Raw genomic sequence first — 230,686 nt, 5'->3', positions numbered from 1 at the left:
CATTTGGTGCAAGGCAAGCAATTGGTATTGTGTGTGAATTGACAGAGCACAGTGAGTTTGACATCACCAAATTAAAAAAAATTCATTCACTGCTTGATCACCAGTCATTATTTTCAGATAAGTTATGGTATTTATTGCACTGGGCTGCCGATTACTATCACTACCCAGTGGGTGAAGTCTTATTTCATGCCTTACCCATTTTGTTGCGCCAAGGCCGCAGTGCATCAATGGATGAAACGTTAGTATGGCAGCTCACCGAACAAGGTAAAATCTGTGACGGTACAAACCTGTCCCGCTCAGTGAAGCAACAAGCATTGCTTCATTTAATGCAAGCAGGGCAAATGGTTGATAGTGACTCATTTTCTGCAACAATTTTTAAAGCGTTATCAGATAAAGGCTTAATTGAAAAAGTTGCATTAACCACACAAATAAAAGATTGGCAAAAGGCACTAACGTGTCAACAAAGTCCATTTGAACTTAATCAACAGCAATCACTTGCTATTACACAAATTGAGCAACAGTTAGGTCAATTTTCTGCGTGTTTGCTTGAAGGCATTACCGGTTCAGGTAAAACGGAAGTGTATTTAAATGTGATTCAATCAGTGATATCACAAGGTAAACAAGCGCTGGTTTTAGTGCCAGAAATTGGACTTACCCCACAAACCATTAAGCGCTTCCAAGAACGGTTTAATGTCCCGACAGTGATTTTACATTCTGCAATGAGTGATAAAGCGCGTTTATCGGCTTGGTTACAGTGCCAAAGTGGTGAAAGTGCCATTGTCATCGGTACTCGCTCTGCCTTGTTCACACCGTTTAAAGATCTTGGCATCATTATTGTTGATGAAGAACATGACTCATCTTATAAGCAACAAGAAGGTTGGCGTTATCATGCCCGTGATTTAGCCATTGTACGGGCTAAAATCGAAAATATCCCAATTATATTAGGATCGGCAACGCCATCATTGGAAACCCTCAATAATGCTAAAGCAAACCGTTTTGAACATGTATTGTTAACTCAGCGAGCCGGTAACGCGAAGCTAGCTAAGCAGACGATTTTAGATATTAAAGGTTTAGTCCTGTCGGCGGGCTTATCACAACCACTGATTGAGCAAATAAAAAAACACCTTGCTAACAATAATCAAGTGATGCTGTTTTTAAATCGACGCGGTTTTTCACCGCTGTTAATTTGCCATGACTGTGGTTGGATCGCCGAATGCCCACGTTGTGATAAACCTTACACTTATCATCAAAATCAGCATAAATTAATTTGTCACCACTGTGATAGTCATCGCAATATACCAAATCAATGCCCAAAATGTGGCTCAACCCATTTAGTCCCTATCGGCTTTGGTACAGAGCAACTTGAAAAACAGCTAAACGTGTTATTCCCAGATATTCCAGTGAGCCGGATTGATCGTGATTCGACAGCTAAAAAAGGGGCATTAGATCAGTATTTACATACTATTAATCAAGGTGGTAAACACATTTTAGTTGGGACACAAATTTTAGCTAAAGGTCACCATTTCGCCGATGTTACCTTAGTTGGCATTATTGATGTTGATGGTGCACTCTTTTCAAGTGACTTTCGTGCAACCGAGCGTTTTGCGCAAATTTATACGCAAGTTTCTGGCCGCGCAGGGCGTGAAGCGAAAGCAGGTGAAGTCATTTTACAAACATATCATCCCGATCACCCACTATTAAATCTGTTGTTACATAAAGGTTATCAAGCGTTTGCTCAGCAAGCATTGCAAGAAAGACAAATCACACAATTACCGCCGTTTAGCTACCAAGCATTGATTCATGCTGCTGACCGCAATAATCAATCAGCCCCCCAATTTTTACAAAAAATTCATGATTGGCTACGTAACCAGTTTAATGACGCTTCATTGTGGATACTTGGCCCAGCACAAGCAAATCAGCCAAAACGAGCTGGGTATCATCGTTGGCAATTGCTGCTACAGCATCATCACCGTGCGCAATTACAACATATGCTCAGTCAATTAGTATTGCAGATAGAACAGTGGCCAGAATCAAAAAATTTACGCTGGAGTATTGATGTTGATCCGATTGAGGGTTGGTAGCTTTTTATGCCATACTGATTGGGTTTATCAGCGTTCACTTCGCATAAAAAACCCGCTAACAAAGGTAGCGGGTTAAACACATAACTGTATCTAGCGATTATAATACATCAATGGCATTAAGCTCTTTGAATGCTAACTCTAAACGCGCGATTAATGACTCTTCACCTTTACGTAACCATACGCGTGGATCATAGTATTTTTTGTTTGGTGCATCAGCACCTTCAGGGTTACCTAATTGGCCTTGAAGGTAAGCTTCGTTCTTTTTGTAGTAATTTAAAATACCTTCCCAGTTTGCCCATTGGGTATCAGTATCGATATTCATTTTAACGACACCGTAACCAACGGCTTCTGCGATTTCTTCAGGCGTTGAACCCGAACCGCCGTGGAATACGAAGTTTAATGATTTAGGTGGTAAGCTGAATTTTTTAGACACATATTGTTGTGAATTATCTAAAATTTTCGGCGTTAATTTAACATTACCTGGTTTATAAACACCGTGTACGTTACCAAATGCAGCAGCAATGGTGAAACGTGGGCTGATAGCACTTAAACGCTCATAAGCGTACGCAACATCTTCAGGTTGAGTATAAAGTGCTGAACTATCCATATGGCTGTTATCAACACCATCTTCTTCACCACCAGTACAACCTAATTCAAGTTCTAATGTCATGCCTAATGATTTCATTCGCGCAAGGTACTGACAACATAAATCGATGTTATCTTTTAAGCTTTCTTCAGATAAGTCGATCATATGTGATGAAAACAGTGGTTTACCTGTACGTGCAAAATGCGCTTCACCAGCATCTAATAGACCGTCTACCCAAGGAAGAAGGTTTTTAGCACAGTGATCGGTATGTACAAGCACTGGAACACCGTATTTTTCTGCTACTAAATGAACGTGTTTGGCACCAGATACCGCACCAAGAATAGCGCTACCTTGACCTTCTAATTTTAGACCTTTACCTGCGATAAATTGTGCGCCACCATTAGAGAACTGCACAACAACCGGAGAACGAACTTTAGCAGCAGTTTCAATTACAGCATTAATTGTGTCGGTATTAACACAGTTAACGGCAGGCAGTGCAAAATTATTTTCACGTGCAATCTGAAATACTTTTTGAACATCGTCCCCAGTGACAACACCAGGTTTAATTACATCTGAAATCTTAGTAGTCATTATTTTTACCTATAGATTTTTATAAAATATAAAAAAAAGAAAAGGATGAGATTATGCCTCATCCTTGATAGAGCCGCTTAATTATACAATTATTTGCCTCTGGCTTCTAGCATTGCAACAGCAGGAAGTGTTTTTCCTTCAACAAATTCCAAGAAAGCACCACCACCAGTTGAAATATAAGAAATTTTATCTTCAATGCCAAATAGGTCGATAGCCGCTAATGTATCACCGCCACCTGCAATTGAAAAACCCGCGCTATCTGCAATTGCTTTAGCCACAATTTCAGTACCACGACGGAAATTAGGAAATTCAAATACGCCGACAGGGCCGTTCCAAAGAATGGTTTTTGCATTTTTGATAATTTTCGCTAATTCTTCTGCTGAATCATCACCGATATCTAAAATTTGTTCATTTTCTGTCACATCTTTCACTGATTTTAATGTTGCTGTTGCTGTTTCACTAAACTCAGTAGCAACACGCACATCCGTTGGGACAGGAATATCACAATTTTGCATTAATTTTTTTGCTTCAGGAATTAAGTCCGCTTCGTAAAGTGATTTACCTACGTTATAGCCTTCAGCTGCAATAAAGGTATTAGCAATACCGCCACCAACGATGATTTGGTCAGCAATTTTTGATAATGAATCAAGTACTGTTAATTTAGTAGACACTTTTGAACCCGCAACAATGGCAACCATCGGACGAGCTGGATTATCAAGTGCTTTACCTAATGCATCTAATTCAGCAGCAAGTAATGGGCCTGCACAGGCGATAGGTGCAAATTTACCAGCGCCATGAGTAGATGCTTGTGCACGGTGCGCTGTACCAAATGCGTCCATTACATAGATATCACATAATGCAGCATATTTTTTTGATAGCGCTTCGTCATCTTTACCTTCGCCTTTATTAAAACGAACGTTTTCTAAAACAACTAATTCACCTTCTTTTACATCAACACCATCAAGGTAATCTTGCACTAAGCGAACAGGGAAGCTAACATGTGCTTTTAGGTAATCAACCACAGGTTGTAACGAATATTCTGGATTATATTCACCTTCAGTAGGACGACCGATATGTGATGTGACCATCACTTTCGCACCTTGTTTAATAGCAAGTTCAATCGTTGGTAATGATGCACGGATACGGGCATCTGATGTCACTTTACCATTTTTAACAGGGACATTAAGATCTGAACGAATAAAAACACGTTTGCCTTTAAGGTCTAGATCTTGCATTTTAATAATAGCCATGAAATTTCCTCTTTCTAAAATATAATTCAAAAAATTGTAGAGTATTTTATCACAAAAAATTTAAGGCTGATCAATTAAAAAAATGATTTAATCAAAATTACTTATTGACAAAACAAAGGAAATAAGGCATATTTTGCCGCCTTAATGATAATTATATTTATTAGTTCATCTAATTTGGGAGTTGACCTTGGCTAATATCAAATCAGCTAAGAAGCGTGCAGTTCAATCTGAAAAACGCCGTAAACACAACGCTAGCCGTCGTTCTATGACGCGTACTTACATCAAGAAAGTATACGCAGCTATCGCAGCTGGTGACAAAGAATCAGCACAAGTTGCATATAAAGATATGCAAGAAGTTGTTGATCGTCAAGCGGCTCGTGGATTAATCCACAAAAATAAAGCAGCACGCCATAAAGCGAACTTAATTAAGCAAATTAATGCAATTGCATAATTTTGCTGACTCAAAAATAAACGCATGCTAACACACGGTGCATTTAACTTTTGTTTCAATTTAATAAAAAGTGGTGAAAGCCACTTTTTTTATTTGTATACTATAACGACTGGTTGGATAAAAATTTAAAGAGAGCATACTGTGGCACAACGTGATTATGTCAAAAAGAAAACAAAAGCAAAAAACAGTTCACGTATTATTCCAAATTTAATGATGGTTATTGCCATTATTTTAGTCATTTTATTTATTGCAATTCTCTACTTTGTTTCAAAAAATAAAACCAATAAACCGGTTACACCACCCCAAAATATCACTGAAAGACCACAAGCAACACTGCCTGATAAGCCGGAAGAACGATTCACGTACCTTAAAGAGCTCGAGAATCCTGATGGTACGCAGACCACACCATCACAAATTAAACCCGCTGAAAAAGATAAAGAACGTCAACAAATTCTTGATAGCTTTGCTAGTGATAAAGCGTCATCAAATCCATCAGCAAGTAATGCAACAACGAATCCAACAGTAATACAACCTCAGCCGGTTAAAGCCGATCAATCAACGACCCAAACGACAACCAATACACAAACGGGTAGCTGGTCATTACAATGTGGTGCATTTAAAGATAAAAGTAATGCTGATGCCCTGAAGGCAAAACTGGCTATGCTAGGGGTAACGAGCTTTGTTAAAAATGAAAAGTTTTATCGCGTACTGGTGGGGCCATATAAATCAAAAGCCGAAGCAGAAAAGGCAATTGCAACATTAAAAAATAATGGTATAACCAGCTGCATCACAACAACTAAATAGTTTTCCAATAGGTCGTATTTATGAAACTAAAAGGTCAATTGACGCAGACAAAAAAGGGCACTAAACATTTTTTGGTTATTTTATGGCAGCATATTAATAATGACCGGCTGACCACCTCTGCGGCAAGCCTTGCTTATACGTCAATATTAGCATTAGTTCCTTTAATTACCGTGATCTTTTCGCTACTATCAGCGTTCCCCATTTTTGATGAAGCTAGCCAAGCTTTTCGCACATTGGTTTACGAAAATCTTGCCCCCGCTGCCAGCGACACCATCCAACAATATTTAGATCAGTTCATTGCGAATACTAACCGTATGACGATTTTTGGTATTATCGGTTTGGTCGTAACCTCACTAATGTTAATTAGCTCAATTGATAGTGCCTTAAATTTTATCTGGCAGACAAAACGTAAGCGTTCGTTCACTTACAAACTGACCATGTATTGGACCGTATTAACGTTAGGCCCTATTTTAGTTGGGGTCAGTATTGCAATTAGCTCATATATTTTTTCAGCCAAATGGCTATCGGATACCACAGCAAGCCATTTATTATTAAGCTTTTTACCCTTTGTGATTTCTGTATTTGGATTTTGGCTGCTATATTGCATCGTGCCAACAGAGCCTGTCCCCGTTAAAGAATCGATTGTCGGCGCTATTATTGCCGCAATACTGTTTGAATTAGGTAAAAAAGCGTTTACCATTTATGTCACCTCTTTCCCAACCTATCAATTGATTTATGGTGTCTTATCATCCATTCCCCTATTGTTAGTTTGGATCTATTTTTCATGGTGCATTATTTTATTTGGTGCTGAAGTATCGGCATCACTCGCTGATTATAATCGTCAAAAGAAACCTGCTAAATCGTTAGAGGGTGAACATAGCCTATGATCGCCTTAATTCAAAGAGTCACTCACGCAAGTGTCAGTGTTGATGAAAAAATAGTGGGTCAAATTGGCCATGGCTTACTGGTACTACTGGGCGTTGAAAAAGATGACAATGAACAAAAAGCCAATCGTCTTTGTGAACGGGTCTTAGGTTACCGTATTTTTAGTGATGCAGATGGGAAAATGAACTTAAATGTTCAGCAAGCAGGCGGCAGTGTGTTAGTCGTATCACAATTTACCTTAGCTGCCGATACACAAAAAGGCATGAGACCCAGCTTTACAAAAGGCGCCCTACCTGATGACGCTAACCGCCTGTATCAATATTTTGTCGCGCAATGTCAGGCTCAAATTAAGACTCAAACGGGAATTTTTGCAGCAGATATGCAAATTTCATTAACAAATGATGGCCCTGTGACTTTTTGGTTGCAAGTCTAATCATTAATTGTATCCCAACCAATAACGTGCCATTTTTTAGAATATCAACATAATAGTGGGTCATTTAGACCCACCACTTTCTATTTTTTGTGTTGCACTGCGATCAGCGTCTCACTATGATATTTATACACAGAGGCAATACCACTTAATATTAAGCCACCAGTTAATGTTAAATGATCCAAGAAGGTACTAAAATGTGCATCATACTGCGCACCAGTATAAGTCCAAAAATGATGGATCACTAAGATCGTCATGATCGTAAATACCGTCAACGCACCAGCACCAAGCCAAGCCCATCGACGACCAAAAATCGCAAGCAATGATCCGAGTAGCTGCACAAATACGACTAAACCAGCAAAAAATATCGCAGGGTTTAAACCATCACCAGCCATTTCAGCAACCGCTGTATCAAAGTGAATTAATTTATCAAAACCACTACGCCACATCGATGACGTTAATAAGATTTGAGCGAAATAATAAAGCCAACTGGCATGCAATAGCTTAAAAATAAGTTGCAGTAAACTTGTCATAATGACCTCCTTATGAGGACGTTGTTTATAAAAACCAATACGGTTATTGTGATTGAATATTCAGTCATCATTTTTGATCTAGATCACAAAATAGTGAACAAAATGAGTAATTATTATTATCGGTGATTCTAATTAAGTCATTTTTTAGATTGTCCCTTTTATTTTTATATAAAAGGCGTATCTTATTAATAATTTCAATCGATTATGCATAATTTTATCGCATTAAATTGACAGATTAATGAATGCATTATTTCTAATAAGCAATGATATTGAGAAGATAGGGCAAACAATGAAATGGTCTAACCTTGCAGGTGGCATCCAAATCGGCAGTGCCATAAAATCAGCTTGCTTTACCGAGCCGTATACTCACTCACGCTTGTTTAAAGATCTTATTGCCGGGATTACGGTAGGTATCATCGCGATTCCATTAGCAATGGCATTGGCAATTGCCAGTGGTGTCGCTCCACAACATGGCCTCTATACTGCGATCATTGCAGGAGTGGTTATTGCATTAACTGGCGGCTCACGATTTAGTATTTCTGGCCCAACCGCTGCTTTCGTTGTTATTTTGTACCCGGTTTCACTCCAGTATGGATTATCTGGTCTATTAGTCGCGACATTACTATCTGGTATTTTTTTAGTATTAATGGGGGTAATTCGTTTAGGTAGACTGATTGAATATATCCCATTGCCCGTTGTGTTAGGGTTTACGTCTGGCATTGCGATTACCATTGCAACCATGCAAATTAAAGATTTTTTTGGTTTAACGATTGAACATATGCCCGAAAGTTATACCGGTAAAGTGAGTGCAATTTTTGCGGCCCTAGGGACAACACATATTGCAGATTTACTGGTGGGTATTGCAACACTTACTACACTGATTATCTGGCCTAAACTTCGCATGCGTTTGCCAGGCCATTTACCGGCAGTGCTGATCGGAATCATCATCATGCTTATCTTACAGCAATGTGGTTTTAGCGTTGAGACAATTGGCTCACGATTTAGTTATCAGCTACCTGATGGCAGTACCGGTCATGGTATTCCAGCCGTATTACCCGAGTTTATGATGCCTTGGCAATTAGCCGATTTTAATTGGGACTGGGCAACATTGAGTGCGTTAATGCCGATAGCGCTCACCATGGCAATGCTATGCGCTATCGAATCCTTGCTGTGCGCGGTCGTCCTCGATGAAATGACACACACTAAGCATAACTCAAACACCGAATTGATCGGGCAAGGCTTAGGCAACATTATCGTGCCTTTCTTTGGTGGTATTTCTGCTACCGCTGCAATTGCGCGTTCTGCCGCAAATGTCAAAGCGGGGGCAACCTCCCCGTTATCCGCGTGTTTTCATGCGTTAGTCGTGCTATTAGCCTTAGTCAGTTTAGCACCGATTTTGTCATTTTTACCCTTATCCGCCATGGCAGCGATATTGTTAATTGTCGCCTGGAATATGAGTGAGATAAAACGCGTTATTTATATCCTAAAACGTGCACCAAACGATGATATTATTATTATGCTTCTGTGCATGTCACTAACGGTCTTATTTGATATGGTGATAGCGATTACATTTGGTATTGTGCTTGCCTCATTGCTATTTATGCGACGCATATCACATATGACAAAGTTAGTTGAGTTACCACAAAGTACCCGTCAGACACTGGTTGTACGTATCAGTGGTCCGCTGTTTTTTGCTGCCGCAGAAAAAATCTTTTTAGCGCTCTATCATCGTACCAATGGCTATAAACATATTGTTCTACAGTGGGATGCTGTACCGATTTTAGATGCTGGTGGCTTAAATGCGTTAAATCATTATATTGAAGCTTTACCATCAGACGTGGATTTATCGATTGCTGAACTTCAGTTCCAACCATTAAAAACAATCGCTCGCGCAAAACTGGCTCCGATTTCGGGTAAACTCATGTTTTACTCAACATTAGATGAAGCACTCGTTGATAAGTTAAACGAATAATGTTTGAAAATTGCATTTTTCACTATAATGATAGGTTATGATAATAAAATAACGAAAAATAAGTAAAAAGATTTACAACCGCTTTTTATTGGGGTATGCTCCCTGCCGAAATCAACCAGACAATCGCTGCTTTGTTGTTGTGCCATTGGTAGACGAACAAAGGGGAGGAAAGTCCGGGCTCCATAGGGCAAAGTGCCAGGTAACGCCTGGGGAGCTTTTGCGAGAGCGAAAGTTTACGACAAGTGCAACAGAAAGTATACCGCCGATGGCTGCTTGCAGATCAGGTAAGGGTGAAAGGGTGCGGTAAGAGCGCACCGCGCAACGGGTAACCGTTGTGGCACGGTAAACTCCACTTGGAGCAAGGTCAAATAGGGATTCATAGGCGTGGCCCACGCTGAATCCGGGTAGACCGCTTGAGCTAATGCGCGAGCATTAGCCTAGATGAATGATTGTCCTCGACAGAACCCGGCTTATCGGTTGATTTCCTTTTTTTCTTCTTTGTGATTGTCTTGTACATCAAGCGTTTTGCTTTTTCTTTTAGACAATTGACGCTTCACCACAACCCAAATTGACGCCACCAAGCCAAGTACTAATAAAAATACCGGAATTAACATGAAGAAGGTCATAAACTGTTTTTCATAAGCTTTAAAAATCGGTGATAAACCAAATAAATAGCCTAAAGTAACAATCAAGAAAATCCACAATGTCGCACTCACCCAATTATAAATATGAAAGCGTTTGCTTTGTAAACCTGACAAACCAGCCATAATAGGCATCACCGTACGCACAAAGGCAATAAATCGACCAATAAAGAGCGCTTGTAAGCCATATTTATGGAACAGCCATTCCGCACGGTCGTGATATTTTTGGGGTAGATGAGCCATCCAATTCTTAACAACTTTGGTATTACCAAGCCAACGGCCTTGAACATAGCCAAGCCAAGTACCTAACGCTGCACCCACAATTAATACCACATTAATCAAACCAAAATGGAAAACATCGAGACTAATTAATACACCCGTTAAAAATAACAAACTATCACCGGGTAAAAATGCAGCAGGCAACACGCCATTTTCTAATAACAAAATGACAAATAGCATCCCATAAAGCGTCCATAATACTTTAGGATCAGAAAGTGTTGTAATATTCATTTCAAGAAAAGCGTGATAGAGCGTAATAATTGTTTCCATGTATTCTTTGTCTCACCAATGCAAAATTGTTAACTACTAATAGTACCACCAACCGTCAAATTATCCACCTTTAATGTTGGCTGACCGACGCCAACGGGCACGCTTTGTCCTGCTTTACCACATACACCAATCCCAATATCCAGAGCCATGTCATCACCCACCATCGAAATATTTTGCATCGTTTCGATACCGGATCCGATCAACGTAGCGCCTTTAACAGGTTTAGTTATTTTCCCTTTTTCAATTAAATAGGCTTCCGAAGTAGAGAACACAAACTTGCCTGAAGTGATATCCACCTGCCCGCCCGCAAAACCCGGTGCATATAGGCCATAATCAACGCTACTAATTATGTCATCAAACGTCGAGTGCCCCGCTAACATATAGGTATTTGTCATACGTGGCATTGGTAAACATGCGTAACTCTCACGCCGCCCATTACCCGTTGACTCTGTTCCCATTAGTTTGGCATTTAATTTATCGAACATATAGCCTTTCAAAATACCATTTTCAATGAGTACCGTACGCTGCCCAGCCACACCTTCGTCATCAATCGTGAGTGAGCCTCGACGATCTTTTAACGTTGCGTCATCCACAATTGTACATAGCGGCGATGTTACTTGCTCACCAATTTTGCCTGAAAATAGTGATGATTTTTTACGGTTAAAATCACCTTCTAAACCATGACCTACCGCTTCATGTAATAATACCGCAGGCCATCCAGCCCCCAACACCACTGGCATCGCGCCTGCAGGCGCATCAGATGCTGACAAAGCCACTAATGCAAGTCTGACTGCTTCATGAGTATAAGCCTCAGCATGTGATAGCATCGTTGTCGAGTTTAGCTGGGTAAAATAGTCATAGCTAAAACGCCCACCACCACCGCAGCTACCGCGTTCTCTTATACCATTATCTTCAACCAACACCGATACCGACAAACGCACAAGCGGTCGAATATCGGCAGCGAATGTCCCATCTGTCGCGGCAACCAGAATATCTTCATAACTACCAGAGAGGGTTGCCGTCACATCAATAACGCGTTTATCGAGTGAACGTGCTAAATTATCGATGCGATGTAATAATTCAATTTTTGCTTCTTGTGCAATACTGTTAATCGGGTTGATGCTGGTATAAATGGGGATCGATTGCCCAGATTTAAATGGTGTCACAACTAATGCTGACTTTTCATGCACAATACTTTGTGCCGCAATAGCACTTTGTTCTAACTTAGCGAGCAATATTTGATCGGTATAAGCAAAACCGGTTTTTTCACCACTTATTGCTCGTACACCGACGCCCTGATCACGATGAAAAGAGGCATTTTTAATAATTTTGTCTTCTAATGACCAACTCTCATAATAACCAGAGGAAAAATAAAGATCGCCATAATCAATGCGTCTAGCGGATAACACATCAAGTAAATAGGTCAGATCGTTTTGTTTTAAATTATTGGCAGTAAGTAGACGCTCACTAACTTCAGTTAACAACATAAATTCCTTAAAAGCTATTAAAAAATAATCACTTAATTAAAAGGCGGATATTACATTAATACCACGTCGTACTGTTCTTGAATGTATAAAGGTTCGACTTTTACCTCTACCCGTTTACCAACAAACAATTCAACTTCAGCTAAAGCATGTGATTCATCAGCGGTTAGTGCATTAGCAACGGCTGTTGATGCATAGACCAAGAAGTATTCACTGCGATGCGCTTTATGGACTCGTACGATTTCGCGTAATATTTCATTGCAAACCGTCTCGACAGATTTCACCATACCACGCCCACGACATGACGGGCACTCTTCACATAAAATATGTTCGATGCTTTCTCGTGTCCGTTTGCGTGTCATCTCAACTAAACCTAGTGACGAAAAGTTATTAATCGTTGTTTTTGCACGATCTTTATTTAATGATTCTTGCAATGACTGTAAAACACGCTCGCGGTGGATCTCTTCTTGCATATCGATAAAGTCAATAATGACAATTCCACCTAAATTACGTAAACGAAGTTGCCTTGCAATCGCAATAGTCGCTTCTATATTGGTATTAAAAATGGTCTCTTCCAAATTACGGTGACCAACAAACGCCCCCGTATTGATATCGATGGTCGTCATTGCTTCGGTTTGATCAATAATTAAATAGCCACCAGATTTTAGTTTAACTTTACGATCTAGCGCACGTTGAATTTCATTTTCAATATCGTATAAATCAAAAATTGGAATATTGCCTTTATAGTGCACTAATTTATTCGTCACTTCAGGCATGAATTCATGGGTAAATTCGGTTAACAAATCAAACGTTAATTTAGAGTCAACCAAAATTCTTTCGATCGGATCGCCAACAAAGTCACGTAAAATGCGTTGCGATAGCTCAAGCTCACCATAAAGTAAGTTCTTACTAACCGGTCGAGACATGCGCTCTTGAATCTTGCCCCATAATCGGCTTAAAAAAGCCACATCTTGTTCAAGTTCATGTTGATGCGCCCCTTCGGCAGCCGTTCGAACGATGAAGCCACCAGCATCCGTGATATATTTCTCAACAATACTTTTTAAGCGCTCACGCTCTTCTTCACTTTCGATGCGTTGTGACGTTGCAACATGAGCAGAGCTTGGGCCTGGCATAAAGACCAAATAACGAGAGGGTAAGGTAATATCCGTGGTTAACCTTGCCCCTTTTGTCCCCATCGGATCTTTAACAACCTGCACCATCAAATCTTGACCTTGGCGCACTAACTCAGAAATATCTTTGACCTGAAACTGTTCTTGTTCTGAATCAGACACACATTCGGTATGAGGCATAATATCCGATGCGTGTAAAAAAGCGGCTTTTTCGAGCCCAATATCGACAAATGCAGCTTGCATACCGGGTAGAATTCGAATGATTTTACCTTTATAAATATTACCGACGATGCCGCGTTTTGACTCTCGGTCAACATGGATTTCTTGTAAAATACCTTCTTCAATATAAGCAACCCGAGTTTCTGATGGGGTCACATTCATTAATAATTCAACAGACATAATATCCTCATTTAATCTATTGCAAATGCTCGTCTAATTTGCCTCAATAACAAAAACACCCACGTCCACAAAACGCCATCAATAAAAGCGGATAAGAAAACCATCGGTGATAACGTAATCATTTGATATATCATGATTTCAAATATAAATAGCAATAAATCATAGGTTAATGATAAACCAAAGATGATGAATGATTGCTGCCATAAGGCTAAATTTCGAATCAATTGAAAACGAAAGACCACTAAATATGCAATAACTGAAAAAATAAACGCATGTACACCCAATATCGTACCAGAAAACAGATCTAAAATAATCCCAACGAGGAAAGCCGTCCAAATTCCAACTCGATGCGGTAATGCTAATACCCAGTAAATCATGATTAACATTAACCAATGCGGTTTAAACATGTAAAATGATGATGTCCAAGGCAAAATTTGCAGTAACAAACCAATAAATAGTGTTATCCAGATCATTGAATAGTTATTGGCAAATTTATTCATTACTTGGTGCCTCTTGCGTTGTCGTCACATTAGGTTTATTACTTTCATTCCAGAGTAATAAAAGATAACGCAAACGTTTTAAATCCGCAGTGGGTGTCGCTGAAATAACGGGAGTTGAGTCATGAATATCAAGTTTAACCGAACTCACAACGGCAACTGGATAACCTTCAGGAAAACGTTCATCAAGGCCTGAGGTGACTAAAACATCCCCCACTTGTATATCAACATTGTTGGGTAAAAAATCAAGCAATAAGTCATTATTACACCCATTCCCAACTGCGACCATTGACATATCATTGCGCAGTACTTGTACAGGAATGGCATGCTGATAGTCACAAATTAAAATTGCTCGGCTAGTATTGTAAGCCGTTTTATAAATTTGCCCCACAATGCCTTTTTCATCGACCACCGGTTGACCAACAAAAACGCCTTCTTTTTCACCTTTGTTTAATACGATTTGGTAAACATAAGGATCGGTATCAGCCAACAAGACTTGCGCGACTTTTTTATACTCATCGTGCTGTAAAGGAGAGCCCAGTAATTCACGCAGCTTATTGTTTTCTTTCTTCAAATAAGCCAACTGCAAAAGTTCGCTTTGCTGATTCTGTAAGTCAGTTTTAAGCTGCGCATTTTCATCTAACAATGCTTGGCGCGTTTTTGACATATCACTTAACGAATCGAATGTCGCGCGTGGTGAATTAGAAATGTAATATAAAGGTGAAACGATGGTATCTAAATAATATCGAGCAACCGCAAATGCGCGATAATTAACATCAGAAACCATCAACACTACTGCCAGAACTAATGCAATAAAAAGTTGTAGGGCGAGTGGTGTGCCTTTCGTAAAGAGTTGTTTCATACCAAAAACCACCGTTTATTGTAACAATAAAAAATGGCTTCAAAAAATGAACAGCGACTAGTCTTCACTAAATAGATCGCCACCGTGCATATCAACCATATCAAGGGCTTTACCACCACCTCTTGCCACACAAGTCAGAGGATCTTCGGCAACCACCACATGAATCCCGGTTTCTGCCGCTAATAATTTATCAATATTACGTAGCAAAGCACCACCACCCGTTAATACCATACCATGCTCAGAAATATCAGATGCAAGTTCTGGTGGACATTGTTCTAAGGCAACTTTTACAGCACTGACAATACCACTTAATGGTTCTTGTAGGGCTTCTAAAATTTCATTTGAATTTAACGTAAAGCTACGTGGCACCCCTTCGGCTAAGTTACGGCCACGCACTTCGATTTCAAGAACTTCATCACCTGGGTATGCACTACCAATCGTGTGTTTAATTCTTTCTGCAGTGGCTTCACCAATTAAAGCTCCATAATTACGTCTCACATAATTGATAATCGCTTCATCAAAACGGTCACCACCAATACGAGCAGAAGCAGAATACACGACACCATTTAACGAAATCACAGCCACTTCTGTCGTACCACCACCAATATCGACGACCATTGAACCGGTTGGTTCAGATACGGGCAAATCAGCACCGATTGCCGCAGCCATTGGCTCTTCAATTAAATAAACTTCTCGTGCACCTGCACCTAAAGCTGACTCACGAATTGCTCGACGTTCAACTTGCGTTGCACCGACAGGCACACAAACCAAGACACGTGGACTTGGTCTTAAAAAGCTGTGGCTATGCACTTGTCGAATAAAATACTGTAGCATTTTTTCTGTTACAGAAAAGTCAGCAATAACACCATCTTTCATGGGTCTAATTGCTGCAATATTACCGGGTGTTCTTCCTAGCATTTGTTTAGCTGCATGGCCAACCGCTGCAACACTTTTTGGTGTGCCGCTACGATCTTGACGAATGGCGACTACTGAGGGTTCATTAAGAACAATCCCCTGGCCTTTCACATAAATAAGGGTATTAGCAGTACCTAAATCGATAGAGAGATCGTTAGAAAAAATGCCGCGGATTTTTTTGAACATAATAAAAGCTCTTCCTAAATTGATGATATAAACGTTATTTCAATTAGCGCCACTTTGTTTAGATAATAATATGTGTAGCGCTCTATTTTACGCAATTATAAATTAGCACATCTATAAAGTCGCGTTATTGTATCGCAATTATATAATTACGCATAGTTGGAAATCATAACAATTCTCAATAATTACATTATTTATTTGCAACTTTTTGCTGAAAAAAGCGTCTAAATTAGAGATATATAATGACAAATCAATTTTAACAGTGTATGCTTGCCCGTTAATATATTTGCCGCAAAAAGAATAAAATTATCAACAAACTTCGGTAAAATTAAGCTATATGGCGTAATTTAGCAGATAAAATTATGACAAACGATGATAAGTTTTTACTCACTTATTATCTTATTTTATGAACAAATAATACGGTGTTATTCATGGATATACGTAAAATCAAAAAATTAATTGAATTAGTTGAAGAGTCTGGCATTTCTGAACTCGAAATTTCAGAAGGTGAAGAGTCAGTAAGAATTAGCCGTGCAGTCGCGCCTGCCGCTTACCCAGTTCAAAATATTCATTTAGCACAACCCGCTCCAACCTATGTTAACACAGCAGAACCTGCTCAAGCGATTGCACCAAGTAGCAATGAACAATGTGCAATGACAGGCCAAACAATTAAATCACCAATGGTCGGTACTTTCTACCGCACACCAAGCCCAGACTCAAAAGCGTTTGTTGATGTTGGTCAAACCGTCAATGTGGGTGATGTACTTTGCATCGTTGAAGCAATGAAAATGATGAATCAAATCGAATCAGAGAAAGCGGGTGTAATTAAAGCGATTTTAGTTGAAAACGGACAGCCGGTTGAATTTGATCAACCATTATTTGTGATTGAATAATATTGATATTGTTCAATATATTCTTATCACCAATCCGTATTTAAAAAATCAGCTTAGAGGTTAGTATGCTTGATAAAATTTTAATTGCCAACCGAGGTGAAATCGCCTTACGTATCTTAAGAGCATGTAAAGAACTTGGCATCAAAACGGTTGCTGTCCATTCAACCGCAGATAAAGACCTTAAACATGTTTTACTTGCTGATGAAACCGTCTGTATCGGGCCTGCGCCATCAGTAAAAAGTTATCTCAATATCCCCGCTTTAATCGCTGCGGCAGAAGTGACTGGCGCATCAGCTATTCACCCTGGTTATGGCTTTTTGTCTGAAAATGCCGATTTTGCCGAGCAAGTTGAACGTTCTGGATTTATTTTTGTTGGCCCTAAAGCAGATACGATTCGCCTAATGGGTGACAAAGTTTCGGCAATTAATGCCATGAAAAAAGCAGGTGTACCTTGTGTACCAGGTTCAGATGGTTCATTAGGTAATGATATTGAAGTCAATAAAAAAATTGCACAGCGTATTGGCTATCCTGTCATTGTTAAAGCGTCTGGTGGTGGTGGTGGTCGCGGTATGCGTATCGTTCGCCATGAGAAAGACCTCGAACAATCTATCAAAATGACTAAAATGGAAGCGAAAACAGCGTTCAATAACGACATGGTTTATATGGAAAAATTCCTTGAAAACCCACGTCATATTGAAATCCAAGTTATGGCTGATGGACAAGGTAATGCTATTTATTTAGGTGAGCGTGATTGTTCAATGCAACGCCGTCATCAAAAAGTGGTTGAAGAAGCGCCTGCGGTGGGTATCACACCAAAGATGCGTCAATTCATTGGTGAACGCTGTGTTAATGCCTGCCTTGAAATAGGCTATCGCGGTGCTGGTACGTTTGAATTTTTATTTGAAAATGGTGAATTCTACTTTATTGAAATGAATACCCGTATTCAAGTAGAACATCCTGTTACTGAAATGATAACAGGTGTTGACTTAATCAAACAACAACTTCGTGTTGCTGCAGGTTTACCACTTGAGATTAAACAAAAAGATATTCATATCAAAGGTCATGCGATTGAGTGCCGTATTAATGCGGAAGATGCGAAGAGCTTTATGCCATCACCAGGTAAAATCACACGCTTCCATGCACCAGGTGGGTTTGGTATTCGTTGGGAATCACATATTTATGCGGGTTACACCGTACCACCACATTATGATTCAATGATCGGTAAACTGATTACTTTTGGTGAAACGCGTGAGATTGCTATCGCCCGTATGAAAAATGCATTAGCTGAACTGGTCATTGATGGTATTAAAACCAATATTGAATTACATATTGATATCATGAATGACAAAAACTTCGAAAAAGGTGGTACGAACATCCACTATTTAGAGAAGAAACTCGGCATTTACGAATAATATCGTTAAATCATTGATAAACCACCGAATAGGTGGTTTTTTTATATGAGTCGGCTGAACAACATTTAGTCAATGATGAATCACCCAATGCCGCTTTTTGATGAGTGGCTCATAGTATGCTTTAAGTGTAATAACCGATTTTCATTCACCCCATGTTCGCTTTAATTGATAGTATCAGCCAAATCCGATGGATATATCACAGATAAAAATAAAACTGTGTTTATTTACAGTATATTTGTTGTTATAATCGCCAGTAACTTTGTTTATTGAAGATAACACTATGCTGACACAATTAACTATTAATAACTTTGCGATTGTCGATAATTTAATCGTTGATTTTAATACAGGAATGACTGCCATTACGGGTGAAACCGGTGCAGGTAAGTCAATCTCGGTAGATGCACTCAGCCTATGTCTTGGCGCACGTGCTGATGCTTCATTTATACGTCATGGCAGTGACCGCATCGATATTTCAGCTCACTTCCTGCTTGATGATACACCGAGCGCTTTAGCTTGGCTTAAGGAAAATCAGCTTGATGATCATAATGAATGTATTGTACGCCGTGTCATTGCTCAAGATGGACGCTCAAAAGCGTTTATTAATGGTAGTGCAGTGCCGGTTAGTCAACTCAAAGAACTAGGACAGATGCTAATCCAAATCCATGGCCAACATGAACATCAATTATTGATGCGCAGTGATTATCAACAGCACTTACTTGATCAGTATATGGCCGATGCCACATTAATCAACGCAATGAAAAATGCCTATAAAAAATGGAAAAATGCCACTGAACAATTTGCGCAATATGAAAAATCTCGGCAGGAACAAGATGCTCACACTCAACTTTTGCAATATCAACTCAAAGAGCTTAATGAGTTTTCGCCAATTGAAGGTGAATATGAACAAATTGATGAAGAATACAAACGCTTATCTAACAGTGAACAACTGATCAAACTCAGCCAGCAAATTCTCGATATGTTAAGCGAGAATCCAGATTTTAATATCTTAAATCAACTGAATAGTGCCAAAAACATGACTCAAGATTTAGCGAATATTGATAGTCAATTAATGAATGTGTGTTCGATGCTCGAAGATGCCACTATCCCGCTGCAAGAAGCCAGTTACGAGCTAAGTCACTATACTGAAAATTTAGATATTGATCCCTCTCGCGTGATGCAGCTCGAACAACGTATTTCAAAACAAATTTCACTGGCACGTAAGCACCATATTCAACCAGAAAAATTGCCCGAGTTACACCAACAGCTGCTTGATGCATTTAAACAGATCGCAAATCAAGACGAAATCGGCGAACAACTTAAACAAGATATTGCCCAATATTACCAGCAAGCTCAAAGCGATGCTAAAAAACTGCATACCAGCCGCACCAAAGTCGCTGAGGCACTATCTAAAAAAATCAGCAAAACCATTCAAGAACTCTCTATGCCACATGGGCAATTTAGCATTGATATCGCTTGGGATGACAAGAAAATGAGTGAAACGGGTGCAGATCACATCACATTTTTAGTCACAACGAATCCAGGTCAACCAATGCAACCTATCAGCAAAGTGGCATCAGGTGGTGAATTATCCCGTATTGCTTTAGCTGTACAAGTATTAACCGCACAAAAAATGGAAACGCCAGCTTTAATTTTTGATGAAATCGATGTGGGTATCAGTGGTCCGACGGCCGCCAAAGTGGGGAATTTATTACGCGAACTTGGACAATCAACCCAAGTGATTACTGTTACCCATTTACCTCAAGTTGCAGGTAATGCACATCATCATTACTTTGTTACGAAAAAAACCGATGGTAAACATACACAGACACAAATGAATGGATTAGACCAAAATCAGCGGCTTGCTGAGTTAGCCAGACTACTTGGTGGCGACAAAATCACTGAAAATACGTTAGCAAATGCCAAAGAATTGTTGATACAATAGTCGACATAACGGAAATGCATACATGACACTAGGGAAACGTGATACTACTGTTTCGACTGACTACCATTAAATTTAATGGTATTGGCTCACTTTAACATGCAGTGGTAAAGTAAGGTACGATAGTTTGTTATTTATGAGGTCATAATGAGTAAAAAAATTTATCAATTCTCTGGTGTTAATGCTTTAATGGGCGGTGTTTTTGATGGGTTATTTTCGATTCAGGAAATTCAACAACACGGTGATTTTGGATTAGGGTGTTCAAATGGCTTAAAAGGCGAGTTAATTATTGAAAGTTGCCACTTTCTAGAGGCCAAGGGCCATCAAGGCTTACGCATCATGACTCAAGATGAGCGGCTACCTTTTGCACAGATTACGACATTTAATGCAGACAATGTGCTAAATGTTGATAACGTCAATAAAACAAATCTTTATGATCACTTAGTCAAACATACGTTACTCGATAATGTTTTTTTAGCCGTTCGCATCGATGGTGTGTTTGAAAAGATAAAAATTCGCCGACCCAATGACTCTGGCAAAGACTATCATTCGGCGCTCGATGTTGCCGAAGATCAAATTGTTGATGAACTAACCGATATCTCGGGAAGCTTGATTGGATTTTGGACGCCCAAGTTTTTTCAAAACATTTCTGTCGCAGGTTTCCACCTTCATTTTATTGATACACAAAGGCATATTGGTGGGCATGTTATGGACTTTTCCATACAAAAAGCCACATTAAGTTATGAAGTTAAAAGTACCATTAATATCGAGCTTTCAGAAGATAATGCCTATTTAAAGCATGACTTAAATATCGACAATATGAAGGATATTATCGAGAAAGTCGAAAACTAGGCCAATCAATGATAAAATAGCGTCTATTTAAATGAAGAAAAAGACAACATGAATTTAGCAAATAAACATATTTTACTGGGAATTTCGGGTGGCATTGCAGCCTATAAATGCCCAGAACTGGTACGCCAATTAAAAAAAATGGGAGCCCAAGTTCATATTGTCATGACTGATTCGGCAAAACATTTTGTCTCTGACTTATCACTGCAAGCGGTATCGGGTAATAAAGTCTCAGACGATTTATTTGATGCATCAGCCGAGCTGTCCATGGGGCATATTGAACTGGCTAAATGGGCAGACTTAGTGCTTATCGCACCAGCAACCGCCAATATTATTGCGAAATTAGCCCACGGACTTGCCGATGATCTACTTACCACCCTGTGCTTAGCCACCAGTGCACCGATAGCCGTTGCACCAGCGATGAATCAATATATGTATCAAGCCGAGATTACCCAACAAAATATAACTGCATTGACTAGGCGCGGCGTACATATCTTGGGACCGGATAAGGGCGAACAAGCTTGTGGCGATGTTGGTCCAGGTCGAATGCTTGAACCGGCGACATTAGTCAATCATATTGATAACATCCTGTCTCAGTCGACAGCATTATCACATCTTAATATTGTTGTGACAGCAGGCCCAACCCAAGAAGAACTTGATCCTGTTCGTTACATTACCAATCACAGTTCTGGCAAAATGGGCTTTGCTATCGCCAAAGCAGCCGTGAGCCTTGGCGCAAAGGTGACATTAATTAGTGGTCCTGTCAATTTAGAGACACCGTACAACGTTAATCGGCATAATGTTCGTACCGCAATAGATATGCACCAAGCGGCGTTAGAATATGCACAGCATGCCGATATTTTCATTGCCTGTGCAGCCGTCGCGGATTACCGAGCAAAAGTTGTTGCAGATCAAAAAATGAAAAAACACGATGACAGCAATGAACTGGTATTAACTTTAGTGAAAAATCCGGATATTGTCGCTGATGTTGCTAATATGCAACATAATCGACCTTTTGTGGTAGGATTTGCCGCGGAAACCCATAACGTCGAAGCATATGCATTGAAAAAACTCACAACAAAGCACTTAGATATGATTTGTGCCAATGATGTATCATCAAAGCAACAAGGCTTTAACACTGATGACAATGCGCTGACATTATATTGGAAATCAGGTAAATTACCGCTACCATTAACAAACAAAAATCAACTTGGATTACAGTTAGTCACTGAAATCATTAAACATTACAATGAGTACACCAATGAAAAGAAAAATTGATATAAAAATTTTAGACACACGTTTTGGCGATGAGTTTCCATTACCAACCTATGCGACTGAAGGTTCAGCGGGTATTGATTTACGTGCAATGTTTGATAAAACAACGGAAATAAAACCGGGTGAAACCATTCTCACACCGACCGGTTTATCAATGTATATTGCAGATCCAAGTTTAGCTGCATTAGTCTTACCACGATCGGGGTTAGGATCAAAAAATGGGATTGTACTTGGAAATTTAGTTGGTTTAATCGATTCTGACTACCAAGGACAATTATTTGTCCCATTATGGAATCGTAGTCAGCATGCTTTTACCATTGAACCGGGTGACCGAATTGCGCAGCTGATTATTGTACCTGTGGTACAAGCTGAGTTTAATATTGTTGAAGAGTTTACTGAGTCTTCTCGAGGCGCAGGTGGTTTTGGGCATTCAGGTAAGAAGTAAACAGTGATAACGAAACGCAAAAATCGTAAAGAAGACATTTTACAAGCATTGGCAACAATGCTTGAATCAAATGAAGGTGCGCAACGCATTACAACGGCTAAGCTTGCGGCCACCGTGGGTGTTTCAGAAGCGGCACTATACCGCCACTTTGCCAGTAAAACCAAAATGTTTGAAAGTCTGATCATCTTTATTGAAGACATTTTACTTTCACGCATTAACCATATATTACAAGAAGAGAAAGAGACCGAGACGAGACTACGTCTAATTGTGGCACTGATTCTTGGTTTTGCCGAAAAAAACCCAGGACTCACGCGTATTATGACGGGTCATGCATTGATGTTTGAACAAGAGCAACTTCAAGAAAGAGTTAGTCAACTTTTTGACCGGATTGAAACACAAATTAAGCAGGTTCTACGTGAAAGGAAATTGCGCGAAGGCACGGCTTACCTTACAGATGAACGCATATTATCGAGTCAAATACTGGCTTTTTGCGAAGGCATGATGTCACGCTATGTTCGTTCGGGTTTTAAATATTTACCGACTACCGATTTTGAACAACGCTGGTCGTTACTATTAAAACAACTGATTTAATCATCGATAAAAGGGGTTTAATAGATGGGAATTTTAGATAAAATTATTCAGTTTATCGAAAAGTATGACAGTGTGGTCATCGGTTATCTACTGCATATTGTCTTTGCGATATTAATTTTCTTACTCGGTCGTTTTATTGCCGCTTTTGTGAGTAAGCAATTACGTAAAATTTTGACATTAAAAGACGTCGAACCGACCATTATTAAATTTACCTCGTCGTTTGCTCGATACACCATTATGGGGTTTACACTGGTTGCAGTGCTCGGGCAGCTTGGTGTGCAAACGACGTCCATTGTGGCCATTATTGGTGCGGCAGGTTTAGCGATCGGTTTAGCCTTACAAGGCTCATTATCTAATTTTGCAGCTGGCGTATTGTTGATTTTATTTCGTCCATTTAAAGTGGGTGAACTGGTCATCATCAGTAGTATTCAAGGAACGGTTGATTCGATCCAAATTTTCTCAACAACCATTGTAACTCCCACTGGTGAAACGGTCACCATTCCGAATAACCAAGTTTTATCGACCAATATTATTAATTATACTCGTCAACCAAATCGTCGAATTGATCTGACGATTGGGGTTGATTACAGCGCTGATATTAAAGACGTCTATCACATTTTACAAAATTCCGTTGATAAAACGCCCAATATATTAACAGATTTAGGGGTTACCATCCGTTTTAATGAACTGGCTGCTTCATCGATCAATTTTATTGTTCTGGTTTGGACAACGAATGAAAATTATGGCGCAGTGAGAACCGTATTACTTGAAAACATCAAAATGGATCTAGATAGCCATAACATTAATATTCCTTTCCCAACCATGGAACTTAATATTAAAAAATAATGTATTAGCTATCATCAAGTCCCGCTAGGTGTATTCAGATATTCGCCTATTACGATGATTTAAATCGAAATGGAATCCTTAACACCTAGCATCGACAAGACACATCGATGCCCTTTAGCCCTGGCGTTACTCGTCTTACTACCCTTCCTGTCATATTTATGTAATAAACATTCGTTATACTTTGCTCAATTTATAAACCCTACTCCTGCGACTTTAACCCCCAGAGGCTTATATGAATTTGATGCTAGAAAAGACACTCAAGATGCCAATGCGCACATTAACCGCCAGCTTAATTGCCTGTTCATTATTTAGCTTTGCTTATGCACAAAGTAATGTGGTGAATAACCCACTTACCAGTAATGCCGATTTACACCGACAAGATGATATTCAAAAGATTGCAACCATCACAAGCACGATCGATAAACCAACCGTCGCTCCTGTCTATAAAAGTAATCAGCCTAATCGAATCACCACAACCTTAAAACAACCGACAGACACGGCTCGTTCATTTCGTTGGTTTACCAGTGAAGCAGCAAAAATGCCCATTGTATTGATTTCGATGCAATCAGATATGAAAAATGCCAAAGCCTACCCGGCACAAGCATCAACAGTTGAAAGCCACTACCTTGAGCGTGATAAAGACGGTTTTTTTATCTACAAAGTTATTGATGATAAAAACAATGTCGTACGCTACTTTACTGACAAAGGTATCAGTGACATCACCTGGGAACCTAAAAAGGAAGCCAAAAATAAAAATGAAGCTGTCGCTATTGATATTACCCCAGTACAAGAAATGATTTATAGCGCAGATATTCAGGGTTTATCACCTGCAACCACCTATTATTACCAAGTCGGTGATCAAAATGGCGAACTGAGTCAGGTGGGGCAATTTAAAACATCTGGCGCTGAACAAAATGCATTCACCTTTATCCAATATACCGACACACAAAATGCTTACTGGAACGAGCATATTCGCAATGAAGCTCAATTTGGTGCAGATACCCTACATCAAGCACAAAAAAAGGCACCAGAGGCCGAATTTGTGCTCCATACGGGTGATATCGTTGAAATTGGTGAAGCAGAAGATGAATGGCTTGATTTAATGTCGCAATCACAAGCATCATTATTGAACATGAGTTTTGTCCCTGTACCCGGTAATCACGATGAATACGGTCTCAATAAAACCGATCTCTACCTGAATAAATTCAATGATCACTTTAATGTTGATAGTGCGGGTAACATCGATGGGGGCTCATATTATTCATTCGATTATAACAATGCACATTTTATTGTACTCAATACCAATGATTACAAAAATAAAGATAAAAAAGCGTTAGGTGAAGCGCAGTTAAAATGGCTTGAAAATGATGTAAAACAAGCCCGTGAAAAAGGCGCAAAATGGGTTATTTTAAGTTATCATAAACCGCTCTTTTCTAAGTCATATCATTCATTACAAGACGAAGATGTGCAAAATGTTCGAGCCGACTTTATGCAGTTGATTGATAAACTGGATATTGACTTAGCCCTACAAGGTCATGATCATGTCTTTTCGCGTACCAAATCACTGAAATACGCTGATAAAGCGGATAGCTTTGTCAATGCGAAAATTGATAATGCACAGTTCACCTATGATGAAAATCACTATAAAAAATTAATTTCGCCAGCGGGAACAACCTTTATCATCCCAAATACTGGCGGAACCAAAGCGTATGATGCGATTTTCAACAAGCCACTAGCGCATATTCATGAAGTGCGACCAAAATTAAATTGGTTAACCCAAGCACAACTCGATCATTACAATAACTTGTTTGAGATAGGTTACCAACCCCAAGATTCAGCACGTTTTAAGACTAAACATGAAAATTACCGTGACAGTTCAGATCAAAACTTTGCGGTCTATAAAATTGAGGGTAATCAGTTAACGGGTGAAGTTTATCAAGTTTCTGGTGACCTATCAAAAGGCGAATCACGTAGTGTCAAACTGGTTGATAAATTCTATATTGAAAAACAGTAATGGATGATAAATCGGAATTAGTGGCTAACTGGCCACTAATTTTTTTGATAACAAATGAATCACTTAAATATCTTGATCCATATTTAAAGCAGGTTTTTCGCAATCAGGGCACCCCACCACTTTAGCGGGCACTCCCGCAACGGTTGTATGTGGCGGTACGGCACTTAACACAACAGATCCGGCCCCAATTTTAGCGCCTTTACCGATCTCAATATTCCCTAAAATGGTTGCATTAGCACCAATCATGACCCCTTCACGAATTTTAGGATGACGATCACCATTTTCTTTTCCAGTACCACCTAAAGTGACGGATTGTAAAATAGACACATCATTTTCAACCACGGCCGTTTCACCGATGACAATTCCCGTTGCATGGTCAAACATGACACCACAACCAATTTTCGCAGCTGGGTGAATATCAACACCAAAAGCAATCGCAATTTGGCTTTGTAAAAATGTGGCTAATGCACGACGATTTTGGTGCCAAAGCCAATGGGAAATACGATAAGCTTGTAAGGCTAAATAACCTTTATAATACAGTAACGGGGTGGAATAGTAGTTGGTCGCGGGGTCTCGTACATAAACCGCCATAATATCGGTCATTGCTGATTGAATAATTTTTGGTTCAGCTTGGTATGCTTGTCTTATCACTTCACGAATATCAATCGCCGACATGACTTCTGTTGAGAGTTTATTCGCAAGAATATAACTGATCGCACTGCCAATATTATCATGGTTAAGTAATGTGGCATGAAAATAACTAGCCAGCATTGGCTCACTTTCAACGAGATGATAAGCTTCTTCACGGATAGTGTGCCAAAGTTCATTATGGGTGACGATTTTTTTAGCCGCATTCACAGCATGACTCCCGTAAAGTAGAGATGGATTATTTTTTTGAATCAGGACTTTTCAGTTCTTCTTTTTGGGTACGCCCAAGCAACGCTTTAGCCGCTTCTTTAGGATCTTTATTACCATAAAGAATTTTATAGATTTGCTCAGTAATCGGCATATCAACATGATATTGTTGTGCAAGTAGCCAAACCTCTTTGGTATTTTGGCAGCCTTCAACAACTTGACCAATTAATGCTTTTGCTTCATCGATGGTTTTATTTTGGCCAAGTAAAATACCAAAACGACGATTACGTGATTGGTTATCTGTACACGTTAGCACTAAATCGCCCAATCCAGCCATCCCCATAAAGGTGATCGGATCAGCGCCGACAGCTGCACCCAAACGCATCATTTCAGCAAGACCCCGCGTGATCAATGCGGTTCGCGCATTAGCACCAAACCCCAGTCCATCTGATAAACCAGCGCCAATTGCAATCACATTTTTTACCGCACCGCCAAGTTGTACACCAATGAAATCTTTACTGCTATAAACCCGGAAGCTTTTACTACAGTGGAAGATGTTTTGCAGTTCACTTAAAAAGGTGTCATTGGTTGAAGCAACCGTAACGGCTGTGGGTAAGCCTTGAGCAACTTCTTTTGCAAAAGTCGGTCCAGAAATAACCGCTAACGGTATTTTTTCACCTAAAATATCCTTTGCAACATCTTGTAATAAGCGACCAGTATTCGTTTCTAGCCCTTTGGTTGCCCATACGATTTTCGAATCATTTCGTAGAAAAGGTTTGATTTTACTTAATACTTCACCAAAAGCATGGCTCGGCACAACAATCAATAAGATCGATGACGCTGAGACAGCTTTTTGTAGATCTTTTTCAATACATAAATTTTCAGGGAATAAAATATCCGGCAAAAAGCGTTTATTTTGCCGATCTTGTTCAAGCTCACTCATTTCACGTGGATCATGACCCCATAAAATCGTATCATGACCGTTACGGGCTAACAAAATTGCCAGCGCTGTACCATAAGAACCCGCACCAATTACCGTAATTGTAGAATGTGTTAGAGTATTCATATTCACCTTTTATTAGAATGAATTATTGTAAATTTTCGCTAGTATTCACAGCAGGCATTACAACTTCATCATTTGTACCAGCTTGTTGTTGCTGTAAATAATTCATGAACAATGCATCAAAATTAACAGGTTCTAAATTAACCGGTTGGAATGTCCCTTTGTTCACTAAGCTTGAGATAGTCTCGCGTGCATATGGGAATAAAATATTAGGACAAAATGCACCTAAACAATGCTGTAATTGATTACCACTGAAACCAACCACAGAGAAGATACCCGCTTGAGTTACTTCACAAATATAGGCAACCTCATCATTTGATTTAGTCGTTAATGTCACGCGTAATGCAACTTCATACACATTTTCTACAATCAATTGTGAAGAGGTATTGAGTTCAATGTTGACTTCTGGTTGCCATTCTTTAGGAAAAATTTGTGGTACATTTGGTGTTTCAAATGAAACATCTTTGATATACACGCGTTGGATTGCAAAGCTATTTTCTTGAGCTTGTTGAGCTTCAGTATTATTGTGTTCTGTCATAATTAATCCTTTGATCTATTTTTATTTTTTTACCAATGGTAAGTTTTCGCCATTCCAACCAGCAATACCATCTTTTAATGCAAAAACTTGCGCAAAGCCTTGCTTAACCAAAATGTCGCCTGATGCATTAGCTGACAGACCATTATCATCAACTAAAATAATTGGAGACTCTTTATATTTTTCAATTGCTTTAATACTGCCGTTTTTAATATCAACGGGCAAAATATTAAATGATTCCGTGATATGCCCTTTTCTAAAATTATCAGCAGAACGCAGATCAACAATCGCCGCATCTTGCTTGTTCATCATATGAATAGCTTGAGCCGAGCTTATCACTTTAACTTTAGTGAATTTACTTTTAATAGTGAGGTAGATAATCACAACAAAAAGTGCAACCCATGCGAGTGATAATAACGGATGATTTTTAATAAAAGGGATAATTTCGTTGATGATAAAGTCCATATTAATACAATTACCTGCTTTGAGTTAATTTATAAAAATTAAAGAGTGATTATAACGATATTGTCTGCCGAAATACAGTATTGAATCGCGAGATGGTCATTTTAACCGTTATAACACGATCAAAATGTGATATTGATCCGTCGTATAATCGCCCATCTTCACCGATGACACTCTTTTTTTACACTATAATGATAGGTTACGACAATAATTTAACGAAAATAGTTGATTAATCCATTGCCCCCAAATTCATCATACGGATTTCAATTGGTGTATTTTTTATCTAACCAATGATTTTATTGCATTATTTTAGTGCATTTTTGCTATTTTGGTGCAAAAATAGCTTGTGATTAGATAACAAAAAATGACACTGCCTTGTTATAGTGAAAATTAATTTATAATGCATTGAAAATATTACAATTTATTTTTAATTCGCACTGCATCAAAATATTGGCATTATTTTTGCTTATATCTACAACAAGGAATTATTTCCATTATCGTTTAAATTTCATCCCAATTATGGAGAACCAACATGTCGATAGAAAAAGTTTTAACAATGATAAAAGAGAACGATGTCAAATTTGTTGATTTACGTTTTACTGACACTAAAGGCAAAGAACATCATATCACCATCCCAGTTAGTCAAATTGATGCTGACTTTTTTGAAGATGGAAAAATGTTTGATGGTTCTTCAATTGCAGGTTGGAAAGGAATTAATGAATCAGACATGGTCTTAATGCCAGATTTATCAAGTGTTGTTATCGATCCATTTTATGAAGATACTACTGTGAATATCCGCTGTGATATTTTAGAACCCGCAACCTTACAAGGTTATGACCGTGACCCACGTTCAATTGCCAAAAAAGCAGAAGAATTTTTAAAATCGTCAGGTATCGCTGATACCGTTATTGTTGGTCCAGAGCCAGAATTTTTCTTATTTGATGATGTGCGTTTTGGTACGCCAATGTCAGGTAGTTTTGTTCATATTGATGATATTGAAGCGGCTTGGAACAGTGGCACAAAATATGATGAAGGCAATAAAGGTCATCGTCCAGGTGTTAAAGGCGGTTACTTCCCTGTTCCTCCTGTCGATTCATCACAAGATATGCGTTCAGCAATGTGTTTAATCATGGAACAACTTGGTTTAGTTGTTGAAGCCCATCACCATGAAGTGGCAACTGCAGGACAAAATGAAATCGCGTGTCGTTTTAATACATTAACCAAAAAAGCTGACGAAGTACAAATTTACAAATACGTCGTACAAAACGTTGCCCATGCTTATGGTAAAACAGCAACATTTATGCCAAAACCAATGTTTGGTGATAACGGTTCAGGTATGCACTGTCACCAATCATTAGCAAAAGATGGTGTTAACTTATTTGCGGGTGATAAATACGCAGGCCTTTCTGAAATGGCACTCTTTTACATCGGTGGTATCATTAAACATGCTAAAGCAATCAATGCCTTTGCAAACGCAACCACTAACTCATATAAACGTTTAGTTCCAGGCTATGAAGCCCCGGTTATGCTTGCTTATTCTGCGCGTAACCGTTCTGCATCAATTCGTATCCCTGTTGTAAGTAGCCCAAAAGCGCGTCGTATTGAAGTGCGTTTCCCTGATCCGACAAGTAACCCTTACTTATCATTCGCTGCTCAATTAATGGCTGGTCTAGATGGGATTATCAATAAAATTCACCCAGGTGATGCAATGGATAAAAACTTATATGACTTACCACCAGAAGAATCAAAATTAATTCCACAAGTTGCTGGTTCACTTGAAGAAGCATTAAAAGCGTTAGATGCAGATCGTGAGTTCTTAACGCGTGGTAATGTTTTTAGTGATGATATGATCGATGCTTATATCACCTTAAAAACCGAAGAAGTGGATCGCGTTCGTATGACACCACACCCGGTTGAATTTGAGATGTATTACAGCTTGTAATTAGCGATCAGTATTTGTGCGGCGAAAGCCGCACAAAATTTAATGATAGGTTAAGGAGGCACATTTTGGTTGCAAAACGAATACCAGTAAAACCATTGCCCGAAGCTGATGCCATTCTCAATTCAGTCTTAACCAATATTCTTGTTCTTGATAATAAACTGCATGTAATTTATGCCAACATGGCAGCTCAGCAATTACTGGCACAAAGTACCAAAAAACTTTATGGTGCTTACTTTCCTGATTTGCTCAACTATTTTTCACTCGATATTTCGTTAATGAATACGGCGCTTTCACAAGGGCAAGGTTTTACCGATAACGAAGTGAACATCGTCATCCAAGATCGTCTTTATGTATTGTCATTGACTGCACAACAATTTAACCGCGATTTCGTTTTAATCGAAATGACACCACTAAATAACCATAAACGGTTATCCCAAGAGCAATTACAGCAAGCACAACAAACGGCCGCACGAGATTTAGTACGCGGACTTGCTCATGAAATTAAAAACCCATTAGGCGGATTACGGGGCGCCGCGCAATTACTCTCTCGTGAACTGCCGCAAAACGAGTTGCAAGAATATACCAAACTCATTATCGAACAGGCTGACAGGTTACGTAATCTGGTTGACAGACTACTTGGACCACAACAAATTTTACAACAAAAAATGGCCAATATTCATCAGGCGATTGAAAGGACTTATGCGCTATTAAAATTGGAAAAACCCGCGAATATTGAAATCATGCGAGATTACGATCCAAGTCTGCCTGAACTCTTTCACGATCCAGAACAAATTGAACAAGTTATTCTCAATATTGCACGTAATGCCCTACAAGCATTAGGTCATCAATCTGATGGCACAATAACGATTAAAACACGTACTGCATTTCAGGTTACCTTGCATGGTACCCGTTATCGTTTGTGTGCAAGAATCGATATTGAAGATAACGGCCCTGGCATTCCAATGCATCTGCAAGATACCATTTTTTATCCAATGGTTAGCGGGCATGAGAATGGTTCAGGCCTAGGACTGTCGATTGCTCGTAACATCATCGATCAGCATCATGGAAAAATTGAATTTAACAGTTGGCCGGGACACACATTGTTCTCGATTTATCTGCCGATCCGCCAATGAGGAGTCATGCTATGAATTATCATCTCAATAATATCAACTCAGCGAATCATCATACCGACTATAATGAACCTAAACAGGTTTGGGTTATTGATGATGATAGCTCAATTCGTTGGGTATTAGAGAGAGCATTAACTCAAGCGGGTTTTAAATGTACCTGTTTTGACAATGGCCAAGTGGCATTAAATACCCTTGATAGCAGTTTACAAAAACCCGCCGTATTAATCTCCGATATTAAAATGCCTGAAATAGATGGCTTAACTCTGCTCAATTCTGTAAAAAATAACTATCCAACCTTACCCGTTATTATTATGACGGCCCATTCTGATTTAGATGCGGCAGTGAGCGCTTACCAAAAAGGTGCTTTTGACTATATTCCAAAACCGTTTGATGTTGATGAAATGGTGCAATTGGTTGAGCGAGCTATCATTCAAAGCCAAGCCAATCTATCAGCACAAACTGAAAAAAAACCAACTAGTACCGGTATTATTGGTGAAGCACCGGCTATGCAAGAAGTGTTTCGAATTATCGGCCGACTATCCAAATCATCCATTAGCGTGCTCATTAATGGTGAGTCAGGTACCGGTAAAGAACTTGTTGCACAAGCACTGCATACCCATAGCCCACGTTCACACGCGCCATTTATTGCTTTAAACATGGCGGCTATCCCTAAAGATTTAATCGAAGCCGAGCTATTTGGACATGAGAAAGGCGCCTTTACCGGAGCAACTCAGATCAGACATGGCCGCTTTGAGCAAGCCAATGGTGGCACGCTTTTTTTAGATGAAATCGGTGACATGCCATTAGATGTCCAAACACGTTTACTTCGCGTGTTGGCCGATGGCCAGTTTTACCGTATCGGTGGCTATTCTCCGGTTAAAGTCGATGTGCGCATCATTGCAGCTACTCACCAAAACCTTGAAAATCGTGTCAAAGAAGGCAAGTTTCGTGAAGACCTTTATCATCGCCTCAATGTTATACGAATCTTACTACCGCCATTGCGTGAACGCGCCAGTGACATTCCAACACTTGCCAGACATTTTTTACAAACCACCGCAGCAGAGCTAGGCGTTGAAGCCAAAGTACTGATGCCAGAAACGTTAAAAACACTCTCGCAATTTAGCTGGCCAGGGAACGTCAGACAACTCGAAAACATCTGCCGCTGGTTAACAGTAATGTCATCGAGCAAAGAGATTTTACCGCGTGATTTACCGACTGACCTACTGTTAGAAGAGTCGCCTTCTCACCATTTGCAGGATAACAGTAAACCGCATGATGTGAGTAGTCAAACAAATCACATCGCAGTGTTAAGTGAAGAATGGCAAAAACAGCTACAAAAATGGAGTAAGCAAGCACTGTTAGCTGGTAAAGAAAATATTTTACCTGACGTCAATTATCATGTTGAACGGATTTTACTGGAAACCGCATTAACATTTACTCGTGGCCATAAACAAGACGCGGCTAAACTCCTTGGCTGGGGGCGTAATACGCTCACGCGAAAGCTAAAAGAACTGAATATTAGCGATAGGTAACGGTATGATTATTGTTTGGGGATTGCTGATTAAAAAAGCGCCCCAAATGATAACCAAAAATTACGGTAAATAGGCTAACGTTGCCAATCGATATTCAAGATCTTTGGTGTTCAATTGTGCTAAATTTTATTGTCATTGATGCGCTAAATCACAGCCAAAATATCCATCAAATTTATACACGTCACTCGCGGTAACACGTGATTGCAACGGCGTTTAAATAATCAACAATTCACCACCATGTGCAAATTTTTAAATGGCAGCAATAGTTAAAAATTTTCTTATTTAACTGGACATTAACGTATGAAGGTTGTAAGTTTATAAATAATAACCACAGCGTTATTACTGAATTTAAACTGACATGCAAGTATGGTTAAATAAGGAGATTTATTATGGCTAAAAGTGCATCTACTGCTAAAATGAAAGCAGCACCCGCAAAAAAAGTAACAAAAGCATCATCTGTTAATGTAACAAAAGCTAAAGAACTGCAAAAAGCACCTCTTTTATTTCCTACCGATTTAGGTGAAAACGCATCACGTGATATTTCTGCAGCGATGAACTCTGTTTTAGCTGATGTGTTTGCATTATATTTAAAAACAAAGAATTTCCATTGGCATGTCAGTGGCCCGCATTTCCGTGACTATCATTTAATGTTTGATGAGCAAGGTGATGAAATTTTTGCCATGACCGATCCTATCGCAGAACGCGTACGTAAATTAGGTGGTACAACACTACGTTCTATTGGACATATCTCTAAATTACAAAGTATCAGTGATAACAATGCTGATTATGTAGAGCCATCAGATATGTTAAGAGAATTATGCCAAGATAATATTAAACTGACTTCTCGTATGCGTAGTGCTCACGATATTTGTGATAAATACAACGATACAGCAACAGCAAGTTTAATTGAAGAATGGATTAACGAAGCAGAACAACGTGCTTGGTTCCTATTTGAAACTAGCCGTAAATCAGATTCTTCTAACCATTAATTTAAACGACCACTCGCCGCATTCTGCGGCGAGTTTTTTATCTCAATTCAATCAAATATGATGGAGGTTTATGATGAGTAAACCAATCGCCGTTCTAGTTGGTAGCCTTCGTAAAGAATCGTATAATTTAAAAGTGGCGAAAGTACTTGCGCAAATCGCACCAAGTTCACTTGAGCTTAAAATTATTCAAATTGGTGATTTGCCTTTATATAATGAAGATATTGATGCAGATACACCACCGGCAGCTTATACACGTTTTAGAAATGAAATTGCTGCATGTAAAGGGGTTATCTTTGTCACGCCAGAATATAACCGTAGCGTGCCTGCTGTGATTAAAAACGCTATTGATGTTGGCTCTCGTCCTTATGGTAAAAGTGTTTGGTCAAAAAAAACCGCAGCTATCATCTCGGTATCACCGGGTGCTATTGGCGGGTTTGGTGCAAACCATCATTTACGTCAATCACTTGTCTTTTTAGATATGCCTACATTACAACAACCTGAAGCATATTTTGGTGGCGTGGCGAATGCCTTTGATGAAAAGGGTCATATTGTTGAAAAAAGCCAAGCCTTTTTAAAACAATTTATTGATGCCTATGCCGCTTGGTTTGAAAAATTGAGCTAACCAACCTATTGAAATAAAAAAGCACCTATTGGTGCTTTTTTTCTGCCTGAGACTTTCTGATTTTTCTTGCTCTTAACAAGTTTAGCGTTTCCACCGCCAATGAGAAGAACATCGCAAAATAGATATACGCTTTTGGTACATGAATATGCAAACTTTCCACCATCAGTACCACACCAACCATGATCAAAAAGACAATCGCCAACATCTTAATGGTTGGATTGGCTTCCACAAAATCACCGATCGTTTTCGCAGCAAACATCATAATCAGAACGGCAATAACAACCGCCGCAATCATAATAAAAATATGATCAGATAAACCAACTGCGGTAATAACCGAATCTAGACTAAAGACAATATCTAATGCCATGATTTCAGCAATGGCTTTAAAAAAGGGTAATTGTTTCGCTTTAACATCATCATGATGACCGACATTAAACATCTCAATAACTTCAAGGGTACCTTTCCATACTAAGAAAGCACCACCTAAAAATAAGACAATATCTCGTGCAGAAACCGCAAAGACCCCGCTTAGCGCACTAATATCGGCATCAGCACCGAGTAACTGCCATTGGTAGATATAAAATAACGGATGTGATAACTTTATTACCCAAGCTAGCGAGGCAAGTAAAGCAATTCGCATCACCATTGCGCCACCTAAGCCTAATTTTCGACCTAAGTTTTGTTGGTGTTTTGGTAAGCGAGTCACGACAAGTGATAAGAAGATAATATTGTCGATACCCAAGATGATTTCTAAAAACGTTAGAGTAATTAATGCTAGCCACGCATTAGGATCGGCTATCCATTCAAACATAATAAAACTTTACATGATTTTTCATTAGCTTATTATACGATAAAATAATGAATTAATACTAAATTTACATATTTTTAGCAAAAATAATTACCGGTAACTTACTGACTTATTCATATGAAAATACAATCAATTCCGACCACGGAATCAGAACTCATGCAACGAGCAAAATCGATTGCTGGCTATTCGTTACATGACATTGCACAAAGCATAGACTTGCCGATGCCGCCCGATCTAAAAAAGCAAAAAGGTTGGGTGGGGCAATTGATTGAACTCTATCTTGGTGCAAATGCGGGAAGTAAAGCTGAACAGGATTTTGCTCACCTAGGTATTGAACTTAAAACAATCCCCATTAATCGTTCAGGTTTACCGCTTGAAACCACCTTTGTAAGCGTCGCACCATTATTATCGAATCATGGCATAACCTGGCAAAGTAGCCATGTAAAATACAAGCTGAGTAAAGTACTTTGGATACCGGTAGAAGGCGATCGAACCATTGCATTAGCCGAACGCCGTGTGGGATTACCCATTTTATGGCAACCGTCACCACAACAAGAGCAACAACTTAAACAAGATTGGCAAGAGTTGATGGATATGATTGTATTAGGTCAGATTGAAAAAATTACCGCCCGCCATGGTGAATTTTTGCAAATTCGGCCCAAAGCGGCTAATGGTAAAGCATTAACGCAAGCCTATAATGAAAGTGGGGAATTAATCATGACACGTCCACGAGGCTTCTATTTAAAAAAACAGTTCACAAGTCAGATTCTACAGCATTATATTACTAATCTTCAGATACGCTAAGCAGGCATCAATGCCCGCTTACCTTCAAATTCACATCAAGTGTAAATTGATTACTGCTCATCAATATCGAGAATTAAAATTTTAGAGTTACGCTGATAGTTGTATAACTGCTTTTTCTTCATCGGTAAATCATCCACTTCTGCTGGGTTAAAGCCCTTTTCTCTAAACCAATGAATACTGCGCGTCGTCAGCACAAAGATTTTTTTAATCTTCATTTTTTGCGCTTGTTCTATTAGTTTATCTAGCAGCATATCCCCCCTTGCAGAACTTCGGTAATCCGGGTGAATCGCAACACATGCCATCTCTGCCATCTGTTCATCAAAATAGGGATAGAGTGCGGCACAGCCGATCGTAATATTGTCACGTTCGATGATGGTAAACTGATTGATCTCCATTTCGAGCTGTTCACGTGAACGTCGCACCAAAATGCCTTGCTCTTCTAGTGGCCGAATTAATTCTAAAATACCCCCAATATCATCAATCGTAGCTTTACGAATTTTTTCAGAATGTTCCATCGCCACTTGCGTGCCAATACCATCACGAGAGAAAATTTCTTGTAATATTGCACCATCAACCAAATAGCTGACTAAATGACCTCGATGTACGCCATGACGACAAGCTTTTGATGCCGCTCGTAAAAAACGGATATCACTCGAAAGATGAAGCCCTTGTTGTTCTTTTTCTCTAACATATTTATCAGCATCAACCGGAAATAAGTCAGTGATGACTTTACCGTCTTTATCCATCACGCCTTGCTCAGCACAAAAACTGATTAACTTATCTGCTTTTATTCGAATTGCCACTTCAGCGGCAACATCTTCAGACGATAAGTTAAAACTTTCACCCGTCACCGATACCCCAACGGGTCCAACTAACACAATCGAACCATGATTAAGTTGCTCATTAATCGCATCGCAATTAATACGACGAATTTTACCGGTATGACAATAATCGATGCCATCATCAACACCAAGCGGCTGGGCAATCACAAAGTTGCCACTGACCACATTGATATGCGAACCTTGTAAAGGCGTATTGTTAAGGCTCATGGATAAGCTGGCAGTAATATTGAGTTGCAACAGCCCAGTAACGCGTTTAACCACCTCAAGTGACCTTGCATCGGTAATGCGAGTATACTTATGATATTTGGGTTCAAGATGGTGAGCTTGCAGTTCATCATCAATTTGATTACGAGCACCATACACGATCACCAATTTAATGCCTAAACTGTGTAACAGTCCAAGATCATTAATGATATTTGCATAATTATGACTTCTCAAGGTTGCGCCAGTTAAGAGAATAACAAAGGTTTTACCCTGGTGAACATTAATATAAGGAACGGAGTGTCTTAGACCTTTAACCAGCTCTGTTGTACGTTCTTTCATTTCACACCCAAATGAATAAATATGCAATAATTGTGTATTTTTATTTATTTTAGCCAAAATGGCAAGTGATTTTATAATGATAAATCAAAATATCGATACCAATAAAAAAGGGAACAGATCATGAGCAAGTGCTTGTATCTATTCCCATTATTCAACGGTACCAACAGTCTTAAATTATTCAACAGTCACTGATTTAGCCAAGTTCCTTGGTTGATCAACATCGGTACCTTTAATTAACGCAACATGATAAGCCAATAATTGTGTTGGTACGGTATAATAAATTGGCGCGGTTAACTCTTCAATATGAGGTAACACAATAATTTTCATTGTTTCATCACTCACAAAACCAGCATCTTCTTGCGCAAATACATACAACTGGCCGCCGCGAGCACGGACTTCTTCAATATTGGATTTAAGTTTTTCCAACAGATCATTGGTCGGTGCGACGACAATAACAGGCATATCACTATCAATCAAAGCAAGGGGACCGTGTTTAAGCTCACCTGCTGCATAGGCTTCTGCGTGAATATAAGAGATCTCTTTCAGCTTTAACGCAGCTTCCATTGCAATCGGATATTGATCCCCACGACCGAGGAACAATGTATGATGCTTATCTGCAAAATTCTCTGCTAATTTTTCAATTTGATTATCAAACATTAAGACCTGTTCAATACGACTTGGTAGGGTTTGTAGTGCGTGAACAATTGCTTTCTCTGTTTGTTCTGACATGCCTTTACTGCGGCCCAATTTAGCGACTAATGCTAGCAATACCGTTAATTGCGTAGTAAATGCTTTCGTTGATGCGACACCCACTTCAGTCCCTGCTTTGGTTAATAAGACTAAGTCCGCTTCACGAACAAGGGTTGAAGCCGCAACATTACAAATCGCCAGTGTACTAAGATAACCTAATTCTTTAGCTAAACGCAGTGCAGCTAAAGTATCGGCTGTTTCACCAGATTGTGATAATGTGATAAATAAGCTATTTTTACGGCGTGCCGGTTTACGGTATCTATATTCTGACGCAATTTCAACATCGCATGGGATTCCCGCTAAAGATTCAAACCAATAACGCGAGATCAAACCTGCATTATAGGCCGTCCCACACGCAACAATTTGGATATGCTCAATTTGTTTAAAGACATTTTCACCTTTATCACCCAACTCGGACAGATCGATAAGACCATGATTAATTCGACCTTCTAAAGTATTTTTAATCGCAATCGGCTGTTCAAAAATTTCTTTTTTCATATAATGGCGATAACCCGCCTTGTCACCAGCATCATATTTAGCATCAGACTCAATTTCATGACGCGTAACGGGTTGCAACTGTTTATCAATAATCGTGACTTTGCGGTGAGTTAATTCGGCAATATCGCCTTCTTCTAAGAAGATAAAGCGGCGAGTTACTGGCAATAAAGCAAGTTGATCTGATGCAATAAAGTTTTCCCCAACACCAAGACCGATAACTAATGGGCTACCTGAACGTGCCGCCACCAGCACATCTGGGTTTCGGCTATCCATAATCACCGTACCATAGGCACCACGTAATTGTGGAATGACTTTTTGCACAGCATCAAATAAAGAGCATTGTTCTTGCGTCAATGTGTGATGAACTAAATGAGCAATGACTTCGGTATCGGTTTCTGAACGGAATTGGTAACCTTTGGCAATCAGCATCTCGCGCAAAACGTCAAAGTTCTCAATAATGCCATTATGAACAACCGCAATATAGTCAGAAACATGGGGATGTGCATTCGCCTCTGTTGGCTCACCATGCGTTGCCCAACGAGTGTGTGCAATCCCAGTTTGACCAGATAATGGGTTTTCTTCAACGGCATCTCTTAATGCTTTGACTTTGCCAACACGACGCACGCGTTGCAATTCACCTTTTGGTGAAACAATGGCAAGCCCCGCTGAATCATAACCTCGGTATTCAAGTCGTTTTAAACCTTCTAACAAGATTTCAGCAATATCGCGCTTGGCGATTGCCCCTACAATTCCACACATAATCTTTCCTTAAACTAAATTATTTCGCTTTTTTAACTGGTCGTTTCCAGTTAGCAATTTGTCTTTGTTTAACGCGGCTAATAACCAATTCATTGTCAGCAACATGACTGGTTACGGTTGTCCCCGCTGCAATAGTCACTCCTGAACCGATCGATACCGGAGCAATGAGCTGTGAATCAGAGCCAACAAACACATCATCACCAATAATGGTTTGATGTTTATTTGCACCATCATAATTACACGTAATAGTACCAGCGCCAATATTGACGTTATTACCAATCTGACTATCACCTAAATAGCTAAGATGGCCCGCTTTGCTACCTTTACCTAAATGCGCCTTTTTTAGCTCAACAAAATTACCGACATGCGCTTTTTCGTCAAGTATAGACCCAGGTCTTAAGCGAGCAAAGGGCCCCACAGTACAATCTGTCGCTAATACAGAGTCTTCAATAACGCTGTAAGGGCTAATGTCGCAATTGTCACCAATGGTGCAATTTTTTAATATGCAACCCGCGCCAATATAGACGTTATTACCGAGTTTAACGTGACCTTCAATAATGACATTACAGTCAATCACAACATCCATACCGTGCTCGAGTTGACCTCGTAAATCAAAACGTTGTGGGTCGAGTAAGGTCACCCCAGCAAGGAGTAACTGTTTAGCGATATGATGTTGATAAGTACGCTCTAAATGCGCTTGTTGAAGCCGATTATTTACACCTTCAACTTCAAAATCAGCTGAGGGATGTGTGGCTTTAATTGAACAACCATCTCGATGTGCTAAGCCAATAATATCGGTTAAATAAAACTCTTGTTGTGCATTATGATTAGTGATCTGTTCTAACCAGCTTTTTAATTGCTGCCCAGAAACTAACATAATTCCAGTATTAACCTCATTGATCGCTTGTTGCTCAACAGTGGCATCTTTTTGCTCTACAATCGCAACAATTTCACCATCTTGACGAACAATACGACCATAACCCGTTGGATCATCTAAAAGTACAGTTAATAGTGAAATACCATTTTTAGGCTTATTTGCGATCAATGCTTGTAGGGTTTCAACTGAAATCAACGGGGTATCAGCATAAAGAATCAAGACATCTTCATCATCGGTTAAATGCGGAATAGCCTGTTTAACTGCATGACCAGTACCAAGCTGTTCTGCTTGTAACACTAATTGAATCGGTTGATGATGCAATGCATCTTCAAGTAATGCTTTTCCATGCCCATAAACTACAAAAATATTATCGGGATGGGTTAATGTTACCGTATCAATCACATGTTGTAACATGCTCTTATGACCGATTTTATGTAACACCTTTGGAAGCTGAGAATACATGCGAGTGCCTTTGCCGGCAGCTAAAATAACAGCACTTAGTTTAGACATAATAACCCTTAATCATCGCTCACTATTAAGTCAGTATATTAATTCAGCGAATCACGGAGATCGGTTGTTTGCAAATACACTTAGCATCGTATGCTTGCAGATTAACTCAATCACATAAAACAAACTAACTATCTCATTATTAATAACTTTTAAAAACACGTTGTTTTTTGAGACAATGATAATATCAAAAATAATGCGGTTACTATAATAAAAGCGAGCGCTGATAACAATGCAAATCGCATTGATTTAATTAATTTTTACATCAAAATAAGTATTGAGATATAATCCTATTATATCTTGCCAATTTAATAAGCTATTTAGGAATTTATATGTCATTAAAAAATGATCGCTATCTTCGCGCGCTACAGTGCGAAGCTGTAGATTATACACCGGTCTGGATGATGCGTCAGGCTGGACGGTATTTGCCAGAATATCGCAAACTACGAGCGAGTGCGGGTGACTTTATGACCATGTGTAAAACACCTGAGCTTGCTTGTGAAGCAACGATGCAGCCTATCCGTCGCTTTGATCTCGACGCGGCAATTATTTTTTCTGATATTTTGACCATTCCAGATGCAATGGGATTAGGGTTATATTTTGAAACCGGTGAAGGACCTAAATTTAAACACCCGATTAATCATCCAAATGATATAAAGCAATTGCCAATCCCCGATCCACAAACCGATTTGGGTTATGTGATGGATGCAATTAGATTGGCACGTAAAGAATTGGATAATAAAGTGCCTTTAATTGGTTTTGCTGGAAGCCCTTGGACGCTTGCAACCTATATGATTGAGGGTGGAAGCAGTAAAACATTTACCAAGATCAAAAAAATGTTATACAGCGACCCTGCTTCACTGCATCTGTTATTGGATAAATTAGCTGACAGTGTTGCATTATATCTCAATGCACAAATCCAAGCAGGCGCGCAGTCAATTATGATTTTTGATTCTTGGGGTGGCGCACTGAGTCATCGCAGCTATCTCGATTTTTCACTGAAGTATATGCAAAAAATTGTAAATGCCTTGCAGCGTGGTCAACGCCAAGCGCATTATACTCAAGATTATATTCCGGTGACCCTATTTACAAAAGGGGGAGGATTATGGTTTGATAAAATCATGCACACGGGTTGTGATGCCGTCGGCGTAGACTGGACTGTAGACTTATCGACATTACCAAAAGGACAGGTCGCCATTCAAGGTAATTTAGACCCAACTATTTTATATGGTGATAAAGCAACGATTGAACAAAACACAGCTTGGATATTGCAAGAATTTGGCCAACATAATGGTCATGTATTCAATTTGGGTCATGGTATCAACCAAGATACCCCAATTGAAAGCGTTGAAATTTTAATTAATGCCGTACATCAACAATCAAAAAGAGTCCATAATGATTAAAAACCCGATTCACCTACGTTTAGAAAAATTATCAAACTGGCAGCTAAAGCTTTTTATGGTCTGCCTTTGTGAACGTATGTATCCTAACTTTGCCTTATACTGTGAACAGGTCGACAGCAGTGATTATCAAACGTTTAAATCAATTTTAGATTTGAATTGGGAATCATTGTTAGTCAAAAATGCAAAAATCAATTTTGATAGCCAACTTGAAAAACTTGAAGAAATTATTCCAATCGTTGATGAAAACAGCCCTTATAGCGTTTATCCGGCAATGGATGCTTGTGAAGCATTAAGTGAATTAATTCACTCTTACTTAAGTGGTGAACAATTAGCCGAACATGCAATAAATATTAGCCAAATATCCTTGAAAACGATTATCGAATTAGACGCAGCAAAAACAGGCGATAATTTAACCGAATCACAAATTAAAGAGTTTCAGCCAGTTCTTGATGAACTTGATATTCAGTGGGAAATTTACCGTTTATTAAAAGACGAAATAACCCTAAATTTTGAGTTGATAAAAGGGCTTAAAAGCGACTTACGAGAAGAGCAAATTAGTAACATTGGTGTTTTTTTGAGCAATTAGACATTGAAAAGGTCTTTTTTTACAATATTTAGGTAAATTTTACTTTAATCTTAGCCAAATATAGTCTACATTTAAGCCCATTGGTAATGTATTTTACCGAGGTTAAATAAATAATTAATTTGACCATATTTTTCTCAACGATAAATTATTATGTAAGGATATGTCCATGAATAAAACAGAACTTGTAGATGCTATCGCTGCTAAAGCTAACATCACTAAAGTTGCAGCAAAAACTGCACTTGAAGCAACATTATCTGCTGTTTCAGATTCACTACAAAAAGGTGAAGCTGTTCAATTAGTTGGCTTTGGTACTTTCAAAGTAAATAGTCGTAAAGCTCGTACTGGTCGTAATCCAAAAACTGGTAAAGAGATCAAAATTGCAGCAACTAAAGTTCCAGCTTTCGTTGCAGGTAAAGGTTTAAAAGATACAGTTAAATAAATAGAAATAGAAATAATTTATTTTTTATAATCTTTCTATTAATGAAATCTTACATTTAGTCAGTAAATCGACTAAAAATGTTAAGATTTCAATGAATTAATGGAGGTCAAGTATCGCACTTGGCCTTTTTATTTACCAAGATCTAAGTCGTTTTATTCTGCATATAAAAAAACCCGTACTAGCCATGCTAATACGGGTTTTTAAATCAATAATATCAATTAATTCATCATTATTTAACCGCTTCAACTCGGCTGGTACGCTTACCGTCTAATGATTTGCTTCTAACTAAAATCTGGCTATGATTGTTTTCTAACGTAACAGGCTTAACATATTGTGTCCATACGGTACCATTATCAACTGAATATTCAATCGTCAAACCAGGATAAATAATATTCGCAACAAGCTGCTTACCATCAAATTTTGCACCAGGAATTGGTAACCGATAATCAATCCCTGCCAGATCAAGTTTTGTCAGTTCACGTTGCCCCATTAAGTTGGCAAAACGAATCCAGTCATTTAATAGCTGCGTCTGGTTAACAAATTCTGTGCTACCTAGCTTAAACTCACGATCTTTTTGATATGGTGTTTCCCAATCAGCTTGATGCCATGCTCGCTCAGCAACGGCAATTAACCTTGGATATGCCATATATTCCATTTGAGCATCAGTCCGAATAATTTCACTCCAAAGCTGAGCAGATAAACCATAGCTACCAGGCCAATTCATGGTTCCTTTAACACTAAAGCTATTACCATCTCGATCAACCGAAGTTTCAGCATTCTGTGGTAAATTATTGGGAGCAAAGCTGAAGATTTTACGCTCATCATTAGATCGTGTTCCCCAGTAGTAGCCTCGTTCATAGGGACTCACTTCATAAGGAAAATCCAGATAAACATAATCAGGGTTTGAAATAATGACCTGATATCCCTTGTTTGCCCACTCACTAGCAGAATCGTAGCCACCCCAATATAAGGTATCCCAGAAGTTAACCGCTACGTTATCAACGGCAAACGCTTTCGCATTAGCTGCATGCTTCACGCCATCTTGCCATGCTTGCATACGGTTAATCCCATGTGCCTTAATCATTTTACTTACTTCTAACGCAAAGTAACTTGGTAAGTGTTCAATATCTTCGACAACTCCCGTTGATATAAATGTTTGGCAAGCTTGCGATTTAGCCCATGGATGATCTTCAATGCTTTGATCGATCGTGCCTTTCCAATTCACCTTCTCGGCCGCATTAATATCTTGATAGCCAGCGCCTAAACGAATATTTTTCGCTTCATCACCACCAAAATGCCATGTCGAAATAGGTTGACCTGCCTCAATATGCATTTGTGCTATTTCACCAATAATTTTATCAACAAAGCGTTTTGACGAATCTAAACAAGGGTTTAGATAACTTTGACGATTATAGAATTGTACTGATGTTGTATTTGACGTATCAGTTGGATCAACCAAACGGAATTCATTCGCCGCTTGTTCTTTACCTTCAGCCATTAAGCGATTATAACGAGCCTCCATTGAGACAATCGCAGCGCGAGCATGTGCTGGCATATCAATTTCAGGAATCACTTCAATAAAACGTGCTTTAGCATATTTAACGATATCAATATAATCTTGACGCGTAAAAAAACCACTGCCCATATTATCACTATCAGGACCGGAGCCAAGCTGTGGTAATAAACATTTTTGTTCTGTTAAATCATGGCAACGTTGGCTACCAATATCAGTTAATTCTGGTAAACCCGGAATTTCAATACGCCAGCCTTCATCATCACTTAGGTGAAAATGGAACTTATTGAGTTTATAAGCAGCCATTTGATCAAGCAACCGTAAAATAACGGCTTTACTTTTGAAATTTCGTCCCGTATCCGCCATAATACCGCGATAAGCAAAACGAGGCGCATCTTGTGCATTTAAGGTTGCGATAACTGGTTTTTGATTAGCAGGAATGAGTGATAATATTGACTCGACAGCATAAAAAATACCGCTTTCATCATTTGCGATAATTGTTGCTTGCTTTTCATCAATACTCAGCTGGTAAGCACCTGATAAAGCATCTTTAAACGCTGTATTATCAATTTTCGCATTAATTTTATAACCATTTGGCGTAACAGGAATATTGAGCGCTTTAAATTGGTGAGTTAATACTGACATACTCTCACTATTTAAGCCAATGAGTGCTAAATTTACGCCTTGGCTCCCGAGAACAATATCGGTTTTACCGACATTTAATTGTGTTGGAGTTGGTAGAATTTGTCCTCGTAATAACTGGGCATCTAAGGTTTGAATATCGGCATTACGATCAAAACGCGTAACAGGAGTCATTAAAATATTATGATCTTCTGGCGTTCGTTTCCATTGATCACCAATTGGTGACACAAATGCAGCTAAATCTTCAGTATCAGTGTTGACAATGACTTTTGGCTCAGCATCAGTCGATGTAACATACCAACGAGGGATGATATCACTTTGACTGACCTGCCAATATTCCCCAATAATAGGAATGTCAATAGTGCTATTTGCAGGGAAACTGATAAATTTTTCAGTCGGCTCGATTTTGTGCAAATCACCTGTGATTTGTGTAATTTTAAACTGAGGATTGTTTACAGCCAAAATCATTCGAATATCGTGAAAGTAAATCGCCCAATCTTTATCACGTATTTCGGTCCCATTATTCTTTAACGAGATCGTTGCTTTATTACATGCCCCCCAATCGGCACCGAGTGATGAGCAGTCAACACCATTATTCGCCGCGTGATTATCAACGACTTTATAATTAACCTGCAGTTGTGAACTCATCGTATCAACGGTAGATTGCTTGGCAAATCCACTCTGACTCAAACTTAACAGTGACACTATTGATGCGGTAAGTAATGTTGTCTTAAACGTTTTCATAATCTTTCCTACCTATTTTTGAATGGGACTAAAAACAGTAAATGGCATTGCAACAATAAACTTAATATCTTTTTCATCTTGGAAAATATTGCCATATCCACCTCCCCAACTTGGGATATTGGAATGGTTGTTGTAGCGAGTGTAATGTAATTGGAATGACGTATCTTTTGCCCACCCTTCTTGTACCGTATAAGCAAGGTCTAAATTCCAAGCTGATTCACGTAATCGCTGATTTTGATTCGCGGCCGTTGAATTAGGTTTTGCATCCCAACCATAGGCATAAGATGCAGCCGTTCGCCATCCAGCCAGACGTTGTGATAAATGCCCAAGATCATAGCTTATCTCAGCAAATAGGGCTTTTTCACCATTAGCATTAAAATCTGAACGTGAATTCCACCAGATATCAAGGCGACCATTAGACGAAGCATAATCAGGGGTCATACGCTGTAAGAAAAAGCCTTGATTCCCCTCAGCCTTAACCATCACACCTTCAGCACGCAAGCCAACTGGACCAACTTGATACTGTAACGTCGCAGCTTGTAGCCATGCCAAGCCATCATACACATTTTGTCCACTATGATTTTGGTCTTTCGCACCATAAAATTGATAACTTAATGATAATGGGTTATCAAGAACATTTAGCTTATAAGATGCTTTAGCAAAATATTGGTTCATATAGCTATGTGACTGACCAAATGCCCCTTCTAACACGAAATCATTTTTGAAATCATATTTTAAGCCCGCTGAATGTAAATAACTGATTTCTTTAGTGCCGCCCCATTGACGGAAATGATAAACACGTTTATACCATGGCGCCTTATACTTATCAGCCCACATATAAGACATAGATAATGCACCTTGCTGAGCAAAGTCAAAAACAGTACCCACTTCAAAGCCTCGATAAGTACCGGGTAATAAACTCCAATGCGGTGCAAGTAACGTTTGCCCCGACGGCTGTATATAACCTGCTTTAACCCACAATGCATCATCTAGTTTGAAATTAATTTGTGCTTTGTAAATGCTGACGCCACTGACATCTCTATCCCATTTTTCACCCCAACGCGTATTGCTACTACTAAAGCCGATTTCATTTGGGTGAGCATCACCTCCATTACTGACTTCCCAAGCACCGTAGCCACCTAGCTCAACAGCAAACATGTCAGCAAGATAACCTGAACGCACATCCAGATTGGCATTAAAGGTTGATTGACGGATGTTACTACGATATTGGTCAGTTGCGATATCTTTACGTTCACGGTCACGATTCCAAAAATAAATATTTCCGGTTGCTGACGCATCATCAATAAAACTATTAGCAACAGCTGGCGCGGCATCCATTAATAAAATGGATGAGAAGACTAATCCAGTGCAAAGTTTAATTCGGGATAACTGGGCAGATTTATTATGATTGTTCATAGTCATTGTTTCCTAAAAGATCATCTATGATTATTTAATCAGCAGGCAAATAAAGCCCATTGATTCAGTGGCAAAATATGTTCAATTCAATTTTCTGCAGGAATTGAATTGTGAATGTGCACATTTTTATAATGTACTAACATATTTTACTTAACAAATTAAATCATTCAAAATTGTGACTTTTATCACTAAATTTTATCAAAATCGTGGTTTTATCGATCGAATAAACCCCACTTTTTTTACCATTTAAAATATATGAAAAATAAAGTTAATGAATGAAAAAATAGATGTAGTTAAATGAATTTAAACATTTTTTTAATAAAGAAAGGAATAGAAAGTAAATCGAAGGAAAGAAAAAGGGCGGGTAAACCGCCCAAATCACTTATTTGACGGGTCTCATTGCTGGAAATAAGATAACATCACGAATCGTATGGCTGTTAGTGAATAACATTACGGTACGATCAATACCAATACCTAACCCTGCGGTTGGTGGTAAACCGTGTTCCAATGCTGTTACATAATCTTCATCATAGAACATCGCTTCATCATCACCGGCATCTTTTTGCTTCACTTGGTCTGCAAAACGTTGTGCTTGATCTTCGGCATCATTAAGCTCAGAGAAGCCATTACCAATTTCACGCCCACCAATAAAGAATTCAAATCGATCCGTCACAAATGGGTTAGCATCATTACGTCGCGCTAATGGTGAAACTTCAGCTGGATACTCAGTAATAAACGTTGGCTGAATTAAATTAGCTTCTGCCACTTCTTCAAAAATCTCAGTGACAACGCGGCCCAAGCCCCATCCTTTCTCAATTTCAATTCCAACAGATTTAGCGACAGCACAGGCTTTATCAAAATCATCTAAATCGGCATTATTGGTTTGTGGCCGGTAATGACAAATCGCTTCACGCATTGTCATTTTAACAAACGGTTGACCAAAATCGAATGTATGCTCACCATATTGAACGACCGGATTACCTGTAACATTGATGGCTAAGCGACGATATAAGTCTTCAATTAACACAATTAGGTCTTTGTAATCAGCATAAGCCATATACATTTCCATCATGGTAAATTCAGGATTATGGCGAGGTGAAACGCCTTCATTACGGAAGTTACGATTAATTTCAAAAACACGTTCAAATCCACCGACAACTAAACGTTTTAAATATAGCTCAGGCGCAATACGAAGATACATATCAAGATCTAACGCATTATGATGAGTAATAAATGGTTTAGCCGCTGCACCACCAGGGATGACATGCATCATTGGCGTTTCGACTTCCATGAAATGGTGTCCTAACATGAAATCCCGGATTTCAGCAACAATTTTAGAACGCATCATAAATGTATGACGCGATTCATCATTAGTGATAAGGTCTAAATAACGCTGACGATAACGCGTTTCTTGATCAGCTAACCCGTGGAATTTGTCAGGAAGGGGTCTTAATGCTTTGGTTAATAAACGGACTTCATCACAATGAATAGAGAGCTCACCCGTTTTGGTTTTAAATAGGTAACCTTTAGCAGCAATAATATCGCCTAAATCCCATTTTTTAAATTGTTCGTTATAAAAACCTTCTGGTAATTCATCACGTGTAACATAAAGTTGAATTTGTCCACCCACATCTTGTAACGATACAAATGAAGCTTTACCCATAATTCGACGCATCATCATACGACCCGCTACAGCGACTTGAATTTTGGCTTCAGCTAATTCTTCGTTGCTTTTATCGCCATATTTTTCATGTAATTCACTTGAAATCGCATCGCGACGAAAATCGTTAGGGAAAGCAACGCCTTGTTCACGAATATGAACTAACTTTTCGCGGCGTGCTTTTAACTCATTATTTAGCTCTTCTAAGCTATTACTAATTTGTTGTGGTTGCTCTGTTGACATGGTTTTACCTTATCACTCGTTATAAGCCTGCTTTGAGGCTCTCTTCAATAAATTGATCCAAATCACCATCAAGGACGGCTTGGGTGTTACGCGTTTCAACGCCAGTTCGCAAATCTTTGATACGAGAATCATCTAATACATATGAACGGATTTGACTCCCCCAACCGATGTCTGATTTATTCTCTTCCATTTGCTGTTTTTCAGCATTTTTCTTATGCATTTCAAGCTCATACAGTTTAGCTTTTAACTGTTTCATTGCTTGGTCTTTGTTGCTATGCTGTGAGCGGTTATTTTGACACTGAGTCACAATACCGGTTGGAACATGAGTAATACGTACCGCCGATTCCGTTTTATTAACATGCTGGCCACCCGCACCGGATGCTCGATACACATCAATACGTAAATCAGCAGGATTGATCTCGATATCAATATCATCCTCAACTTCAGGATAGACAAATACGGAGGCAAAGGAGGTATGGCGGCGATTACCTGAATCAAAAGGACTTTTACGCACTAAACGATGAACACCTGTTTCGGTTCTTAACCAGCCATAAGCATAATCCCCGCCAATACGAATGGTTGCCGATTTAATACCAGCCACATCGCCATCAGAGACTTCCATTACTTCAGTGGTAAATGATTTTGATTCAGCCCAACGTAAATACATACGTAGTAACATTTCAGCCCAATCTTGAGCTTCTGTTCCCCCTGAACCAGATTGAATATCTAAATAACAGTCAGCACTATCATATTCACCGGCAAACATCCGACGAAACTCCAGCTTATCTAACTTTTTTTCTAATTCAGCAACTTCAAAGTTTGTTTCATTAAACGTATCTTGGTCTTCAGCTTCAATGGCTAATTCCAATAAACCTTCAACATCGTCTAAACCATTCGTGAGTGAATCGATTGTATTGATAATTTCTTCGAGGGCTACGCGTTCTTTACCAAGCGATTGAGCTTTTTCTGGATTAGACCAAACGTCCGCCTGCTCGAGCTCGCCGTTAACTTCCTCAAGACGCTCTTTCTTCGTTTCATAGTCAAAGGTACCCCCGGATGACAGCGGTACGCTCGGTAAGTTCTGCTATTTTATTTTTGACAGGATTAATTTCAAACATGAGTTTTTTATACTAGTAAAATGAATCTTAAAATAATAACCCAATATTGTAGCGGAATTATGTGCTGTTTAGCAATCAACAATTTAGATTTAAGGATTATTTACACGTTCAATCAAATACGATGGGTTAGCACATTTCGTTATAAAGTTATCATCATACCTCATTATAGTATAAAAAAAGGCGCAATAATTGCGCCTTATTCGTCATCAGATAGTGATTATTTTGCAGCTGCGAATAACTCAGCAACTTTATCCCAGTTGACTACACTCCAAAACGCACCGATATAATCAGCACGACGATTTTGATATTTTAAGTAGTAAGCATGTTCCCAAACATCAAGGGTTAAAATTGGCGTACCGCTTGTACCAGAAATTTTTTCGCCCATTAATGGTGAATCTTGGTTTGCTGTTGATACGACAGCTAATTTACCATTTTGCACAACTAACCATGCCCAGCCAGATCCAAAACGTCCCGTTGCAGCAGCTGCAAATTTTTCTTTGAATGCATCCACTGAACCGAAATCTTTTTCGATTGCTGACTTAAGTTCACCTTTAAGCTCAGTACCGACTTTTAACAGTTCCCAGAATAAGGTATGGTTAGCATGGCCACCAGCATTGTTACGTAGTGCTGTTAATTTTTCAGTAGGTACTTTGTCTAAGTGTTTAATTAATTCTTGTGGAGTCATTGCTTGAAGCTCACTTGATAATGACTCAAGCGCTGCATTCGCATTGTTAACATAAGTTTGGTGGTGTTTGTCATGATGCAAATGCATGGTTTCTGAATCGATATATGGTTCTAAAGCATCATAAGCATAAGGTAATGGAGGTAAAGTGTAAGCCATAGTATTGCTCCTTTGTAATCATTATAGGGAATAGCATTAAAGTCTATGTTAATAACAATTCAGTATACCCGCTTTGTGTGTTACCTCAATCTATCATTTTTATAGCTAATATCTATGTCAATATAATAGCCTAATAGCCGATTTCCGTGACCTTTTGCCATGATATAACATGGCTGACGAGCTACCTTAATAAGCTGATTTGGGGGACATTATGGGTAGGATGATTATGTACAGTAAGATCAGCGTGATACCATTTCGTTAGTACCGTTTTGGTCAAAACTAAATCCGGTTTACCTTGTTCAACCAATTTCCCTTGATGGATAAGAAATAAACGATCTGCATATAATGCAGCAAGATTAAGATCGTGTAAAATACAGCATACACCTAAGGGTTCATGACGGGTCAATCCATGCAATAAACGTAACATCTGTTGCTGTTGGTAAAGATCTAACGCAGAAGTTGGCTCATCCAAAAAAAGTAGTCTTGGGGAAGGTTCAGGCTGCCACAACTGCGCTAATACTCTGGCTAACTGGACACGTTGCTGTTCCCCACCAGAAAGTTGACGATAGTCTTTATGACACAAACCCTCACAGTCCGTTTTCGTAATCACATCGTCTAATGCTTGCTTAAAATACCGTTTACCATGAGGTACCCGGCCCATCGCAATCACTTCTTTGGCGCTAAACGGAAATGTCATATTTGATTGTTGGCGCATAACTGTTCGAACTTTTGACAATGCTTGGTGTGACCAATCATTAATTGGTTTATCGAGTAAATGACACTGACCTTGACTTGGCACTAAATAACCCGTTAAAAGGCGTAATAACGTTGATTTACCCGCCCCATTTGGACCAATAATAACGACTAATTCACCTTGATCAATATTTAATGAAACATCATCAACTAAAATAGTTGTCCCAACTTGATAGCTTAGCTGCCGAGCCTTTAACATATTGCACCCTTTTTACGTAAAATTAACCACAAAAAGTAAGGTGCACCAATTAAACTTGTCAGTAACCCTATCGGAATTTCATTTGGCGCAACAACCGTTCTAGCTATCGTGTCAGCAATTAATAATAATGTTCCACCGCCTAAAATGGTTGCTGGGACTAACCAACGGTGATCAGCCCCTAAGGTCAGCCTGAGCATATGTGGCACAGCTAAACCAACAAAAGCAATAATGCCACTCACCGCAACTGATGTCCCAATTAATAACGCACTTAATAGCATTAAAATACGTTTCGTTTTTTGTACATTTAATCCTAAATAGTGGGCATCTTCATCGCCAAGCTGTAAAGTATTTAGTGCATGACTCATTAAAACCACAGTAAGAACCGCTGGCACAATGAGTGTTGCCGCGATAATAACAGCGTCCCACTGACCTTTGGCAAGATTACCCATCGTCCATAACGATAATTGACGTAATTGTTGATCATCACTGATATAACTGAGTAAACCAATCATGGATGCTGTCAGGGCATTAATGGCGATCCCAGCTAACAGTAATAAAACGGTTGAACCGTGTTTAGCGTAACTAAGCCCATAAATAATAAAACAGATAACACTCCCCCCTAAAAAGGCCGCTAGCATATGACTATAAAGCGATATAAAAGCAGGTAATGTAATCGGTAAAATAATCACTAAACCAACACACAGTGCAGCCCCACTACTGATACCAAGCAGACCCGCATCCGCCAACGGATTACGAAATACCCCTTGCATCACAACCCCTGAAGTGGCTAATGCCATACCAACAATAACGGCTAATAAAACCCTAGGTAAACGGATATTTAACCAAATCTGCCATAATGGATCATCAAATGGTAATGAAGTTAGCATATTAAATGATAGCGTTAACGCGCCCATATTGACTGACAGTAGCATAGAAACGAGCAATAAAATAGTCAATCCAATAAGGATACATTGCCGTTGACCAAAACGTATATTAGTTGCCATTAACGTAAATACATCCTTTTAATTATTACGTTTATCCGCTAAAGACGGATCGATAACTAAGTAGGCTTGGTTATCAAGTTTAGCTAAATCGATGTGTGCCAATATCACTGATGCAAGATCACTGCGGCGTATATAACCATGCACTTCCTGATCACAATAACATTTTGCTTGAAGTGTCGGCTCTCCATCGGTTAAACCACCTGGCCTTAAAATTGTATAATTAAGTGAACTCGTTGCTAACCATGATTCGGCTAGTGTTTTTTCTCTTACTGAGTAACCAAAGGCTTGTTTAGCGCGTTCAGAGAGGAAAGACCAACTGTCACCACACCCTAAAGATGTCACGAGAATCATTCGTTTGATTGCACTCTTTTCAGCCTGATTAATAATATTCATTTGGGCTTGATAATTGGCTTTTTCGCCACCTAAGGTCGAAATAATCGTGGCATTTTTCCCAACTAATAAACACGCTTGATGAACCGTAATCGGATCATTGGCATCCCCGACTAATGTCGTTGCACCTAAAGCATTTAACTGCTCTGCACTTTGTTGATTGCGAACAACTGCAACACAATGGTCGCCACGTTTTAATGCCATCGTCATTAATTGATGCCCCGTGCCACGACTTGCACCAAATATCAGTAAATCTGCCATAGTATCCCTATTGATGTTGCAACTGCGCAAGTTGACGATAAGATGATAATTGCTCTTCAATTAATTGATGATGGCTATCTCTACCAACAAAAATCTTAAACATCGCATTACCACTTTGATTTAAGAAAATAATTGATGCTGTATCCGTACCCATAAATTGACGCTCTACAAACGCGATATGTTGACAATTTTCAGCTTTAATATGACCACTTAAACCGGTTTTTGCTCGTAGGTTAAAATAGCCGTGACGATGGAAACCTGTTGGTAATTTACCTTGATATTCAAAGATAATATCGGGGGAATTAATTAATATTGTCACAATGTCCCAAGTTGCAGCTTCACTCCATACTTGATCAAAATATTCGCCAGCAATAATGTGTTTTTCTGGCATTGCGTTAATGACCTCAAATAGAGATACCTGATATTTTTGAGCAATTTTCTCTAATGTGCCATCTGGCGCTGTTGCCATCAATTCAGTCAAACTTGGTTTTGTCATTCTATTAACTCCTTATTTTAATTCTTATTTGTTGGCTAAATTATGTTTCATTGCATTGTTTTTCATCATGTTAATTGCTGCTTCTGACGGCATTTTTCCGCCATGTTGAGCATGATGACCTGCTGCCATTATCTGTTTCTTCGCTAATTCAGGTTCATTAAGCGCCATCAGCAATTTTTGTAATGCAAACAGTAAATTACTTGCCCAAAAACGCCCGGATATCGTCAGACGCAAAATGGGACTGTCATCCATTAACAGCCCGGCTTGATGCCATTGCTGAATAAGGGGAAGTAATGCATTAATCTGCACAGTCAGCCGATTGAGATCAACTCTGCCTGCCTCAATCCCACCTTGTAAAAGCTGCAACCACGTTAATTGGGGGCCGGCTTGCAAGATCATCATCAGTGGTTTTTGTTGTGCATCAAGTTGTTTGTAATAGTTCTCTAAATTGCGTTCAATCATAAATGACTGACCGTTTAAATTACCGCCTGCACATGAACCAAATGCTAAATAATCAGCACCTTGCTTAATTAAAATATTATATAGGTTTCGTTCACGAGTGGTTTTACCAAAATGGCTATTACTCAATTGGCTCCAGCCATCGTGATCCAATCGTTGAACACCTCGCTGATAGAACTCAGCCTTTTGCTGTGCATCAGCAATAACAATACGCTTATTTTCAACCCCTTTGAATAAAGGGGTGGTAGGTAATAAATTTAGCGCATACAGGTCAACACCATCTAGCGGTAAATCGTTAACTATGGCTAAATCTTCATCCCATGTTTGCAGGGTTTGTTGTGGCAAGCCAAAGATCAAATCGCACACGACGGCGGCTTTATCTCGTTCAGCAAGATTTGTTAAAAAGGTGATTGCTTGTTGCTTATTTGACGTGCGCCCCAACCGTTTTCGAATTGCTGAATCAAAAGTTTGAATACCAATAGAGAAACGATTGGCACCGGCCTCAAGACACGCATCAATTTTATCATCATTAAAATCTAAAATACGCCCCTCAACCGTAATCTCACAATCGGGGGCAAGAGGGTAATGGGACTTAATCGTGCTGATAATGTTATGTAATTGATCAGCGCTTAAGGCAGTGGGCGTTCCACCACCAAAATAAACAGCATGAATCGGTGCTGATTGAGTTAAATGACTATCAGCGTCCATCAACAATTCTTGAATTAAATATTGTGTGTAAATCGCAGTATCATGTTGTTTTAATGGATTTTGATAAAAACCACAAAATTGGCAGTGTGTTGCGCAAAACGGAATATGAATATACATCAAACGTTTAGATTTTGGCATCATCCTTTGATGCAACTCATGCCAAGTTTGTTGAATCAACGCTTTATCAACGGGAATTGATCCTCGAAAAGGCATGACGGCCCATCGATCTTTAAATGGTATACCCTCTACCTGTGCAAAAAATGGCGTCAAATCTAATGTCATATTGAATTGCTATATCTTTGTTAATGAGAATGATAAATTAAACAATAATTATTCTCATTTAGCAAATAAATCCTTAAATTTTTTAAGTTATTACTAACATCATGATTTTTAATTATTTAAATGAATATTGGAAAACTACCTTTACAATATTATTGCGAATGATTATCATTTGCGAATTAATTTAAACAATAATCAGGCGAAATCTTATGATAATAACTTCAAAAAAAACACTCATCGCAGCCTCATTGACGTGTTTATTTAGCACGATAATGAGTACACATTATGTACTGGCCGCAGAACACAGCCATCAACAAGATACGATCGTTGTAACGGCGGCAAGAGGCGAACAATCGATTTGGGATAGCTCTGTGTCAGTCGTGGCAATTAACAGTGAAGAAATCAGAGAAAATAATGGTGATTCAATTATTGAAACATTGCGCGATGTCCCTGGTGTCGAGATTTCCGATAATGCATTAGCTGGGCGTAAACAAATTATGATACGAGGCGAAGCACCATCACGTGTTTTGATCTTGATTGATGGGCAAGAAGTCTCATACCATCGATCCGGGCATGGTTCTTCCGCCGGAATTTTAATTGATATGGAGTCAGTCGAACGAGTGGAAGTCATTAAGGGGCCCTATTCAGTACTATACGGCTCTCAAGCTATCGGTGGCGTAGTCAATTTTATAACTCGTAAAGGCAGTAATAGCAACAAACCATTCAATGGTCATGTAAAATTTATTTATGATGGTGCGACTGATGGCTTAACTGAGATGGCATCAGTTTATGGTTCAATTGATCATATTTTTGACTACCGCATTAGCGGCACTTACTCAGAGCAAGATGAGCGTAAGACACCTGAAGGCCGGCTCGACAATACTGACTTTAATAATAATACGTTAAGCGCATGGTTTGGGCTGAACTTAGATAAACATAAAATAAGCCTCTCTTTAGATCGTTACAAGCTTGATACACAAACTTATGCATCTCAAGATCAATTAGATGGTATGGACTCTTTTCTCGTTAGTTTACCTAAATTACAAAGGGAAAAAGTCGGACTATTTTATGATTATAAAATAGATGACAATGTAATTAAAAATATTCATATTGACGGCTATTATCAAATATTAAAACGAACTTTTGTTAATGATATTCATGTACCTTCACCTGATATGAAAACCCATACACAAACTGATGATAAACAAAAAACTAAAGGGATAAATTTTCAAGTTGACCTACAACCTATAGAACGCATTAAACTCATTTTAGGTGCACAGTATTTACAAGATACCGTAACACAGATATCCAATAAAACTCTTGATATGTACATGGAATCTGAAACGCCTTTACCAATGTTCAATTATTCACGTTATACAAATAGCAATAATAGTTGGAAGCAAAACCATTTTTCTTTATTTGCGCAAAATGATTGGGCTATTACAAAGCGTTTGAATTGGAATATAGGTTTACGTCAATATTGGGTTAAATCTAAATTAGAAAGTGGTTCTAAAAATGAAACCTGTTCGAATCGTCCTGCTATACTCTCATGTAAGCCATCAACTCAAGTAGACAAATCTCGTAGCGATAGTGGTGAAACTGTAGTTGTTTCAACTGGCGCAACCTATCAAACATCAGATGAACTCATTCTTAGAGCATCATTTGGTCAAGGTTATGTTTACCCAACATTAAGTCATCTCTATGCTATAACGAATGCCCATCTTCAAGAAACTTACGGTAACCCAGATTTGGAAGCCGAAAAATCTAATAATTATGAATTAGGTTTTCGATTTAACAACAATAGCTGGTTGATTGACACATCCATATACTATTCAATAGCTAAAAATTATATTGATAATATAGAATGTGCTGGTTCTGCTATATGTAATGGTTTAAGTAGTTCGAAAGATACTTTTCGCGCATACTACTACAATGTCAACAAAGCCAAAACCTATGGCTTAGAGTTTGAGATTGAGTATCTTGATTGGGACGTAACGCCTTACTTTAAAGGGAATGTGATTCGTCGCCAATTTGAAACCGCTAAATATAAAACATTTGATAGTGGAAACCCATTGTTTAGTGGTTCATTTGGTATTAAACATACCGCTTATTTTAATCAAGTTGATTTAAATTCGAATCTCTTTATGCGAGTAGCTACCGATGCCACGAAAAAGAGTGATAGCAATACCTATCACTATGCAGGTTGGTCAACCGTCAATTTATCAATGGTGGCATCATTTGGTGATAAAAGACAGTATCAAATTGGCTTAGATCTCAACAATATTCTTAATAAAAAATATACCACGGCATATGAATCAATCCCTGCAGCTAAGTTTAATGCCGTCATTGCCACCAGTATGAGTTTTTAATAAAAGGACAATAAAATGCGACATCGTATGCATCTGTTTTTTGCACCATTAATCGCAATACTATTAGGCTTGATGATATCATCAAGCTACGCCAAAGAACGCATTGTAACAGCAGGAGGATCAATCACAGAGATCATATATGCTTTATCTGCACAAGATGAATTAGTCGGTGTTGACATGACCAGCACTTATCCGGAGCAGGTCAAACAACTCCCTCAAATTAACCATTGGCATCAATTAAATATCGAAGGGATTTTATCGCTAAAACCGTCATTATTTATTACTTGGCAAGATAGTGAACCTAAACAGATTTTTGATCAATTGCGTCAAGCTAAAGTCAACGTCTTACAATTACAACGCGTGCCAAACAATTTACAGCTTTTGCTCAGCAATATTAAACTGATCGCTAAAGCTATACATCGCGAACCCCAAGGTGAAGCACTAATCGCGAAAATTAACCATCAAGTGCAATCAGTACAGCAACAAATTGCGGCTCAACAGTCTTCGCCGAGAGTCTTGTTTTTATTTAGCATGTCGGGAATAACACAAGTCTCTGGTAAAAATACGGTTGCGGATAGCATCATGACACTAGCGGGAGGGGAAAATGTGGCAACACATCATTTTTATAAAAATTACAGTAATGAAGCACTGATTACTGCTAATCCCGATATTATCATTGTAACGAGTCAATCTTTACAAGCCATGGGTGGTAAAGAAAATTTAGCAAAAATCGCTGGAGTAACCCATACCAATGCCTGGAAACATAATCGAATTGTTGATATCGATCAGGCTTTAATTCTTGGTATGGGGCCTCGAATTGGTGATGCCATCGAAATTTTATACCGTGGTTTTTATCCAGACATAAACCAATGATCCAATAGCTACCCATCACCACAAGCATTATGTTCGTCGATACACGGCATAATGCTTATTAAAACAGATTTTAGTAGCAGATCTCATAACAAGGTTGATAAGCCGTACCGCCCGGTAATTTCATTCGATGCTGCTTAACAAAGCTATTTAATAGCGTGTCAAGCTGTCGCATAATTTGCGGATCACCTTGCAACTTATATGGCCCATATTTTTCGATTTGCTTCATACCCGACTCCTTCACATTCCCCGCCACAATACCGGAAAATGCGCGGCGTAAGTCAGCAGCTAAATGTTCAACGGGCTGATCTTTATGTAGATTTAATGCTGCCATATTGGCATGAGTCGGATCAAACGGATGTTGTAAATCTTTTGCGATTTTTAGCGTCCAATTATAACCATACGCATCGCCACTGGTTAAGCGTGAAGCTTTAACTTGTTTTACTCCACTTTTCATAATACGCGCCACTTCTTGTGGATTATCAATCACAATTTGATAAAGCTTTGTGGCTTGTTCACCTAACGTGCTATGAATAAAATTATCAATCGCGGCAAAATAGTCTGTACACTCTTTTGGCCCAGTTAAAATCAACGGTAACGCTTGGTTTTCATTAGCAGGATCAAGCAAAATACCCAAAATATAGAGCAGTTCTTCCGCCGTACCCGGACCACCTGGAAAAATAATAATCCCGTGGGCCATACGAACAAAAGCTTCTAAACGCTTTTCAATATCAGGCATGATAATCAATTCATTAACCAACGCATTAGGAGGTTCAGCTGCGATGATGGATGGTTCAGTCATACCAATAAAACGGCTTTCTTTATAGCGTTGCTGTGCATGACCGACAGCCGCTCCCTTCATCGGCGCTTCCATAATACCAGGCCCACAACCCGTACAAATATTGAGTTCTCGCAGTCCAAGTTGCATTCCCACTTGCCTTGCATAATAGTATTCAACTTCATTAATTGAGTGACCACCCCAACAGACAATTAAATTGGGATCTTCACCAACATGTAATGCATTCGCATTACGTAAAATCGAAAACACTAAATTGGTGATATAAAATGAGCTGTTTTCTTTATCAAGCTCTGGCGTTAATATGCCTTTAATTGCCGCTATTTGACTATTTACAAATAAGATATCGCGCAAAACTGCAAAAAGATTAGCCTGTATTGAGCGAATAATTTTACCATCTACAAAAGCACTTTGTGGTGGATTAACCAATTCGAGTTTTACGCCCCGTTCTTTGCTGATCACATTAATTTCATATGACAAAAATTTATCAAGCAATTCTTTCGTATTATCCGTCTTACTACCAGCATTAAGTGTTGCCAATGAACAGTTTCGAAATAATTGATAGAGTTCACTATTAGCAGATCGCTTTAACATATCAACTTCAATTTGAGCCAACAAATCCATCGATCCTAATGGGCTAATATGGGTAATCACATAAACCTCTCTTTTCTACTTAGCTAGTTATTAATGCTATTATTCTATACAATATCACAATTCAACGTTTAACGATTGTGCGCTATTTTTGATTTTGTTACGTTTTTAACCACAATAAGTTTTAAACTTAATCAAGCATAGCCAATTTATTCGTAAAACTAAAGCACTTAATTTGGCAAGATAGAAATATGGCAAACTCACCGTCTCAAGCGTTACAACAATTTACTCAAAATTATATAGATCTTTGGCAACAACAGGCTCATCATGCAGCCAAAAGTAGCGAATTATACGGTATTCCATCACCATGCATTGTTGATACGCAAGACTTAGCGGTGTTTTGGCAACCTATCCGACCAAATACACATACCTTAAATATTGTTGAGGAAGTGATTAACTTGACCATTCACCCTGCTGCCCACCAATTTTACGGTACACAGTATGCCGGTGATATGACAGCAATGCACAAAACCTTACCAATAACGTTAATTCAGGTTTGGAATGATGATGATTTTTCGCGTTTAGAGCAAAATATCATTGCACACTTAACCATGCAAAAACGCTTAAAACGTCGTCCATCCATTTTTATTGCTAGTACTGATGATGATACCAAATTAGTCGCGATTGATAATCAAACGGGTAACGTTATTCTTGAGAATTTAATTGATTATCAAAATGACATTTTAGCGGAAGATCTCTCAACATTTCTGCTAAATTTAAAACCTATTGCTCAATCGCTTTTATCGGGCGTATAATGCTCAGTTCAATTTTAGAGTGAGTAAATTCCATGTTTGAAAATTTAGCGGCAGCACCCGCTGACCCGATTTTAGGTCTTGCTGATGTATATAATGCCGATGAACGCATCAATAAAATTAATCTGTGTGTCGGCATCTATAAAGATGAAAATATGGTGACGCCTATTTTAGCATGCGTAAAGAAAGCAGAATCATTTTTATTAGAAAATGAACATAGCAAAGCTTATCTACCAATTGAAGGCTTAGCTAAATTTAACCTTGCTACTCAAAAACTGATTCTTGGCGAAGATAGCCCATTAATTAATGATCTACGCGTTAAAACAGCTCAAACCCCAGGTGGTACTGGAGCATTAAGAGTAATGGCTGATTTTTTAGTCCGTCGAACCAAAGTGCGTCGTATTTGGGTCAGTAACCCAACTTGGCCAAATCACCAAAGTGTTTTTCAAACAGCAGGACTCGAAGTAAGAGAATACCGTTACTATAATGCACAAACTCATGATCTCGATTTTGATGCTTTGATTGAAGATCTCAATCAAATTTCAGCAGGAGAGGCGGTGCTATTTCATGGCTGCTGCCACAACCCAACAGGAATAGATCCAACACCAGAACAATGGCAAATTATCGCAGACTTAGCCAAACAAAAAGGTTGGTTGCCTGTTTTTGACTTAGCATACCAAGGTTTTGGACAAGGCTTAGAGGAAGACGTGTTTGGTATTCGTCTATTTGCGCAAAGCCAACCTGAATTATTGATTGCAAGTTCATACTCAAAAAACTTTGGGCTTTACAATGAACGTGTTGGTGCTCTCACGTTGATTGCGGAAAATGCTGACATCGCTGATCGAGCATTTAGTCAGGTTAAAACCATTATTCGTGCCAATTATTCTAATCCACCGTCACATGGTGCAAATATTGTGGCTCATATTCTGACCAACCCAGAAATGAAAGAAGAGTGGATCGATGAATTAACCACAATGCGCCAACGAATACACCGCATGCGTCAGTTATTTGTAAAAACCTTACAGGATAAAGGTGCAAATCAAGACTTCAGTTTTATTGCTAAACAAAATGGTATGTTTTCATTTAGCGGCTTAACTGAACAACAAGTGATGGCCTTACGTAACGAGTATGGAATTTACATCGTGAAATCGGGTCGATTAAATGTGGCTGGAATGACCCTTGATAATATGTCTTTATTATGTGAGTCGATAGTTAAAGTATTATCATAGTCTGATCCCCATTACCCTGTTTGTATAATATCTCGACATCACAAACAGGGTCACGCTTTACATGCTTTTTTATATTGTTTATCTAACAATCCGTAGTATCTCAATTTAAATCAAGTATAATTCACCCCAAATTTTTAACATATAATTAGTTAAGTAGGATGTTATGAAACAAGATCGTTCGGTTATCGATCAATCACTTTTTTCGCTCAGTTGGCCTATTTTTATTGATATTTTTCTGCATCTTGCAACGTTATTTATCAATACGTACATGATTAGCCATGTCTCCATGTCAATGGTGGCAGCGACAACGGTAGGAAATCAATTTTTTGATATCTTTATTCCAATATTTAATTTTATTGGTATCGGATGCAGTGTGGTCGTCGCACAATATCTTGGTGCAGGTAATCGCGACTTAGCCCGCAAAGCCATTCACCTATCGATTTCATTTAATCTGGTGCTAGGCATTTTATGTTATGTGTTTATCTCTGTATTAGGCTACCAAGTCCTTATTTTGATGAATACACCAAGCTCAATTTTAGAGATGAGCTATGACTACTTTCATATTTTAGGAATATGTTTAGTTTTTGAAGCCATTGCCATCATTATGGCTTCTTGCTTACGCGTCTATGGCCAGTCAAAAGTTGCTATGTATGTATCGCTTATCATGAATGTCATCACCGTTATCGGTAATATGATTGTGCTTTACGGATTTTGGGGTATGCCGCAAATGGGGCTTGTTGGGGTTGCTTGGTCAACCGTTATTGGCCGTGTTGTTGGTGTTTCATTACTCTTTTGTTTACTGTTTTATGGATTACGAATTAAGGCCGAAATCTTTTTATTCTTTCACTGGAGTAAAACGATTCTTCGACAGATTTTTAAGATTGGTTTACCTTCTGCCGGCGAAAACCTTTCTTGGTCTGGCCAAGTACTGGTGATGACAGCGTTTATTGGTTTAATGGGTGAAACCGCCCTTGCGGCACAAGCTATCTTTTTCCAGATTTCCTATTTTATGATGCTTTTTGCAATTGCAATTGGTGTTGGTAACGAAATTATGATTGGCCACCTTGTTGGCGCTAAACGTTTTGATGATGCCTATAAACGCACTTTCAAAAGTTTACGACTTGGTATGATTGTTACCGCTTTTGTAGTTATCACATTTTTCCTAATCAGAGAACCACTTGTTACGTCATTTACTGAAGACTTAAATGTTGTGAATACAATTTTACCAATTTTTGTTCTATCGATTTTCCTTGAACCCGGGCGAACTCAAAATATCGTGATGGTCAATGCGTTACGGGCAACTGGCGACGCCAAATTCCCGTTTTATACCGCATTAGTCTGTATGTGGGGCATTGCGATCCCGATTGGTTATTTTTTAGGAATCACCATGGGCATGGGATTATTAGGTATTTGGATCGGTTTTGCTTGTGATGAATGGGTGCGAGGTCTTATCAACGCTTGGCGCTGGAAATCACGTAAATGGGAAGCAAAACGGCTTGATATTGACCATTAAATTTTAATATTGCTTTAATATTTATGTTGTACAATACCCATATTAATTGAACATGACAGGTCAACCTAATGAGAATTTTGCTTATTGAAGATGACACCTTAATTGGTGACGGTATTAATATTGGTCTAAAAAAATTAGGTTTTACCTTGGATTGGTTTACTGATGGGCAAGAGGGTGAAAACGCCCTTTCGCTTGCCCCTTACGATGCCGTTGTGTTAGATCTGACTTTACCCAAAAAAGATGGTTTAGCCATTTTGAAAAGCTGGCGTCAAGCAGGTCACACCACACCAGTATTGATTTTAACCGCCCGAGATGCAATTGAGCAACGCGTAGCAGGCTTACAGTCTGGCGCTGATGATTATGTTTGTAAACCCTTTGCCCTTTCGGAACTCGCCGCGCGCCTACAAGCCCTTATTCGCCGTAGTCATCAAAAAGTTGTGCCAGAACTTACTTTTGCTGATATTAGCTATAATCCGGAGACGCAAGAAGTCAAAAAGTCAGGACAACTTATTGTTTTAACAACAAAAGAGACGCGTTTGTTAGAACTGTTTTTACTGAATGCCAACAAGGTTCTATCACGTGATCTCATTCAAGAAAAATTATACAGTTGGTCTGACGATGTAGTTAGTAATACGGTTGATGTCTATATCCACAACTTACGGAAAAAACTCGGCAATAGCGTCATTAAAACGGTTTACGGTGCAGGCTATGCACTCAGTCAGGAAAAGGAGAGCAGTTAATGCGCTCACCAAGCTTGCGTGTAAAGCTTATTCTTTTTATTACCGGTATGCTATTTCTGGCTTGCTTGATCACCACGTGCCTGTCTTATTTTGAAGTAAAAAGTTCATTAAAACAGGTATTTGATAGCCAACAGTTATTATTTGCTAAGCGCCTTGCTACGCTAAATATTCATAGCTCTATGACGCCACAAACAAGCTATGTGAAATTCCCCAAAATTAAAGATGATGATATCAAAGCATTAGATTATGATGATGACGCCCTCGCGTTTGCTATCTTTAACCGACAAGGTGAAATGATCCTAAATGATGGTGAAGAAGGTCGGAAATTCTATTTCTATGGAGGATTTTTCCCGACACAAAAGCACCGAGCAATGATTAATGAACAGGGTAAATGGCGGATATTATGGTTGCTCAGTAATGACAATCGTACCATTATTGCAGTAGGACAAAAACTCAATTATCAACGTAATATATTAATTGATTTAATTTTTAAGCAAGCGATTACTTGGTTAATCATCTTTATCATTACAACGATCTTTATCGTACTATTTATTGGTCGCAGTTTCCAACCCATTAAAGTCTTAGCCAATAAAATAGCGAATCGTAAACCGGATGAGGATACGACGATTGGAATGCAAGGCATCGCAAAAGAGATACAACCGTTTATTCAAGCATTAAATAAACTGTTTAGTCGTATTTCATCAATGATAACTCATGAAAGGCAATTTATTTCCGATGCGGCTCATGAACTGCGTACACCACTAGCTGCACTGCGTGTACAAACAGAAGTTGCACAACTTTCAAGTGATGATCCCGTCAGCCAACAACGTGCATTGAATAACTTAATTATTGGTATTGATCGCACCACACATTTAGTTGATCAGCTCTTAACGTTATCACGCCTAGATTCACTGGAAATTCAAGATGAATTACAAGATATTCGTTGGTTAGAGCTCATTCATCACGTTGTCGACGAACTCAGTCCTCTTGCACAACAAAAACAGATCACAATACAAATCGATGAGCTAGCGGCTCATCAAATCATTGTTGGCCATCCTTTATTATTGTCTATTTTAGTGCGTAATTTAATTAATAATGCAATACGTTATATACCTCATGACTCACGTATCACGATTACAATTAAACAACACATGATTGTTTTTTCAGATAACGGACCAGGGGTAGATGCGGATATATTAGCCCGCTTGGGCGAACGTTTTTATCGCCCAGCTGGTCAAAAAGAGAAAGGAAGTGGTCTGGGTTTATCAATTGTTAAAAAAGTGGCTGAATTACATAAAATTACAGTCAGTTTTGACAACCAGCCACAAGGTGGCTTTGTTGTGACGCTGAATTATTAATTACACTTCAGGGAAGAAGTGGCAAGCAAATAGATAAATCCACAAAATAACAGCCAGTAAAACGGATAAGAAAACTGCGGCAGAACCATAATCTTTAGCCCTACCCGATAACTCATGCCGCTCTGTGCCAATGCGATCAACGATACATTCGATCGCACTATTAAGTAATTCAACAATCATAACAAACCCGACTGAACCAACAAGCAGTATACGTTCATAGATTGAAAAATCGATCAACATCACAACAATATATGCAGCAATTAGCAAAAACACTTCTTGCCTAAACGCAGTTTCATTTAAAAATGCTGATTTCAATCCCTGAATGGAATATTTCCCAGCATTAATGACGCGACGAAACCCCTTAGCCTTTGTCATAAAAATGCCTATTGTTTACCTTACATATCCATAATTCATTAAACGTTGGAAACGTCTTTCTAATAATACGGAACGATCCATATCTTCTAACTCATCAAGATCATCAATAAGTTGTTTTTTCAATGACGACGCAATCGCAGTATAGTCACGATGAGCGCCACCTAATGGTTCAGGAATAATCGCATCAATCAGATTCAATTTTAATAGCTTTTCAGCCGTCATATTCATGGCTTCGGCAGCTAATGGTGCTTTATCTGCACTTTTCCATAAAATAGAGGCACACCCTTCTGGCGAAATAACAGAATAAGTACTGTATTGCAGCATGTTGACTTTATCGCCAACACCTAATGCTAATGCACCACCAGAACCACCTTCACCAATAACCGTACAAATTGTTGGAACATTTAGGCGTGACATCTCACGTAAATTACGTGCGATAGCTTCTGATTGACCGCGCTCTTCAGCACCTATCCCCGGATAAGCACCTGGTGTATCAATAAAGGTAATGATTGGTAACTGGAAACGTTCCGCTAATTGCATTAAACGTAATGCCTTACGATAACCTTCTGGTGCAGGCATACCAAAGTTACGATAAATTTTCGTTTTAGTTTCACGACCTTTTTGATGACCAATGACCACAACGGGTCTTTCATCAATACGGGCAATACCGCCGACAATAGCCTTATCATCTGCATAAGCTCTATCACCATGTAATTCATCAAAGTCAGTAAACACTTCTTTGATATAATCAAGGGTATAAGGCCGATTTGGATGACGCGCCAATTGTGCAACTTGCCATGGTGTTAAATTTGAGAAGATTTTTTTGGTTAACTCTTTGCTTTTTTTATTAAGCTGTTTAATCTCTTCATCAAGATTAATATCCAATTGAACTTCTTGTGAGTCCATATTCTTTAATGAGTCAATTTTGGCTTCTAACTCAGCAACCGGTTTCTCAAAATCTAAGAAATTATTCATAACTATTAACTATTGCCTCTTATTATCTTGTTTTTTCAAACAAGATTATCAATCATTTTATTGTTGTCTTACGCTACACAACAATTAAGTTTCATAAACTTTAGTAATCACATTATACTAAATTTTAGTGTTAATTTCGCTAATTCTACTATGTATTAGGGAATAAGCGCCACAAATTTCATGATTTGTCGCTGATTTTATTTCACCTTTATTCGGCTAGCAGTACCATTTTATCAAGAATCTAATAGCCGAATCTGTATATGCATTAGTGATCAGTGTACGGCACCAACCTTAAGAAAACCTTAACTTAATCAAATTCAAGTTCAATACGCTCATTACCCAACAATCTTTTTAAATTAATCAATAATTCATCATTAGGTGTGATTCGCCAGGTCGTACCAAACTGGATTCTTGCTCGCGCACTCTCCGTTTGATAATAAAGATTAACTGGCACACTGCCATTACGATAAGGCTCAAATGAACGCTGTAATTGTTGTAAAAATGGACGATTAATATCGGCTTCCTGTAAAGAAACACAAAGCCCTTTAACATACTTTTCACGGGCCTCACTTAATTCAATAATATCTCTGGCCGACATTTTAAATCCACCATTAAAATCGTCCACACTCACTTGCCCTGATACAATTAATATCTTATCTTGTACTAATAAATGTTCAAATTTTTCTAATGTTTCGCCAAAAGCAATCACTTCAATACGACCCGACCGATCATCTAATGTAAATAATCCGATTCGATTACCTTTTTTAGTTAAACGGATTCTTGCGGCGATGACTAAGCCAGCAAAGGTCGCCATTTTACCCCATCCCGTTGGGTTAGCTTCACTAATACGCGCACCATTAGTATATCGCCCCAATTCTTTTAGGTATTGTGTTACCGGATGACCGGTTAAATATAATCCTAAAGCTTCACGTTCACCATCAAGAATCACTTGTTCAGGTAATTCCGCTACGTTAGCATACGCATATTCGACTTGTTCCGGCTCTTCGGCAAGCACCCCAAACATATCTTCTTGACCGATATCACGAGCTTTGCTGTGTTGATCGGCCGCTTGCATTGCATCACTAATACTATGCAAAATAGCCGCCCGATGGGGGCCTAGCTTATCAAATGCCCCTGCCATCGTCAGTTTTTCAAGAACACGTCTATTAAGCTTTTTGATATCGGTTTTGGCACAAAGTTCAAAAATATTTTTAAAAAATCCATTTTTACCTTGGCTATTGCGCGCTTCAACAATTGCTTCTATCGGCCCTTCACCTACACCTTTAATCGCACCGATACCGTAAACGATTTCACCTTTTTCATTAACATGGAAGTGATATAAACCACTGTTGATATCCGGTGGATTAACTTTAATCCCCATTCTTAAACATTCATCAACTAACCCCACGATTTTGTCGGTATTATCCATATCAGCCGTCATTACAGCTGCCATAAATTCAGCCGGAAAATGTGTTTTTAACCACAACGTTTGGTAAGAAACTAATGCATAGGCTGCTGAGTGAGATTTGTTAAAACCATAACCTGCAAATTTTTCTACTAAGTCGAAGATTTTCATCGACAACTCACCATCAACACCGCATCGTTCAGCCCCCTCTTTAAACACCGAACGCTGCTTTGCCATTTCTTCAGGTTTCTTTTTACCCATTGCGCGACGCAGTAAGTCTGCCCCCCCCAAGGTATAACCCGCTAAGGTTTGTGCAATTTGCATCACCTGTTCTTGGTAAAGAATAATGCCATAAGTCGGTTCTAAAATTGGTTTTAACGATTCATGTTGATATTGAATATCGGGATATGAGACCTCTTCACGACCATGTTTTCGGTCAATAAAGTTGTCCACCATCCCGGATTGTAAAGGCCCTGGACGAAACAAGGCAACTAACGCGATCATATCCTCAAAGCAGTCGGGCTTTAAGCGACGAATAAGGTCTTTCATGCCTCGTGATTCAAGCTGGAATACGGCCGTTGTTTCAGCGCGCAACAGTAATTCGAATGATAACGCGTCATCAAGTGGAATACGCGTAATATCAACCGATTCTTTACCTTCACGTTGCATCCGAGCATTAATCATCTCTATTGCCCAGTCAATAATCGTCAATGTCCGTAGACCAAGGAAGTCAAACTTCACTAACCCCGCATATTCAACATCATTTTTATCAAACTGGGTGACAGGGTGATGCCCCTCTGAATCGCAATAAATAGGAGCAAAATCGGTAATTTTGGTTGGTGAAATCACCACGCCACCAGCATGTTTACCAGCATTACGCGTCACCCCTTCTAACTGACGAGCAATATCAATTAAGCCTTTAACATCTTCATTATGATCATAAAGTTCTTGCAGTTGCGGCTCAACTTCAAAGGCTTTTGCTAATGTCATACCAGGATCTGGGGGAATCAATTTAGAAATACGATCAACAAAACCATAAGGATGACCGAGCACTCGCCCAACGTCACGGATTACCGCTTTTGCGGCCATTGTACCGAATGTAATAATTTGTGATACAGCATCGCGTCCATACATTTCCGCAACATGATCAATAACTAAATCCCGTTTATCCATACAAAAATCGACATCAAAGTCGGGCATCGATACACGTTCTGGATTTAAGAACCGTTCAAAAAGGAGATCAAATTCTAATGGATCTAAATCGGTAATTTTTAACGCGTATGCAACAAGTGAGCCTGCCCCCGACCCCCTACCTGGACCAACGGGTACCGCATTATCTTTTGACCATTGAATAAATTCCATTACGATCAAAAAGTAACCTGGGAATCCCATTTGGTTAATAACGCCAAGTTCAATATCCAAGCGTTCATCATATTCAACCCGTTTAACTTGACGCACTTGCGGATCGGGAAACAAAAACTCAAGCCTTTCTTCCAAACCAATTTTCGATTTATGAACTAAAAAGTCTTCGGTTGACATATCGCCAGTGGGGAACTGTGGTAGGAAATATTCACCTAAACGAATTGACACATTACAACGTTTAGCAATTTCAACACTATTGGCTAATGCCTCTGGAATGTCAGAAAATAACTCACACATTTCTGCTTCACTACGGAAATACTGTTGTGCGGTATATTTTTTAGGCCGCTTAGGATCATCAAGCGTGTCACCATCATGAATTGCAACGCGTATTTCATGCGCCTCAAAATCAGTGGCAGATAAGAATTTAACATCATTGGTCGCCACAACAGGCAACTGATATTGTTCTGCAAGTTTAAGTGCCTGGGTAATAAAAAAAGCTTCATTTTCACGGCCAGTTCGAATCAGTTCTAGATAACAGCAATCAGTGAAGTAAGTTTGATAAAATTCAATAGCGTCATTCACAATCACAGGGTTATTACGAATTAAACCAATACCGATATCACTGCGGTAACTGGCTAAAATAATTAAGCCGGCCTTATGTTCAATCAACCACTCTTTATCGACAATCGGACCATCACCCACATAACCACGCTGGTAAGCTTTAGAAATTAACAAGGTTAAATTCTGATATCCCTCATTATTTGCCGCTAATACCGTAATATCGTAGAAGTCTTCAAGTTCAGCATAACGAATTTTGAGATCGGCACCAATGATAGGTTTTACGCCTTTAGATAAAGCGCTGCCATAAAATTTCACTAAGCCACACAGATTAGTAAAATCCGTTATCGCGAGGGCTGGCATATCCAGTGATGCGGCTTGTTTAACTAAAACGCCTGTTTTAGCCACACCATCAATCATTGAAAAATCGCTGTGAACGTGCAAATGGATAAATTTAGGATCAGACATAACACATATTATTAATTAAATTTGCCTAAATTATAACATTAATTTACCCATCGGTTGAGATATTCTTATTATCAAAAATTGTGCATTTTATGATAACAAAAAACACCCTTTTTTTGAGATTGCTGTAGAATAAGCTCACACAATATTCATACTCCATATTCTGAATAAAGGCTGATTGGTAATGGATGAAAATGCAGACGTAATTGCCATGCTTTGTCGTCGTATCAAAATGGCAAGAATAGAGCAAAATTTATCTCAAATCGAACTCGCTGAGTTATCTGCTGTTGGGATTGCAACGATTAAACGTATTGAGTTAGGTGAATCGATCACGCTATTGACGTTGATTTCAGTATTACGTGGACTCGGTGAACTTGACCAGTTAAATAATTTGTTGGCCCACAATGAATTGAAAATTGCTCAACAAAAAAGCACACAACAAAGAAAGCGTAAAATCAAAGAACAGACTGACCATCCCAAAGATGATATTATGGACAATGACTTTATCCAGTCACAACTTAATAATATGCATTGGAAATATTAGTTTTTTTACTATAATTAACTATTATGATAAAAAAATAACGAAAATATTAAACATAAAGGCACTCAGAAGGTGCCTTTATAATATTAATCACAACGAATGGTAATCGCTAGACCACCACGAGACGTTTCACGATATTTAGAGTTCATATCTTTACCCGTCTCATACATAGTCTCGATCACTTTGTCTAAAGAGACTTTCGCCGCTGTCGTCCGCCTTAATGCCATGCGAGCTGCGTTAATCGCCTTAACGGATGCAATAGCATTACGTTCAATACAAGGGACTTGTACTTGTCCACCAACCGGGTCGCACGTTAAACCAAGATTGTGTTCCATACCAATTTCAGCTGCCATAAAGACTTGTTCAGCATTACCACCAAGCAATTCAGCAAGCCCCGCTGCTGCCATCGAACAAGCAACCCCAACTTCCCCTTGACATCCCACTTCAGCACCAGAAATTGACGCATTCATCTGATAAAGCTGACCTATCGCGCCACAGGTTAAGAAAAACCGAATATAAATATCGGGCGTAATGGGTGTCACAAACTTGTTATAGTAAGCCAATATCGCCGGAATAATGCCACATGCGCCATTCGTAGGAGCAGTAACGACTCGTCCACCGGCTGCATTCTCTTCGCTAGCGGCTAACGCAAACATATTCACCCAATCAATGATGATCATTGGATCACCGATGATTTTCTCAGAGCTATTTGCAAGCTGACGATATAACGAAAATGCACGACGAGGTACTTTTAATGGCCCTGGTAATAACCCTTCTGTATTCATACCTCGCTTGATGCAATCTTCCATGGTTTTACCAACGCGGATGAAATACGTTTCAATGTCATCATAACTGTGAAATGCCAGTTCGTTTTTCATAATAATACTGGAAACAGAGAGTGAATTATCATTGCAGTACTGCAACAATTTTTCTGCACTTGAGAATGGAAATGGCATATCAACGCCTGAATTGTCTTCCAAACCAAACTCTTCCTCAAGGACAATTTTACCGCCACCAACTGAATAATAGGTCTTTTGTAAGATTAACGTATCATCGTGGTAAGCAGATAACGTCATACCATTTTCATGTAGTGGTAAAAACTTAGAATGAAAATTCATGCTAGTTTCTAGTGGGAAATCAACTTCATATTGTCCGTTGTAGATGGGCAAACGGCCATTTTGACTCACTTGATTAATAAAACCGGGAATACTATCAATATTGACTGAATCGGGTTGATTACCGGCAAGTCCCATGATAATAGCAATATCTGTTTGATGACCTTTACCAGTCAATGACAAAGAGCCATAGACATCCGCCACAATTTTGGTGACAGATGGCATAAGATTTTTTTCGATTAATCCATCAATAAAGAGCTTCCCTGCTCGCATTGGCCCAACAGTATGGGAACTTGACGGTCCGATCCCAATTTTAAAAATATCAAATACAGAGCCCATTATTGCCTCCTTACACCTTATTTAGACATGATATATGTGTCTAAATAATCAAATTTCAAATTGCTTCACTGACTATTTTATGCTGTAAGCACGAGCAGTTAAAATCGTACTTACAGATTACTGTAGTTATACTAAGCTATACTAAATTGTATACCGCAGCCGAAATCGCAATGAATCCCATCACTACAATGAATACATTACTGATTTTGCCGCGATATTTTGCTAATGCAGGCAATTTGTGAATAGCATACATCGGCATTAAAAAGAGAATAATCGCTAAAATTGGGCCACCAAGGGATTCGATTAAACCAAGAATACTTGGATTTAACGTAGCAACAGCCCAAGCGGTGATAAACATAAAGATGGCCGCAATGTTATCTAAACGTTTTGATTCAATTGTTTTACCTTTACTACGCAGCGCTTTATTCACCATGCCATTAAACCCCTCTTTACCGCCAAGGTAATGACCTAAAAACGATTTAGACATTGCAATAAAGGCAATCGGTGGGCCGATATACTCAATGACAGGTGAATTAAAATGGTTAGCTAGATAGGATAAAATTGATATGTTTTGCGCTTTTGCTTCTAATAGCTCGGCTGGCGTTAAACACAGAGCGCAGCTAAATACAAAAAACATGACGGTCACAACCATCATGATATTACTGGCAGCAATAATGCGTGTACATTTTGGTTCAGCATATTTATCACCATATTCTTTACGTTTAGCAACTGCTAGCGATGAAATAATTGGCGAGTGATTAAAGGAAAAAACCATCACTGGAATCACTAACCATAAGGTCATCCAAATACCACGCCCTCCTGCTGCCACATTACCTGACCAAGAAAAATCAGTAAATATGGCGCCATTCCATTCCGGAATCAGGAACAAACCTAAAACCATCAAAACCGCAATAAATGGGAACACCAATATTGACATCACTTTAACAATTAAATTTTCCCCTAAATGAACAATCAGCATTAAAACGGCAACCAATATAAATGCTAATAACGCTCTAGGTGGGGATGCCATGCCTAATTGATGAACCATAAAACTATCAACAGTATTTGTAACACCGACACTGTAGACCAATAAAATAGGGTAAATAGCAAAAAAATAGAGAACTGTAATCCAATTACCGGCAGTCCGTCCAAACGCCTCTTCAACAACTACCGTAATATCACCATCTGAACTTTTTCCAGACAAAACAAATCGGCATAAGGCTCGATGAGCAAAAAACGTCATCGGGAAAGCTAAAACTAACATGACAACTAACGGTATAAGGCCTCCTGCCCCGGCATTAATTGGTAAAAATAACACACCAGCACCGATTGCTGTACCATACAAACTTAGCATCCAAATGGTGTCACTCGATCGCCACTTAGGCATTTGATTAGTACCGGTTACATCGTTTTGGGTATTGATTGTCTTGCTCATGTAGAGTCCTCTTTATCAATGAGTCATTTATTTTTAAACTCATTAAATCATAACAAAAATTGACAGTTTAAGGAGTGACCACCATCACAAAAGAAAGAATAATATGAATATATTCAATAACTTAAAAAGATTCCATTTTGATACTTTAGGTTAAAAAAGTGCATAAGGTATCACAAATGATACTGATTAAGTAAGTGTTGGCAGTTAAGATATTTATTTTGATATGTTATGAGAGGAAAACCAAATATTTTTTTATTAAAAAACAAATACATGGTTTCACATAATAGACGAAATCACCTAAAAAGTAAATTGAATTCCAACATATTTAACGGTGAGTTTGTTCCAATTTGAGTAACCAATTTTTACGCCATAACCCGCCCCCATAACCAGTCAATTTACCATCTGCACCAATAACGCGATGACAAGGAATCACAATACTAATTTGATTCATCCCATTTGCATTAGCAACCGCTCTTATCGCTTTTGGCTTATCAATAGATTGAGCTTGCTGTTGATAAGAGCGAGTCTGACCATAAGGAATACCAATCAATGCTTGCCAAACCTGCTGCTGAAAAGTCGTCCCTTTAAGATCAAGTTGTACCGTAAAATGCTGTCGCTGACCGTTAAAATATTCATTGAGTTCGAATTTAGTCTGTTTAATATGGTGATTTTCGCCACGGATTAACGTTGCATTATAACGTTTTACAAGCTGTTTAAGTTCAGTTTCTAGCATACGTCTATTGGTAAATTCAAGTAAGCATAGCCCTTGCTGAGTTGCAGCAGCAAACATCGTACCAATCGGAGTTTCAATACGCTGTAAATAAATAATATTGTGTTGTTTAGCCATTGAAGGAGCAACACCAAATATCGTTTTAAATGAATCACTAAAACCACTGAGTGATTCAAAACCACTATCATAAGCAGAATGAATAACGGACTCACCGTCTTGGATCTTTTTCAGTGCGATATTAATACGATTCATTCTTTGAAAAGCATGAAATGTCATGCCATGATGTTTAACAAACCAGCGTCGTATTGTATGAGGTTCAAGACCTCGTTCACGTAAACTCGAATCAGAGAGTTTGATATTTGGATTTTGTTCCATAAAAGACAATAAATTAGCAATGTCTGTTGGTGTCTGATCGGGTAAGAACTGAGGCTTACAAATTTTACACGGCCGATAACCACTCACTATCGCATCATGTGCTGAACTAAAAAATTCAACATTTTCCGCTTTCGGTTTACGTGCGGTACAAACTGCACGACAAAAAATCCCCGTGGTTTTAATTGCAGCATAAAATAATCCATCATATTGTGAATCCTTATGAATTAATGCTTGATACATCTCTTGAAAAGTCAGTTTCATATTCAATGTGTTATGTCGGGTTTATTTAGAATGAGTGTAAGCCTTTTCAATACAACACGACAACCGAAAATTTAACAACTATTTTTAAACTGACAGGGTGTATGAGGTGATTAACGCAACGATATTTAACAATATACCCTTTCGAGTTATAAAATTGCCTGCTAAACTAATGCCATTTTCTGTCTTAAATTGGGATACATCATGCGTACAAGTCAATATCTTCTCTCTACATTAAAAGAAACGCCAGCGGATGCTGAAGTTGTCAGTCATCAATTAATGCTTCGTGCGGGAATGATACGAAAAGTAGCGGCCGGTCTATATACTTGGCTACCAACTGGCTATCGAGTACTGAAAAAAGTTGAAAATATTGTTCGCGAAGAAATGAACAACGCTGGCGCCATTGAAGTATTGATGCCGGTCGTACAACCTGCTGACATTTGGCAAGAAAGTGGACGCTGGGAACAGTATGGCCCGGAACTTTTACGTATCAAAGATCGTGGTGATCGTGAGTTTGTATTAGGACCAACGCATGAAGAAGTCATTACCGATTTAGTGCGTAATGAAGTAAGTTCTTATAAGCAGCTCCCGTTAAATTTTTTCCAAATTCAAACCAAATTCCGTGATGAAGTACGTCCACGTTTTGGTGTGATGCGTTCTCGCGAATTTATTATGAAAGACGCTTATTCATTCCATACAACACAAGCGTCGTTACAAAAAACTTATGACGACATGTATAATGCCTATAGTGCTATTTTCACCCGCGTCGGGCTTGATTTTAGAGCCGTCAGTGCTGACACGGGTTCAATTGGCGGTAGTTGGTCTCATGAATTCCAAGTATTGGCTGACAGTGGTGAAGATGATATTGTGTTTTCAACTGGATCCGATTATGCCGCCAATATCGAAATGGCAACCGCACAAGCGCCGACGGCAACACTTGCCGCACCAACTAAGGCCATGGAGCTGGTTGATACACCGAATGCCAAAACCATTGATGAATTAGTTTCTCAGTTTAATTTAGCCATTGAAAAAACGGTTAAAACACTCATTGTAAAAGCAGCCAAAGACAGCGGCCATCAATTTGTTGCCTTATTAGTCAGGGGTGATCATACCCTTAATGAAGTAAAAGCTGAGAAATTAGATATTATTGCTTCACCATTAGAGTTTGCTAATGAAGAAGAGATTCGCACAACAATTGGTGCCGGACCGGGATCACTTGGCCCGGTTAACCTCAATTTACCAATTATTATCGATCGTGACGTTGCGGTGATGAGTGATTTTGGTGCTGGCGCTAATATTGATGGTAAACACTATTTTAATATTAATTGGCACCGTGATGCAGTATTACCACGCGTCGAAGATATCCGTAACGTGGTTGAAGGGGATATCAGTCCAGACGGTAAAGGGACATTGCAGATTAAACGTGGTATTGAAGTTGGTCATATTTTCCAACTTGGCACAAAATATTCGCAAGCAATGAATGCGACCGTTCAAGGTGAAGATGGTCAAAATCATGTCATGATTATGGGATGTTATGGGATTGGGGTAACGCGCATTGTGGCGGCCGCGATTGAACAACGTAATGATGAGCGTGGTATTGTATGGCCTGAAGCCATTGCACCATTCAGCGTCGTCATTATTCCAATGAACATGCATAAATCGGAAAAAGTACAACAAACGGCCGAAAAACTTTATGCTGAACTTAAATCAGCGGGTATTGATGTCCTATTTGATGACCGTAAAGAACGTCCGGGTGTAATGTTTGCTGATGCAGAATTAATTGGTATCCCACATACAATTGTTATTGGTGAACGTAATCTTGATAACGGTGAAGTCGAATATAAATACCGCGCGGGCGGTGAAAAAGAGATGATTGCTGTGGATAACATCATTAATATCATTAAAGCAAAATGTCACCCATAACCAGTTCATATTCGCGTTAGTCAATTCAGCGAATAATTTCACGATCCCTTATTATTTTTAATAAGGGATTTTTTATTGTTTATGCTTTTGGTTTCCACCGTCGTAATAATAATGCATTAGTGACAACACTGACGCTACTTAATGCCATTGCAGCACCCGCAATCATTGGATTTAATAGCCCTAATGCGGCAAGTGGAACACCAATAAGATTATACACAAACGCCCAAAATAAATTTTGCTTAATTTTATTATACGTTCTTCTTGAGATATCAATCGCATCGGCAATCAACAAAGGATTGCCTCGCATTAACGTTATGGCAGCCGTATGCATCGCAACGTCTGTCCCCGTTCCCATCGCAATCCCGATATCTGCTGCAGCCAGAGCAGGCGCGTCATTGACACCATCTCCGACCATCGCAACTTTACCATAGGTTTTTTGCAGTTGATAAATGTGATCAGCCTTATCTTGAGGCATCACCTGTGCAACAACGTGATCAATTGAGAGCTGCTGGGCAACATGATTTGCTGCATTAAGATTATCTCCCGTGAGCATAACTGTTTTAACATTAAGATGATGCAAAGCATCGATAGCCGGTTTCGCTTCCGGTTTAACCACATCAGCAAACCCCAACAAAGCAAGCACCTTAATCTGATCGCCACTTTGCATAGCTAGCCAAGAAATGGTATAACCGTTATGGGCTAATTCATCCGTCGTTCGTTGCAAATCACCAAAATCAGCATTCAATGATGCCATCCAATGCGTACTCCCTAAGTAATAAGGTTGGTCAGCAAGAGTAGCTTTAATTCCTAGTCCAGCAACATTGGTAATATTTTGTGCATAACGATATACAATATGACGCTCATCAGCTTTGCTTAGTACTGCTTTTGCTAACGGATGTTCGCTTCCCGCTTGAATTGATGCCGCAATATTCAATAAGTGATCATCATCACCACTGATGGTTTTAAAAACCACTAATTCAGGTTTACCGACGGTTAATGTCCCAGTTTTATCAAATGCAACCGCTTTAATACTGTGCATAGTTTCAAGAGCCAAGGCATCTTTGATTAGAATACCGTGACGAGCAGCCACGCCAGTGCCTACCATAATCGCCGTCGGTGTCGCAAGGCCTAATGCACACGGACAAGCAATCACCAATACAGCAACCGCATTTAATAACGCTAGCGTCCAATCATGGGTTGACATTCCCCAAGCAAGTAAAGTGATGAATGCAATAACCAAAATAACGGGTACAAAAACCGCACTAATGCGATCGACAATGCGTTGAATCGGGGCTTTTTGTGCTTGAGCGGATTCAACTAATTGAATGATTTTAGCCAGCATTGATTGCGCTTCGACCGCCGTTGTTTTCACAATTAATAAGCCTTCTCCATTAATAGCACCTCCCGTCACACTGTCGCCGACGGTTTTACTAACAGGTAAACTTTCACCCGTTATCATGGATTCATCACTACTTGATACCCCCTCTAATATCAAGCCATCAACGGCAATTCGCTCACCAGGTTTAATGATCACCATGTCATTCAATTTCACGTGATCAATTGGTAATTCAATCTCTTTATCACCACGTTTTACTCTTGCGGTTTCCGGTCTTAAAGAGGTTAATGCTTCGATAGCTTGGGTTGTTTGATGTTTTGCTCTTGCTTCAAGCCATTTCCCCAATAAAATAAGCGTTATGATAATTGCCGACGATTCAAAATAGAGATGTGGCATGTGATTACTGTGCCAGTTAACAATCAATTGATATAGTGATAAGCCATAAGCTGCACTGGTTCCCATCACAACAAGTAAGTCCATATTACCACTAAGCGCCTTTACCGCCTTCCACGCACTACGATAAAAACGCGCCCCCAGTATAAACTGTACTGGTGTCGCAAGTAACAACTGCACCAAACCAGGTAACATCCAATCAATACCAAACGGTTCAAGCAACATTGGTAACAATAATGGTAGCGCAAGTCCCGCGGCAATAATCACCGGCCATAATGACGGCTGCTTAGGTTTGTGAATAAGTGGTTTGGTCTCATCAACAAATGTTGCCTGATAACCAGCATCATCAATAGACTGAATTAAAGCTGCAATATCTAAATGCGTGCCTTTTATGGTCGCTTTTTCTGTTGCTAAATTAACTTGAGCACTTTCTACACCCGCCACTTTATAAAGTGCTTTTTCAACGCGATTAACACAAGAGGCACATGACATACCATTTATCGATAATACAATATCTTGTGAATCATGTTCTGATGGCAAGGCTATGGGATGGTATCCCGCATTCTCTACGGCTTCAAATAATGACGCAATATTGATGGGTGTTGTGGTTTGGATCGTGACTTTTTCCGTCGCCAAGTTAACACTCGCTTCAGTGACACCGCTTACTTTGTTCAATGCTTTTTCAACACGGTTCACGCAAGAAGCACATGACATCCCTTCAACCATAAATTGATATTCTGCCATTTTTATCTCCTATGCTTGGCTAAATTCAATTTCAATAATGACACTATAAACCTTACCATGATAGTAAGGTCAATCTAATTAATGATAAAAATTTAATCAATAATCCTATTTTTCATTACTCACTTGAAATGAACTAGCTTATCATATTACAGTGATATGGCGTTTCCTTAATAACGAGCAAGCGATGCCTTTAAAAAATAATTCAGAAAATACAAAAAAAGTACTCGATTACCGATTCTCTTTTGCAAACGAACGCACTTTTTTATCTTGGATAAGAACCGCACTCGCTCTCCTTGCCGGTGCCGTAGCTATTGATCAGTTTGTGACAACGGTTGAATATCCGTTTATTCGTATTGGTTTAGCTATCATATTAGCCATCATTGCAGGCGTGCTAGCAATCAGTGCCTTTTTACGTTGGCGGGCGAATGAAAAAGCCATGCTAGAGGAGCGCGCATTACCTTACAATCATCTATTGTCAATTATTGCTATTTTAGTACTGATTGCAGCAACCTGTTTTGTCATGCTGTTTTTGGTTGGACATTAACGACAATGCTTAAACCGGTCACCAAAGATCCCGGCTTACAGCGGGAACGAACCCAATTAGCGTGGATGAGAACACTATTTCTTTTTGCATTAGTTGGCATATTTATGCTGCGTGTTGGAATGATAGAAAAAAGCATTTTACTGTGCCTTGCGGGTATAGTACTTGTTGTTCAGCTAGTGATCGTCAAACTCTACCAATATTATCATCCTGCCTATTTTAATGAATATCAATCACGTCCCCCCACCACATTACTCTGTCTCGTGACCTGCACCATTTTTTTAGTTAGTCTCTTCGTTATCAGTCACTATTTAACGGTTTAACCACTGAGATATAACGCATTAAAATAACCCCAAATAGCATGATAAAATGTGTGTTTTGAAATCAAATCAATGAATCATTGACTCGATTGAATAAATAATGCTGGTTTTTCACCCGAGGATATGGTATAAAACGCGCGCATCTTTCTATTTGTTTTTAACATCTGGAAGATGAATTTAATTTAATTAACGTTATAACACACACATATTGCCACACTTTACCGGGGTGCTTTGATGAAAATCGAAGTCGGTTAAAGCGAATATGTGGAGGCATAACCCCAATTTTCAATGAGGAAATCATGACTACAGTATCTATGCGCGATATGCTGCAAGCTGGTGTACACTTCGGACACCAAACCCGCTATTGGAACCCAAAAATGAAACCATTTATTTTTGGTGCTCGTAACAAAGTTCATATCATTAACCTTGAAAAAACAGTTCCTATGTTCAACGAAGCATTAGACATGCTAAATAAAGTTGCTGCTCGTCGCGGTAAAATTTTATTCGTTGGTACAAAACGTGCTGCGAGCGAATCAGTAAAACAAGCGGCTGAAAGCTGTGGACAATTCTACGTTAATCACCGTTGGTTAGGTGGTATGTTGACTAACTGGAAAACCGTTCGTCAATCAATCAAACGTTTGAAAGATTTAGAAACACAATCACAAGACGGTACTTTTGATAAATTAACCAAAAAAGAAGCGTTAATGCGTACTCGTGAAATGGCTAAATTAGAAAATAGCCTTGGTGGTATCAAAAATATGGGTGGTTTACCTGATGCGATCTTCGTTATCGGTGCAGACCATGAGCATATTGCAATTAAAGAAGCTAACAACTTAGGTATTCCTGTTGTTGCTATCGTTGATACTAACTCAAATCCAGATGGCATTGATTATGTTGTTCCTGGTAATGATGATGCGATTCGTGCTATCCAATTATATGCAAATGCGGTTGCAAGTGCAGTTAAATCGGGTCGCGAACAAAATCAATCACCCGTTTCTGAAGAAAGCTTTGTTGAAGAAACAGCAACTGCTGCTGAATAATTGATTAATACAATTCGTTATCGGTATTAGGAGGAGTTCACTCCTCCTATCTTGTGTATCAAATATAATTTGTCGAAACTTAATTTGGACAAATGACAGAATTTAACAGAGGGTTAAAAAATGGCTGAAGTAACTGCCTCTATGGTTAAAGAACTGCGCGAAAGAACTGGCGCAGGTATGATGGAATGTAAAAAAGCATTAGTCGAAGCAAATGGTGACATTGAGCTTGCAATCGATAACATGCGTAAATCAGGTCAAGCAAAAGCGGCTAAAAAAGCAGGTCGTGTTGCTGCTGAAGGTGTAATTATTTCTAAAATTTCAGCAGATAAACAATTTGGTGTAATTTTAGAAGTAAACTGTGAAACAGACTTCGTAGCAAAAGACGCTGGTTTCATTGAATTTAGTAACAAAGTTGCTGAAGTTGCACTTGCTGACCGTATCAGCGATGTTGGCGTACTTCAGGCTAAATTTGAAGAAGAACGTACTGCTTTAGTTGCTAAGATTGGTGAAAACATCGGTATCCGTCGTGTTGCTGAAATCGCAGGTGACGTTGTTGGTAGTTACCAACACGGTGCACGTATTGGTGTTTTAGTTGCCGCTAACGGTGCTGATGACGAATTAGTTAAACACATCGCAATGCACATCGCAGCTAGCAAACCAGAATATGTTAACCCAGACGATGTTCCAGCTGATGTTGTCGCTCATGAGCGTCAAATCCAAATCGATATCGCAATGCAATCAGGTAAACCACGTGAAATCGCAGAAAAAATGGTTGAAGGCCGTATGCGTAAATTCACCGGTGAAGTCTCTTTAACAGGTCAACCATTTGTTATGGATCCATCAAAAACTGTTGGTGATTTACTAAAAGAGAAAAAAGCCGCTGTTGCAACTTTCATCCGTTTTGAAGTGGGTGAAGGTATTGAGAAAGTTGAAGTTGATTTCGCTGCAGAAGTTGCTGCAATGTCAAAACAATCTTAATTTTCATGTAAAATGCTTAAAACCGCCGAAAGGCGGTTTTTTTTAGCAACAAAATACTTTAGAATTACATTAGCAGATTTATTATTAATATTTTTCATCTATAGGATCTCTCTACCATGACAAAACAAACTCCCCACTACAAACGTATCCTTCTCAAACTAAGTGGTGAAGCACTGCAAGGTGATGAAGGTTTTGGTATTGATGCCTCTGTTCTCGATCGTATGGCATTAGAAATTAAAGAGCTAGTTGAAATGGGTGTCGAAGTCGCTGTTGTTATTGGCGGAGGTAATTTATTCCGTGGTGCCGGACTTGCAAAAGCAGGGATGAATCGTGTTGTTGGTGACCATATGGGGATGCTCGCAACTGTCATGAATGGCCTTGCAATGCGTGATGCACTTCACCGTATTGAAATTAATGCACGTTTAATGTCGGCCATTCCTTTAAATGGCGTATGTGATGATTATCGCTGGACCGAGGCGATTAGCCTACTTAAGCATGGTAAAGTGGTTATCTTATCAGCCGGTACAGGGAATCCATTTTTCACCACGGATTCAGCCGCTTGTCTACGAGGTATCGAAATCGAAGCGGATGTCGTATTAAAAGCTACCAAAGTTGATGGCGTTTATTCTGCTGATCCGGTAAAAGATCCTAGCGCAACCCTATTTAAAACATTAAGCTATGAAAAAGTATTAGATGATGAACTTAAAGTAATGGATTTAGCCGCGTTCACACTAGCTCGAGATCATAATTTACCGATTTGTGTATTTAATATGAATAAACCCGGGGCATTACGTCGCGTGATTCAAGGTGAACCCGAAGGGACGCTAATTAATAATGATGTTGTTGTAAGTTAATAATTAAAGGAAAAAGGTTTTAGTATGTTAAATGAGATTCAAAAAGACGCTCAAGACAGAATGGAAAAAAGCTTAGATGCTTTCCAAAATCATATTGGTAAGATTCGTACCGGTCGTGCTTCACCAAGCTTATTAGATGGTATCGTCGTTGAATATTATGGTAGCGCAACACCATTACGCCAATTAGCAAACGTCGTTGCTGAAGATTCAAGAACATTGGCAATTACCGTTTTTGATAGATCACTTTCACCTGCTGTTGAAAAAGCCATTTTAGCATCTGATTTAGGCTTAAATCCCTCTTCAGCGGGAACCGTTATCCGTGTACCACTTCCACCATTAACAGAAGAACGTCGCCGTGATTTAACCAAGATTGTTCGTGGTGAAGCAGAACAAGGTCGCGTTGCGATCCGTAACGTAAGACGTGATGCTAATGATCAAATCAAAGCATTATTAAAAGATAAAGAAATTTCTGAAGATGATGAACGTAAATCACAAGACGTTATTCAAAAAATAACAGATAGTATGATCAAAAAACTGGATGCCGTTCTTGCTGACAAAGAAAAAGAATTGATGGAATTCTAATATAAAAAAGGCGTAACCACTTGATTACGCCTTTTTATTTTTTACCTTATCAACCAATTGCCATATCCCACTTATTAAAGCAATTACTCCAACAGCCTCAACAAATAAAACAGTAACATATTTGCCAAACATTTCATAAAAAAGCCTGAACATTTTTGGCATACTGATTGAACTACCACTTTGTTCGTATAAACTCAATTCAGTATATAAATAGAAACCAAAAATAATCAGGACAACACCAACAACAATCACCCATAATATATTTTGATATTCTAACAGACTTTTCAATTTATCGAATCCAACTAAAAATTATGCTTCAATCGCAACGCGTAATTTTTGCATCGCATTCTTTTCTAACTGACGAATACGTTCAGCAGAAACAGCATACTTAGCAGCCAATTCTTGTAGTGTCGATTTACTGTCATCAGCATCTAACCAACGCGCTTTAATAATATCTTGGCTACGTTCATCTAATTGTGATAATGCATCATGTAATTTATCAGTTGCATCGTTTTCCCAATTATCATTTTCAATTGATTTTGAGAAATCAGAATTCGCATCTTCTAAATACAATGCAGGTGCAACAATTGAATTATCATCGTCATCATTATCAATATCAAATGACATATCTTGTGCAGACATACGGGATTCCATCTCAAGTACATCTTTACGTGTTACGCCAAGCTCATCAGCAACCATACCGACTTCATCATGACTAAACCAGCCTAAACGTTGTTTTGATTTACGTAGGTTAAAAAATAACTTACGTTGTGCTTTAGTCGTTGCAACTTTTACGATACGCCAGTTTTTTAACACATATTCATGTATTTCAGCTTTGATCCAATGCACAGCAAATGAAACTAAACGAACGCCCATTTCAGGATTAAAACGACGCACCGCTTTCATTAAACCAATATTGCCTTCTTGGATTAAATCCGCTTGTGGTAAACCATAACCAGAATACCCGCGTGCTATATGTGCAACAAAACGCAGATGTGACAAAATAAGTTGTCTTGCAGCATCAACATCATCGTTATAGTAAAGTTTTTCACCTAACGCTTTCTCTTCTTCTGCGCTTAACATCGGATAGGTGTTAATCATACGCAGATAAGATTCAATATTTCCTTGTGGGATAATAGCAACTGATTGCATTTTAACTTCGTTACTCATCTAAATTCCCCCTTACTTATTCAACCTTGTCGTTTGCCCAATTTAACAAACCACAAGCGATCATTCTGAGTGTCTAGCTATATTAATTGACTAGCAATTAAAAGATTAGACCGCGAAAATGTGATTTAGTTCACATTTTTTATTTTTAGCGATCAAAAAATAACTCACTGATTACTATTAAATAACAAAATAAATGATAATGTTAAGCAATATGAGTCATATTTAAATATTTTTTAGTTGCAACAAGTGCCGATAACCAACCAATCATGGTTGCGATTAGGACGATAAATAACGCCTCATCCCAATTTAGACCTTCAATGGTAAATATTGTTCCAAAAACAGACGAAACATTCAAGATGATCGCATCAATTTGAAAAATAAATATTTCCGATAATATTAACGCTAAAATCGCGCTAACAAAACCATTAAACATTCCACTATATAAAAAAGGTCTTAAAATAAATCCTTCTGTCGCACCAATTAATTGCATAACAATAATGGTTTGGCGACGAGCAAAAATGGATAAGCGAATACTATTACCAATCACTAATGCCACCGCAATAATCATAAAAATTGAGATCGTCCAAACAATCGTTTTAACCATGTCGGTTAACGCGGTCAAACGAGTAAACCAACTATCATCTAAACGAACATCATCCACACCCTCTAATTTAATAATATCAGCTTGCATCGCATGTAATATTGTTGTTTGCTTCGCTTCATCTTTAGGAATCACAATTGCAACTGCCGGGAGTGGATTTTCGTCTAATAAATCGATAGCATCACTAAAGCCCGACCACAATCGAAACTCCTCAAGCGTTTCATCACGTGATAAATAATTGATCGCTTCCACTTCGGGATAATGTTTTATGTTCTGCACCAACGTTTCGGTTTCATTCGCGGTTAATGATTTATCTAAATAAACGGTTAAATTAGGTGTGGGATACCACTGATGCGCAGCCTCGTTAGCATTTTTCCACAATAGGTAACCGATAGTTGGTAATGCTATCGAAATAGCAATGACAATGATGGTTAGCAGTGAGGCAAGCGCATGCTGCCTGAAATCGTTAAATACATTTTGCCAAGCATATTGGATTTGGCGCTTCCAACGAGGGAAAAAACCATTCCCCTCTTTCTGCTTATTTTGCGGCCTACTCGCTAACATGGGTGTCTCCAATCAAGCGACCTTGGCTTAAATTTAAAATACGGTGATGCTTACGTCTAATTAAACCCATATTATGGGTTGCCATTAACACTGTGACACCCGTTTGGTTAAATTCTTCAAATAACTTTAAAATATCTTTAGATAATTTATCATCCAAATTACCCGTTGGTTCATCGGCAAGTAAAATCATGGGCTTATTAACAATCGCGCGCGCAATACCAACACGTTGTTGCTCACCACCCGAAAGGTGAATAGGATAAAATTTCATCTTATCAATCAAGCCGACTTTATCCAGTGCCGCGGATACCCGACGTCGAATTTCTTCCGCTGGTTTACCTAAAATAATCAATGGAATGGCCACATTATCATAGATAGTATGATCCATCAGTAACTGGTGATCCTGAAAAATCATGCCAATATGGCGGCGCAAAAAAGGAAGCTGTTGTTTTTTTAATTGGCTAACATCATGACCATTGAGTAACACATGCCCATCATTTGCCCTATCAAGACCACAAATTAAACGTAATAAAGTACTTTTACCGGCACCGGAGTGACCTGTTAAAAAAGCCATTTCACCACTAGCTAGGGTAAAATTAATATTCTGTAATGCAGGTTTACCGCCAGAATAGACTTTACTAACGTGATTAAATTGAATCATGTATTTTCGCTATCACCTGTCTGATTATCAAATAGAGCGTTAATAAAATCATTAGCAACAAAAGGCCTCAAATCATCAATTTTTTCACCAACACCAATATAACGAATCGGAATAGTAAACTGATCGGCAAGACTAAATATCACCCCACCTTTAGCTGTACCATCAAGTTTGGTTAACGTAATCCCCGTTAAGCCAACCGCCTCATTAAATATTTTGGTCTGACTGATGGCATTTTGCCCAGTACTGGCATCAATGGTTAACATAATTTCATGTGGTGCACTTTCATCTTGCTTTTTCATCACACGGACAATTTTTTTCAACTCATCCATTAAATGTGATTTATTTTGTAAACGACCCGCTGTGTCAGCAATTAACACATCCACTTTTTTGGATTTTGCAGCTTGTAATGCATCAAAAATAACTGACGCAGAATCTGCATTGGTATGCTGCGCAATCACGGGAATATGATTCCGTTCACCCCAAACTTGTAACTGTTCAACCGCCGCAGCTCTAAAGGTATCTCCAGCCGCTAGCATCACGGATTTACCTTGATTTTGAAATTGTTTCGCTAATTTACCAATCGTCGTTGTTTTACCGACACCGTTGACACCAACCATTAAAATCACAAATGGCTTGTGACTTTCAAGTTCTAATGGTTTATCAACTTCCGATAATATATTACCCATTTCAACTTTTAATAAGTCATGTAATGCATCCGCATCTTTGAGCTGTTTACGAGAAGCATGATCGGTTAATGAACGGATAATTTTTTGTGTTGTATCAACTCCGACATCGGCAATAAGCAGCTGTTCTTCTAACTCATCAAAAAGCGCATCATCGATTTTTTTACCTTTGAATAAAGCAACAAAGCCCGATCCAATATTTTGTTTTGTCTTAAATAATCCATTTTTCAAACGCGCAAAAAAGCCCGCTTTTTTTTGTTCTGTCATTTAAACAGCGACTCCAATATATCATGTCATTTATGAAAATTTATTGCCTATTATTGACTAAATTTTACCTTTTAACAAATGCCATTATAGCTTAATTTGCGACTATCCGATGAGGTAATATTTAAAATATTCCATCAAGAACGGATAGGTTTTTAGTTAATCAATAACTATTCGCACTATTCTTGACTGGCAAACTGAGCGGCAATGTCAATTTGAGCCTCAGTCGGTGTTTGCCCGGTATACAAAATAAACTGTTCAACCGCTTGTAAAATCATAACCTCTCGTCCAGTAATCGTTTTGATATGCTGTTTTTTTGCTTCTAAAATCAGTGGGGTATTGACAGGCATTGCGATCACTTCAAACACAATTGAGGACTTGGCAATCAAATCAACGGAAAAAGAGCGTTGATTTGCATCCTCTCCACCAGCCATGCCAACAGGCGTTGCGTTAACTAAAATATCATAAGATAAACTTGGTTGTGTAGTGGCATTAAAATGATATTTATCAGCAAGTTTTTTCGCTGAGACTTGATTACGAGCGAGAATTGTCACATGACGAAAACCTGCATCATAAAATGCTGCGATAACCGCTTTTGCCATACCGCCGCTACCATGAATAATGACGCTTTGCGCTGGATTAAGTTGATACTGTTCAATTAATTTTCTGATCGCAATATAATCGGTGTTATAAGCCGTTAAGTAGCCATCATCATTAACAATGGTGTTGACGGAATCAATCGCTAAAACTGAATCGGTCAGTTTGTCCAAAAAAGGGATACATGCTTCTTTAAAAGGCATCGAAATGGCACACCCTCGAATCCTTAGCGCCCGTATTCCTTTTATCGCATCTTCAATACTGTCTGTCGAAAATGCTTTATAAATAAAATTCAGTCCCAACTGTTGATATAAACTATTATGAAATCGTGTACCAAAATTACCTGGACGGCCGGATAAAGACATACAAAGTTTTGTATCTTTATTAATCATAACATCTCCTCATATCATTTTTGTTTAACAGCATTACGGTATAAATTTTGTTCAGTGATGGCTTGCCACTTACCCAGTTCCAGTTGTGAGTGGAAAAGATTGAACTCACCAATTTGTACGCGAATCAATCTCAAACACGGGAAACCAACAGCAGCGCACATCCGCCTTACCTGACGATTTTTGCCTTCAGTAATGGTAATACTTAACCAAGAGGTGGGGACCGTTTTACGTTCACGAATAGGGGGATCACGCTGCCACATTTGCGTTGGTGTCGGCATCATATGTGCTTTAGCGGGTTGAGTGGTAAATTCTTTTAACACAACCCCTTTTTGTAATTGCATGATGGCTCTTTGGGTTAATTCGCCTTCAACTTGTACCCAGTAAGTTTTGGGTAATTTAAATTTTGGCGAAGCAATTTTTGACTGTAATTGTCCATCATTCGTTAACAGTAATAATCCCTCACTATCGGTATCTAATCGACCCGCTGGATAATATTGTGGGAGCGCAATATACTGCTTGAGAGTGGCATGTTTTTCATGCTCAGAAAACTGGCAAATAACCCCATAAGGTTTATTAAATGCAATTAATGAAGAATCGATCATGATAATATCTCATTGTTTACTAAATGAGATTATAGCAAAAATTATTGTCATCTGCTGAGAATTGATTAACATAAAAAAGCCGGGCATTACGCCCGGCAAACATTTAAGTTTACATGTCAGAGTAACTTAAACTAACTTTTTCATTTCATCGGCAACACGCTCAGCTTGTTGACCCACCACAATTTGTACACCTTCTTTACCTAATTTGATCACAGCCATGGCTCCCAGTGCTTTAGCTTGTGCTTCACTAACTAATGAAGAATCTTTTACACTTAAACGTAAACGGGTAATACAGGCATCGATATTGGTTAAATTATCTTTCCCGCCTACGACAGCGATGTATTTTTGAGCGAGTGAATCGACATCATCTGCCGCCGTTAATGAGGTTTCTGCATCACTTCTGACAACATCATCACCGTCATCTTCACGACCAGGGGTTTTTAAGTTGAATTTCACAATAACAAAACGGAAAGTCACATAATAGATAAAGAAGAAAGCAATACCTTGTACAATTAGCATATACCAGTGTACGGCTAATGGATTACGTGATGACAACACCATATCAATTAATCCAGCACTAAAACCAAACCCGGCTATCCACTGCATTGTCGCGGCAATATAAAGAGAAATACCGGTTAAAAATGCGTGTAATAGATATAATTGCGGTGCAACGAACATGAATGAAAATTCTAACGGCTCAGTAACGCCCGTAAAGAATGCGGCAAAGGCAGCTGCCATCATGATTGATGCAGTTTTATCTTTATTTGCTGCTTTAGCGGTATGATACATAGCTAAGGCTGCACCTGGTAAACCAAACATCATTATTGGGAAGAAACCAGCTTGATAACGCCCTGTAATGCCGATTACAGCCAGACCATCATTAATTGATTTTTGCCCACCTAAGAAGTTAGGGATATCGTTAATGCCCGCGACATCAAACCAAAATACAGAGTTGAGTGCATGGTGAAGTCCAACCGGAATGAGTAGACGGTTAAAGAAGCCGTAAATACCTGCACCGTAAGCGCCTAAGTTTTTAATATATTCACCGAATGCAACTAACGCATCATAAATGACAGGCCAAACATACAGTAAAACAAAGGCAACAAATAACATAACAAATGAAACAATAATTGGCACTAAACGTTTACCACTAAAGAAAGCCAACGCTTTATGAAGTTCGACTTGGCTAAAACGATTGTAAAGTTCAGCAGAAATCACCCCAACTAAAATACCAACAAACTGGTTATTAATCTTGCCAAATGCAGGAGAAACATCAGCAACAGGTGTATTGGTCAATAATGAGACTGAACCTGTTGATAAAAGGGTTGTGATAACTAAAAATCCGACAAGACCACTTAATGCAGCAGCGCCATCTTTATCTTTAGACATACCATATGCAACGCCAATCGCAAATAGAATCGGCATATTATCAATAATAGCACCACCCGATTTAATTAAAAAAGCGGCAATAATATTATTCGCACCCCAACCATCTGGATCGATCCAATATCCAACACCTAATAAAATTGCTGCTGCTGGTAATACAGCAACTGGAACCATTAGCGAACGCCCAATGCGCTGTAAATAGGCTAAAATTCCCATATATTTCTCCTGATTAAGATCATTAAAAGACTGTTATTTTCTTAATTTATATTTCACATGATAATATTTTACTACGCAAATTAATTATACCGTTTTGTGACGAATATCACTAATTTTATTGTTGCGTGAGATGAAATAATGAACAATTTATGCCTATTTATTTTTTTTTGTGAAAAAACTTTTGTAAAATACGTAAATATTGGATACAGTAAATAATCGAAATAAAATAAGTACGCACACTTTGGCAGATTAAATCAAACATTGAGATAATTGCCGTGATAAAATGACTGACGTCGTTCTTTTTGCGAATCTGATTAAAACGGAGCAATAAAATGCGATTAATTCCATTACAAAACCCACAAGAAGGTGGCGCATGGGCCGCTGACTATATTGTTAAACGAATCAATAAATACCGTCCAACGGCGGATAAACCGTTCGTATTAGGCTTACCAACCGGAAGCTCTCCATTGCTAATGTATCAACAACTGATTAAACACTGTAAAGCAGGTAATGTAAGCTTTAAACATGTTGTTACATTTAATATGGATGAATATGTCGGTATTCCAGAAGATCACCCACAAAGCTACCATACGTTTATGTATCAAAACTTTTTCAACCATATTGATATTGATCGTAACAATATTCACATATTGAATGGTAACGCTGAAGATACTGAGCAAGAGTGCAAACAATATGAAGAAAAAATAGCATCATATGGTAAGATTAATCTCTTTATTGGTGGCGTAGGGCAAGATGGTCATATTGCGTTTAATGAACCAGCATCATCGTTATGTTCACGCACACGTATTAAAACATTAACCGAAGATACGCGTATCGCCAATTCCCGCTTTTTTAATAATGATATCAGTCAAGTGCCTAAATATGCCTTAACCATCGGGGTTGGTACATTAATGGACGCAGCTGAAGTCTTATTATTAGCATTTGGTCATAACAAAGCGCTAGCGGTACAAGCGGCAGTTGAAGGTTCAGTTAACCATATGTGGACCGTTAGTGCACTGCAAACGCATCAAAAAGCAATTTTGGTGTGTGATGAAGCAAGCACCGATGAGCTGAAAGTAAAAACATTAAAATATTTTAGACAGCTGGAAGCAAATAATCTCACAGTAAACATACTTTAACGCTATTTGAAACATTGGATTCATAGCCAATAAAGTATTAAGGTAAATTTTATGTATGCATTAACAAATTGTCGAATCTACACTGGAATGGAAGTGCTTGATGATCATGCGGTCATGATTGATGGTGATACTATCGCTATGATTTGTCATAATGACAATATTCCAGCCAATATTGCTGTTGAAAACTTACAAGGTGCAATCTTAGCACCCGGTTTTATTGACATACAACTTAATGGTTGTGGCGGCGTACAGTTTAACGAAACACTTGATTCGTTGAGTATTGAAACACTCGAAATCATGCAGCAAACCAATTTATTATCAGGGTGTTCAAGTTACTTACCCACCCTGATTACATCAAGTGATGAGTTTATGCGCAAAGCGGTCAATGTGATGCGTGATTATTTAAAAACCCACCACAACCAAGCATTAGGTTTGCATCTTGAAGGCCCTTATATCAACCCAGAGAAAAAGGGGATTCATAATATCGATTATATTCGCAAACCGGATCAAGCGATGATTGACTTCTTATGTGACAATGCTGATGTCATCAAAATCCTAACGCTTGCACCAGAAAGAGTTGAAAGTCATTTCATTCGCCAATTAGTTGAAGCAGGTATTCATGTTTCAGCTGGGCACTCTAACGGAACTTATGAAGATGCACGCAAGGGCTTTAATGCTGGAATTCGCATGGGCACGCATCTATTTAATGCCATGCCAGCCATTTCAGGTCGTTTACCGGGCGTTGTGGGTGCGATTTATGATGAATCAGAAGTTTACTGCGGTATTATTGCTGATGGTCTACATGTTGACTGGGCGAATATCCGTAACTCACATCGCATCAAACACGATAAATTAATTCTCACAACCGATGCCATTTTGCCGGTTGGTACAAACATCACAGAATGTACTTTTGGTGGCAAAACAATTTATTACAAAGACGGTAAATGTACTGACATTAATGGCACACTAGGTGGCTCAGCATTGACCATGATAGAAGCGGTAAGTAACAGTGTAAAACATGTTGGTATCGCCTTAGATGAAGCACTTAGAATGGCAACTTTATACCCTGCAAAATCAATTGGTGTTGATAAAAAATTAGGAACTATAACGGAAGGAAAAATAGCGAATTTGGTTGCCTTTGATCAAAACTTCGTTATCCAAAAAACGATTGTTAACGGTAAGTTATAATCAAATAAAACCTAAACAAATGATTTTGCATTTTCATTTAATAGGGGGTTTACCCCCTATTAAATTTTTTTGTCGCTCGTGCTAAGCACTAATTATGTGCAACTGCTTGTCAATTGGGTATATAATGGCCTAACTAAGAATAACAATCATTATATAGTGAGGTAAGAATTGGTCATGGCATTGAATTATTTAAACTTGGTCGGTAATGCAGAATTAGTAAAACAGCTCAATTATGCAATGATCTATCGCTTGATTATTCAGCAAAGTCCAATTTCCCGTATTCAGTTAGCCGAAACAAGTCATCTTGCTCCAGCCAGTATCACAAAAATTACCCGTCAATTGTTAAAAAATAAGTTAATTAAAGAAGTTGATGTCCAACAATCGACTGGGGGTCGCCCTGCGGTATCGATTGAAGCTAAATTTGACCATTATCATGCCATCGCAATTCAACTCAGTCGAGCCCATGTTACTATTGAATTGTATGACCTTGGTGGCCATAGTTTGGCATTTAAGCGCTACCCTTTAACTGACTTTACACAACGTTTGGCACAAAATTATGTAATCAATCTTATTGAGTTATTCTGCCAAGAAAATAATAAAAAAATTAAAAATCTTATCGCAATTTCGGTTGTGATGCCTGGTGTTGTTGATTCCGTTAAGGGCATTGTACGTTATACGCCGCATATCAGCGTTAACAACTGGGCACTTGCCGATGTCTTAAAAGAAAAATTCCATGTCGACGCTTTTGTGGGCAACGATGTACAAAGCTTGGCATTAGCCGAAAGCTATTTTGGTTCAACCCAAAATGTCGAGGATTCAATTTTAATCCGCGTACATCGCGGTGTCGGTTCTGGCGTTATTATTAATCAACAACTGCTGATGAACCATAACCAAAGTGCCTGTGAAGTTGGCCATATTCAAGTTAATCCATTAGGGGAACGCTGTCATTGTGGTAATTTCGGTTGTCTTGAAAATCAAGTCGTCAATGTTGAAATAGAAAAAAAAGCAAAGTTACTGTTAGAGCAAGGCTATCCAAGTAAACTGACGATTGATAAATGTGATATCAATACCATTTGCCAATTTGCTAATCAAGGTGATGAATTAGCTGAAAAACTGATTAAAAATGCGGGTGAAAACTTAGGGCGAGCCGTTGCCATTATGGTCAATATTTTCAACCCACAATGCATTATTTTAGCAGGAGAGATAACCAAATCACCTGAAATCTTACTCAATGCCGTCAACAGCGCATTATATTCGCAAAGTTTAAAACAGTTACGTGAAAATTTATCCATTAGCTGTTCGACATTAAGTGATAGTTCAGCCATTGGGGCATTTGCGCTTGTTCAACAAGCATTATTCAATGGTTCACTATTGATGACAATGTTGGATGATAAGTAGAATGGTATAATTCACTCACTACACATACTTGATGTGTAGTGAATGATGACAACTAACGTAAGATTCTTAACATGCGGCGTAGTGGCTCAGCAGCCCCCCACAATAACTGATCGCCAACAGTAAAGGCCGATAAATATTCTGGTCCCATATTTAATTTACGCAAACGACCAACCGGTGTGGATAACGTGCCGGTTACTGCTGCTGGCGTCAACTCTTTCATTGATAATTCACGATCGTTTGGAATGACCTTAACCCAGTCATTATGCGCCGCTAATAAATTTTCAATCTCTGGGATCGCAATATCTTTCTTCAATTTAATCGTAAATGCTTGGCTATGGCAACGTAAAGCGCCAATACGTACACATAAACCATCAACAGGAATAATCTGAGAGGTACCTAGAATTTTGTTGGTTTCAGCTTGACCTTTCCACTCTTCACGACTTTGACCGTTATCGAGTTGCTTATCGATCCATGGAATTAAGCTCCCCGCTAATGGCACACCAAAATTGTCAGTAGGTAATGAACCATCACGCATTTTTGCCGTAACTTTTTGTTCAATATCTAAGATTGACGAGTGTGGATTAGCCAGTTCTTTAGCAACATCGGCATGCAACATACCCATCTGGGTTAATAACTCTCGCATATGACGAGCGCCGCCGCCTGAAGCAGCTTGGTAAGTTGAAACAGAGACCCAATCAACTAAATCCGCAGCAAATAATCCACCCAATGACATCAGCATTAAACTGACGGTACAGTTACCACCAACAAAGGTCTTAATACCTTTATCGAGCGCTAAATCGATATTGGCTCGATTGACAGGATCAAGGATAATGAGCGCATCATCTTTCATACGTAATGTCGACGCCGCATCGATCCAATATCCCTGCCAACCTGCATCACGTAATTGTGGATAAATACTTGATGTATAATCACCACCTTGGCATGTCACAATAATATCTAACGCTTTAAGTGCATCAATATCATTAGCATCTTGTAATACACCTGTTTTACCGGCAAATTCTGGTGCAGATTGACCTGCTTGAGATGTTGAAAAGAAAATAGCATTAATGCCATCAAAATCGTGCTCTTGAATCATGCGCTGCATCAATACAGAGCCCACCATACCACGCCAACCGATAAAACCTACATTTTTCATAATCAATTATCCACAATTTAAATAAATCGTTATTTTTAATGGGTAACAAACCCAATATATTTATGTTTCACTATTAAAACAAAATATCAGTATAAAACAAGCAAGATAAAAAATTATTTTGAAACAAGGCGCCGACATAAATGCCGGTTATGATGTCATTTTAATCATTCATTTCGTTATTTTTTTATCATAATAGCTAATTCTAGTGTAAAAAAATCATTTTTTATATCAACAATACTCACTGTAAGCTATAAATCTCTTATTATTATGTGATAATATGCCCTACTCAAGATAACAGAATGATTCACATTTTAATTTATTATGCCAGCATCATTTGATCCAACTCGACGACTTTTGATAAAAGGAATTGCCGCAGCATGTCTGTTATCGGTTACCCGTGTTGGATTTGCCGCAACGGCACAAATGGCAGCAGTGCGAGTTTGGCCCTCATCGACTTATACCCGTATCACGCTAGAATCAAATATCCCGTTATCATATAAACAGTTTACCTTACCCAGCCCAAACCGATTAGTGATTGATATCGATGATCTCAGTCTAAATAGTACATTCCGTAATATTACATCACTCGTGCAGCCCAATGACCCCTATATTAAGCAGTTAAGAGTCGGTCAATTTGATAACAAAACCGTTAGGCTCGTCATCGAACTCAAACAAGATGTTAAACCCAACTTGTTTACCCTGAGCCCAATTGCTGAATTTAAAAACCGCTTAGTCATTGATTTGTATCCAGCTACGCAAACTGCAATTGATGATGATCCCTTATTGGCTTTACTTGAAGACTTTAATAAAGGTCAATTGGATGATGAAGATCCTGTGATCACCGCAATCCCACCCAAAAAAGCGGATGATAAAGTCGTTATCGTCCTCGATCCAGGTCATGGCGGCGAAGATCCCGGTGCTGTCGGGTATTATAAAACCCGAGAAAAAGACATTGTCTTACAAATTGCCCGGCGTTTACGCGATCTTATCCGTAAAGAGAAGGGACTAACTGTCCACTTAACCCGTAACGAAGATGTCTTTTTGCCCTTACGAGTACGTGTTGAAAAAGCTCGCGCTTTACATGCCGATTTGTTTATCTCAATCCATGCCGATGCATTTACCAAGCGATCCGCCAAAGGGTCATCGGTTTTTGCATTATCCGCGAAAGGGGCGAGTAGTACCGCAGCCAGTTATTTAGCACAAACCCAAAATGAGGCGGATGAGATCGGAGGCGTCAGTCGCAGTGGGGATCGTTATCTAGATCACACTATTTTAGATTTAGTGCAAACGACAACCAAAAGTAATAGCTTACTACTTGGACGAGAAATATTAAGCAAAATGCAGTACGTCAACACACTGCATAAAGCACAAGTCGAGACCGCTGGGTTTGCCGTACTTAAAGCACCAGATGTCCCGTCTGTTCTGGTAGAAACAGCTTTTATTAGTAATCTCAATGAAGAAAAAAAACTAAAAACAGCAAACTTCCAAAATCAAATTGCTAAAGCGATGCTTGATGGCATAAAAAGCTACGTTAAATTACGCAAGAATTAATTTCCTATCTTTTTACTCATTTTAGTTTATTAAAAAATAAATTTTGTTAATCAATGAACTAAACTTATTTTTACTTATCAAAAAATTGCTTATCCAACAAGATAATCTGAGTATTAGATAATTCAGTTTTACATTTTGATATAGAAAAAAACTATACCAAATAATAAAAAAATAGAATTATAAAATAACCAAAAAGTTTGTTATCTTCAAAAAAGGTAAATTATAACCCGTTAATTGAGGACACAAACATGACAACATCTGCTATCGGCTATCCAAGAATCGGCAAACTTCGTGAATTAAAATTTGCAATAGAATCTTACTTTAAAGGCGACAAGAGCCAAGCTGAATTAATTACGATTGCAAAGGGGTTACGTAAAGCGCATTGGCAACAGCAAGCAACAAGTCAGATTGAACATATCTCTTCAAATGATTTTTCATTCTATGACGCAGTCCTTGATACAGCATGCTTGCTAAATGTTATTCCAAACCGTTATCAAAAATTAGCACTACCTGAATTAGATCAATATTTTGCAATGGCACGGGGTTATCAAGGTGATAAGGGTGACGTACATGCCCTTGCGATGAAAAAGTGGTTTAACACTAACTATCACTATTTAGTGCCAGAAATTGAATCAAACACAGACATCAAACTCGTCGGGACTAAACCATTTGATGAATACCAAGAAGCAAAACAGCTTGGTATTGAAACAAAACCCGTTATCATTGGGCCATTAACCTTTTTAAAACTGGCTAAAATTACTGCTGGTCAAAACTACCAACATTATCTTGATGCAACGATTAAAGCCTATAGTGACATTATTGCTAAATTTGCAGCGCTTGGCGTGACCTGGCTACAAATTGATGAACCGATTTTAGTCACCGACCTCAACCAACACGATATTGCAAATTTTGAAAAAATTTACCAAACGTTATTATCACAAAAAGGCTCAGTAAAAATCTTACTACAAACCTACTTTGGTGATATTCGTGATTGTTACTCTCAAGTGATCGCCTTACCATTTGATGGTATTGGTATCGATTTTGTGGAAGGTAAAGAGTCATTAGCATTATTACAAAAATATGGTTTTCCCGCTGATAAACAGCTCTTTGCTGGCGTGGTGAATGGTAAAAATATCTGGCGTAATAATTATGCTAAAACCTTATCTTTATTGACGCAAATTAAGCAAAAAACCGCTAATATTGTGATAAATACATCATGTTCATTATTGCATGTGCCTTATACACTGCAAAGTGAAACCAAATTAACAATAGCGCAAAAAGCCTATTTAACGTTTGCACAAGAAAAATTACAAGAATTAGCGGAATTAGGACAATTATTCAAAGAACACGATCCAAAGCAACATGCAGCCTATAAATCCAATCAAACACTGTTTACCCGTGAGCGTGAAGGAACCAACCAAGCAATTAGACAAAAAGTCAGTGCACTAACCGAGCAAGATTTTGTTCGCTTACCGGAATTTTCACATCGTGAAGTGATTCAACGACAAACACTAAACTTACCGCCTTTACCCACCACCACAATTGGTTCTTTCCCACAAACCAGTGATGTGCGTGTAAACCGAGCTCAGTTTAAAAAAGGCGAAATCACGCTTGAACAATACACCGCGTTTAATAAACAAAAAATTTCTGATTGTATTGAATTACAAGAAGTGATCGGACTTGATGTCTTAGTTCATGGTGAATTTGAACGTAATGACATGGTTGAATATTTTGGGGAAAGCTTAAATGGCTTCATCTTTACCGAAAAAGCATGGGTACAATCATACGGTACACGCTGTGTTAAACCACCGGTTGTATGGGGCGATATCTCACGTTCAAAACCGATTACCGTTGAATATTCAGAGTATGCACAAAGTTTAACGGACAAACCCGTAAAAGGCATGTTAACCGGTCCTGTAACCATTTTAAATTGGTCGTTTCCTCGTGAAGATATCTCTTACAAAGATTCTGTATTCCAAATCGCGCTGGCCATTGCGGATGAGGTTTTAGATCTTGAAGCTGCTGGTATTGGTATTATCCAAATTGATGAAGCCGCTTTAAAAGAGAAGTTACCACTACGTAAAGCAGATTGGCACAGTGAATATTTAGATTGGGCGATTCCCGCATTTCGCTTAGTTCATAGCAAAGTGAAACCGCAAACACAGATCCATACCCACATGTGTTATAGCGAATTTACTGACATCATTAAAGAGATCGACCAAATGGATGCGGATGTGATTTCATTTGAAGCATCGCGCTCTAATCTCGAGATTATTGATGTGTTGAAACAAAATAATTTTAAAACAGAAGTTGGGCCAGGTGTATACGATATTCACTCGCCACGCGTACCTTCAACTCATGAAATACGCCAAACGATTGAAAAATTACTCACTAAAATCGATAAACAAAAACTTTGGATTAACCCTGACTGTGGCCTAAAAACACGTGGTGAGCAAGAAGTCGTTGCAAGCTTAATTCACCTTGTGAAAGCGACACAGGATGTTCGATTGGAGTTATAGCAATGAAAATGAATCAACTATTTAAAGATAAAACCGTATTGTCTTTTGAGGTTTTCCCGCCGAGGAAAACCTCACCACTGGAATCCATTTATGGCACGTTGCGTGAACTGGGTAATTTGAAACCCGATTTTATCAGCGTGACATATGGTGCGGGCGGAAGTTTAAATGGTGAAACCACCATAAATATTGCCCACGCAGTAAAACATACTTACGGGATTGAAAGTGTCGCCCATTTACCGTGCATTCATTTTAGTAAAGATGACATTCGATCAATACTCAAAGAATTACAATTTGCGGGTATTGATAATGTATTAGCGCTTCGCGGTGATATCACACCAGAATGGCAACCTAAACAAGATTTCCGCTATGCCAGTGAACTCGTGTCATTTATTAAAGAGAATGGTGACTTTAATATTATTGGTGCCTGTTATCCTGAAGGACATACTGAAGCAACCACCCTTAAACAAGATTTGATTAATTTAAAAGAAAAGGTTGATGCAGGTACCGATCAACTGATTTCTCAGTTATTTTTTGATAATGAATATTTTTATGTGTTCCGGGATAAGGCGGCTGACATGGGCATTCATGTGCCGATTGAAGCGGGGATTATGCCTGTTGTGAATAAAAAGCAAATTGAAAAAATGGTATCAATTTGTGGCGTCAATCTACCGAAAAAATTTAAACAAATGATGGAAAAATATGAACATCATCCTGAAGCATTTCGTGATGCGGGTATTGCCTATGCAATTGACCAATTAGTTGATTTAGTATCACAAGATGTTGACGGTGTTCATTTGTATACCATGAACAGTTCCTTAATCGCCAGACGGATTAACGAGGCTGTCGCCACGTTGTTCACCGTACCGAAACATATCCACTAGAACCACAATAACGGGCCTTATGGTCCGTTTTTTTATGATGACAAAGCGCAAATACACTCATCACAGTTGATGATGCCAAAAAGGGTATTAGGATAAATGTGTCATCAGAGTGAAATAATGAAAGTAAAACAAGAAAAGAAATTGGTTGCGGGGGCTGGATTTGAACCAACGACCTTCGGGTTATGAGCCCGACGAGCTACCAAGCTGCTCCACCCCGCGTCAGAGAGGTGCTTATAATATAGCATTCAAAAAAGATTGCAACTATTATTATGGCAGATGTCTAAAAGATAAACAAAACAGAGGGATTAAATAAGACTTTGCTGATTTAATCGCCGGTTCCTCATCAAGCTTTCACACAATCGCATCGTAATCTACCACGGCACGTTAAGATCATTTTTGCTAATGGATTAGGCATGATAAAGCGATTGAGATATGTTAGACTTATTTTTAGTATTTATAATCATGTCGTGAGAGTTAAGCATATGAAGTTTAAAGCGATTTTATTCGGTTTTGTCTGTTATTTTTTTGTTGTTACCAGCTATGCTAAAACACCCTCTCTCGATGAGCTACGCTCTCGCTTTGGTCAATGGCAAACAACCTATCAATCTCTGTCAGATGCAGAGCAAAAAAAATTACTGGATTCACTTAAAGACTATCCACTCTATCCCTACGCGCAGTATCAATATTTGAAAGCGCATTTGGATACCATAACCCCCACTGAAATGAATCAATTTGTAGCACAAAATGATGATTTCCCGCTAACCACAGGACTGATGCAAGACTACTTAGATGTGCTTGGCAAACGCAATGCTTGGCGTAGTATTGTTGCTTTAAATATTGATAACTCAATTACCTCGCGCTGTCGTTATCAATATGCATTATTACAGTTACGCAACAAAGAGTCCGCATTTAAGCCAATTAAAAATATTTGGTTATCGGGTGATGATTTACCCTCTGCCTGTGATGCCATCTTTGAGGAATGGAGTAAAACCAGTGAAAAAACAGCGAATCTGATTCTACTCCGTATTGAACTTGTCTTAAAAAAGAATAACGTTAAGCTGGCTCGTTATTTAACAGATCAATTACCCGATAACTATAAAACACTGAAGAAAAATTTATCGACCTTGCTGGATAAACCAAAATCACTACCGGATTTTGCTAAAAATATCTCACCAAGTTCATTTAGCCAAAAAATGGTGAATCTTTCGTTCGCTCGCTTTGCCAGCATTGATGCAGATACAGCAAAAGCCATCATTCCAACATTAGTTAAACAACAAAAACTGAGTAAAGATGATGAAAATGCAATGTTACGCGTTATTGCAAATAACTATTTCAAAGACAGTGCGACCGATCAGCAAGTCAAATGGCGACAACAATTTATTGCTCAAGATCGATCGACCTCATTGGTTGAACGTGAAATTCGTTTAGCACTCAGAACAAACTCACTTGATGATGTTGCTTACTGGCTAAATGTGTTATCAAAACAAGATAGCCAAAAAGATGAATGGCAATACGTGAAAGCCATGATATTAAAAAATCAAAAGCAGCAACAACAAGCGAATGACATCCTAAGTGCTTTAGCAAAAGGTCGTGGGTTTTATGCGATGTACAGTGCCCAACTTCTCAACCAACCTTACCATTATGATTTCAATTATGTTGTGGTAACGGGGACAACATCACCACAAAAAGAGTTAGCACAGCTTAAGCAAAAATACCAAAACGATACCGTCATTAAACGTATCGATGAATTGCGCTATTGGCAAATGTTAGCAGACGCAACCCGTGAATGGCGTAATTATTTATACAGTGATATCAGTCATAAAAATTATGCCGAGCTTGCGCGTTATACACATCAAATTGGCTGGGGTGAGCACAGTATCCAAGCGACTATCGCGGGTAAATTATGGGACAACTGGATTGAACGTTTCCCGATTGTTTATCAAGATCTTTTTAATCAATCATTGAGTGAAAAATCCATACCGCTTTCTTATGCATTAGCCATTGCAAGGCAAGAAAGTGCACTCGATGCAACAGTACAATCCCCCGCTGGTGCACGCGGATTGATGCAATTAATGCCAGCAACAGCGAAAGATAGTGCCAAAAAAGTCCCTGATTTAAACTACCAATCAGCCAACCAACTTTACGATCCTAAAGTGAATATACAGCTCGGTACTTATTATCTTGATTATGTTTATCAACTTTTTGATAACAACCGAATTTTAGCATCGGCGGCGTATAATGCGGGCCCAAACCGAGTTAATCGCTGGTTACAAGAAACCGATGGAAAACTCGATGCCGTCACTTTTATTGAAACGATTCCTTTTACAGAAACACGAAATTATGTTAAAAGTGTACTAGTTTATGATTACATTTATCAGCTAATGTTAAAAAATAAACCTAATACCATTTTGCATGATAATGAAATTGAACGTAAATATTAATTGACCTTGATAGGTAACCACATAGTGTTAAACGAGTAGATAATGAAAGACGATGATTGGCAAAATACAGTAAATTTTTTACAGCAAGCATTTGCAGATAATTACCAGTTTGATATTTTCAAACTTTTGCTGACAACAGATGAGCGTAGTGCGCTTGTGACTCGGGTTAAAATCGTAAAAGCCTTATTAGAAGGCACCATTAACCAACGCCAGCTCAAAGACCAGTTAGGTATTGGAATTGCGACAGTAACCCGTGGCTCGAATTCATTGAAAGATGTGTCACCTCAATTCAAGCAATGGCTTGAAACAAGCTTACTTGATAAACAAAAAGGCGCTTAATATCAGCGCCTTTTTTATCAACTCAAGTCCGGTTATGCATCATCTTGTTTCATAATAACTGGGACACAATAATCACATTCAACACTCGGAATTTCCATAATATCACTATGAGAAGTTAAGTTACTGTGATTATAGTGAATTTCAATCGTATCACCAGGGCGCAGTTTGACTTTTAACATTGGGATGGCTGCAAAATAGATTTGTGAAATAAAATCAAGCAAACCGAGTGGTGGGCCAATATATTTAAAACAGACATATAAGCCGCCTTTACTCACGTATTTTTCAGCATTTTCAATAATACTATTATCTTCAATACCAATTGTATAAAGAACTTCTTGTTCATCAATATGATCTTTACCTTTAAGTACACGGCTAAACGTATAGACTTTATTTGGTAAAACCGCATTGCTTTTGAAATACTTCGCCATATAATCAGTAAAGAACTGTTTTCTTAAAATCGCATTATGTTGTAATAACTCATTTAAATTACAGTTATTTTTGTAGGTAATACCACAAAAGACCTGCTGTGGTAAATCAACAAAAGTTGGCTCTGGTAATTTCAATTGCGTTTTATTCAATTCAATTGGTGGGGTTAGACCACGCGGATCCCACAATTCATTACGACGATAAGTTGCAGGTGTGACATTAAATTGCTTTTTAAACGAACGCGTAAACGTTTGCTGTGAATCGAAGCGGTACTGCATCGCAATATCTAAGATAGGTTTACTTGTTAACCTAAGCGCCAACGCCGCATGTGTCAGACGACGGTGACGGATATATGTCCCTAAAATTTGACCGGTGACTTTTTTAAACATTCGCTGTAAATGCCATTTTGAATAGCCAGACTTATCAGCAACATGATCAATAGACAGAGGCTGTTCTAAATTTTTTTCAATCCATTTAATTAAATCAGAAATAATATTGGCTTGATTCATCATAATGCGTCATATCCATAAACTAAGTCACATGTTTCGCGATTATGCCGTAACTCTAAGCATAATCAAAGAAAAAAATAAAAATTTTCAAATTTTTACTTTTTAATAATAGGAATGTGTTCCTGCCTGATGATCGGTTAAATCTCGGACGCCCGTTAATTCTGGGAATTCGGTTAACAGTTGTTTTTCAATCCCTTCTTTTAAGGTCACATCAACCATCGAACAACCATTACAACCGCCACCAAATTGAAGAATCACATGCTTATCATCCGTGATTTCAACCAAACTCACATAACCGCCATGGCTAGCTAATTGCGGATTAATTTGAGCTTGTATCATATAATTAACACGTTCAATGAGTGGGGCATCATCATCAACACGTTTCATTTTAGAGTTAGGTGCTTTTAATGTGAGCTGAGAGCCTAGTTCATCGGTCACAAAATCAATTACCGCTTCATCTAAAAATGGGGCACTGATTTCATCAATATAAATCGAAAAGTCTTCATTTTTTTCTTCAATATCTGACTCTTCAACAGAATCTGGTGGGCAATACGATACGCCACACTCAGCCGTTGGTGTGCCAGGATTAATCACGAAAACGCGGATTTGGGTGCCTTCAGGTTGGTTACTTAATAGCTTTTTAAAATGTGCTCTTGCAGCATCATTAATGGTAATAATTGACATACGCTTCTCACTTGTCGATAACAGCTACCCTAAATATCAGGATAATAGTTGACTGTATTCATCAATTATATAGCTTGTTTTAGCTTTTACAAGCTCGTCCGGCATAAACACAAAATTTGAATATAACGGGCACCTTGCAACCTTAACTGTTTACTTACTGCATTAATCGTATGACCCGTTGTGACAATATCATCAATAACAGCAATCGTTTTTCCTGTTAGATTAGAATGACATTCAAAAGCAGACGCCACATTACGTTGCCGCGCTATTTTTGATAGCGTTTTCTGATCCTGCTTTTTAACATTGCATAATATTAAATGAGGCTGAAAATCTGCAGCGAGCCAATGTGCAATATGCTTGGCTAACAAGGCTGATTGATTATAACCACGTGACCAATAACGTGATCGATGCAATGGTACACATGTCACAATGTCTGGGCGAGCGATGCCCGTCGCTAAACGTTGTTGATACCATGCTAAAAACATTAACCGCGCAAGGGCAAATGAAAAAGCCGTTTTTTGCGCTGATTTAAATTGGTAAATTAGCTTGGTAAATGGTGCTTTATAATCGGCAACCGCGATCAATCGCTGCCAATTTGGCTTAAGTTCATGGCAGTGATAACACGATTGCTGCTGATTAAATAACGGTAAACCACAGACACCGCAACCCGTAATACAATGCGGTAAGTGCTGAAAGCATTGACTACAAATTCCCCATGGTAAATTAAGTGGAAGCTGGCATAAAACACAGTTCATAATGACTCCTTATCGATAATCAAAATGATGTTAATTAAATATTGCAAGCTATTGTCAAGTAAGCAAATATTGTGCGAAACGTGACGCAGTATTACGTAAATTTTGCGGAAAAAATTCCTATCATAAAAAGAATTAGCTATAATGTTTCGGTTTAATTGATTTGAAGGATATTTAAAGTGAAAACAATAAAAGTACTACTCTTGTCATTTGCGCTATCACTTATCTCTACTTTCGCCATGGCAAATACTAAAGTATTAATGGAAACAACCGTTGGTAATATTGAAATCGAACTAGATACAGAACATGCTCCCATCACCACCAAAAATTTTCTCGATTATGTCAACAGTGGTTATTATGATGGTTTAACCTTTCATCGTGTGATCCCGAATTTTATGATTCAAGGTGGCGGCGCAGATGATCAGCTCAACTTTAAAGAAACCCGTGCACCCATAAAAAATGAAGCTGACAACGGTTTAAAAAACCAACGTGGTACCATTGCAATGGCAAGGACCAGTGTTGTTGATAGTGCAACGAGCCAATTTTTTATTAACGTTGCTGATAACGATTTCCTCGACTACCAGTCTGAAAGCAAATACGGCTACGCCGTATTCGGTAAAGTCATCAATGGAATGGATGTCGTAGATAAAATCGTCGCAGTGAAAACCGGCCGTAAAGGACCTCATCAAAACGTGCCATTAGAACCAATTTACATTACCAAGGTAAGTGTTGTTGAATAAACACCAATAGCCATTTATCGATTAATAAAAAAGCGCCAAAGGCGCTTTTTTTTTTATTTTAATTGCATTAATAAATTCGCTAATGAACGCACACCAACACCCGTTGCCCCGGTTGCCCATAATGCTGTCGCACTTTTACGAAACGTCGCAGAACAATCAATATGCAACCAATTCTTTTTATAATTTTTGACAAAATACGATAAAAAGGCTGCAGCAGTGCTTGCTCCTGCAGTATTTGGTAAACCTGAGTTAGCAATATCAGCAAAAGATGATGGAAATTGCCCCCGATGAAACTCCGCAAGTGGTAATTGCCAAAAAGCTTCATGCTCACTATCAGCACAATGTAAAAGCTGGTTGGCAAATTTATCATCAAATGACAATAACGATTGGTAGTCGTTGCCTACCGCAACTTTGGCCGCACCGGTTAATGTAGCACAATCAATAATGTATTTAGCGTTATCCTTATCGGCACACAATAAACCATCGGCTAACACTAAGCGCCCCTCCGCATCAGTATTATCAATTTCAACTGTCACATTGTTGCGGTAACGAATAATATCACCTAATTTAAAGGCATCACCGCTGACTAAATTATCAGCACAGCATAAATACAATTTAACACGTTGTTTTAAACCGCGCGCCATAGCAAGGGCTAAAGCACCCGTAACTAATGCTGCACCGCCCATGTCTGCACGCATCGACTCCATAAAACTACTGGGTTTAAGGCTATATCCCCCAGAATCAAACGTAATCCCTTTGCCAACTAAGCAGGCTAAAATAGGGGCATTGCTATCTTGTGTTGGATTATAATCGAGTTCCAGTAACACCGGTGGACGAACCGACCCCCGACCCACCGTATAAAGCCCCATGTAGTTTTTATCTTTTAACGCTTCACCCGCAATAAACTGATAATGAATGTGTGATGATTGTGCGGCTAATAATTCGGCACTACGCTCAGCTAATTGCATCGGGCTTTGATCTTCAGCAGGCTGATTAATAATATCTCGTGACCAATCAATAATGGATAAACGATGTTGTAGTTCTTGCTTATCATTTTTGCTTAACTTAGACCATGTAATTTTGCTGGTTTGGTGTGTTTTAGGATGACGATACCCCAACCAGAAATGCCAATTCGCTTCTAAATCCCAGCCATCTCCAGCTAATTGAAGCTGATAGATTCCCTGACTCTCGATTTTACGTCCAGCGCGCTGAATTGCACCTAATCGATGCTCTTTTTTATAATGAATGGTAATACCTTGATCTGAATAACTTAATAAGGCAGATTTGCCCCATAATTCACTTGCAGGCTCACTCGACAAAAAAACCGACATTTTAGACATACTTTATCACTCCAATGAAAATACCGTTTCGCATCTTAATATCAATATTCTATCAAAATGGGTGAGGAATTATACTGTTATCTTAGCAAAAACAAGGGGATTGACTGATAGTAACATAAAATTTTTTCGTTAAATTTTTATCATAAGCTATCATTATAGTGTAAAAATGATGTAACCAATGCAAATTAGCAGATGATTAAGGTAAATTACGCTATAATTTAATCATGCATCACTAAAATAATAGAGGATAAGATGTTACCGTCATCATCGCCACTTATACCGATAAAAAATGGCATTAACTTTCGTGATCTTGGTGGAATAATAACACAAGATGGACGTCAAATTCGTCCCGGATGCCTGTTTCGCTCTGGTGATTTTTATAATATTAATGCCACCGAACAGCATTTCATCGCAGACTCACTTGGGCTCAAAAATGTACTTGATTACCGAGACCAAACCGAAGCAGAGGCTAGGCCCGATAATCTATGGCAACATGCACATTATTTTAATATTCCAGCTAACCCCTTTAGTGATGAAGTTACCGCAACGTTAACCAAAGAGTTAACTCACAGCGGTTCATTAAAAAAACATTCTCCGTTGGATTTTATGGTCAAACTCTATCAACTATTACCGTTTAATAATCCAGCCTATCAAAAACTTGTCCATTTACTTTTAAACCATAATGGGCAATCGATTGTACAACACTGTGCCATCGGAAAAGACCGTACAGGGGTCGGGGTTGCATTAACATTATTTACATTAGGCGTAGATGAACAAACCATCATGCAAGATTATCTGTTATCCGATCACTTATTAAACGATTTTAGGCAGCATTTATTTGAGCAGTATAAAGATAAATTAACCACTGATGAGCTCATCAACCGACAACAAATTTTTGCGGCAAAACCCGTTTATTTACAGTCAGCAATTGATGCAATAAAAAGCAAATACGGTACCGTTGATGACTGGCTTGAGAATGAGTATCAGTTAACCGAAAAAAATCGCCAAATCATTAAAAATTATTATTTAATTTGATTTAATTTGACATTGTTTAAGGTATACTTACGCTCGCAAATAAGCATAAAAATTAGACGAAACAATAAACCATCTAATACATAATTATAAAAGAGCAATACCTAACAATAATGGGAGCAATGTCATGTTAACAAAAGAAATGACAAAAAAACTAAACGATCAATTAAATCTTGAATTTTATTCATCAAACCTTTATCTACAAATGAGCGCTTGGTGTGATGATCAAAACTTCTCAACTTTCGGTCGTTTTTTACGTGACCACGCTAAAGAAGAAATGGGTCACATGCAACGTCTATTTGATTATGTACAAGATTGTGGTTCACTTGCGATCGTCGGTCAAATTGATGCACCAGAAACACAATTCAACTCACTCAGCGATGTTTTTCAAAAGGCATATGCTCATGAGATCAAAATTAGCCAAGCAATTAATGAATTAGTGGATTACGCATTAACGAAAAAAGATTACTCAACATTTCAATTCTTACAATGGTATGTAGCAGAACAGCATGAAGAAGAAAAACTGTTCAAAACAATCGTTGATAAACTAAATCTTGTTGGTGATAACAAACGCGATCTATTCTTCATGGATAAAGATTTTACACAGGTGCTATCAGAGTCCGGATTACTGGCTGATAATAAAAATGTGTAATTGACATAAACATGACATTTTATGATAAGGCGTTTTGATAAACGCCTTTTTTATTGGCGATGAGCAAACAGTATTAGCAAAAACTAATCTTGCTGCCATAAAACATGTTTGGTGTAATTAAGTAAGGTTTCCGAAATATTTTGCATTACACTACTTTCAGGTGCAAAACGATGCCAATACAGCATACGACGTTGGAATAAACCTTCAGTAAGATTAATCAACTCACCACTTTTAAGCTCTTTTTCAACTTGTAAAATCGGTAGCATACAACATGCAGCCCCTTGTTTAGCCAATTGAACAAAAGCTTCTGATGAACTGGTAATATGACATACCACACTACCGGGTGCTAAATTAAAGTTTTCGTTTAAAAACATTTGGTGCATATCATCTAAATGATCAAATGCAACCGCAGGTGCCTTCATTAAGGTCGAGCGTGTGACGCCATTAGGGAAGTAACGTTTGGCAAAATCAGGTGAAGCCACAAAAATATAATCTAATGCGCCAAGCCGATCAGATAAACAGCCAGGTAACGGCAACTCTTGAATGCTGATCGCGCCGACAACCGTCCCTAAGCGTAGCAGATCAAGCGTGTGTTCTTCATCTTTAATTTGAATATCAAAACGCAGATTATTTCTATCCAATACGGGTTTTAAAGCGGGTAATAACCACGTTGCTAGTGAGTCTGCATTAACAGCAATCGACAACGATAATGGTGTCGTATTATGATCATTATCACCAAGCCATTGCTGCTCAAGTAATTCAACCTGATGAAGTAGTCCTAATAGATGCTCACCTTGTTTGGTTGCTTTCGGTGGGATCGTCCGCACTAATAATTGTTGGCCAAAAAAACTCTCTAATTGCTTAATACGCTGCGATACCGCTGGTTGTGTTATACACAATTTATCAGCAGCACGTTCAAATCCTCGCTCTTTTATTACGGCATCCAATGCTTGTAATGCTCTATAATCTGGACGTTTCATGGTTGTATAATAATTTTTGTTAATATTGCCGTTGAAATATGAATTAATTTATTTTATCAAATTCATAATGATTTTTGCTTCCTAATTGGTTACTATGCCATATCTTACGGAAGATTGCTTTTAAAATTTTTATTTTTTGTGAACATTCAATCAAAGGTGATGTAATGACTCAAGATGAACTAAAAAAAGCAGTAGGCTTTGCAGCGCTTAAATTTGTTAAACCCAAAACAATTGTTGGTGTCGGTACCGGCTCAACCGCTTCCCATTTTATTGATGCCTTAGCAACAATTAAAGATGACATTATTGGCACCGTTTCAAGTTCACAAGCTTCAACAGCCAAATTGAAATCTTACGGCATTCCTGTTTTTGACTGTAATGAAGTTGATAGTCTAGATATCTATGTTGATGGTGCCGATGAAATAAACCATCAAATGCAAATGATTAAAGGCGGTGGTGCGGCGCTCACACGTGAAAAAATCATTGCGGCGCTAAGTCGACAATTTATTTGTATCGTTGATGAATCAAAAATCGTTAATACATTAGGTAAATTTCCATTACCTATCGAAGTGATCCCAATGGCTCGTTCTTATGTGGCAAGAGAGTTGTTTAAACTCGGTGGTAAACCCATTTATCGTGAAGGGGTCCTGACTGACAATGGTAATGTGATTTTAGATATACATGATTTTATGATCCAAGATGCTATTGAATTTGAAAATAGAATCAATGGGATAGCAGGTGTTGTGACTGTCGGAATTTTTGCTAATCGCGGCGCTGATATTGCGTTAGTCGGCACAGCAAATGGGGTTAAAGAGGTAAAGTAGTCGTTCATTTATCAGTTATATCACTAATCTAAAGAGAGGATAAGATGGTAGTTCAAGCATTAACCAAAGATGAAAATAAATTTTTATTACTGGAAGGGGTTCATCCAAGCGCAATAGAAATTTTAAAATCGTCCGGTTATTCCAATATTGAGTACTACAAAGGTGCTCTGGATGAAGACGAATTAAAGCAAGCCATTAAAGATGCCCGTTTTGTTGGCATTCGTTCCAGAACACAACTCTCAAAAGATATTATCGATGCAGCACCAAAACTTGCAGGTATTGGCTGTTTTTGTATTGGTACCAATCAAGTCGATCTTGCTGCGGCCGCAGCAAAAGGGATTCCTGTTTTTAATGCCCCATTTTCAAATACGCGGTCTGTTGCCGAGTTAGTATTAGCCGAAACTATTTTGCTCCTTAGACGAGTCCCAGAAGCGAATGCGCAAGCCCATTTAGGCAAGTGGAATAAAATTGCGATTGGTTCACACGAAGCACGCGGAAAACGTCTAGGGATTATTGGTTATGGCCATATTGGCAGTCAATTAAGTGTGCTTGCTGAAGCATTAGGCATGAAAGTCTACTTTTATGACATCGAAACTAAATTGCCATTAGGTAATGCGAAACAGATGCAAAGCTTACAGGCGCTACTTGAAAAATGTGATGTTATTTCATTACATGTGCCAGAAAATCCTACCACTATCAATATGATCAGCAAAACAGAACTGGCAATGATGAAGCCTCGTTCTATTTTAATTAATGCGTCAAGAGGTACAACCATTGATCTTGATGCATTAGCTGATGCCTTAGAAAGTAAACATATTGCCGGTGCAGCAATCGATGTATTCCCAACAGAACCAGCAAGTAATAGTGAGCCATTTGAATCACCACTATGTAAATATGATAACGTCATTATTACACCGCATATTGGTGGCTCAACCATTGAAGCACAAGAAAATATCGGTATTGAAGTCGCCTCAAAATTAGCCAAATATTCGGATACGGGCTCAACACTCAGCGCAGTTAACTTCCCTGAAGTTTCTTTACCCATTCCAAGTAAAGGCGTGAGTCGCTTCCTAAATATCCATAAAAACCAACCTGGCGTGCTGACCGCAATCAATACCTTGTTTGCCAGCCGTGGTTTGAATATCGCTGCGCAATACTTACAAACTACACCAGAAGTCGGTTATGTCGTCATCGATATTGATAGTGTGGATTTTAGTAAGGCTGAGGAAGTGCTTGTTGAATTGAAGAACGTTGCCGGTACAATCAGAGCAAGACTGTTATTTTAAAAAAACAATTTTAAACAACATTTAACTATAAAAAAAGGTCGATATAATATCGACCTTTTCTTTTTTGTAATACCGATTAAAATTAATCTTTATTACCGCCTCTGTAGGCACGTTTACGATCATTTTCAGTTAAATGACGTTTACGTAAACGGATAGACAGTGGTGTCACTTCAACTAATTCATCATCATCAATAAACTCTAAAGATTGCTCTAGAGACATTTTAATTGCTGGCGATAATGTTGTTGCTTCGTCAGTACCAGAAGCACGCATATTCGTTAATTTTTTACCCGTTAGACAGTTAACAGTTAAGTCATTAGAACGCGTATGAATACCAATAATTTGACCTTCATAAACTTCTGCACCGTGACCTAAGAATAATTTACCACGATCTTGTAAGCTATAAAGTGCATAAGCCAGTGCTTTACCTGTACCATTTGAAATTAATACACCGTTGTTACGTTGACCAATTTCACCAGGACGAACGTCATCATAATGGTCAAATGTTGAATACAGTAAACCTGTACCAGACGTCATCGTCATAAATTCCGTTCTAAAGCCAATTAAGCCACGGCTAGGAATAATATAATCTAAACGCACACGGCCTTTACCATCTGGTAACATATTCGTTAAATCACCTTTACGTAAACCTAATGCTTCCATCACAGAACCTTGGTGTTGTTCTTCGATATCTAAGGTTACTTGTTCAAATGGTTCTTGACGTTTACCATCCACTTCTTTAAAGATAACTTTAGGGCGTGATACACCTAATTCATACCCTTCACGGCGCATATTTTCAATTAATACTGAAAGGTGTAATTCACCACGACCAGAAACACGGAAAGCATCTGGGTCAGGCGTTTCTTCAACACGTAGTGCCACGTTATGAACCAGTTCTTTTTTCAGACGTTCTAAAATTTGTCGTGAAGTCACAAATTTACCTTCTTTACCGGCAAATGGTGAATTGTTAACATTAAAGAACATAGTTACAGTTGGTTCATCAACGGTCAATGCAGGCAATGCTTCAACTGCGCTTACATCACAAATCGTATCAGAAATACCTAATTCACCAAGACCTGTAATCGCAATAATATCACCCGCTTCAGCGACATCTGCTTCATAACGTTGTAAACCTAAGTGACCAAGCACTTGACCCACTTTACCGTTACGTTTTTTACCTTCACTATCAATGATCGTCACTTGTTGGTTTGGTTTAACACGACCGCGTTTAATACGACCAATCCCGATAACACCGACATAGTTGTTATAATCAAGTTGTGAAATTTGCATTTGGAACGGACCATCTGAATCGACTTTAGGCGGTTCAACATGTTTTACAATCGCTTCAAATAATGGCGTCATATCTGGTGCTAGTGTTTCATGATCAACACCCGCAACCCCCATTAATGCTGACGCATAGATAATAGGGAAATCTAATTGTTCATCAGTTGCACCTAGGTTAACAAATAGATCAAAAACTTGGTCTACAACCCAATCAGGACGAGCACCAGGACGGTCAACTTTATTGATAACAACGATTGGTTTTAAACCATAAGCAAACGCTTTTTGAGTTACAAAACGTGTTTGTGGCATCGGGCCATCCATCGCATCGACAAGTAATAATACAGAGTCAACCATCGACATTACACGTTCAACTTCACCACCAAAATCGGCATGTCCTGGGGTATCCACGATATTAATACGGTAATCATTCCAATTAATTGCAGTATTTTTAGCTAAAATGGTAATGCCACGCTCTTTTTCTAAAGCATTGGAGTCCATTACACGTTCAGCTTCTTCGCCACGCGTTTCACCAAGTGTACCTGATTGCTTTAATAGCTTATCAACCAGTGTTGTTTTACCATGGTCGACGTGCGCGATAATGGCAATATTTCTTAAATTTTCAATCACAATATTTATTCCAGAATAATTAACAGGACAATTAGGCGCAAAATTATACACCTTTTTTACCATAAGTGTTGATCAAGATCACAAATAATCGTATTTATTTTTGAAATAGGTCTCATTTTTCATACAATACTTGGCTATTATAGCGAATTATCATCAATTTGTTGAATAACGCTAAAAGAGAATTCAATATAGATACACGATTCTTGTCTCAATTCGTTGACTCACAGGCATAAATATTCGGGATTTTACACACTCAGCATTAATTTCAGTCAAATTAATTATCAAAATACGCTTTTATTAATAGGTAAATATTTTGAATACTCAAATTCAGATTAAAAAGATCGCAAACGGTAAAAAACTAAACGATGTCGAACAGCGTGTATTAAACTATATCATTGAAAATATTGATGATGTAATGAGCATGGGTGTACGGGGGATTGCTAAAAATAACTATACCTCAACGTCAGTAATCATGCGCTTAACCAAAAAGCTTGGCTTTACAGGCTTTGTGGATATGCATTACAAACTGTATCCACAAATCAAAAACAGTACGCAAATAAGTCTCACCAATACGGCCTATCAACATAATAATTTATTTTCAATACCACATTTAACTCAGTTTAATGACTACCATCTGCTACAAGCATTTGCCGAAAAATTATCCCTACTCGATCATAAATTCTTTTTCATTTATGCGACCGGTTTTTCTGGCATTATTGCAGAATATATCCATAAAAAATTGTTGGTTTTAGGTAAAAAAAGCATGTTGGCAAGCGGATCGGATTCAGCAGCTGTGTTTGAAAATAATTTAAGCCATATTGGCATCTTTTTAGCCGTATCAAAATCAGGTCACACCGAACAAGTTGTTAATAAGGCTCGCACCGCACGAGAAAATAATATCTTTGTCGTGTCATTTACCAATGAACTTGCCAATCCATTAGCGGAACTGTCGGATATTAATTTTAAAATCGAAGACAATAATAAACTTGATGACTTAAATATTTTCCCAAATCCTTTTTTTCCTAATTTACTGATGTTATTTGAAGCGATTACTTACGAATATCATCAACAAATTATCGCCAAGCAGTAAATCACAAACAAACTCATCCCCTTGATGGTAACAGGTTTCTAAATGCTGAAACCTGTATCTAATCACCGAATCAATATATACATCACCTTTGCTCTGGATATAGTATTTATCCATACGTTAATCACCACATGATAGAGAGGGTTTTGTGAAAGAAAATATAATGAATAACTTACAACGCTTTTCCAAAGCAATGTTTATCCCTGTATTAATTTTGCCCATTGTTGGCGTACTTATCGCAATCAGTAATATCTTTACGAATGTCCGACTTCTCGAATTATTACCATTTTTAAATCATGCCTTTATCCAAGATTTTTTTGCTATTTTATCAAAATCATTAGTCTCTATTTTATCTAATCTTGGACTAATTTTTTGTGTTGGATTGAGTGTTGGCTTGGCACAAAAAAAACGAGCTGAAGCAGGGTTTACTGCCGTTTTGGGCTTTTTAATTTTCATCTATTCGATGAATAAATTTATGGAAATTAAAGGCATGTTATTTAAAGATATGCCCTTATCTGGCACAGGGCAAACCTTGGTGCTAGGTGTACAAATTCTTGATATGGGTATTTTCTTGGGTTTAATGTTAGGTGTGGTTACAGCCTATATTCATAACCGCTTTTGTGAAACCGAATTCACCAATGCACTGCAAATTTATGGCGGTTCTCGGTTTGTATTCATCGTATTAATTCCAACTGTCGTAATTTTATCGGTATGCTTAACCTACCTATGGCCGTTTGTCCAATACGGCATTTTAAGTTTAGGTAAATTCATTAACCATAGTGGTAGTGCGGGTATTTTCTTATATGGTATGCTTGAACGGTTACTGATTCCAACGGGTTTACATCATTTAGTCTATACACCATTTTTATATAGCCCATTAGGTGGCGTAGCTGAAATCAATGGCACTGTGCTTGAAGGGGCTCGTAATATCTATTATGCCGAAATGGCCGACCCGAGTATTTTACGTCTTTCACCGACCGTTATTTGGGATGCTAGAGGTATTTCTAAAATGTTTGGCTTACTGGGTGCATGCTTAGCAATGTATCAAACTGCTCGCCCAGAAAATAAAGCCAAAGTAAAAGCCATTTTAGTTCCCGCAGCAGTGGCATCATTAGTGGCTGGCGTCACTGAGCCGATTGAATTTACCTTTCTATTTGTTGCCCCAATTCTATTTGTGGTACATGCCATGTTAAGTGGGCTAAGCATGGTTGTTCTTAACTTTCTTGATGTCAGAGCGATTGGCCCAAATGGGATTATCGACTTCTTATTATTCAATGTTCCACTTGGCGTGGAAAAAACCAGCTGGCCTTATTATGTGTTAGTTGGATTGGTCTTTTTTATTCTTTACTACCTCATTTTTAGACTGCTTATCACCAAGCTGAATTTACAAACACTTGGGCGCGAATCAGCGGGTCAAGAAACTAAATTGTATTCAAAAAATGATTATAAAGAAAAACAGAAAACAAATGATAACAAAGCCACTAACCATGATATCGATGCCCCACTAATTGTCGAATTACTTGGTGGACATAGCAACATTGAGAATGTTGATAACTGTTATACCCGTTTACGTTTAATTATTCGTGATGTATCACTGGTTGATGAAGAGAATTTAAAAACCCAAACTGGCGCAAGCGCTGTCATCAAAAAAGGCAATAATGTTCAGGTTGTCTATGGGTTAAAAATTAATGCTGTTCGCAAAGCTGTTGATAGCCATTTGGCAAACATCACCATTACCCATTAATTGAGATAAAAAGGAGTACCGAATGAAAAAATATTCAGTTGTCATCGCTGGTGGTGGTAGTACATATACACCGGGTATTGTCATGATGATGTTAGAGAATTTGGATCGTTTTCCAATCCGTTCACTAACGCTTTATGATAATGATGCAGAACGCCAAGCAATATTAGGTCAGGCATTAGCTATCGTATTAAAAGAAAATGCGCCAGAGATTAAATTCAGTTACACAACCGATCCTAAAGAGGCATTCACTGATGTTGATTTTTGCATGGCACATATCCGTACCGGTAAGTATAAAATGCGTGAACTTGATGAAAAAATCCCACTTAAACATGGGGTTTTAGGTCAAGAAACCTGTGGACCAGGTGGTATTGCTTATGGTATTCGCAGTATGCGAGACATGATTGAACTCATCGATATTATGGAAAAATACTCACCCAATTGTTGGATGCTCAATTACTCTAATCCCGCTTCTATTGTTGCTGAAGCATGCCGTGTATTACGACCAAAATCAAAAGTATTAAATATTTGTGATATGCCAATTGGTACGACTCGCCGGATGTCTCAAATTGTTGGATTACAACCAAAACAATTAACGGTACGCTATTTTGGTTTAAATCACTTTGGATGGTGGACAAGTGTTAAAGACCCTGATGGTAAAGAGCTGCTTCCACAAATTCGCGATTATGTGATGGAACATGGCTATTTAACACAAATTGAAATCGATACACAGCATACCGATCCAAGTTGGCAAGATACCCATCGTAAAGCAAAAGACATTATTGCCGTCGATCCAAATTATTTGCCTAATACCTATTTAAAATACTATCTATTCCCCGATTATGTGGTTGAGCATTCGAATCCGGAATTTACAAGAGCAAATGAAGTGATGAAGGGTCGTGAAAAAAATGTATTTAATGCCGCGAAAGCAATCACGGCAGCCGGTACAGCAAAAGGACAATCATTCCATATCGACAGCCATGCTTCTTTTATTGTTGATTTAGCACGCGCAATTGCCTATAACACCGGTGAACGAATGTTATTGATAGTTGAAAATAATGGTGCAATCGCCAACTTTCGTGACGATGCAATGGTTGAAGTACCGTGTCTTGTTGGTAGTGATGGGCCAGAACCATTGTGCCAAGGAAAAATACCTAATTTCCAAAAAGGATTAATGGAAGAGCAAGTTGCCGTCGAAAAATTGGTCGTTGAGGCATATATCGAAAAAAGTTACCTAAAAATGTGGCAAGCACTGACATTATCAAAAACAGTACCAAGCGCCAGTGTAGCTAAAGCCATTTTAGATGATTTAATTGAAGCAAATAAAGCGTACTGGCCAGAATTACATTAAACACGATTCGACTAGATAAACAAGAGTTATAAGGCAATGTTCTCAATAGCTAACCCCTATTGAGAACATTTTTTCTATCACCATTTCCAATTCAATTAACAACAACCAACCAAAATAGTGATCACCAAGGTATCTATGTTAAACTGTAAAAAATCACATTAGCGTGTTTTGGAGTGTTAACGGTGCAACCTAAACTTGTCATTTTAACTGGCGCAGGTATCTCAGCGGAATCAGGATTGGCGACATTTCGTGCTCAAAATGGTTTATGGGAAGGGCATAATGTGGATGATGTCGCGACTTATGATGGCTATTTGCGTGACCCCATTGGCGTACATGATTTTTATAATATGCTACGTAAAAAGCTACAAAATCCTAATGTTAAACCTAATGCCGCACATTATGCTTTAGCTGAACTGGAACAGACTTTAGGGAGTGAAAATGTCACCATCGTAACGCAAAATGTGGATAACCTGCATGAAAAAGCAGGATCAAAGAATATTATTCACATGCATGGTGAATTACTCAAGGCCCGCAATGAACAAACAGGGCAAATTATTGATTGTGATAGCGACATTGATTACACCAAAAATCCCGATATTCGGCCCCATATTGTCTGGTTTGGTGAAATACCATTGTATATGGATACTATTTACCAACAATTAGAACAGACTGATTATTTTATCTCGATTGGAACATCCGGCAACGTTTATCCCGCAGCCGGATTTGTACAAGTCGCAAATCAAGTGAATGCCAATACCATTGAGTTAAATCTTGAACCATCATTAAAAGGGAATCAATTTCAGACTAAAATATATGGTCCCGCTAGTAAAATCGTACCTGATTTTGTTAAACAATTTATAAAAAACTCAATTAATTAGAATTTCCTTGTGAAGCAACTAATTTTTCAGCATAATGGCGTAAAAATAAAATCGCTTGCGGTGTTTGTAGTCCAAAACTCAGTAAAGCCATATCATCCATCACCAATAACTGGCGGTTTTTACCTGCTGGGGTATTTATTACATTATCCAATAACCAAAAATCCTCTTCATTTTGAAAATAGCGCATTGCCGTTTTAGTTGTAACAATGAGATCAGGTTTAGCTAAAATCAATCCTTCACCCGATAAAGTTTGATAACGATTCATATCCGCCAAGGCATTATTAACGCCAGCAATTTGAAAAACATAATCAATCAATGTCTCTTTACCTGCAGCCAATATATTGTTGTTATTAAAGCTACGGATAAACATGACGTTCAAAGGCAGTTTCGTTGAAGGAATTTGCGCTAAAGTAGCTTGCATTTGTTTAACCAATTCCCCGCCTTGTGACTCACGTTCCACAGCTTTAGCAACTTGTTGTATTCGATTAATCATGCCATTAATACTGGGCTCTCCACTAATAAAAATAACAGGAATACCCATACTTTCAATTTGCTCAAATACCACTGATGGTGCCGCTAATTGACTGGCAATAATTTTATCGGGGTAAAGGGAAAGTAATCCTTCAGCATTCAACGTTCTCATATACCCCACATCCGCCAAATTTGCCGCTTGAGGTGGATAAATGCTACGCATATCACGGCCGACTAATTCATCACCCGCACCTAATTGATAAATAATTTCAGTGATATCTGGACCAATCGAAATGATTCTTTCTTTTGACATAACTGATGTAGAAAGCATAACTAACACTAAAAAAAGTAATCTTTTCATCTTCGTACCTTTTTATATAAATAAACATAATTCGACATTAACCATTATTGTGTTTTTTAGTTAGCACCATCACTAAAAACCAAGGAGCACCAATTAAACAGGTCAATAAACCAATAGGGATAATCGCCGGTGAAGCGACAGTTCGAGCAAGCGTATCAGATAAAAGAAGTAATATTGCGCCACCTAAAGCCGAACACGGCAATAGCCAACGATGATCCGAACCGACCCAAAAACGTAAAATGTGCGGTACCACTAAGCCGACAAAGCCTATTAAACCGGCCAAAGAAACGGCGATGGCAACCAATAATGCACTACTGACTAATAAAATGGTTTGGGTTTGTTTTACGTTAATTCCCATATAATGTGCATCTTCGTCGCCTAACTGCAAGATATTGAGCCGATTAGCCAACAGCACAACACCCAAAATAATTAATAAGATAAATACTGCTGAAATCATTAAAATCGGCCACTTTATGTTAGATAAACTGCCCATTCCCCATAACGACAGTTCTCGAAGCTGCTGATCATTACTGATATAAGACAACACGCCAACAATTGCCATACATAGCGCATTAATGGCTATTCCTAACAACAGTAACTGTGATAATTGTGCACGTTTGTACTGTGATACAAAAAAAATCAGTAATGTAATAAGCAAACTCCCGATAAAAGCAGCACTAGCTGAAGCCCAAAAGACTAAAACGCTGGGTAAGCTAATCGGTAAAATGACCATAATAGCTACCGATAATGCTGATCCACTACTAATACCGAGTAATCCGGGATCGGCTAATGGATTTTTAAATAAACCCTGCATGATCGACCCCGATACGGCAAGCGCTGCGCCAACAATAATCGCAAAAAAAACACGGGGTAAACGAATATGTAACCACATATCAAATAAAAACTGACTGTGTTTATCTGATTGCCAAAAGACAGAAAAAGGCACCGACATTGGCCCAATATTCAACGAAAGTAATAGTGAAAAACATAATATGATCATCAACATCAATACCACCGTGTTTTTATGCTGATGTTTAACGCTAATTGTTTCTAATTTCATGTTTACCATTCATATTGAGCCATATGTGTTAATATTCACTACCAAGATTAAAAATCAATATTCATCCCAAGGTAAAATGTTCTTCCCGGTTGAGTAGACAGTAAAAAGTTCTCTTTATCACTAGGGTAACCACTTTGTGTTAATGAATGGCTGTTACTGTAGTTCCAATACCGTTTATCTGTTAAATTGTAAATTCCACCATTAACGCGAACAGTTTTTGTTATTTGCCAATAAGCAGATAAATCAATCATGCCATAGCCGGGGATGCGATAATATGTGACAGCTGGCGCAAGTACACTTGATGATGTGTTATTGTAATTTTCTCGACCACTATCCTTAGCTTGTTTACCTTTTTGTAAGGTAGTAACAATTGAAGCACCATAGTCTTTTTGTGGTGAATTCCAATTAAGTCCAATCACAGCTTTAAGTGGTGCGATACTTTCGAGATCAACATACTCATCACCAGAATAGCTCGATTTTGATTTACCTTTGCTATAACCAATAGCAATAACCGTGTCAAAACCAGATAATGTCTCAGACCAGACTGAAAAATCAATTTTAGTATTAAATTCTAAACCATAAATATAAGCTGCATCTCGGTTTTCTGTTTTAAATATAGTACCAATATGACTTGGTACACGATCAAACATATCTGGATGAGTTAAGCGATTATAGCGATTTGACGCAATAAAGTTCTTATACTTGTTATAAAAGAGAGATGCACCGACTTCAATACCTGCTGTGATATCCCCTGTATAGCCAATTTCAAAAGCATGACTTGTTTCAGGTTCGAGATCAATATTACCAATAAAAGCATATTGTAGTGTCGGTGGTAAACCATTTTGATTCAAGTTCCAAGAACCATATAGTTGCCCAGCATTTGGAAATTGGATCCCGCGTTGATATTTAGCATAGATATTTGCACCATCGGATAATTGATAATTGATCAATAAAGAAGGCGATAAGAAATGATCACTATGTGTTTTACCATATAATGTTTCAAGATCTTGTTCTGTCACCACTGATGATGACATTTTATCAAGATGAACCGCTTTTGTTTTTTGATAAATCAAACGCAAACCGGGTTCAACTGTTAATAAATTATTATGTAATGAGAAATTAAACTGATCTTTTACAAACGCTTCCATACGATAACGTTTACTATCGGCTTCAGGTTGCATAATTGCATCACGTGGATTAGACAAATTTTCTTGCCAAAATGGCCGTTCTGTAGAGGAAATTAAACCGCTTATACCAAACGTAATATGTTGTAAGTTAGTTTGAAAACCTGATTTACTCTCAAAACCAAATACATCGGTATTAAAAGCAGAATCAACTAACTGATAGGGCGGTAAACTATCAAAAATAATTGATTTATCATTGGCCTTTGTACGTTGATAAAAAAGACGTGAATCAATACCATCAAAATAGGGAGAAGATGGCGACCAATTATAAGCTAAATCATAGCTATAACGCTTGGTCTCTCCTTTTTGTTTTGCATCAATTTTCGTATTCAATGCAGGATTTCGATTAATTTTCCAATACGCATAATCATCTCGACTGCTGCGAGAATAATAATCAAATGTTGTGACAAAAAGATGTTCAGGATTAGCTTGCCAACCTCCACGTAATAACACAGCATTAGAATGAGAAACATTGGGATAAGGTGTAATATCATTATTGATTTTTGATTCTTTGTAATCACGGCGACTTAGAACTAATAGACCATCAAATTCACCATCTTTACCCGCAAATGTGAGTCCATTATGAAAACCTTTATTGGTTGAATTATAGCCGGATTGGTAACCAACATAAGTGGTTTTATCTGTCGTTAAATAATCATTAGCCGTTTTACTTAGAAAGGAAACCGATCCACCAATCGTCCCATTACTTTTGGTTGCTGAACTTGTCCCTGAGTCAATAACTAACTGTCGATACATATAGGGATCAACATAGTCGCGACCAATACCAAAAGTATCTTTACCGCTACGTGAGCCGTAGCTTCGACTGGTTGCATCAGGCAAAGGTATACCATTCACATCGATAGCGACGCGATTACCTTCTAATCCTCTAATGTTATAACCTTTATACCCACCCCGATCAAAGCCTGAAGAAGAAGCACCTTGACTCGCGTTTGGTGCAGAAATCAATGTTTGATAACGAATAATTGAACCAAAATCATTGGGTATATCATCATCAATGTTAATATCCCGCACCCCATCTTTATTGAGTAAGGGCAGATCGCTGACACTCACCATAATGGTGTCTTGGGTACTTTCACCATTTGGTTTATCAATGTGTTGTTCTTTTGCATAGGATAAAAATGGAAAACAACAGATTAAGGCAGTTAATACTTTATTATATTTAAACTTATTTGAGTTATATTGTTTCACTTGGTTTGATCTCTTTATAAATGGAAAAGAAATCTCACAGAGCATCCCTACTTTCTTTAATGATAATGATTCTTATTATTATTTTTGAGATAATAATTTTAATTATTATTAAAGTCAAATGGGCAAATTCAAATTGATTTAATCGTTATTTTTTAATTTACCTAAGTAGCTATTTTTATCCAAATTATTAATTTGTGTTTGGATCCAAGTCGCTTTATTACGGGTATTTTCATTTGGGTGAGTTGGGCTTAAATAGCGTGGGTTGGGCAAAATTGATGCCAATAAGCAGGCTTGTTCAAGTGTCAGATTTTTAGCTGTTGTATTAAAATAGTAATGCGCGGCAGCCTCTATACCAAAAATACCATTGCCCCATTCAACACTGTTTAAATAAATTTCTAAAATGCGTTCTTTCGACCAAAAAATTTCAATCCAAAGTGTAAACCAAAGCTCAAATCCTTTACGAATAAAATTTCTTGATGGCCATAAAAACAAATTTTTAGCCACTTGCTGACTAATCGTACTCGCGCCACGAACATGTTGACTATTTTCATTATGTACAATAGCACGTTCAATCGCATCAAAATCAAAACCAAAATGGTGAATAAAATTTTGATCTTCTGCTGCAATGACAGCAATTTTGATATTGTCAGAAATATCCGAAAAATCGCGCCATTGATGTAATTGTCTACCATGCCAATCAGATAATTTTTGTTGCACCATTAACATACTGGCTGGCGGATTAACAAAACGAAAAAGTAACACGAATAATATCGAGACAATAATAAATATCAGGATAATTTTTTTTAGTAGTCTAACGAATTTCGTGAAAAGCGTTGTCATAGGATATGCAATTAAGAGTGAAATCAAACAGCACAATTATATATCAGTTATAACATTAATATATAATGATTTAATGATATTAATTGGATAAATATAATTGAATAAACTCTGCTATTTCATGCACATTATTATTATCAAACTGTTGAATAGCAATATCTAATGCACAATCGGTTGCAATAGCAATTGTCATTGAATCATAAAATAATGGTTTTTGGTTGGCAGATCGATGACAGACAATTTTTGTTATCGGTTCTTCTTTAAACCCCTCAACCAGCACTAAATCAACATTACGAAATTGCCCGGCAAGTTCCATCAAATTTGGGGGTTGATTAATGGTTTCGGTTACCATTGCCCAGCGCTGATGACAAGCAACCATTACTTGAGCTGCGCCCGCTTTACGCAGTTCATAGCTATCTTTGCCAGGCGTATCTATCTCCATATTATGGTGACTATGCTTAATCACTGCTAAGCGAATACCTCGTTGCTGCAATGCTGGAATCAGTTTTTTTAATAATGTGGTTTTACCACTACCGCTATATCCACATATCCCGATTAATCTCATAAATGCTGATTCCAATAGTCTAGTTCTTGCGGAGTATTAATATTTTCAAAATAATGATGATGATCAGAAAATAAAACTTTTTTCACGCCATTTTGATGTAAAAAAAGTCGTAATTTACGTTCACCACAATCTAAATAGTCTTTTATTTTCCCAGCTAAGCAGCGATTAATCAGTAAAATCGTCGGATGTTCTTTTTCTCCATCAGTGACATAAGCAGCAAAATGATCACCCATATTACGGTGTAGTTGTTGCACTAAATCTAATGGTAAAAAAGGCGTATCACAACTTACCACTAAATTCCAATCCGTTTGACTATGTAATAATCCCGTATAGATACCGGCTAATGGGCCTAAATGACCCGATAATTGATCGGTAATCACCGGATAACCTGACTGCTGATAAGCAGCGATATTTTGATTACTATTAATGATAATCGTACCAACTTGCGGCTTAATACGTTCAATGACATGACAATAAAGCGGTTTACCTTTTAATAATAAAAGGCCTTTATCATTCCCTGCCATCCGTGAACTTTTACCGCCAGCCAGAAGAATTGCGGTTATAGCGTTTTTTAACATACCTTATGACTTTTTTTACATTGATAAAATTTAAAATAGCATTACTATAAGTAAAATTACAAAAAATAAATAGGTAAATAATTATGGCCTGCCATAGAATAGAAGAATTAATCGAACTTTTAGCGCCTGCATGGGAAAAAGAATCAGATTTAAATTTATTGCAATTTTTGCAAAAATTGGGTCAAGAAGCAGGATTTAAGGGTGAACTCAATACATTAAGTGATGAAGTTTTAATTTATCATTTAAAAATGCGTGATGCTGATAAAACAGAAGCAATCCCCGGTATTAAAAAAGATTATGAAGATGATTTTAAAACAGCAATTTTAAAAGCACGTGGAATTGTAAAATAACAAGTTACTCAATAAATGGATATGATTAGGAGTTTTTTATAATGATTAAAAAAATGGTTATCGCATTAAGTGCCGTATTATTTTCATTTGCTGTTTTTGCAGCAGATACCCAAGGGCCTAAAATTGAAGATGGTAAGCAATATACGACATTACCTAAATTTGCAGCGCCCCAAAAAGAAGTCCTTGAGTTTTTCTCGTTTAACTGCCCAAGTTGTTACCGTATTGATAACGAATTCAAAATAGGGGAAACCATAAAGGATAATTTACCTGAAGGTGTTGTATTCAAAAAATACAGCTTAAGTACATTTGGACCGCTTGCTCCAGAATTATCTGAAGCTTGGGCTATTGCTAGTGTATTAGGCATTACTGATGAAATTGCTCCTGATCTTTATAATGGTATCCAACGTGATAGAACAATCAAAACGGCAGATGATATTAAAGGTGTATTTGCTAATGTTGGGGTTGATAATGCTAAATACGAAAGTATGAAAAATAACTTTTTAGTGAAAGCGTTTCTTATTCAACAAGAAGAAGCAAGAAAGGAACTTCAGCCAACCAGTATTCCAAGTTTTTATGTTAACGGTAAATATTTAATCAATGCCAGAGGTCTTGATCAAACCTCAAATGATACAGTAATCAAAGATCATTCACGAGTGGCTAATTACCTAGTAGAACTTAAATAAATCAGCGTTTCTGCTACCTAAAACGCGCTTTAATGCGCGTTTTCTATTTGTACGACTTTTTAGTATACTGATCCCAAATACTCCTTTATAAAAAAGTGAATTCATTATGTCAAATCAAAACCCCATTATTCTCATTGATGGTTCATCCTATCTCTATCGCGCGTTTTTTGCGACCCCCGCTTTAACCAATCCCAAAGGTGAGCCGACCGGTGCAATTTATGGTGTGACAAATATGATTAGAAGCCTAATCAATCAATATAATCCTAGTCATATTGCGGTTGTTTTTGATGCCAAAGGTGGATCATTTCGAAAAGAAATTTACAGTGACTATAAGGCAACGCGAGAAGCCATGCCGGAAGATTTAAGAGTACAAGTTGAACCGATTCATAACATTTTAAAAGCAATGGGTTTACCACTACTTTGTGTTGAAGGCGTTGAGGCTGATGACGTTATAGGTACACTTGCAAAGCAAGCTGAAGCCGAAAACTTATCCGTACTAATTAGCACGGGTGATAAAGATATGGCACAACTGGTATCAAATAATGTCACCCTTATCAATACCATGAATAACGTGGTACTCGATCCGCAAGGTGTTGTGAATAAATTTGGTGTACCTCCCGCCAAAATTATCGATTTTTTAGCCTTAATGGGCGACAGTTCTGATAATATTCCTGGTGTACCAGGCGTTGGTGAAAAAACGGCAACCAGCTTATTGACTGAATTTAATGGTATCGATGATATTTATCAACATATTGATCAAGTCGAAAAATTATCAATCCGTGGTGCAAAATCAGTTAAACAAAAATTGGTCGATAATGAAAAAGAAGCGCGCTTATCATATTTACTTGCGACCATAAAAACAGACGTTGAACTTAATTTTACAAATGAACAACTTAAACCAGAAACGGCTGATCTCAATAAATTAAAAGAGATGTTTGAATACCAAGGGTTTAACCGATGGTTAACTGAACTGCAAAATAACACTTTTTTCAAAGCCAATAACATACAGGTTGATTCAACGAAAATTGATAATGCAGAACCAATAAGTCAATTTGATAGTGCAACAAGTGATAGTAAACATTATGAAGCGATATTAACAAGTGAACAACTCGATAATTGGGTTAAAAAATTAAAAGCCTGCCAATTATTCGCATTTGATACAGAAACCACTAGTGTTGATCATTTTCATGCTCAGCTGGTTGGAATATCATTGAGTATCAATCCAAATGAAGCCTGCTATATTCCTATTCATCACTATTATTTAGGCGTACCTAAACAACTTACCATTGATGAAATCATTCAAAAATTAAAACCAATTTTTGAAGATCTGTCCATCAAAAAAATTGGTCAAAATGTGAAATTTGATTACTGCATTTTAGCCAATTATGGCATTACAGTTAAAGGAATCGAATTTGATACTATGTTGGAGTCTTACGTATTAAACAGCAACGACCGACATGATATGGATAGTATGGCCCAAAAATACCTTAATCATAAAACCATTACTTATGATGAATTAACCAAGGTAGAAAGAAAAAGAATCACCATTGATATGGTGGATATAGAACGCACTACACTTTATGCCTGTGAAGATGCTGATATCACGTTGCTATTACATCGCAAATTATGGCCAACCTTAGCGAAAGAAGAAAAACTTAACACACTGTTTAGTCATATTGAAATGCCATTGGCAATCATTCTTGCTAACATGGAAAGAACCGGGGTTTTAATTGATGAAAAGCAACTTAACCATCATTCTAAAGAGCTAAAAATTAAATTAGAACAACTTGAAAAACAGATTCATGATTTGGCGGGTGAAGTTTTTAATATTGCCTCACCAAAGCAGTTACAGGTCATCTTATTTGAAAAAAATCAATTACCAATTATTAAAAAGACACCAAAAGGTGACCCTTCAACGAATGAAGAAGTATTAAGTGAACTGGCTAATGATTATGAACTGCCACGTTTAATTCTTGAATATCGTGGACTGGCTAAACTTAAAAATACTTATACTGATAAATTACCATTAATGATCAGTGAAAAAGATCACCGGATTCACACCAATTATAATCAAATAGGTACTGTAACCGGTCGTTTATCCTCAAATGATCCTAACTTACAAAATATCCCTGTACGTAATGAGGAAGGACGTAAAATTCGTCAGGCTTTTATTGCACCTAAAGGTTACAAAATTGTATCAGCCGACTATTCACAAATTGAGTTACGCATTATGGCGCACTTATCACAAGATAAAAACTTACTCGATGCATTTGCTAACGATAAAGATATTCACCGTTTTACAGCCAGTGAAATTCTCGCTAAAAGCGAACACGATGTCACATCAGAAGAACGCCGACGAGCGAAAGCCGTCAACTTTGGTTTAATTTATGGTATGAGTGCATTTGGCTTATCTCGGCAGATTAATATACCAAGAAACGAAGCCAAATTTTATATCGATAGCTATTTTGAACGTTACCCAAGCGTTGAACGTTATATGGAAAATACGCGATTACTAGCAGCCGAAAAAGGCTATGTTGAAACATTATCAGGTAGACGATTATACCTTCCAAAAATTAGGTCCTCAAATAGCATCGAAAAACGCGCTGCAGAGCGAGCTGCGATTAATGCTCCAATGCAGGGTACTGCTGCTGATATCATTAAAACAGCAATGATTGAGATGGATAAATGGATTAAAAGCCAAGGTGATGATATAAAAATGATCATGCAAGTACACGATGAATTAGTCTTTGAAGTTAAAGAAGATCAAATCACCACGATCACAACACAGATCAAATCGATCATGGAAAACTGTTATAAACTTGATGTACCGTTAAAAGTCGATGTTGGTATTGGTGATAACTGGGATGAAGCTCACTAGTACAAAGCACTATATGAATAAGTTTTTAGGATCAAAATAAGGTCTTAAAAACTTATTTAAACGATCTTCTCTGAATAAATCCCCTTATTATTACCGAAAGATCCTTTCTCCAATTCGATAATGATCCTCTCATTTTTTTGATTCGTCTTTTTTATAACCAATTAATAATCAAAAAAACAACGGTTAAAATTATTTTTTGTGGATAACTCTGTCACTAAACCGATCACAAAGCTGTTATTATCGTATAAATAACTTAGTGATCCGTATGGGTTGTGGATAACTATAGCATTTATCCTCAGAACTTAAGCGAATAAGATCCCGATTATTAACAGACAAAAATTAGAAATAACTTATTAAATAATAATGGAAAAAAAGACTTATCAACAAAAGATCCTTGCTATAATAATAAAAATAATAAAAGAAATATATAAAAGATCTTTTTTAATTAAATAAAGATCCAAAACAGATCATTTGACGTTATCAAAAAGACGAGTAAAATTTGTCACGCTAATTTAACACGATCATCTGATTACCATTTTTATTTAAAAGTAAGTTGAGGCTATTATGTTTTACCCAGATCTTTTTGATGTCATTATTGTTGGCGGTGGTCATGCAGGTACTGAAGCTGCAATGGCATCTGCAAGAATGGGTAGAAAAACACTACTTTTAACACATAATATCAATACATTAGGACAAATGTCTTGCAATCCAGCTATTGGCGGTATTGGTAAAGGACACCTAGTAAAAGAGATTGATGCCATGGGTGGCTTAATGGCACATGCGACTGATAAAGCAGGGATCCAATTTAGGATCTTAAATGCCAGTAAAGGTCCTGCTGTTCGAGCAACACGAGCACAAGCTGATCGATCATTGTATAGACATGCTGTCCGTACAGCACTTGAAAATCAGCCTAATTTAATGCTATTTCAACAATCCGTTGAAGATGTGATCATCGAAAATGATCATATCATAGGTGTTGTTACTCAAATGGGTGTCAAGTTTAAAGGTAAAGCCGTCGTATTAACAGCAGGCACGTTTTTAGATGGTAAGATCCATATCGGATTAAATAACTACAGCGGTGGACGCACTGGCGATCCAGCTTCTGTCGGTTTATCAAAATCATTGCACCAATATGCTTTTAGAATGGGCCGTTTAAAAACAGGTACACCACCTAGAATCGATGCAAGAACGATTGACTTTTCACAATTAGGTATTCAAGGTGGGGATGATCCTGTCCCTGTATTTTCCTTTTTAGGTAGTGCCAGTGAGCACCCTAAACAGATACCTTGTTATATTACAGCAACGAATGAATGCACCCACGATATTATTCGTAATAGTTTAGATCGTAGCCCAATGTATACGGGGGTTATTGAAGGTATAGGTCCGCGTTATTGCCCTTCAATTGAAGATAAAATTATGCGTTTTGCTGATCGTAATGCTCATCAGATCTATTTAGAACCTGAAGGTCTTGATAGCAATGAAATTTACCCAAATGGTATCTCTACCAGCTTGCCATTTGATACCCAATTGGCATTTGTACGTAGTATGAAAGGTCTTGAAAATGCGAATATCGTAAGACCTGGTTATGCCATAGAGTATGATTATTTTGATCCTAGAGATCTTAAACCTACGCTTGAAAGTAAAGTCGTTAAAGGGTTATTTTTAGCTGGGCAAATCAACGGCACTACAGGCTATGAAGAGGCCGCTGCACAAGGATTATTAGCGGGCTTAAATGCGGCTAGATTTGTCTATGATCAAGAACAATGGCACCCAACGCGTGATCAAGCCTATTTAGGTGTGCTGGTTGATGATTTATGTACACTTGGTACCAGTGAGCCTTATCGTATGTTTACTTCACGTGCGGAATATCGATTAATGCTACGTGAAGACAATGCCGATATTCGTCTAACAGAAATTGGCCGTCATTTAGGCTTAGTGGATGATTATCGTTGGCAAAAATTTAATCAAAAAGTGGAAGCCATTGAACAAGAACGTGCTCGTTTACGTGATATTTGGGTCCACCCCCATATTGAAACCATCGATGAAGTTAATGCCGTATTGAGTGCTAATTTAACGAAAGAAGCAAACGGAGAAGAGTTGTTAAAACGTCCGGAAATGGATTATAACACGTTAAAATCACTCTCTTTATTTGCACCTGGTTTAGATGATGTACAGGCTGCTGAACAAGTACAAATTCAAGTGAAATATGATGGTTACATCAAACTGCAAATTGAAGAAATTGAGCGTCAAAAACGCAATGAAGATACCGCAATTCCTGAAGGTATAGACTATGCAGATATTTCAGGCTTATCAAATGAAGTGGTGGCTAAATTAAAACAGCATAAGCCAGTCTCTATTGGTCAAGCATCTCGTATTTCAGGCGTAACACCCGCCGCAATTTCGATGTTACTTGTTTATTTAAAGAAAAAAAATTATATCAATAAAAATAAAGCGTAATTATGTTAAAAAATAAACTGGTTAATTTAATCAAACAAACCGATCTTAGCATTACTGATCAGCAAATTGATCAATTAGTATGTTACGTTGAAATGCTTAATAAATGGAATAAAGCTTATAACCTCACGTCGGTTAGAGATCCTAACGAAATGCTAGTTAAGCATATTATGGATAGTTTAGTTGTATCCCCTTATCTTAAAGGGGATACGTTTATTGATGTTGGTACTGGGCCTGGTTTACCTGGTATCCCACTTGCTATTATTAATCCACATAAACAATTTGATTTAGTTGATAGCTTGGGTAAACGTGTTCGTTTTCTAAAACAAGTGCAATTTGAATTAAAAATTGAAAATATTACCCCCGTGCAAAGTCGTATTGAGCAGTATACGAACAAATCTTTTGATGGTGTAATAAGTCGAGCTTTTGCATCACTAGAAGATATGCTGAGTTGGTGTGAGCATTTACCTAACCAAAATGGCGCTTTTTATGCATTAAAAAGTATCGCATCGCAAGAAGAACTTAAATCGTTACCTGCGGAATATCAGGTGAAAGATGTTATCGAACTTGTTGTACCTCATTTAGACGGTCAGCGTAATTTAATCATTATTAAACATATAAATGAATAATATTTAATGACTATTTATTAATTAGTCCGATTTTTTACACGATAATCAATGTTAACAAAAAAAAATAACGAAACTAATTTTCTTATATTGAATAAATCATGTTACAATTTGTCTTCAGTGGTTATTGCAACCTAATAATTCATATAGATTCATAACAACTGAGGCCTTTCATGAAAATTGTTGAAGTAAAACACCCTCTTGTACGTCATAAAATCGGTTTAATGCGTGAAAATGACATTTCTACTAAAGATTTTAGAGATCTTGCCAGTGAAGTTGGCAGTTTATTAACATACGAAGCAACCGCCAATTTACCTACCGAAAAAGTTACTATTGAAGGTTGGTGCGGCCCTATTGAAGTTGAACGTATTAAAGGTAAAAAAATTACGGTAGTACCTATCTTACGTGCTGGGCTTGGCATGATGGATGGTGTACTTGAGCATATCCCTAGTGCCAGAATTAGTGTTGTCGGTTTTTATCGTAATGAAGAAACATTAGAACCTGTTCCTTATTTTCAAAAACTAACCTCAGATATCGAAGATCGTATGGCACTTGTTGTTGACCCAATGCTTGCAACTGGTGGTTCGATGGTTGCAACGATTGACCTTTTAAAACAGGCGGGTTGTAAAAGTATCAAAGTATTGGTATTAGTTGCGGCACCAGAAGGTATTAAGGTATTAGAACGAGCACATCCTGATGTTGAGCTATATACGGCATCTATTGATGAAAGGCTTAATGAAAAAGGGTATATTTTACCTGGGCTTGGCGATGCCGGAGACAAGATCTTCGGTACCAAATAAAATCTCATTTTTTAGACCGGCTTAGCCGGTTTTTTTACGTCTATCAATTTACTTAACAAAGAGAGAAATATTATCTATGAGTTCAAATGAAACAACACATCAAGTAGCCAGCCATAAGCACTCTTGGCTTGATGTTTTAACCGGTGCTCAAATGCTATTTGTTGCATTTGGTGCATTAGTTTTAGTCCCTTTACTGACAGGATTAAATCCAAATGTTGCTTTATTTACAGCGGGTTTTGGCACCCTTCTTTTTCAAATTACTACTCGCGGTAAAGTCCCTGTTTTTTTAGCATCATCTTTTGCTTTTATTGCTCCTATCTCATATGGGGTTGCGCAATGGGGAATTCCGGCAACCTTAGGAGGGTTAGTGGCGGCTGGTTTTGTCTTTATGTTTTTTTCATTCCTCGTTAAAATTAATGGCGCAAATGTGATTAATGCTATCTTACCGCCGGTAGTAACCGGACCCATTATTATGGTCATTGGTTTATCGCTCGCCCCTGTTGCGGTTAATATGGCGATGGGCTCAGGACTTGAAACACATTTACCCAAATATCAACTAATTATTGTTTCAATGGCATCACTTGTGACGACATTAATTGTGGCTATATGGGCAAAAGGGTTTCTTAAATTAGTGCCGATCATTTCAGGAATATTAGTGGGTTATGTGTTGTCTTGTTTTTTAGGTCTCGTCGATTTTAAACCAGTATACGATGCACCATGGTTTTCCTTACCTGATTTTACCTTCCCTGAATTTAAGTGGCAGGCAATTCTTTATATGATCCCAATTGTCATTGCACCAACCATCGAGCATGTTGGCGATATTATGGCTATCGGTAGTGTGACAGGAAAAGACTATACAAAAGAACCAGGTCTACAAAAAACATTACTGGGTGATGGCTTGGCTACATCAGCTGCAGGTTTTTTAGGTGGACCACCTTGCATTACTTATGCAGAAGTGATTGGTGCGGTAACACTAACGCGTAACTTTAAAACTCGCGTGATGACATGGGCTGCAATATGGGCAATTGTCATGTCATTTGTTGGTAAAGTTGGCGCATTCCTTGCTTCCATTCCGTCAGTTGTTATGGGCGGAATTATGGTATTGCTATTTGGTTCTATTGCATCGGTTGGTGTGAATATTTTAATCAAACATAAAGTTGACTTATCAATATCTCGTAATATGTGTATTACCGCCTTAGTTTTAGTATTTGGTATTGGCGGTATGGTTTTTGATTTTGGCTCATATGTTCTGCAAGGCATTAGTTTATGTGGTATTGCAGCTATTTTACTGAATCTGATTTTACCGCAACATAAATAAGCTAAAAATGAAGGTGCAAATCACTTATTTGCACCTTATCAAATCAAGTGTGGTTTTATTTTATGCCTGATTAATCCAATAAATTGATAAAATTTCAATAGTTAAAAGAGCCTTTAATTAACTCAATAGTTGAAACCTGTATTTTTAAACATTAGTGTTATATACTAGTTTAATCATCATTATTATGAGGTTTTAGCGATTAATTCCCAGCAGTTAACTTTACCCATTTCATTACCTGATTCAGAGACGTTTGCCAGTTTTTATACTGGAGATAACACTCTACTTGTCAATTCTTTGAAAGCGGTATTAGCTAAAACCGAATTCTGCTCGTTCTATTTTTGGTCCGCGGTTCCATCTGGTAAAACGCATCTACTCTATTCATCTTGTAATGAGCTTTCATTATTAAATAAACTCATTTGTTATATTCCATTGAATCAACATCAATCATTGACGCCAGATATTTTACTGGGTTTAGAGCAATATGATTTAGTGTGTATAGATGATATTGATCAAATTGCAGGTAATAAAGTATGGGAAGAAGCCATTTTTGATCTATTCAATCGATTAATGGAAAATAACCAAACTAAATTATTAATAACAGGCAATGCTTCACCAAAACAAATTCATTTTCAATTACCTGATTTGGTTTCACGATTAGAGTGGAGCCCTGTATATCAATTGAAAGAATTAAATGATGACGATAAATTAAAAGCATTACAATTACGTGCAAAACTGCGTGGTTTCGAACTACCAACAGATGTTGGCTTATTTTTATTAAAACGTGTTGATCGTGATATTAAAACATTATCTGAACTGCTTGATAAGCTTGATAAAGTTACAATCACAGAACAAAGAAAACTTACAATCCCATTTATTAAAACTGTTTTTAACTTATAGATGTTATGGTGTCATTAATGATAAATAAACCTGAAGCAATCGTCTTTTTTGATCTAGATGGTACACTATTAACCAGTGATGTTACTGTTGCACAAAGCACTATTGATGCCATTTGCCAACTTAAAAAAAATAACATAAAGCCTGTATTGGCGACAGGCAGAACCATTTTTGAAGTTAAACATATTATGGCACAATCAGGGATTGATTCTATTGTGGGTATGAATGGCCAGTCAGTTTTTTATCAAGGCGAGCATATTTTTTCAAATAATATTGATATCGATTTGATAGAACGTATTCTCAGCTACTCTAAAACACAAACGCAAATCCCAATGGCATTTTATAATGATAAATTAATTCGTATTTCCGAATTTAGTCATGCTGCTGTACTGTTATATCAATATTTGAAACAACCTCTTCCCCCAACGGATATTAATGTTTTTCATCAGCAACCAATTCAAATGTTACTTTTGTTATGTGAAAGTGGTGAAGGCCAATATGTTGAACAGTTTCCTGAATTAACTTTTGTCCGTAATACACCGTATTGTGTCGATATTTTTAATAAAGGGGGCTCAAAGGCATTTGGCATCCAAAAATTATTAGAAAATAAACAATTTTTAGATGTGCCCACTTATGCTTTTGGTGATGGTCTCAATGATATAGAAATGTTTAAACTTGTTGATCATCCTATTGCAATGGGGAACTGTTTAGCACCATTAAAACCATTGGCTGAATTTATTACCGATGATAATAATCATGATGGTATTGCCAATGGTTTAAATCGTTTAGGCTTAATTTAGCGTAATATTATCTTACGCTAATATTAGTTAATAATTAGCTGTTTGTTGACTATAATTGGTTTTTTAGGATCGGGTCCATAAATATTATCGCCGTAATGAGGTGATAAAAAAACAGAGACTATGACCGTAATTGGCACTGATAGTAAGTAAAATAGACAGCATAATCCAGATTGGTTAGCATCATGAAATCGTCTCACGTTATAAGCAATCATTGCAAAAAATGTGATAAACAGATAACTTATTAAAAGACATAATTTTATTGTTGTGTATTGCTCGGCATCTTGATCGATATAAACTTTTATCAATAAAATAAATATCAATAAATTTGTTAATAAAAACCAGCCAAAAGCACTTCGTCGTTCGCGTCCTTGGTAATTAAAGATGTTTTTGTAACCGTTAAGCCACGATATAAAAATATATTTAAGCATCCCTTATCCTAGCTAGTTATTTGGGTATATTACACCTAAACAAACTGCTTTTTTTGCACCCGTCACACTGGGTATATTACTGTTTATATGGTGTATTCGACAGTATGCAAGCCATGCAAAAGCCATCGCTTCCATATAATCACTATTAATACCAAATGCATCAGTTGTTGTCACTAACCAATCTGGTAAATGTTGACTAAAACGTTCCATCATGAGCGGATTTTTAGCTCCACCACCACACACTAATAATTCACAAGGTAAGGTTTTTGGTAATGCTAAATGAGTAAGTTGATTAACAGTTGCAATAACCGTCAATTCAACTAACGTTGCTTGTACATCTTGAGCGGTAATATTATGTTTAGCTAATTTTTGCTGTAACCAGTTAAAGTTAAATAATTCACGACCTGTACTTTTTGGATACGGTTTTGAAAAGTAAACTTCATTCAATAAATCATGTAATAAAGCCGTATTAATATCGCCTGTTTTAGCAAAATTAGCATCTTTATCATAAGCTTGATTTAGATTATACATCATCCAACTATCTAATAGCACATTACCAGGTCCGGTATCATAGCCTATGACGGATTGATTAGGTGCTAATACAGTGATATTACTGATACCACCTATATTAAGAATAACACGGGTTGTATTAGGTCTGGCTAAAATAGCTTGGTGAAATGCGGGAACAAGGGGGGCGCCTTGTCCACCCAATGCCATATCTTTACGTCTAAAATCAGCAATAGTGGTGATATTGGTTTTTGCAGAAATAATATTGGCATCACCGATTTGCATCGTAAATGGGTATGCACCGCATGGCGAATGGTATAGGGTTTGCCCATGGCAACCAATTGCACAAATATTATTTTTATCTATTTGATTTTTTAATATAAATTCATTTATTACTGTTGCGTAGAGTTCACCAAGTTGGTGATCAATTTCGCCAAGCTGCTGTAAACTCGATTGCTGATTTGTGCATAATGTTAATAAATTAGATTTAAGTGATTGTGGTATGGGGTAACATTCACTTGCAATTAATGATACGTTTGTTGATTGTATATCGACTAACGCAATATCAACGCCATCTAAGCTAGTACCCGACATAACGCCAATATAAAGCGATGGTTTCATGCGAATTACCCCTGTCTTATAATTTGCCCTGTTTTTATATCACGAATTTCAGATGGATTGACCCGTTTACCTGTTTCACCTTGTAGCACGGCAAAGTCATCACCAAATTGTGATTCGATTTCACTGACGGTTCTGGCTGGTGATTGCCCAGAAAGATTTGCGCTGGTCGAGACAATCGGTTTTCCAAAAAGTTGGCATAATTGACGTACTAATGGATGATCGGTGACGCGTATAGCAATTGAATTAAACTGACCGCTTAAAAAATAAGGTGTATGGTGATTTTTTGGTACAACCCATGTTACAGCACCTGGCCAAGAATCTAGCATAAGTTGTTTTTGTTGTTCACTCACTTTTGAAAGATCAATATAGGGAACAAGTTGTTCAAAATTATTTGCAATTAAAATTAAACCCTTTTCAATCGGACGATTTTTTAATGCAAGAATTTTTAGAACCGCTGTTTGGTTATCCGGATCACAACCTAGCCCAAACACCGCTTCGGTTGGGTAAGCAATTACATCGCCTTGCTGTAATAACTGGCATGATTGAGTAAGTGAAAGCGCTGTCATAGTTATTTTTAAATAAATTTATCCACACATTATCTTAGCACTTTTAACGGAATATACTCAATCAACTTCAATTTTATTACACATTTATGATCTTATCTAATTCAAACTAAACGTGTACGGATATAACCGCCATTAACACTAATAATTAATCCAGCAAGTTCTAGTTCAGTGAGTTTGATACTGACATCACAAACTGACAGACCTGTCTTTTCAATAATTTGGTCAATTCCGACGGTTTGATGAGTAATTAAGGACAAAATTTCAGGATGAAGACATTCGACGTCAACCTCAGTTTGATGGTTAATCCAGGATAAATGATGGCGATAATGCGCTAAAATATCTGAAGGGCGGCTTACTAAATAGGCACCTTGTTTTATCAAATCATGTGTGCCATCACAGTTTTGCTGAGTAATATTACCTGGTAATGCAAAGACATCACGATTTTGTTCTAAAGCATAGCAGGCTGTGATTAACGAGCCACTTTTTTGTGATGCTTCAATAACAAATGTCCCCATACTAAGGCCACTAATAATACGATTGCGTCTTGGGAAATGTGCGGGTTTTGCAATTTGCTCTGGAATAAACTCAGAGATAATCGCACCATTATTTGCCATAATGTCGCTTGCTAAAGAATAGTTGGTTTTTGGCGTAATATTGGCCAGACCACTTCCTAATACTGCAATTGTTTGACCTGATGCCTCAAGTGCACCGCGATGACAAATGGCATCAATACCCAGTGCTAGTCCACTGGTAATGGTTAAATAATTACTCGCTAATTCTCTGGCAAAATAACGCGCCCATTGTGCGCCATATTCACTATATTGACGACTTCCTACCATTGCGATTTGTTGTGTATTGAGTGAATTTAAATTCCCCATCACAAATAGGATTAATGGAGGATGGCTGATTTGTTTCAGTAAGGTTGGATAGGCTTTATCATGATAATTAATTAAAAAATGATGATCTTTTTCAAGCCATTTAAGGCTATTAACAACCTTTTGATCATAAAATTGTTGAATCTGTTGCTGATTAAAGCCTAACCGAGTTAATAAGGGTTTTTCATTAAAATTATCTTCAGACGGTAGTAAACATTGTCTGAACATTTTTGACTTTTGACCACTTACTATTGAAAATCGAATCAAGAATTCATATCTATTCATAAGTTCACTATTTTACTGATAGGGATGAAAAAACTATTAATCACTATAATTAGTGTTTAAAATGTATGGTTAGAAAATACATGTTATTGAGAGGCAGACCGAAAATTTATGGCTATTTTACCAGTATTGCGTTTTCCTGATGAAAGATTGCGCAAAATTGCCAAACCCGTTGAAAAAATTACTGAGAAAACTCAACAAATCATCGATGATATGATTGAAACTATGTATGCAGAAGAAGGTATTGGCCTTGCAGCAACACAAGTTGATGTTCATGAACGAATCATCGTGATTGATGTATCTGAAAATCGTGATCAGGTATATGTCATTATTAATCCAGAAGTGATTTGCAAAGCGGGTGAAACCGGCATTGAAGAAGGCTGTTTATCGGTGCCAGATAGTCGAGGTTTTGTGCCGCGTTCTGAAACAATCACGATCAAAGCATTAAATCGCCAAGGCGAAACTTATGAAATTGATGCTGATGGTATCCTTGCTATCTGTATTCAACATGAGATGGATCATTTAATGGGTAAGTTATTTGTTGATTATCTTTCTCCATTAAAACGTAAGCGTATTGAACAAAAAATGAAGAAAATGGATCGCCTTGAGGCTAAACAATAGTTTTCTTTTATTCATATCATTAATGCTAACGGTCTTTAGCATTAATGATCGTTCTCGATTCCCCATTGACAAATATCGGTGATAAGTTGTTTTAAACTTTTGCCTTTAGCCGTTAATGAGTATTCTACTTTGGGTGGAATTTGTGGATATTCTTTACGATGAATAATACCATCGTGTTCTAATTCTTTAAGCTGAGCACTTAACATTTTATGTGTAATTCCAGCGATACTTCGCTTTATTTCACCATAACGTGCTATTTCACAACCAATTAATAAATAGATAATTTTCATTTTCCATTTTCCAGCAATAATCGACAAGGTATATTCAAAGGGCTTTTTATCGATAATCGGTATCGCTTGTTTCATTTATCACTATCCTTTTGGTGCATATCATACTAAAAAGTGCATTCTTTCTAAAAATTAGAAAAGGATTATAATCAAATAACAGTCAATTATTCAACATTTTCCTTATTAATTAGGAGTTCGAAATGAGTAAATTATTTAGCCCGATTAAGATTGGTTCACAATCTTTTGATAATCGAATTGTGATTCCTCCTATGTGTCAGTACTCTGCAAAAAACGGTCTAGCCGGCGATTGGCATTTAATGCATTATGGTTCCCTTTCACATTCTGGTGCAGCATTGATGGTTTTAGAGGCAACATCTGTGACCCCAGAAGGGCGCTTATCTCCCTTTGATTTAGGTCTATGGGGTGAGCAGCAACAGCAAGCAATGCAATCACTCATTGCCTCAATTCGTCAGTATTCACAAATGCCAATAGCGGTTCAACTTGTCCATGCTGGTCGTAAAGCATCAATGCCAGCACCATGGCAAGAAGAAAAACATGTCCCCGCAGCACAGGGCGGTTGGCAGACGGTTGCACCTTCTGCTATTGCTTTTGATACTAACTATGATAAACCTATTGCATTAACCACCGAACAAGTCAAAGAGTTGGTTAAGCAATTTGCCGATGCAGCTGTCCGGGCAGATAAAGCAGGCATTGATTTTATCGAAATTCATGCTGCTCATGGCTATTTAATTCATCAATTTTTATCACCGCTTTCTAATCATCGTACCGATCAATATGGTGGTAGTGTTGAAAACCGTATACGATTTGCTATTGAAATTTTTGAGGCGATTCGAGCTGTATTTCCTAAACATAAAGGGGTTGGTATTCGTATTTCTGCAACTGATTGGGTTGATGGTGGTTGGAATTTAGAAGAATCGATTTTATTAGCCAAAAAATTGGATCAGCTTGGTTGTAGCTATATTCATGTTTCTACTGGTGGACTTGATATTCGTCAGCAAATTCCAGTTGGACCCAATTACCAAGTCTCATTTGCTCAAGCCATTAAACAGCAAGTGGGCATGCCGGTTATTGCCGTAGGTTTAATTACGGAGGCGATTCAAGCAGAAGCTATTGTTTCAACTGGACAAGCTGATATGGTCGCTATTGGTCGAGATATGTTATTTAATCCACATTGGGCATGGCAAGCAGCTAAAGAATTGGGCGGTCAAGTGATTGCTCCGCCACAATACAATCGCAGTGCGCCACATGGTGCAAAAAAACTTTTTAAATAATCAATATAAAAAAGCCCTCATAAGAGGGCTTTTTACACAATAGGTTACAATAATCATAAAACACGAATTCATTTTAGTGTTTTGCGTTTTTAGGTGCACCAATTGGTAAAATGGTACGGCCATATTGTTCATTTAATACTTCAGCCATAGCCAAATAGATGGCACTTGCACCACAAATAATCCCTTCAAAACCAGCGATATTGATGATGGTGTGATTACCAGTGATATTACCAATAGCTAATAAAGCAAACAGAATCGTTAAGCTACCAAAGACAAATTGTAAAACTTTATTTCCTTTTAATGTACCGATAAACATAAAGGCAGTAAAAATCCCCCATAATGCGAGAAATATACCTAAAAAGACTTTATCCGTTGCGGCGGTTGCGGCTGACGTTGGTAAATACCAGATACCGACTAAAACGATCCAGAAGAAACCATAAGAAGTAAAAGCGGTTGTTCCAAAGGTATTACCTTTACGGAACTCTAAAATACCGGCGATAACTTGTGCAAGTCCGCCATAAAAAATACCCATAGAGACAATTGCTGTTGCAACTGGGAAAAAGCCAGCATTATGAATATTTAATAATACGGTAGTCATACCAAATCCCATTAAGCCAAGTGGGCCAGGATTGGCAAGTTTAATGTTGTCCATAAAATTCCTACTAAAAAAATGTGGTTAATGTTTTGAGCGCAGCAATGATAAGGGCATAAAACTAAGCAATCAATAGCCGATGAAAAAAAAATTTACTTTTTACCCTTGATATTAAGCAGAATGCTCCCATTTATGTGGAAACGAAAATATTTCCTTGTGAAAATTAGGGACTTGAAATAGTAAATTTGAGACTTATATACAAGAAATAAAATACAGGTTTTTAGGAGAAGATTATTATGGGTAAAATTATTGGTATTGATTTAGGTACAACAAATTCATGTGTTGCTGTGATGGATAATGGTCAAGCAAAAGTATTAGAAAATGCTGAAGGTGATCGTACAACGCCGTCGATCATTGCATACACACAAGATGGTGAAATTTTAGTTGGTCAGCCAGCAAAACGTCAGGCGGTGACTAACCCGCAAAATACATTATTTGCAATCAAACGTTTAATTGGTCGTCGTTATGAAGATCAAGAAGTGCAACGTGATGTTAGCATTATGCCATATAAAATTGTAAAAGCTGACAATGGCGATGCATGGGTCGACATTAAAGGTCAAAAAATTGCACCACCACAAATCTCTGCTGAAGTGTTAAAGAAAATGAAAAAAACAGCTGAAGATTATCTTGGTGAGCCAGTTACTGAAGCGGTTATTACCGTACCTGCTTATTTTAACGATGCACAGCGTCAAGCAACTAAAGATGCGGGCCGAATTGCAGGTCTTGATGTAAAACGTATTATTAATGAACCAACAGCTGCTGCGCTTGCTTATGGTTTAGATAAAGATGTGGGTAACCGCACTATCGCTGTTTACGACTTAGGTGGTGGTACATTCGATATTTCAATCATCGAAATCGACGATGTTGACGGTGAAAAAACGTTTGAAGTATTAGCTACAAATGGTGATACACACTTAGGTGGTGAAGACTTTGACTCACGCTTAATTAATTACCTCGTTGAAGAGTTTAAACGTGAACAAGGTTTCGATCTTAAAAATGATCCACTTGCTATGCAACGTTTAAAAGAAGCGGCTGAAAAAGCGAAAATTGAATTATCATCTGCTCAACAAACAGATATTAATTTACCGTATATCACCGCTGATGCAACAGGTCCAAAACATTTAAATATTAAAGTAACACGAGCAAAACTTGAATCATTAGTTGAAGATTTAGTTAAACGTTCTATGGAACCAGTAAAAACAGCATTAAAAGACGCAGGTTTATCCGTGTCTGACATTCAAGATGTTATTTTGGTTGGTGGTCAAACACGTATGCCAATGGTGCAAAAAGTGGTTGCAGATTTCTTTGGTAAAGAACCACGTAAAGATGTTAACCCTGATGAAGCGGTTGCGGTTGGTGCTGCTGTACAAGGTGGTGTATTAGGTGGTGATGTTAAAGATGTGTTATTACTTGACGTTACACCATTATCACTTGGTATAGAAACAATGGGTGGTGTGATGACACCGTTAATTGAAAAGAATACAACGATTCCGACTAAACATAGTCAAGTATTCTCAACAGCGGAAGATAACCAATCTGCAGTAACGATTCATGTATTACAAGGTGAACGTAAACGTGCTGGTGACAATAAATCATTAGGTCAATTTAACCTTGATGGTATTCAGTCTGCACCACGTGGTATGCCACAAATCGAAGTCACATTTGATATCGATGCTGATGGTATCTTACATGTATCAGCAAAAGATAAAAATACTGGTCGTGAACAAAATATTACGATTAAAGCATCATCTGGTTTAAGTGAAGAAGAAATTCAAAAAATGGTTCGTGATGCAGAAGTGAATGCTGAATCTGACCGTAAATTTGAAGAGTTAGCACAAATTCGTAACCAAGCGGATCACCTTGTTCACTCTACACGTAAACAAGTTTCTGAAGCGGGTGATCAATTATCAGCTGATGATAAAAAAGTGATTGAAGATGCGGTTAGCGCATTAGAAGTTGCAGCTCGTGGTGAAGATAAAGCGGAAATCGAAGCTAAAATTCAAGCATTAGTTGAAGCATCTAAAAAGCTACTTGAAATTGCACAGCAACAAGCAGGTAGCCAACCAGGTCAAGATGCTGGTGCAAATAATGCTAAAGCGGATGACGATGTTGTTGATGCTGACTTTAAAGAAGTTGATGATAATAAGTAATTATGTATTATTGTATTATCCCAGAGTTATCAACGATAGCTTGATGAAGTAATTATATAAAACGGGCGAGAGGTAACTCAAGCCCGTTTAGTTGTTTTAATTAGGGTCGATTAATTTGATAAGTTAACGGTATCATCAATGCAGTCGATGTATAATGATTGAATAAAATAAGAGTACAAACAAAGGTTAAAAATGGCAAAGAAAGATTATTATGAGATTTTAGGCGTCAGCAAAAATGCTGATGAGCGTGAGATTAAAAAAGCTTATAAACGCCTTGCCATGAAATATCACCCTGACAAAAATCAGGATAATAAAGTTGAATCAGAGGCAAAATTTAAAGAAGTCAAAGAGGCTTATGAAATTTTAACTGATCCACAAAAGAAAGCGGCTTATGATCAATATGGTCATGCTGCCTTTGAACAAGGTGGTCACGGCGGCTTTGGTGGTGGTTTTAATGGTGGCGCTGATTTTAGTGATGCTTTTGGTGATATTTTTAGTGAATTTTTTGGTGGTGGTGCAAGAGGTGGTCGCAGTAGTCAAGCTGCCAGAGGTGCAGATTTACAATACAATTTAAGCCTTTCACTTGAAGAAGCCGCGGCAGGTATTACTAAAGAGATTAAAGTACCGACATGGGCGACGTGTGATGTATGCCATGGTAAAGGGGCTGAAAACGCAGCTGATATCAAAACTTGTGAAACCTGTCACGGTAGTGGTGTTGTACAAATGCGACAAGGTTTTTTTGCTGTACAGCAAGAGTGTCCGACTTGTCATGGTAGTGGTAAAAGTATTAAAAACCCATGTAAGAAATGTCATGGTGAAGGGCGAATTCAAAAAACCAAAACATTATCTGTTACCATTCCTGCGGGCGTTGATACCGGTAATCGCATTAGGCTTTCTGGTGAAGGTGAAGCTGGAAAAAATGGCGCACCAGCGGGTGATTTGTATGTCCAAGTACAAGTTAAACAACATGCGATATTTGAACGCGATGGTATTAATTTACACTGTGAAATCCCGATCAATATTGTTTTAGCTGCATTGGGGGGAGAAGTTCAAGTACCTACCCTAAATGGCAAAGTAAGTTTGACTATCCCTGCTGAAACACAAACCGGTAAAGTGTTTAGATTAAAAGGTAAAGGTGTCAAATCATTACGTGGTGCAACTATGGGTGATCTGTATTGCCATGTGGTTGTTGAAACCCCAGTGAGTTTAACAGCAAAACAAAAAGAGTTATTAAAAGAATTAGGTGAGAGCTTAACGGGAGATAAACACTCAAAGCATAGTCCAAAAGAAAAAAGCTTTTTTGATAAAGTGAAAAAATTCTTTGGTTAAATATTCATTCAATACAGTGAAGTGAATAATATAAAGGATGGTCATTAGACCATCCTTTATTTTTTGATCAGTTTATATGTGTTTATCATCCTATTTAATTAGAATAAATGTTCGGTACCATTTAATTGTCGCATAGTGAACTGACCCATAGACTCATCACTAGTTTGTTGATAATTAACAATACTAATACTGGTATTTTCGAGTTTGTGTGTATGCTGTAGATGATCTTGCCAGTTACCTCCAGTCAAAACATAGATCAATTGTCTAAGTACGCTACCATGTGAAACAACCAAAATATTACCGTTTTGCTGTTGTTTGATGATGCTTTTTATTGCCTCTAGTGAACGATTTAATACGGTTTGAAAATTTTCACCACCATTTTCAGTGGCATCATAGTGTTGGGCATTACTGATAAGATGAATAAAATTAGGATGTTGATAATAGTTTGGTACAAATTGTTGTTCCCATTGTCCAAAATTGATTTCAACTAAACCATCATGATATAACAGTGGAATTTGTCGTTTGGCTATAATCACATTTGCCGTATCTACAGCCCTTTTTTGTGGGCTACTATAAGCAGCATCAAATATGACATAATGCAGTGCTTTCGCGGTTAATCTTGCTTGATGAAGTCCTTTTAAGGTTAAATCTGAGTCTGACTTACCTTGAAATAACTGCAATTCATTCCAATGTGTTTCACCATGACGTACAAAGTAAAAATTAAGATTCTTAAACATCAACATTTACCCTCTTTTAGTGAGTGATTGTGAAAATAATGTCTTAAATAATGTGATTTAGCGGCATATACAAACAGGCAAAAATAAACAAGAAAGTGAATCATTTGCGGCTTTGTTCCTGCCTCGATTGATGATAAGTAGATGATTTCAATGACGGTTGTAATTAAACAAAATGTAAAGTAACAGCATAAATATAGCGGTGTTTTCGGTTTCTTCAATAAGATGACATAAATGAGTACTGCAATAATTATCAGCATAATGCTATAAATAATGACTGCAATACTATTTAAATTATTACTTCTAAAATCAATAATTAACGTATGAACGATAGAGGAAAAATTAATACCTAGAACCAATAAAATTATGATAATTGCTATCTTTTTCATATCATTCTCCTTATTTAATGCGTTAATTTCACTTAAAGATGGGCTTTAATTATGACTTTTAAAACTTGCTCAGAGGGATTGGTTGCCAAATCAACCGCTTGTGATAATTGTGCAAGTGAAAAGTGGTGCGTCACCATTTGTGTAATATTTAGACGCTTTTTGGCTAATAAATCTAGCGCTTCTGGTAACTCATAAGGCGTAACAGAATATGTGCCAATGATACTGATTTCATCTTTAAAAAAGCGACTTGCATCAAGAGTAATTTGTGGTGAATTATCAAAGCCTGAAAACACAATAACTTTGCCAGCCCTTCGTACCACTTTGATTGCATCGGCCAATAACGATGACACCCCAGCAGCAATAATCACCACATCGACACCTAATTGATGCGTTATATCACTGACACTTTTTACCAAATCATCTTGTGCCACATTAATTGCATAATCACAGCCGACTTTTAAGGCAATATCAAGTTTATAGGGTGAAATATCACTGATCATCACCTGACTTGCACCTTTTATTTTGGCTAGCTGTGCATGCAAAATACCAATCGTACCAGCCCCCATCACAAGCACACTATCACCAGCGTGAATGTTCGCTTGTTTTAGTCCATGCAAACAACATGCAATGGGTTCAATTAATGTGGCTTCATCATCATTAATATCATCGGTGATTTTGTGAGTTAAATGTTTTAAATGCAGTGCAGGAATTCGAATATATTCAGCAAAACCACCGGGATCAATATTATTGGTTCTAAATTGTTCACAAATAGTGTAATGACCTTTATTACAATAATGGCAGGTAAAACACGGTACATGAATAGCGGTAATTACGCGATCACCAAGCGCATAGTTTGCTATATTTTTGCCTTTTTTAACGATTCGACCCACCACTTCATGACCTAACACAGTTGGTTTTGTGACCGTATTTCCGCGAATTTTTTGAATATCAGTGCCACATAATCCACATGCATCCATTTGTATTAAAACGTCATCATCACCAATATTTGGAACGGCAACATCTTCATACCGGAGATCATTTTGCTGATAACAAACAACGGCTTTCATTTTATCGTTCATTTAATCTTCCTTCTTTATCACAGAGTTCTATTTTCATTTTTAAATCAAAAATCGGTTTATAGTAATGTTGATAAATTTGATCATAATGCTGTTTTAATTGCTGATTGGGTTTATAAGATTGTGTATCGATTTCGCCATCATAACAGTCAAGTTGTTCGATATAGCCATTTTGTTTTGCAGCAAGCATCACAGCACCTTTGCACACCGCTTCTGGAATATTACATGATAAAATTTCACGTCCTAATATATCGGCTTTTAGCTGTAACCAAAGTGGATTTTTAGACGCTGCACCAATCACTTTAATAATTGGATGATAACTTTCGGTGAGTTGTTCAACAGATTCGAGCGTATTACGTAACTCGAAACATAAACCTTGAAATAACGTTAAAAGAGCATCTTGTTTACGGGTATTTTCATTAAAACCATACCATAATGCTTGTGCTGCAATGTTACGCTGCGGTGGTCCACTACCCCGTAAATGTGGAATAAACACACTTTGATGAGATTTAATGTACTCAATATCAATCAGCTTGCTTGTGAGTTCATCAAGTAGTGATATAAACAGTTGATTATCGACAGCGAAGGTTTTTTTGAACCACTCAATACAGTAACCTGCTGCTGGTAATGATGTGTATAACGTATTTAAATCATCAAAGACATAGACACCATTTGAAAGATTAGCACGTAAAAAAGGTTGGCTAAAATTAGCGTCTTTCATTAATAGTAAAAGTCCTTCTGTTGTGCCGGTAGAATTGAGTATCTCCCTCTCTTTAAGGCCGGCAGCAATTGAACCACACATGTGATCATGCCCGCCTATTGCGACTTCAATTTGCCCTATTGCCCCGAGTTTTGCGGCTAGATCACGATTGAGTGTGGCAAAATTTCGACCTGATTGAGCAAATTTAACAAAGACTTGATTTAGGCCAAAAGCGGTTTGAATTTTTTCTGACCATTGATGGCGTTTTAAGTCTAGAACTAATGTTCTTGACGCTAATGATAATTCAGCACGCTGTTCACCACTGAGTCGATAAGCGATGAATTCAGCCATACATAGCCATTTCACGCGTGTCAGATCAATTTGATAATTATCTTTCAACCAGAGAATTTTAGTTAAGCTGTAATTACTGTGAATTGGAATGCCGGTTATGGCATAGATCTCATCTTGAGAAAACTGTTTGCTCACTTGTGCTAAATTGACTTTTGTTCGAGTGTCATACCAAGTAATTGCGGGGCCAACCACATGTTGATCTTGATCGATTAATACACCTGATTCCCCCACACTTGCAATGACGATATTTTTGATTCGGTCTGCATGCTTAAGTTGAGTGATTAAGTTGATCAAGCCTTGTTCTAGTTGAGTGTAAAGTGCGATCACATCAAAATCATCACCGTATTGTGACGTGTGTTTAGGAGTAACAAAGGAATAACTCGTGATGAGATTCAAGGCTGGTAATTCAAATATGCAGATTTTGCAATTAGTTGTTCCTATATCAATCCCGATAGAATACATTTTTCGCTCCTTAATCGATCGCATTTAAGTTATGTGACCGAATTAGATAAAAATCATAACAATTTGATTATTAATTATTTATAATTCCCTTTAGCTGCCTTTTGGCAGTTAAAGGGACAAAGCTTCTCTATACTGATTAATTGTTATCAGTACCATTCATAAACGACGCGTTGTGTTAAATTAAAATGATTATGTGTTTATTTTTAGTCTTCGGTGTTCCAGCTTTTTTGGGTGTGCTTATATAACACCAAGCAAAGCACAAAAATAATCGGAATTAATGCCAGTGCAATATAGTTGCCTTCAAAAACTTTGACTGCCCAAAAGCGATATGGGTTACCGCCATCAAGTAGACTTGAAAACTCGCCATCAGTTTTAACGGGAAAGTTAATACTACGAGCGATATTGGTAATAACCGGAGCAATGGCTGATGCCACATAGAGATTAACAATCAAGCAAGGGATACCAATAATAAATGATCGTACAATATTTCCTCGACACGCTAACACAACCATTGAGATTGGTACCCAAATATTGGTTAAGTCACCGAGTGGTAATAAGCGATTTCCTGGTAAAATGATTGCTAACAGTAAGCCTACTGGAATGAGTAGTAATGCGGTTGATAAGACAGATGGGTGGCCGACCGCTACCGCAATATCTAATCCAATATACAGATCTTTACGATTAGGGTATTTTTTTCTTAAAAACTGTTTAACTGCATCGGATAAAGGTAATAGCCCTTCCATTAACAATTTCACCATACGTGGCATGATTAACATAACGGCACCAAGATTTATCGCTAAACCTAAAATACTTTTTATATCATAACCCGCAGCAACCCCTATTGCGCCACCAATCACAAAACCAATCATCATCGGTTCACCAAATACACCAAAGCGTTTTTGAATGGTTTCAGGGTCAGCATGTAATTTTTGTAATCCAGGAACTTTATCAAGAATTAAGTTACCCAATACACCAATTGGGAAAAATATTGCTGATGATAATGTTGGTAATGAAATGCCCGGTAGTTCAAAATACTTTTGAACCATTGGCGCACACCAGTCCGCTAAGATAAACGTGATAACCGAGGTAATGCCAGCAATAAGCAAACCATACATAAAATTGCCTGTACTGCTATACACCAATGCACCAACAAATGTAAAGTGCCAAAAGTTCCATAGATCGATGTCGACCGTTTTAGTCCAGTTAGCTGTTAACATGACGATATTAATGATAATTGTCATTGGAATCACAAATGGTGCAATTGGTGATGCCCAAGCGATAGCAGCTAAGGGCGGCCAACCAAGATCGATGATGGGTAAATTAATGCCTGCATGTTCAACCAAATCCTTCGTTGCACTCCCTAAACTGGTACCAAGTAAATCAAAGATAACAAAGATACCAACAAACCCCATTCCAATCGTTAAAGACGATCGAATTGCCCGGCCGACTTTAACTCTTAAACAAATTGCCATAATAAAGATGACTAATGGGAGCATCACCGTTGGCCCAAAGCCTAATATATACTGTACAACTTCGAGTATTTTATCTGCCATAGCTTAGTTTCCTTTTAAAATACTAACGATTTTTTCCAATAGGTCTTCTTCGCCAATAGTGGTGATTAAAGGAACACCGTTGATAATAGGGGTTTTTTCTAATTGATAACTGACTTTGGAAGTGACAATAATTAAGTCAGCCATACCATCTTGAGATTGTACGGTCGCAACATCGGATTGAATATTTTCGACTTCAATGCCGTGTTCTGCACAATAGTTTTTAACTTTTTCTGTCGCAATGGTTGAGGTTGCGATACCACTAGTACAAGCAAAAATAATTCTCTTTTTCATTATTCTTCTCCCTTGTTTTATATTAAAATTTTCCCTAACAATTGCTTAACTTCCAATGTACTTTTGCTGTTGAGTATTTGGCTTAAAAGTGGCTCATCTTGGAAAGATGACGCTAACTTCATGAGGAACGTTAAGTGGGTATCTGCTTCTTTAAGCAGTAATCCAAAAACAATGTTTACCGCCAACGGCTCGTCTGTTTCTGCATTTTTAAATACAATACCTTGTCGACTGGTTACCACGAATAAACCATTTTTTTTCACAAACTCAGGATCAACATGTGGCATTGCAACATTGATTGTTCTGAGTTTAAATCCGGTTGGGTGGTTATCTTCTCGAGCAATAACTTTGCCCAGATAGTCATTTGTTACAGCATCTTGTTTGAGTAATGTTTTGCTGACATAGCTAAACATTTCATCACGATCTGAATAAGGACAATCTAAGAAAATATTATTTTCATCTAAGTTTGCTATTTGCATGGTTGCCACCTATTTAACGTTATTTTTGTAGGTTTAATACATTCATTGCGATAATTTTTTTATAAACTACGCTATGAACATCGGCTTTAGCTTTTAATAGCACCTTAATTAAATTGTATTCGTTGTTATTTGCGACGTATTGTTTCCCGATAGAGGTGATATAGGCTCGTCTAAGATCGCCACCAATGTTGAGTTTTACAACATTGTATTGGCTGATTTTTTTCAAGACTTCATCATCAATACCCGAACCGCCATGAATGACTAAAGGAACAGGGGAGATATCTGATAATTTTTTTAAGAGTTCAAAATCAATTTTAGGTTGTTCTTCAAAACCATGTACGTTACCAACCGATACTGCAAGTGTTGCACATCCAGTTTTTTCAACAAATTCGATAACTTGATCGGGGTTAGTTTTACTATCGGCTTCGTTAACTTCACCGTCTTCTTTACCGGTTATAGCGCCAAGTTCAGCTTCAACTGGAATATTATAGCCACCACAAAAGTCGACGATTTCTTTAGTTTTACGGATATTCTCAGCAAAAGGTAAATGGGATGCATCAAACATGATAGAGGTAAAACCTGCTTCAACGGCTTGTTTTACATCTTCAAAAGTTTTGCCATGATCAAGATGTAAACAAAATGGTGTTTGCATTGTGCTTGCACGATTTCTTACCATATCGACAATGTATTTATATCCTGATAATACAATATTTGTTGGTGCGATTTGAACCATGCTCGGAATACCGCTTTCTTCAATTGCATCAAGTATACCCAGTGAGGTTTCTAAATTAGCGGTATTAAATGCACCAGCTAAAACTTTTCGTTTTTTTATTTCATTTAAAAGTGTGTATCCATTTACTAATGCCATAGATGTCTCCTATGTTCGCCTGAGTGTTGTACCTAAGTAATTAACATTTGATTTTAACCAAACGTTACCAAATTCAACTGCTAGATCATTGTCTAAATAAACGGTTTGTTCTAAATGTAGTACGGGGGATGTTTCACTAATATCAAGCATTTGAGCGCGTTCTTTGCCGACAATACGGGCAGAATAACGACACTCTGAATATTTGATTTTTTGATGCGTAATGCTTTCTAATTCACTAAAAAGACTGTATTTATTGAAATCAATATCCACAACTTGTGGGAAAAGGGCTAAATTAATTCGGTTTTCAATAAACATAATTTTTTCACCGTTAACACTACGAACACGTTCCATATAAAAAATATCGGAATTAGTCGGGATTTGTAGCTTACTGCTGATATATTCATTGGATTTTTCAATACGTTTGGTGATCACTTCGGTCACGAAATTAACGTTTTGCATTTCAAGTGATTCGGCAAATGACTGTAAACCGTAGCCTAATTGATATGAAATATTCTCTTTTTTAACATAGGTTCCTTTGCCTTGAATTTGTTCAAGTACCGATTCTTTTATGAGTAAATCAACGGCTTTGCGTACCGTACCGCGGCTGACGGACAGAACTTTCATAATTTCATTTTCAGACGGGATTCTATCGCCTGATTTTAGATCATTTCGATAAATTTGATCCCTGATCCACTCTTTTACTTGTACATATAAAGGGGTACTGGAGAATTTATTAATGTTCATTGATGATCCTTAATTTTGAGTTAGATTAAATATACAACCATAGTTGTATATGTACAACTATAGACAACCTTAATTTTATTAAAATGAGAACTTAATCACATTTTTGTACACAGTACACAGTGACAAATTCATTATAATCAAATTTTAAACAAATGATGTAAAGAAAAAGGTGAGTGAGTGATCGGTGTTTTGATGGTGTGAAAGGCTTCCAAAAATAAGCTATCATTTTGATATTTATCTATAAAACAAAGAAGACATGGATACTGATACATTAAAACTGTGTTTTAATTAAGCTTAGGTAGCCAATAAAAAACCCGGTATAAACCGGGTTCTTTTCATGCCAATAATGATTACATATTGGTTGTGAATGTACGAGAAATCACATCACGTTGTTGTTCCGGTGTTAATGAGTTAAAACGAACCGCATAACCAGAAACACGAATGGTTAATTGTGGATAGTTTTCTGGGTTTTTAACTGCATCTTCTAATGTTTCACGACGTAATACGTTAACATTCAAATGTTGGCCACCTTCAACTTTAACTGTTGGTGCAACATCTAAAGGAATTTCACGATATTCGAATTGACCAAGGTCTTGTGTTGAAACAATTTGATCTTCTTTATACACAGATTTAGCTGCAACACAACGAGCTTCATTTGTTTCATCGTCTAATAACCAGAAAGAATTAAGAAGCGCATTATTGTCTGCTTTAGTGATTTGGATACCTGTAATCATTTTTAAACCCTCCTACTGAGCTTAATGAATTGCCCTAATAAATTTATGGTTAATATAGCACTTCTAAAAATTGATTTAAATCAAAAAAAGCTATTAATTTGATAATTTTTTCCTTTCTTATAAAATTATTAATAATCAAAAGGTTATTTTTAATATGATGTGAGCTAAATCAGATTGCGTGATCAAAATGGGTTACCAAAGTCCTAAAATAGCAATAATTAAAGCAGAAAACTTAAGCAAATGGACCCCAAAATAAGGTTAAAAAAGACTTATTTGGTGAATCTTATTATAACAATTAGGCTTATTAACATTTTTCGGTATAATTACCAATAAGGCGCAGCGCATAAATATCATTAAAAACAAAATGTAGGCAGCTTATGGCAGAACAATTAACTTGGCATGATGTAATTGGTGCCGAAAAAGAAAAAGATTATTTTAAACATATCATGCACTATGTCGCGACAGCGCGTAATAGTGGAAAAACAGTCTATCCACCGCAACAAGATGTATTCAATGCATTTCGTTTTACGCCATTTGCCGATATTAAAGTCGTGATCTTAGGCCAAGATCCTTATCATGGGCCTCATCAAGCACATGGCCTATCATTTTCAGTTTTACCCGGTATAAAAACCCCACCATCGCTACAAAACATGTATAAAGAACTGGCTACCGATATCGCGGGTTTTCAAATTCCAAAACACGGTTATTTAGCGTATTGGGCAGAACAAGGTGTGTTAATGCTCAATAATGTATTAACTGTTGAAGCTGGGCAAGCTCATTCTCATGCAAAAATTGGTTGGGAAACCTTTACTGATCATGTAATAGCCGCTATTAACGATAATTTAACCGGTGTGGTTTTTTTATTGTGGGGTTCTCCTGCGCAAAAGAAAGGTCAATTTATTGATCGTAATAAGCACCATGTACTGACAGCAGTGCATCCATCACCGCTATCTGCTCATCGGGGATTTTTTGGCTGTCAGCATTTTTCAAAAGCAAATCAATTCATTGAACAACAAGGTAAAACACCAATCGATTGGCAACCTCGTTTACCGCAAGAGAATGCTTAACATGACTAAAAAACGCCGTTCTGGTTTGATTGAAATTGCTAATCTTGCAGGTGTGAGCAAGATGACGGTAAGTCGTTTTTTACGTGATGCCAGTTTAGTCTCAGAACCTTTACAACATAAAATTAAAGCTGTCATTGATGAACTCGGGTATATCCCGAATAAAGCGCCAGACATGTTATCAAATGCTAAAAGTCATGCGATCGGTGTGGTATTACCTTCACTGACTAACCAAGTATTTGCTGATGTGTTAAAAGGAATTGAGATGATCACCGATGCGCATGGTTATCAAACCATGATTGCACATACCGGTTATAGCGCAGATAAAGAAGAGATGCGCTTGCGTTCATTATTATCTTACAATGTTGATGGGGTCATTTTAACCGAACGTTCCCATAATGCTGCAACACTAAAAATGCTGGAAATCGCGGATATTCCAGTGGTTGAAATTATGGATAGCGTAACGCCATGTATTGATATGGCTGTCGGGATTGATAACTTTGCGGTTACCAAAACGATGATTAAGCGTATGATTAAAAAAGGCCGTAAACATACTGCTTATTTTAGCGCAAGACAAGATGACCGTAGTATTATCCGTCAAAAAGCGTACGAAGAAGCCATGCTTGAGGCTGGATTAAAACCCCATACTGTTGCAACAAAAGAAGCCTCATCATATTCACTGGGGGCTAAGCTTTTGCAACGTGCACTCAGTGAGTATCCGCAAATTGATGGTGTATTTAGTACCAATGATGACTTGGCATTAGGTGTTCTTTTTGAGTGTCAACGTTTAAACATTAACGTTCCTAAACAGCTTGCCATTGTGGGCTTCCATGGTCATGATGTCGGCCAAGCAATATCGCCACAATTGGCGTCTATTTTAACCCCTCGTATTGAGATTGGTAAAACAGCGGCTGAGTTATTATTAAAACGCTTAACGGGTGAAGATGTTGAGCATAAGATGGTCGAATTACCCGTACAATATTTAGATGGTGAAAGCCTTTAAATGAATTAACCCTGTTTTTATCAGGGTTTTCGTGCTGTCGCCTTTTTTCTCTCAAAATAAAATATGATATAGATCACAAATTTCACTTTTCGATGTTGAATTACAGTCTTATAATGCATGAAAATGTTACCCGTAACATTACAGTTTATAGAGGGTGTGATTGTGAAAGATAAAAAAAAGCAAGTCTTTATATTAATGGGTGTCTCAGGCTCTGGTAAATCAGCTGTGGCTAAACAAGTATCGTATGATTTGGACGCAGTTTCTTTAGATGGTGATTTTTTGCATCCCAAAGCCAATATTTTAAAAATGCGCAGCGGCGTGCCACTTAATGACCAAGATCGTATGCCTTGGCTTAAACTGATCAGTGATGCGGCTTTTGCAATGAGTAATGTCAATTCGATTTCAATTATTATCTGTTCATCTTTAAAACATCAATACCGCGATATCATTCGTGGTGATAACGATAATGTGCATTTTATTTATTTAAAAGGTCGTTTTGAAGTGATTGAAGAAAGGCTGAAAAAACGTCAGGGGCATTATCAAAAAACCGGTATGTTGCAATCACAGTTTGATACGTTAGAAGAACCCTCAGCTGATGAAAAAGATATTTTTATTGTCAATATTGAGCAGCCATTAGATAAGGTTGTTGCAGACACCAAAGCGATTATTTGCCAAGTATGTGAATGCTAGCACATTGTGCGTTAAGTCCCATGTTTAACATCAGATGATATAACATCAAAGAGCTAAAAAAATGAATCCGATAGTACAGGCTGTAACCCAGCGAATTATTGAACGATCTCGAACAAGCCGACGCGCTTATCTTTTAAAGATTGAGCAAGCAATGTCACATAAGGTGACTCGAGCAAGTTTACCATGTAGTAATTTAGCACACGGTTTTGCAGCATGCTGTAGTAGTGATAAAAATGATTTAAAAAATATTTTAAAAAGCAATATCGGGATCATTAATTCATATAACGATATGCTATCAGCTCATCGTCCTTATGCGTTTTATCCACAGCAAATCACCAAGGTGCTGCGTGAATGGGGTGCTGTTGGTCAGATGGCTGGTGGCGTGCCAGCCATGTGTGATGGTGTAACACAAGGTGAACCGGGCATGGAAATCTCATTAATGAGTCGTGATGTGATTGCTATGTCGGTGGCGGTTGCGCTTTCGCATAATATGTTTGATGGTGCTTTATATTTAGGTATTTGCGATAAAATCGTACCAGGGTTATTTGTGGGGGCGATGGCATTTGGTCATTTACCTGCTATTTTTATTCCTGCAGGGCCAATGCCATCGGGGTTGCCAAATAAAGAAAAGGTTCGTATTCGTCAGTTGTATTCAGAAGGTAAAGCCAGCCGTGAAGATTTACTTGAGTCGGAATCGGCGTCTTATCATACCAGTGGAACCTGTACTTTTTATGGCACAGCAAACAGTAACCAGATGGTAATTGAATTAATGGGATTACATTTACCAGGAGCGGCTTTTGTCCATCCGGAAACCACACTGCGTTTTGAGTTAACCAATGCTGCAGCAAAACAAATTACGCGTTTAACCGAGCAATCTGGCAACTTTATGCCTGTTGGTAAAATGGTGGATGAACGCGTGATTGTTAATGGCTTAGTCGCACTGTTAGCCACAGGAGGCTCAACCAATTTAACTATGCATATTGTGGCGATGGCTAAAGCGGCTGGGATTATTATTAATTGGGATGATATTTCCGATTTATCAACAGTGGTACCTTTGTTGTGTAAAATTTATCCGAATGGCCCCGCAGATATCAATTACTTTCAAGCAGCCGGTGGCACGTCTGTACTTGTGCGCGAACTCCTTGCCGGCGGTTTACTTCATGAAGATGTTGAGACCGTTGTGGGGCGAGGTCTTAGCCGATACACGAAAGAGCCTATTTTAGATAATGGCCAATTGATTTATCGTGAAGGTCCTGCGCAATCATTAGATTTTGACGTGATTGCATCGATTGATAAACCCTTTAGCTCGCATGGCGGTTTAAAAGTAATGAGTGGTAATTTAGGCCGTGCAGTTATGAAAACATCGGCAATTGATTTGGATCATCAAATTATTGAAGCGCCAGCAGTGGTATTTGACAGTCAATATGATCTCGATGCCGAGTTTAAAGCGGGTAATTTGAATAAAGATTGTGTGGTGGTTGTTCGCTTTCAAGGCCCAAAAGCGATAGGTATGCCGGAATTGCATAAATTAATTACACCGTTAGGGGTTTTACAAGATCGGGGTTATCGCGTGGCTTTATTAACGGATGGGCGTTTATCCGGCGCTTCCGGTAAAGTGCCAGCCGCGATTCACGTTACACCAGAGGCATACTGTGGTGGATTACTCAATAAAGTCCAAAACGGTGATATGATTCGTGTCAATGGGCAAACAGGTGAAATGACGTTGTTGGTCGAGTCACAACAACTAGCAACCAGAATACCTTCTACCCTCGATTTGACAGAATCTCATCAAGGGTTTGGTCGTGAATTATTCAGTGTGATTCGTGAGAATTTAACCTCTGCTGAAGAAGGGGCTGTCAGTTTTTAAGCCCATTGAAAGGGGCATTTTTGCCCTTTTTACACTATAATGATAGGTTATGATAAAAAAATAACGAAAATCATTGATTAATTTCCAGTATATCAATCGGTTGATTACTACAGACAGATAAACAGATTGCCCCAACGGTTTGGTGATGGGCATAAAACGCCTCGGCAAATTCGGCAGTAATTCGCTGCTTAGGCATTTCAATTTGCATCTCTTTCATTTGCCATACACCTTTGGCATAAAGTTTTAGTGCCGATTCGCGTAACGTCCATAATTGCCAAAAGGCATCAAGCGGATCGGCTTGCTCATTAAGCCACTGATTTTCTTGCGCTGAAAAAAACTGTTTGGCTATCGCCATAAAGTTTTTGCGTGTACGTTTGAACTCAATATCCAGCCCAAGTCGACCTTGGCTCGAAACCCCAACAGCAACATAGTTATGACTATGACTAATATTAAAATCCGGCAAATTTGCTTTATCAAATTGCGGACGCTGATTATTACCGATAACAATATTGGGTAAATAGCTAATATCAAAGTAATGATTTAAGATTTCCGCGAGCAAATAACGGCAAGCAACAAACTGTGTTTGCCTTACGCCACTTAAACGCGCCGCTTGTGTTCTAACTTGTTCTGACAGTAACGGCGAACTGAGCATCGACGCTAGGGGTAAATCATCTAAGTTAGCAGACTGAATAAAAACAAAATTTTTGCTCATCGTGACTTTATTGTATATAGCGTATAAGAAATTTTGACTATTCTAACAGGATTTTGGTGAGTTGTTTTAAAACATGTTATGCTTATCAATATTATTTTTAGCCATCAATTGTCGGGAAGTAATCATGAAATTTCCTAAAGCGATACAAACAAAGTTAATTAGTGCTGGCCGCAAAAAACGTTATACACAAGGTTCAGTCAATAGTGTGATTCAGCGCGCATCTTCATTAGTATTTGATACGGTTGATGATAAAAAGGAAGCGGCAAAAAATCGCACGCAAGGCGCATTATTTTATGGTCGCCGCGGGACGTTAACGCATTTTTCATTGCAAGATGCGATGTGCGAACTTGAAGGTGGTGCTGGTTGTTATCTTTATCCGTGCGGAGCAGCTGCGGTAACGAATGCAATTTTAGCATTTGTTAAAACGGGTGATCATGTCTTAATTTCTGAAGGGGCATATGAACCAACACAGGAATTTGCCAATCATGTTTTAAACGATCTTGGCGTCGAAAGCAGTTATTTTCCAGCATTGATCGGTCGCTATATTACAAAATACATTCGACCTAATACCAAAGTCCTCTTTTTAGAAGCGCCTAGCTCAATTACGATGGAGGTGCACGACATCCCTTCAATCGTTAAAGCGGCGCGAGAAATAAATCCAGACATTGTGATTATGATAGATAATACTTGGAGTGCGGGAGTATTATTTAAAGCGTTAGAATTTGATATTGATATTTCAATTCAAGCGGGAACCAAATACCTTGTCGGTCATTCTGATGCGATGATTGGTACTGCTGTGGCAAATGAACGGTGCTGGGCTCAATTACGTGAGCGTTCTTATTTGATGGGGCAAATGTGCGATGCTGATACAGCATACGTGACCGCGCGTGGCCTTCGCACATTAGGTGTACGTCTAATGCAGCATCAAAAAAGCAGTTTAAAAGTCGCCAAGTGGCTTGCTAAACATCCAAACGTTGAACGTGTTAATCACCCTGCTCTATCAAGTTGTAAAGGTTATCAATTTTTTAGACGAGATTTTGTTGGTTACAGTGGTTTGTTCTCTTTTATTCTTAAAGAACGTCTGTCGGAAGCACAACTTGCTGACTTTTTAGATGAGTTTAGTTTATTTTCGATGGCATATTCTTGGGGAGGGTTTGAATCACTCATTCTTGCTCACCAACCTGAAGAGATTGCACAAATTCGACCTGTCAGTGGCGTCAATTTTGAAGGAACCTTGATTCGGTTGCATATTGGGTTAGAAGACGCCGATGATTTAATTGCGGATCTTGAAGCGGGTCTTGAGCGCATTAACCTGAATAAAAATAAGATGAAAGCGCTACAATCATTAATTTAATCGTATGAACGACTCTTTATTATTGACACAACACCTGCATAACACGGTATTAACCAAAATCGGTGATCACCGTGATATATTGGTCGCTTACAGTGGTGGCATTGATTCATCCGTGTTACTGCATGCGTTAGTCTGTATTCAACAACAGCATTTAGCTGATTTAAAAATACGCGCTATTTATATCCATCATGGGATTAGTCAACATGCAGATCAATGGGCAACCCATTGTCAGCAACAGTGTGCTCAGTGGCAAGTGCCCTGCATCATTGAGCATGTCATATTAGCATTAGACGCGGGTAATATCGAACAGCAAGCCAGAGAGGCGCGTTATCAAGCGATATCCAAACATTTGCATGCTAATTCTGTGTTATGTACTGCGCAGCATCTTGATGATCAGTGTGAAACCTTCTTGTTAGCCTTGAAGCGAGGTAGCGGTCCGATGGGATTATCGGCCATGCCAGAAGTGATATTAACACATCGCCACTATCATATACGCCCTCTATTAACAGTTAGTCGTCAGCAAATTGAGCATTATGCCAGTGCATATCATTTATGTTGGGTTGAAGATGAAAGTAACCAAGATGATTATTATGATCGTAACTTTTTGCGTCTCAATGTGTTACCAATTATTAGTCAACGTTGGCCACATTTTAACCAGATGGTTGCACGCAGTGCTGAGCTGTGTAATGAGCAGCAGCAATTGCTTGATGAATTATTACAACCGACATTTATGGCTCTGATTGATCACCAAAAAAGCCTATTACTTGAACCGCTTTATATGATGTCTGCGGCTAAACGTAATGCAGTGTTGCGGATGTGGTTTAAAGAACATAACGCCATTATGCCAAGTCGTAAACAGTTAGCGGTAATTTGGCAAACGGTGATTATGGCTAAAGACGATAGTAATCCACAGTTTATTTTACATGATCAACAAATTCGCCGTTATCAAAATCGACTCTATTTATTGCCACAATATCAGGATTTATTACCGGTCGTGCTCAACTGGCATTTAGAACCCCCTTTACCCCTTCCCGATGGATTAGGGTTATTGACGGTGACTAAGACAAATAGCAATTGCCGCTTACCCCTGCATGATGAGGTGGTATCGATACGTTTTTATGCTAAAGGCAATTATCATATTGTTGGACGGCAAGGTTCTCGACAAATCAAAAAACTGTGGCAAGAATTTGGTATAGCACCTTGGATGCGTTCTCGCATTCCATTGGTATTTTATAATGAACAGCTGATCACTGCCGTAAATGTGTTTGTGACTGAGCAAGGTCAAGGTCATGATCTCGGGTTTTCATTGTGTTAAGCCCCCCTTTTTTGCGCCAATTTAGTGCATCAAAATTAATTATGATTTTTGCTTAATATTTAGACTAATTCATCGAATTAGTTAATGCATTTCTCGTGTATTCAGAATAAGATTACGCATTGTATTAAGTCAAACGATAGAGCAATTTGATAATTTGTGTGTTAATTGAGATTTTTGTTAATCAATGGTTGACTTGATATAGGTAAATGGGTTTAAAATAACAGGCTCTAATTATTAAAGCGATTGTTTATTCCTTTCATTATTGTTAATGATTAAAGGTATAAGCAATATTTTTTTATTTTTAATAAAAAAGGTAAGAGGTAATATGGCAGTCTCCTCTCCAGATTCACCACAAGAGTATATTCGGCACCATCTGCATAACCTACAAATAGGTGAAGGATTTTGGACGCTTAATATCGACTCATTATTCTTCTCAATTTTGCTAGGTGTGATATTTTTATTTATTTTCCATCGTGTTGCCCGTAGAGCAACCAGTGGTGTACCCGGCAAATTGCAATGTGCAGTTGAACTGATCTTTGGATTTGTAGATAGTACCGTTAAAGATATGTTTAGCGGGCAAAACAAATTGATCGCACCGTTGGCATTAACTGTATTTATGTGGGTCTTTTTAATGAACTTAATGGACCTTATTCCAGTTGATTTCCTGCCTTATGCAGCTCAACAAGCCGGTATTCCTTACTTGCGTGTGGTGCCAACAGCGGATGTTAGTATAACCATGTCGATGTCATTAGGTGTGTTTTTACTGATTATCATCTATACGTTCAAATATAAAGGTGTAAAAGGCTTCATTAAAGAGTATACGTTACATCCTTTTAATCATTGGGCGTTTGCACCGATCAACTTTGTCCTAGAAATGGTGAGCTTACTGGCTAAACCGATTTCATTAGGTCTACGACTATTTGGAAATATGTATGCGGGTGAGTTAATTTTTATCTTAATCGCGGCGTTAATTCCTTGGTGGTCACAATGGATCTTGTCACTACCGTGGGCAATTTTCCATATTTTGATTATCACATTACAAGCATTTATTTTTATGGTGTTGACGATCGTCTATTTATCAATGGCGTCGGCAACGGAAGATCACTAGTAAACACTTATTTTTTTTAATATTAACTGGAGTAATATGATGGATATGTTATTTATAGCTGCAGGCATAATGATGGGCTTAGCTGCAATCGGTGGTGCAATTGGCATCGGTATTTTGGGTGGTAAATTTTTAGAAGGTGCTGCTCGTCAACCAGAATTAATGCCAATGTTACGTACGCAGTTCTTCATTGTTATGGGACTTGTTGATGCGATTCCAATGATTAGTGTTGGTATTGCACTGTATGTTATTTTCGCTGTTGCTGGTTAATAATTAATTTATTGTATATGAAAAATATAAGAGGAATTGTCTCATGAATATGAATGCAACACTCCTCGGCCAAGCAATTACATTTGTATTGTTTGTTTGGTTCTGTATGAAGTTTGTATGGCCACCGGTTATTCGTGCGATTGAAAAACGCCAAAAAGAGATAGCTGACGGTTTAAACTCTGCAGAAGCAGCAAAAAAAGATTTGGAATTAGCCAAAGCAAATACATCTGAAATTATGCAACAGGCTAAGGCTGAGGCAAATGCAATTATCGAGCAAGCGAATAAACGTAAAGCGACGATTATTGAAGAAGCCGGGCAAGAAGCTAACCGCGAAAAAGAACGTATTGTCGCGCAAGGTCTTGCTGAGGTAGAAGCTGAACGTAAGCGTGCTCGTGAAGAATTGAAGCAACAAGTTGCGTTGCTTGCAATTGCTGGTGCAGAAAAAATTATTGAACGTTCTGTTAATGAAGCTGCAAATAGCGACATTATTGACAAACTTGTAGCTGAACTATAAGAGGAGATTGAGCAATGGCAGACTTGATTACAATTGCTCGCCCTTATGCTAAAGCTGCGTTTGATTTTGCTGTAGAACGAGACAGCATTGAAGCATGGCATAAGATGCTTGTTTTAGCATCACATGTTAGTGAGGATCAACAAATTCAAAGTGTTTTGACCTCTGACATGAAGCCAGCTTCAGTTGCCAATTTATTCATCAGTATCTGTAAAGAAGTACTTGATGAATATCGTACTAATTTTATTAAAGTGATGGCAGAAAATAAGCGTTTAGCTTTACTGCCTGACGTATTAAGTCTTTTTATGCAATATCGTTTAGAAAGAGAATCTGTGGCTGATGTTGATGTGATTTCAGCTGCACCATTAACCGATTCACAACTTGATAAAATTACAGCAGCAGTCGAACAACGTTTATCTCGAAAAGTAAAACTAAAATGTCATATTGATCAATCAATTATTTCTGGTTTTATTATTCGTTCGGGTGATATGGTTATTGATAGTAGTATTAGAGGGCGCCTTAATCGTTTAAGTGACGCGCTACAGTCTTAAGGGGACTGATAATGCATCTAAATTCAACTGAAATAAGTGAACTAATTAAAGAGCGAATTGCTCAGTTCAATGTCGTGAGCGAAGCTCACAATGAAGGAACAATTATATCAGTCAGTGATGGTATTCTTCGTATTCATGGATTAACCGAAGTAATGCAAGGCGAAATGATTGCACTACCCGGTAACCGTTACGCAATGGCACTTAACTTAGAGCGTGACTCAGTGGGTGCAGTGGTAATGGGACCATATGAAGATCTTGCTGAAGGTATGAAAGTTCAATGTACAGGTCGTATTTTACAGGTTCCGGTTGGTGAAGGCTTATTAGGCCGCGTTATCAACACGCTAGGTGAACCTATTGATGGTAAAGGCACACTTCAACATGATGGTTTCTCACCTGTTGAAATGGTTGCACCTGGTGTAATCGAGCGTCAATCTGTTGATCAGGCTTTACAAACAGGTTATAAAGCCGTTGACTCAATGATTCCAATTGGGCGTGGTCAACGAGAATTAATCATCGGTGACCGTCAAACGGGTAAAACGGCATTAGCGGTTGATGCTATCATCAATCAACGCGATTCTGGTGTTAAGTGTATTTATGTGGCGATCGGTCAAAAGCAATCAACGATTGCTAACGTCGTGCGTAAACTTGAAGAGCATGGCGCATTAAAAAATACTATCGTGGTTGTTGCATCTGCTTCTGAGTCAGCAGCATTACAATATCTTGCGCCTTACGCTGGTTGTGCGATGGGTGAATATTTCCGTGACCGTGGTCAAGATGCGCTAGTGGTTTATGATGATTTATCAAAACAAGCCGTAGCATACCGTCAAATTTCATTATTATTACGTCGTCCACCTGGGCGTGAAGCGTATCCTGGTGACGTATTCTATTTACATTCACGTTTACTTGAACGTGCAGCACGTGTTAATGCGGATTATGTTGAAGAATTCACGAAAGGTGCAGTAAAAGGTAAAACCGGTTCATTAACGGCATTACCGATTATTGAAACACAAGCTGGTGACGTATCAGCATTCGTACCTACTAACGTAATTTCGATCACTGATGGTCAGATTTTCTTAGAGACAAACTTATTTAACTCTGGTATTCGTCCAGCGGTTAACCCGGGTATTTCGGTATCGCGTGTAGGTGGTGCGGCTCAGACCAAAGTGATGAAAAAATTATCGGGTGGTATTCGTACTGCGCTTGCACAGTATCGTGAATTAGCTGCGTTCTCTCAGTTTGCCTCAGATCTTGATGAAGCAACACGTAATCAGTTAAGCCATGGTGAAAAGGTTACCGAGCTTTTAAAACAAAAACAATATGCGCCAATGACAGTCGCTGAACAAGCTGTTGTGTTATTTGCTGCAGAACGTGGGTATTTAGAAGACGTTGAACTTGCAAAAGTCCTCCCTTTTGAAGCGGCATTACTTTCTTATGCACATAGTCAGTATACTGATTTTATGGCAGAGCTTGCTAAAACAGGTAATTACAATGATGACGTTGAGAATAAGCTAAAAGAGATGCTTGAAAGCTTTAAATCAACACAAACTTGGTAATTATCAGGCAGAGGTAAATTAAATGGCTAATGCAAAAGAGATAAGAACGAAGATCGCAAGTATTCAAAGTACACAAAAGATTACGAAAGCGATGGAAATGGTTGCCAACTCTAAAATGCGTAAAACGCAAGATAGAATGGCAGCAAGTCGTCCTTATGCGGAGTTAATTCGTAACGTAATTGGGCATTTAGCGTTAGCTAATTCTGGCGTTAAACATTCCTATCTTGAAGATAGGGATGTGAAACGTGTTGGCTACCTGATCATTTCAACGGATCGTGGTTTGTGCGGTGGCTTAAATATTAACTTATTTAAGACAGTACTTGCTGATATGACAAAATGGCAAGAGAAAGGCGTTGAGTCAGATCTTGCTTTGATTGGTTCAAGGGGCGTATCATTTTTCACTTCAATGAAAGCCAATATTTTAACACAAGTCACCGGAATGGGTGATGAACCGACTCTCTCAAATTTGATTGGGCCAGTTAAAACGATGTTAAAAGCGTATGATGACGGTAAAATTGATCGCTTATACATTGTGACAAACAAGTTTATTAACACGATGTCACAAAAACCAACTATACAGCAGCTTATACCGCTTGAACCCGCAGATGATGAAGAACTTAAAGCGAAAACATGGGACTATATTTATGAGCCCGATGCCAGTTCATTATTAGATGTGATGTTACGTCGTTATATTGAATCACAAGTTTATCAAGCTGTTGTTGAAAACTTAGCGAGCGAACAGGCTGCACGAATGGTAGCGATGAAAGCGGCAACCGACAATGGTGCAAATCTGATTAAAGATTTACAAATTGTGTATAACAAAGCTCGTCAAGGCGCAATCACCAACGAGTTGATTGATATTGTATCGGGTGCTGCAGCAGTTTCAGGTTAACGTTAAGTCATGTTGAATACAGTGATATTTAACAGATTATATTGAGATATAAGACATAGAGGATTAAAGATGGCTACTGGAAAGATTGTCCAGATTATCGGCGCCGTAGTTGATGTCGAATTCCCGGAAGATGCGGTACCTAATATTTATGACGCATTAGATGTGGAAACTGGCGGTGAAAAACTTGTTCTGGAAGTTCAACAACAATTGGGTGGCGGTGTCGTTTGTTGTATTGCCATGGGATCGACTGATGGTCTAAGACGTGGTTTGAACGTAGTGAATAGCGGTCACGGTATTGAAGTACCCGTTGGTACAGAAACACTGGGTCGTATCATGAACGTACTGGGTGATCCAGTTGATAAAGCTGGCCCAATCAACGAAAAAGAACGTTGGGGTATTCACCGTAGTGCACCAAGTTATGAAGATTTAGCTAACTCAACAGAACTTTTAGAAACGGGAATCAAAGTCATCGACTTGATTTGTCCATTTGCTAAAGGGGGTAAAGTCGGTTTATTCGGTGGTGCTGGTGTTGGTAAAACCGTAAACATGATGGAGCTAATTCGTAATATCGCGATTGAGCACTCAGGTTACTCGGTATTTACGGGTGTGGGTGAACGAACACGTGAAGGTAATGACTTCTATCATGAGATGCGTGAGTCTAACGTACTTGATAAAGTATCACTGGTTTATGGTCAGATGAATGAGCCACCAGGGAACCGTTTACGTGTTGCTCTAACCGGTTTAACCATTGCTGAAAAATTCCGTGATGAAGGTAAAGACGTGTTATTGTTTATCGATAATATTTATCGTTATACCTTAGCGGGTACCGAAGTATCTGCACTTTTAGGTCGTATGCCATCGGCGGTAGGTTATCAACCGACCCTTGCTGAAGAGATGGGACAACTGCAAGAGCGTATTACATCAACCAAAACGGGTTCAATCACGTCAATCCAAGCGGTGTATGTTCCTGCCGATGACTTAACGGATCCATCACCAGCGACAACGTTTGCTCACTTAGATGCAACAATCGTATTAAGCCGTCAGATTGCCTCTTTAGGTATTTATCCAGCGGTTGATCCACTTGACTCAACCAGTCGTCAATTAGATCCATTAGTTGTTGGTCAAGAACATTATGATTGTGCGCGTGGTGTTCAATCTATTTTACAACGTTATCAAGAACTAAAAGACATCATTGCGATTCTTGGTATGGATGAGTTATCAGAAGACGATAAATTAACCGTCGCTCGTGCACGTAAAATTCAACGTTTCTTATCTCAACCGTTCTTCGTTGCGGAAGTCTTTACCGGTTCACCGGGTAAATACGTTTCATTGAAAGATACCATTAGTGCATTTAAAGGCATTATGAATGGTGATTACGATCATCTTCCTGAACAAGCATTCTACATGGTCGGTTCAATTGACGAAGTGATTGAGAAAGCGAAGTCTCTATAAGAGATGAATAGAGCGGAGATAGTATTATGGCACTAACTTCCTATCAATTAGAAGTTGTTAGTGCTGAATCTCACTTGTTTTCAGGTGATGTTCAGCGAATCAGAGTAACAGGTGGTGAAGGTGAACTGGGGATTTATCCTGGTCATACTCCACTGCTAACCACAATTAAACCCGGTATGGTGGGTATTGTTAAAGCTGATGGGGAAGAAGAGTTTATCTATTTATCGGGTGGCATTTTAGAAGTGCAACCGACCATGGTAACTATTTTGGCTGATACCGCAATTCGAGGTGAAGATCTTGATGAAGCTAAAGCGCAAGATGCGGTAAGGCAAGCGCAAGAACATATCAATAATCCAAGTGCTGATATGACTTATGCTCAAGCTTCAGCTGAACTGTCTAAGGCATTAGCAAAATTACGTGTTATTGATTTAACCCGTCGTAGTCGCTAATTCCCTATCTAATAATAGTCGGTATATCTGAGTGATATATCGGCTATTTTTTTATGTTGTTTTGATGTATGGCGATCATAAATTAAGTCGATTATTGCAGTGTTTTTGATTTTTTGTCAGCGATTAGGATAAAAAAAGTAGCTAATTATCAAGAAAATATTTATAATTCGTTGCCTGTTAAATCAGCGTCTCTTTTATTTTATGTCAACCTCAACTAAAACTGAATTAATCTATCGATTAGAAGATCGTCCACCTTTACCACAAACACTTTTTGCCGCATTACAGCACTTACTTGCTATGTTTGTTGCCGTTATCACGCCAGCTTTGATCATCTGTCAAAGTTTAGGGTTACCAGCGGAAGATACTCAACATATTATAAGTATGTCGTTATTTGCATCGGGTGTTGCATCTTTAATCCAAATCCGTGCCTGGGGACCGGTTGGTTCCGGCTTACTCTCTATTCAAGGAACCAGCTTTAACTTCGTTGCGCCAGTTATTGCAGGTGGGCTTACCTTAAAAAATGGTGGTGCTAGTGTCGACGTGATGATGGCAACCCTATTTGGTACATTAATGCTGGGCTCATTGACCGAAATGATCTTATCGCGCGTACTGCATTTAGCGCAAAGAATTATCACGCCGTTAGTTTCCGGGATTGTGGTAATGATTATTGGGTTATCGCTTATCCAAGTTGGTTTAACCTCGGTAGGTGGTGGTTTTGCCGCAATGGCGAATAACACGTTCGGTGCGCCGATTAACTTACTGCTAGCCGGTGTTGTGCTATTAGTGATTATTTTACTTAATATCCAAAAAAATGCATACTTGCGTTTGTCTTCATTAGTAATTGCAATGGCGATTGGCTATGGATTAGCTTGGTGGCTTGATCTGCTTCCACAAACAACAGAATCGACAACGTCGAGCTTTATCATGATCCCAATGCCACTTTATTATGGGTTGAATATTGATTGGGGCTTGTTACTGCCTTTTATTTTAGTCTTTTTAATTACCTCGCTTGAAACAATTGGTGATATTACGGCAACCTCTGATGTATCAGAACAACCGGTTTCAGGGCCCGTTTACATGAAACGTTTAAAAGGTGGTGTATTAGCAAATGGTTTTAATTCATTTGTTTCTGCCGTGTTTAATACTTTCCCGAACTCGTGTTTTGGTCAAAATAATGGCGTCATTCAATTAACGGGTGTAGCGAGTCGCTATGTCGGTTATTTTGTCGCCGCCATGTTAGTATTACTCGGCCTTTTCCCACAAGTGAGTGGTTTTGTCCAACACATTCCTGAACCGGTTCTGGGTGGTGCAACGTTAGTAATGTTTGGTACGATTGCCGCTTCTGGGGTAAGAATTGTGTCACGCATTACACTTAATCGCCGTGCAATTATGATTATTGCATTATCACTCGGTATTGGTCTGGGGGTTTCACAACAACCGCAGATTTTCCAATTTATGCCAGATTGGATTAAATCGCTCTTTTCATCGGGCATTGCCGCCGGTGGTTTAACGGCGATTGTGCTTAACTTTATTTTCCCAGAAGATAAGAAAGATTAAGTTTTTTATATATGTTTGGGCTATGATTTGACCTAATTAACATTGGTGTTGAGTATTAGTGTAGCCTATCCATTTCTATGTTATAGCATGCTAGGTGTTTTGCCTCTATTGTAGTCGTGGAGTATATTCGATGTGGTGCTCAGGCAACCCGAAGGATTTTGAACGAAATCCCTCGGGCTCCCTCGTTCCACTACGCGTGGTGCGTAGGGCGTATATTTGACGGGTTTATGGTTTTTAGGTTCATCTATATGCTGATGGCATTGCAAGTGTTCATTTTCATAAAATGGTTCCATTTTTTTTCGCTAATGAAATTAATCTATTCTTTTGCCATTTGAAGAAAATTTTATCCAAAAGAAATAGTTTCAATGATCTTATAAATAGAATTCCACCCCAAATGGTTATGACCCAAATCGGCCAATTGAGGTGAGGTGAATATATATAATTAATAATATACATTATTGAACACACAATAATGGCAACTATGATTTTTTTTAATAACTTAATTTCATCTTTTACTTGTTTTCTAGCTTCATCTATTCGATTATCTAGTTCATTACTTTCGATTATTGGTTCAGAAACAAGATCAGATACACTAACATTAAACACGGAAGCTAATGCACTAAGCGTCTCTAAACTTGGAACTTCATTATTTTCAACTCGCTGAATAGTTCTAACACTTAGCGATGATAACTGAGCTAATTGTTCTTGAGACCACGCTCTTTCTAATCTCAATTTTTTAACTTTATTTTCCATAATAAATCTCCTCTAAATAAATTTAGAATTATTATTTCAGCGCTGAAATTTCATGTCAACGACACCATAGTGACATAAATATGACAATGATACGACAATCTTAAGACTAGTAAGTTAATAGAAAAAAGAGGAAATTTTAAAGTTAGAATGATTATAAAAAATTATTATTATTTATGAAATAAACTATCAAAATAACCGACTACAAGTGAAGGTTAAAAAGTGCAGACATACCTCACCACGCAGAGTGGAACAGGGAATTGGCGGTTTTTGTTGGAAACACTCGGTCGACCAAGCACCCAAAACGATATATTTCACAGCTCTTTTAAGGTGAAAAAAATAGCAATTAGCGAGTTAATCTCAAATATTAAACCATCCACAAGAGTGTCGTGGAGATTCGTCAGGTTCGCATGCCTTTAACTTAGATATTAGAACCATTTTATTTGCATTTACTAATGGTTAAAACGTCCGAAAATTCACTTTATTGTTAGTAAAGTTTCTTTGACCAACCCAGTTTGGTTGATAAGGTTCTAAAGTAATTATAGTTTGCGGCATGAATCAAGTTAAATTCGTAAGGTGCACGCTTAATTTGAATCTCATCTGTCGGCTGCACAGCTAGAATGATCTGGCTATCGCAGGCAATTTGTAAATTCTCTGTGGCGTGAGGGAATTTAATTTTAATGATATTATCACTTTTAATTACCAAGGGCCTTGCTGATAGTGAGTGTGGGAACATTGGCGTAATAATAAAAGCATCAAGTTCTGGTGTAATAATGGGGCCACCAGCTGATAATGAATAAGCGGTCGAACCGGTTGGCGTGGAAATAATAACGCCATCAGCACGCTGTGCGAAGGCTTTTTTATCGTTAATATAAGCCTCATACTCTATCATATGTGCGACTTGGCTTGGATGGACAACGATTTCATTAACCGCAAAACTTGAGATTGTGCTCTCGCCTTGTTTGTTATACAACGTGACTTCAAGTAAGAAGCGAGAGTCATCGAGATACTCACCCGCTAACACTTCAGATAAGCTGGCAACGGCTTTGTCGGGGGTAATATCGGTTAGAAAACCTAAATTACCGCGATTAATGCCAATAATTTTAATATTATAGTGTGATAAATAGCGCGCTGCTCTTAACATATTACCATCACCGCCAACCACGATCGCAAGTTGAGCTTGTTCACCAATTTCATCAAGACTTGCATAATGTTTAACGTCGAGTGAAAGTTGATTCATTAATTTGTCTTCAACTAATACGCGATAGTTATTTTTAGTTAGCCAATGATACAGCATCTCGTGAGTTGCGAGCGCTTCAGGTTGCCTAGGTACACCAATTAATCCGATACAATTAAATAGTGTGTTCATAAAATAGTCCTTTTAATTTTTTGATTTTAAATAATAAAATCGTTTTCTTGCATTGGTTTTATGATATGCGCTTGTAATCCCAAATTTTATCCCCATAATACCTTAAATAAATAGCACCTTAAATAAAAAGTATTTTTGATAATTTTGGAGTACCTTATGACAGAGCAAGAAAATAATATGTCACAACAAAATGAAGATATTAACACAAAAGCGGAATCAGCAGACAATATTAACAATGCAACGCAACCAGATAGTCAGCCTCAAGCGCAACTTGATGCGGTGATTAAAGAGAAAGATCAGCGTATTGAAACACTTGAAAAAGAGCTACAAATTGCCAAAAAGAATGAAAGTGAAGCGATGGTTCGTGCTCGTGCTGAAATCGACAATGTCCGTAAACGAGTTGAACAAGATGTTGAAAAAGCCCATAAATTTGCTTTAGAAAAATTCTCAGCAGAATTATTGCCGGTCATTGATAATCTAGAACGTGCACTTGAAGCAACCGACAAAGCGAACCCAGAACATCAAGCTACGATTGAAGGTTTAGAGTTAACCTTGAAATCGTTTTTAGACACCGTGAAAAAATTTGGTGTTGATGTGGTTTCAACTGAAAGTGGTGTTTTAAATCCAGATGTTCATCAAGCGATTACCATGATTGAATCACCTGAACATAAAGCGGGTCAAATCGTTAATACGATTCAAAAGGGTTATACCTTAAATGGCCGTCTTATTCGTCCCGCCATGGTTGTGGTTGCAAAATAGTTTACAAGCGATAATCTCACACGCTGGTGTGTGAGATTATCGATTAGTTTGGATATTAAAAAGGCATTGCACCATCGTACCTGCTTGACCGTCAGAACGATTTTTCAAAATTAATTGCCCTTGGTGCAGTTTAATAATGCGGTGTACAATACTGAGTCCAAGTCCGATCCCTTTGTGCCGACGATCCATTCTAAAAAAAGCTTGTGTCAGTTGTGATATTTTATCTTCATCGATACCGGGTCCCTGATCTTTCACTTCAAGTAAAATATGCTGCTCATCATGTTGATAGCAACTCACCGTAATTTCAGTCTGTGGCGGGCTATAGCGTGAAGCATTTTCGACCAAATTACGAATTAGTAGGCAAATCAGCGTACTATCCCCCATAAATGCAATAGATGGTTTACTGAGTTGCCAAGTGAGCGTTTGAGCTTTGTTTTCGACCATCTCATTTAATTCGCCTGCAATGACATTGACCACATTTGCTTGAAAATCAATGGACTGCTCATCACCAGTAATGAATTTTTGACTTGCTCTGGCAAGGGTTAATAGTTGTTCAACGGTATTAACTAAGCGATCTATACGCTCAATCAGCTCTTGGCAAGGAATGTTTTGTTTGAGTTCGAGCAGTTCTAAATGCAGTCGAATTCCTGCTAGGGGCGTACGCAGCTCATGTGCCACATCGGCAGTAAATAGGCGTTCTTGTTGCAGAGTTTCATCTAAGCGAAAGAAAAGACTATTTAACGCCGTAGAAATTGACTTTATCTCGCGCATTTCACTCAGTGATTGAATGGGGCGTAAATTGTCAGCCGTGCGGATGGATAAGTCATATTGCAGCGACTCAAGTGGTTTAGTTATGCGTTTAATTGCTTTATAAGCTAAAAATAATGTCACAGACATAATCACTAACGTTGACAGCAATAATGCAAAAATGGCTTCAACTTCTTCACGATGAATTGCAGCGGCGCTGATCTCTTTACTCAACGTGAGATCAACTAACACATCAATTTGCTCTTTGCTTTCATGCCATAGCCAAAAGACCGTGACTAATTGGCAGACCAACATAATTAAACCCAGCGTGATAAATAAATTCCAACGAATGCTGTATCGAATCTGATCAATTTTTTGTTGGATTGGCATCATGTTTCTCACTTTGTTGGTAATGGGTCGAGTATAAATTGATAGCCATAGCCGCGAATGGTACGGATATACTGCTTACCAATTTTTTGGCGCAAGCTATGGATATGGACTTCTAATACATTTGAGCTTGGATCACTACTCCAGCTATACAGATCATTTTGCAGAATATCACGGTGAATTTGCTGTGGTGCTTTACCCATTAGTCTGGCTAGAATGGCATATTCTTTTGGCGTAAGAGCAATAACCGTTTGATTAAAACAGACTTGCTGTTGTTTAAGATCGAGCACAAATGGGCCACACTCAATGGTGTTATCACTATGGCCTTGATTACGCCGAATTAATGCCCTGACGCGGGCAAGTAATTCGGTTAACGCAAAGGGCTTAATAAGATAATCATCAGCCCCTAAATCAAGTCCTTCAACGCGATCTTCTATCGTATCACGTGCCGTCAAGATCAAAACTGGAATCGCAATTTTTTGTTTACGCCATTGCGATAAGAGCTGTAATCCATCACAGTCCGGTAAGCCAAGATCTAAAATGACCAGACTGAATTGCGATATCGCCATTAATTGATTTGCTTGTTTACCATTTTCAGCGATTTCACAAGCATAACCTTCTCCACTCAAAGCACTGTAGAGGCCTTTTTGTAGTAAACTATCATCTTCAGTTATCAGTATTTTCATCGTTTTTATTTTGGCTCAATATGATTTAAAGTCGTTCGACAAGTACCTAATATATCCAATTGTGCATGGTATTGTGTCGTTTTTACATTAAACATCCCTAATAAGGAGTGAAACAAGTTATCTTGTGAAAACGGCTGTGTTTTTGCTGCTACATCGAGACACTGGCGATCAACAGCTTGTTGTTGTTCATATTTATCCGATAACCATAAGACAAGCGGAATCTCGGTTTGTTCCTTTGGCGCGATAGAATACGGCATACCATGCAAATAAATATTGTTTTCGCCCAATGATTCGCCATGATCGGAAAGATACATTAAGGTGGTATTGTAACGGTTATCATAACGTTTTAACAAATCAATTGTTTGGTTAATGACGGCATCCGTGTACACGATCGTATTATCATAGGTATTGACTAAGGCGTCTTGTGAACAGCGATTTATTTCATTCGTGTCACATGTTGGTGTAAATTTACGGTATTCGTCAGGGTAACGCTGATAATAAGTTGGACCATGGCTACCTATCGTATGTAACACGATTAATGTATCATTTTGGATATGATCTAGATATTCAGGTAAGTCAGTCAGCAAAATATCGTCATAGCAAACCCCTTCTTGACAGAGTTTTGACGCATTTTGATATTTCTGAGTAACATCAATCGTTGGTACTCGATCACATACACCTTTGCAACCACTATCATTATCAACCCATAAAATATTAACACCGGCTTTTTGTAAAATATCTAACGCATTGGATTGCTTATTAGCCAGTTTAGGATTGTAATCTTCCCGAGTCATATTTGAAAACATGCACGGCAAAGAGTAAGCCGTTGCAGTACCACAAGACGTGGTATTTTGGAAATAAGTGACATTTTGCTTGGCGAGTAATGCATTTGTGTCTTTACTATAGCCACCTAATGAAAAATTATTAGCACGAGCAGTTTCACCGACAATTAGAATCATTACATTTTTTTGCCCGTTGCTATTCGCTGATGGCTCTTGATAGGCATCATCGCCTAATTCAACAAAGGGTAAATTTTTATATTTTAAGTAATCATATTGATTATAAATGGCCGCAATGTAGTTTGACGGGGTCAAATATTTAATGATGCCAGAATTATTACGCATAAATGCAGCATAATTTTTATAGAATAATGCCGCGACCAATACAATTAGCAGAACGGCTAAAATCACAGAACAAAGACGACGCAATAAATACAGGCCCCAGTGTTTAATTGGTTTGATGTTTACCAACACGATCAGCAATATTGGCAATAGACCAAACAGGATGATTTCAATGATCAAACCAGGCGTGATCAGCGTAAATGACTCTGCTTGGGTTGTATCGAGTGCATTTTGCAACATATCCCGATCGATCATGATACGGTAGGTTGCCATAAAGTAGTTCACAGGCGTGCTAATTAAAATCAAAATACTGGCGACCAATTTAATCAGGCGAGGCCAGATAAAAAGATTAAGTAGTATGAAAATAACACAAAATACGACGAGCGGCATCGTACAGAAAAATACGATATCATTTATCCCCCTAATTGATAAAGCTGATAAGACTTGTTTGTAGTAGGTGGAATTTAAATAGCTTGCCTGATAAATGGCAATAATCGTGATGAATAAGGTGATTGAAATCGGTCGCTGGATTAGCGATTTAATTGTTTTAAACATAATGAAATAGACTCAAATTATCGGCCGATGGCTTGGTTATTGGTGATTAAATAATTTTAAATTTGGTAATCGAGTTTTGAATATTGCCTTAAGATTTGGCCAATATTGATCAATCGTATAAGCACAAACAGCACTGATCACTATTGCTGCCAATATGTCGAGTGGCCAATGTACGCCGAGGTAAATTCTTGCCCAACTGATTAATAGTGCGATCGATAGACAGCCAATAGCGAGATATTGTTTCGTGAGTTGTTGCTTTACGCTGCTAAGCAATGCGAATGTTATGGCAAAAATAAATGCGGCATGTTTGCTCGGTAATGAATTACTACTGGTATGAGGGAGATAGTTAGTTCCGATTGCAAGATCAAACGGCCTTGGTGAACTTACAAAAGCGCGTAATAATACTGTAAGTATGAGTGTTGCCATTACAATCAACGCTATTTTAGCTAACAGCTGTCTGGTGGTGGGTTTTTTAAACCCGCAGTAAACGCCAATAATGATCGGCAAATAGATTAAGTACTGTGCACAAAATAGGGCAAAATTAATGGTAAATTTGCTGGCATCGGGTGCCGCATTAAGCAGTAAAAATAGCTGAGTATTGATTTGTGTTAACATCGTATGACCTTTTACATGGTGAGTGTGCTAACAAGTGTATGGAACTTAGCTTAAGAAAACCTTAAGGCGGGATATTTTACTTAATATTGAATAATTAAGGATGTGCTAGGTTTATTCAGTCTTCATCATGTAATTCAACACTCGATGAGTTTAGAGTGATATGGTATGGGGTGATGATGCACTTGCATCGTTGAGAATATTGAAAAAATAAAGGCATACGTGATGCCTTTAATCGATGTTAGTTACAAATAGCGGTTAACCTAAAATGGCCAATAATTCTTTTGTGACAGCAGGAACAGGCTGTGTACCGTCAATTTTAAAGTATTTTGTATGACCTGATTTTGCATCATTTTGGTAATAGTTAATTAACGGTTTGGTTAATTGATGGTATTCCACTAAACGCTTACTGACGATTTCTGCAGAGTCATCTTTACGAATTGTTAATTCTTCACCTGTAATATCATCAAGTCCTTCCGTTTTTGGTGGATTATATTTTAGGTGATAAACACGCCCAGAACCGGCATGCACACGGCGGCCGCTCATACGATCGATAATGACGTCATCTGGTACATCAAATTCAAGAACATAATCAACATTAATGCCTGCGGCTTTCATTGCATCAGCTTGTGGCACAGTACGTGGAAAACCATCAAGTAAAAAGCCATTTTTACAATCTTCTTGTGCTATACGTTCTTTCACAAGCGCAATGACCAGTTCATCGGTAACCAATTTACCCGCATCCATTAATTCTTTTGCTTGTAAACCCAGTTTTGTCCTTGCTTTTACGGCTGCTCTTAGCATATCTCCGGTTGAAATCTGCGGAATGCTATATTGTTGCATGATAAATTGAGCCTGTGTGCCTTTACCTGCTCCAGGTGCACCTAATAAGATAATTCGCATTTGAAGATAACCTCTTTCGTTTTTTAATGTGTTTCGCTTTAATGACTTTGCTGATAATGAAAAATAATTTTACTGCTTGAGACCAAACCATCTGTTCGACATAAATAGTTTATTGCACCGCAGCCTTTTATTTCGGACAAGGGTGCACCACAAGTTGGACATCGATAGCTTTCATCATAACCTTGCTGACACGTTGGGCAATAATAATGCCCTAGGCGTTGTTTTTGCATGGTGTGATGGCATTTAGGACAAATGCCTTCACCCTGCGTAACGTCAGCTTCGCGTGCCATTTTAACGGCGACCTCGAACATGCTTTAATAATCGGCGGCGTTTACGTTGTTGTGACGCCGTTAATGTATTCTTTTTCCCTTCAAATGGGTTATTACCCTCTTTGAATTGAATCCGAATTGGTGTCCCCATGATCTTAAGCGATCGTCTGAAATAATTCATGAGATAGCGCTTATAAGAGTCTGGTAAATCTGTCACCTGATTACCATGGATCACAACGATCGGTGGATTATAGCCACCAGCATGTGCATATTTTAATTTAACGCGTCGACCTTGCACCAATGGTGGTTGATGATCGTCTTGCGCCATTTGCATAATTTTAGTTAATAATGCCGTGTTAACGCGGCGCGTTGCACAGGCATAGGCTTCTTGAATTGAATCAAACAGATTACCCACACCACTACCATGCAGTGCCGATATAAAGTGTAAACGGGCAAAATCAATAAAATCGAGACGTTCATCAAGCGTTGCTTTGATTTGTTCTTTGACATCTAATGATAAGCCATCCCATTTATTTACTGCGATGACCAATGAACGACCACTATTAATAATAAAGCCTAGCAATGATAAATCTTGATCGGATACACCTTCACGAGCATCAATGACTAAAATAACAACATTCGCATCTTCGATGGCTTGCAACGTTTTGATCACTGAAAACTTTTCAACGGCTTCACTAATTTTACCGCGTTTTCTGACCCCGGCGGTATCGATTAGGATGTACTCCCTTTCATCACGCGTCATTGGAATATAGATACTATCACGGGTTGTGCCTGGCATATCATAGACAACGACACGTTCTTCACCTAAGATGCGGTTAGTTAAGGTTGATTTACCTACATTTGGGCGACCAACAATCGCAACTTTAATCGGTTGGTTAATTAGCGCTTCGGTATCATCAAGAACGGAGTCATCGTAAGATTCAGGAAGGTCATGACGATCATCATCTTCATCATTAAATACTTTCGGGTCTTCAAATTCAAAAATCGGGTCGAGCACGGTTTCAATTAACGCGGTGACACCACGACCATGACTTGCTGCGATAGGATAAACATCCCCTAAACCGAGCTCATAAAACTCATTGATGACTACTTCAGCGTCAAGTCCATCTGTTTTATTGACAACCATAAACGTTGGTTTTTCACGGCTACGCAAGTGCTTCGCAATCGCATGATCAGCGGGCATAACCCCTGCTCTTGCATCAACCATAAATAAAACGATATCGGCCTCTTCAATGGCTTGCAAAGATTGGCCAGCCATAAAGCCTTCAATGCCTTCTTCACTACCATCAATACCACCCGTATCGATAACGATATATTCGTGGCCTTTTATTTCAGCGCGGCCATATTTACGGTCACGCGTTAATCCCGGAAAATCAGCAACAAGTGCATCACGGGTTTTTGTTAATCTATTAAATAATGTTGATTTACCCACATTTGGGCGACCAACTAATGCAATGACAGGTATCATGTCAGTTCTCTTTTTTAAGACAAGTTAAAATTATCGTGGCCCGTAGCTATAGACGTTGCCATTTTTAGCTTGAATAATGATTTTGTTATCAACCACAATCGGTTTACTTGCAAGACCGCTGCTGCTGACTTGAGTTTTAGTCACAACATCACCAGTATTGATATCAATTAAATACAGGAACCCTTCATAGTCGCCAACAACAACATATTCTTGGTAAACAACAGGATCCGTTAGTTGTCTGTGAAGTAAATCAGATTGTTTCCAAATTACCGCACCGCCGTTTTTAGATAATCCATATAAATTGTCATCTTGATCTACCGCAAAAATACGGTTTTGATTAATAGCGATACTGTGTGTTGAGCTGAGTGTTTTTTTCCAAACCGTTTGACCATTACTTAAGTCTAATGCCACAATATTGCCATTATAACCGATCGCATAGACTAGGCCTTGTTCAATTACCGGCGTAGTATCAACATCGTTAAGTTTAGCAATTTCTGTGGAACCACTTGGTTGTGAAATACGTTGTTGCCAAATTAATTGCCCGTCTTGAGCAAAATAAGCGTTCACATGGCCACTGTCATCACCTAAAATAATGGCACCATAAGCAACGGTTGGTGTTGATTGACCACGTAACGTTAACGGTGGGACTTCCATGTTCATATCCCAAATATCATTACCGGTATCTTGCTCAAGCGCTTGTAGATAACCATTCGCCGTATGCACAATGACTTTACTTTCTGTTGAAACCGGTTTAGCTAGTACTTCGCCTTTTACATCTTTTTTCCAGACAATGGCACCGCTGCTTTTATCTAATGTATAAAGTGTCGCGCGTTCACTACCTAAATAGACATACTTATCATCCGCATTGACACCACCAGATAATAAGGCAGACTGACTACGGAAAAGAGAACTATTTGAAACATCAACATTCCACAGTGTTTTACCTGTAGCAAGGTCGATAGCTTTAACTTGCCCACCACGTCCTGCAGCGTAAACCACATTGTCATAGACGGTTGGTGATAGTAACGAGTAAATTTTAGTATTACCCGATAAACTATTATTCCATAATTCGTTAAGTGGGAATGTCGTTTGAGTAACCGGAGATGGTGCAACTTCAATGGTATCAACTTCACCACCGAATAGTGAGCAACCGGTTGTCATTGATGCCATTGAAGCAACCAATGCACTTGCTAAAAAATATTTACGCAAATTCATGTTTTTGTTCCTACAAATTGCTTAGATTAAGCTGATTATGTATCACTACTGAGCGTTATCGAGTAGCCTTTTTGGCGGTTCGTAAAACGATACCGCCGCGAGTATTTTTTTAGCTATTATTCTGTTCTTGTTGAACTTTTAAGTATTCAGCTTGGTTAAGTTTCATTTTAAGATTGACATCAAGTTCAGGTGTTGGACTTGACGCTAACGCAACTTGATAGGCATCACAAGCTTCAGCATATTTTTTCATTTTCACTAAAACATCACCACGAATATCATTGACCGATGCAGCCCAACTTTGATCGGTTACTTTGGCTAATGAGGCTAAGCTATCGTCATATTTTTCAAGTTGATACTGTAATCTTGCAATACGAATGTTAATAATCGCTTGCACAGGTTCTGCATCAGTCTTTTTGATGGCATCTGCTAGCAGCGTTTCAGCGCCTGTATAGTCTTTACGCACCTCAACATAAAATTGTGCAGCTTTTAAGTTTGCAAATACACTGTAAATATTATTGTTATCTTTGGCAAAAGTCACTAACTGATCAACGGATGCTGGATCGGCTGGGTTTAATTTTGATATGAGTAATTCATATTGATCCGATGCATCGACCATTTTACCGCTTTGATGAGATTGCCAATAGCGCCATCCCCATACGGCAAGTAAACCGATAACAATAACTGCAACAATAATCTTCCATGTTTTAGCAAGAAACTCTTTAATTTCTTGAACTTGTTCTTCACTATCAGAATGACTCACGTTATTCTCCCTTCTCCAGTATTTCTAAACATTGTTGTGCAACATGATGTTGATCTACCGCGTATTGATTACCGGTTTGTAGCTCTTTAATCATGGCTTTATTTTCTAATGCTTCATTTCCACCGACAATGACTGCGATTTTGGCGCCGTATTTGTCCGCTTTACTAAATTGTTTTTTAAAGTTGGTATTACCATAGTTAGTCATAATACGTCTATTTGGCATGGCATCACGAATTTGCTCTGCAAGTCGCTGTGCTATTGCCGTGGTATGTTGACCATTGACTAATTCGCCAGATGATATCATATATATATCAATGTTATTATCACTTTTCAATTCGGTATTAACCGTTTGAATGAGTAGAACAAGGCGCTCAGCACCGATGGCAAAACCGACGCCAGGTGTTGATTGTCCGCCTAATTGACTGACTAAACCATCATAACGACCACCACCACATACGGTGCCTTGTGCACCAAGACTGTTAGTGACCCATTCAAATACGGTGCGATTATAGTAATCAAGGCCACGGACTAAACGTTGGTTAATGGTATATTCAATGCCTGCACTATCTAATAATTGGCATAAACCGGCAAAATGTGCTTTTGAATCGGCATCAAGGTAATCACTTAATTTTGGTGCATGATTCAAAATAGTTTGTAATGCTGGATTTTTAGAATCAAGCACGCGTAGTGGATTGCTGTACATACGACGTTTACAATCTTCATCAAGTGCATCTTTATGCAGTTCAAGATAAGCAACTAAAGCTTGTTTATAATCGGCTCTTGCTTCAAGCGAACCAATACTATTGAGCTCTAATGATGTATGCTCTGCAATGCCCAATGCTTTCCATAGGCGAGCTGTTAATAAAATCAGTTCTGCATCGATATCAGGACCTTCTAAACCAAATACTTCTACACCAAACTGATGAAATTGTCGGTAGCGACCTTTTTGTGGTTTTTCGTAACGAAACGCGGGTCCAAAATACCATAGACGTTGTTCTTGGTTATATAAAAGCCCATGTTCGATACCTGCGCGAACACACCCGGCGGTAAGTTCAGGTCGTAATGTGATGCTTTCATCGTTACGATCGTTAAAGGTATACATCTCTTTTTCAACGATGTCTGTCACTTCACCAACTGCGCGTTTAAATAACCCTGTATCTTCAACGATTGGCGTGCGAATTTCATTATAACCATAGCTATTTAGTACCGTTTTAACGGTTTTTTCTACTTGCTGCCATAATGCACTTTCTGTTGGAAGTAAGTCATTCATGCCGCGAATAGATTGTATTTTTTTCTCTGCCATTTTATTTTTCACTAATTGAATTTAATTATTCTGTTTTTATCTCAATTCGGTTCGCCATTATTTGGGCTTTAGAACGAATTTTAGCTTCTAATTCATCGATCATTTGATCGTTATCGATTCTACCGATTCGAATACCATCTTCATAAAAACCACTTTTATTATGGCCGCCAGCTATCCCCATGGTTGAGGCCAATGCTTCACCGGGCCCGTTAACCACGCAACCAATAATTGACACATCCATTGGTGTAATAATATCTTCAAGCCTGCGTTCCAACTCATTAACCGTATTAATGACATCAAATTCTTGTCTTGAGCAGGTAGGGCAAGCGATAAAGTTAATACCACGAGCACGGATACGTAATGATTTTAAAATATCAAAACCGACTTTTACTTCTTCGGTTGGATCTGCGGCTAATGAGACTCGAAGTGTATCACCAATACCTTCCGCCAGTAGCATTCCTAAACCAATAGCTGATTTGACTGAGCCGCTACGTGCTCCGCCAGCTTCAGTAATACCTAAATGCAAAGGTTGTTTAATTTGTTTAGCAAGGTGTCGATAGGCTTCAACGGCGGTAAACACATCAGACGCTTTTACACTGACTTTGAATTGGTCAAAGTTAAGTTTATCAAGAATATCAACATGACGTAGGGCGGATTCCACAATCGCTTGTGGCGTCGGTTCACCGTATTTTTCTTGAATGTCTTTTTCCAATGAACCCGAGTTTACCCCAATACGAATTGGAATATTTTTATCACGGGCACAGTCAACAACACTACGAATGCGGCTTTCATTACCAATATTACCTGGATTGATACGTAAACAATCAACGCCATATTCAGCCACTTTTAACGCAATACGGTAGTCAAAGTGAATGTCCGCAATTAACGGCACTTTTGCCTGTTGCTTGATTAATTTGAAGGCTTCTGCGGCCTCCATCGTTGGCACAGAAACACGTACAATATCAACACCCACTCGTTCAAGACTTTGGATTTGAGCCACCGTCTTTTCGACATCAGTGGTACGTGTGTTGGTCATTGATTGCACGGCAATAGGCGCACCAGCACCTATTGGCACATTACCAACATAAATTCGGGTGGATTCTCGTCGTTTAATTGGCGAATCCGCATGACTCATATAGGAACCTAAGTAATAAAAAATAGTTTGCTGCTAATCTTAGCAAGATTTGTTAAAAATGTCTGTAAGGAATCGGAAAAATAAGTCGTCAAACAATCGCGCGAAAAGGGAAGATGGCTGAAATTATTGGCATTTTTACACTATAATTATAGGTTACAACAATAATTTAACGAAAAAACCATAAAATGCTTAACATTTTAAGAGGTTAAGCAAATTGAATTATCTGGTATAACCATAGACATATCTGTAAACCATGCTGATTTTCATCAGCATGATTGACTGAGTTTAACCATTATTGGCAGTTGGTGGGGAAATATAGTGAGTGACTTCAACTAATTCACTTTTATTGTCTCTCCAAACCAGAAAAGCCGTTACCCCAATAATCATCAAAATAATTAATAAACTCACTGTTAACAGGCGCTTACTGTGCCGTTTAGTTTGTTCTTTGTTTGAATAATTTTTCATTATTTGAGTTGAAGGTTTTTTCATTTGTGAATCTAAAAAAGGCTGATATTCACTAACAGGTAAACCCACAATAGTGGCATAGTTTTTAATATAGCCTTTTAAAAACACGGGCGGTACATTAATCACTTTGTCATTTTCAATGTCTTCTATAATACTGGTACGAACATGAATCCGGCTAGCCACTTCTCTTTCCGTTAAACCAAGTCCCTGCCGTAAGGTAGCTAACTTTTTACCTAATGAAACAATGTTTTCTTTTTGTTTGATTGTTTCGTCCGTCATTAGCGCCTCCTAATGATAGTAATATTGAGTAGAGATAGGTAAATCAAATTTTTACTTATCAGCGTAATTAGTCAATTTTTTTTGCTTTAAACCACTGGCTCGGATTTGCAATTTCATCTTGAGCTGCCACGAGTTGTAATTCATATTTATCTCGTTTGAGGGTTTCAAGCATCACCGCATAAACTGCCGATGTCGTGTGTTCAAATGCTTCAACCAGTGATTTGCCTTTTAAAATATTGGCAATCAATAAGCCACTGGTCATATCACCAACACCAACGGGTTGGCGAACCCCAAAATCCACTAATGGGCGGTGAATATGCCAAGCTTCATCTTTGGTGACTAATAACATTTCAAAACGATCATTTTGATAACCGGCCCGGCTTAAGTGTTTTACTAACACTACTTTAGGCCCACGTTTACAAATTTCACGGCAAGCAAGAATCGCTTCATCAACATTATTAATGCGTTGTTTGCCATTGAGTTCTTCAAGTTCTAAAATATTGGGGGATAGCATGTCACTGATTGGTAAAGCAGTATTACATAAAAACTCTGCAACACCAGGTGCAACAAAACAGCCTTTTTCTGGGTGACCCATCACCGGATCACAAATATAGATGGCGTTAGGGTTAACCGCTTTCACCTTTTTGACGATATCGATAATGGCATTACCTTGTTCCGGTGACCCCATATAACCACTCAGTACCGCATCGCAATTTTTTAACTCATCAATGGCACTAATTCCGTCGGCAATTTCGACTAAATGTGATGCAGGCATGACGGTTCCCGTCCATTGGCGGTACTGGGTGTGATTAGAGAATTGTACCGTATTAAGCGGCCAGACATTAACCCCTAAACGGCGCATTGGAAACTCAGCAGCACTATTACCTGCATGACCAAAAACAACGTGTGATTGGATTGAGAGTATATTTTTCATTTTGTTTCCTGTCGCAATATCAAATAATCAATATTACTTCCAAATTAATAAACAGTAGTACTTTTTACCACGACGTAATAATGAGTAACGTTGGTATAATCGATCGGCATCACTGAATTTATAATCAGCAGCAGATTGCTTCTCACCATTAATTGAAATCGCATTTGATTCGATCATGGTTCGAGCTTGACCACGTGATGGTGCAAGTCCGGCATTGACTAAGGCTTGTTGTAAATCAGCATCAGCCTCTAATGCAACTGTTGGCATACCATCTTGTTCAAGCTGCTCAAAGTCTTCTTGTGATAATGATTTTAATGAACCTGAAAATAGGCTTTCAGTAATACGTTTGGCTGCCGTTAGGCCTTCTTCACCATGTACCAATTTAGTGACTTGTTCCGCAAGCACATACTGTGCACGAGGCGCTACGCCGCTATTTTTATCTTCTTGTTCAATGGCATTGATTTCATCAAGTGACATAAAGGTGAAGAATTTAAGGAAACGGTATACATCGGCATCAGCGGTATTGATCCAGAATTGGTAGAATTTGTAAGGGCTGGTTTTCTTCGGATCAAGCCAAATTGCCCCACTTTCTGTTTTACCAAATTTAGTCCCATCTGATTTAGTAATGAGTGGAACCGTTAAGCCAAATACTTGTTTTTGATGTAAACGACGGGTTAAATCAATCCCAGATGTGATATTACCCCATTGGTCTGATCCACCAATTTGTAGTGTCACTTGATGTGCTTTATTTAAGCTTGCAAAATCATAAGATTGTAATAAGTTATAGGAGAACTCAGTAAACGAAATACCGACATCATCGCGATCAATTCGTTGTTTAACCGCTTCTTTGCTAATCATGGCATTGACTGAGAAATATTTACCAATATCACGTAAAAAGGTCAGGACACTCATACCGCCAAACCAATCATAGTTGTTGACGACGATAGCTGAGTTATCACCACAATCGAAGTTTAAAAAAGGTGAAACTTGTTTTTTGATTTTATTTACCCAATCTTGCACGGTATCTTGGGTATTAAGTTTACGCTCAACGGCTTTGAAGCTTGGATCGCCAATCAATCCGGTTGCACCACCGACTAAAGCAACGGGGCGATGACCTTCGAGTTGAAAACGTTTTAAACAAAGTAGTGGGACAAGATGACCTAAATGTAAACTGTCGGCAGTGGGATCAAAACCACAATAAAGCGTGATTTGACCTTGTGCTAAATGCTCGCTTAACGCATTTTCATCAGTAATTTGCGCAATAAGGCCTCTTTCCTGAAGCTGTTTGATCACATTTGTTGACATAAAATCTTACCTTACTTTTTATTCTAAACTGGTTATGTTTTAAATTGGCTTGAAGCGCAAGTTTAAAACACTGTTATTTTGGTTTTTTATGGCCATATTTTGCGGTATTAATAGCCAAATCCCTTGATTTATCAGGGCTGTATTGACGAATTATCAACAATACCTTGCCATTCATTCATCAATACCTAATCGGGTTGCGCAAGATGATCTCAGCACATATCCCTAAAAAATGTGTTGAGTATACCTTATTCCACTTGCTATGTCTGTGTTTGTTATGTTAATTACTTGTAATTTTATGTTTTATTGTGATAGAGCTTATAAGCTGTATCGTAGTGTTCAATAATTTCTGCCGTGGGTTTTTTACCCAAAAGACTGACAAGTACTATCGCAATCGATGAAAACACAAAGCCAGGTATCAGTGAATACAGGTTAAACCACGCAAACTGAATCCACACTAATACCGTAATCGCACCGACTAGCATACCGGCAAGTGCACCATTGCGGGTCATCCTTTGCCAGAAGACTGAAAAAATAATAATTGGTCCAAAGGCGGCACCAAAACCAGCCCACGCGTGGCTCACTAAATCCAGTACGCTATTGTCGGGATTTAAGGCCAGTAAAATAGCGATAATCGCGACTAAAAGTACCATCGCTCGGCCAACCCATACTAACTCTTTTTGTTTTGCTTTTGGTCTAAAAAAGGCTCGATAGAAATCTTCGGTTATTGCGCTTGAGCAAACTAATAACTGGCAGCTTAAAGTACTCATGACTGCGGCTAAAATAGCCGCGAGTAATATGCCAGCAACCCAAGGGTTAAAAAGTAATTTTGATAACTCAATAAAAATGCGTTCATGTTTGCCGTCATTGACCAAATAAGCATATTCAGGGTGACTGGCAAAGTAAGCAATACCAAAAAAGCCCACGGTGATTGCGCCGGCTAAACACAGCACCATCCACGTCATACTGATACGGCGCGCATTTTTCATCACGTCGTGAGAACCTGCCGCCATAAAACGTGCCAAAATATGCGGTTGACCAAAGTAACCCAGTCCCCAGCCTAATAACGAAATGATTGCAATCATATCCATACCAGCAAAGAGGTCAAGGTTAGCGGGATTTAGTGCTTCAATTGACGCCAGTGAATCACTAAAACTCCCACAAGAAATGATCACCATAATTGGCGTGAGTATTAAAGCAAACATCATCAAACTGGCTTGTACCGTATCGGTCCAGCTTACGGCTAAAAAACCACCAACAAAGGTATAAATAATGGTTGCTCCTGCACCAGCAAGCATTGCAAGGCCGTAACTTAACCCAAATGTACTTTGGAACAGTTTTGCGCCAGCAACGACACCCGATGCACAATAAATGGTGAAAAAGACTAGGATAATAACGGCTGAAATGAGTCTTAATAATGAACTTTTATCATTAAAACGACGTGAAAAGTAATCCGGTAAGGTTAATGCATTGTGATTCACTTCGGTAAAGACACGTAAACGACCGGCAATCAATAACCAGTTTAAGTAAGCACCTATCGTTAACCCAATTGCTATCCAACTTTGTGAAATACCAAATAAAAATACAGCACCAGGTAGGCCCATTAAAAGCCAGCCGCTCATGTCGGATGCACCGGCAGATAAGGCGGTGACAAAACTCCCAATTTTACGGCCGCCTAGGATATAATCGCCAAAATTCTTGGTTGCTCGAAAGGCAAAAAAACCAATTGCTATCATGCCAATAATATAGACAGCAAAAGTAATCATCATCGGTAAAGACATAATCTATTCTGTTGTTATAATAATTAGCCAGCAAGCTTATCATATAATTTGTTAAAGCCCAAAATAACCACAAAAATTGCGTCTAGTTGGTTATTCAACAACCTAATTTGCATCACTTAGGCGGATTGTGCACTGATTTAATGCATAATCGATAACCTTTATTAAAAAATCATGACGATTTGTATGCGACTGATCTCACCTTCTTGCTCATATTTTGCAGGGCTTTTCAACATTGCGTTTTTAGCTAATACCTTCACGACCCTAAGCTAGGGTGTATCTAGGTAATTGGGTGATAACGTATTTAAAACATTATCATCATCGTTTTCTTATCATCACAATAATCGCTGCCTATTTTGTCATACTATCAATGCCACTTTACGTTAACATTTAAACCATCATGGCTTAAAGGCTAAGCGATGCGGCATCGGTGTATTTAAAGAGATTTAATTTGTGTCAAATTTGATACGAAATAGTGTAAACTTGACATTGAGTAATAGCATAATAATAATGATTCTCATTTTCATTATTTAACAGGAGGAAGTATGCGAAAAATATTGGCTTTTGTTTTATCAGGATGTTTAGCGAGCCTAGTGTTACAGACAGTATCAGCACATGGTGTTTGGATTGCCAATCGGTTGGATCAAAAGCAGATCGTACTGGGTGAAGGTCCGTTGGATAATGGTTACCAAGCTTATCATGTCCAGCAAGTGAATGCTTACAATAAAAATTGGGCAGCGGTGCCAATCACTCAAAAACTGCATAGTAATTATGTGACCGTTGAACCCGCAGATAATGCCGCGGTGGTAACGGTAATCTTCGACTACGGGTATTGGTCGAAAAACACTCAAGGCAAGTATGTGAATTTACCGATGAATCAAGTTGAAAAATCAACTAAAGGTACGCACGCTATCAAATACAGTGTTAACTATTTATCGGCGGTTAACAGTACAAAATTGATTGATAATGTGCCGCTACAAATTGTGCCTCAGCTTGACCCAACACAATTAAAACGCGGTGACGCCTTACCTATCGTCGTGTATAAAGGTGGTGAACCATTATCTCACGTACCAGTGATTACTGATGTTGTTGGCAATTTGGATTTAACCATTATGACGGACGAGCAAGGGCGAGCAACCATTATTATTCCTAATCAGGGTCTGAATGTCCTAGGTGTTGAAATCGGTTTCCCTCTTGAAAATAGCCCTCTTGCCACACAAGAAAAATTCTTTACCACACTCACATTTACCCTCATGCCTGAAGATGATTAATTCATTTTCAAGCACTTAATATCCATATAGGAGAACGCGATAATGCGTTCTCTCAAATCATTTTTAGCGTAATGGCATTGTTGACTTTATCACTTTAATATCGGTTTTATTCGTTGTTTTTGTTATGTGATTTGTTAACCACAAGTGGTGATGAGCTGGGCATTGTGGGCCTAAATAGATATTGTCAATATATGGTTCAATCGTTGCATATTCAATAAACAAGCTATTGGCTGACTGATAATGTTGAGGGGCTTGGATCTTATCATCAGCAATGTGCGTTGTATAAATTATACGGCACTCATCTTCATCTTCAAAAGCAGCATGCTTAATTAAGCAAGAAATTGGCATTAATGCTAGTGTTATCAATTGTTGTAGATTAGTTAATTTTTTCAATCTAACATCTTCCAGTAATTGACCAACCGTTTCCTTTATCTTATTCAATTTCGTTCGAATGATATCAATTTTTTCGTTTTCGTCTAAGGCATTAATATAATCATTCCACTCTTGTTCAATTTCTTCTGATTTTTTATCATCTCCTTCAAATTCAAGGTAAAACGAGTATTTATTGCGTTTAGCCAAAGCAATATATTCACTTTTCGGATCAAAATACAGGCACCGAAAAAGCGGTAATGAGTGTGAGCCTTCTGCTTTGTCATTATTATCATCTGCTAAATTTGCTTTAGTTGGCATTGGTATGTATGCATCATTTAATCGATTAATGCCATCTGGATTAATACTGCGTTTAGCTTCTTGGCAAAAAAAGCGTTGATTAAATGCGATACTTATACCAGAACCCAAAATATCGCCCTCATTGCCGTATAACCGGAACTGATTTAACGAGTTATGGTTAAATGTAAAACTGGCTAAAAAAGTTTTAATGTCATTCATTGAATTGTATGGAATGTTTAACCAATTTGTTAGGATTTGGTTCTCCGATGGATCATTCATAAAATCGACCACGTTTAAACGAAAATGACTTGGTTTAGAACTCTCTTGTCCTTTTAACAAATCAAATAACACTCTCGGTTTTGTATAATGAGCTACTCGCCTTTCGGGCTGTTTTTTTGTTTTGCCGCTATTTAAGTTAAACGTGATTAGCAATTGCTGTTGAATATCATCGGCTAATATTCTGATTTTACTTATATTATATGTTTTATTAAAAATACTGTTATTCCTATCTTCTTTATCCTTAAAAAATGTTCTGATTTTATTAAAAATACTGTTATTTCTATCTTCTTTATCCTTAAAAATTGAATGATTATTATTCTTGATTATATCTGACATCACCCGTGACCAAATATATAAGGTAAAATCTATATTACTAGGATTGTATTCAACGTTATCGTAATATTGTTTTGCATTATTAAAATCCTTTTTTTTATAATAAATTTCACCTAAATGGCATTGAGCTGCTGCATATTCTTTGGATGAATCATCTTTTAAGACGTTAGCAAAGTGTTTTATAGCATTATTAAAATCCTTTTTTTTATAATAAATTTCACCTAAATTACATTGAGCCATTGCATAATCTTTAGATGAATCATTTTTTAAGACGTTGACATAGTGTTTTATAGCATTATCAAACTCTTTTTTCCCATATTGATAGAGCAGGCCTAAATTGGTTTGTGCATGAACATAAGCTTTGGGTGAATCATCTTTTAAGACGTTAGCATAATGTTTTATAGCATTATCAAGCTCTTTTTTCCCATATTGATAGAGCAGGCCTAAATTGGTTTGTGCATGAGCATAAGCTTTGAATGAATCATCTTTTAAGACGTTAGCATAGTGTTTTATAGCATTATCAAGCTCTTTTTTCTCATTTTGATAGAGCAGGCCTAATTTGAATTGAGCTTCAGCATATTTTTCTTTATCATCTGCATATGAAATTTGTAACAATGTCTCAATTTTTTGATCGATTTCATTATCCTGCATCATTCCTATCCCTTTTATTTATTTAATTATTTATTTACTATAACATGGTTTAATGTATTGATGAACAAGACAAAATAAATTGCTAACTTCATAATTTAATGATGATTCTATGTGCGAATATTAAGTAGGGTGTTAGCAATTGGTTAAAGATCACAATAGTTGCTATAATAGCGTCGATAATTAATTCGTTTTAAAGAATCATTGTGAAGCAAAAAACACGTATAGAAATATTACAACGGCTACAAGCACATATTAAAGATCCGACGACAGAGCTGGTTTATCATTCGCCATTTGAGTTGTTAATTGCGGTCTTGCTGTCCGCGCAAGCGACTGATGTGAGTGTGAATAAAGCAACCAAACCGCTGTTTGCTATTGCCAATACGCCAGAGACGATCTTAGCACTTGGCCTTGATACACTAAAAGGCTACATAAAAACAATTGGGCTTTATAATAGTAAAGCTGCAAATATTATGAAGACCTGTCAAATATTAATCACTGAGCACGCGAGTGAAGTACCTGAAGATTTTAATCATTTGGTTGCTTTGCCGGGAGTCGGTCGTAAAACGGCTAATGTGGTGTTAAATACAGCTTTTGGTTGGCCAACGATTGCGGTTGATACCCATATTTTTAGGGTCTGTAATCGAACCGGATTTGCGCCAGGTAAAAATGTCGAAGTGGTGGAAGATAAATTGCTTAAAGTGGTGCCGGATGAATATAAAATTGACTGTCATCATTGGTTTATTTTACATGGCCGCTATACCTGCATTGCCAGAAAACCACGTTGTGGTGCTTGTGTGATTGAAGATCTGTGTGAATTTAAAGATAAAGTCTATCCAGAGTAACGATATGTCAGAGAAATTTAACCTCAGCGAAGAAGAAATCGCGCTATTTAAACAATCCATTGGTAAGGCTAAAAAGATTAAGCAAGACACCGTTGTGCATAAACCAAAGGTGTTGAACAAAACGATCATTAACGCCAAAAAGGTTCAGCAAGATAATACCCACAGTGAATTTTACTTTTCTGATGATTTTCAGCCGTTATTGCAAGAAGACCCGATCCGTTACCTGCGTGAAGACGGCGATGCCAATGAATTAAAAAAATTAAGGCGCGGTTATTATCAACCCGAATTTTTTTTGGATCTGCATGGTTTAACCCAGCTTGAAGCTAAAAAAGAGATCGCAGCAATTATTGCTGCTTGTTTACGTGAGCGTGCTCCTTGCGCTTGCATTATGTATGGCCACGGTAAAAATATTTTAAAAAAACAGACACCAATGTGGCTTGCGCAGCATCCAGATATTCTTTGCTTCCATCAAGCTCCGAAAGAGTTTGGTGGCAGTGCTGCGCTGTTAGTATTATTTGATTTAGAAAAAAATGTGGATGAGTTTTTTAAGTAAAAAAAGGAAATAAAATAATGATGATAAAAATAAAATGGGTGGGCTTGATGTGGATGGCATTGATGCTGACAGGCTGTGGTGGCCTTGGCACAATACCGACTGATAAACAGGATTATATTGGGACATGGTATGGCCAATATATCGTGTTAAGTATTTCTGCTGATGCTAAAGTCGATTATAAATACAAAAAGGGCAATACTTCAAAATCAATTTCTGCCCCGATTCTTGAGTTTATTGGTGATGATTTTAAAGTCGGTGCTTTTGGTATTGATACCGTGTTTGAAGTCTCAACTAAGCCATATCTGGAAGATGGTATCTGGAAAATGGTGGTGGATGATCAATTAGTCATGCGCAAGGATACTGAAAACGGCTTTGCGATCTGAGAACGTTGGATTGGCAAAAAAATAAAACGAGATAAGAAACTTATCTCGTTTTAGGGTGTGAAGCACGAAAAATCAATTATACTTCAGCGTTGGTAGGTCTTGGAATTAAGAACGAACAAAGTAGCGCTAAGACCGTAATGACAAGTCCTAACAGCATTCCATTAAAATATCCATCAAGTGAATTACCACTCATGATTTGCATAGCTGGTAGTAACGCAAAACTTAACCCGGCTCCTAAGTTAAATGCACCCGCATTCATGCCCGGTAAAAAACCAGGGTTATCAGTTGGCGATAAAACAACCCCTAATCCGTTAAGGATAATATTTGCCATTCCAGCATAGAAGATACCCAATACAATCACGCCAATGGCTAAAATCGGTAATGAATGTAAGCCATAGAACATGATAATTAGGATACCGACAATACACCCTATTAACCCTAGTTTAAGTACTCTGTTATAGCCTAATGTTGGTGCAAGGCGTCCTGAGAATGGACCAACAAGCCAGCCAATCAATGCGTAAGGCGTTAAAAATATTAGTGAAGCCCAGTCTGCGTCAAAACCAAAACCAATGTCGCGATTTTGTGCTACCGACATCACTAAGCCATTAACCACCGCAAAAATACCGGTCATGGTTAATGTTGTTGTTAGTAAGAGTGCCCATGTGCTACGGCGTTTTAAATGGGTTGTCGTAACAAGGGGCTGGCGATTACGTTTTTCGGCGATCCAAAATAGGATAAAACAGATAACAGAAAATACCGTTAAGCCAGCAACACATAACCAGTTAGCATTTTTAAGTTGTCCTGCTTCATTGAGTGCTAATAATAGTCCTGCAATGGTTAACACAAGTAATAACACACCCACCCAGTCCATTTTGGTGCCTGATGACGGTTTTGATTCTGGTGCAAAGCGATAGACTAAATAGGTTGAGATCGCTGCAACAATCGTGATGACCCAAAATACAGAGCGGAAGCCAAAGTTGGTGGCTAATACGCCGCCGGCAATTGCATCGATACCCGCAATACCACCATTAACTGCGGTGACAATGCCCATTAACATGCCGTATTGTTTTGCATCTTTGACTTCATGGCTGAGCATCAGTAAACATAATGGTACAACCGGACCCGATACACCTTGAATAATACGAGCAGCGTAAAGCACTTCAATATTTGGCGCAATGGCAGCTAAAATCGTACCTAACGTCATGATGAGCAACATACCCGTTAAGACTTTTTTACGGCCTTTAATATCGCTTAATCGTGGTAAAAAGAGTGAAAATAGGGCTGCAGCGGTGAAAAAGGCCGTTTGCGATAAGCCGACCGCGGCATCATTGGTCTTTAATTCATTGGCAATGGTGACTAGCACCGGACTTAGCATACTGGCATTGAGCTGGAATGCTACACAGGCCGCAAGTAATGCGACCATTAATGTGAAAACGCTTTTTTGATCAGTCGTTTTTGTTGTCATACTTTTACCTCACCAATGCGTTTTAGGGCATCAACAACTAAATCCCAAAAGCCTGTGTGGTCAAGTTTTGTTGCGACTTTAGTGTGACATGATTCATCTGCTGGGAATCGGAAGTCAGCAACAGTCATTCCCAGAGTGAGTGTCCCCGTCAGTTCAATATCAACAGGTACGCGCTGCGTTTGAACTAAATCAGGATTAATCACGTAAGCAACGGCACAAGGATCGTGCACAGGTGGATAAGTAAAGCCTTGTGCTTGTTTGTACATTTTGCCAAAGAACTCAAGAAGCTCTAATACAAATTGAGCGGGTTGTGTTTTAACTGCGGCAATTTTTTCAACGACTTCTGGCGTAGCAAGGGCTTGGTGAGTGAGATCAAGTCCAACCATGACGACCGGCCATTTTTCGTTAAATACAATGTGCGCGGCTTCTGGGTCAATCTTAATATTAAATTCGGCAACAGCACTCCAGTTACCGACGTGGTATCCACCACCCATAAGCACGACTTCTTTTACGCGCTCAGCAATTTTAGGTTCTTTACGAACAGCCAAGGCGATATTGGTTAAACCACCTGTTGGTACCAATGTAATGGTTTTTGGTGGATGAGACATAATCGTATCGATAATTAAATCAACGGCATGTCTTGGATCTAATTTAATGGTTGGTTCTGGTAGAACCGGTCCGTCCATACCTGAGTCACCATGAATATCTGGTGCGACTTCAATTTGTCTGACTAATGGTCTTACGCTACCGGCAGCAAATGGCACATTAGTAATATTGGCAATACGAGCAACCGCTAAGGCATTACGGGTTACTTTTTCTAATGTTTGGTTGCCAACAACAGTTGTTACGGCTAATAATTCAATATCGGGATTGCCATGTGCTAATAAAATTGCAATCGCATCATCATGTCCTGGGTCACAGTCAAGAATAATTTTTTTAGGTTGTTGAGTCATTATTCGTTCCTTCTATAGTAATTTATTTATTAGCCATTCTTTGGATTACAAGTTGATGAGATGGCATATTAGATGCACCTTCGCGTTCTACGGCTAACGATGCAAAAGCGGAAGCATAAACTGCTGATTGGTAAATGGTTTGTCCTTTGGCTAAGGATGCACAAAACGCACCGTTAAAGGCATCACCCGCACCTGTTGTATCAACAGGAACTGCTGGGAATGGTTTAACATGTTGGTGATCTTTGCCATCAAAAATCAGTGAACCTTTGCTACCAAGAGTAATAATTACCGTCTGAATACCTAATGCATGGATTTTTTCAGCGGCAAGTTTTGCAGTATCTAAATCGACGATTTCAATTCCAGACATTAAACTGGCTTCGGTTTCATTTGGTGTAATGATATCGGTGTATTTGACCAGTTGCATCATCTCAGCCGAGTACGGCGCAGGATTTAAAATCACTTTCACACCCAGTGCTTTGGCAAGTCGCATCGCGTTGCGTGTTGCATCGAGGTTATTTTCAAGCTGAACTAATAAGATATCAGATTGTTTAAGATGGCTTTCAAGCGCCACAATCTCTTCATCGGTAATGGTTAAGTTTGCCCCAGAATAGACCGCGATCATATTTTCGCCATCTTCTTCTGACACATAAATCACCGCATTGCCGGTGGGTTCTTTATCCGATTGATATAAGGTAAATGAATTAATTTTGGATGAAGATAGGTGATCATGTGCAAATTGACTAAATTGATCTTTACCAACTTTCGCCACAAAATGAACTTTTGCTTCTGCATAACTTGCAGCAAGCGCTTGGTTTGCACCTTTACCGCCAGGGCCAATCATACTTTTTTGAGCCAGTATTGATTCTCCGCCTTTTGGAAACCGTGCTACTTGGGCCACAATATCAATATTAAATGAACCCAAAATACAGATATTACCGTTCATTTTTTCTCCTCGATTTTTTTCTTTCTGTTTTTTATATCTTGTCAGTAATGAGGTAATGTTTTCTTTACTGGTAACGTTGCTAACAAATTTTTGTCTCAAAATCATGGCGCCACCATAACAACGGATAACCAGATTTTGCTTAGCAAGTGAAGTTAAATCTTTTCTAACGGTTTCTTTCGAAACATGAAACGTATCAGCAAAATATTGCACACTGCCTTTTTCATGTTTATCCAAGTAATCCAAGATAGCTTTTTGCCTTTCTTCTAAAAACATAAAGTCACCCTCTCAATGATGAAATGAAGTATAGCGAAAATAAAAAAATAAAAGAGTGATAAAAATCATAACTTATAACACCAAACGGAAGCAAACGGAACTCGACTTTGGTTGCACATGATTTGGCGGATTTTATCGTTAAAAGGGCAATAAATGGACAAAAAAAAGCCAGCTTAATCATTAAGCTGGCAAAACATTGGAAGCAATGTGAGCAATGTCATACCCTTTTAGACGGTACATCATATCTATCAGAGCACTTGATAATGATAATAATTATCATTTACGGAATCAAGCATTATTTATCGATCTTTACAATTTATTTATAACTAATTGATTAATATTATTTTACATAAACTGTTTCAACGCCTTCTTCATCACTTTCATCCCAATCGTCGAAGTCATCATCATCATCTAATGCTTCATCCATGGCTTGTTGGTGATAGTCATCCCACATAAATTCAACTTTTTCTTTTGGTTGATCCGCTTGTTCTAGTTCTCTTGGATGTTCATTAATGTAACCCATCAAGTCCCAACAAAGCGGTTTAACACCTTCTTGATTGACAGCTGAGATAAGGTAATACTTATCTTGCCAACCTAATTGTTTAACAATTTCAGCGGCTTTTTGTTCAGACGCTTCTTTACCTAATACATCCACTTTATTAAAGACCAACCAACGTGGTTTTTTGGCTAATTCTTCACTGTATTGCGCTAACTCTTGAATGATAACGCGGGCATTTTCAGCAGGATCTGACTCATCAATTGGGGCAATATCAATAAGGTGAACTAAAACACGGCAACGCTCAAGATGTTTTAAAAAGCGAATACCCAAACCCGCACCTTCAGAAGCGCCTTCGATTAGACCAGGAATATCAGCAACAACGAAACTTTGTTCATTGTCCATTCTGACAACCCCAAGACTTGGCACTAATGTTGTAAACGGATAATCAGCAACTTTGGGTTTTGCCGCAGAGACAGCGCGGATAAAGGTTGATTTCCCTGCATTGGGTAAACCCAGCATTCCCACGTCGGCTAATAACAGTAATTCAAGCAAAATATCACGTTTTTCACCAGGTGTACCATCAGTTTTTTGTCTTGGTGCGCGGTTTACTGACGATTTAAAACGTGCATTACCTAAACCATGGAAACCGCCTTTTGCGACCATGATTTTTTGCTGGTGTTTGGTTAAATCACCAATCACTTCATTCGTATATTTGTCCATAATACGCGTACCCACTGGCACTTTAACCGTAATATCGTCACCACGTTTACCGGTACAGTCTGAACCTTGGCCATTTTGCCCACGGCCTGCGCGATACGCTTTTTCAAAACGAAAATCGATCAGGGTATTGAGGTTTTCATCAGCAATAAAGTAGACATCACCACCGTCACCACCATCACCGCCGTCAGGGCCACCTCTTGGAATATATTTTTCGCGGCGGAAACCGACGCAACCATTACCACCATCACCGGCTTCAACTCGGATGGAAGCTTCATCAACAAACTTCATTCTTGTTCTCCTTTTTTCCGGTTAATTAAAAACCCTTTTCTATGATGCCATACACGATGGCCGATTGTTGCAAACATTGCACCACATACTACCGCGAACGCGCCAATATACCCGAGTATATTTAAGTATTGCATAGCAAAACTATTTGGCCAGATAAGCGCTAGCATATCTGAGAAGATTAAGGCAAATAACGGCGTTAGTGTTGTAATCGCACTAACTTGTGCGGCTTGCCATCGCTCCATGGCGGCGACCAACGCACCATAAGCAATGATGGTATTGAGCCCACAAAACACTAGCGCAAATATTTGACCCGCATTCGCTTTAAATATCTCAAAGGGTGATGCGACCGGTAATAAAACAATCGAACAAATAAGGTAAATTAACCATAACAATTGTTCTGCACGTAATTTTTTTAACAGGACTTTTTGAGCAAGTGCATAAAGCGCCCAAGATATCGCTGCAAAAACAACTAACCAAACTCCTAAACCATATTCAGACATGTTAGTAAAAAGGTCTAGAATATTTTTATTAAAGAACAAAATTAAACCTACCACAAGAATCAACATTCCGATGATTTGTGTTGGTCGAAGCTTTTCTTTAAAGATGATTGCACTTGAAATCATAAAGATAACAATACCAAGCTGAGCAACCACCTGAGATGTTGTCGCCGATAAATGTTTAACACCGGAGGCAAACATCACAAAATTACCTAATAGTCCAAAACCGGCAATCAGCAACATGATCAAACGCCGACGTTTTTTGAACAGTGAAAAATTAGGGAACTGTTTTTTATATGCAAGCCAAAATGTTAAACCCAAGGCCGAAATAGCAAAGCGGTACCAAACGATTGTATAGGGATCAAAAGCAACTAAGGCATATTTCATCGCAATAGGGATTACACCCCACATAATTGCGGTTAGTATAGCCAGTAGAAAACCTACTTTAATATTCTGCTGCTGAATCATGATGAAAAATCACTAAAAAATAATGGTTTGATATAGACTAAACTAACTCAGTATTGATTATTAATCAACCTTGTTGATCGGTCTGGATAGTGTTTTAGTATAAATGAAAAAAGCCCCACAAAACTGTGAGGCTTTTTAAATCAAGTTCGTCTTAATTAGCTATTAGCAATAACGCTAACAAAACGACGATTTTTAGGGCCTTTAACTTCAAATTTTACTTGTCCGTCAATTAGGGCAAATAAAGTATGGTCACGACCACAGCCAACATTTGTTCCTGGGTGGAATTGTGTTCCACGTTGACGAACTAAAATGTTACCCGCTAAAACTTCTTGACTACCGTAACGTTTAACACCTAAACGTTTACTTTGGGAATCACGTCCATTACGTGATGAACCACCAGCCTTCTTATGAGCCATTGTTAGTTACTCCTATTAAGCAATTGCAGTGATCTTAACATCAGTAAACCACTGACGATGACCTTGTTGTTTACGGTAATGTTTACGGCGACGGAATTTAACAATCTTAATTTTGTCACCACGACCGTGTTCAACGATTTCTGCTTTAACTGTTGCACCTTCAACAAACGGAGCACCAACTTGGATGTCTTCACCATTTGCTACCATTAAAACTTTATCGAATACGATTTGTGAACCGGTTTCGACTTCTAATTTTTCCAAGCGAACGACTTGTCCTTCGCTGACTCGGTGTTGTTTACCACCACTTTGGAAAACTGCGTACATATCTAACTCCGCAATAAAAAGCAGACAACATCATTTAAATTCTTTACAGTCTGCATAGATTGATCATATAGGGCGTGAATTTTACGCAAAAAATATTTGTGTTGCAAGCGCTGTTTAATAAAAGATCGTAAAAAGTGATAAAAAAGATCGGCAAAACATTATTTTAGTGCTTGGTTTGTCTATATTTTAATCACTCATGCCATTAAATGTAAATCGTTCTCATTTTGCCACCATCGAATTGTTATTGATTTTATGTATCTTTATAAAGGATAACCGTCAGGCTTATCGGCAATCTTGGTTTATCATATATAAACGTGGTTCTTGAGAGTAAGCTCATTGTTTTAAAAATATTAAGATGACGCTCATTACCTACTATTTTGACTAAATAGACGAGAAATAATCTTCATTATTATGTGCTATAGCTAAACAATGAGCACAAAAACAGAGAATATAATGATTAACTTTTGATTAACTATTGATTTATTTTTTTGAATAGATAGACTATATTGTTGAGGCAGACAGTGCGTCATGCTAGGCGCATAAGTCGTGTTGGCCATCATATAACATAACGCCAATCAACATGAGGGTGATTTAATATGAAAGAGAAAAGAATTAGTTTAATTGATCATCATATTCAGTTGGCCGGCTTTTGTTCTATGGACGAATTGTGTCAACATTTCAATATTTCAATTAGTACACTACGCAGAGATATTAATACTCTTCTGACACAAAAGCGGGTACAAAAAGTTTATGGTGGTGTAGCCAGTTTTGTGCAAAATGTGATTCCGTTTGAGAATCGAGGCATTATTAATAAGGTCGCTAAATCCTCGATTGCGGAACAGGCTGCAAAATTAATTAATTCTAATGAGCTCATTTTTATTGATTCGGGCACCACCGTGCGTGAAATTTTGCATTTTCTCCCTAAGCATGTGGCGAAGTTAACCGTATTAACCAACAATTTGGATATTATTAATTATATCGCAGATCATCGAGCCGATATTGGTTTAATCACCTTAGGCAATTTTTATAAAACATCGACGCGATCGTTTGTTGGTGATGATACTGTACACATTATTGATAAATATAATATTAATAAAGCATTTATGGCTGCAACCGCCGTGTCGATTGAAAATGGTTTAACGAATTCCGATGTACAGGAATTTGAAATTAAACGCAAAATCGTTTTAAAAGCCAACAGTGTGTTTTTATTGGCTGATATTTCTAAATTTGATAGCTCAACTTTGATGACGTATGCTCAGTTGTCTGAAATGGATGGCATTATTACCTCAGCATGTCCATCTAAACACTATGTTGATTATTGTAAAACCCATCATATTCAACTGATTTATTAAATCACACTGCTTAAAATCTTGAGTGTTTGTCAACAACTGTTCAACATCAAGTTATAACTTATTCTATTATGCCTTGCCTAAATATCCGGTTTTGTTCGATTCAGCGAAAGAGTGAAATCTATAATACATTGATTTTTATTATTTAAAATAACACCTCACCATCCTCAACGTATTGTTTGAATACCCTTATCCGAAATTGTGCGTTAATCCATTTTTACTGATCAGTCATTTTATATTAAAAGTGTGAAATTTGACTCATTGATGCCATCAATTTAGTCATCTTAGTCAAAAATATGTCCAAATATGCCACGCCGTTTCGTCATTTTCTTTTTAACATAGCGATTAACAAAACATTAGAGTTGTAGAAGAGTCATTATAGGTACCTGTTTTACCGTTAGTCTGGCGTCATGCGTCAAAAAGTGCAGGGCAGTGACCTATGTCATCTAAGCTATCTAGTGAAAAGAGGAAATTGTATGGAAAATTATGTTTCAACAAATACCGCTTCAGGCCCCAATAGTAAAACAAAAATGGAGCCATTTGTTAAAGTCATTGCTGCAATAGCAACATTGGGCGGATTATTATTTGGTTATGATACAGGTGTGATTGCTGGGGCTTTACTATTTGTTAATGTGGAATTAGGTTTAACCCCCTTCACAACCGGTCTTGTTACCAGCTCTCTGCTTTTTGGTGCTGCTATTGGAGCTATGACGTCAGGCAAAATGGCCGATAAAAAAGGCCGCCGTACCGTTATCATTTTTCTGGCACTATTATTTGTCGTTGGTGAGATCGGTTCAGCAACCGCACCGAATGTCGAAGTGATGATTGTCTTCCGTATTATTTTAGGTTTAGGCGTTGGTGGCGCGGCGACCATTGTTCCTGTCTATATCGCTGAAATTGCGCCCGCCAACCGCCGTGGACAATTAGTGACAATGCAAGAGCTCATGATTGTTACTGGGCAATTTTTAGCTTACGTTTCTAATTACTGTTTTGACTCCGTGTGGGGAGGAGAAACAACATGGCGTTATATGTTAGCAATTGCCTCTATTCCGGCTGTGATTCTATTTTTTGGGATGTTGTGTATGCCCGATACACCACGCTGGTATGCGATGTGGGGCCGTTTAGCTGATGCTCGACGTGTGCTTGAGAAAACGCGTTCAAAAGACGATGTGGTCTGGGAGATGCTAGAAATTGAAGAAACCATCGAAAGTGAAAAAAATCAAAGAGGTTCGATCAAGGATTTAGCAACACCGTGGATTTTTAAAGTATTTTTACTTGGCATTGGTATTGCCATGATTCAGCAACTCACTGGCATTAACGCCATCATGTATTATGCTCCGACCACGTTAACCGCAACGGGGATGAGCGCCAATTCAGCATTGTTTGCCACGATGGCAAATGGGGTAATTTCGGTGGTGATGACAATCGTCGGTATTATCTTGCTGGGTTTTATTGGTCGCAGGCCGCTTGTCTTAATCGGTCAAATGGGGTGTACCTGTTGCTTATTTTTTATTGCCGGCGTGTGTTTCTTCTTGCCCGAATTAACCGTAACCGGTGAACCAAACTTAGTACGCAGTTATTTGGTATTAGTTGGAATGTTGATGTTTTTATGTTTTCAGCAAGGCGCATTATCACCGGTTACTTGGCTACTACTTTCAGAAATATTCCCGATGCGCATTCGCGGTTTATGTATGGGCGCATCAGTATTTGGCTTGTGGTGTACCAACTTTACTATTGCGTTAGTTTTCCCAACTTTACTCAATTCATTAGGCTTAGCGGGGGCGTTTTTATGCTTTGCTTTACTCGGTATTTTAGGCGCCATTTTTGTTATTAAAGTCATTCCCGAAACCAAAGGACGTAGTTTAGAGCAAGTCGAGCAGTATTTTAAAGAAAAATACAGTGCCAAATAAAGATTACCAGTGCAATTGGTAGATTATGTGACCCAATTTATAAATGTCAGTCTTAACGAGTATTGATTAAGGAGAATATCATGAAAATAGATAGAGCGCGTTTTTGTATCAATCGAAAAATTGCTCCAGGACTCAGTATTGAAGAGTTTTTTAAAGTGGTTAAAAAATGTGGTTTAAATAAAGTTGAGATGCGTAATGACATGCCAAGCGGCAAAATTCTGGACGATTTAACGGTTGAGCAGTTCAATGTTTTAGTCAAAAAATATGATATTGAAATTGTTACCATCAATGCACTTTATCCGTTTAATTTACCGTCGGCGCGATCGGCTTTAACTAAAAAAGCCGAAGAGATGCTAAACATCGCAAAACAGATCAATGCGCAAGCTATTATTATGTGCCCTTATAACGAAGCTGATACCCGTACCTATGCACAACGTGAGGATGATACTGCGGACTCGATCAAATATTTTACTACGCTGTTTGCTAAATACCATATTAATGGCCTGGTAGAACCGCTGGGTTTCCCAGTGAGTTCATTGCGATCTTTTACCGTCGCTGGTCATTTAATTAAATCGGTTAAATCACCGTTTAAATTAGTACTTGATACCTTCCACCATCATTTAGCTGGTTTACCTATTAAAAACTATGCAGAAACAGTTGATGTTAGCTTAATTGGCTTAGTGCATTTGTCGGGCGTTGAAGATCAACGTGCGACGGAGTTCTTGACCGATGATGAGCGCATTATGCTGACAAAAGCGGATGTGCTCAAATCAAAAGAACAAGTTGTTGAGTTAGAAAAGCTTGGCTACAAAGGGGTATATGCTTTTGAACCGTTCTCTTCAACATTAAACGCATGGCGTGCGGCCGATGTTGAAAAAGCCATTAATGACAGTATTGATTACATTTTAAATTAATCAATCAATTTTAACGCATTGTAGGGGAAACACTATGACAGTAAGAATCGGAGTAATTGGAACGGGTGCAATTGGTCAAGAACACATTCAACGTCTTAGTAAAAAGTTGGTTGGGAGTCAAGTTGTCGCGATTAATGATATCAATGAAACTGCCGCCAAAACAGCGGTAAATCGTATTGGTATTGATGCTCAGTTTTATGCAAATGCACATGATTTAATCAAAGCCAGTGATGTTGATGCGATTGTCGTGACATCTTGGGGACCAACGCATGAAGAATTTGTCCTTGCATCAATTGCGGCAGGTAAACCGGTATTTTGTGAAAAACCACTTGCGGTCACGGCAGCGGGATGCAAAAAAATTGTTGATGCTGAAATCAAACACGGTAAACGCTTAGTTCAAGTCGGCTTTATGCGTCCTTTTGATAGCACCTACCGTCAACTAAAATCAGCGTTAGACAATGATGAAATAGGCCAACCGCTGTTATTAAATTGTAAACACTTTAACCCAGAAGTCGGCGATAGCTATACCACTGACATGGCCATTGTTGATACGCTTATCCATGAGCTTGATGTGCTACGTTGGTTATTGGATGATGACTATACGTCAGCGCGGGTTATCTATCCACGCAAAACATCAAAAGCATCTAGCCATTTAATGGATCCACAGATCGTCATTTTAGAAACCAAAAAAGGCATAGTGATTAATACCGAAATTTTTGTGAATTGCCAATACGGTTATGATATTCAATGTGAAGTTGTGGGCGAAACCGGTATTGCTTCATTACCCGAGCCAACGCAAGTTCCATTTAGGAAAGGAGGTAACTTGCAACGCGCAATCTTGGTCGATTGGAAAAAACGCTTTATTGATGCTTATGATGTGGAGCTACAAGCATTTATTAATAATATTGTTACGGGCAACTTTACTGAAGGGGCTTCTGCGTGGGATGGTTATGCCGCCGCCGTCGCGGCTGATGCATGTGTTAAAGCTCAGCAAACCGGCAATGTTGAAGCAATTGTAATGCCGGCAACGCCGAGTTTTTATAAAAAATAAGAGCACATAAACCTGGTAGATAATCCGATGCCCGATTGCGAGATGATCGGGCAATAATAGTGAGGAGCTGACGATGGATAAGACGAAAATTAAATTAGGGATCGCACCGATTGGTTGGACCAACGATGATATGCCTGAGTTAGGTAAAGAAAATACCTTTGAACAATGTGTGAGTGAAATGGCATTAGCCGGATTTACGGGGAGCGAAGTTGGTGGTAAATATCCACGTGATATTGCGGTTTTAAAACATAAACTTGCGGTGAGAGGCATTCAAATTTGTAATGCATGGACCAGTACGTTTTTTGGCGATGGTAAAAAAGACCAAACACTAAAAGCGTTTATTGAACAAATGGACTTTTTACACCAAATGGGTGCCAAAGTGATTGGTTGTTCTGAACAAAGTGGCAGTATCCAAGGCTTAAATAAACCGATTTTTGGTCATGAAAAACGTATTTTCAGTGACAAAGAGTGGAATTTATTGGCACAAGGCTATAACGAAATCGCTGGATTAGCGGCTGAAAAAGGGATGAAAGTGTGTTTACACCATCATATGGGGACAGCAATTCAAACCGCTGCTGAAATTGATCGTTACATGGCCGAAGTAAATGACGATGTTTATTTGTTGTTTGATACTGGTCATGCCTATTATTCAGAGGGATCACAGCAAGCGATGCTCGATATTTTACGTAAATACGTTGATCGCACAGTACATGTCCATCTAAAAGATGTTCGTGATGAACGCGTCGCAGAAGTGAAACAGAAGAAACTCAGTTTTTTAGATGGCGTTAAAAAAGGCACGTTTACGGTACCTGGTGATGGAGTTATTGATTTCAAACCTGTTTTTGATATTTTGAATCAAGCTCATTACCACGGTTGGATGGTTGTTGAAGCAGAACAAGATCCTGCCATCGCCAATCCTTTTGAGTATGCACTAAAAGGTCGTCATTATATTAAACAGTATGCTGGTATCTAATTTTGTCATAGCTTGCGCCTCGCGATGGTATCGGGGCGCTGAATGTTATCTCGCTGGGTATATTGTGTTCCATTGGGTATAAAAATGTGATGATGATCACAATCGCATGATATAAGCCAACTCTTATTTGATCCTGTTCACAAAAAATTCTTTTGTTATTTTACAGTTTGTCGATAAACCGTTAAAAGATTATTAGTTGACTATATTTTGAATAATTATTGATTTATTGGTGCGTTAATTTATTGCTATTATTGTCATGATAATAAAGCATAATGACGCTTATAAATTATGTTTTATTTATTTTATAGCACGGGAGCCTTTTGATCCTATGGAACGACTAACCATAAAACAATTTTTTAATCATGAGTGTGATCTGTTTGCGTTTGATTATACGGATCCAGAGATTAATGATCGTGAACACACCCATGAATTTGATGAATTAGTGATTGTTGATGAAGGATATGGCGTACATGTTCTCAATGGTTCGCTCTATTTTATTCAAGAAGGTGATGTGTTTCTGGTTCGCAAAACGGATCGTCATTTCTATAACGAACTCGGTACGCTGAAGTTAATGAACATTCTGATCAATCCGAATGTGTCATTCCGCTATTTAAGAGACCTTGATTTTATTTGGCAGCAACTGTTAGTTAAGCAAGATTTACCATTTATTTGGTTAATGAATAAAGATAAAGAAGTGTGTATTAAATTAGCAAAAGAGATAGGTCAGGTATATTCTCAAAATATGTCCAATGAGATGAGTGAGTTATTGCAAATAGAAATGCTATTTATGCAAATTATCAGTACCATTTTAACGAGCCAAAAGATGTCACAGAAAAACAGTACCCAATATAAAATCAGAAATTTACTGCGCTATTTACAGCAAAACTATTTTGAACAAATTGATTGGCAGAATGTGTCTGATCGGTTTTTTATGTCAGGTAAAACGATCAATCGACAAATAAAGGATCTCACCGGATTATCCCCGGTTAACTATCTAAATCGATTACGCGTATTAGCGGGGCGAGATCGTTTGAGGCAATCTGATGATTTAATTACTGAAATATCATTATCATGTGGTTTTTCAAACAGCGACTATTTTGCTAAATGCTATCGAAAAAATTTCGGTATTTCGCCCTCTGATGAACGTAAATTTTTTAGTTAATCGTACAATGTAAAAAGATAAAATGATAATGTTTTGGTTTTTTTATTAAAAAATAAGTCACTAAGATGATAGGAAGTAATTTAAAAAAGGATTGAAATGAATCATTAAAATAAAAAATTAAATACAACATTATGTATTTAAATTAATTATTTTCATTTTTCTTTATTTTAATCCTTATTTTTATATCGAATAATTGTTTTCAAAAGTTAATCAAAATATTGTCATTTTAATTATTTTATGGTATTTTTTATTCATCAATATGTCGAGGTTAAATGTATCATTAAAACTCAGTTAGGAGATTTTATGGAAAAGCAATTTGATTTGATTACAGTTGGGCGAGCATGTATAGATCTTAATGCCGTTGAATACAATAGACCAATGGAAGACACCATGACGTTTGCAAAGTATGTGGGTGGTTCTCCGGTTAATATTGCCATTGGTACATCTAAGCTAGGCATGAAAGTTGGCTTTATCGGTAAAGTTTCTAATGATCAACATGGTCGTTTTATCAAAAAATATATGGCTGATGTCGGTATCAATACTGACCATACTATCTTTGACCAAGAGGGGCATACCTCAGGTATGGTGTTTACTGAAATAAAAAGCCCACAAGAGTGCAGTATTTTAATGTATCGTGAAAATGTGGCAGACCTCTATCTTCGTCCTGAAGAAATCCAAGAAGATTACATCAAAAAAACCAAAAAAATCCTGATTTCGGGTACCGCCTTAGCAGGGAGCCCCTCACGTGAAGCGGTCTTCCAAGTGGTCAAATATGCACGTAAACATAATGTCGAAATTCTCTTTGAGCTTGATTACCGCTATCCAACCTGGAAATCCGATGCTGAAACCTCGATTTATTATTCATTAATGGCTGAGATGGCTGATGTGGTTATTGGTACACGCGATGAGTTCGATAAGCTTGAAAATAAGCAAGGTGAAAATAACGAAACGGTTGCGTATCTTTTCCAATATCGCCCAAAATTGATCGTGATTAAACACGGCGTAAAAGGATCGTATGCGTACACCAAAGATGGACAAATTATTGATGGTAAAGTCTATAAAAGTAATGTACTTAAAACATTTGGTGCAGGTGATTCTTACGCTTCAGCATTCTTATATGCGCTGAGTCACGGTAAAAGCATTGAGGTCGCGCTAAAATTTGGTGCAGCGGCGGCGGCAATTGTTGTCAGCAAACACAGTTCATCGGAAGCAATGCCAACGGTTGCGGCAATTGAAGCTTTAATCAAAGAACAAGATAAATAACCATAAATAAGGTGATAACGCATCTGTTTTTACTTCGGATGATGATACCTCGGTAAATGTTATATCACCTTTTACAATATGCTTTATTTGATTGCTGGGTTTGTTAATGTTCTTTTTGTACTAAAGGAGTCATTATGACGTTTGTATCAATGAAAAATATGCTGACTCAGGCAAAGCGTGATCATTATGCTGTCGCACAAATCAATATTAATGGTTTATTGTGGATACAAGCTATTTTAGCCAGCGCACAGCGCCAGCAAGCCCCGATTATTGTCTCGGTGTCTGATCGTATGGTCGAATTTTTAGGCGGGTTTGAATGCATTTATCAAATGGTGCTAACCACCCATAAAAAACTCGATATTCGTGTGCCAGTGGCGTTACATCTCGACCATGGTGCGAGTGTTGACCATTGTTTACAAGCTATTGATGCTGGTTTTAGCTCGGTCATGTTTGATGGTTCGCATAGCCCTATTGAAGAGAATATTAAACATACCAAGATTGTGTGTGATTATGCCAAAAAACACGGTGTTTCTGTTGAAGCAGAAGTCGGCACTGTGGGGGGCAATGAAGATGGTTTGATTGGCGGTGTGCGCTATGCTGATTTTAATGAGTGTATCACATTGGTTGAACAAACTGATGTTGATGCCTTAGCGCCAGCATTAGGATCGGTGCATGGTAAATATAGCGGAAATGGTCCACAGCTTGGTTTTACAGAAATGGCACGTTTAAATAATGCATTAACAATCCCATTAGTACTGCATGGCGCATCGGGTATTCCTAACGATCAGTTACAAAACTGTATTCAATTAGGGCACGCTAAAATTAATTTTAATACGGAATTAGTTACCACATGGGCGCAGTCTGTACGCCATACTATGCAAACGCATCCTGAGTTTTGCGAGCCGAGATTGATCATGTTACCGGCCAAACAGGCTTTGATGGATAAGATTACTCATATTATTGATGTCACAGGGTCAGCCCATCGGGCCTAATATGCTTAGGTGGCTGTAACCGATTTATAAACAGAATGATTGCTAAGATCGATAAAATAAGGGAAATATTACTATGTCATCATCTATTTTATCTAAAAAAATGGCGCCAGATGCATTAGGCCGAATTCAACACATTACGCCTGAAAATGCACATTGGCGTTATATAGGTTTTGATGTGTATCAATTAAAATCAGGCCAAAGCCTCGCTTTTGCAACGGATAGTCGTGAATATTGCTTGGTACTTGTTAGCGGACTTGCTTCTGTACAAACGACCCATGAAACGTTTGCACATATCGGTAAACGAATGAGTCCATTTGAGCGGATTCCACCTTATTCCGTCTATGTTCCACATCATGATCACGTGACCGTTAATGCAGAAACTGACTTAGAGCTAGCTGTGTGCAGTGCGCCTGGCTTTGGTACATTGCCTGCGCGTTTAATTGCGCCAGCTGATGTTGGTACAGAGCATCGAGGTAAAGGTAAAAACCAGCGTTACGTACAAAATATTTTACCGGATGACAAATTAGCAGATAGTTTATTAGTGGTTGAAGTGTATACCGATGAAGGGAATACCAGCTCTTACCCAAGCCATAAACATGATCAGGATAACTTCCCTAATGAAACGCTATTAGAAGAGACGTATTACCACCGTTTTAATCCAGCACAGGGTTTTTGTCTGCAGCGTGTTTATACCGATGACCGAAGTTTGGATGAGTGCGTTGCTGCGTATGACAAAGATGTTGTGAAAGTACCAAAAGGTTACCACCCAGTGGCAACAATCGCGGGGTATGATAGCTATTATTTAAATGTGATGGCAGGGCCTGTTCGTCAATGGCGTTTTACGTGGGAAGCTGATCATGCTTGGATCAATAGTGATGCTTATCCGGTTAAACAAGAGAAATAAATCTCGGTCATGACCCAATAATTAATTTGTATTTAGGGAGATAAAACTATGTATCAGCAAGACGTGATAATTACCTCACCCAATGGCATCCATACGCGACCTGCTGGGCGATTAGTTCAAGAAGCAATGACTTTTCAGGCTGATATTACCGTGACATCAAGCGGTAAAAATGCCAATGCAAAAAAACTTTTTAGCCTACAAACGTTAAACCTCTCTCACGGCTGTACGCTGACCATATCAGCACAAGGCGTAGATGAAAAAGAGGCAGTAAACCATTTAGTGGCGTTAATTAAAAATTTATAAACGGGTTGGAAGCATGTAAGACAACAATAACAATTTAGCGCTTACCAATGTTGTACAATGCTTTGACGATAAAAATTAATATAGTGAGGCGGGTATTATGGCAAAAATCAGACTGACAGTAGCCCAGGCATTAGTAAAGTTTTTAGATAATCAGTATGTTGACGTTGATGGGCAAGAGATAAAATTTATTGAAGGTATTTTTGGTATCTTTGGTCATGGTAATGTGATTGGTTTAGGCCAGGCTTTAGAGCAAGATAGTGGTGGGTTAATCGTTAGGCAAGGCCGTAATGAACAAGGTATGGCCCACGCGGCAATTGGCTTTGCTAAACAAAAACTTCGCCGTCAAATTTATGCTTGTACATCATCCGTTGGGCCAGGCGCTGCCAACATGATTACTGCCGCCGCTACTGCTTCAGCAAACCGAATTCCATTACTGCTATTGCCCGGTGATGTGTATGCTACCCGCCAACCTGATCCGGTTTTACAGCAAATTGAACAATCTTATGATTTAAGCCTTAGTACCAATGATGCCTTTAAAGTTGTAAGCAAATATTGGGATCGTATTGCCAGACCAGAACAATTAATGAGCGCCTGTGTGAATGCGATGCGCGTATTAACCGACCCCGCGGAAACGGGAGCCGTAACGCTGGCTTTACCACAAGATGTACAAGGTGAAGCTTATGATTATCCTGATTATTTTTTTCAAAAACGCGTTTATCGTATTGAACGCACTCCGCCAACCCAGCCGATGGTTGACGATGCCATTAAGTTATTAATCAGCAAGCGTAAACCACTGATTGTATGCGGTGGGGGCGTTAAATATTCGGCAGCCGCAGATGCGCTGCGTCAGTTTGCCGAAAAATATGCGATTCCATTTGCTGAAACTCAAGCAGGTAAAGGCGCCATTGTTTCTTCACATTATTTAAATGTCGGTGGCATTGGTGAAACGGGGTGTTTAGCGGCTAATACACTCGCTAAACAGGCTGATTTAGTGATTGGGATTGGTACACGTTATACGGATTTTACGACATCATCAAAATGGATTTTCCAACATCCAGATGTGGATTATTTGAACCTTAATATTTGCCGTTTTGATGCTTTAAAACTCGATGGGGTAGATGTTGTTGCTGATGCTAAAGTGGCTTTAGAGGCATTATTAGCGGCCCTTGCCAAGCATTCATTCCAAGCTCAATGGGGTGACAGTATTGCCGATGCTAGGGAAGCCTATCATCAAGAAGTTGATCGCGTTTATCATGTTGAATACAATGAAACGGATTTTGTTCCCGAAATTGCAGATCATATTGATCGTAAAAAAGTATTTGCAGAATTTATCGCGCTCACCGATTCTTGCTTAACGCAAAGTCGCGCGCTAGGCGTGATTAATCGAAGCTTAAAAGAGACGGATATCATTGTCGGCGCATCGGGCAGCTTACCGGGTGATTTACAACGCGTTTGGCAGTGTAAAGGTGTTAATACGTATCATCTTGAATATGGTTATTCTTGTATGGGATATGAAGTTAATGCCGCCTTAGGCGTTAAAATTGCAGAACCAACACGAGAAGTTTACTCGATGGTGGGGGACGGCTCTTACATGATGCTCCACTCCGAATTAGTGACGTCAATTCAAGAAGGTAAAAAGATTAATATTCTGCTGATGGACAATATGACTAATGGTTGTATTAACAATCTTGAATTAGAACACGGGATGGATAGCTTCGGCACTGAATTCCGTTTTAGAAATGACAAGACCGGTAAACTTGATGGTGGATTTGTGCCTGTTGATTTTGCAATGAATGCTGCCTCTTATGGATGTAAGACTTATACAGTAAGAACGGCTGAAGAGCTTGAAGCAGCAATAATCGATGCAAGACGTCAAACGGTTTCAACACTCATTGATATTAAAGTATTACCAAAAACCATGATTCATAAATACTTAAGTTGGTGGCGTGTGGGGGTGGCACAAGTTTCAACCAGTCAACGTATTGATGATGTTGCACAATGGTTAAATCGCAATATTGAAAAGGCGCGTGAGTACTGAGCGTTAAGATGAATAAGCCACAATCTGATTATCGAGAGATTGTGTTTAAAAGCGTACTGGGGTTGATAACCGATTTTCGCTGAATCATATCACCCTAGTTATGCGCCATACCAATAACCAGAATATAAAAGAGGGGAAAGTATGAAAATCGCGTTTGATGTTGATGTACTGGCAAAACAGATGTCAATTACCGATATGGTGCATCGGGTTGCTGACTGGGGTTATAAATACATTGAGCAATCGCCTCACCCACGGATTAACCCATTTTATAAACACCCACTATTTTCAAAAGAGTGCCAAACCGAGTATCAACGAGCATTAAATAAAACCGGCGTTGAGTTATCTTCCCTCATCGTTGTATATCGTTGGAGTGGCCCAACCGAGGAACAGCGGCAGCATGCCGTCGCTAATTGGAAACGTATCATTGAAATTGCCGCCGATCTGGGCGTACAGGTGATTAATACCGAACTATCGGGTGATCCAAATTTACCTGAAATGTGTAATGGCATGTGGTTTCGGTCGATGGAAGAATTACTCCCGCTATTTGAAAAAGCGGGTATTCGTTGTGAAGTGCAAAGCCATCCATTCGATTTTTGTGAGCTCAATGATGAAACCGTCGATATGGTGAAATCATTTCGTAGTGATCACTTAACCTATGTGTACTCAAGCCCACATGGGTTCTTTTATGATCAAGGTAAAGGCGATGTGCGGCATATGCTTGAATATGCAGGCGATTCGTTATCGCATGTGCTCTTTGCGGATACGTATAATCAAACTAAAGATTGCCGTTATATTATCAACCCGCCGACGTTAAATCGTATGGGATGTTGTAATACTACCGTGCATCAGCATTTAGCCATGGGGGAAGGGGACGTTGATTTTGACGGTATTTTTGAAACACTGCGTAAAATGGATTTTGCAAATCGTACCTTTAAAATTGGCGGCGAATCGATTGCGTGTGTCTCTTATTTTGGTTTCCCCGAAAAAATGGATGTGCAAGCACCTGCTGCACGTGAACGAATTGAGCGTGAACTCTTAGGCAAGTGATCATTTTGCCGGCAGCAGTCCTATCTGCTGCCTTTTTTATTCGCTATTTTTAATGGCCATGACATGTTTAGTTTTCCCCATACTTATCCGTTCATCATTCAATCCGGTAGCTTTGGCTTAACGTATACCTATTACACGGTTTGGATATCCCATGCTCATTAAGTAAAAAATGCGGCCAAGGCCGCACTGAAGATTGATCTTAATGATAGGATGACATTATTGATATTTTTCTTTTAAGTAGTGTTCAATCTGTTCTAAACTGCGCCCTTTTGTTTCGGGGACAAAACGTACCATAAACAATGAACCAATGGTGGCAATACACGCAAAAATGAAATACGTCCCTGCAATGCCTGCAATATCTAACAATGAAGGGAAAATTAACGCCACACTAAAATTGGTACACCATAAAGTAAAGACAGCAATACCCGCACATAAACCACGCACTTTCATTGGGAACATTTCTGATACCAGCAACCACATGACCGGAGCTAAAGCCCCTTGCTGAGCACATAAAAACAGTAACATTCCCGCAAGAACAAGATAACTTCTCATAATATTCACATCACCGGACGCTGTTAATTCGGGAATAAAAAACCCTACTATTGCAATAAAAAATAGGGCTATGGTGCAGCCAATCTGGCCAATCAGTGCCATCGTGCGCCGGCCGACAAAACCCAATAACCAAATACCAACTAGTGTCATAATCACCGATATAACACCATTAGCAATAGTGGCAAATAAGGCTGCATCAGAGCTCATGCCCGCTGATTGTAAAATAGTGGGGGCATAATACATGATGGCATTCACGCCAGTGAGTTGTTGGAACATCACAAAAATAACACCAATAAGAAACACTTTTAAGATCCAGGGCGTCGCAAGATCTTTAATGCCCCCTCGGCATTTTTTTTCATCGGCAACGGTCTCTTCGATTTCAAGCAGTTCCCACTGAGCATCCTCTTCGGAACGGATTTTAAGTAACACTTCACGCGCTTTGGCTAATTTACCGTTTAACGCATACCAACGTGGTGAATCAGGCATAAAAAGCATGCCAAACCATAAAATAATAGCGGGTAATGTCGCTATAATGAGCATCCATCGCCAACTGTTTTCGCCGCCAAAGATTTCGTGCAATGTAAAGTTCGAGATATACGCGATCAATTGACCACTGACGATCATCAACTCTTGCAATGTAACAAGCTGACCACGTCGGTTTGCAGGCGCCATTTCGGCAATATAAACCGGTACAACGGCGGCGACACCGCCAACCCCTAAGCCAAGGATGATACGGAAAAACACCATCTGTGGAACACTCGTGGCTAATGATGAACCGACTTCACCAATAATAAATGCGCTTGCCAGTAATAAAATAATTTTACGCCGGCCGATTTTATCTGCGATACGACCCGATGCGAGTGCGCCAAATGCAGCGCCAAATAGCAGGGAGCTGGTGATCATGCCCGTTGTGACAGAATTGAGCTGTAGTTCGGTTTTCATAAACAGTAGTGCGCCAGCGATCACACCGGTGTCGTAGCCGAATAATAAACCGCCGAGTGTTGCAAATAAAACGACTAGCTTGGTAAAAGGTTCTATTTTAGTTTTACTATTTGGACCGGATGCCGTATTGGTCGAGATATAATTTTCCATGTTTAGCCCTTTCGTGTTCGTAGTAATTATTAATGTTGCATTAAAATCTATTCCTGTTAAATCTGTCATAAGCGCTATCATTTTGGATGAAAGAAGCAGAAAAATTAAATACAAAATATGAATTTCGCGAAGGGCTTCACCGAATTATATTTAAAAGCAAATAATATATGATTTAGTTCACAAAACCCTCAATATAAGATTGATTCTGTTTTTCAATAACAACCTCAGATAAAATAATTATTTATAAATTTCATTTAGTTATGTTTTATGTGAACACATCGTATTACATAGCTAGCGTGGTTTTTATTGTTTTAAAAAGACAGTCATAACGGTTTTTTTAGGCCAATAAACGTGTCGGTGGTGAGACATTCATGTATGGGGTTCGGGCAACATTGACTCAATCTGGCTTTGGTGGCTTGTGCTATTTTGTGACCGCTTTCGAAAAAATTAAATTTAAGTCGTAAATCCCTATTTATCAATCGCACAAAATCGTATATTTGTCCATGAGTTGAATATAAATCTTTAAAAAATCAAAACGATAAATTTAAAATGAAAACACAAAAAAGGATTACTTTTTACGTTAATGTACCTTAAATTAATGATAAGTTTTACCTACCTAAGGAGAACAGAATGCTAATCGATATCAAATATCCTAGCCAACCGACAACAAGCTTTAAAAGCAAACCACAGCTACTGTTTGTTTGTCAGGCACAAGGTGAAGCCGATGCTATTCCACGTGTTATGCATAGCCACAGTGACCGATTAGAAATCATGTTTATTTATGAAGGGACAGGTAATTATATTATTGGCGGTGAATTTTACAGTGTTAAAAAAGGCGATATTCTGATTTTTAATGCCAGTAATATTCACGATGAGCAGCCGCTACCAAGTCATGATTTACAGTTGTGGTATCACTCACCTTAAACTCAATGAGTTACCCTTAAATCACCTCATTGCAAAAACTCAACAACCTGTTGCCAATGCGGGTATTTATACAGAACAAATCAAACAAATATTTGACTCGTTGATCTTACATGCGACGCAAACACAAGCGATCCACGCCGAAATCATCCATTATATCACCTTAAATTTATTACTGACCGTTTGCCACCTTTTTGAGGAACGTCAGCAACACCTGAGTGATAAAAAAATCACGTTAGGGCAACGTATTAAAGAGTTTTTAGACAAATACTATCTCGAACAAATTGATATTGCCTCGATTAGCCATGCGTTAAACGTTAATCGTTATTATCTTTCTCACTCTTTTAAAGCTTTCTCGGGCTATTCGCCTAAACAATACATCATTCGGCGCCGATTAGGCGAAGCACAATCACTCCTACTGAATACTGACGATAGTGTCGCTAAAATCGCTAGCAAAGTTGGTTACAGTAATGTGAATAATTTCCATGATATTTTTGAGAAAGTCATTGGTATGTCGCCAGGTAAATATAAAAAATTGTGGCTAAATAAATTATCAAGTTAAAAAAATTATTAAAATACAATTAAATAAGGGGGTAACATGACAGTAAGAATCGGTGTTATTGGTGTAGGGATGATCGGCCAAGATCATATTCGGCGTTGTACCCAAGTGTTAAATGGCTGTCAGATTGTTGCAGCGTCAGACATCAATGTGCAATCAGTGCAAAAGGTCTTTGATCAATATCAGATAACGGGTAAAGCGTATGATAATGGACATGATGTGATCGCATCGCCTGAGGTGGATGCCATTTTAGTTACCTCATCTGGTCCTACACATGAAGAGTATGTCTTAGCGGCGATCAAAGCTGGCAAACCGGTATTTTGCGAAAAACCGTTAGCGGTCACTGCGCAAGGCTGTGAACGGATTGTTAAAGCTGAAATGGCAGCCGGTAAACGATTGGTTCAAGTGGGGTTTATGCGTTCATTTGATGCCTGCTATCGAAAATTAAAAACCACATTATCCAGCGGTCAACTTGGTGAGCCATTAGTCGTCAAATGTGTTCATCATAATGCTGAAGTGGGTGATAGTTATACCACCGACATGGGGGTAACCGACAGTATGGTGCATGAGTTCGATATTATACGCTGGCTACTTAATGATGATTATCACTCGATTCAAGTTGTCTCACCACGTCGAACTAAACATGCGCATCATGGTGTGCAAGATCCACAAATGGTACTCCTCAAAACCAAAAAAGGTGTTCTTATCACCATTGATCTGTTTGTGAATTGTCAATATGGCTATGACATCCGTTGTGATGTGGTGTGTGAAGACGGTATTGCTTATATGCCATCACCATTACAAGTACCAGTACGTACTCGTGGTCAATTGAGTGAGCATGTTAATGCCGATTGGCGAGAACGTTTTATTGTGGCTTACGATATTGAATTGCAATCATTTGTTGATAATGCCAAACAGCAACGCGTCGAGGGGCCATCAGCTTGGGATGGTTTTGTCGCTTCAACAACCGCGGCGGCGGGCATGGTGGCATTAACCAGTGGTCAAATAACACCTGTTGATATTCCGGATTGCCCCGCTTTTTATCGTAAAGCTTAATCATTTGAATATAAGGACAATCATTATGAAACTTGCATTATGTACAGATGTATTAGCCGCATTACCTTATCCGCAGATGCTTGATAAAGTCAAAGCATACGGTATTGATGCGGTCGAGATGACGGCGGGTGGCTGGGCAAGTTGCCCCCATGTGAAAACCGCTGAGCTGTTATCTGATTCTAAAAAATTAGTGGCATTTAAAGCTGAACTTGAGCAACGCGGCATGACGATTGCGGCTTTAAACTGTTCGGGGAATCCCTTAGCTCCGGGGGCAATGGGAGCATTACACACTAAAACCGCTTATCAAACCGTTGAACTGGCGGGCAAATTGGGCGTTAAAAAAATTGTCATGATGAGTGGCTTACCCGGTGGTGGGCCTGATGATAAAGTGCCAAATTGGATTACATCAACCGTTTCATGGCCTGATTATATGCCGGGTGTGATTGATTACCAATGGAACCAAGTCGCGATTCCATGGTGGAAAGCATTTGCCAAGCATGCTGAGCAACACGACGTGCAGCAAATTGCATTAGAAGAGTTCCCCTGCCAGCTTGTTTATAATCCTTCAACGTTATTACGTTTACGTGAGGCCGTTGGTGAGATTATCGGGATGAATCTCGATCCTTCACATTTGATGATTATGGGCGCTGATCCAATCGCCGGAATACGCAAACTTGAAGGCGCCATTTATCACGTACATGGTAAAGATGCCCGTATTGAGCGAGGTCTTGCCGATATTGATGGTTTGCTTGAATATAAACCCGTGACAGATACCAAAAACCGCACATGGAATTACGTGGCCGTTGGCTGTGGTAAAGATTTACAGTGGTGGAAGGAGTTTTTTTCTGTGCTAAGTATGACGGGTTATGACGGCTATGTGTCGTTAGAGATGGAAGATTTAACCATGAGTGTTGAAGCAGGTTTAAAAACGTCGATTGATGCGCTATTAGCCACCATCAGTCAATAATCATCATATCGTGGTTATACACCACCGGCGAATACCGGTGGTTTTTTTATGTGTATTGACTGATTTTAACGAATTAAGTTATACCTTGTTTGTTTAATGATGATAAAAACTGTTTTAAGATATGTTGGCCAAGCATCGTATAAACCACGTTAAAACGAATCCACGAATTGGTTTGATGCGTTGGGCTAAAGAGCCGTCCATGTGCAAAAACGATGCCTTTATTTTTGGCTAATTCTGTTAATTTTTCTGAATCGACTTGGCGATTTTTAGGTCGAGCATAGACATAATACCCCGTCTCTGGGCGTGCAAATAACTCCCAACCCAGTGACGTTAAAAGTTGAGCGGTGATACTGTGTGCTTGGGCCAGTTTTTTACCCAGTTTTTCAATGTGTTTGGCGTAGTGACCTGCCCGTAAAATCGATAATATCACGCGTTCAGATAACTCGGTTGAGGTTAAACTGGTCATCATTTTATAATGCACCAACTTTTCTAATAACTGTTGATTGGCAACAATATAACCCACGCGCAAATTGGGCTGTAGGGTTTTACAAAAACTGCGGATATGAATCACCTGATCCAAGCCCGCCATGGAGACTAATGTGACACTATTGGCAGGCATCAAATCACCAGAGACGTTATCCTCAATGATTTTAATATTATACTTTTCTGTCAAACGAAGTACTTTATAAGCATTATCAAGGCTTAAGCTTGCCCCAGTGGGATTTTGTAACCAAGGATTGGTAAAATAGAAACGTGGCTTTTCTTGCTTAATTAAACGTTCCATTTGTTCAATATCAGGGCCATTACTGTGCCAAGGAATGCCAACCAATTTCATTCGTTTGTAGCGCAATGACGATAAAAAATTACAGTAGCCTGGATCATCAACTAACACAGCCTCGCCAGGTCTTAATAGCGTGCTTGAAATGATATCCAGCGCTGAACTTGCGCCTTGGGTGATTAAGATATTATTGGGCGCTGCATGGATCATATAGTTTGCTAAATGGCTGCATAATTGTTGTCGTAACGGTAAATAACCATACGGCTCACCATAACCGCTTTGACTGATATCTTGTTTTGCAATATCTCGTAGCACTTTGGCAATTTCATCTTGTGGATACCAATCGGGCGGTAGCCAACCACAACTAAAATGCGTGTATTTATTGGCTTGATCGAAAATATTGGTTAATAGCCAGTAATCATCGATCGGTAGATCAACCAATGACGGCTCGGGTAATGGTTCAATCGGCTTTGAGTGAGACGCGGCAACAAAATAACCGGAGCGGTCTTTTGCATAAATTAATCCAGCGGCAGCCAGTCGATTATAGGCTTCGGTAATGGTAAATGTGCTTACTTGGTATAGTTGGGCACACTGTCGAACTGATGGTAATTTGGTTTCAGCAGGCCATTTTTTGTCGGTAATCGCTTGACTAAAAGCCGTAACCAGTCGTTCCACTAATGTGGTATGACTGTGGTTGAGGTCTAACACAAAAATATTTTTCATATTATGACACCTTGTGATTTTCGTCGTACCAGACAATACAGTTCAAATTTGTTATTTTAAGTTAAAAAATTTATTATTAAAAATCAATTAATTAAATTTAAATCTGTATTGGTGTATTTACCTAACAGATTCCCATGAAAAAACGCGTCTGTCTATACTCATGATAATAAAAAAACACCATAATACTCAGCAAGACAGCAAAGTTAAACGTCTTAAGGCCGGTCTGGAACGACAATCAGTTTAGGCAATGCGGCACACGAGTATGACAAATATTAACGTTGTGGTTTATCGCAAAGTTGGTGAACCATTCATCATATGATAGGGAGTGACTCATGAAAACATTACAGTATTTTTCTGATGGTAAATGGCTAGATTCGACAACAAATAAATTTATGGATGTTTATAATCCAAGCACGGGTGAAGTGCTGGCCAAAGCGCCATGCTGTACCAAAGATGAAGTTGAAGCTGCCATTGCTGCTGCTAAAAAAGCGTTCCCTGCATGGGCAAATACGCCGGTTACAAGGCGAGCGCAGATTATGTTTAAAGTTCGTGAGTTAATTGAAGCTAACTTAGAACGCTTAACCCATTTGTGTGCCATGGAAAATGGTAAAGCACTCGGGGATGCGTTAGGTGATGTGTTAAAAGCGAAAGAAGGCACTGAAGTTGCAAGCGGTATGCCATCGCTAATGATGGGGGAAAGCGTCATGGACATTTCAACCGGTGTCGATACGGTGTTATACCGTGAACCGATTGGTGTGTTTGCTGGCATTGTACCTTTTAACTTTCCGGCGATGATTCCAATGGGGTGGATGGCGCCAACATGTATCGCAGCGGGGAACACGATGGTTATCAAAGCAGCCAGCTTTACCCCAATGACCTGCATGGAGATTGCTAAATTATACCAACAGGCGGGCGTACCTGATGGCGTCCTCAATATTGTCACTTGTTCGCGTAATGAAGCCGATCTGTTCTTAACTCATCCGGATATCCGTGGTGTGTCATTTGTTGGCTCAACCTCGGTAGGGTTACACGTTTATTCAAAAGCTGCAGCACATGGCAAACGCGTGCAAGCATTATGTGAAGCAAAAAATCATGCGTTGGTTTTGGAAGATGCGCCGATTGAACGTACTGCCGCAGGGATTATTAATGCATCATTCGGGTGTGCGGGTGAACGTTGCATGGCATTACCTGTTATTGTTGTGCAAGAGAGTATTGCCGATGCTTTAGTTGATGCGATAGTGAAACAAGCCAAACAGCTTAAAGTTGGGCCTGGATATGAAAAAGGCGTTGATATGGGGCCTGTTGTTACCGCTGCTCACAAGAAGTTTGTTATTGATTGGATTAATAAAGGGATTGAAGAGGGGGCTAAAGTCGTACTTGATGGCCGAAACATTTCGGTTAAAGGTTATGAAGGCGGTTTCTACGTTGGACCTACCATTTTAGACCATATCACAGAAGATATGACGGTCGGTGCACAAGAGATCTTTGGGCCTGTATTGTGCATTAAACGTGTTAAAGATTTTGATGAAGGTTTGGCCATTATGAATAATAATGAATTTGCTAATGGTTCAGTTATCTTCACACAAAATGGCTATTATGCTCGTGAATTCCAAAAACGTACCGATGGTGGTATGGTGGGGATTAACGTTGGCATACCCGTACCCGTTGGCGTGTTCCCATTCTCTGGGCATAAACGTTCATTCTTTGGTGATTTACACTGCTTAGGCAAAGATGGCATGCGTTTTTATACCGAAAGCAAATGTGTGACAACCCGTTGGTTTGACGAACATGAGATCAAAAAGACCAAAGTTGACTCATGGGATGGTACTATTTAGTCCAAGGATTCACAGCGTTTCATGATGTGTTGTTAAAAAAGCCGCTAAATTATGGTTTAGCGGCTTTATTATGATGATAATTATGAAAAAAAACCGCCAAGATTGACGGTTTAGCGGTACAATAGGCACACTATATATTTACGTTTAGATAAAAATGTTAAAACGAAAAGTCAAATACAGTGTATCAATTGTAAACCGACTGACTGTGTTGATGCTGTTTTTAGGGGCAATTGCATTAATTGCCTTATCAATCTCGGTACGTATCGCCAATGATACGAAAGGTAGCGCCTATATGATTAACCAATTAGGCCTGCTTCGTATGAAGAATTACCAGTTATTGTCGATGGTACCACTCGAACAAAGCCAATATTTCCGCTTAGATTTATTTGCGAATATTCCGTTGTCGTCTGAATATACTCAGTTACTCAATCGCTATGAATTACTGGATGAATTTAATCAGCTACAAGCACATTGGAATGATGAATTAGTCCCCCACATTAAACAGGCTCAGTCCATTGAGCGGATTCGCGACAAGATTAATGACTACGTATTACTGATCGATAATTTAGTGCATGGCATTGATCAGAAAACAGAACGCCAGTTAGTCTCAATTTCACGTTTACAAATTCTGTTTATGGTTGTGATTGTGTTGTTTTTAGTGACTCAAATGTACTATTTGCGTAAGCACCTACTAGCACCATGGAAAAAACTGATTCGTATGGCGGAGGGGGTGTCACAGCATAACTTCACAGAGCGTTTTAATATTCGACGTAAGCAAGATGAGTTTGATATTTTAGGGTTGGCATTTAATAAAATGTCCGAACAACTTGAATCACAATATCTATTGCTTGAAGAGCGAGTTAATGAAAAAACCGCTGAGCTACAACATAAAAATAGTATTGTTTCATTTTTGTATCAGGCAACCAAACAATTACATACCACCAAACCCCTGTGCGAGCGGTTTTTAGTGATTTTACATCAGCTTGAAGCACTCACACCGTTAAACCAATTTCAGATGCGATTTTATGAAACCGATGATCTCGAGCGTTATCAAGAAATTGGTTATGATAAACAGCAAAAGTTACCCGATTGTCAAAATCCAACGTGTTCTGCGTGCTTGATTCCATCTAAACCGTATCATAAAGGCGGCCGTTCGCGTTACTGGTACTTGCAAGATGAGAATGAAAAATATGGTTTACTGTTTGCGATTTTGCCGTCGGATGCCGCATTGACGGATGAACAAGAGAACTTAATTGCAGGATTGGTTGAGCAAATGACCATGGCGATTGCGCTAGATCGACAGATTGAACGGCAAAAACAGTACTTATTAATGAAAGAGCGGTCAGCCATGGCAAGAGAGTTACATGATTCGATCGCACAATCGTTATCCTGCCTTAAAATTCATACGAGCTGTTTACAAATGCAAGCGGACCTTTCTTCCCAAGAAAGTGAAGCGTTACTGAATACCATGCGTAAAGAAATTAACATCGCTTATTCACAACTCCGTGAATTGATTACCTCTTTTCGCCTACAGCTTAACCAAACAGGATTTTATGCCAGTTTACAAGAGTTGGTAAAAGAGTTTGAACGTAAGTTAAATTTCCCTATTACATTTAACTACCAATTACCGCTCAATATGATTAACAGTAAATATGCCATTCATTTATTGCAGATCATCCGTGAAGCGTTAAATAATATCTACAAACATGCTAAAGCAACGCAGGTTAAGATTGATTTAACGTTGGCTGAGCATCAGGTGATTACAGTGAGTATTGAAGATAATGGTATTGGTATTCAAAATCATCATCAAAAAGAGAACCATTATGGTTTGATTATTATGCAAGATCGTGCTGAGTTATTAAATAGTAATTTGGTGGTTGAAAGCATACCATCTCAAGGGACTAAAATTATTATCACCTTTAAAAATAACCGTGATATTCCGTTTATTGCGATTGAGAGTTAACGATATGGAACACTATAAAACAACAATATTGCTGATTGATGATCATCCTATGTTACGTAATGGGGTTAAGCAACTGATTAATACTATGCCAGACTTTCAGGTCGTTGGGGAAACAGGGCATGGTAATGAAGGGATCACACTGGCAGAACAACTTGAACCCGATATTATATTACTCGATATTAATATGAATGATGTTAATGGACTGGATATTTTGCGCCATTTGCGTGCTAAAAATATCTCAAGTCGCATTATCATGTTCACGGTTTCAGATGATCGTGAAGATATCATTACAGCCTTGAAAACCGGTGCTGATGGTTACTTATTAAAAGATATGGAACCTGAGGATTTTTTAAAATCACTGCAAGAGGTTATGAACGGTAAATTGATGATGGATGGCCCGGTATCACACATTATTCTTAATTACATGCGTGGTGAAGAACAAACCACTAACCAAACCCATGATGTTCAACTCTTAACCCCTCGTGAATATGAAATTTTTAATTTGTTAGTGCAAGGTTTATCAAATAAGTTGATCGCTAAAGAGCTCGATATTGTGGAAAGTACCGTTAAAGTGCACGTAAAAAGTATATTCAAAAAATTGAATTTTAAATCACGAATGGAAATGACAGTTTGGTATTTGCAGTCAGGTAATAAGGCTTAGTGTGATAAGCCGTATTGTTTGTTTACAAAAACGGGTCAATCTTTGATTTACCCGTTGTGATATTAATGACCTGAAAACCAATTCAGTTTTTTGCGCAAGGCCACAACCGGCCCAACGATAATGAGACTTGGACTACAGGCTTGCAGTGCTAAATCAGGTAAGTTTTCCAGTACACCACTAAACACTTTCTGTTTGGTCGTCGTACCTTCTTCAACAATCGCAACCGGCGTTTGAATGTCCATGCCATGTGTCAGTAACTGTTTTTGGATATTTGCTGCTTGTGATAATCCCATATAAAACACCAGCGTCTGTTTTTCAGTGGCTAAGCATTGCCAGTCGAGATTTGTGCCATCTTTAACATGACCCGTAATTAAGCGCACACTGTTGGCATAGTCGCGATGGGTTAATGGAATGCCACTATAAGCAGAGCAACCTGAAGCCGCGGTAATACCGGGCACAACGGAGAACGGTATATTGGCATCATATAGCGTTTCGAGCTCTTCACCACCGCGGCCAAAGATAAAGGGATCACCGCCTTTTAGGCGAACAACGCGTTTCCCTTTTTTAGCTTGCTCTAATAGAATTTGGTTGATTTGTTCTTGTGGAACGCAATGGAATCCAGCGCGTTTGCCGACAAAAATACGTTCTGCATCACGACGGGTAAGATTCATAATTTCATCAGACACCAATCGGTCATAAACGATGATATCGGCTTGCTGAATTTGCTGTAAGCCTTTTAGGGTTAGCAAACCAGCATCGCCAGGGCCTGCGCCAACTAATACGACTTCACCCCGATCTTCAATCGGTTGATTAAATAGTTCTGCCGTTAACGTTTCAACTTGTTCTGAATCGTTATTTGCTAATGATTGTGCTAAGCGGTCATGCACAAACAGTTTTTCCCAAAAACGGCGACGTTCGGTCATCGTTTGATAAGCATTTTTCACTTTTTGTCGCAAGTAACCCGCATAGTGTGCCAATTGACCTAAATGCTGCGGTAAAATCGCCTCTAGTTTTTCACGTAATAGACGCGCTAAGACCGGCGCTTTACCCGCTGATGATACTGCCACAATAATCGGCGAACGATCGATAATCGATGGCATAATGAAACTCGCTGATTTTGGTGAGTCGACAACATTACAAAAAATACGTTTAGCATCCGCTTGTTGGCTGATTTTTTGGTTAATCGCTTCATCATCTGTGGCGGCAATAACGAGCCATTTATCATCTAATAATGTAGGCTCAAACTCACCTTGTACTAAGGTGACTTGCTGGTGCTGTTGCCAGCATTCAAATTGGCCATTAAATGTTTTTGCATTCACGGTGAGGCGAGCACCCGCTTCAAGTAATAAACGGGCTTTACGTTCAGCAATTTCGCCGCCACCAACTAATAAACACGCTTTATCTTGTAGCTTACAAAATATGGGTAAATAATCCATAATACCTCAGAAGGAACATCTTGTGGGTTGGTACCTGTCACGGTGTATCAGCACCAATGATGGCAGCATGCAGAATAACGGCATGCTTTCACATTGGCCTTGATTGTGATAGGTAACAATCAATATTTAATGAGACTCATTTTGTTTTGGTCGCTCA

Annotated in this window: 208 protein-coding genes, 1 tRNA gene, 1 other RNA gene and 2 pseudogenes (2 of these 212 only partly in view); 109 read left to right on the top strand and 103 right to left on the bottom strand. The window is 38.4% G+C overall.

The genetic code is table 11. From position 1 onward, the window contains the following. Nucleotides 1-2,081, top strand: the 3' portion of a protein-coding gene (gene priA / locus ABEA36_RS10755) for a primosomal protein N' (protein WP_345492016.1). Its footprint begins 109 nt before the window's first position; 2,081 of the gene's 2,190 nt are visible here — the last part of the coding sequence; its start codon lies off the left edge, out of view; it ends in the stop codon at nucleotides 2,079-2,081. A gap of 97 nt (nucleotides 2,082-2,178) precedes the next feature. Here the strand turns inward: priA and fbaA are convergent, their stop codons facing one another. Together fbaA and pgk are read right to left on the bottom strand one after the other, a co-directional pair. Next, on the bottom strand, nucleotides 2,179-3,258 hold the full coding sequence (gene fbaA, locus ABEA36_RS10750; RefSeq protein WP_345491974.1) for a class II fructose-bisphosphate aldolase: 1,080 nt from the start codon (nucleotides 3,256-3,258) through the stop codon (nucleotides 2,179-2,181). An 89-nt stretch (nucleotides 3,259-3,347) separates the two neighbouring features. Then, complete coding sequence (gene pgk, locus ABEA36_RS10745; protein ID WP_345491972.1) at nucleotides 3,348-4,508, bottom strand: phosphoglycerate kinase; 1,161 nt, start codon at nucleotides 4,506-4,508, stop codon at nucleotides 3,348-3,350. Nucleotides 4,509-4,695: 187 nt separating this feature from the next. Between pgk and rpsT the strand changes: the two genes are divergently transcribed. From rpsT to dtd, 4 genes are all read left to right on the top strand, one after another. After that, nucleotides 4,696-4,959, top strand: coding sequence for a 30S ribosomal protein S20 (rpsT, locus tag ABEA36_RS10740; RefSeq protein ID WP_345491970.1), 264 nt, complete (start codon nucleotides 4,696-4,698; stop codon nucleotides 4,957-4,959). A gap of 141 nt (nucleotides 4,960-5,100) precedes the next feature. Further along, nucleotides 5,101-5,763 carry an SPOR domain-containing protein gene (locus tag ABEA36_RS10735; protein ID WP_345491968.1) on the top strand — a complete coding sequence of 221 codons (663 nt, stop codon included), beginning with the start codon at nucleotides 5,101-5,103 and terminating at the stop codon, nucleotides 5,761-5,763. A 20-nt stretch (nucleotides 5,764-5,783) separates the two neighbouring features. Then, nucleotides 5,784-6,650 (top strand): virulence factor BrkB family protein, encoded by an 867-nt coding sequence (locus tag ABEA36_RS10730; RefSeq protein WP_345491966.1) that lies wholly within the window; start codon nucleotides 5,784-5,786, stop codon nucleotides 6,648-6,650. Next, nucleotides 6,647-7,081 carry a D-aminoacyl-tRNA deacylase gene (gene dtd, locus ABEA36_RS10725; RefSeq protein ID WP_345491964.1) on the top strand — a complete coding sequence of 145 codons (435 nt, stop codon included), beginning with the start codon at nucleotides 6,647-6,649 and terminating at the stop codon, nucleotides 7,079-7,081. The genes ABEA36_RS10730 and dtd overlap by 4 nt, the downstream gene beginning before the upstream one ends. Before the next feature lie 80 nt (nucleotides 7,082-7,161). On the opposite strand, the gene ABEA36_RS10720 is transcribed toward dtd, so the two are convergent. Further along, on the bottom strand, nucleotides 7,162-7,611 hold the full coding sequence (locus ABEA36_RS10720; RefSeq protein WP_345491962.1) for a DoxX family protein: 450 nt from the start codon (nucleotides 7,609-7,611) through the stop codon (nucleotides 7,162-7,164). A 289-nt stretch (nucleotides 7,612-7,900) separates the two neighbouring features. Between ABEA36_RS10720 and dauA the strand changes: the two genes are divergently transcribed. Beyond that, entirely contained in the window at nucleotides 7,901-9,583 is a 1,683-nt protein-coding gene (gene dauA, locus ABEA36_RS10715; RefSeq protein ID WP_345491959.1) for a C4-dicarboxylic acid transporter DauA, read from the top strand. A 107-nt stretch (nucleotides 9,584-9,690) separates the two neighbouring features. Continuing rightward, nucleotides 9,691-10,072, top strand: an RNA gene (gene rnpB, locus ABEA36_RS10710) — RNase P RNA component class A. Between the two features lie 44 nt (nucleotides 10,073-10,116). Here rnpB and ABEA36_RS10705 read toward each other — a convergent pair. The 6 genes and pseudogenes from ABEA36_RS10705 to ABEA36_RS10680 all read right to left on the bottom strand — a co-directional run. Next, nucleotides 10,117-10,773 (bottom strand): annotated as a pseudogene (locus ABEA36_RS10705) (DedA family protein); the annotation flags it as partial. 29 nt (nucleotides 10,774-10,802) lie between these two features. Then, complete coding sequence (gene tldD / locus ABEA36_RS10700; RefSeq protein ID WP_345491957.1) at nucleotides 10,803-12,260, bottom strand: metalloprotease TldD; 1,458 nt, start codon at nucleotides 12,258-12,260, stop codon at nucleotides 10,803-10,805. A gap of 50 nt (nucleotides 12,261-12,310) precedes the next feature. Then, a complete protein-coding gene (gene rng / locus ABEA36_RS10695) occupies nucleotides 12,311-13,786 on the bottom strand; it encodes a ribonuclease G (RefSeq protein ID WP_345491955.1) in 1,476 nt (491 codons plus the stop codon). Between the two features lie 11 nt (nucleotides 13,787-13,797). Beyond that, nucleotides 13,798-14,286 carry a rod shape-determining protein MreD gene (mreD, locus tag ABEA36_RS10690; protein ID WP_345491953.1) on the bottom strand — a complete coding sequence of 163 codons (489 nt, stop codon included), beginning with the start codon at nucleotides 14,284-14,286 and terminating at the stop codon, nucleotides 13,798-13,800. Next, a complete protein-coding gene (gene mreC / locus ABEA36_RS10685; RefSeq protein ID WP_345491951.1) occupies nucleotides 14,279-15,145 on the bottom strand; it encodes a rod shape-determining protein MreC in 867 nt (288 codons plus the stop codon). Before mreC ends, mreD begins: the two co-directional genes overlap by 8 nt. A gap of 57 nt (nucleotides 15,146-15,202) precedes the next feature. Further along, on the bottom strand, nucleotides 15,203-16,246 hold the full coding sequence (locus tag ABEA36_RS10680) for a rod shape-determining protein (RefSeq protein WP_345491949.1): 1,044 nt from the start codon (nucleotides 16,244-16,246) through the stop codon (nucleotides 15,203-15,205). A gap of 428 nt (nucleotides 16,247-16,674) precedes the next feature. On the opposite strand from ABEA36_RS10680, the gene accB reads away from it, so the two are divergent. The 9 genes from accB (at nucleotide 16,675) to ABEA36_RS10635 (ending at nucleotide 26,507) form a co-directional block, all read left to right on the top strand. Next, nucleotides 16,675-17,136 (top strand): acetyl-CoA carboxylase biotin carboxyl carrier protein, encoded by a 462-nt coding sequence (accB, locus tag ABEA36_RS10675; protein ID WP_345491947.1) that lies wholly within the window; start codon nucleotides 16,675-16,677, stop codon nucleotides 17,134-17,136. A 65-nt stretch (nucleotides 17,137-17,201) separates the two neighbouring features. Further along, the gene (gene accC, locus ABEA36_RS10670) at nucleotides 17,202-18,548 is read left to right on the top strand and encodes an acetyl-CoA carboxylase biotin carboxylase subunit (RefSeq protein WP_345491945.1); all 1,347 of its coding nucleotides are present in this window, start codon (nucleotides 17,202-17,204) and stop codon (nucleotides 18,546-18,548) included. A 280-nt stretch (nucleotides 18,549-18,828) separates the two neighbouring features. After that, nucleotides 18,829-20,490, top strand: coding sequence for a DNA repair protein RecN (gene recN / locus ABEA36_RS10665; RefSeq protein WP_345491943.1), 1,662 nt, complete (start codon nucleotides 18,829-18,831; stop codon nucleotides 20,488-20,490). A gap of 144 nt (nucleotides 20,491-20,634) precedes the next feature. After that, nucleotides 20,635-21,339: an acetolactate decarboxylase gene (budA, locus tag ABEA36_RS10660; RefSeq protein ID WP_345491941.1), complete on the top strand. Its 705-nt coding sequence runs from the start codon at nucleotides 20,635-20,637 to the stop codon at nucleotides 21,337-21,339. Between the two features lie 48 nt (nucleotides 21,340-21,387). Beyond that, complete coding sequence (gene coaBC / locus ABEA36_RS10655) at nucleotides 21,388-22,614, top strand: bifunctional phosphopantothenoylcysteine decarboxylase/phosphopantothenate--cysteine ligase CoaBC (protein WP_345491939.1); 1,227 nt, start codon at nucleotides 21,388-21,390, stop codon at nucleotides 22,612-22,614. Beyond that, a complete protein-coding gene (gene dut / locus ABEA36_RS10650) occupies nucleotides 22,598-23,056 on the top strand; it encodes a dUTP diphosphatase (protein WP_345491937.1) in 459 nt (152 codons plus the stop codon). The genes coaBC and dut overlap by 17 nt, the downstream gene beginning before the upstream one ends. A gap of 3 nt (nucleotides 23,057-23,059) precedes the next feature. Further along, complete coding sequence (slmA, locus tag ABEA36_RS10645; protein ID WP_345491935.1) at nucleotides 23,060-23,647, top strand: nucleoid occlusion factor SlmA; 588 nt, start codon at nucleotides 23,060-23,062, stop codon at nucleotides 23,645-23,647. Between the two features lie 24 nt (nucleotides 23,648-23,671). After that, nucleotides 23,672-24,493 carry a mechanosensitive ion channel domain-containing protein gene (locus ABEA36_RS10640; RefSeq protein WP_345491933.1) on the top strand — a complete coding sequence of 274 codons (822 nt, stop codon included), beginning with the start codon at nucleotides 23,672-23,674 and terminating at the stop codon, nucleotides 24,491-24,493. A 232-nt stretch (nucleotides 24,494-24,725) separates the two neighbouring features. Next, a complete protein-coding gene (locus tag ABEA36_RS10635) occupies nucleotides 24,726-26,507 on the top strand; it encodes a purple acid phosphatase family protein (RefSeq protein WP_345491931.1) in 1,782 nt (593 codons plus the stop codon). A 63-nt stretch (nucleotides 26,508-26,570) separates the two neighbouring features. Here the strand turns inward: ABEA36_RS10635 and cysE are convergent, their stop codons facing one another. Genes cysE through ABEA36_RS10615 form a run of 4 tightly spaced genes read right to left on the bottom strand, consistent with a single transcriptional unit; the run spans nucleotide 26,571 to nucleotide 29,425 of the window. Next, complete coding sequence (cysE, locus tag ABEA36_RS10630) at nucleotides 26,571-27,347, bottom strand: serine O-acetyltransferase (protein ID WP_345492014.1); 777 nt, start codon at nucleotides 27,345-27,347, stop codon at nucleotides 26,571-26,573. 46 nt (nucleotides 27,348-27,393) lie between these two features. Further along, complete coding sequence (gene gpsA / locus ABEA36_RS10625; protein WP_345491929.1) at nucleotides 27,394-28,428, bottom strand: NAD(P)H-dependent glycerol-3-phosphate dehydrogenase; 1,035 nt, start codon at nucleotides 28,426-28,428, stop codon at nucleotides 27,394-27,396. A 22-nt stretch (nucleotides 28,429-28,450) separates the two neighbouring features. After that, nucleotides 28,451-28,963 (bottom strand): protein-export chaperone SecB, encoded by a 513-nt coding sequence (secB, locus tag ABEA36_RS10620; protein ID WP_345491927.1) that lies wholly within the window; start codon nucleotides 28,961-28,963, stop codon nucleotides 28,451-28,453. Nucleotides 28,964-28,984: 21 nt separating this feature from the next. Next, nucleotides 28,985-29,425 (bottom strand): rhodanese-like domain-containing protein, encoded by a 441-nt coding sequence (locus tag ABEA36_RS10615; protein WP_425571929.1) that lies wholly within the window; start codon nucleotides 29,423-29,425, stop codon nucleotides 28,985-28,987. A 529-nt stretch (nucleotides 29,426-29,954) separates the two neighbouring features. Between ABEA36_RS10615 and glnA the strand changes: the two genes are divergently transcribed. The 5 genes from glnA (at nucleotide 29,955) to ABEA36_RS10590 (ending at nucleotide 35,637) form a co-directional block, all read left to right on the top strand. Beyond that, entirely contained in the window at nucleotides 29,955-31,364 is a 1,410-nt protein-coding gene (glnA, locus tag ABEA36_RS10610; RefSeq protein ID WP_345491925.1) for a glutamate--ammonia ligase, read from the top strand. Nucleotides 31,365-31,444: 80 nt separating this feature from the next. Further along, on the top strand, nucleotides 31,445-32,497 hold the full coding sequence (gene glnL, locus ABEA36_RS10605; protein WP_345492010.1) for a nitrogen regulation protein NR(II): 1,053 nt from the start codon (nucleotides 31,445-31,447) through the stop codon (nucleotides 32,495-32,497). Nucleotides 32,498-32,508: 11 nt separating this feature from the next. Further along, the gene (gene glnG, locus ABEA36_RS10600; RefSeq protein WP_345491923.1) at nucleotides 32,509-34,026 is read left to right on the top strand and encodes a nitrogen regulation protein NR(I); all 1,518 of its coding nucleotides are present in this window, start codon (nucleotides 32,509-32,511) and stop codon (nucleotides 34,024-34,026) included. A 389-nt stretch (nucleotides 34,027-34,415) separates the two neighbouring features. Beyond that, on the top strand, nucleotides 34,416-35,015 hold the full coding sequence (locus ABEA36_RS10595) for a Dps family protein (RefSeq protein ID WP_425571928.1): 600 nt from the start codon (nucleotides 34,416-34,418) through the stop codon (nucleotides 35,013-35,015). A 73-nt stretch (nucleotides 35,016-35,088) separates the two neighbouring features. Further along, the gene (locus ABEA36_RS10590) at nucleotides 35,089-35,637 is read left to right on the top strand and encodes an NADPH-dependent FMN reductase (RefSeq protein ID WP_345491921.1); all 549 of its coding nucleotides are present in this window, start codon (nucleotides 35,089-35,091) and stop codon (nucleotides 35,635-35,637) included. Between the two features lie 25 nt (nucleotides 35,638-35,662). On the opposite strand, the gene ABEA36_RS10585 is transcribed toward ABEA36_RS10590, so the two are convergent. After that, the gene (locus ABEA36_RS10585) at nucleotides 35,663-36,451 is read right to left on the bottom strand and encodes a TerC family protein (protein ID WP_345492006.1); all 789 of its coding nucleotides are present in this window, start codon (nucleotides 36,449-36,451) and stop codon (nucleotides 35,663-35,665) included. Between the two features lie 111 nt (nucleotides 36,452-36,562). Here ABEA36_RS10585 and mutH point away from each other — a divergent pair, with 111 nt between their 5' ends. Then, entirely contained in the window at nucleotides 36,563-37,249 is a 687-nt protein-coding gene (mutH, locus tag ABEA36_RS10580) for a DNA mismatch repair endonuclease MutH (protein WP_345491919.1), read from the top strand. Between the two features lie 50 nt (nucleotides 37,250-37,299). Here mutH and argA read toward each other — a convergent pair whose 3' ends face one another. From argA to glmU, 3 genes are all read right to left on the bottom strand, one after another. Beyond that, nucleotides 37,300-38,634: an amino-acid N-acetyltransferase gene (gene argA, locus ABEA36_RS10575; RefSeq protein ID WP_345491917.1), complete on the bottom strand. Its 1,335-nt coding sequence runs from the start codon at nucleotides 38,632-38,634 to the stop codon at nucleotides 37,300-37,302. A 174-nt stretch (nucleotides 38,635-38,808) separates the two neighbouring features. Then, entirely contained in the window at nucleotides 38,809-40,641 is a 1,833-nt protein-coding gene (gene glmS, locus ABEA36_RS10570) for a glutamine--fructose-6-phosphate transaminase (isomerizing) (protein WP_345491915.1), read from the bottom strand. A 19-nt stretch (nucleotides 40,642-40,660) separates the two neighbouring features. Continuing rightward, the gene (gene glmU, locus ABEA36_RS10565; protein ID WP_345491913.1) at nucleotides 40,661-42,028 is read right to left on the bottom strand and encodes a bifunctional UDP-N-acetylglucosamine diphosphorylase/glucosamine-1-phosphate N-acetyltransferase GlmU; all 1,368 of its coding nucleotides are present in this window, start codon (nucleotides 42,026-42,028) and stop codon (nucleotides 40,661-40,663) included. A 329-nt stretch (nucleotides 42,029-42,357) separates the two neighbouring features. On the opposite strand from glmU, the gene hemE reads away from it, so the two are divergent. The 3 genes from hemE (at nucleotide 42,358) to ABEA36_RS10550 (ending at nucleotide 44,453) form a co-directional block, all read left to right on the top strand. Next, the gene (gene hemE, locus ABEA36_RS10560) at nucleotides 42,358-43,428 is read left to right on the top strand and encodes a uroporphyrinogen decarboxylase (protein WP_345491911.1); all 1,071 of its coding nucleotides are present in this window, start codon (nucleotides 42,358-42,360) and stop codon (nucleotides 43,426-43,428) included. Beyond that, a complete protein-coding gene (locus ABEA36_RS10555) occupies nucleotides 43,421-44,014 on the top strand; it encodes a YjaG family protein (protein ID WP_345491909.1) in 594 nt (197 codons plus the stop codon). The genes hemE and ABEA36_RS10555 overlap by 8 nt, the downstream gene beginning before the upstream one ends. Nucleotides 44,015-44,180: 166 nt before the next feature. Next, nucleotides 44,181-44,453, top strand: a complete 273-nt coding sequence (locus tag ABEA36_RS10550) for an HU family DNA-binding protein (RefSeq protein ID WP_345492004.1) — start codon at nucleotides 44,181-44,183, stop codon at nucleotides 44,451-44,453. Between the two features lie 229 nt (nucleotides 44,454-44,682). Here the strand turns inward: ABEA36_RS10550 and ABEA36_RS10545 are convergent, their stop codons facing one another. The 10 genes from ABEA36_RS10545 to hutW form a co-directional block, all read right to left on the bottom strand. Further along, complete coding sequence (locus ABEA36_RS10545) at nucleotides 44,683-47,352, bottom strand: beta-N-acetylhexosaminidase (RefSeq protein ID WP_345491907.1); 2,670 nt, start codon at nucleotides 47,350-47,352, stop codon at nucleotides 44,683-44,685. A gap of 12 nt (nucleotides 47,353-47,364) precedes the next feature. Continuing rightward, on the bottom strand, nucleotides 47,365-48,768 hold the full coding sequence (locus ABEA36_RS10540; protein ID WP_345491905.1) for an OprD family outer membrane porin: 1,404 nt from the start codon (nucleotides 48,766-48,768) through the stop codon (nucleotides 47,365-47,367). A 382-nt stretch (nucleotides 48,769-49,150) separates the two neighbouring features. Beyond that, nucleotides 49,151-50,671, bottom strand: a complete 1,521-nt coding sequence (lysS, locus tag ABEA36_RS10535) for a lysine--tRNA ligase (protein WP_345491903.1) — start codon at nucleotides 50,669-50,671, stop codon at nucleotides 49,151-49,153. Between the two features lie 19 nt (nucleotides 50,672-50,690). After that, a protein-coding gene (gene prfB / locus ABEA36_RS10530) for a peptide chain release factor 2 (RefSeq protein WP_345491901.1) occupies nucleotides 50,691-51,789 on the bottom strand; the annotation gives its coding sequence in 2 pieces (ribosomal slippage) (nucleotides 50,691-51,713 and nucleotides 51,715-51,789; 1,098 coding nt in all). Between the two features lie 217 nt (nucleotides 51,790-52,006). Continuing rightward, nucleotides 52,007-52,630 carry a Fe-Mn family superoxide dismutase gene (locus ABEA36_RS10525; protein ID WP_345491898.1) on the bottom strand — a complete coding sequence of 208 codons (624 nt, stop codon included), beginning with the start codon at nucleotides 52,628-52,630 and terminating at the stop codon, nucleotides 52,007-52,009. A 181-nt stretch (nucleotides 52,631-52,811) separates the two neighbouring features. Next, complete coding sequence (locus ABEA36_RS10520; RefSeq protein WP_345491896.1) at nucleotides 52,812-53,582, bottom strand: heme ABC transporter ATP-binding protein; 771 nt, start codon at nucleotides 53,580-53,582, stop codon at nucleotides 52,812-52,814. Further along, the gene (locus ABEA36_RS10515; protein WP_345491894.1) at nucleotides 53,576-54,586 is read right to left on the bottom strand and encodes a FecCD family ABC transporter permease; all 1,011 of its coding nucleotides are present in this window, start codon (nucleotides 54,584-54,586) and stop codon (nucleotides 53,576-53,578) included. The genes ABEA36_RS10520 and ABEA36_RS10515 overlap by 7 nt, the downstream gene beginning before the upstream one ends. Before the next feature lie 18 nt (nucleotides 54,587-54,604). After that, the gene (locus ABEA36_RS10510; protein ID WP_345491892.1) at nucleotides 54,605-55,237 is read right to left on the bottom strand and encodes an NAD(P)H-binding protein; all 633 of its coding nucleotides are present in this window, start codon (nucleotides 55,235-55,237) and stop codon (nucleotides 54,605-54,607) included. Nucleotides 55,238-55,244: 7 nt separating this feature from the next. Continuing rightward, nucleotides 55,245-55,733, bottom strand: coding sequence for a heme utilization cystosolic carrier protein HutX (gene hutX, locus ABEA36_RS10505; protein WP_345491890.1), 489 nt, complete (start codon nucleotides 55,731-55,733; stop codon nucleotides 55,245-55,247). Nucleotides 55,734-55,757: 24 nt separating this feature from the next. Further along, nucleotides 55,758-57,182, bottom strand: coding sequence for a heme anaerobic degradation radical SAM methyltransferase ChuW/HutW (gene hutW, locus ABEA36_RS10500; protein ID WP_425571927.1), 1,425 nt, complete (start codon nucleotides 57,180-57,182; stop codon nucleotides 55,758-55,760). Between the two features lie 206 nt (nucleotides 57,183-57,388). Between hutW and ABEA36_RS10495 the strand changes: the two genes are divergently transcribed. Next, entirely contained in the window at nucleotides 57,389-59,548 is a 2,160-nt protein-coding gene (locus tag ABEA36_RS10495) for a TonB-dependent receptor plug domain-containing protein (protein WP_345491888.1), read from the top strand. Between the two features lie 15 nt (nucleotides 59,549-59,563). After that, the gene (locus ABEA36_RS10490) at nucleotides 59,564-60,421 is read left to right on the top strand and encodes a heme/hemin ABC transporter substrate-binding protein (protein WP_345491886.1); all 858 of its coding nucleotides are present in this window, start codon (nucleotides 59,564-59,566) and stop codon (nucleotides 60,419-60,421) included. Nucleotides 60,422-60,491: 70 nt separating this feature from the next. On the opposite strand, the gene ppnN is transcribed toward ABEA36_RS10490, so the two are convergent. Beyond that, nucleotides 60,492-61,868 (bottom strand): nucleotide 5'-monophosphate nucleosidase PpnN, encoded by a 1,377-nt coding sequence (gene ppnN, locus ABEA36_RS10485; RefSeq protein WP_345491884.1) that lies wholly within the window; start codon nucleotides 61,866-61,868, stop codon nucleotides 60,492-60,494. A 188-nt stretch (nucleotides 61,869-62,056) separates the two neighbouring features. Here ppnN and syd point away from each other — a divergent pair, with 188 nt between their 5' ends. The 5 genes from syd (at nucleotide 62,057) to qseC (ending at nucleotide 67,457) form a co-directional block, all read left to right on the top strand. Continuing rightward, nucleotides 62,057-62,620: a SecY-interacting protein gene (syd, locus tag ABEA36_RS10480; RefSeq protein WP_345491882.1), complete on the top strand. Its 564-nt coding sequence runs from the start codon at nucleotides 62,057-62,059 to the stop codon at nucleotides 62,618-62,620. 32 nt (nucleotides 62,621-62,652) lie between these two features. Beyond that, nucleotides 62,653-63,846, top strand: a complete 1,194-nt coding sequence (locus tag ABEA36_RS10475; protein WP_345491881.1) for an amino acid aminotransferase — start codon at nucleotides 62,653-62,655, stop codon at nucleotides 63,844-63,846. A gap of 163 nt (nucleotides 63,847-64,009) precedes the next feature. Further along, nucleotides 64,010-65,359 (top strand): MATE family efflux transporter, encoded by a 1,350-nt coding sequence (locus tag ABEA36_RS10470; protein WP_345491879.1) that lies wholly within the window; start codon nucleotides 64,010-64,012, stop codon nucleotides 65,357-65,359. 68 nt (nucleotides 65,360-65,427) lie between these two features. Continuing rightward, complete coding sequence (locus ABEA36_RS10465; protein WP_345491876.1) at nucleotides 65,428-66,099, top strand: response regulator; 672 nt, start codon at nucleotides 65,428-65,430, stop codon at nucleotides 66,097-66,099. Beyond that, nucleotides 66,099-67,457, top strand: a complete 1,359-nt coding sequence (gene qseC / locus ABEA36_RS10460) for a quorum sensing histidine kinase QseC (RefSeq protein WP_345491874.1) — start codon at nucleotides 66,099-66,101, stop codon at nucleotides 67,455-67,457. The genes ABEA36_RS10465 and qseC overlap by 1 nt, the downstream gene beginning before the upstream one ends. On the opposite strand, the gene ABEA36_RS10455 is transcribed toward qseC, so the two are convergent. From ABEA36_RS10455 to dnaE, 3 genes are all read right to left on the bottom strand, one after another. Further along, complete coding sequence (locus ABEA36_RS10455) at nucleotides 67,458-67,832, bottom strand: diacylglycerol kinase (RefSeq protein WP_345491872.1); 375 nt, start codon at nucleotides 67,830-67,832, stop codon at nucleotides 67,458-67,460. A 15-nt stretch (nucleotides 67,833-67,847) separates the two neighbouring features. Next, nucleotides 67,848-68,807, bottom strand: a complete 960-nt coding sequence (gene accA, locus ABEA36_RS10450; RefSeq protein WP_345491870.1) for an acetyl-CoA carboxylase carboxyl transferase subunit alpha — start codon at nucleotides 68,805-68,807, stop codon at nucleotides 67,848-67,850. 307 nt (nucleotides 68,808-69,114) lie between these two features. Continuing rightward, nucleotides 69,115-72,600 (bottom strand): DNA polymerase III subunit alpha, encoded by a 3,486-nt coding sequence (gene dnaE / locus ABEA36_RS10445; protein ID WP_345491868.1) that lies wholly within the window; start codon nucleotides 72,598-72,600, stop codon nucleotides 69,115-69,117. 181 nt (nucleotides 72,601-72,781) lie between these two features. Here dnaE and ABEA36_RS10440 point away from each other — a divergent pair, with 181 nt between their 5' ends. Next, nucleotides 72,782-73,141 (top strand): helix-turn-helix domain-containing protein, encoded by a 360-nt coding sequence (locus ABEA36_RS10440; protein ID WP_345491865.1) that lies wholly within the window; start codon nucleotides 72,782-72,784, stop codon nucleotides 73,139-73,141. Between the two features lie 83 nt (nucleotides 73,142-73,224). On the opposite strand, the gene ABEA36_RS10435 is transcribed toward ABEA36_RS10440, so the two are convergent. From ABEA36_RS10435 to ABEA36_RS10425, 3 genes are all read right to left on the bottom strand, one after another. Beyond that, the gene (locus ABEA36_RS10435; RefSeq protein ID WP_345491863.1) at nucleotides 73,225-74,592 is read right to left on the bottom strand and encodes an L-serine ammonia-lyase; all 1,368 of its coding nucleotides are present in this window, start codon (nucleotides 74,590-74,592) and stop codon (nucleotides 73,225-73,227) included. A gap of 136 nt (nucleotides 74,593-74,728) precedes the next feature. Then, nucleotides 74,729-76,027: an HAAAP family serine/threonine permease gene (locus tag ABEA36_RS10430; RefSeq protein ID WP_345491861.1), complete on the bottom strand. Its 1,299-nt coding sequence runs from the start codon at nucleotides 76,025-76,027 to the stop codon at nucleotides 74,729-74,731. Between the two features lie 325 nt (nucleotides 76,028-76,352). Next, nucleotides 76,353-77,393, bottom strand: a complete 1,041-nt coding sequence (locus ABEA36_RS10425; protein WP_345491859.1) for a bifunctional transcriptional activator/DNA repair enzyme AdaA — start codon at nucleotides 77,391-77,393, stop codon at nucleotides 76,353-76,355. 201 nt (nucleotides 77,394-77,594) lie between these two features. Here ABEA36_RS10425 and proS point away from each other — a divergent pair, with 201 nt between their 5' ends. Further along, nucleotides 77,595-79,313, top strand: a complete 1,719-nt coding sequence (gene proS, locus ABEA36_RS10420; RefSeq protein ID WP_345491857.1) for a proline--tRNA ligase — start codon at nucleotides 77,595-77,597, stop codon at nucleotides 79,311-79,313. A gap of 79 nt (nucleotides 79,314-79,392) precedes the next feature. On the opposite strand, the gene ABEA36_RS10415 is transcribed toward proS, so the two are convergent. Continuing rightward, on the bottom strand, nucleotides 79,393-81,786 hold the full coding sequence (locus tag ABEA36_RS10415; RefSeq protein WP_345491855.1) for a heavy metal translocating P-type ATPase: 2,394 nt from the start codon (nucleotides 81,784-81,786) through the stop codon (nucleotides 79,393-79,395). A gap of 184 nt (nucleotides 81,787-81,970) precedes the next feature. Here ABEA36_RS10415 and ABEA36_RS10410 point away from each other — a divergent pair, with 184 nt between their 5' ends. From ABEA36_RS10410 to frr, 6 genes are all read left to right on the top strand, one after another. Continuing rightward, the gene (locus tag ABEA36_RS10410; RefSeq protein WP_345491853.1) at nucleotides 81,971-82,330 is read left to right on the top strand and encodes a YidH family protein; all 360 of its coding nucleotides are present in this window, start codon (nucleotides 81,971-81,973) and stop codon (nucleotides 82,328-82,330) included. A gap of 5 nt (nucleotides 82,331-82,335) precedes the next feature. After that, the gene (locus tag ABEA36_RS10405) at nucleotides 82,336-82,650 is read left to right on the top strand and encodes a DUF202 domain-containing protein (protein WP_345491850.1); all 315 of its coding nucleotides are present in this window, start codon (nucleotides 82,336-82,338) and stop codon (nucleotides 82,648-82,650) included. A gap of 296 nt (nucleotides 82,651-82,946) precedes the next feature. After that, nucleotides 82,947-83,687: a 30S ribosomal protein S2 gene (gene rpsB, locus ABEA36_RS10400; protein ID WP_345491848.1), complete on the top strand. Its 741-nt coding sequence runs from the start codon at nucleotides 82,947-82,949 to the stop codon at nucleotides 83,685-83,687. A 120-nt stretch (nucleotides 83,688-83,807) separates the two neighbouring features. Then, nucleotides 83,808-84,665 (top strand): translation elongation factor Ts, encoded by an 858-nt coding sequence (gene tsf, locus ABEA36_RS10395; RefSeq protein ID WP_345491846.1) that lies wholly within the window; start codon nucleotides 83,808-83,810, stop codon nucleotides 84,663-84,665. 116 nt (nucleotides 84,666-84,781) lie between these two features. Then, nucleotides 84,782-85,519, top strand: coding sequence for a UMP kinase (gene pyrH, locus ABEA36_RS10390; protein WP_345491844.1), 738 nt, complete (start codon nucleotides 84,782-84,784; stop codon nucleotides 85,517-85,519). A 24-nt stretch (nucleotides 85,520-85,543) separates the two neighbouring features. Next, complete coding sequence (gene frr / locus ABEA36_RS10385; protein ID WP_345491842.1) at nucleotides 85,544-86,101, top strand: ribosome recycling factor; 558 nt, start codon at nucleotides 85,544-85,546, stop codon at nucleotides 86,099-86,101. 24 nt (nucleotides 86,102-86,125) lie between these two features. Here frr and ABEA36_RS10380 read toward each other — a convergent pair whose 3' ends face one another. The 8 genes and pseudogenes from ABEA36_RS10380 to nagE form a co-directional block, all read right to left on the bottom strand. Next, nucleotides 86,126-86,389, bottom strand: coding sequence for a hypothetical protein (locus ABEA36_RS10380; protein WP_345491840.1), 264 nt, complete (start codon nucleotides 86,387-86,389; stop codon nucleotides 86,126-86,128). Between the two features lie 21 nt (nucleotides 86,390-86,410). Further along, nucleotides 86,411-87,271, bottom strand: coding sequence for an RNA polymerase sigma factor RpoH (gene rpoH, locus ABEA36_RS10375; protein WP_345491838.1), 861 nt, complete (start codon nucleotides 87,269-87,271; stop codon nucleotides 86,411-86,413). Nucleotides 87,272-87,473: 202 nt separating this feature from the next. Beyond that, a complete protein-coding gene (gene ftsX, locus ABEA36_RS10370) occupies nucleotides 87,474-88,436 on the bottom strand; it encodes a permease-like cell division protein FtsX (RefSeq protein ID WP_345491836.1) in 963 nt (320 codons plus the stop codon). Next, complete coding sequence (gene ftsE, locus ABEA36_RS10365) at nucleotides 88,423-89,094, bottom strand: cell division ATP-binding protein FtsE (RefSeq protein ID WP_345491834.1); 672 nt, start codon at nucleotides 89,092-89,094, stop codon at nucleotides 88,423-88,425. Before ftsE ends, ftsX begins: the two co-directional genes overlap by 14 nt. Further along, nucleotides 89,091-90,029: pseudogene (gene ftsY, locus ABEA36_RS10360) on the bottom strand (signal recognition particle-docking protein FtsY); the annotation flags it as partial. The gene ftsE and the pseudogene ftsY, both read right to left, overlap by 4 nt. 191 nt (nucleotides 90,030-90,220) lie before the next feature. Next, nucleotides 90,221-91,030 (bottom strand): shikimate 5-dehydrogenase, encoded by an 810-nt coding sequence (locus ABEA36_RS10355; RefSeq protein WP_345491831.1) that lies wholly within the window; start codon nucleotides 91,028-91,030, stop codon nucleotides 90,221-90,223. Between the two features lie 14 nt (nucleotides 91,031-91,044). After that, entirely contained in the window at nucleotides 91,045-91,632 is a 588-nt protein-coding gene (locus ABEA36_RS10350) for a pseudouridine synthase (RefSeq protein ID WP_345491829.1), read from the bottom strand. Between the two features lie 126 nt (nucleotides 91,633-91,758). Further along, on the bottom strand, nucleotides 91,759-93,234 hold the full coding sequence (gene nagE / locus ABEA36_RS10345) for an N-acetylglucosamine-specific PTS transporter subunit IIBC (RefSeq protein ID WP_345491827.1): 1,476 nt from the start codon (nucleotides 93,232-93,234) through the stop codon (nucleotides 91,759-91,761). Nucleotides 93,235-93,566: 332 nt separating this feature from the next. Here nagE and nagB point away from each other — a divergent pair, with 332 nt between their 5' ends. The 3 genes from nagB to ABEA36_RS10330 all read left to right on the top strand — a co-directional run bounded on the left by nagB (nucleotide 93,567) and on the right by ABEA36_RS10330 (nucleotide 96,959). Beyond that, nucleotides 93,567-94,373: a glucosamine-6-phosphate deaminase gene (nagB, locus tag ABEA36_RS10340; protein ID WP_345491825.1), complete on the top strand. Its 807-nt coding sequence runs from the start codon at nucleotides 93,567-93,569 to the stop codon at nucleotides 94,371-94,373. Nucleotides 94,374-94,424: 51 nt separating this feature from the next. Beyond that, nucleotides 94,425-95,561 carry an N-acetylglucosamine-6-phosphate deacetylase gene (gene nagA / locus ABEA36_RS10335; RefSeq protein ID WP_345491823.1) on the top strand — a complete coding sequence of 379 codons (1,137 nt, stop codon included), beginning with the start codon at nucleotides 94,425-94,427 and terminating at the stop codon, nucleotides 95,559-95,561. Nucleotides 95,562-95,735: 174 nt separating this feature from the next. Beyond that, on the top strand, nucleotides 95,736-96,959 hold the full coding sequence (locus ABEA36_RS10330; RefSeq protein ID WP_345491821.1) for an ROK family protein: 1,224 nt from the start codon (nucleotides 95,736-95,738) through the stop codon (nucleotides 96,957-96,959). A 52-nt stretch (nucleotides 96,960-97,011) separates the two neighbouring features. On the opposite strand, the gene asd is transcribed toward ABEA36_RS10330, so the two are convergent. After that, a complete protein-coding gene (gene asd / locus ABEA36_RS10325) occupies nucleotides 97,012-98,115 on the bottom strand; it encodes an aspartate-semialdehyde dehydrogenase (RefSeq protein WP_345491819.1) in 1,104 nt (367 codons plus the stop codon). Nucleotides 98,116-98,433: 318 nt separating this feature from the next. On the opposite strand from asd, the gene ABEA36_RS10320 reads away from it, so the two are divergent. The 3 genes from ABEA36_RS10320 (at nucleotide 98,434) to metF (ending at nucleotide 103,066) form a co-directional block, all read left to right on the top strand. Next, entirely contained in the window at nucleotides 98,434-99,666 is a 1,233-nt protein-coding gene (locus tag ABEA36_RS10320; protein WP_345492001.1) for an N-acetylmuramoyl-L-alanine amidase, read from the top strand. Nucleotides 99,667-99,914: 248 nt separating this feature from the next. Further along, the gene (gene metE, locus ABEA36_RS10315) at nucleotides 99,915-102,185 is read left to right on the top strand and encodes a 5-methyltetrahydropteroyltriglutamate--homocysteine S-methyltransferase (RefSeq protein WP_345491817.1); all 2,271 of its coding nucleotides are present in this window, start codon (nucleotides 99,915-99,917) and stop codon (nucleotides 102,183-102,185) included. Between the two features lie 2 nt (nucleotides 102,186-102,187). Next, nucleotides 102,188-103,066: a methylenetetrahydrofolate reductase [NAD(P)H] gene (metF, locus tag ABEA36_RS10310; protein WP_345491815.1), complete on the top strand. Its 879-nt coding sequence runs from the start codon at nucleotides 102,188-102,190 to the stop codon at nucleotides 103,064-103,066. A 142-nt stretch (nucleotides 103,067-103,208) separates the two neighbouring features. On the opposite strand, the gene ABEA36_RS10305 is transcribed toward metF, so the two are convergent. Continuing rightward, nucleotides 103,209-103,285: transfer RNA gene (locus tag ABEA36_RS10305), tRNA-Met, on the bottom strand. 263 nt (nucleotides 103,286-103,548) lie between these two features. Between ABEA36_RS10305 and sltY the strand changes: the two genes are divergently transcribed. Then, the gene (sltY, locus tag ABEA36_RS10300; RefSeq protein WP_345491813.1) at nucleotides 103,549-105,507 is read left to right on the top strand and encodes a murein transglycosylase; all 1,959 of its coding nucleotides are present in this window, start codon (nucleotides 103,549-103,551) and stop codon (nucleotides 105,505-105,507) included. Between the two features lie 42 nt (nucleotides 105,508-105,549). After that, a complete protein-coding gene (trpR, locus tag ABEA36_RS10295) occupies nucleotides 105,550-105,846 on the top strand; it encodes a trp operon repressor (protein WP_345491811.1) in 297 nt (98 codons plus the stop codon). Nucleotides 105,847-105,878: 32 nt separating this feature from the next. On the opposite strand, the gene robA is transcribed toward trpR, so the two are convergent. From robA to ABEA36_RS10280, 3 genes are all read right to left on the bottom strand, one after another. Beyond that, nucleotides 105,879-106,784, bottom strand: a complete 906-nt coding sequence (gene robA, locus ABEA36_RS10290) for an MDR efflux pump AcrAB transcriptional activator RobA (protein ID WP_345491809.1) — start codon at nucleotides 106,782-106,784, stop codon at nucleotides 105,879-105,881. Between the two features lie 99 nt (nucleotides 106,785-106,883). Continuing rightward, nucleotides 106,884-107,459 (bottom strand): Fe-S biogenesis protein NfuA, encoded by a 576-nt coding sequence (nfuA, locus tag ABEA36_RS10285; RefSeq protein WP_345491999.1) that lies wholly within the window; start codon nucleotides 107,457-107,459, stop codon nucleotides 106,884-106,886. Nucleotides 107,460-107,551: 92 nt separating this feature from the next. Next, nucleotides 107,552-108,220, bottom strand: a complete 669-nt coding sequence (locus tag ABEA36_RS10280) for a phosphoribosyltransferase family protein (protein WP_345491807.1) — start codon at nucleotides 108,218-108,220, stop codon at nucleotides 107,552-107,554. Nucleotides 108,221-108,387: 167 nt separating this feature from the next. Here ABEA36_RS10280 and ABEA36_RS10275 point away from each other — a divergent pair, with 167 nt between their 5' ends. Then, the gene (locus ABEA36_RS10275) at nucleotides 108,388-108,957 is read left to right on the top strand and encodes a peptidylprolyl isomerase (RefSeq protein WP_345491997.1); all 570 of its coding nucleotides are present in this window, start codon (nucleotides 108,388-108,390) and stop codon (nucleotides 108,955-108,957) included. A gap of 53 nt (nucleotides 108,958-109,010) precedes the next feature. Here ABEA36_RS10275 and pepB read toward each other — a convergent pair whose 3' ends face one another. Further along, nucleotides 109,011-110,288 (bottom strand): aminopeptidase PepB, encoded by a 1,278-nt coding sequence (gene pepB, locus ABEA36_RS10270; RefSeq protein WP_425571933.1) that lies wholly within the window; start codon nucleotides 110,286-110,288, stop codon nucleotides 109,011-109,013. Nucleotides 110,289-110,549: 261 nt separating this feature from the next. On the opposite strand from pepB, the gene ABEA36_RS10265 reads away from it, so the two are divergent. Both ABEA36_RS10265 and ftnA read left to right on the top strand, forming a co-directional pair. Then, a complete protein-coding gene (locus ABEA36_RS10265) occupies nucleotides 110,550-111,332 on the top strand; it encodes a tyrosine-protein phosphatase (protein ID WP_345491805.1) in 783 nt (260 codons plus the stop codon). Between the two features lie 124 nt (nucleotides 111,333-111,456). Then, complete coding sequence (ftnA, locus tag ABEA36_RS10260; RefSeq protein ID WP_345491804.1) at nucleotides 111,457-111,981, top strand: non-heme ferritin; 525 nt, start codon at nucleotides 111,457-111,459, stop codon at nucleotides 111,979-111,981. An 83-nt stretch (nucleotides 111,982-112,064) separates the two neighbouring features. On the opposite strand, the gene ABEA36_RS10255 is transcribed toward ftnA, so the two are convergent. Next, complete coding sequence (locus ABEA36_RS10255; RefSeq protein ID WP_345491801.1) at nucleotides 112,065-112,961, bottom strand: LysR family transcriptional regulator ArgP; 897 nt, start codon at nucleotides 112,959-112,961, stop codon at nucleotides 112,065-112,067. A 164-nt stretch (nucleotides 112,962-113,125) separates the two neighbouring features. On the opposite strand from ABEA36_RS10255, the gene rpiA reads away from it, so the two are divergent. Together rpiA and serA are read left to right on the top strand one after the other, a co-directional pair. Next, nucleotides 113,126-113,782: a ribose-5-phosphate isomerase RpiA gene (gene rpiA, locus ABEA36_RS10250; protein ID WP_345491799.1), complete on the top strand. Its 657-nt coding sequence runs from the start codon at nucleotides 113,126-113,128 to the stop codon at nucleotides 113,780-113,782. Nucleotides 113,783-113,826: 44 nt separating this feature from the next. Beyond that, complete coding sequence (gene serA, locus ABEA36_RS10245) at nucleotides 113,827-115,068, top strand: phosphoglycerate dehydrogenase (RefSeq protein ID WP_345491797.1); 1,242 nt, start codon at nucleotides 113,827-113,829, stop codon at nucleotides 115,066-115,068. Nucleotides 115,069-115,150: 82 nt separating this feature from the next. On the opposite strand, the gene typA is transcribed toward serA, so the two are convergent. After that, on the bottom strand, nucleotides 115,151-116,977 hold the full coding sequence (gene typA / locus ABEA36_RS10240) for a translational GTPase TypA (protein WP_345491995.1): 1,827 nt from the start codon (nucleotides 116,975-116,977) through the stop codon (nucleotides 115,151-115,153). A 325-nt stretch (nucleotides 116,978-117,302) separates the two neighbouring features. Here typA and ABEA36_RS10235 point away from each other — a divergent pair, with 325 nt between their 5' ends. The 4 genes from ABEA36_RS10235 to cobB all read left to right on the top strand — a co-directional run bounded on the left by ABEA36_RS10235 (nucleotide 117,303) and on the right by cobB (nucleotide 122,034). Beyond that, on the top strand, nucleotides 117,303-118,067 hold the full coding sequence (locus tag ABEA36_RS10235; RefSeq protein WP_425571932.1) for a MurR/RpiR family transcriptional regulator: 765 nt from the start codon (nucleotides 117,303-117,305) through the stop codon (nucleotides 118,065-118,067). Between the two features lie 145 nt (nucleotides 118,068-118,212). Further along, nucleotides 118,213-119,808, top strand: coding sequence for a PTS transporter subunit EIIC (locus ABEA36_RS10230; RefSeq protein WP_345491793.1), 1,596 nt, complete (start codon nucleotides 118,213-118,215; stop codon nucleotides 119,806-119,808). 22 nt (nucleotides 119,809-119,830) lie between these two features. Beyond that, on the top strand, nucleotides 119,831-121,156 hold the full coding sequence (locus tag ABEA36_RS10225; protein WP_345491791.1) for a 6-phospho-alpha-glucosidase: 1,326 nt from the start codon (nucleotides 119,831-119,833) through the stop codon (nucleotides 121,154-121,156). A gap of 173 nt (nucleotides 121,157-121,329) precedes the next feature. After that, nucleotides 121,330-122,034 (top strand): Sir2 family NAD+-dependent deacetylase, encoded by a 705-nt coding sequence (gene cobB, locus ABEA36_RS10220; RefSeq protein ID WP_425571926.1) that lies wholly within the window; start codon nucleotides 121,330-121,332, stop codon nucleotides 122,032-122,034. Here the strand turns inward: cobB and ABEA36_RS10215 are convergent. The 6 genes from ABEA36_RS10215 to mobA all read right to left on the bottom strand — a co-directional run bounded on the left by ABEA36_RS10215 (nucleotide 122,027) and on the right by mobA (nucleotide 128,299). Continuing rightward, nucleotides 122,027-122,866, bottom strand: coding sequence for a heme/hemin ABC transporter substrate-binding protein (locus tag ABEA36_RS10215; RefSeq protein ID WP_345491787.1), 840 nt, complete (start codon nucleotides 122,864-122,866; stop codon nucleotides 122,027-122,029). The genes cobB and ABEA36_RS10215 overlap by 8 nt on opposite strands. Before the next feature lie 37 nt (nucleotides 122,867-122,903). Continuing rightward, a complete protein-coding gene (locus ABEA36_RS10210; protein ID WP_345491785.1) occupies nucleotides 122,904-123,926 on the bottom strand; it encodes a FecCD family ABC transporter permease in 1,023 nt (340 codons plus the stop codon). A gap of 47 nt (nucleotides 123,927-123,973) precedes the next feature. After that, nucleotides 123,974-126,319, bottom strand: a complete 2,346-nt coding sequence (locus tag ABEA36_RS10205) for a TonB-dependent receptor domain-containing protein (RefSeq protein WP_345491783.1) — start codon at nucleotides 126,317-126,319, stop codon at nucleotides 123,974-123,976. Between the two features lie 138 nt (nucleotides 126,320-126,457). Then, on the bottom strand, nucleotides 126,458-127,159 hold the full coding sequence (mtgA, locus tag ABEA36_RS10200; RefSeq protein WP_345491781.1) for a monofunctional biosynthetic peptidoglycan transglycosylase: 702 nt from the start codon (nucleotides 127,157-127,159) through the stop codon (nucleotides 126,458-126,460). Between the two features lie 79 nt (nucleotides 127,160-127,238). Continuing rightward, nucleotides 127,239-127,721, bottom strand: a complete 483-nt coding sequence (gene mobB / locus ABEA36_RS10195) for a molybdopterin-guanine dinucleotide biosynthesis protein B (RefSeq protein ID WP_345491779.1) — start codon at nucleotides 127,719-127,721, stop codon at nucleotides 127,239-127,241. Then, on the bottom strand, nucleotides 127,718-128,299 hold the full coding sequence (mobA, locus tag ABEA36_RS10190) for a molybdenum cofactor guanylyltransferase MobA (protein WP_345491777.1): 582 nt from the start codon (nucleotides 128,297-128,299) through the stop codon (nucleotides 127,718-127,720). Before mobA ends, mobB begins: the two co-directional genes overlap by 4 nt. Before the next feature lie 83 nt (nucleotides 128,300-128,382). On the opposite strand from mobA, the gene ABEA36_RS10185 reads away from it, so the two are divergent. The 9 genes from ABEA36_RS10185 (at nucleotide 128,383) to ABEA36_RS10145 (ending at nucleotide 139,102) form a co-directional block, all read left to right on the top strand. Next, a complete protein-coding gene (locus tag ABEA36_RS10185; RefSeq protein ID WP_345491775.1) occupies nucleotides 128,383-128,649 on the top strand; it encodes a YihD family protein in 267 nt (88 codons plus the stop codon). A 41-nt stretch (nucleotides 128,650-128,690) separates the two neighbouring features. Further along, a complete protein-coding gene (locus ABEA36_RS10180; RefSeq protein ID WP_345491773.1) occupies nucleotides 128,691-129,332 on the top strand; it encodes a DsbA family protein in 642 nt (213 codons plus the stop codon). A gap of 106 nt (nucleotides 129,333-129,438) precedes the next feature. Continuing rightward, nucleotides 129,439-132,210, top strand: a complete 2,772-nt coding sequence (gene polA, locus ABEA36_RS10175; RefSeq protein WP_345491771.1) for a DNA polymerase I — start codon at nucleotides 129,439-129,441, stop codon at nucleotides 132,208-132,210. A 564-nt stretch (nucleotides 132,211-132,774) separates the two neighbouring features. Then, nucleotides 132,775-134,667, top strand: a complete 1,893-nt coding sequence (mnmG, locus tag ABEA36_RS10170; protein WP_345491769.1) for a tRNA uridine-5-carboxymethylaminomethyl(34) synthesis enzyme MnmG — start codon at nucleotides 132,775-132,777, stop codon at nucleotides 134,665-134,667. Nucleotides 134,668-134,669: 2 nt separating this feature from the next. Continuing rightward, nucleotides 134,670-135,293, top strand: a complete 624-nt coding sequence (gene rsmG / locus ABEA36_RS10165; RefSeq protein WP_345491767.1) for a 16S rRNA (guanine(527)-N(7))-methyltransferase RsmG — start codon at nucleotides 134,670-134,672, stop codon at nucleotides 135,291-135,293. 170 nt (nucleotides 135,294-135,463) lie between these two features. Further along, nucleotides 135,464-136,090 carry a uracil phosphoribosyltransferase gene (upp, locus tag ABEA36_RS10160; protein ID WP_345491765.1) on the top strand — a complete coding sequence of 209 codons (627 nt, stop codon included), beginning with the start codon at nucleotides 135,464-135,466 and terminating at the stop codon, nucleotides 136,088-136,090. A 76-nt stretch (nucleotides 136,091-136,166) separates the two neighbouring features. Then, the gene (locus tag ABEA36_RS10155) at nucleotides 136,167-137,408 is read left to right on the top strand and encodes a uracil-xanthine permease family protein (protein ID WP_345491763.1); all 1,242 of its coding nucleotides are present in this window, start codon (nucleotides 136,167-136,169) and stop codon (nucleotides 137,406-137,408) included. Between the two features lie 198 nt (nucleotides 137,409-137,606). Further along, complete coding sequence (gene hda, locus ABEA36_RS10150) at nucleotides 137,607-138,305, top strand: DnaA inactivator Hda (protein WP_345491993.1); 699 nt, start codon at nucleotides 137,607-137,609, stop codon at nucleotides 138,303-138,305. Between the two features lie 17 nt (nucleotides 138,306-138,322). After that, nucleotides 138,323-139,102 (top strand): Cof-type HAD-IIB family hydrolase, encoded by a 780-nt coding sequence (locus tag ABEA36_RS10145; RefSeq protein ID WP_345491761.1) that lies wholly within the window; start codon nucleotides 138,323-138,325, stop codon nucleotides 139,100-139,102. 23 nt (nucleotides 139,103-139,125) lie between these two features. Here ABEA36_RS10145 and ABEA36_RS13280 read toward each other — a convergent pair whose 3' ends face one another. From ABEA36_RS13280 to dprA, 4 genes are all read right to left on the bottom strand, one after another. Further along, a complete protein-coding gene (locus tag ABEA36_RS13280) occupies nucleotides 139,126-139,530 on the bottom strand; it encodes a DUF805 domain-containing protein (protein WP_425571925.1) in 405 nt (134 codons plus the stop codon). Between the two features lie 12 nt (nucleotides 139,531-139,542). Further along, nucleotides 139,543-140,658: an anhydro-N-acetylmuramic acid kinase gene (locus tag ABEA36_RS10140; RefSeq protein ID WP_345491759.1), complete on the bottom strand. Its 1,116-nt coding sequence runs from the start codon at nucleotides 140,656-140,658 to the stop codon at nucleotides 139,543-139,545. Nucleotides 140,659-140,663: 5 nt separating this feature from the next. Beyond that, the gene (tsaC, locus tag ABEA36_RS10135) at nucleotides 140,664-141,224 is read right to left on the bottom strand and encodes an L-threonylcarbamoyladenylate synthase type 1 TsaC (RefSeq protein ID WP_345491757.1); all 561 of its coding nucleotides are present in this window, start codon (nucleotides 141,222-141,224) and stop codon (nucleotides 140,664-140,666) included. A 101-nt stretch (nucleotides 141,225-141,325) separates the two neighbouring features. Then, a complete protein-coding gene (dprA, locus tag ABEA36_RS10130; protein WP_345491755.1) occupies nucleotides 141,326-142,384 on the bottom strand; it encodes a DNA-processing protein DprA in 1,059 nt (352 codons plus the stop codon). 108 nt (nucleotides 142,385-142,492) lie between these two features. Here dprA and def point away from each other — a divergent pair, with 108 nt between their 5' ends. Continuing rightward, nucleotides 142,493-143,002: a peptide deformylase gene (def, locus tag ABEA36_RS10125; protein WP_345491753.1), complete on the top strand. Its 510-nt coding sequence runs from the start codon at nucleotides 142,493-142,495 to the stop codon at nucleotides 143,000-143,002. A 41-nt stretch (nucleotides 143,003-143,043) separates the two neighbouring features. Here def and ABEA36_RS10120 read toward each other — a convergent pair whose 3' ends face one another. Next, on the bottom strand, nucleotides 143,044-143,367 hold the full coding sequence (locus ABEA36_RS10120) for a winged helix-turn-helix transcriptional regulator (RefSeq protein WP_345491751.1): 324 nt from the start codon (nucleotides 143,365-143,367) through the stop codon (nucleotides 143,044-143,046). 122 nt (nucleotides 143,368-143,489) lie between these two features. Between ABEA36_RS10120 and ABEA36_RS10115 the strand changes: the two genes are divergently transcribed. Beyond that, complete coding sequence (locus ABEA36_RS10115) at nucleotides 143,490-144,581, top strand: NADH:flavin oxidoreductase/NADH oxidase (RefSeq protein ID WP_345491749.1); 1,092 nt, start codon at nucleotides 143,490-143,492, stop codon at nucleotides 144,579-144,581. Nucleotides 144,582-144,654: 73 nt separating this feature from the next. On the opposite strand, the gene satP is transcribed toward ABEA36_RS10115, so the two are convergent. Further along, complete coding sequence (gene satP / locus ABEA36_RS10110; RefSeq protein WP_345491747.1) at nucleotides 144,655-145,233, bottom strand: acetate uptake transporter; 579 nt, start codon at nucleotides 145,231-145,233, stop codon at nucleotides 144,655-144,657. Between the two features lie 236 nt (nucleotides 145,234-145,469). Between satP and dnaK the strand changes: the two genes are divergently transcribed. Together dnaK and dnaJ are read left to right on the top strand one after the other, a co-directional pair. Next, nucleotides 145,470-147,383, top strand: a complete 1,914-nt coding sequence (gene dnaK / locus ABEA36_RS10105) for a molecular chaperone DnaK (RefSeq protein ID WP_345491745.1) — start codon at nucleotides 145,470-145,472, stop codon at nucleotides 147,381-147,383. Between the two features lie 192 nt (nucleotides 147,384-147,575). After that, nucleotides 147,576-148,712, top strand: a complete 1,137-nt coding sequence (gene dnaJ / locus ABEA36_RS10100; RefSeq protein WP_345491743.1) for a molecular chaperone DnaJ — start codon at nucleotides 147,576-147,578, stop codon at nucleotides 148,710-148,712. A 98-nt stretch (nucleotides 148,713-148,810) separates the two neighbouring features. On the opposite strand, the gene ABEA36_RS10095 is transcribed toward dnaJ, so the two are convergent. The 10 genes from ABEA36_RS10095 to grcA form a co-directional block, all read right to left on the bottom strand. Further along, nucleotides 148,811-149,449, bottom strand: coding sequence for a histidine phosphatase family protein (locus ABEA36_RS10095; protein WP_345491741.1), 639 nt, complete (start codon nucleotides 149,447-149,449; stop codon nucleotides 148,811-148,813). Beyond that, nucleotides 149,449-149,835, bottom strand: coding sequence for a hypothetical protein (locus ABEA36_RS10090; protein WP_345491739.1), 387 nt, complete (start codon nucleotides 149,833-149,835; stop codon nucleotides 149,449-149,451). Before ABEA36_RS10090 ends, ABEA36_RS10095 begins: the two co-directional genes overlap by 1 nt. Nucleotides 149,836-149,867: 32 nt before the next feature. Further along, a complete protein-coding gene (locus ABEA36_RS10085; RefSeq protein WP_345491737.1) occupies nucleotides 149,868-150,914 on the bottom strand; it encodes an alcohol dehydrogenase catalytic domain-containing protein in 1,047 nt (348 codons plus the stop codon). Beyond that, on the bottom strand, nucleotides 150,904-152,424 hold the full coding sequence (locus ABEA36_RS10080; protein WP_345491735.1) for an FGGY-family carbohydrate kinase: 1,521 nt from the start codon (nucleotides 152,422-152,424) through the stop codon (nucleotides 150,904-150,906). The genes ABEA36_RS10085 and ABEA36_RS10080 overlap by 11 nt, the downstream gene beginning before the upstream one ends. Before the next feature lie 203 nt (nucleotides 152,425-152,627). Continuing rightward, nucleotides 152,628-153,977 (bottom strand): PTS galactitol transporter subunit IIC, encoded by a 1,350-nt coding sequence (locus tag ABEA36_RS10075; protein WP_345491733.1) that lies wholly within the window; start codon nucleotides 153,975-153,977, stop codon nucleotides 152,628-152,630. Between the two features lie 3 nt (nucleotides 153,978-153,980). After that, nucleotides 153,981-154,268: a PTS sugar transporter subunit IIB gene (locus ABEA36_RS10070; protein WP_345491731.1), complete on the bottom strand. Its 288-nt coding sequence runs from the start codon at nucleotides 154,266-154,268 to the stop codon at nucleotides 153,981-153,983. A 17-nt stretch (nucleotides 154,269-154,285) separates the two neighbouring features. Further along, the gene (locus ABEA36_RS10065) at nucleotides 154,286-154,744 is read right to left on the bottom strand and encodes a PTS sugar transporter subunit IIA (protein ID WP_345491729.1); all 459 of its coding nucleotides are present in this window, start codon (nucleotides 154,742-154,744) and stop codon (nucleotides 154,286-154,288) included. Between the two features lie 19 nt (nucleotides 154,745-154,763). Continuing rightward, nucleotides 154,764-155,612, bottom strand: a complete 849-nt coding sequence (locus ABEA36_RS10060) for a class II aldolase (protein ID WP_345491727.1) — start codon at nucleotides 155,610-155,612, stop codon at nucleotides 154,764-154,766. A gap of 9 nt (nucleotides 155,613-155,621) precedes the next feature. After that, nucleotides 155,622-156,356: a GntR family transcriptional regulator gene (locus ABEA36_RS10055; RefSeq protein WP_345491724.1), complete on the bottom strand. Its 735-nt coding sequence runs from the start codon at nucleotides 156,354-156,356 to the stop codon at nucleotides 155,622-155,624. Between the two features lie 350 nt (nucleotides 156,357-156,706). After that, complete coding sequence (gene grcA, locus ABEA36_RS10050; protein WP_345491722.1) at nucleotides 156,707-157,090, bottom strand: autonomous glycyl radical cofactor GrcA; 384 nt, start codon at nucleotides 157,088-157,090, stop codon at nucleotides 156,707-156,709. Nucleotides 157,091-157,467: 377 nt separating this feature from the next. On the opposite strand from grcA, the gene ung reads away from it, so the two are divergent. From ung to edd, 4 genes are all read left to right on the top strand, one after another. Further along, entirely contained in the window at nucleotides 157,468-158,157 is a 690-nt protein-coding gene (gene ung / locus ABEA36_RS10045) for a uracil-DNA glycosylase (protein ID WP_345491720.1), read from the top strand. Between the two features lies 1 nt (nucleotide 158,158). Next, nucleotides 158,159-159,157, top strand: a complete 999-nt coding sequence (gene gntR / locus ABEA36_RS10040) for a gluconate operon transcriptional repressor GntR (RefSeq protein WP_345491718.1) — start codon at nucleotides 158,159-158,161, stop codon at nucleotides 159,155-159,157. A 123-nt stretch (nucleotides 159,158-159,280) separates the two neighbouring features. Next, complete coding sequence (locus ABEA36_RS10035; RefSeq protein ID WP_425571924.1) at nucleotides 159,281-159,847, top strand: gluconokinase, GntK/IdnK-type; 567 nt, start codon at nucleotides 159,281-159,283, stop codon at nucleotides 159,845-159,847. A gap of 61 nt (nucleotides 159,848-159,908) precedes the next feature. After that, entirely contained in the window at nucleotides 159,909-161,714 is a 1,806-nt protein-coding gene (gene edd, locus ABEA36_RS10030; protein WP_345491715.1) for a phosphogluconate dehydratase, read from the top strand. A 70-nt stretch (nucleotides 161,715-161,784) separates the two neighbouring features. On the opposite strand, the gene ABEA36_RS10025 is transcribed toward edd, so the two are convergent. After that, complete coding sequence (locus tag ABEA36_RS10025) at nucleotides 161,785-162,426, bottom strand: 4'-phosphopantetheinyl transferase family protein (RefSeq protein ID WP_345491713.1); 642 nt, start codon at nucleotides 162,424-162,426, stop codon at nucleotides 161,785-161,787. A gap of 124 nt (nucleotides 162,427-162,550) precedes the next feature. Between ABEA36_RS10025 and metC the strand changes: the two genes are divergently transcribed. The 11 genes from metC to ABEA36_RS09970 all read left to right on the top strand — a co-directional run bounded on the left by metC (nucleotide 162,551) and on the right by ABEA36_RS09970 (nucleotide 173,435). After that, nucleotides 162,551-163,780 (top strand): cystathionine beta-lyase, encoded by a 1,230-nt coding sequence (metC, locus tag ABEA36_RS10020; RefSeq protein ID WP_345491710.1) that lies wholly within the window; start codon nucleotides 162,551-162,553, stop codon nucleotides 163,778-163,780. 4 nt (nucleotides 163,781-163,784) lie between these two features. Beyond that, nucleotides 163,785-165,095: a tRNA lysidine(34) synthetase TilS gene (tilS, locus tag ABEA36_RS10015; protein ID WP_345491708.1), complete on the top strand. Its 1,311-nt coding sequence runs from the start codon at nucleotides 163,785-163,787 to the stop codon at nucleotides 165,093-165,095. Nucleotides 165,096-165,420: 325 nt separating this feature from the next. Further along, nucleotides 165,421-166,203: a F0F1 ATP synthase subunit A gene (atpB, locus tag ABEA36_RS10010; RefSeq protein ID WP_345491706.1), complete on the top strand. Its 783-nt coding sequence runs from the start codon at nucleotides 165,421-165,423 to the stop codon at nucleotides 166,201-166,203. A 39-nt stretch (nucleotides 166,204-166,242) separates the two neighbouring features. Continuing rightward, nucleotides 166,243-166,470, top strand: coding sequence for a F0F1 ATP synthase subunit C (gene atpE, locus ABEA36_RS10005; protein WP_425571923.1), 228 nt, complete (start codon nucleotides 166,243-166,245; stop codon nucleotides 166,468-166,470). A 43-nt stretch (nucleotides 166,471-166,513) separates the two neighbouring features. Continuing rightward, nucleotides 166,514-166,984 carry a F0F1 ATP synthase subunit B gene (gene atpF, locus ABEA36_RS10000; RefSeq protein WP_345491702.1) on the top strand — a complete coding sequence of 157 codons (471 nt, stop codon included), beginning with the start codon at nucleotides 166,514-166,516 and terminating at the stop codon, nucleotides 166,982-166,984. 14 nt (nucleotides 166,985-166,998) lie between these two features. Next, complete coding sequence (atpH, locus tag ABEA36_RS09995) at nucleotides 166,999-167,532, top strand: F0F1 ATP synthase subunit delta (RefSeq protein WP_345491700.1); 534 nt, start codon at nucleotides 166,999-167,001, stop codon at nucleotides 167,530-167,532. Nucleotides 167,533-167,543: 11 nt separating this feature from the next. Then, nucleotides 167,544-169,085, top strand: a complete 1,542-nt coding sequence (atpA, locus tag ABEA36_RS09990; RefSeq protein WP_345491698.1) for a F0F1 ATP synthase subunit alpha — start codon at nucleotides 167,544-167,546, stop codon at nucleotides 169,083-169,085. Between the two features lie 22 nt (nucleotides 169,086-169,107). Further along, nucleotides 169,108-169,977: a F0F1 ATP synthase subunit gamma gene (atpG, locus tag ABEA36_RS09985; protein ID WP_345491696.1), complete on the top strand. Its 870-nt coding sequence runs from the start codon at nucleotides 169,108-169,110 to the stop codon at nucleotides 169,975-169,977. Nucleotides 169,978-170,046: 69 nt separating this feature from the next. Next, complete coding sequence (gene atpD / locus ABEA36_RS09980) at nucleotides 170,047-171,429, top strand: F0F1 ATP synthase subunit beta (protein WP_345491694.1); 1,383 nt, start codon at nucleotides 170,047-170,049, stop codon at nucleotides 171,427-171,429. Between the two features lie 26 nt (nucleotides 171,430-171,455). Beyond that, a complete protein-coding gene (locus tag ABEA36_RS09975) occupies nucleotides 171,456-171,878 on the top strand; it encodes a F0F1 ATP synthase subunit epsilon (protein ID WP_345491692.1) in 423 nt (140 codons plus the stop codon). 201 nt (nucleotides 171,879-172,079) lie between these two features. After that, nucleotides 172,080-173,435, top strand: a complete 1,356-nt coding sequence (locus ABEA36_RS09970; RefSeq protein WP_345491690.1) for a uracil-xanthine permease family protein — start codon at nucleotides 172,080-172,082, stop codon at nucleotides 173,433-173,435. Nucleotides 173,436-173,711: 276 nt separating this feature from the next. Here the strand turns inward: ABEA36_RS09970 and ABEA36_RS09965 are convergent, their stop codons facing one another. Together ABEA36_RS09965 and nadK are read right to left on the bottom strand one after the other, a co-directional pair. Next, nucleotides 173,712-174,188 (bottom strand): helix-turn-helix domain-containing protein, encoded by a 477-nt coding sequence (locus tag ABEA36_RS09965; RefSeq protein WP_345491688.1) that lies wholly within the window; start codon nucleotides 174,186-174,188, stop codon nucleotides 173,712-173,714. Between the two features lie 484 nt (nucleotides 174,189-174,672). Beyond that, on the bottom strand, nucleotides 174,673-175,554 hold the full coding sequence (gene nadK, locus ABEA36_RS09960; RefSeq protein ID WP_345491684.1) for an NAD(+) kinase: 882 nt from the start codon (nucleotides 175,552-175,554) through the stop codon (nucleotides 174,673-174,675). Nucleotides 175,555-175,710: 156 nt separating this feature from the next. On the opposite strand from nadK, the gene grpE reads away from it, so the two are divergent. Continuing rightward, nucleotides 175,711-176,313, top strand: a complete 603-nt coding sequence (gene grpE, locus ABEA36_RS09955; protein ID WP_345491682.1) for a nucleotide exchange factor GrpE — start codon at nucleotides 175,711-175,713, stop codon at nucleotides 176,311-176,313. A 36-nt stretch (nucleotides 176,314-176,349) separates the two neighbouring features. Here the strand turns inward: grpE and pmrB are convergent, their stop codons facing one another. The 15 genes from pmrB to putP form a co-directional block, all read right to left on the bottom strand. Further along, the gene (gene pmrB, locus ABEA36_RS09950; RefSeq protein WP_345491680.1) at nucleotides 176,350-177,453 is read right to left on the bottom strand and encodes a two-component system sensor histidine kinase PmrB; all 1,104 of its coding nucleotides are present in this window, start codon (nucleotides 177,451-177,453) and stop codon (nucleotides 176,350-176,352) included. A gap of 5 nt (nucleotides 177,454-177,458) precedes the next feature. Further along, nucleotides 177,459-178,133 carry a two-component system response regulator PmrA gene (pmrA, locus tag ABEA36_RS09945; RefSeq protein WP_345491678.1) on the bottom strand — a complete coding sequence of 225 codons (675 nt, stop codon included), beginning with the start codon at nucleotides 178,131-178,133 and terminating at the stop codon, nucleotides 177,459-177,461. A gap of 5 nt (nucleotides 178,134-178,138) precedes the next feature. Further along, the gene (gene eptA / locus ABEA36_RS09940; RefSeq protein ID WP_345491675.1) at nucleotides 178,139-179,809 is read right to left on the bottom strand and encodes a phosphoethanolamine transferase EptA; all 1,671 of its coding nucleotides are present in this window, start codon (nucleotides 179,807-179,809) and stop codon (nucleotides 178,139-178,141) included. A gap of 36 nt (nucleotides 179,810-179,845) precedes the next feature. Then, on the bottom strand, nucleotides 179,846-180,424 hold the full coding sequence (locus tag ABEA36_RS09935; protein ID WP_345491673.1) for a phosphatase PAP2 family protein: 579 nt from the start codon (nucleotides 180,422-180,424) through the stop codon (nucleotides 179,846-179,848). A gap of 255 nt (nucleotides 180,425-180,679) precedes the next feature. After that, a complete protein-coding gene (gene adk / locus ABEA36_RS09930) occupies nucleotides 180,680-181,324 on the bottom strand; it encodes an adenylate kinase (RefSeq protein ID WP_345491671.1) in 645 nt (214 codons plus the stop codon). Between the two features lie 38 nt (nucleotides 181,325-181,362). Next, on the bottom strand, nucleotides 181,363-181,614 hold the full coding sequence (locus ABEA36_RS09925) for a YfgJ family double zinc ribbon protein (RefSeq protein WP_345491669.1): 252 nt from the start codon (nucleotides 181,612-181,614) through the stop codon (nucleotides 181,363-181,365). Nucleotide 181,615: 1 nt separating this feature from the next. After that, the gene (der, locus tag ABEA36_RS09920) at nucleotides 181,616-183,082 is read right to left on the bottom strand and encodes a ribosome biogenesis GTPase Der (protein ID WP_345491666.1); all 1,467 of its coding nucleotides are present in this window, start codon (nucleotides 183,080-183,082) and stop codon (nucleotides 181,616-181,618) included. A 30-nt stretch (nucleotides 183,083-183,112) separates the two neighbouring features. Continuing rightward, nucleotides 183,113-184,297 (bottom strand): outer membrane protein assembly factor BamB, encoded by a 1,185-nt coding sequence (gene bamB / locus ABEA36_RS09915; RefSeq protein WP_345491664.1) that lies wholly within the window; start codon nucleotides 184,295-184,297, stop codon nucleotides 183,113-183,115. Between the two features lie 109 nt (nucleotides 184,298-184,406). Beyond that, the gene (locus ABEA36_RS09910) at nucleotides 184,407-185,057 is read right to left on the bottom strand and encodes a YfgM family protein (protein WP_345491662.1); all 651 of its coding nucleotides are present in this window, start codon (nucleotides 185,055-185,057) and stop codon (nucleotides 184,407-184,409) included. A 1-nt stretch (nucleotide 185,058) separates the two neighbouring features. Beyond that, nucleotides 185,059-186,360 (bottom strand): histidine--tRNA ligase, encoded by a 1,302-nt coding sequence (gene hisS, locus ABEA36_RS09905; RefSeq protein ID WP_345491660.1) that lies wholly within the window; start codon nucleotides 186,358-186,360, stop codon nucleotides 185,059-185,061. Between the two features lie 25 nt (nucleotides 186,361-186,385). Next, nucleotides 186,386-187,495 carry a flavodoxin-dependent (E)-4-hydroxy-3-methylbut-2-enyl-diphosphate synthase gene (gene ispG / locus ABEA36_RS09900; protein ID WP_345491658.1) on the bottom strand — a complete coding sequence of 370 codons (1,110 nt, stop codon included), beginning with the start codon at nucleotides 187,493-187,495 and terminating at the stop codon, nucleotides 186,386-186,388. Nucleotides 187,496-187,780: 285 nt separating this feature from the next. Further along, the gene (locus tag ABEA36_RS09895) at nucleotides 187,781-188,239 is read right to left on the bottom strand and encodes a helix-turn-helix domain-containing protein (RefSeq protein ID WP_345491656.1); all 459 of its coding nucleotides are present in this window, start codon (nucleotides 188,237-188,239) and stop codon (nucleotides 187,781-187,783) included. Nucleotides 188,240-188,306: 67 nt separating this feature from the next. Next, nucleotides 188,307-189,173: a pyridoxal kinase PdxY gene (pdxY, locus tag ABEA36_RS09890; protein WP_345491654.1), complete on the bottom strand. Its 867-nt coding sequence runs from the start codon at nucleotides 189,171-189,173 to the stop codon at nucleotides 188,307-188,309. Nucleotides 189,174-189,206: 33 nt separating this feature from the next. Further along, nucleotides 189,207-190,478 carry a tyrosine--tRNA ligase gene (tyrS, locus tag ABEA36_RS09885; protein ID WP_345491652.1) on the bottom strand — a complete coding sequence of 424 codons (1,272 nt, stop codon included), beginning with the start codon at nucleotides 190,476-190,478 and terminating at the stop codon, nucleotides 189,207-189,209. Between the two features lie 293 nt (nucleotides 190,479-190,771). Beyond that, nucleotides 190,772-192,256, bottom strand: coding sequence for a sodium/proline symporter PutP (putP, locus tag ABEA36_RS09880; protein WP_345491650.1), 1,485 nt, complete (start codon nucleotides 192,254-192,256; stop codon nucleotides 190,772-190,774). A gap of 542 nt (nucleotides 192,257-192,798) precedes the next feature. Here putP and ABEA36_RS09875 point away from each other — a divergent pair. After that, entirely contained in the window at nucleotides 192,799-193,524 is a 726-nt protein-coding gene (locus ABEA36_RS09875; protein WP_345491648.1) for a DUF4198 domain-containing protein, read from the top strand. Nucleotides 193,525-193,587: 63 nt separating this feature from the next. Here the strand turns inward: ABEA36_RS09875 and ABEA36_RS09870 are convergent, their stop codons facing one another. Continuing rightward, a complete protein-coding gene (locus ABEA36_RS09870) occupies nucleotides 193,588-195,459 on the bottom strand; it encodes a tetratricopeptide repeat protein (RefSeq protein WP_345491645.1) in 1,872 nt (623 codons plus the stop codon). Nucleotides 195,460-195,659: 200 nt separating this feature from the next. Between ABEA36_RS09870 and nth the strand changes: the two genes are divergently transcribed. Genes nth through ABEA36_RS09855 form a run of 3 tightly spaced genes read left to right on the top strand, consistent with a single transcriptional unit; the run spans nucleotide 195,660 to nucleotide 197,234 of the window. Further along, complete coding sequence (nth, locus tag ABEA36_RS09865) at nucleotides 195,660-196,298, top strand: endonuclease III (RefSeq protein WP_345491643.1); 639 nt, start codon at nucleotides 195,660-195,662, stop codon at nucleotides 196,296-196,298. Nucleotides 196,299-196,302: 4 nt separating this feature from the next. Further along, entirely contained in the window at nucleotides 196,303-196,851 is a 549-nt protein-coding gene (smrB, locus tag ABEA36_RS09860) for an endonuclease SmrB (RefSeq protein ID WP_345491641.1), read from the top strand. A gap of 17 nt (nucleotides 196,852-196,868) precedes the next feature. Continuing rightward, on the top strand, nucleotides 196,869-197,234 hold the full coding sequence (locus tag ABEA36_RS09855) for a hypothetical protein (RefSeq protein ID WP_345491639.1): 366 nt from the start codon (nucleotides 196,869-196,871) through the stop codon (nucleotides 197,232-197,234). Nucleotides 197,235-197,310: 76 nt separating this feature from the next. On the opposite strand, the gene uriT is transcribed toward ABEA36_RS09855, so the two are convergent. From uriT to rplU, 7 genes are all read right to left on the bottom strand, one after another. Beyond that, entirely contained in the window at nucleotides 197,311-198,699 is a 1,389-nt protein-coding gene (uriT, locus tag ABEA36_RS09850; protein WP_345491637.1) for a uridine transporter UriT, read from the bottom strand. Continuing rightward, the gene (gene uriH / locus ABEA36_RS09845; RefSeq protein ID WP_345491635.1) at nucleotides 198,696-199,652 is read right to left on the bottom strand and encodes a uridine-preferring nucleoside hydrolase UriH; all 957 of its coding nucleotides are present in this window, start codon (nucleotides 199,650-199,652) and stop codon (nucleotides 198,696-198,698) included. The genes uriT and uriH overlap by 4 nt, the downstream gene beginning before the upstream one ends. 22 nt (nucleotides 199,653-199,674) lie before the next feature. Further along, a complete protein-coding gene (gene rbsK, locus ABEA36_RS09840) occupies nucleotides 199,675-200,868 on the bottom strand; it encodes a ribokinase (protein WP_345491633.1) in 1,194 nt (397 codons plus the stop codon). Nucleotides 200,869-201,208: 340 nt separating this feature from the next. Next, nucleotides 201,209-202,375 (bottom strand): Obg family GTPase CgtA, encoded by a 1,167-nt coding sequence (gene cgtA, locus ABEA36_RS09835; protein ID WP_345491631.1) that lies wholly within the window; start codon nucleotides 202,373-202,375, stop codon nucleotides 201,209-201,211. Further along, on the bottom strand, nucleotides 202,372-203,340 hold the full coding sequence (locus ABEA36_RS09830) for a DMT family transporter (RefSeq protein ID WP_345491629.1): 969 nt from the start codon (nucleotides 203,338-203,340) through the stop codon (nucleotides 202,372-202,374). The genes cgtA and ABEA36_RS09830 overlap by 4 nt, the downstream gene beginning before the upstream one ends. A 155-nt stretch (nucleotides 203,341-203,495) precedes the next feature. Then, on the bottom strand, nucleotides 203,496-203,756 hold the full coding sequence (gene rpmA / locus ABEA36_RS09825) for a 50S ribosomal protein L27 (RefSeq protein WP_345491627.1): 261 nt from the start codon (nucleotides 203,754-203,756) through the stop codon (nucleotides 203,496-203,498). Nucleotides 203,757-203,771: 15 nt separating this feature from the next. Further along, nucleotides 203,772-204,080 carry a 50S ribosomal protein L21 gene (rplU, locus tag ABEA36_RS09820; protein ID WP_345491624.1) on the bottom strand — a complete coding sequence of 103 codons (309 nt, stop codon included), beginning with the start codon at nucleotides 204,078-204,080 and terminating at the stop codon, nucleotides 203,772-203,774. 596 nt (nucleotides 204,081-204,676) lie between these two features. On the opposite strand from rplU, the gene ABEA36_RS09815 reads away from it, so the two are divergent. From ABEA36_RS09815 to ABEA36_RS09760, 12 genes are all read left to right on the top strand, one after another. Next, nucleotides 204,677-205,432: a DeoR/GlpR family DNA-binding transcription regulator gene (locus ABEA36_RS09815; RefSeq protein ID WP_345491621.1), complete on the top strand. Its 756-nt coding sequence runs from the start codon at nucleotides 204,677-204,679 to the stop codon at nucleotides 205,430-205,432. A gap of 473 nt (nucleotides 205,433-205,905) precedes the next feature. After that, nucleotides 205,906-207,339 (top strand): sugar porter family MFS transporter, encoded by a 1,434-nt coding sequence (locus tag ABEA36_RS09810; protein ID WP_345491619.1) that lies wholly within the window; start codon nucleotides 205,906-205,908, stop codon nucleotides 207,337-207,339. A gap of 80 nt (nucleotides 207,340-207,419) precedes the next feature. Continuing rightward, the gene (locus ABEA36_RS09805) at nucleotides 207,420-208,253 is read left to right on the top strand and encodes a TIM barrel protein (RefSeq protein WP_345491617.1); all 834 of its coding nucleotides are present in this window, start codon (nucleotides 207,420-207,422) and stop codon (nucleotides 208,251-208,253) included. Between the two features lie 34 nt (nucleotides 208,254-208,287). After that, on the top strand, nucleotides 208,288-209,304 hold the full coding sequence (iolG, locus tag ABEA36_RS09800; RefSeq protein WP_345491615.1) for a bifunctional inositol 2-dehydrogenase/D-chiro-inositol 1-dehydrogenase: 1,017 nt from the start codon (nucleotides 208,288-208,290) through the stop codon (nucleotides 209,302-209,304). Nucleotides 209,305-209,377: 73 nt separating this feature from the next. After that, nucleotides 209,378-210,277, top strand: coding sequence for a myo-inosose-2 dehydratase (gene iolE, locus ABEA36_RS09795; RefSeq protein ID WP_345491613.1), 900 nt, complete (start codon nucleotides 209,378-209,380; stop codon nucleotides 210,275-210,277). A gap of 328 nt (nucleotides 210,278-210,605) precedes the next feature. Then, the gene (locus ABEA36_RS09790; protein ID WP_345491611.1) at nucleotides 210,606-211,439 is read left to right on the top strand and encodes a helix-turn-helix domain-containing protein; all 834 of its coding nucleotides are present in this window, start codon (nucleotides 210,606-210,608) and stop codon (nucleotides 211,437-211,439) included. Between the two features lie 303 nt (nucleotides 211,440-211,742). Further along, nucleotides 211,743-212,702 (top strand): 5-dehydro-2-deoxygluconokinase, encoded by a 960-nt coding sequence (gene iolC / locus ABEA36_RS09785; protein ID WP_345491609.1) that lies wholly within the window; start codon nucleotides 211,743-211,745, stop codon nucleotides 212,700-212,702. Nucleotides 212,703-212,836: 134 nt separating this feature from the next. Continuing rightward, nucleotides 212,837-213,694 carry a class II fructose-1,6-bisphosphate aldolase gene (gene fba / locus ABEA36_RS09780; protein WP_345491607.1) on the top strand — a complete coding sequence of 286 codons (858 nt, stop codon included), beginning with the start codon at nucleotides 212,837-212,839 and terminating at the stop codon, nucleotides 213,692-213,694. 73 nt (nucleotides 213,695-213,767) lie between these two features. Continuing rightward, a complete protein-coding gene (gene iolB / locus ABEA36_RS09775; protein WP_345491605.1) occupies nucleotides 213,768-214,598 on the top strand; it encodes a 5-deoxy-glucuronate isomerase in 831 nt (276 codons plus the stop codon). A 48-nt stretch (nucleotides 214,599-214,646) separates the two neighbouring features. Continuing rightward, nucleotides 214,647-214,901: an HPr family phosphocarrier protein gene (locus tag ABEA36_RS09770; protein ID WP_345491603.1), complete on the top strand. Its 255-nt coding sequence runs from the start codon at nucleotides 214,647-214,649 to the stop codon at nucleotides 214,899-214,901. Nucleotides 214,902-214,998: 97 nt separating this feature from the next. Then, nucleotides 214,999-216,939, top strand: coding sequence for a 3D-(3,5/4)-trihydroxycyclohexane-1,2-dione acylhydrolase (decyclizing) (gene iolD / locus ABEA36_RS09765; RefSeq protein WP_345491601.1), 1,941 nt, complete (start codon nucleotides 214,999-215,001; stop codon nucleotides 216,937-216,939). A gap of 141 nt (nucleotides 216,940-217,080) precedes the next feature. After that, nucleotides 217,081-217,986, top strand: a complete 906-nt coding sequence (locus ABEA36_RS09760) for a sugar phosphate isomerase/epimerase family protein (protein ID WP_345491599.1) — start codon at nucleotides 217,081-217,083, stop codon at nucleotides 217,984-217,986. 216 nt (nucleotides 217,987-218,202) lie between these two features. Here the strand turns inward: ABEA36_RS09760 and ABEA36_RS09755 are convergent, their stop codons facing one another. Continuing rightward, nucleotides 218,203-219,630 carry a sugar porter family MFS transporter gene (locus tag ABEA36_RS09755; RefSeq protein WP_345491597.1) on the bottom strand — a complete coding sequence of 476 codons (1,428 nt, stop codon included), beginning with the start codon at nucleotides 219,628-219,630 and terminating at the stop codon, nucleotides 218,203-218,205. 630 nt (nucleotides 219,631-220,260) lie between these two features. On the opposite strand from ABEA36_RS09755, the gene ABEA36_RS09750 reads away from it, so the two are divergent. Genes ABEA36_RS09750 through ABEA36_RS09735 form a run of 4 tightly spaced genes read left to right on the top strand, consistent with a single transcriptional unit; the run spans nucleotide 220,261 to nucleotide 223,133 of the window. Next, nucleotides 220,261-220,554, top strand: a complete 294-nt coding sequence (locus ABEA36_RS09750) for a cupin domain-containing protein (protein WP_345491595.1) — start codon at nucleotides 220,261-220,263, stop codon at nucleotides 220,552-220,554. Then, entirely contained in the window at nucleotides 220,502-221,113 is a 612-nt protein-coding gene (locus ABEA36_RS09745; RefSeq protein WP_345491593.1) for a helix-turn-helix transcriptional regulator, read from the top strand. The genes ABEA36_RS09750 and ABEA36_RS09745 overlap by 53 nt, the downstream gene beginning before the upstream one ends. A 36-nt stretch (nucleotides 221,114-221,149) precedes the next feature. Next, on the top strand, nucleotides 221,150-222,166 hold the full coding sequence (locus tag ABEA36_RS09740; protein WP_345491591.1) for a Gfo/Idh/MocA family protein: 1,017 nt from the start codon (nucleotides 221,150-221,152) through the stop codon (nucleotides 222,164-222,166). A 25-nt stretch (nucleotides 222,167-222,191) separates the two neighbouring features. After that, entirely contained in the window at nucleotides 222,192-223,133 is a 942-nt protein-coding gene (locus ABEA36_RS09735) for a sugar phosphate isomerase/epimerase family protein (RefSeq protein ID WP_345491589.1), read from the top strand. Nucleotides 223,134-223,206: 73 nt separating this feature from the next. Here ABEA36_RS09735 and ABEA36_RS09730 read toward each other — a convergent pair whose 3' ends face one another. After that, nucleotides 223,207-224,634 (bottom strand): aminotransferase-like domain-containing protein, encoded by a 1,428-nt coding sequence (locus tag ABEA36_RS09730; RefSeq protein WP_345491587.1) that lies wholly within the window; start codon nucleotides 224,632-224,634, stop codon nucleotides 223,207-223,209. A 332-nt stretch (nucleotides 224,635-224,966) separates the two neighbouring features. Between ABEA36_RS09730 and ABEA36_RS09725 the strand changes: the two genes are divergently transcribed. From ABEA36_RS09725 to narL, 3 genes are all read left to right on the top strand, one after another. Then, on the top strand, nucleotides 224,967-226,469 hold the full coding sequence (locus ABEA36_RS09725; protein ID WP_345491585.1) for a CoA-acylating methylmalonate-semialdehyde dehydrogenase: 1,503 nt from the start codon (nucleotides 224,967-224,969) through the stop codon (nucleotides 226,467-226,469). 154 nt (nucleotides 226,470-226,623) lie between these two features. Next, nucleotides 226,624-228,432, top strand: coding sequence for a nitrate/nitrite two-component system sensor histidine kinase NarX (gene narX / locus ABEA36_RS09720; RefSeq protein WP_345491583.1), 1,809 nt, complete (start codon nucleotides 226,624-226,626; stop codon nucleotides 228,430-228,432). Nucleotides 228,433-228,436: 4 nt separating this feature from the next. Then, nucleotides 228,437-229,093, top strand: a complete 657-nt coding sequence (gene narL, locus ABEA36_RS09715; RefSeq protein ID WP_345491581.1) for a two-component system response regulator NarL — start codon at nucleotides 228,437-228,439, stop codon at nucleotides 229,091-229,093. A gap of 62 nt (nucleotides 229,094-229,155) precedes the next feature. Here the strand turns inward: narL and cysG are convergent, their stop codons facing one another. Continuing rightward, entirely contained in the window at nucleotides 229,156-230,529 is a 1,374-nt protein-coding gene (cysG, locus tag ABEA36_RS09710) for a siroheme synthase CysG (protein WP_345491579.1), read from the bottom strand. A 126-nt stretch (nucleotides 230,530-230,655) separates the two neighbouring features. Continuing rightward, nucleotides 230,656-230,686: the 3' portion of a nitrite transporter NirC gene (nirC, locus tag ABEA36_RS09705; RefSeq protein ID WP_345491577.1), read on the bottom strand. The gene runs 755 nt beyond the window's last position; only the last 31 of its 786 coding nucleotides appear in the window; the start codon falls outside the window, past its right edge; it ends in the stop codon at nucleotides 230,656-230,658.

Origin of the sequence: Orbus sasakiae, from assembly GCF_039542345.1 — a bacterium.
Classification (GTDB): Bacteria; Pseudomonadota; Gammaproteobacteria; order Enterobacterales; family Orbaceae; genus Orbus; species Orbus sasakiae.
Note: the sequence above shows the minus strand (reverse complement) of the source record. Positions and strands in the feature narration are given on the sequence as shown.

Coding starts and splice junctions, on each gene's coding strand:
- fbaA (WP_345491974.1), bottom strand. CDS start 3,258: ATGACTACTAAGATTTCAGATGTAATTAAACCTGGTGTTGTCACTGGG.
- pgk (WP_345491972.1), bottom strand. CDS start 4,508: ATGGCTATTATTAAAATGCAAGATCTAGACCTTAAAGGCAAACGTGTT.
- ABEA36_RS10730 (WP_345491966.1), top strand. CDS start 5,784: ATGAAACTAAAAGGTCAATTGACGCAGACAAAAAAGGGCACTAAACAT.
- dtd (WP_345491964.1), top strand. CDS start 6,647: ATGATCGCCTTAATTCAAAGAGTCACTCACGCAAGTGTCAGTGTTGAT.
- ABEA36_RS10720 (WP_345491962.1), bottom strand. CDS start 7,611: ATGACAAGTTTACTGCAACTTATTTTTAAGCTATTGCATGCCAGTTGG.
- dauA (WP_345491959.1), top strand. CDS start 7,901: ATGAAATGGTCTAACCTTGCAGGTGGCATCCAAATCGGCAGTGCCATA.
- tldD (WP_345491957.1), bottom strand. CDS start 12,260: ATGTTGTTAACTGAAGTTAGTGAGCGTCTACTTACTGCCAATAATTTA.
- rng (WP_345491955.1), bottom strand. CDS start 13,786: ATGTCTGTTGAATTATTAATGAATGTGACCCCATCAGAAACTCGGGTT.
- mreD (WP_345491953.1), bottom strand. CDS start 14,286: ATGAATAAATTTGCCAATAACTATTCAATGATCTGGATAACACTATTT.
- mreC (WP_345491951.1), bottom strand. CDS start 15,145: ATGAAACAACTCTTTACGAAAGGCACACCACTCGCCCTACAACTTTTT.
- ABEA36_RS10680 (WP_345491949.1), bottom strand. CDS start 16,246: ATGTTCAAAAAAATCCGCGGCATTTTTTCTAACGATCTCTCTATCGAT.
- accB (WP_345491947.1), top strand. CDS start 16,675: ATGGATATACGTAAAATCAAAAAATTAATTGAATTAGTTGAAGAGTCT.
- accC (WP_345491945.1), top strand. CDS start 17,202: ATGCTTGATAAAATTTTAATTGCCAACCGAGGTGAAATCGCCTTACGT.
- recN (WP_345491943.1), top strand. CDS start 18,829: ATGCTGACACAATTAACTATTAATAACTTTGCGATTGTCGATAATTTA.
- budA (WP_345491941.1), top strand. CDS start 20,635: ATGAGTAAAAAAATTTATCAATTCTCTGGTGTTAATGCTTTAATGGGC.
- coaBC (WP_345491939.1), top strand. CDS start 21,388: ATGAATTTAGCAAATAAACATATTTTACTGGGAATTTCGGGTGGCATT.
- dut (WP_345491937.1), top strand. CDS start 22,598: ATGAAAAGAAAAATTGATATAAAAATTTTAGACACACGTTTTGGCGAT.
- ABEA36_RS10640 (WP_345491933.1), top strand. CDS start 23,672: ATGGGAATTTTAGATAAAATTATTCAGTTTATCGAAAAGTATGACAGT.
- ABEA36_RS10635 (WP_345491931.1), top strand. CDS start 24,726: ATGAATTTGATGCTAGAAAAGACACTCAAGATGCCAATGCGCACATTA.
- gpsA (WP_345491929.1), bottom strand. CDS start 28,428: ATGAATACTCTAACACATTCTACAATTACGGTAATTGGTGCGGGTTCT.
- secB (WP_345491927.1), bottom strand. CDS start 28,963: ATGACAGAACACAATAATACTGAAGCTCAACAAGCTCAAGAAAATAGC.
- ABEA36_RS10615 (WP_425571929.1), bottom strand. CDS start 29,425: ATGGACTTTATCATCAACGAAATTATCCCTTTTATTAAAAATCATCCG.
- glnA (WP_345491925.1), top strand. CDS start 29,955: ATGTCGATAGAAAAAGTTTTAACAATGATAAAAGAGAACGATGTCAAA.
- glnG (WP_345491923.1), top strand. CDS start 32,509: ATGAATTATCATCTCAATAATATCAACTCAGCGAATCATCATACCGAC.
- ABEA36_RS10595 (WP_425571928.1), top strand. CDS start 34,416: ATGGCTAAAAGTGCATCTACTGCTAAAATGAAAGCAGCACCCGCAAAA.
- ABEA36_RS10590 (WP_345491921.1), top strand. CDS start 35,089: ATGAGTAAACCAATCGCCGTTCTAGTTGGTAGCCTTCGTAAAGAATCG.
- mutH (WP_345491919.1), top strand. CDS start 36,563: ATGAAAATACAATCAATTCCGACCACGGAATCAGAACTCATGCAACGA.
- argA (WP_345491917.1), bottom strand. CDS start 38,634: ATGAAAGAACGTACAACAGAGCTGGTTAAAGGTCTAAGACACTCCGTT.
- glmS (WP_345491915.1), bottom strand. CDS start 40,641: ATGTGTGGAATTGTAGGGGCAATCGCCAAGCGCGATATTGCTGAAATC.
- glmU (WP_345491913.1), bottom strand. CDS start 42,028: ATGTCTAAACTAAGTGCTGTTATTTTAGCTGCCGGCAAAGGCACTCGC.
- hemE (WP_345491911.1), top strand. CDS start 42,358: ATGTCATTAAAAAATGATCGCTATCTTCGCGCGCTACAGTGCGAAGCT.
- ABEA36_RS10555 (WP_345491909.1), top strand. CDS start 43,421: ATGATTAAAAACCCGATTCACCTACGTTTAGAAAAATTATCAAACTGG.
- ABEA36_RS10550 (WP_345492004.1), top strand. CDS start 44,181: ATGAATAAAACAGAACTTGTAGATGCTATCGCTGCTAAAGCTAACATC.
- ABEA36_RS10545 (WP_345491907.1), bottom strand. CDS start 47,352: ATGAAAACGTTTAAGACAACATTACTTACCGCATCAATAGTGTCACTG.
- ABEA36_RS10540 (WP_345491905.1), bottom strand. CDS start 48,768: ATGAACAATCATAATAAATCTGCCCAGTTATCCCGAATTAAACTTTGC.
- lysS (WP_345491903.1), bottom strand. CDS start 50,671: ATGTCAACAGAGCAACCACAACAAATTAGTAATAGCTTAGAAGAGCTA.
- ABEA36_RS10525 (WP_345491898.1), bottom strand. CDS start 52,630: ATGGCTTACACTTTACCTCCATTACCTTATGCTTATGATGCTTTAGAA.
- ABEA36_RS10520 (WP_345491896.1), bottom strand. CDS start 53,582: ATGTTAAAGGCTCGGCAGCTAAGCTATCAAGTTGGGACAACTATTTTA.
- ABEA36_RS10515 (WP_345491894.1), bottom strand. CDS start 54,586: ATGGCAACTAATATACGTTTTGGTCAACGGCAATGTATCCTTATTGGA.
- ABEA36_RS10510 (WP_345491892.1), bottom strand. CDS start 55,237: ATGGCAGATTTACTGATATTTGGTGCAAGTCGTGGCACGGGGCATCAA.
- hutX (WP_345491890.1), bottom strand. CDS start 55,733: ATGACAAAACCAAGTTTGACTGAATTGATGGCAACAGCGCCAGATGGC.
- hutW (WP_425571927.1), bottom strand. CDS start 57,182: ATGACATTAGATTTGACGCCATTTTTTGCACAGGTAGAGGGTATACCA.
- ABEA36_RS10495 (WP_345491888.1), top strand. CDS start 57,389: ATGATAATAACTTCAAAAAAAACACTCATCGCAGCCTCATTGACGTGT.
- ABEA36_RS10490 (WP_345491886.1), top strand. CDS start 59,564: ATGCGACATCGTATGCATCTGTTTTTTGCACCATTAATCGCAATACTA.
- syd (WP_345491882.1), top strand. CDS start 62,057: ATGGCAAACTCACCGTCTCAAGCGTTACAACAATTTACTCAAAATTAT.
- ABEA36_RS10475 (WP_345491881.1), top strand. CDS start 62,653: ATGTTTGAAAATTTAGCGGCAGCACCCGCTGACCCGATTTTAGGTCTT.
- ABEA36_RS10470 (WP_345491879.1), top strand. CDS start 64,010: ATGAAACAAGATCGTTCGGTTATCGATCAATCACTTTTTTCGCTCAGT.
- ABEA36_RS10465 (WP_345491876.1), top strand. CDS start 65,428: ATGAGAATTTTGCTTATTGAAGATGACACCTTAATTGGTGACGGTATT.
- qseC (WP_345491874.1), top strand. CDS start 66,099: ATGCGCTCACCAAGCTTGCGTGTAAAGCTTATTCTTTTTATTACCGGT.
- ABEA36_RS10455 (WP_345491872.1), bottom strand. CDS start 67,832: ATGACAAAGGCTAAGGGGTTTCGTCGCGTCATTAATGCTGGGAAATAT.
- accA (WP_345491870.1), bottom strand. CDS start 68,807: ATGAATAATTTCTTAGATTTTGAGAAACCGGTTGCTGAGTTAGAAGCC.
- dnaE (WP_345491868.1), bottom strand. CDS start 72,600: ATGTCTGATCCTAAATTTATCCATTTGCACGTTCACAGCGATTTTTCA.
- ABEA36_RS10440 (WP_345491865.1), top strand. CDS start 72,782: ATGGATGAAAATGCAGACGTAATTGCCATGCTTTGTCGTCGTATCAAA.
- ABEA36_RS10435 (WP_345491863.1), bottom strand. CDS start 74,592: ATGGGCTCTGTATTTGATATTTTTAAAATTGGGATCGGACCGTCAAGT.
- ABEA36_RS10430 (WP_345491861.1), bottom strand. CDS start 76,027: ATGAGCAAGACAATCAATACCCAAAACGATGTAACCGGTACTAATCAA.
- ABEA36_RS10425 (WP_345491859.1), bottom strand. CDS start 77,393: ATGAAACTGACTTTTCAAGAGATGTATCAAGCATTAATTCATAAGGAT.
- proS (WP_345491857.1), top strand. CDS start 77,595: ATGCGTACAAGTCAATATCTTCTCTCTACATTAAAAGAAACGCCAGCG.
- ABEA36_RS10415 (WP_345491855.1), bottom strand. CDS start 81,786: ATGGCAGAATATCAATTTATGGTTGAAGGGATGTCATGTGCTTCTTGC.
- ABEA36_RS10410 (WP_345491853.1), top strand. CDS start 81,971: ATGCCTTTAAAAAATAATTCAGAAAATACAAAAAAAGTACTCGATTAC.
- ABEA36_RS10405 (WP_345491850.1), top strand. CDS start 82,336: ATGCTTAAACCGGTCACCAAAGATCCCGGCTTACAGCGGGAACGAACC.
- rpsB (WP_345491848.1), top strand. CDS start 82,947: ATGACTACAGTATCTATGCGCGATATGCTGCAAGCTGGTGTACACTTC.
- tsf (WP_345491846.1), top strand. CDS start 83,808: ATGGCTGAAGTAACTGCCTCTATGGTTAAAGAACTGCGCGAAAGAACT.
- pyrH (WP_345491844.1), top strand. CDS start 84,782: ATGACAAAACAAACTCCCCACTACAAACGTATCCTTCTCAAACTAAGT.
- frr (WP_345491842.1), top strand. CDS start 85,544: ATGTTAAATGAGATTCAAAAAGACGCTCAAGACAGAATGGAAAAAAGC.
- rpoH (WP_345491838.1), bottom strand. CDS start 87,271: ATGAGTAACGAAGTTAAAATGCAATCAGTTGCTATTATCCCACAAGGA.
- ftsX (WP_345491836.1), bottom strand. CDS start 88,436: ATGTTAGCGAGTAGGCCGCAAAATAAGCAGAAAGAGGGGAATGGTTTT.
- ftsE (WP_345491834.1), bottom strand. CDS start 89,094: ATGATTCAATTTAATCACGTTAGTAAAGTCTATTCTGGCGGTAAACCT.
- ABEA36_RS10355 (WP_345491831.1), bottom strand. CDS start 91,030: ATGATTAATAAAGATACAAAACTTTGTATGTCTTTATCCGGCCGTCCA.
- ABEA36_RS10350 (WP_345491829.1), bottom strand. CDS start 91,632: ATGATCGATTCTTCATTAATTGCATTTAATAAACCTTATGGGGTTATT.
- nagE (WP_345491827.1), bottom strand. CDS start 93,234: ATGGGAATTTTAGCCTATTTACAGCGCATTGGGCGTTCGCTAATGGTT.
- nagB (WP_345491825.1), top strand. CDS start 93,567: ATGCGATTAATTCCATTACAAAACCCACAAGAAGGTGGCGCATGGGCC.
- nagA (WP_345491823.1), top strand. CDS start 94,425: ATGTATGCATTAACAAATTGTCGAATCTACACTGGAATGGAAGTGCTT.
- ABEA36_RS10330 (WP_345491821.1), top strand. CDS start 95,736: ATGGCATTGAATTATTTAAACTTGGTCGGTAATGCAGAATTAGTAAAA.
- asd (WP_345491819.1), bottom strand. CDS start 98,115: ATGAAAAATGTAGGTTTTATCGGTTGGCGTGGTATGGTGGGCTCTGTA.
- metE (WP_345491817.1), top strand. CDS start 99,915: ATGACAACATCTGCTATCGGCTATCCAAGAATCGGCAAACTTCGTGAA.
- metF (WP_345491815.1), top strand. CDS start 102,188: ATGAAAATGAATCAACTATTTAAAGATAAAACCGTATTGTCTTTTGAG.
- sltY (WP_345491813.1), top strand. CDS start 103,549: ATGAAGTTTAAAGCGATTTTATTCGGTTTTGTCTGTTATTTTTTTGTT.
- trpR (WP_345491811.1), top strand. CDS start 105,550: ATGAAAGACGATGATTGGCAAAATACAGTAAATTTTTTACAGCAAGCA.
- robA (WP_345491809.1), bottom strand. CDS start 106,784: ATGATGAATCAAGCCAATATTATTTCTGATTTAATTAAATGGATTGAA.
- ABEA36_RS10280 (WP_345491807.1), bottom strand. CDS start 108,220: ATGAACTGTGTTTTATGCCAGCTTCCACTTAATTTACCATGGGGAATT.
- pepB (WP_425571933.1), bottom strand. CDS start 110,288: ATGTCGGTTTTTTTGTCGAGTGAGCCTGCAAGTGAATTATGGGGCAAA.
- ABEA36_RS10265 (WP_345491805.1), top strand. CDS start 110,550: ATGTTACCGTCATCATCGCCACTTATACCGATAAAAAATGGCATTAAC.
- ftnA (WP_345491804.1), top strand. CDS start 111,457: ATGTTAACAAAAGAAATGACAAAAAAACTAAACGATCAATTAAATCTT.
- ABEA36_RS10255 (WP_345491801.1), bottom strand. CDS start 112,961: ATGAAACGTCCAGATTATAGAGCATTACAAGCATTGGATGCCGTAATA.
- rpiA (WP_345491799.1), top strand. CDS start 113,126: ATGACTCAAGATGAACTAAAAAAAGCAGTAGGCTTTGCAGCGCTTAAA.
- serA (WP_345491797.1), top strand. CDS start 113,827: ATGGTAGTTCAAGCATTAACCAAAGATGAAAATAAATTTTTATTACTG.
- ABEA36_RS10225 (WP_345491791.1), top strand. CDS start 119,831: ATGAAAAAATATTCAGTTGTCATCGCTGGTGGTGGTAGTACATATACA.
- ABEA36_RS10215 (WP_345491787.1), bottom strand. CDS start 122,866: ATGAAAAGATTACTTTTTTTAGTGTTAGTTATGCTTTCTACATCAGTT.
- ABEA36_RS10210 (WP_345491785.1), bottom strand. CDS start 123,926: ATGAAATTAGAAACAATTAGCGTTAAACATCAGCATAAAAACACGGTG.
- mtgA (WP_345491781.1), bottom strand. CDS start 127,159: ATGACAACGCTTTTCACGAAATTCGTTAGACTACTAAAAAAAATTATC.
- mobB (WP_345491779.1), bottom strand. CDS start 127,721: ATGAGATTAATCGGGATATGTGGATATAGCGGTAGTGGTAAAACCACA.
- mobA (WP_345491777.1), bottom strand. CDS start 128,299: ATGTTAAAAAACGCTATAACCGCAATTCTTCTGGCTGGCGGTAAAAGT.
- ABEA36_RS10185 (WP_345491775.1), top strand. CDS start 128,383: ATGGCCTGCCATAGAATAGAAGAATTAATCGAACTTTTAGCGCCTGCA.
- ABEA36_RS10180 (WP_345491773.1), top strand. CDS start 128,691: ATGATTAAAAAAATGGTTATCGCATTAAGTGCCGTATTATTTTCATTT.
- polA (WP_345491771.1), top strand. CDS start 129,439: ATGTCAAATCAAAACCCCATTATTCTCATTGATGGTTCATCCTATCTC.
- mnmG (WP_345491769.1), top strand. CDS start 132,775: ATGTTTTACCCAGATCTTTTTGATGTCATTATTGTTGGCGGTGGTCAT.
- rsmG (WP_345491767.1), top strand. CDS start 134,670: ATGTTAAAAAATAAACTGGTTAATTTAATCAAACAAACCGATCTTAGC.
- upp (WP_345491765.1), top strand. CDS start 135,464: ATGAAAATTGTTGAAGTAAAACACCCTCTTGTACGTCATAAAATCGGT.
- ABEA36_RS10155 (WP_345491763.1), top strand. CDS start 136,167: ATGAGTTCAAATGAAACAACACATCAAGTAGCCAGCCATAAGCACTCT.
- ABEA36_RS10145 (WP_345491761.1), top strand. CDS start 138,323: ATGATAAATAAACCTGAAGCAATCGTCTTTTTTGATCTAGATGGTACA.
- ABEA36_RS13280 (WP_425571925.1), bottom strand. CDS start 139,530: ATGCTTAAATATATTTTTATATCGTGGCTTAACGGTTACAAAAACATC.
- ABEA36_RS10140 (WP_345491759.1), bottom strand. CDS start 140,658: ATGAAACCATCGCTTTATATTGGCGTTATGTCGGGTACTAGCTTAGAT.
- tsaC (WP_345491757.1), bottom strand. CDS start 141,224: ATGACAGCGCTTTCACTTACTCAATCATGCCAGTTATTACAGCAAGGC.
- dprA (WP_345491755.1), bottom strand. CDS start 142,384: ATGAATAGATATGAATTCTTGATTCGATTTTCAATAGTAAGTGGTCAA.
- def (WP_345491753.1), top strand. CDS start 142,493: ATGGCTATTTTACCAGTATTGCGTTTTCCTGATGAAAGATTGCGCAAA.
- ABEA36_RS10120 (WP_345491751.1), bottom strand. CDS start 143,367: ATGAAACAAGCGATACCGATTATCGATAAAAAGCCCTTTGAATATACC.
- ABEA36_RS10115 (WP_345491749.1), top strand. CDS start 143,490: ATGAGTAAATTATTTAGCCCGATTAAGATTGGTTCACAATCTTTTGAT.
- satP (WP_345491747.1), bottom strand. CDS start 145,233: ATGGACAACATTAAACTTGCCAATCCTGGCCCACTTGGCTTAATGGGA.
- dnaK (WP_345491745.1), top strand. CDS start 145,470: ATGGGTAAAATTATTGGTATTGATTTAGGTACAACAAATTCATGTGTT.
- dnaJ (WP_345491743.1), top strand. CDS start 147,576: ATGGCAAAGAAAGATTATTATGAGATTTTAGGCGTCAGCAAAAATGCT.
- ABEA36_RS10095 (WP_345491741.1), bottom strand. CDS start 149,449: ATGTTTAAGAATCTTAATTTTTACTTTGTACGTCATGGTGAAACACAT.
- ABEA36_RS10090 (WP_345491739.1), bottom strand. CDS start 149,835: ATGAAAAAGATAGCAATTATCATAATTTTATTGGTTCTAGGTATTAAT.
- ABEA36_RS10085 (WP_345491737.1), bottom strand. CDS start 150,914: ATGAACGATAAAATGAAAGCCGTTGTTTGTTATCAGCAAAATGATCTC.
- ABEA36_RS10080 (WP_345491735.1), bottom strand. CDS start 152,424: ATGTATTCTATCGGGATTGATATAGGAACAACTAATTGCAAAATCTGC.
- ABEA36_RS10075 (WP_345491733.1), bottom strand. CDS start 153,977: ATGGCAGATAAAATACTCGAAGTTGTACAGTATATATTAGGCTTTGGG.
- ABEA36_RS10070 (WP_345491731.1), bottom strand. CDS start 154,268: ATGAAAAAGAGAATTATTTTTGCTTGTACTAGTGGTATCGCAACCTCA.
- ABEA36_RS10065 (WP_345491729.1), bottom strand. CDS start 154,744: ATGCAAATAGCAAACTTAGATGAAAATAATATTTTCTTAGATTGTCCT.
- ABEA36_RS10060 (WP_345491727.1), bottom strand. CDS start 155,612: ATGGCATTAGTAAATGGATACACACTTTTAAATGAAATAAAAAAACGA.
- ABEA36_RS10055 (WP_345491724.1), bottom strand. CDS start 156,356: ATGAACATTAATAAATTCTCCAGTACCCCTTTATATGTACAAGTAAAA.
- grcA (WP_345491722.1), bottom strand. CDS start 157,090: ATGATTACAGGTATCCAAATCACTAAAGCAGACAATAATGCGCTTCTT.
- ung (WP_345491720.1), top strand. CDS start 157,468: ATGGCAGAACAATTAACTTGGCATGATGTAATTGGTGCCGAAAAAGAA.
- gntR (WP_345491718.1), top strand. CDS start 158,159: ATGACTAAAAAACGCCGTTCTGGTTTGATTGAAATTGCTAATCTTGCA.
- ABEA36_RS10035 (WP_425571924.1), top strand. CDS start 159,281: ATGTTACCCGTAACATTACAGTTTATAGAGGGTGTGATTGTGAAAGAT.
- edd (WP_345491715.1), top strand. CDS start 159,909: ATGAATCCGATAGTACAGGCTGTAACCCAGCGAATTATTGAACGATCT.
- ABEA36_RS10025 (WP_345491713.1), bottom strand. CDS start 162,426: ATGAGCAAAAATTTTGTTTTTATTCAGTCTGCTAACTTAGATGATTTA.
- metC (WP_345491710.1), top strand. CDS start 162,551: ATGAAATTTCCTAAAGCGATACAAACAAAGTTAATTAGTGCTGGCCGC.
- tilS (WP_345491708.1), top strand. CDS start 163,785: ATGAACGACTCTTTATTATTGACACAACACCTGCATAACACGGTATTA.
- atpB (WP_345491706.1), top strand. CDS start 165,421: ATGGCAGTCTCCTCTCCAGATTCACCACAAGAGTATATTCGGCACCAT.
- atpE (WP_425571923.1), top strand. CDS start 166,243: ATGGATATGTTATTTATAGCTGCAGGCATAATGATGGGCTTAGCTGCA.
- atpF (WP_345491702.1), top strand. CDS start 166,514: ATGAATATGAATGCAACACTCCTCGGCCAAGCAATTACATTTGTATTG.
- atpH (WP_345491700.1), top strand. CDS start 166,999: ATGGCAGACTTGATTACAATTGCTCGCCCTTATGCTAAAGCTGCGTTT.
- atpA (WP_345491698.1), top strand. CDS start 167,544: ATGCATCTAAATTCAACTGAAATAAGTGAACTAATTAAAGAGCGAATT.
- atpG (WP_345491696.1), top strand. CDS start 169,108: ATGGCTAATGCAAAAGAGATAAGAACGAAGATCGCAAGTATTCAAAGT.
- atpD (WP_345491694.1), top strand. CDS start 170,047: ATGGCTACTGGAAAGATTGTCCAGATTATCGGCGCCGTAGTTGATGTC.
- ABEA36_RS09975 (WP_345491692.1), top strand. CDS start 171,456: ATGGCACTAACTTCCTATCAATTAGAAGTTGTTAGTGCTGAATCTCAC.
- ABEA36_RS09970 (WP_345491690.1), top strand. CDS start 172,080: ATGTCAACCTCAACTAAAACTGAATTAATCTATCGATTAGAAGATCGT.
- ABEA36_RS09965 (WP_345491688.1), bottom strand. CDS start 174,188: ATGGAAAATAAAGTTAAAAAATTGAGATTAGAAAGAGCGTGGTCTCAA.
- nadK (WP_345491684.1), bottom strand. CDS start 175,554: ATGAACACACTATTTAATTGTATCGGATTAATTGGTGTACCTAGGCAA.
- grpE (WP_345491682.1), top strand. CDS start 175,711: ATGACAGAGCAAGAAAATAATATGTCACAACAAAATGAAGATATTAAC.
- pmrB (WP_345491680.1), bottom strand. CDS start 177,453: ATGATGCCAATCCAACAAAAAATTGATCAGATTCGATACAGCATTCGT.
- pmrA (WP_345491678.1), bottom strand. CDS start 178,133: ATGAAAATACTGATAACTGAAGATGATAGTTTACTACAAAAAGGCCTC.
- eptA (WP_345491675.1), bottom strand. CDS start 179,809: ATGTTTAAAACAATTAAATCGCTAATCCAGCGACCGATTTCAATCACC.
- ABEA36_RS09935 (WP_345491673.1), bottom strand. CDS start 180,424: ATGTTAACACAAATCAATACTCAGCTATTTTTACTGCTTAATGCGGCA.
- adk (WP_345491671.1), bottom strand. CDS start 181,324: ATGCGAATTATCTTATTAGGTGCACCTGGAGCAGGTAAAGGCACACAG.
- ABEA36_RS09925 (WP_345491669.1), bottom strand. CDS start 181,614: ATGGCACGCGAAGCTGACGTTACGCAGGGTGAAGGCATTTGTCCTAAA.
- der (WP_345491666.1), bottom strand. CDS start 183,082: ATGATACCTGTCATTGCATTAGTTGGTCGCCCAAATGTGGGTAAATCA.
- bamB (WP_345491664.1), bottom strand. CDS start 184,297: ATGAATTTGCGTAAATATTTTTTAGCAAGTGCATTGGTTGCTTCAATG.
- hisS (WP_345491660.1), bottom strand. CDS start 186,360: ATGGCAGAGAAAAAAATACAATCTATTCGCGGCATGAATGACTTACTT.
- ispG (WP_345491658.1), bottom strand. CDS start 187,495: ATGAGTCATGCGGATTCGCCAATTAAACGACGAGAATCCACCCGAATT.
- ABEA36_RS09895 (WP_345491656.1), bottom strand. CDS start 188,239: ATGACGGACGAAACAATCAAACAAAAAGAAAACATTGTTTCATTAGGT.
- pdxY (WP_345491654.1), bottom strand. CDS start 189,173: ATGAAAAATATACTCTCAATCCAATCACACGTTGTTTTTGGTCATGCA.
- tyrS (WP_345491652.1), bottom strand. CDS start 190,478: ATGTCAACAAATGTGATCAAACAGCTTCAGGAAAGAGGCCTTATTGCG.
- putP (WP_345491650.1), bottom strand. CDS start 192,256: ATGTCTTTACCGATGATGATTACTTTTGCTGTCTATATTATTGGCATG.
- ABEA36_RS09875 (WP_345491648.1), top strand. CDS start 192,799: ATGCGAAAAATATTGGCTTTTGTTTTATCAGGATGTTTAGCGAGCCTA.
- ABEA36_RS09870 (WP_345491645.1), bottom strand. CDS start 195,459: ATGATGCAGGATAATGAAATCGATCAAAAAATTGAGACATTGTTACAA.
- smrB (WP_345491641.1), top strand. CDS start 196,303: ATGTCAGAGAAATTTAACCTCAGCGAAGAAGAAATCGCGCTATTTAAA.
- ABEA36_RS09855 (WP_345491639.1), top strand. CDS start 196,869: ATGATGATAAAAATAAAATGGGTGGGCTTGATGTGGATGGCATTGATG.
- uriT (WP_345491637.1), bottom strand. CDS start 198,699: ATGACAACAAAAACGACTGATCAAAAAAGCGTTTTCACATTAATGGTC.
- uriH (WP_345491635.1), bottom strand. CDS start 199,652: ATGACTCAACAACCTAAAAAAATTATTCTTGACTGTGACCCAGGACAT.
- rbsK (WP_345491633.1), bottom strand. CDS start 200,868: ATGTTTTTAGAAGAAAGGCAAAAAGCTATCTTGGATTACTTGGATAAA.
- cgtA (WP_345491631.1), bottom strand. CDS start 202,375: ATGAAGTTTGTTGATGAAGCTTCCATCCGAGTTGAAGCCGGTGATGGT.
- ABEA36_RS09830 (WP_345491629.1), bottom strand. CDS start 203,340: ATGATTCAGCAGCAGAATATTAAAGTAGGTTTTCTACTGGCTATACTA.
- rpmA (WP_345491627.1), bottom strand. CDS start 203,756: ATGGCTCATAAGAAGGCTGGTGGTTCATCACGTAATGGACGTGATTCC.
- rplU (WP_345491624.1), bottom strand. CDS start 204,080: ATGTACGCAGTTTTCCAAAGTGGTGGTAAACAACACCGAGTCAGCGAA.
- ABEA36_RS09815 (WP_345491621.1), top strand. CDS start 204,677: ATGAAAGAGAAAAGAATTAGTTTAATTGATCATCATATTCAGTTGGCC.
- ABEA36_RS09810 (WP_345491619.1), top strand. CDS start 205,906: ATGGAAAATTATGTTTCAACAAATACCGCTTCAGGCCCCAATAGTAAA.
- ABEA36_RS09805 (WP_345491617.1), top strand. CDS start 207,420: ATGAAAATAGATAGAGCGCGTTTTTGTATCAATCGAAAAATTGCTCCA.
- iolG (WP_345491615.1), top strand. CDS start 208,288: ATGACAGTAAGAATCGGAGTAATTGGAACGGGTGCAATTGGTCAAGAA.
- iolE (WP_345491613.1), top strand. CDS start 209,378: ATGGATAAGACGAAAATTAAATTAGGGATCGCACCGATTGGTTGGACC.
- ABEA36_RS09790 (WP_345491611.1), top strand. CDS start 210,606: ATGGAACGACTAACCATAAAACAATTTTTTAATCATGAGTGTGATCTG.
- iolC (WP_345491609.1), top strand. CDS start 211,743: ATGGAAAAGCAATTTGATTTGATTACAGTTGGGCGAGCATGTATAGAT.
- fba (WP_345491607.1), top strand. CDS start 212,837: ATGACGTTTGTATCAATGAAAAATATGCTGACTCAGGCAAAGCGTGAT.
- iolB (WP_345491605.1), top strand. CDS start 213,768: ATGTCATCATCTATTTTATCTAAAAAAATGGCGCCAGATGCATTAGGC.
- ABEA36_RS09770 (WP_345491603.1), top strand. CDS start 214,647: ATGTATCAGCAAGACGTGATAATTACCTCACCCAATGGCATCCATACG.
- iolD (WP_345491601.1), top strand. CDS start 214,999: ATGGCAAAAATCAGACTGACAGTAGCCCAGGCATTAGTAAAGTTTTTA.
- ABEA36_RS09760 (WP_345491599.1), top strand. CDS start 217,081: ATGAAAATCGCGTTTGATGTTGATGTACTGGCAAAACAGATGTCAATT.
- ABEA36_RS09755 (WP_345491597.1), bottom strand. CDS start 219,630: ATGGAAAATTATATCTCGACCAATACGGCATCCGGTCCAAATAGTAAA.
- ABEA36_RS09750 (WP_345491595.1), top strand. CDS start 220,261: ATGCTAATCGATATCAAATATCCTAGCCAACCGACAACAAGCTTTAAA.
- ABEA36_RS09745 (WP_345491593.1), top strand. CDS start 220,502: ATGAGCAGCCGCTACCAAGTCATGATTTACAGTTGTGGTATCACTCAC.
- ABEA36_RS09740 (WP_345491591.1), top strand. CDS start 221,150: ATGACAGTAAGAATCGGTGTTATTGGTGTAGGGATGATCGGCCAAGAT.
- ABEA36_RS09735 (WP_345491589.1), top strand. CDS start 222,192: ATGAAACTTGCATTATGTACAGATGTATTAGCCGCATTACCTTATCCG.
- ABEA36_RS09730 (WP_345491587.1), bottom strand. CDS start 224,634: ATGAAAAATATTTTTGTGTTAGACCTCAACCACAGTCATACCACATTA.
- ABEA36_RS09725 (WP_345491585.1), top strand. CDS start 224,967: ATGAAAACATTACAGTATTTTTCTGATGGTAAATGGCTAGATTCGACA.
- narX (WP_345491583.1), top strand. CDS start 226,624: ATGTTAAAACGAAAAGTCAAATACAGTGTATCAATTGTAAACCGACTG.
- narL (WP_345491581.1), top strand. CDS start 228,437: ATGGAACACTATAAAACAACAATATTGCTGATTGATGATCATCCTATG.
- cysG (WP_345491579.1), bottom strand. CDS start 230,529: ATGGATTATTTACCCATATTTTGTAAGCTACAAGATAAAGCGTGTTTA.